218 protein-coding genes, 5 tRNA genes, 1 rRNA gene, 1 other RNA gene and 2 pseudogenes (2 of these 227 only partly in view) are annotated in these 230686 nt (G+C 44.1%); 122 read left to right on the top strand and 105 right to left on the bottom strand.

The genetic code is table 11. The annotated features are described in order from the left end of the window. Positions 1 to 19 carry the 5' portion of a hypothetical protein gene (locus LFX17_RS00265; protein WP_238744576.1) on the bottom strand. 239 nt of this gene lie to the left of the window's left edge, so the window shows 19 of its 258 coding nt (coding positions 1–19); its start codon is at positions 17 to 19; the stop codon falls past the left edge of the window. A 143-nt stretch (positions 20 to 162) separates the two neighbouring features. Continuing rightward, the gene (gene cysE / locus LFX17_RS00270; protein ID WP_238728323.1) at positions 163 to 879 is read right to left on the bottom strand and encodes a serine O-acetyltransferase; all 717 of its coding nucleotides are present in this window, start codon (positions 877 to 879) and stop codon (positions 163 to 165) included. A gap of 95 nt (positions 880 to 974) precedes the next feature. Between cysE and LFX17_RS00275 the strand changes: the two genes are divergently transcribed. Next, on the top strand, positions 975 to 1901 hold the full coding sequence (locus LFX17_RS00275; RefSeq protein WP_238728324.1) for a site-2 protease family protein: 927 nt from the start codon (positions 975 to 977) through the stop codon (positions 1899 to 1901). After that, positions 1865 to 3280, top strand: a complete 1416-nt coding sequence (locus LFX17_RS00280) for an NHL repeat-containing protein (RefSeq protein ID WP_238744577.1) — start codon at positions 1865 to 1867, stop codon at positions 3278 to 3280. The genes LFX17_RS00275 and LFX17_RS00280 overlap by 37 nt, the downstream gene beginning before the upstream one ends. 172 nt (positions 3281 to 3452) lie before the next feature. On the opposite strand, the gene LFX17_RS00285 is transcribed toward LFX17_RS00280, so the two are convergent. Continuing rightward, the gene (locus tag LFX17_RS00285) at positions 3453 to 4775 is read right to left on the bottom strand and encodes an MATE family efflux transporter (RefSeq protein WP_238744578.1); all 1323 of its coding nucleotides are present in this window, start codon (positions 4773 to 4775) and stop codon (positions 3453 to 3455) included. Then, on the bottom strand, positions 4776 to 6059 hold the full coding sequence (locus tag LFX17_RS00290; RefSeq protein ID WP_238744579.1) for a dicarboxylate/amino acid:cation symporter: 1284 nt from the start codon (positions 6057 to 6059) through the stop codon (positions 4776 to 4778). A gap of 142 nt (positions 6060 to 6201) precedes the next feature. Here LFX17_RS00290 and LFX17_RS00295 point away from each other — a divergent pair, with 142 nt between their 5' ends. The 3 genes from LFX17_RS00295 to LFX17_RS00305 all read left to right on the top strand — a co-directional run bounded on the left by LFX17_RS00295 (position 6202) and on the right by LFX17_RS00305 (position 13680). Continuing rightward, positions 6202 to 9384: a SpoIIE family protein phosphatase gene (locus LFX17_RS00295; RefSeq protein WP_238744580.1), complete on the top strand. Its 3183-nt coding sequence runs from the start codon at positions 6202 to 6204 to the stop codon at positions 9382 to 9384. Beyond that, complete coding sequence (locus tag LFX17_RS00300) at positions 9377 to 10273, top strand: gluzincin family metallopeptidase (RefSeq protein ID WP_238744581.1); 897 nt, start codon at positions 9377 to 9379, stop codon at positions 10271 to 10273. The genes LFX17_RS00295 and LFX17_RS00300 overlap by 8 nt, the downstream gene beginning before the upstream one ends. A gap of 206 nt (positions 10274 to 10479) precedes the next feature. Then, a complete protein-coding gene (locus tag LFX17_RS00305) occupies positions 10480 to 13680 on the top strand; it encodes a SpoIIE family protein phosphatase (protein WP_238744582.1) in 3201 nt (1066 codons plus the stop codon). 103 nt (positions 13681 to 13783) lie between these two features. Here the strand turns inward: LFX17_RS00305 and LFX17_RS00310 are convergent, their stop codons facing one another. From LFX17_RS00310 to LFX17_RS00320, 3 genes are all read right to left on the bottom strand, one after another. Then, positions 13784 to 14254, bottom strand: a complete 471-nt coding sequence (locus LFX17_RS00310) for a DUF2147 domain-containing protein (protein WP_118954450.1) — start codon at positions 14252 to 14254, stop codon at positions 13784 to 13786. A gap of 75 nt (positions 14255 to 14329) precedes the next feature. Further along, positions 14330 to 14851, bottom strand: coding sequence for a dCTP deaminase (gene dcd / locus LFX17_RS00315; RefSeq protein WP_135778961.1), 522 nt, complete (start codon positions 14849 to 14851; stop codon positions 14330 to 14332). Next, on the bottom strand, positions 14852 to 15634 hold the full coding sequence (locus LFX17_RS00320; protein ID WP_135778960.1) for an enoyl-CoA hydratase-related protein: 783 nt from the start codon (positions 15632 to 15634) through the stop codon (positions 14852 to 14854). Positions 15635 to 15732: 98 nt separating this feature from the next. Here LFX17_RS00320 and LFX17_RS00325 point away from each other — a divergent pair, with 98 nt between their 5' ends. After that, complete coding sequence (locus tag LFX17_RS00325) at positions 15733 to 16461, top strand: LIC10067 family putative lipoprotein (protein WP_406600649.1); 729 nt, start codon at positions 15733 to 15735, stop codon at positions 16459 to 16461. A 54-nt stretch (positions 16462 to 16515) separates the two neighbouring features. Then, positions 16516 to 16725, top strand: a complete 210-nt coding sequence (locus LFX17_RS00330; protein ID WP_118954446.1) for a hypothetical protein — start codon at positions 16516 to 16518, stop codon at positions 16723 to 16725. An 88-nt stretch (positions 16726 to 16813) separates the two neighbouring features. Here LFX17_RS00330 and LFX17_RS00335 read toward each other — a convergent pair whose 3' ends face one another. From LFX17_RS00335 to LFX17_RS00345, 3 genes are all read right to left on the bottom strand, one after another. Continuing rightward, positions 16814 to 17182 carry a VOC family protein gene (locus LFX17_RS00335; RefSeq protein ID WP_118954445.1) on the bottom strand — a complete coding sequence of 123 codons (369 nt, stop codon included), beginning with the start codon at positions 17180 to 17182 and terminating at the stop codon, positions 16814 to 16816. A gap of 110 nt (positions 17183 to 17292) precedes the next feature. Further along, a complete protein-coding gene (locus LFX17_RS00340) occupies positions 17293 to 18381 on the bottom strand; it encodes a hypothetical protein (RefSeq protein ID WP_135778958.1) in 1089 nt (362 codons plus the stop codon). Then, the gene (locus tag LFX17_RS00345; protein ID WP_238744583.1) at positions 18378 to 20021 is read right to left on the bottom strand and encodes an NAD(P)-binding protein; all 1644 of its coding nucleotides are present in this window, start codon (positions 20019 to 20021) and stop codon (positions 18378 to 18380) included. The genes LFX17_RS00340 and LFX17_RS00345 overlap by 4 nt, the downstream gene beginning before the upstream one ends. Before the next feature lie 94 nt (positions 20022 to 20115). On the opposite strand from LFX17_RS00345, the gene LFX17_RS00350 reads away from it, so the two are divergent. Further along, positions 20116 to 20865 carry an HAD family hydrolase gene (locus LFX17_RS00350; protein ID WP_238747608.1) on the top strand — a complete coding sequence of 250 codons (750 nt, stop codon included), beginning with the start codon at positions 20116 to 20118 and terminating at the stop codon, positions 20863 to 20865. Here the strand turns inward: LFX17_RS00350 and LFX17_RS00355 are convergent. Then, positions 20854 to 21705, bottom strand: coding sequence for a class I SAM-dependent methyltransferase (locus LFX17_RS00355; protein WP_238744584.1), 852 nt, complete (start codon positions 21703 to 21705; stop codon positions 20854 to 20856). The two genes, LFX17_RS00350 and LFX17_RS00355, sit on opposite strands and share 12 nt — an antisense overlap. 147 nt (positions 21706 to 21852) lie before the next feature. Here LFX17_RS00355 and dapF point away from each other — a divergent pair, with 147 nt between their 5' ends. Further along, the gene (gene dapF / locus LFX17_RS00360) at positions 21853 to 22698 is read left to right on the top strand and encodes a diaminopimelate epimerase (protein WP_238744585.1); all 846 of its coding nucleotides are present in this window, start codon (positions 21853 to 21855) and stop codon (positions 22696 to 22698) included. 92 nt (positions 22699 to 22790) lie between these two features. Here dapF and LFX17_RS00365 read toward each other — a convergent pair whose 3' ends face one another. Together LFX17_RS00365 and LFX17_RS00370 are read right to left on the bottom strand one after the other, a co-directional pair. Continuing rightward, positions 22791 to 23495 carry a lysophospholipid acyltransferase family protein gene (locus tag LFX17_RS00365; protein WP_118954440.1) on the bottom strand — a complete coding sequence of 235 codons (705 nt, stop codon included), beginning with the start codon at positions 23493 to 23495 and terminating at the stop codon, positions 22791 to 22793. Between the two features lie 39 nt (positions 23496 to 23534). Continuing rightward, positions 23535 to 23825: a hypothetical protein gene (locus LFX17_RS00370; protein WP_238728339.1), complete on the bottom strand. Its 291-nt coding sequence runs from the start codon at positions 23823 to 23825 to the stop codon at positions 23535 to 23537. Positions 23826 to 24369: 544 nt separating this feature from the next. Here LFX17_RS00370 and LFX17_RS00375 point away from each other — a divergent pair. Next, the gene (locus LFX17_RS00375; protein WP_238728340.1) at positions 24370 to 24717 is read left to right on the top strand and encodes a slr1659 superfamily regulator; all 348 of its coding nucleotides are present in this window, start codon (positions 24370 to 24372) and stop codon (positions 24715 to 24717) included. Between the two features lie 14 nt (positions 24718 to 24731). On the opposite strand, the gene LFX17_RS00380 is transcribed toward LFX17_RS00375, so the two are convergent. From LFX17_RS00380 to LFX17_RS00410, 7 genes are all read right to left on the bottom strand, one after another. Beyond that, positions 24732 to 25313: a slr1658 superfamily regulator gene (locus LFX17_RS00380; protein ID WP_238728341.1), complete on the bottom strand. Its 582-nt coding sequence runs from the start codon at positions 25311 to 25313 to the stop codon at positions 24732 to 24734. Between the two features lie 109 nt (positions 25314 to 25422). Beyond that, entirely contained in the window at positions 25423 to 25965 is a 543-nt protein-coding gene (locus tag LFX17_RS00385) for a WbuC family cupin fold metalloprotein (RefSeq protein ID WP_238728342.1), read from the bottom strand. Between the two features lie 442 nt (positions 25966 to 26407). Next, positions 26408 to 26484 (bottom strand) — tRNA-Arg (locus LFX17_RS00390). Positions 26485 to 26489: 5 nt separating this feature from the next. Beyond that, positions 26490 to 26900 carry a hypothetical protein gene (locus LFX17_RS00395; RefSeq protein WP_118954433.1) on the bottom strand — a complete coding sequence of 137 codons (411 nt, stop codon included), beginning with the start codon at positions 26898 to 26900 and terminating at the stop codon, positions 26490 to 26492. Continuing rightward, positions 26854 to 27300 (bottom strand): hypothetical protein, encoded by a 447-nt coding sequence (locus tag LFX17_RS00400; protein WP_238728343.1) that lies wholly within the window; start codon positions 27298 to 27300, stop codon positions 26854 to 26856. Before LFX17_RS00400 ends, LFX17_RS00395 begins: the two co-directional genes overlap by 47 nt. Positions 27301 to 27343: 43 nt before the next feature. Next, positions 27344 to 27430: transfer RNA gene (locus LFX17_RS00405), tRNA-Ser, on the bottom strand. A 12-nt stretch (positions 27431 to 27442) separates the two neighbouring features. Next, positions 27443 to 27526 (bottom strand) — tRNA-Ser (locus tag LFX17_RS00410). A gap of 101 nt (positions 27527 to 27627) precedes the next feature. Here LFX17_RS00410 and LFX17_RS00415 point away from each other — a divergent pair. Next, positions 27628 to 28893 (top strand): class I SAM-dependent RNA methyltransferase, encoded by a 1266-nt coding sequence (locus LFX17_RS00415; RefSeq protein ID WP_238744586.1) that lies wholly within the window; start codon positions 27628 to 27630, stop codon positions 28891 to 28893. Positions 28894 to 28993: 100 nt separating this feature from the next. Continuing rightward, entirely contained in the window at positions 28994 to 29641 is a 648-nt protein-coding gene (locus LFX17_RS00420; protein ID WP_238744587.1) for a hypothetical protein, read from the top strand. Between the two features lie 127 nt (positions 29642 to 29768). Here the strand turns inward: LFX17_RS00420 and LFX17_RS00425 are convergent, their stop codons facing one another. Both LFX17_RS00425 and LFX17_RS00430 read right to left on the bottom strand, forming a co-directional pair. Further along, positions 29769 to 30350: a helix-turn-helix domain-containing protein gene (locus LFX17_RS00425; protein WP_238744588.1), complete on the bottom strand. Its 582-nt coding sequence runs from the start codon at positions 30348 to 30350 to the stop codon at positions 29769 to 29771. Between the two features lie 207 nt (positions 30351 to 30557). Next, entirely contained in the window at positions 30558 to 31172 is a 615-nt protein-coding gene (locus LFX17_RS00430; protein WP_238744589.1) for a hemerythrin domain-containing protein, read from the bottom strand. A 290-nt stretch (positions 31173 to 31462) separates the two neighbouring features. On the opposite strand from LFX17_RS00430, the gene LFX17_RS00435 reads away from it, so the two are divergent. From LFX17_RS00435 to LFX17_RS00455, 5 genes are all read left to right on the top strand, one after another. Continuing rightward, a complete protein-coding gene (locus LFX17_RS00435; RefSeq protein ID WP_118954429.1) occupies positions 31463 to 32734 on the top strand; it encodes a hypothetical protein in 1272 nt (423 codons plus the stop codon). 91 nt (positions 32735 to 32825) lie between these two features. Next, entirely contained in the window at positions 32826 to 33512 is a 687-nt protein-coding gene (locus tag LFX17_RS00440) for a hypothetical protein (protein WP_238744590.1), read from the top strand. A gap of 179 nt (positions 33513 to 33691) precedes the next feature. Then, a complete protein-coding gene (locus tag LFX17_RS00445) occupies positions 33692 to 35176 on the top strand; it encodes a HEAT repeat domain-containing protein (RefSeq protein WP_238744591.1) in 1485 nt (494 codons plus the stop codon). A gap of 8 nt (positions 35177 to 35184) precedes the next feature. Further along, entirely contained in the window at positions 35185 to 36231 is a 1047-nt protein-coding gene (locus tag LFX17_RS00450; protein WP_238744592.1) for an LIC_10091 family lipoprotein, read from the top strand. Continuing rightward, a complete protein-coding gene (locus tag LFX17_RS00455) occupies positions 36228 to 37097 on the top strand; it encodes an N-acyl homoserine lactonase family protein (protein ID WP_238744593.1) in 870 nt (289 codons plus the stop codon). Before LFX17_RS00450 ends, LFX17_RS00455 begins: the two co-directional genes overlap by 4 nt. Positions 37098 to 37252: 155 nt before the next feature. Here the strand turns inward: LFX17_RS00455 and LFX17_RS00460 are convergent, their stop codons facing one another. From LFX17_RS00460 to pabB, 5 genes are all read right to left on the bottom strand, one after another. Further along, positions 37253 to 39304 (bottom strand): AMP-dependent synthetase/ligase, encoded by a 2052-nt coding sequence (locus LFX17_RS00460; RefSeq protein ID WP_238728352.1) that lies wholly within the window; start codon positions 39302 to 39304, stop codon positions 37253 to 37255. 174 nt (positions 39305 to 39478) lie between these two features. Beyond that, positions 39479 to 39769, bottom strand: coding sequence for a hypothetical protein (locus tag LFX17_RS00465; protein ID WP_238728353.1), 291 nt, complete (start codon positions 39767 to 39769; stop codon positions 39479 to 39481). A 76-nt stretch (positions 39770 to 39845) separates the two neighbouring features. Continuing rightward, entirely contained in the window at positions 39846 to 40505 is a 660-nt protein-coding gene (aat, locus tag LFX17_RS00470) for a leucyl/phenylalanyl-tRNA--protein transferase (protein ID WP_238728354.1), read from the bottom strand. A 44-nt stretch (positions 40506 to 40549) separates the two neighbouring features. After that, entirely contained in the window at positions 40550 to 41089 is a 540-nt protein-coding gene (gene thpR / locus LFX17_RS00475) for an RNA 2',3'-cyclic phosphodiesterase (RefSeq protein ID WP_238728355.1), read from the bottom strand. Positions 41090 to 41147: 58 nt separating this feature from the next. Beyond that, the gene (pabB, locus tag LFX17_RS00480) at positions 41148 to 42911 is read right to left on the bottom strand and encodes an aminodeoxychorismate synthase component I (protein WP_238744594.1); all 1764 of its coding nucleotides are present in this window, start codon (positions 42909 to 42911) and stop codon (positions 41148 to 41150) included. A 30-nt stretch (positions 42912 to 42941) separates the two neighbouring features. Between pabB and LFX17_RS00485 the strand changes: the two genes are divergently transcribed. From LFX17_RS00485 to LFX17_RS00495, 3 genes are all read left to right on the top strand, one after another. Beyond that, the gene (locus LFX17_RS00485) at positions 42942 to 45116 is read left to right on the top strand and encodes an MASE1 domain-containing protein (protein WP_238744595.1); all 2175 of its coding nucleotides are present in this window, start codon (positions 42942 to 42944) and stop codon (positions 45114 to 45116) included. Between the two features lie 51 nt (positions 45117 to 45167). Further along, on the top strand, positions 45168 to 45779 hold the full coding sequence (locus tag LFX17_RS00490; RefSeq protein WP_238744596.1) for a TetR/AcrR family transcriptional regulator: 612 nt from the start codon (positions 45168 to 45170) through the stop codon (positions 45777 to 45779). Between the two features lie 367 nt (positions 45780 to 46146). Further along, complete coding sequence (locus LFX17_RS00495; protein WP_238744597.1) at positions 46147 to 47061, top strand: hypothetical protein; 915 nt, start codon at positions 46147 to 46149, stop codon at positions 47059 to 47061. Here the strand turns inward: LFX17_RS00495 and LFX17_RS00500 are convergent. Both LFX17_RS00500 and prfA read right to left on the bottom strand, forming a co-directional pair. Continuing rightward, complete coding sequence (locus LFX17_RS00500; protein WP_135778933.1) at positions 47058 to 48560, bottom strand: aminotransferase class I/II-fold pyridoxal phosphate-dependent enzyme; 1503 nt, start codon at positions 48558 to 48560, stop codon at positions 47058 to 47060. The two genes, LFX17_RS00495 and LFX17_RS00500, sit on opposite strands and share 4 nt — an antisense overlap. A gap of 61 nt (positions 48561 to 48621) precedes the next feature. Continuing rightward, on the bottom strand, positions 48622 to 49686 hold the full coding sequence (prfA, locus tag LFX17_RS00505) for a peptide chain release factor 1 (RefSeq protein ID WP_118964682.1): 1065 nt from the start codon (positions 49684 to 49686) through the stop codon (positions 48622 to 48624). A 40-nt stretch (positions 49687 to 49726) separates the two neighbouring features. Here prfA and LFX17_RS00510 point away from each other — a divergent pair, with 40 nt between their 5' ends. Continuing rightward, on the top strand, positions 49727 to 50332 hold the full coding sequence (locus LFX17_RS00510; RefSeq protein WP_238744598.1) for a hypothetical protein: 606 nt from the start codon (positions 49727 to 49729) through the stop codon (positions 50330 to 50332). Positions 50333 to 50358: 26 nt separating this feature from the next. Continuing rightward, the gene (locus LFX17_RS00515) at positions 50359 to 51486 is read left to right on the top strand and encodes a TolB-like translocation protein (protein WP_238744599.1); all 1128 of its coding nucleotides are present in this window, start codon (positions 50359 to 50361) and stop codon (positions 51484 to 51486) included. Positions 51487 to 51600: 114 nt separating this feature from the next. On the opposite strand, the gene LFX17_RS00520 is transcribed toward LFX17_RS00515, so the two are convergent. The 4 genes and pseudogenes from LFX17_RS00520 to LFX17_RS00535 form a co-directional block, all read right to left on the bottom strand. After that, entirely contained in the window at positions 51601 to 52656 is a 1056-nt protein-coding gene (locus LFX17_RS00520; RefSeq protein ID WP_238744600.1) for a carbon-nitrogen hydrolase family protein, read from the bottom strand. An 11-nt stretch (positions 52657 to 52667) separates the two neighbouring features. Further along, positions 52668 to 53102 carry an NUDIX hydrolase gene (locus tag LFX17_RS00525; protein ID WP_238728365.1) on the bottom strand — a complete coding sequence of 145 codons (435 nt, stop codon included), beginning with the start codon at positions 53100 to 53102 and terminating at the stop codon, positions 52668 to 52670. Between the two features lie 113 nt (positions 53103 to 53215). Next, positions 53216 to 53881, bottom strand: coding sequence for a rhomboid family intramembrane serine protease (locus tag LFX17_RS00530; RefSeq protein WP_238744601.1), 666 nt, complete (start codon positions 53879 to 53881; stop codon positions 53216 to 53218). Beyond that, positions 53859 to 54570 (bottom strand): annotated as a pseudogene (locus LFX17_RS00535) (TetR/AcrR family transcriptional regulator). The gene LFX17_RS00530 and the pseudogene LFX17_RS00535 overlap by 23 nt, the downstream one beginning before the upstream one ends. 352 nt (positions 54571 to 54922) lie before the next feature. On the opposite strand from LFX17_RS00535, the gene LFX17_RS00540 reads away from it, so the two are divergent. After that, entirely contained in the window at positions 54923 to 55528 is a 606-nt protein-coding gene (locus tag LFX17_RS00540; protein ID WP_238744602.1) for an LA_3696 family protein, read from the top strand. Between the two features lie 179 nt (positions 55529 to 55707). On the opposite strand, the gene LFX17_RS00545 is transcribed toward LFX17_RS00540, so the two are convergent. Then, positions 55708 to 55791: transfer RNA gene (locus tag LFX17_RS00545), tRNA-Leu, on the bottom strand. 117 nt (positions 55792 to 55908) lie between these two features. Here LFX17_RS00545 and hisB point away from each other — a divergent pair. The 7 genes from hisB to LFX17_RS00580 all read left to right on the top strand — a co-directional run bounded on the left by hisB (position 55909) and on the right by LFX17_RS00580 (position 63000). Continuing rightward, positions 55909 to 56490 (top strand): imidazoleglycerol-phosphate dehydratase HisB, encoded by a 582-nt coding sequence (gene hisB, locus LFX17_RS00550; RefSeq protein ID WP_135778927.1) that lies wholly within the window; start codon positions 55909 to 55911, stop codon positions 56488 to 56490. After that, a complete protein-coding gene (gene hisH, locus LFX17_RS00555) occupies positions 56487 to 57119 on the top strand; it encodes an imidazole glycerol phosphate synthase subunit HisH (RefSeq protein WP_118964685.1) in 633 nt (210 codons plus the stop codon). Before hisB ends, hisH begins: the two co-directional genes overlap by 4 nt. Beyond that, on the top strand, positions 57116 to 57841 hold the full coding sequence (hisA, locus tag LFX17_RS00560; RefSeq protein ID WP_118954407.1) for a 1-(5-phosphoribosyl)-5-[(5-phosphoribosylamino)methylideneamino]imidazole-4-carboxamide isomerase: 726 nt from the start codon (positions 57116 to 57118) through the stop codon (positions 57839 to 57841). The genes hisH and hisA overlap by 4 nt, the downstream gene beginning before the upstream one ends. A gap of 89 nt (positions 57842 to 57930) precedes the next feature. After that, on the top strand, positions 57931 to 59151 hold the full coding sequence (locus tag LFX17_RS00565) for a vitamin K epoxide reductase/DsbA family protein (RefSeq protein WP_135778926.1): 1221 nt from the start codon (positions 57931 to 57933) through the stop codon (positions 59149 to 59151). Positions 59152 to 59169: 18 nt separating this feature from the next. Next, a complete protein-coding gene (locus LFX17_RS00570) occupies positions 59170 to 59694 on the top strand; it encodes a zinc ribbon domain-containing protein (RefSeq protein ID WP_135778925.1) in 525 nt (174 codons plus the stop codon). Positions 59695 to 59700: 6 nt separating this feature from the next. Beyond that, positions 59701 to 61107: a PP2C family protein-serine/threonine phosphatase gene (locus LFX17_RS00575; protein ID WP_218739553.1), complete on the top strand. Its 1407-nt coding sequence runs from the start codon at positions 59701 to 59703 to the stop codon at positions 61105 to 61107. 75 nt (positions 61108 to 61182) lie between these two features. Then, on the top strand, positions 61183 to 63000 hold the full coding sequence (locus tag LFX17_RS00580) for a DUF885 domain-containing protein (RefSeq protein ID WP_238744603.1): 1818 nt from the start codon (positions 61183 to 61185) through the stop codon (positions 62998 to 63000). A gap of 7 nt (positions 63001 to 63007) precedes the next feature. Here the strand turns inward: LFX17_RS00580 and thiD are convergent, their stop codons facing one another. The 3 genes from thiD to LFX17_RS00595 are packed head-to-tail and all read right to left on the bottom strand — an operon-like array spanning position 63008 to position 66095. After that, positions 63008 to 63817 (bottom strand): bifunctional hydroxymethylpyrimidine kinase/phosphomethylpyrimidine kinase, encoded by an 810-nt coding sequence (gene thiD, locus LFX17_RS00585; RefSeq protein ID WP_238747610.1) that lies wholly within the window; start codon positions 63815 to 63817, stop codon positions 63008 to 63010. 44 nt (positions 63818 to 63861) lie between these two features. After that, on the bottom strand, positions 63862 to 64275 hold the full coding sequence (locus LFX17_RS00590; protein WP_240009027.1) for an MGMT family protein: 414 nt from the start codon (positions 64273 to 64275) through the stop codon (positions 63862 to 63864). 2 nt (positions 64276 to 64277) lie between these two features. Next, entirely contained in the window at positions 64278 to 66095 is a 1818-nt protein-coding gene (locus LFX17_RS00595; RefSeq protein ID WP_238744604.1) for an ATP-binding protein, read from the bottom strand. A gap of 18 nt (positions 66096 to 66113) precedes the next feature. On the opposite strand from LFX17_RS00595, the gene rsgA reads away from it, so the two are divergent. The 5 genes from rsgA to LFX17_RS00620 all read left to right on the top strand — a co-directional run bounded on the left by rsgA (position 66114) and on the right by LFX17_RS00620 (position 74807). Beyond that, positions 66114 to 67070: a ribosome small subunit-dependent GTPase A gene (rsgA, locus tag LFX17_RS00600; protein WP_238728376.1), complete on the top strand. Its 957-nt coding sequence runs from the start codon at positions 66114 to 66116 to the stop codon at positions 67068 to 67070. Then, entirely contained in the window at positions 67067 to 68377 is a 1311-nt protein-coding gene (locus LFX17_RS00605) for a hypothetical protein (protein ID WP_238728377.1), read from the top strand. Before rsgA ends, LFX17_RS00605 begins: the two co-directional genes overlap by 4 nt. Before the next feature lie 133 nt (positions 68378 to 68510). Continuing rightward, positions 68511 to 69440 carry a FecR family protein gene (locus LFX17_RS00610; RefSeq protein WP_118964693.1) on the top strand — a complete coding sequence of 310 codons (930 nt, stop codon included), beginning with the start codon at positions 68511 to 68513 and terminating at the stop codon, positions 69438 to 69440. Positions 69441 to 69591: 151 nt separating this feature from the next. Then, positions 69592 to 71217, top strand: a complete 1626-nt coding sequence (locus LFX17_RS00615) for an LIC10124 family lipoprotein (RefSeq protein WP_238744605.1) — start codon at positions 69592 to 69594, stop codon at positions 71215 to 71217. Next, the gene (locus LFX17_RS00620) at positions 71214 to 74807 is read left to right on the top strand and encodes a tetratricopeptide repeat protein (RefSeq protein ID WP_238744606.1); all 3594 of its coding nucleotides are present in this window, start codon (positions 71214 to 71216) and stop codon (positions 74805 to 74807) included. The genes LFX17_RS00615 and LFX17_RS00620 overlap by 4 nt, the downstream gene beginning before the upstream one ends. Before the next feature lie 146 nt (positions 74808 to 74953). On the opposite strand, the gene trmB is transcribed toward LFX17_RS00620, so the two are convergent. After that, positions 74954 to 75607, bottom strand: coding sequence for a tRNA (guanine(46)-N(7))-methyltransferase TrmB (gene trmB / locus LFX17_RS00625; protein ID WP_238744607.1), 654 nt, complete (start codon positions 75605 to 75607; stop codon positions 74954 to 74956). 49 nt (positions 75608 to 75656) lie between these two features. Between trmB and LFX17_RS00630 the strand changes: the two genes are divergently transcribed. From LFX17_RS00630 to LFX17_RS00640, 3 genes are all read left to right on the top strand, one after another. Beyond that, positions 75657 to 76595, top strand: a complete 939-nt coding sequence (locus tag LFX17_RS00630; protein ID WP_238728382.1) for an MBL fold metallo-hydrolase — start codon at positions 75657 to 75659, stop codon at positions 76593 to 76595. 128 nt (positions 76596 to 76723) lie between these two features. Next, positions 76724 to 77074 (top strand): PilZ domain-containing protein, encoded by a 351-nt coding sequence (locus tag LFX17_RS00635; RefSeq protein WP_238728383.1) that lies wholly within the window; start codon positions 76724 to 76726, stop codon positions 77072 to 77074. A gap of 112 nt (positions 77075 to 77186) precedes the next feature. After that, positions 77187 to 77891 (top strand): hypothetical protein, encoded by a 705-nt coding sequence (locus tag LFX17_RS00640; RefSeq protein WP_238744608.1) that lies wholly within the window; start codon positions 77187 to 77189, stop codon positions 77889 to 77891. 6 nt (positions 77892 to 77897) lie between these two features. On the opposite strand, the gene yihA is transcribed toward LFX17_RS00640, so the two are convergent. From yihA to LFX17_RS00655, 3 genes and pseudogenes are all read right to left on the bottom strand, one after another. Next, the gene (yihA, locus tag LFX17_RS00645) at positions 77898 to 78563 is read right to left on the bottom strand and encodes a ribosome biogenesis GTP-binding protein YihA/YsxC (RefSeq protein WP_238731459.1); all 666 of its coding nucleotides are present in this window, start codon (positions 78561 to 78563) and stop codon (positions 77898 to 77900) included. Beyond that, positions 78563 to 79866, bottom strand: a pseudogene (gene tilS, locus LFX17_RS00650) (tRNA lysidine(34) synthetase TilS). The gene yihA and the pseudogene tilS overlap by 1 nt, the downstream one beginning before the upstream one ends. Before the next feature lie 20 nt (positions 79867 to 79886). Continuing rightward, positions 79887 to 81719: a GAF domain-containing SpoIIE family protein phosphatase gene (locus LFX17_RS00655; protein ID WP_406600650.1), complete on the bottom strand. Its 1833-nt coding sequence runs from the start codon at positions 81717 to 81719 to the stop codon at positions 79887 to 79889. Between the two features lie 516 nt (positions 81720 to 82235). On the opposite strand from LFX17_RS00655, the gene LFX17_RS00660 reads away from it, so the two are divergent. Both LFX17_RS00660 and LFX17_RS00665 read left to right on the top strand, forming a co-directional pair. Then, the gene (locus LFX17_RS00660; RefSeq protein ID WP_238728386.1) at positions 82236 to 84278 is read left to right on the top strand and encodes a sigma-54-dependent Fis family transcriptional regulator; all 2043 of its coding nucleotides are present in this window, start codon (positions 82236 to 82238) and stop codon (positions 84276 to 84278) included. 381 nt (positions 84279 to 84659) lie between these two features. Then, entirely contained in the window at positions 84660 to 85886 is a 1227-nt protein-coding gene (locus LFX17_RS00665; protein WP_238728387.1) for a DUF3095 domain-containing protein, read from the top strand. Here LFX17_RS00665 and LFX17_RS00670 read toward each other — a convergent pair. Together LFX17_RS00670 and LFX17_RS00675 are read right to left on the bottom strand one after the other, a co-directional pair. Then, on the bottom strand, positions 85875 to 86273 hold the full coding sequence (locus LFX17_RS00670; RefSeq protein ID WP_238728388.1) for an SET domain-containing protein: 399 nt from the start codon (positions 86271 to 86273) through the stop codon (positions 85875 to 85877). The genes LFX17_RS00665 and LFX17_RS00670 overlap by 12 nt on opposite strands. 54 nt (positions 86274 to 86327) lie before the next feature. Continuing rightward, entirely contained in the window at positions 86328 to 88157 is a 1830-nt protein-coding gene (locus LFX17_RS00675) for an ABC transporter ATP-binding protein (protein ID WP_238728389.1), read from the bottom strand. A 182-nt stretch (positions 88158 to 88339) separates the two neighbouring features. Here LFX17_RS00675 and LFX17_RS00680 point away from each other — a divergent pair, with 182 nt between their 5' ends. The 6 genes from LFX17_RS00680 to LFX17_RS00705 all read left to right on the top strand — a co-directional run bounded on the left by LFX17_RS00680 (position 88340) and on the right by LFX17_RS00705 (position 95830). Beyond that, positions 88340 to 88954 (top strand): ACT domain-containing protein, encoded by a 615-nt coding sequence (locus tag LFX17_RS00680; protein WP_238728390.1) that lies wholly within the window; start codon positions 88340 to 88342, stop codon positions 88952 to 88954. A gap of 166 nt (positions 88955 to 89120) precedes the next feature. Continuing rightward, the gene (locus LFX17_RS00685; RefSeq protein ID WP_238728391.1) at positions 89121 to 90590 is read left to right on the top strand and encodes an HD-GYP domain-containing protein; all 1470 of its coding nucleotides are present in this window, start codon (positions 89121 to 89123) and stop codon (positions 90588 to 90590) included. Between the two features lie 390 nt (positions 90591 to 90980). Beyond that, on the top strand, positions 90981 to 92474 hold the full coding sequence (locus LFX17_RS00690) for an HD-GYP domain-containing protein (RefSeq protein WP_238728392.1): 1494 nt from the start codon (positions 90981 to 90983) through the stop codon (positions 92472 to 92474). Between the two features lie 75 nt (positions 92475 to 92549). Beyond that, a complete protein-coding gene (gene aroC / locus LFX17_RS00695; protein ID WP_238728393.1) occupies positions 92550 to 93692 on the top strand; it encodes a chorismate synthase in 1143 nt (380 codons plus the stop codon). A 166-nt stretch (positions 93693 to 93858) separates the two neighbouring features. Further along, a complete protein-coding gene (locus LFX17_RS00700) occupies positions 93859 to 95316 on the top strand; it encodes a 2Fe-2S iron-sulfur cluster-binding protein (protein ID WP_238744609.1) in 1458 nt (485 codons plus the stop codon). After that, a complete protein-coding gene (locus tag LFX17_RS00705) occupies positions 95303 to 95830 on the top strand; it encodes a NuoI/complex I 23 kDa subunit family protein (RefSeq protein WP_238728395.1) in 528 nt (175 codons plus the stop codon). Before LFX17_RS00700 ends, LFX17_RS00705 begins: the two co-directional genes overlap by 14 nt. A 60-nt stretch (positions 95831 to 95890) precedes the next feature. On the opposite strand, the gene LFX17_RS00710 is transcribed toward LFX17_RS00705, so the two are convergent. After that, entirely contained in the window at positions 95891 to 96139 is a 249-nt protein-coding gene (locus LFX17_RS00710; RefSeq protein WP_238744610.1) for a DUF433 domain-containing protein, read from the bottom strand. Positions 96140 to 96789: 650 nt separating this feature from the next. Here LFX17_RS00710 and LFX17_RS00715 point away from each other — a divergent pair. The 3 genes from LFX17_RS00715 (at position 96790) to LFX17_RS00725 (ending at position 99669) form a co-directional block, all read left to right on the top strand. Next, complete coding sequence (locus LFX17_RS00715) at positions 96790 to 97314, top strand: RNA polymerase sigma factor (protein ID WP_118954379.1); 525 nt, start codon at positions 96790 to 96792, stop codon at positions 97312 to 97314. A 9-nt stretch (positions 97315 to 97323) separates the two neighbouring features. Further along, positions 97324 to 98694 (top strand): LIMLP_03685 family anti-sigma factor, encoded by a 1371-nt coding sequence (gene rsx / locus LFX17_RS00720; protein ID WP_238744611.1) that lies wholly within the window; start codon positions 97324 to 97326, stop codon positions 98692 to 98694. Between the two features lie 126 nt (positions 98695 to 98820). After that, positions 98821 to 99669, top strand: coding sequence for a hypothetical protein (locus tag LFX17_RS00725; RefSeq protein ID WP_238744612.1), 849 nt, complete (start codon positions 98821 to 98823; stop codon positions 99667 to 99669). 42 nt (positions 99670 to 99711) lie between these two features. On the opposite strand, the gene LFX17_RS00730 is transcribed toward LFX17_RS00725, so the two are convergent. Further along, positions 99712 to 99933 carry a hypothetical protein gene (locus LFX17_RS00730; RefSeq protein WP_135572701.1) on the bottom strand — a complete coding sequence of 74 codons (222 nt, stop codon included), beginning with the start codon at positions 99931 to 99933 and terminating at the stop codon, positions 99712 to 99714. Positions 99934 to 100105: 172 nt separating this feature from the next. Between LFX17_RS00730 and ssrA the strand changes: the two genes are divergently transcribed. Beyond that, positions 100106 to 100455, top strand: a transfer-messenger RNA (tmRNA) gene (gene ssrA, locus LFX17_RS00735). A gap of 181 nt (positions 100456 to 100636) precedes the next feature. Next, positions 100637 to 101287 (top strand): DsbA family oxidoreductase, encoded by a 651-nt coding sequence (locus LFX17_RS00740; RefSeq protein ID WP_238744613.1) that lies wholly within the window; start codon positions 100637 to 100639, stop codon positions 101285 to 101287. Between the two features lie 19 nt (positions 101288 to 101306). Here the strand turns inward: LFX17_RS00740 and LFX17_RS00745 are convergent, their stop codons facing one another. Then, a complete protein-coding gene (locus LFX17_RS00745; RefSeq protein WP_238744614.1) occupies positions 101307 to 103205 on the bottom strand; it encodes an adenylate/guanylate cyclase domain-containing protein in 1899 nt (632 codons plus the stop codon). A 128-nt stretch (positions 103206 to 103333) separates the two neighbouring features. On the opposite strand from LFX17_RS00745, the gene LFX17_RS00750 reads away from it, so the two are divergent. The 4 genes from LFX17_RS00750 (at position 103334) to rrf (ending at position 109293) form a co-directional block, all read left to right on the top strand. Next, positions 103334 to 104587, top strand: coding sequence for a valine--pyruvate transaminase (locus LFX17_RS00750; RefSeq protein WP_238728401.1), 1254 nt, complete (start codon positions 103334 to 103336; stop codon positions 104585 to 104587). Between the two features lie 88 nt (positions 104588 to 104675). Next, on the top strand, positions 104676 to 107015 hold the full coding sequence (locus LFX17_RS00755) for a hypothetical protein (RefSeq protein WP_238744615.1): 2340 nt from the start codon (positions 104676 to 104678) through the stop codon (positions 107013 to 107015). A gap of 207 nt (positions 107016 to 107222) precedes the next feature. Beyond that, a complete protein-coding gene (locus LFX17_RS00760) occupies positions 107223 to 109166 on the top strand; it encodes an FG-GAP-like repeat-containing protein (protein WP_238744616.1) in 1944 nt (647 codons plus the stop codon). A 10-nt stretch (positions 109167 to 109176) separates the two neighbouring features. Beyond that, positions 109177 to 109293, top strand: a 5S ribosomal RNA gene (rrf, locus tag LFX17_RS00765). A 9-nt stretch (positions 109294 to 109302) separates the two neighbouring features. Here rrf and LFX17_RS00770 read toward each other — a convergent pair. Next, positions 109303 to 109479 (bottom strand): hypothetical protein, encoded by a 177-nt coding sequence (locus tag LFX17_RS00770; protein WP_238728404.1) that lies wholly within the window; start codon positions 109477 to 109479, stop codon positions 109303 to 109305. 55 nt (positions 109480 to 109534) lie between these two features. Here LFX17_RS00770 and rpmH point away from each other — a divergent pair, with 55 nt between their 5' ends. From rpmH to fumC, 9 genes are all read left to right on the top strand, one after another. Next, on the top strand, positions 109535 to 109696 hold the full coding sequence (gene rpmH, locus LFX17_RS00775; protein WP_000828326.1) for a 50S ribosomal protein L34: 162 nt from the start codon (positions 109535 to 109537) through the stop codon (positions 109694 to 109696). A 40-nt stretch (positions 109697 to 109736) separates the two neighbouring features. Then, on the top strand, positions 109737 to 110027 hold the full coding sequence (gene rnpA, locus LFX17_RS00780; RefSeq protein WP_238747612.1) for a ribonuclease P protein component: 291 nt from the start codon (positions 109737 to 109739) through the stop codon (positions 110025 to 110027). Beyond that, positions 110024 to 110269, top strand: a complete 246-nt coding sequence (gene yidD / locus LFX17_RS00785) for a membrane protein insertion efficiency factor YidD (protein ID WP_238728405.1) — start codon at positions 110024 to 110026, stop codon at positions 110267 to 110269. The genes rnpA and yidD overlap by 4 nt, the downstream gene beginning before the upstream one ends. After that, positions 110259 to 112139 carry a membrane protein insertase YidC gene (yidC, locus tag LFX17_RS00790; RefSeq protein ID WP_238744617.1) on the top strand — a complete coding sequence of 627 codons (1881 nt, stop codon included), beginning with the start codon at positions 110259 to 110261 and terminating at the stop codon, positions 112137 to 112139. Before yidD ends, yidC begins: the two co-directional genes overlap by 11 nt. Positions 112140 to 112182: 43 nt before the next feature. Continuing rightward, a complete protein-coding gene (gene jag, locus LFX17_RS00795; protein ID WP_118954369.1) occupies positions 112183 to 112893 on the top strand; it encodes an RNA-binding cell elongation regulator Jag/EloR in 711 nt (236 codons plus the stop codon). After that, positions 112886 to 114256 (top strand): tRNA uridine-5-carboxymethylaminomethyl(34) synthesis GTPase MnmE, encoded by a 1371-nt coding sequence (gene mnmE, locus LFX17_RS00800; RefSeq protein WP_238728407.1) that lies wholly within the window; start codon positions 112886 to 112888, stop codon positions 114254 to 114256. Before jag ends, mnmE begins: the two co-directional genes overlap by 8 nt. Before the next feature lie 47 nt (positions 114257 to 114303). Further along, a complete protein-coding gene (locus tag LFX17_RS00805; RefSeq protein WP_238728408.1) occupies positions 114304 to 115566 on the top strand; it encodes a malic enzyme-like NAD(P)-binding protein in 1263 nt (420 codons plus the stop codon). Positions 115567 to 115847: 281 nt separating this feature from the next. After that, positions 115848 to 117926: a hypothetical protein gene (locus LFX17_RS00810; RefSeq protein ID WP_238728409.1), complete on the top strand. Its 2079-nt coding sequence runs from the start codon at positions 115848 to 115850 to the stop codon at positions 117924 to 117926. Positions 117927 to 118023: 97 nt separating this feature from the next. Beyond that, the gene (gene fumC, locus LFX17_RS00815) at positions 118024 to 119418 is read left to right on the top strand and encodes a class II fumarate hydratase (RefSeq protein ID WP_135572681.1); all 1395 of its coding nucleotides are present in this window, start codon (positions 118024 to 118026) and stop codon (positions 119416 to 119418) included. Between the two features lie 295 nt (positions 119419 to 119713). On the opposite strand, the gene LFX17_RS00820 is transcribed toward fumC, so the two are convergent. From LFX17_RS00820 to LFX17_RS00845, 6 genes are all read right to left on the bottom strand, one after another. Continuing rightward, the gene (locus tag LFX17_RS00820) at positions 119714 to 120154 is read right to left on the bottom strand and encodes a PD-(D/E)XK nuclease family protein (protein ID WP_238744618.1); all 441 of its coding nucleotides are present in this window, start codon (positions 120152 to 120154) and stop codon (positions 119714 to 119716) included. A gap of 114 nt (positions 120155 to 120268) precedes the next feature. Beyond that, positions 120269 to 120868 carry a host-nuclease inhibitor Gam family protein gene (locus tag LFX17_RS00825; protein ID WP_238744619.1) on the bottom strand — a complete coding sequence of 200 codons (600 nt, stop codon included), beginning with the start codon at positions 120866 to 120868 and terminating at the stop codon, positions 120269 to 120271. An 8-nt stretch (positions 120869 to 120876) separates the two neighbouring features. After that, positions 120877 to 121038 carry a hypothetical protein gene (locus tag LFX17_RS00830; protein WP_238744620.1) on the bottom strand — a complete coding sequence of 54 codons (162 nt, stop codon included), beginning with the start codon at positions 121036 to 121038 and terminating at the stop codon, positions 120877 to 120879. Between the two features lie 21 nt (positions 121039 to 121059). Next, complete coding sequence (locus LFX17_RS00835; RefSeq protein WP_406600467.1) at positions 121060 to 121317, bottom strand: hypothetical protein; 258 nt, start codon at positions 121315 to 121317, stop codon at positions 121060 to 121062. Then, entirely contained in the window at positions 121314 to 121619 is a 306-nt protein-coding gene (locus LFX17_RS00840) for an LIC13344 family protein (RefSeq protein WP_238744621.1), read from the bottom strand. The genes LFX17_RS00835 and LFX17_RS00840 overlap by 4 nt, the downstream gene beginning before the upstream one ends. Beyond that, positions 121619 to 121855 carry a hypothetical protein gene (locus LFX17_RS00845; protein ID WP_238728414.1) on the bottom strand — a complete coding sequence of 79 codons (237 nt, stop codon included), beginning with the start codon at positions 121853 to 121855 and terminating at the stop codon, positions 121619 to 121621. The genes LFX17_RS00840 and LFX17_RS00845 overlap by 1 nt, the downstream gene beginning before the upstream one ends. A 169-nt stretch (positions 121856 to 122024) precedes the next feature. Between LFX17_RS00845 and LFX17_RS00850 the strand changes: the two genes are divergently transcribed. Beyond that, a complete protein-coding gene (locus LFX17_RS00850; RefSeq protein WP_238744622.1) occupies positions 122025 to 122423 on the top strand; it encodes a helix-turn-helix domain-containing protein in 399 nt (132 codons plus the stop codon). Here the strand turns inward: LFX17_RS00850 and LFX17_RS00855 are convergent, their stop codons facing one another. Beyond that, positions 122424 to 122591, bottom strand: coding sequence for a hypothetical protein (locus tag LFX17_RS00855; RefSeq protein ID WP_238728416.1), 168 nt, complete (start codon positions 122589 to 122591; stop codon positions 122424 to 122426). It lies immediately after the preceding gene. Between the two features lie 561 nt (positions 122592 to 123152). Here LFX17_RS00855 and LFX17_RS00860 point away from each other — a divergent pair. The 3 genes from LFX17_RS00860 (at position 123153) to LFX17_RS00870 (ending at position 124195) form a co-directional block, all read left to right on the top strand. Then, positions 123153 to 123455: a helix-turn-helix domain-containing protein gene (locus LFX17_RS00860; protein ID WP_238728417.1), complete on the top strand. Its 303-nt coding sequence runs from the start codon at positions 123153 to 123155 to the stop codon at positions 123453 to 123455. 180 nt (positions 123456 to 123635) lie between these two features. Next, positions 123636 to 123869: a hypothetical protein gene (locus tag LFX17_RS00865; protein ID WP_118954356.1), complete on the top strand. Its 234-nt coding sequence runs from the start codon at positions 123636 to 123638 to the stop codon at positions 123867 to 123869. Beyond that, positions 123866 to 124195, top strand: a complete 330-nt coding sequence (locus LFX17_RS00870) for a hypothetical protein (protein ID WP_238744623.1) — start codon at positions 123866 to 123868, stop codon at positions 124193 to 124195. The genes LFX17_RS00865 and LFX17_RS00870 overlap by 4 nt, the downstream gene beginning before the upstream one ends. Before the next feature lie 46 nt (positions 124196 to 124241). Here the strand turns inward: LFX17_RS00870 and LFX17_RS20780 are convergent, their stop codons facing one another. Next, a complete protein-coding gene (locus tag LFX17_RS20780) occupies positions 124242 to 124376 on the bottom strand; it encodes a hypothetical protein (RefSeq protein WP_255723457.1) in 135 nt (44 codons plus the stop codon). On the opposite strand from LFX17_RS20780, the gene LFX17_RS00875 reads away from it, so the two are divergent. Beyond that, positions 124365 to 124934 (top strand): hypothetical protein, encoded by a 570-nt coding sequence (locus tag LFX17_RS00875; protein WP_238744624.1) that lies wholly within the window; start codon positions 124365 to 124367, stop codon positions 124932 to 124934. The genes LFX17_RS20780 and LFX17_RS00875 overlap by 12 nt on opposite strands. Before the next feature lie 439 nt (positions 124935 to 125373). Here the strand turns inward: LFX17_RS00875 and loa22 are convergent, their stop codons facing one another. Further along, the gene (gene loa22, locus LFX17_RS00880) at positions 125374 to 125961 is read right to left on the bottom strand and encodes an OmpA family outer membrane lipoprotein Loa22 (RefSeq protein WP_135778874.1); all 588 of its coding nucleotides are present in this window, start codon (positions 125959 to 125961) and stop codon (positions 125374 to 125376) included. Between the two features lie 137 nt (positions 125962 to 126098). Here loa22 and LFX17_RS00885 point away from each other — a divergent pair, with 137 nt between their 5' ends. Continuing rightward, positions 126099 to 127037 carry an RluA family pseudouridine synthase gene (locus LFX17_RS00885; protein WP_135778873.1) on the top strand — a complete coding sequence of 313 codons (939 nt, stop codon included), beginning with the start codon at positions 126099 to 126101 and terminating at the stop codon, positions 127035 to 127037. Here LFX17_RS00885 and LFX17_RS00890 read toward each other — a convergent pair. From LFX17_RS00890 to LFX17_RS00905, 4 genes are all read right to left on the bottom strand, one after another. Beyond that, entirely contained in the window at positions 127006 to 127848 is an 843-nt protein-coding gene (locus tag LFX17_RS00890) for a carbon-nitrogen family hydrolase (protein ID WP_238744625.1), read from the bottom strand. The genes LFX17_RS00885 and LFX17_RS00890 overlap by 32 nt on opposite strands. 335 nt (positions 127849 to 128183) lie before the next feature. Next, complete coding sequence (locus LFX17_RS00895; RefSeq protein WP_238744626.1) at positions 128184 to 128933, bottom strand: SDR family oxidoreductase; 750 nt, start codon at positions 128931 to 128933, stop codon at positions 128184 to 128186. Then, entirely contained in the window at positions 128930 to 129967 is a 1038-nt protein-coding gene (locus LFX17_RS00900; RefSeq protein WP_238728423.1) for an SPL family radical SAM protein, read from the bottom strand. The genes LFX17_RS00895 and LFX17_RS00900 overlap by 4 nt, the downstream gene beginning before the upstream one ends. Next, the gene (locus LFX17_RS00905) at positions 129939 to 130814 is read right to left on the bottom strand and encodes a 5'-methylthioadenosine/S-adenosylhomocysteine nucleosidase family protein (RefSeq protein ID WP_238744627.1); all 876 of its coding nucleotides are present in this window, start codon (positions 130812 to 130814) and stop codon (positions 129939 to 129941) included. The genes LFX17_RS00900 and LFX17_RS00905 overlap by 29 nt, the downstream gene beginning before the upstream one ends. Positions 130815 to 130889: 75 nt before the next feature. Between LFX17_RS00905 and LFX17_RS00910 the strand changes: the two genes are divergently transcribed. Together LFX17_RS00910 and LFX17_RS00915 are read left to right on the top strand one after the other, a co-directional pair. Beyond that, positions 130890 to 131204 (top strand): YkvA family protein, encoded by a 315-nt coding sequence (locus LFX17_RS00910; RefSeq protein ID WP_238728425.1) that lies wholly within the window; start codon positions 130890 to 130892, stop codon positions 131202 to 131204. Beyond that, positions 131201 to 132016, top strand: coding sequence for an inositol monophosphatase family protein (locus tag LFX17_RS00915; RefSeq protein ID WP_238728426.1), 816 nt, complete (start codon positions 131201 to 131203; stop codon positions 132014 to 132016). Before LFX17_RS00910 ends, LFX17_RS00915 begins: the two co-directional genes overlap by 4 nt. 219 nt (positions 132017 to 132235) lie before the next feature. Here LFX17_RS00915 and LFX17_RS00920 read toward each other — a convergent pair whose 3' ends face one another. The 4 genes from LFX17_RS00920 to LFX17_RS00935 are packed head-to-tail and all read right to left on the bottom strand — an operon-like array spanning position 132236 to position 136701. After that, on the bottom strand, positions 132236 to 133612 hold the full coding sequence (locus LFX17_RS00920; RefSeq protein WP_238744628.1) for a glycosyltransferase family 4 protein: 1377 nt from the start codon (positions 133610 to 133612) through the stop codon (positions 132236 to 132238). Beyond that, complete coding sequence (locus tag LFX17_RS00925) at positions 133596 to 134645, bottom strand: glycosyltransferase family 4 protein (protein WP_238728428.1); 1050 nt, start codon at positions 134643 to 134645, stop codon at positions 133596 to 133598. The genes LFX17_RS00920 and LFX17_RS00925 overlap by 17 nt, the downstream gene beginning before the upstream one ends. Then, positions 134642 to 135700, bottom strand: a complete 1059-nt coding sequence (locus LFX17_RS00930; protein WP_238744629.1) for a glycosyltransferase family 4 protein — start codon at positions 135698 to 135700, stop codon at positions 134642 to 134644. Before LFX17_RS00930 ends, LFX17_RS00925 begins: the two co-directional genes overlap by 4 nt. Further along, the gene (locus LFX17_RS00935) at positions 135697 to 136701 is read right to left on the bottom strand and encodes an LIC_10202 family protein (RefSeq protein WP_238728430.1); all 1005 of its coding nucleotides are present in this window, start codon (positions 136699 to 136701) and stop codon (positions 135697 to 135699) included. The genes LFX17_RS00930 and LFX17_RS00935 overlap by 4 nt, the downstream gene beginning before the upstream one ends. A gap of 84 nt (positions 136702 to 136785) precedes the next feature. Between LFX17_RS00935 and LFX17_RS00940 the strand changes: the two genes are divergently transcribed. After that, positions 136786 to 137742: a GDP-mannose 4,6-dehydratase gene (locus LFX17_RS00940; RefSeq protein WP_238744630.1), complete on the top strand. Its 957-nt coding sequence runs from the start codon at positions 136786 to 136788 to the stop codon at positions 137740 to 137742. Positions 137743 to 137945: 203 nt separating this feature from the next. Here the strand turns inward: LFX17_RS00940 and LFX17_RS00945 are convergent, their stop codons facing one another. Then, positions 137946 to 138635 (bottom strand): SanA/YdcF family protein, encoded by a 690-nt coding sequence (locus tag LFX17_RS00945; protein ID WP_238728432.1) that lies wholly within the window; start codon positions 138633 to 138635, stop codon positions 137946 to 137948. Between the two features lie 168 nt (positions 138636 to 138803). Here LFX17_RS00945 and LFX17_RS00950 point away from each other — a divergent pair, with 168 nt between their 5' ends. From LFX17_RS00950 to LFX17_RS01015, 14 genes are all read left to right on the top strand, one after another. Continuing rightward, on the top strand, positions 138804 to 139358 hold the full coding sequence (locus tag LFX17_RS00950) for a Spy/CpxP family protein refolding chaperone (protein WP_238747614.1): 555 nt from the start codon (positions 138804 to 138806) through the stop codon (positions 139356 to 139358). A gap of 7 nt (positions 139359 to 139365) precedes the next feature. Then, positions 139366 to 139878 carry an RNA polymerase sigma factor gene (locus LFX17_RS00955; protein ID WP_118954325.1) on the top strand — a complete coding sequence of 171 codons (513 nt, stop codon included), beginning with the start codon at positions 139366 to 139368 and terminating at the stop codon, positions 139876 to 139878. 24 nt (positions 139879 to 139902) lie between these two features. Further along, positions 139903 to 140268 carry a hypothetical protein gene (locus LFX17_RS00960; protein ID WP_238728433.1) on the top strand — a complete coding sequence of 122 codons (366 nt, stop codon included), beginning with the start codon at positions 139903 to 139905 and terminating at the stop codon, positions 140266 to 140268. A gap of 221 nt (positions 140269 to 140489) precedes the next feature. Then, the gene (locus LFX17_RS00965) at positions 140490 to 141875 is read left to right on the top strand and encodes a cytochrome P450 (RefSeq protein ID WP_238744631.1); all 1386 of its coding nucleotides are present in this window, start codon (positions 140490 to 140492) and stop codon (positions 141873 to 141875) included. Between the two features lie 44 nt (positions 141876 to 141919). Continuing rightward, complete coding sequence (locus tag LFX17_RS00970; RefSeq protein WP_118954321.1) at positions 141920 to 142891, top strand: M23 family metallopeptidase; 972 nt, start codon at positions 141920 to 141922, stop codon at positions 142889 to 142891. An 18-nt stretch (positions 142892 to 142909) separates the two neighbouring features. Then, on the top strand, positions 142910 to 144955 hold the full coding sequence (ligA, locus tag LFX17_RS00975; protein WP_238744632.1) for an NAD-dependent DNA ligase LigA: 2046 nt from the start codon (positions 142910 to 142912) through the stop codon (positions 144953 to 144955). Positions 144956 to 145438: 483 nt separating this feature from the next. After that, on the top strand, positions 145439 to 147061 hold the full coding sequence (locus tag LFX17_RS00980; protein ID WP_238744633.1) for an acyl-CoA dehydrogenase family protein: 1623 nt from the start codon (positions 145439 to 145441) through the stop codon (positions 147059 to 147061). A 15-nt stretch (positions 147062 to 147076) separates the two neighbouring features. Further along, entirely contained in the window at positions 147077 to 147508 is a 432-nt protein-coding gene (locus LFX17_RS00985; RefSeq protein WP_238728438.1) for a MaoC family dehydratase, read from the top strand. 121 nt (positions 147509 to 147629) lie between these two features. Continuing rightward, positions 147630 to 149153 (top strand): thiolase C-terminal domain-containing protein, encoded by a 1524-nt coding sequence (locus LFX17_RS00990; RefSeq protein ID WP_238744634.1) that lies wholly within the window; start codon positions 147630 to 147632, stop codon positions 149151 to 149153. 233 nt (positions 149154 to 149386) lie between these two features. After that, on the top strand, positions 149387 to 149689 hold the full coding sequence (locus LFX17_RS00995; protein WP_238728440.1) for a hypothetical protein: 303 nt from the start codon (positions 149387 to 149389) through the stop codon (positions 149687 to 149689). Between the two features lie 76 nt (positions 149690 to 149765). Continuing rightward, positions 149766 to 149993, top strand: coding sequence for a hypothetical protein (locus LFX17_RS01000; protein ID WP_118954315.1), 228 nt, complete (start codon positions 149766 to 149768; stop codon positions 149991 to 149993). A gap of 407 nt (positions 149994 to 150400) precedes the next feature. Further along, the gene (locus LFX17_RS01005; protein ID WP_238728441.1) at positions 150401 to 150655 is read left to right on the top strand and encodes a hypothetical protein; all 255 of its coding nucleotides are present in this window, start codon (positions 150401 to 150403) and stop codon (positions 150653 to 150655) included. After that, positions 150652 to 151785, top strand: a complete 1134-nt coding sequence (locus LFX17_RS01010) for a suppressor of fused domain protein (protein WP_238744635.1) — start codon at positions 150652 to 150654, stop codon at positions 151783 to 151785. Before LFX17_RS01005 ends, LFX17_RS01010 begins: the two co-directional genes overlap by 4 nt. 1 nt (position 151786) lies before the next feature. Further along, positions 151787 to 152482 carry a hypothetical protein gene (locus tag LFX17_RS01015; RefSeq protein ID WP_238728443.1) on the top strand — a complete coding sequence of 232 codons (696 nt, stop codon included), beginning with the start codon at positions 151787 to 151789 and terminating at the stop codon, positions 152480 to 152482. 380 nt (positions 152483 to 152862) lie between these two features. Here the strand turns inward: LFX17_RS01015 and LFX17_RS01020 are convergent, their stop codons facing one another. The 5 genes from LFX17_RS01020 to LFX17_RS01040 form a co-directional block, all read right to left on the bottom strand. Then, complete coding sequence (locus LFX17_RS01020; RefSeq protein WP_238728444.1) at positions 152863 to 155235, bottom strand: SpoIIE family protein phosphatase; 2373 nt, start codon at positions 155233 to 155235, stop codon at positions 152863 to 152865. After that, positions 155232 to 156536 (bottom strand): hypothetical protein, encoded by a 1305-nt coding sequence (locus tag LFX17_RS01025; RefSeq protein ID WP_238728445.1) that lies wholly within the window; start codon positions 156534 to 156536, stop codon positions 155232 to 155234. The genes LFX17_RS01020 and LFX17_RS01025 overlap by 4 nt, the downstream gene beginning before the upstream one ends. Continuing rightward, on the bottom strand, positions 156517 to 157668 hold the full coding sequence (gene argJ, locus LFX17_RS01030; protein WP_238747616.1) for a bifunctional glutamate N-acetyltransferase/amino-acid acetyltransferase ArgJ: 1152 nt from the start codon (positions 157666 to 157668) through the stop codon (positions 156517 to 156519). The genes LFX17_RS01025 and argJ overlap by 20 nt, the downstream gene beginning before the upstream one ends. A gap of 73 nt (positions 157669 to 157741) precedes the next feature. Further along, a complete protein-coding gene (locus LFX17_RS01035; protein ID WP_118954309.1) occupies positions 157742 to 159133 on the bottom strand; it encodes a HAMP domain-containing sensor histidine kinase in 1392 nt (463 codons plus the stop codon). Then, a complete protein-coding gene (locus LFX17_RS01040; protein ID WP_002724505.1) occupies positions 159123 to 159827 on the bottom strand; it encodes a response regulator in 705 nt (234 codons plus the stop codon). Before LFX17_RS01040 ends, LFX17_RS01035 begins: the two co-directional genes overlap by 11 nt. 5 nt (positions 159828 to 159832) lie before the next feature. On the opposite strand from LFX17_RS01040, the gene LFX17_RS20840 reads away from it, so the two are divergent. Continuing rightward, positions 159833 to 160024 (top strand): hypothetical protein, encoded by a 192-nt coding sequence (locus tag LFX17_RS20840; protein ID WP_319941260.1) that lies wholly within the window; start codon positions 159833 to 159835, stop codon positions 160022 to 160024. Between the two features lie 17 nt (positions 160025 to 160041). Here the strand turns inward: LFX17_RS20840 and LFX17_RS01045 are convergent, their stop codons facing one another. From LFX17_RS01045 to LFX17_RS01075, 7 genes are all read right to left on the bottom strand, one after another. Beyond that, positions 160042 to 160488, bottom strand: coding sequence for a hypothetical protein (locus LFX17_RS01045; protein WP_238744636.1), 447 nt, complete (start codon positions 160486 to 160488; stop codon positions 160042 to 160044). Next, a complete protein-coding gene (locus tag LFX17_RS01050) occupies positions 160485 to 160883 on the bottom strand; it encodes a hypothetical protein (RefSeq protein WP_238728448.1) in 399 nt (132 codons plus the stop codon). The genes LFX17_RS01045 and LFX17_RS01050 overlap by 4 nt, the downstream gene beginning before the upstream one ends. Beyond that, a complete protein-coding gene (locus tag LFX17_RS01055; protein ID WP_238728449.1) occupies positions 160867 to 161466 on the bottom strand; it encodes an RNA polymerase sigma factor in 600 nt (199 codons plus the stop codon). The genes LFX17_RS01050 and LFX17_RS01055 overlap by 17 nt, the downstream gene beginning before the upstream one ends. Beyond that, positions 161463 to 161861 carry a hypothetical protein gene (locus LFX17_RS01060; protein ID WP_118954305.1) on the bottom strand — a complete coding sequence of 133 codons (399 nt, stop codon included), beginning with the start codon at positions 161859 to 161861 and terminating at the stop codon, positions 161463 to 161465. Before LFX17_RS01060 ends, LFX17_RS01055 begins: the two co-directional genes overlap by 4 nt. Further along, complete coding sequence (locus LFX17_RS01065; protein ID WP_238728450.1) at positions 161858 to 162031, bottom strand: LIMLP_16695 family PerRB-regulated protein; 174 nt, start codon at positions 162029 to 162031, stop codon at positions 161858 to 161860. Before LFX17_RS01065 ends, LFX17_RS01060 begins: the two co-directional genes overlap by 4 nt. A gap of 291 nt (positions 162032 to 162322) precedes the next feature. Beyond that, on the bottom strand, positions 162323 to 162994 hold the full coding sequence (locus LFX17_RS01070) for an NUDIX hydrolase (protein ID WP_238728451.1): 672 nt from the start codon (positions 162992 to 162994) through the stop codon (positions 162323 to 162325). Between the two features lie 33 nt (positions 162995 to 163027). After that, a complete protein-coding gene (locus tag LFX17_RS01075; RefSeq protein WP_238728452.1) occupies positions 163028 to 164194 on the bottom strand; it encodes a ribonuclease D in 1167 nt (388 codons plus the stop codon). 41 nt (positions 164195 to 164235) lie between these two features. Between LFX17_RS01075 and purF the strand changes: the two genes are divergently transcribed. Continuing rightward, complete coding sequence (gene purF / locus LFX17_RS01080) at positions 164236 to 165708, top strand: amidophosphoribosyltransferase (RefSeq protein ID WP_238728453.1); 1473 nt, start codon at positions 164236 to 164238, stop codon at positions 165706 to 165708. Between the two features lie 58 nt (positions 165709 to 165766). Here purF and LFX17_RS01085 read toward each other — a convergent pair whose 3' ends face one another. Further along, on the bottom strand, positions 165767 to 167206 hold the full coding sequence (locus tag LFX17_RS01085; RefSeq protein ID WP_238744637.1) for an aminotransferase-like domain-containing protein: 1440 nt from the start codon (positions 167204 to 167206) through the stop codon (positions 165767 to 165769). Positions 167207 to 167274: 68 nt separating this feature from the next. Between LFX17_RS01085 and LFX17_RS01090 the strand changes: the two genes are divergently transcribed. The 3 genes from LFX17_RS01090 to LFX17_RS01100 are packed head-to-tail and all read left to right on the top strand — an operon-like array spanning position 167275 to position 169760. Then, positions 167275 to 168057, top strand: coding sequence for a PhzF family phenazine biosynthesis protein (locus LFX17_RS01090; RefSeq protein WP_238744638.1), 783 nt, complete (start codon positions 167275 to 167277; stop codon positions 168055 to 168057). Next, complete coding sequence (locus tag LFX17_RS01095) at positions 168054 to 169253, top strand: aminotransferase-like domain-containing protein (RefSeq protein ID WP_238744639.1); 1200 nt, start codon at positions 168054 to 168056, stop codon at positions 169251 to 169253. Before LFX17_RS01090 ends, LFX17_RS01095 begins: the two co-directional genes overlap by 4 nt. A 9-nt stretch (positions 169254 to 169262) precedes the next feature. Beyond that, the gene (locus tag LFX17_RS01100) at positions 169263 to 169760 is read left to right on the top strand and encodes a DinB family protein (protein WP_238744640.1); all 498 of its coding nucleotides are present in this window, start codon (positions 169263 to 169265) and stop codon (positions 169758 to 169760) included. Positions 169761 to 169804: 44 nt separating this feature from the next. Here LFX17_RS01100 and LFX17_RS01105 read toward each other — a convergent pair whose 3' ends face one another. The 3 genes from LFX17_RS01105 to LFX17_RS01115 are packed head-to-tail and all read right to left on the bottom strand — an operon-like array spanning position 169805 to position 172501. Then, positions 169805 to 171052: an acyltransferase family protein gene (locus LFX17_RS01105; RefSeq protein ID WP_238744641.1), complete on the bottom strand. Its 1248-nt coding sequence runs from the start codon at positions 171050 to 171052 to the stop codon at positions 169805 to 169807. A gap of 18 nt (positions 171053 to 171070) precedes the next feature. Next, positions 171071 to 172027 carry a hypothetical protein gene (locus LFX17_RS01110; protein ID WP_238744642.1) on the bottom strand — a complete coding sequence of 319 codons (957 nt, stop codon included), beginning with the start codon at positions 172025 to 172027 and terminating at the stop codon, positions 171071 to 171073. Between the two features lie 6 nt (positions 172028 to 172033). Next, positions 172034 to 172501, bottom strand: a complete 468-nt coding sequence (locus tag LFX17_RS01115) for an LIC13259/LIC11441 family protein (protein ID WP_238744643.1) — start codon at positions 172499 to 172501, stop codon at positions 172034 to 172036. Positions 172502 to 172765: 264 nt separating this feature from the next. Here LFX17_RS01115 and LFX17_RS01120 point away from each other — a divergent pair, with 264 nt between their 5' ends. The 5 genes from LFX17_RS01120 to LFX17_RS01140 are packed head-to-tail and all read left to right on the top strand — an operon-like array spanning position 172766 to position 175577. Continuing rightward, positions 172766 to 173092 carry a (2Fe-2S) ferredoxin domain-containing protein gene (locus tag LFX17_RS01120; protein ID WP_135572588.1) on the top strand — a complete coding sequence of 109 codons (327 nt, stop codon included), beginning with the start codon at positions 172766 to 172768 and terminating at the stop codon, positions 173090 to 173092. After that, a complete protein-coding gene (locus LFX17_RS01125; RefSeq protein ID WP_238728461.1) occupies positions 173089 to 174111 on the top strand; it encodes a zinc-binding dehydrogenase in 1023 nt (340 codons plus the stop codon). The genes LFX17_RS01120 and LFX17_RS01125 overlap by 4 nt, the downstream gene beginning before the upstream one ends. Then, positions 174095 to 174682 (top strand): NDR1/HIN1-like protein, encoded by a 588-nt coding sequence (locus LFX17_RS01130; protein ID WP_238728462.1) that lies wholly within the window; start codon positions 174095 to 174097, stop codon positions 174680 to 174682. The genes LFX17_RS01125 and LFX17_RS01130 overlap by 17 nt, the downstream gene beginning before the upstream one ends. Positions 174683 to 174732: 50 nt before the next feature. Continuing rightward, entirely contained in the window at positions 174733 to 175074 is a 342-nt protein-coding gene (locus LFX17_RS01135) for an LIC13255 family lipoprotein (protein WP_238744644.1), read from the top strand. A gap of 17 nt (positions 175075 to 175091) precedes the next feature. After that, entirely contained in the window at positions 175092 to 175577 is a 486-nt protein-coding gene (locus LFX17_RS01140; RefSeq protein ID WP_238728464.1) for a hypothetical protein, read from the top strand. A 29-nt stretch (positions 175578 to 175606) separates the two neighbouring features. On the opposite strand, the gene LFX17_RS01145 is transcribed toward LFX17_RS01140, so the two are convergent. Together LFX17_RS01145 and murA are read right to left on the bottom strand one after the other, a co-directional pair. Further along, on the bottom strand, positions 175607 to 176302 hold the full coding sequence (locus tag LFX17_RS01145; protein ID WP_238744645.1) for a 4Fe-4S dicluster domain-containing protein: 696 nt from the start codon (positions 176300 to 176302) through the stop codon (positions 175607 to 175609). After that, on the bottom strand, positions 176299 to 177597 hold the full coding sequence (gene murA / locus LFX17_RS01150) for a UDP-N-acetylglucosamine 1-carboxyvinyltransferase (RefSeq protein ID WP_238728466.1): 1299 nt from the start codon (positions 177595 to 177597) through the stop codon (positions 176299 to 176301). The genes LFX17_RS01145 and murA overlap by 4 nt, the downstream gene beginning before the upstream one ends. Positions 177598 to 177724: 127 nt before the next feature. Here murA and LFX17_RS01155 point away from each other — a divergent pair, with 127 nt between their 5' ends. Continuing rightward, a complete protein-coding gene (locus tag LFX17_RS01155) occupies positions 177725 to 179506 on the top strand; it encodes an apolipoprotein N-acyltransferase (protein ID WP_238747618.1) in 1782 nt (593 codons plus the stop codon). Between the two features lie 95 nt (positions 179507 to 179601). Beyond that, positions 179602 to 180141, top strand: a complete 540-nt coding sequence (locus tag LFX17_RS01160) for a DUF1564 domain-containing protein (protein ID WP_238744646.1) — start codon at positions 179602 to 179604, stop codon at positions 180139 to 180141. Positions 180142 to 180358: 217 nt separating this feature from the next. Here LFX17_RS01160 and LFX17_RS01165 read toward each other — a convergent pair whose 3' ends face one another. Both LFX17_RS01165 and LFX17_RS01170 read right to left on the bottom strand, forming a co-directional pair. Then, entirely contained in the window at positions 180359 to 181510 is a 1152-nt protein-coding gene (locus LFX17_RS01165; RefSeq protein ID WP_238744647.1) for a hypothetical protein, read from the bottom strand. 32 nt (positions 181511 to 181542) lie between these two features. After that, a complete protein-coding gene (locus tag LFX17_RS01170; RefSeq protein ID WP_238744648.1) occupies positions 181543 to 181962 on the bottom strand; it encodes an LIC_13246 family protein in 420 nt (139 codons plus the stop codon). A 213-nt stretch (positions 181963 to 182175) separates the two neighbouring features. On the opposite strand from LFX17_RS01170, the gene LFX17_RS01175 reads away from it, so the two are divergent. From LFX17_RS01175 to LFX17_RS01185, 3 genes are all read left to right on the top strand, one after another. Next, positions 182176 to 182751, top strand: coding sequence for a hypothetical protein (locus tag LFX17_RS01175; protein ID WP_238728470.1), 576 nt, complete (start codon positions 182176 to 182178; stop codon positions 182749 to 182751). A 68-nt stretch (positions 182752 to 182819) separates the two neighbouring features. Then, on the top strand, positions 182820 to 184016 hold the full coding sequence (locus tag LFX17_RS01180; protein WP_238728471.1) for an NADP-dependent isocitrate dehydrogenase: 1197 nt from the start codon (positions 182820 to 182822) through the stop codon (positions 184014 to 184016). A gap of 89 nt (positions 184017 to 184105) precedes the next feature. Further along, on the top strand, positions 184106 to 184822 hold the full coding sequence (locus LFX17_RS01185) for a hypothetical protein (RefSeq protein ID WP_238744649.1): 717 nt from the start codon (positions 184106 to 184108) through the stop codon (positions 184820 to 184822). A gap of 1 nt (position 184823) precedes the next feature. Here LFX17_RS01185 and LFX17_RS01190 read toward each other — a convergent pair whose 3' ends face one another. Genes LFX17_RS01190 through mazG form a run of 3 tightly spaced genes read right to left on the bottom strand, consistent with a single transcriptional unit; the run spans position 184824 to position 186804 of the window. Further along, a complete protein-coding gene (locus LFX17_RS01190) occupies positions 184824 to 185606 on the bottom strand; it encodes a response regulator (protein WP_238728473.1) in 783 nt (260 codons plus the stop codon). A gap of 2 nt (positions 185607 to 185608) precedes the next feature. Beyond that, complete coding sequence (locus tag LFX17_RS01195; protein WP_238744650.1) at positions 185609 to 185992, bottom strand: LIC_13241 domain-containing protein; 384 nt, start codon at positions 185990 to 185992, stop codon at positions 185609 to 185611. Next, the gene (gene mazG, locus LFX17_RS01200) at positions 185989 to 186804 is read right to left on the bottom strand and encodes a nucleoside triphosphate pyrophosphohydrolase (protein WP_238744651.1); all 816 of its coding nucleotides are present in this window, start codon (positions 186802 to 186804) and stop codon (positions 185989 to 185991) included. The genes LFX17_RS01195 and mazG overlap by 4 nt, the downstream gene beginning before the upstream one ends. A 126-nt stretch (positions 186805 to 186930) precedes the next feature. Here mazG and LFX17_RS01205 point away from each other — a divergent pair, with 126 nt between their 5' ends. After that, positions 186931 to 187452, top strand: coding sequence for a DUF6580 family putative transport protein (locus LFX17_RS01205; RefSeq protein WP_238744652.1), 522 nt, complete (start codon positions 186931 to 186933; stop codon positions 187450 to 187452). A 70-nt stretch (positions 187453 to 187522) separates the two neighbouring features. On the opposite strand, the gene LFX17_RS01210 is transcribed toward LFX17_RS01205, so the two are convergent. Further along, positions 187523 to 188848 carry an LA_2444/LA_4059 family outer membrane protein gene (locus LFX17_RS01210; RefSeq protein WP_238744653.1) on the bottom strand — a complete coding sequence of 442 codons (1326 nt, stop codon included), beginning with the start codon at positions 188846 to 188848 and terminating at the stop codon, positions 187523 to 187525. Positions 188849 to 188921: 73 nt separating this feature from the next. Between LFX17_RS01210 and LFX17_RS01215 the strand changes: the two genes are divergently transcribed. Beyond that, complete coding sequence (locus LFX17_RS01215; protein ID WP_238728481.1) at positions 188922 to 189479, top strand: LOG family protein; 558 nt, start codon at positions 188922 to 188924, stop codon at positions 189477 to 189479. 35 nt (positions 189480 to 189514) lie between these two features. Here the strand turns inward: LFX17_RS01215 and LFX17_RS01220 are convergent, their stop codons facing one another. From LFX17_RS01220 to LFX17_RS01235, 4 genes are all read right to left on the bottom strand, one after another. Next, positions 189515 to 190666, bottom strand: a complete 1152-nt coding sequence (locus LFX17_RS01220; RefSeq protein ID WP_238728482.1) for an ankyrin repeat domain-containing protein — start codon at positions 190664 to 190666, stop codon at positions 189515 to 189517. Next, positions 190612 to 191556, bottom strand: coding sequence for an AEC family transporter (locus LFX17_RS01225; RefSeq protein ID WP_319941221.1), 945 nt, complete (start codon positions 191554 to 191556; stop codon positions 190612 to 190614). Before LFX17_RS01225 ends, LFX17_RS01220 begins: the two co-directional genes overlap by 55 nt. Before the next feature lie 49 nt (positions 191557 to 191605). Further along, a tRNA-Thr gene (locus LFX17_RS01230) sits at positions 191606 to 191677 on the bottom strand. A gap of 145 nt (positions 191678 to 191822) precedes the next feature. Further along, positions 191823 to 192479: a DUF2889 domain-containing protein gene (locus LFX17_RS01235; protein WP_238728484.1), complete on the bottom strand. Its 657-nt coding sequence runs from the start codon at positions 192477 to 192479 to the stop codon at positions 191823 to 191825. Positions 192480 to 192681: 202 nt separating this feature from the next. Here LFX17_RS01235 and LFX17_RS01240 point away from each other — a divergent pair, with 202 nt between their 5' ends. Then, the gene (locus LFX17_RS01240) at positions 192682 to 193482 is read left to right on the top strand and encodes an SDR family NAD(P)-dependent oxidoreductase (RefSeq protein WP_238728488.1); all 801 of its coding nucleotides are present in this window, start codon (positions 192682 to 192684) and stop codon (positions 193480 to 193482) included. Positions 193483 to 193660: 178 nt separating this feature from the next. Here LFX17_RS01240 and LFX17_RS01245 read toward each other — a convergent pair whose 3' ends face one another. The 4 genes from LFX17_RS01245 to LFX17_RS01260 form a co-directional block, all read right to left on the bottom strand. Continuing rightward, positions 193661 to 194995, bottom strand: a complete 1335-nt coding sequence (locus LFX17_RS01245; RefSeq protein ID WP_238728490.1) for a formylglycine-generating enzyme family protein — start codon at positions 194993 to 194995, stop codon at positions 193661 to 193663. Between the two features lie 112 nt (positions 194996 to 195107). Further along, positions 195108 to 196688: a DEAD/DEAH box helicase gene (locus LFX17_RS01250; protein ID WP_238728491.1), complete on the bottom strand. Its 1581-nt coding sequence runs from the start codon at positions 196686 to 196688 to the stop codon at positions 195108 to 195110. Between the two features lie 320 nt (positions 196689 to 197008). Then, positions 197009 to 198793, bottom strand: coding sequence for an alginate export family protein (locus LFX17_RS01255; RefSeq protein WP_406600651.1), 1785 nt, complete (start codon positions 198791 to 198793; stop codon positions 197009 to 197011). Positions 198794 to 198854: 61 nt separating this feature from the next. After that, entirely contained in the window at positions 198855 to 202373 is a 3519-nt protein-coding gene (locus LFX17_RS01260; RefSeq protein ID WP_238744655.1) for a molybdopterin-dependent oxidoreductase, read from the bottom strand. A gap of 413 nt (positions 202374 to 202786) precedes the next feature. On the opposite strand from LFX17_RS01260, the gene LFX17_RS01265 reads away from it, so the two are divergent. The 10 genes from LFX17_RS01265 to LFX17_RS01310 are packed head-to-tail and all read left to right on the top strand — an operon-like array spanning position 202787 to position 212110. Continuing rightward, a complete protein-coding gene (locus tag LFX17_RS01265; RefSeq protein WP_238744656.1) occupies positions 202787 to 203998 on the top strand; it encodes a nitrate/nitrite transporter in 1212 nt (403 codons plus the stop codon). A gap of 30 nt (positions 203999 to 204028) precedes the next feature. Continuing rightward, on the top strand, positions 204029 to 206554 hold the full coding sequence (gene nirB, locus LFX17_RS01270) for a nitrite reductase large subunit NirB (RefSeq protein WP_238744657.1): 2526 nt from the start codon (positions 204029 to 204031) through the stop codon (positions 206552 to 206554). 9 nt (positions 206555 to 206563) lie between these two features. Next, on the top strand, positions 206564 to 206929 hold the full coding sequence (nirD, locus tag LFX17_RS01275) for a nitrite reductase small subunit NirD (RefSeq protein WP_238728499.1): 366 nt from the start codon (positions 206564 to 206566) through the stop codon (positions 206927 to 206929). 18 nt (positions 206930 to 206947) lie between these two features. Continuing rightward, positions 206948 to 207901: a GTP 3',8-cyclase MoaA gene (locus LFX17_RS01280; RefSeq protein ID WP_238744658.1), complete on the top strand. Its 954-nt coding sequence runs from the start codon at positions 206948 to 206950 to the stop codon at positions 207899 to 207901. A 2-nt stretch (positions 207902 to 207903) separates the two neighbouring features. Then, positions 207904 to 208146 carry a MoaD/ThiS family protein gene (locus LFX17_RS01285; RefSeq protein ID WP_238728503.1) on the top strand — a complete coding sequence of 81 codons (243 nt, stop codon included), beginning with the start codon at positions 207904 to 207906 and terminating at the stop codon, positions 208144 to 208146. A 1-nt stretch (position 208147) separates the two neighbouring features. Continuing rightward, positions 208148 to 208621, top strand: a complete 474-nt coding sequence (locus tag LFX17_RS01290) for a molybdenum cofactor biosynthesis protein MoaE (protein WP_238744659.1) — start codon at positions 208148 to 208150, stop codon at positions 208619 to 208621. Continuing rightward, complete coding sequence (locus tag LFX17_RS01295) at positions 208618 to 209229, top strand: molybdenum cofactor guanylyltransferase (protein ID WP_238744660.1); 612 nt, start codon at positions 208618 to 208620, stop codon at positions 209227 to 209229. Before LFX17_RS01290 ends, LFX17_RS01295 begins: the two co-directional genes overlap by 4 nt. Further along, positions 209226 to 210002, top strand: a complete 777-nt coding sequence (gene cobA / locus LFX17_RS01300; RefSeq protein WP_238744661.1) for a uroporphyrinogen-III C-methyltransferase — start codon at positions 209226 to 209228, stop codon at positions 210000 to 210002. The genes LFX17_RS01295 and cobA overlap by 4 nt, the downstream gene beginning before the upstream one ends. A gap of 9 nt (positions 210003 to 210011) precedes the next feature. Beyond that, positions 210012 to 210920, top strand: a complete 909-nt coding sequence (gene moaCB / locus LFX17_RS01305; protein WP_238744662.1) for a bifunctional molybdenum cofactor biosynthesis protein MoaC/MoaB — start codon at positions 210012 to 210014, stop codon at positions 210918 to 210920. Then, entirely contained in the window at positions 210917 to 212110 is a 1194-nt protein-coding gene (locus tag LFX17_RS01310) for a molybdopterin molybdotransferase MoeA (protein ID WP_238744663.1), read from the top strand. Before moaCB ends, LFX17_RS01310 begins: the two co-directional genes overlap by 4 nt. Positions 212111 to 212181: 71 nt before the next feature. Here the strand turns inward: LFX17_RS01310 and LFX17_RS01315 are convergent, their stop codons facing one another. Beyond that, positions 212182 to 213981, bottom strand: coding sequence for a hybrid sensor histidine kinase/response regulator (locus LFX17_RS01315; RefSeq protein WP_238744664.1), 1800 nt, complete (start codon positions 213979 to 213981; stop codon positions 212182 to 212184). Positions 213982 to 214311: 330 nt separating this feature from the next. Between LFX17_RS01315 and LFX17_RS01320 the strand changes: the two genes are divergently transcribed. Then, a complete protein-coding gene (locus tag LFX17_RS01320; RefSeq protein WP_238744665.1) occupies positions 214312 to 215643 on the top strand; it encodes an MFS transporter in 1332 nt (443 codons plus the stop codon). 62 nt (positions 215644 to 215705) lie between these two features. On the opposite strand, the gene LFX17_RS01325 is transcribed toward LFX17_RS01320, so the two are convergent. Continuing rightward, positions 215706 to 217004, bottom strand: a complete 1299-nt coding sequence (locus tag LFX17_RS01325) for a DUF1554 domain-containing protein (protein WP_238728515.1) — start codon at positions 217002 to 217004, stop codon at positions 215706 to 215708. 257 nt (positions 217005 to 217261) lie between these two features. Between LFX17_RS01325 and LFX17_RS01330 the strand changes: the two genes are divergently transcribed. Beyond that, complete coding sequence (locus LFX17_RS01330; RefSeq protein WP_118954257.1) at positions 217262 to 217798, top strand: inorganic diphosphatase; 537 nt, start codon at positions 217262 to 217264, stop codon at positions 217796 to 217798. A 67-nt stretch (positions 217799 to 217865) separates the two neighbouring features. Here the strand turns inward: LFX17_RS01330 and LFX17_RS01335 are convergent, their stop codons facing one another. Beyond that, positions 217866 to 218768, bottom strand: a complete 903-nt coding sequence (locus LFX17_RS01335) for a lysophospholipid acyltransferase family protein (RefSeq protein WP_238744666.1) — start codon at positions 218766 to 218768, stop codon at positions 217866 to 217868. A gap of 324 nt (positions 218769 to 219092) precedes the next feature. Between LFX17_RS01335 and LFX17_RS01340 the strand changes: the two genes are divergently transcribed. The 4 genes from LFX17_RS01340 to LFX17_RS01355 all read left to right on the top strand — a co-directional run bounded on the left by LFX17_RS01340 (position 219093) and on the right by LFX17_RS01355 (position 225913). After that, positions 219093 to 219806, top strand: coding sequence for a 7-carboxy-7-deazaguanine synthase QueE (locus LFX17_RS01340; protein WP_118954255.1), 714 nt, complete (start codon positions 219093 to 219095; stop codon positions 219804 to 219806). After that, entirely contained in the window at positions 219807 to 222656 is a 2850-nt protein-coding gene (locus LFX17_RS01345; protein WP_238744667.1) for a DEAD/DEAH box helicase, read from the top strand. 80 nt (positions 222657 to 222736) lie between these two features. Next, complete coding sequence (gene pheT, locus LFX17_RS01350) at positions 222737 to 225145, top strand: phenylalanine--tRNA ligase subunit beta (RefSeq protein ID WP_238744668.1); 2409 nt, start codon at positions 222737 to 222739, stop codon at positions 225143 to 225145. Positions 225146 to 225343: 198 nt separating this feature from the next. Beyond that, the gene (locus tag LFX17_RS01355) at positions 225344 to 225913 is read left to right on the top strand and encodes a gamma carbonic anhydrase family protein (RefSeq protein ID WP_238744669.1); all 570 of its coding nucleotides are present in this window, start codon (positions 225344 to 225346) and stop codon (positions 225911 to 225913) included. Between the two features lie 20 nt (positions 225914 to 225933). Here the strand turns inward: LFX17_RS01355 and LFX17_RS01360 are convergent, their stop codons facing one another. From LFX17_RS01360 to LFX17_RS01370, 3 genes are all read right to left on the bottom strand, one after another. Beyond that, positions 225934 to 226578, bottom strand: a complete 645-nt coding sequence (locus LFX17_RS01360) for an LIC_13215 family putative lipoprotein (protein ID WP_238728531.1) — start codon at positions 226576 to 226578, stop codon at positions 225934 to 225936. Positions 226579 to 226816: 238 nt separating this feature from the next. After that, positions 226817 to 227404 carry a cytochrome C oxidase subunit IV family protein gene (locus LFX17_RS01365; protein ID WP_238728533.1) on the bottom strand — a complete coding sequence of 196 codons (588 nt, stop codon included), beginning with the start codon at positions 227402 to 227404 and terminating at the stop codon, positions 226817 to 226819. A 107-nt stretch (positions 227405 to 227511) separates the two neighbouring features. Further along, entirely contained in the window at positions 227512 to 228768 is a 1257-nt protein-coding gene (locus LFX17_RS01370; protein WP_238744670.1) for a hypothetical protein, read from the bottom strand. Between the two features lie 77 nt (positions 228769 to 228845). Between LFX17_RS01370 and LFX17_RS01375 the strand changes: the two genes are divergently transcribed. Continuing rightward, positions 228846 to 229640: an LIC13212 family protein gene (locus tag LFX17_RS01375; protein WP_238728535.1), complete on the top strand. Its 795-nt coding sequence runs from the start codon at positions 228846 to 228848 to the stop codon at positions 229638 to 229640. A gap of 225 nt (positions 229641 to 229865) precedes the next feature. Here the strand turns inward: LFX17_RS01375 and LFX17_RS01380 are convergent, their stop codons facing one another. Together LFX17_RS01380 and LFX17_RS01385 are read right to left on the bottom strand one after the other, a co-directional pair. After that, positions 229866 to 230075, bottom strand: a complete 210-nt coding sequence (locus LFX17_RS01380) for a hypothetical protein (protein ID WP_118954247.1) — start codon at positions 230073 to 230075, stop codon at positions 229866 to 229868. A gap of 227 nt (positions 230076 to 230302) precedes the next feature. Further along, a protein-coding gene (locus LFX17_RS01385; protein ID WP_406600468.1) for an MFS transporter crosses the window boundary here: on the bottom strand, positions 230303 to 230686 show its 3' end. The gene runs 1020 nt beyond the window's last position; the window shows 384 of its 1404 coding nt (coding positions 1021–1404); its start codon lies beyond the right edge, outside the window; its stop codon occupies positions 230303 to 230305.

A 230686-nucleotide genomic window follows, 5' to 3' on the forward strand; every position in this document is an offset into this window, starting at 1 on the left:
AAAGAATTCGTTTTTTCATCCCAATAGAAGAAAACGTTCTTTTGAAAAATCAATTCCGAAACAGGGAATCGATCGGGTTTGGAAATCGGTTTTCGGAATTTTGCGATTCTGTTATCAAATAAAGACGGAGAGGTGCTCGTAGTTCCGACTCAACAAGGTCGTTTAAATTCCGCCGCCGTGGATGAACTCGTCCAGAATCTCTTCCAGATTGTCCTTTTCCTTTTTTAACGGGCTGTGATGACGACCGTCTTTGTTTAAATCGTGAATCTCTTTCTGAAGAGTTTCGATTCGTTCGAGAAGGATGGAAAATACTTTTGCGACCGGATCGGGAATTTCATTGTGATCCAGCATGTGTTCGCCTTCTTCTCCGATCGGCATTTTGGAACGTACGACTTTTGCCGGAATTCCGACCACGGTCGTGTCGTGCGGAACGTCTCGCATCACCACGGAACCTGCACCGACTCGAACATTTTTTCCGATGGTGATATTCCCGAGAATTTTCGCTCCCGCTCCGACGACCACGTTTTCCAGCAAGGAAGGGTGACGTTTCCCGGATTCTTTTCCGGTTCCTCCTAAGGTCACGCCTTGGTAAATCAAACATCCTTTTGCTATCGTCGCAGTCTCTCCGATCACGACGCCGTGACCGTGATCGATCATGATTCCGTTCGCGATCTGTGCCCCCGGATGAATGTCGATTCCGGTGATGAATCTGGAAAAAGTATTGATCATCCTTGGAATTAAAGGAAGTTTTATCCGATAAAGAAAATGAGCGAGCTTATGAAACCAAAGCGCGTGCAAACCCGGATAGCAGAGTATGATTTCCAAATACGACTTAGCGGCTGGATCATACTTCTTGATAAATTTAATGTTTTCGAACAACTGTCAATCTCCGGTCTTCGCCAAACTAATATAAAAGGCTAAAAATTCGCCGTACCATGTAAAGAGGATTCTTTCCGATAAGAATAGAATAACGATTGAAACAATCTCGATTTTCAACACACGTCATCTTGTTCGTCCTTACCTTTCTGACTCTCACGTTTCAAAGTGAATTTTTTGAAATTCCCTTTCTATCGGTTCAGTATTTAAAAGAATTATTTTTTCTTAGACTTCCGTATTCCCTTTCTTTGATTATAATTCTTTTAGCGCATGAGATGGGACATTTTTTAGCGGCGCGATATTACGGCGTTAAAGCGACTTGGCCGTATTTTATCCCGGTTCCATTCGCGCCGATCGGAACGATGGGAGCGGTGATTCGAATTCTCGAGCCGATTCGAAATAAAAAACAACTTTTCGACATCGGAATTTGGGGACCGTTGATGAGTTTGATCCTTTCGGTTCCTTGTTACGTTTTAGGAATTTACTGGTCTTCTCTGGTTCCGATGGACACCGTACGAGGGAATCCGGGAATCATTTCCTTCGGAGAATCTTTCTTCACGATCTTTATCAATCAGTTAATCTTAGGACCGTTTGATCCCGCGGTTCAAGACGTTTGGATTCATCCGTTGGCGCAGGCGGGTTGGGTCGGATTGCTTGTGACTGCGATCAACCTTCTCCCCTTTGGACAACTCGACGGTGGTCACGTGATTTATTCCATTTTTGGCGAAAAATATCGGAATTGGATTTATTATCTTTTTACGGGGTTTTTGCTTTTATGTTTTTGGAATTTTTCCTGGTTACTGTGGGGTTTCCTGATTTATTTCATCATAAAAGTAGAACACCCTTTTGTCCCTGACCCGGTGGTTCCCTTGGATCGAGTTCGAAAGATCGGCGGCCTTTTGATTTTGTTCGCGCTGATTTTCATTTTTGTGCCTTCTCCCATCCAACTAGGAACTGATATAAACAGACCCGGTCTTGCAGAGGAGCTATGGATTTCACTCAAGTCAGTTTTTTCAGGTATTTAGTTGCGTTCGTATTTTTCATTTCGACCCCGATTTTTTCCCAAGATCAGGAAATTAAACTTACAGAGAACGCTTACGGTTTTACGTACGACGGAACGAATTTCTGGTACATCGATTCCACACATCGATCCTTGTATCGAGTTGATCCTTCGGGAAGACAAGAATCGTTTTCCCTGAACATTCCGTTTTTGACCGGGATCAATTTTGATCCGCGTGAAGGGAGAATTTTCGTCGGTGCGAGAAAGCTCGTTTTGAAAGTGGAGCCGAACACCGGCGGAGTTACGGAAAGAATTCCGGTTCCGATCGAAAAGATCGGAGGAATTGCAAGTCAGGATTCGCTATTATACATTCTCGATCAGGAGAATGGAAAGATTTCCATCTTAGATAAAGCTACCGGTAAGTTGATCGGAGGTTTTTTAACCGACCGCGCGCAACCGAGGGATTTGGCTTTTGCAAGAGATTCGATTTGGGTCTCCGATTCTTCGGACGGTAACATTTATCGATATAACCCGAACAACGGATCCATTACCGGGTCGATCAAAACTCCTTCCAAGGAAATCCGCGGAATGGTTTTTTTGGGAAGCCGAATCTTCGTGGTCGATCGCACCGGAAAAGAAGTGAGAAAAGTTTCGTTCGTCGAAACCGATCGATTTATCGCTTCGGGTGAAACGACTCATACGATGAAAGTTCGCATAACGTTTTCGTTAAACGAACTCTCGATCGCCGGAGGTTCTCTCGGAATTTTTCAACCTCCGACGACGGAACATCAAAGAATTCGAAATTTAAAGATGACTACGCCCGGATTCAAACAGGATTTTATCGGAAACGGAAGGGCGTTCGTAAAGGTATTGGGTGTGGACGACGTCAAAGGAAAACAAACCTTAGAATATTCTTTCGAAGCGAGAACGCAGAATATTCGTTATTACGTGACGGACGACTTTTTGGAAAAGAAGGAAAGAATCGGAGACGATCTTAAACCTTTCCTAAAGGGTGAACCTCTCGAGGTTCAAAAGAATTCGTATTATGTGGATAAGATCTTCGACGCGCGATTGTTCCGCAGCACCATACCTTCTTTAAAAAAGAGTCTTTTGGATTCCGGAGTTCCTGTTCGTTCCCAATATACGGCGACGATCTCCGGACAGAATTCGGTTTCCTTTAAGGATACGATAGACGTTTATATTCCGGGTTTCGGTTGGGCTCCCGTGCAAGCGGTAAAACCCGCATCGGACGAATCTTCCCGCGTGTTTAAGAAAGGAGAAGAAAGCATCGACTTATTTCGCGCGGAAAACTGGGACGAAATTCAATCTCCGATTTTCTACAAGAGCCGGAATTCGGAAGAATGGAAGAATCTTCCGGCCGAGATTCAAGTTATTTTAGAGTAAGCGAGAGAATTCGCAAATTTTTTTGATCGGAGATCCAGATTTCTTTCAAATAGAAAATTATGATCTTTGTCGGAACAATGAAGTATTTAGCCGTCGTTAACTCATGTGGGAACTCATACGAAAACGGAGCGAATCGAATTTTACGGAGAGTTCAAAATCTCGTCGAAGAGACTTAATTTGTAGGATCTCCCACCCTTTGAAAAAACTTGCGCGCTTGTAAGAAAAGGGTCATGCTTCTTCCGATCATAAGCAGTACAAGGGAAAGCCAAAGAAGATGATTGTCCTTCTGGATTTTTCCGAGATACGCCATCGGAAAAAAGAACAACGCCGTACTGATCAACATGGAGTTGCGGAGAATTCTTCCTTGCGTAAGTCCGATAAAAAAACCGTCTAGGATGAAAGCGATCGCTCCGATTTCCAAAACGGGCAACAACCAAATTCGATATTCGTTTAATAAAACTCGGACCGATTCGCTTTTGGTGATTAAACCGAACGTAAAATTCGGAAATATAAAAAGAACCGCGAGAAAGATCGAAGTGAAGAAAATACTATTATAAAGCGCGAGATACAAAAGTTCCTTCAACAATTTCCAATTCTTTTCTCCGTAGATATTTCCGGCGAGACTTTCGGTCGCGAACGCCGCTCCGTCCACCAAATACGCGCTTACTAAAATCAACTGAAGAAGAATCGTGTTAGCCGCTAAAATTTCGGTTCCTGCTTCCGAGCTGAAATTACGAAACAAACTGAACGTAAGAATCAGAAACAAGGTCCGTAAAAAAATGTCTTTGTTGAGATGGAGTAGGGAAGAAAATCCGTGCATCGACAACAAACCTTTGTCGCGTAACAAAGAAATTTTTAATTCCGGGAGAATTCTCAATTCTCTCAAAAATAAAACGGTAAATACGGCCAACATCCCGAATTGACTGATGCTCGTAGCGAGTCCCGCTCCGTATGCTTCCCATCCTAAAAACAAAATAAACCAAACGTCGAGAGCAACATTGATTCCGTTTCCGATGATGGTAGCGATCAGAACATAAGAACTTTTTTCTCTTCCTAAAAACCAACCGGTAAAAACGTAATTGCAAAGAACGGCGATCGAACCCGGAATTCTTGAATCGAAATACGAAAGACCGGCCTCCTTTACGTTCGGACTTCCTTCTAAAATTCGAAATCCGAATTCCCGTATCCAAGGAGAAAACAAAAGGATCAAGAACCCGAAAAAAAAAGCCAATACGATCGAACGGGCGAGAATAAAAAGGGATTCTTTTTCATTCTTTTCTCCGGAGGCTTGCGCCGTTAGACCGGTGGTTCCCATTCTTAAAAAACCGAACATCCAAAAGATAAAATCAAAAAGGATCCCCGAAAGCGCAGCTCCGGCCATAAAGATATGAGTATCAAGATTTCCTAATATGGCTGTGTCCGCGAGGCCGGTTAGCGGAACGGTGATATTCGCAAGAATGTTGTAAAATGTAAGTCGGTAAAATCTGAATTTCAATCAGCTCAGCCTGTCCATAACGCAAGAAGCCGTAATATCGCCGGTGACGTTGATCGTAGTTCTGCACATATCCAGAAATCGATCCACGCCTAAAATGATTCCGATTCCCTCGGTCGGAATTCCCATTCCTGTAAGAATCGTGGCTAAGATCACGATTCCGATTCCGGGCGTGCTCGGTGTTCCGATCGACGCACCGACCGTTGCAAACAAAAGGAAGATCAATTGCGTGGGGGCTAAATCGATTCCATAATACTGGGCTAAAAAGATCGTCGCCACCGCTTGATAAAGGGCCGTCCCATCCATGTTGATCGTAGCTCCGACCGGTATGATGAATTCGGCGATGTTCTTTTTGACTTTTAAATTTTCCGTAGCGGTTTGGATCGAGACCGGCATTACGGCAGCCGAACTAGAAGTGGAAAACGCGAGCAACTGCAATCCTGCGATTTTGGAAAAGAATTCGATCGGATTTCTTCTGGCCAAGAAGATGAGAATGATCGAGTAAACGCCGATCACACAAAGAAGTCCGAGAAGAACCGTGCTCATATAAACGCCGAGCGTAATCAGAAGTTCTGTGCCGATCGAAGAAATTGCTTTTGCCATCAATCCGAAAACAGCAAACGGAGTTAGAGTCATCGCCCAGTTGACGATTTTCATGCTGATCTGAAAAACCGAATTCAAAAGTTCTAAGATCGGTTTTGAAAGTTCTTTCGATACGGAAAGGATGGCGATTCCGATGAGAATGGAAAAGACGATGACGTTTAACATTTCTCCCTGAGTAATCGATAAAAACGGATTCTTCGGGAAAAAGGACATGAATAATTCCGGGTATTTGTCCAAAGCGGGAATCTCCGTTGCTGCGGGTACCTTTGCGGTCAGAGCATTCTTAATTTGAATCGTCGATTTTCCCGGCTTCAACCAAAGCGCCAACGAACTTCCGATGGCGACCGCAATGAAAGTTGTCAGAACAAAATAAATTAAGGTTCTAATTCCGAGTTTTTTAACGTTCTCGATGTTTTCAGCCGAACAAATTCCGAGAATAATAGAAGAGAAGATCAAAGGAATCATGATCATCTGCAAAAGGCTGATGAAGATGAGTCCCGGTATAACAAGCCACGCAGTAGTAAGTTGAGCGACATCCCTTTCGACTAAGGATAAATCAGATCCTAAGAGGATACCGGTAACGATTCCGGCAAACATCCCAAATAGGATTTTCAACCAGAGTTTTTCTTTCAGAAGCCCAAGAATCTTTCGATTGAGGGAATTTAGTTTCTCAAAAACCGGCATATTGGAAAACTCTTTTGATTCCTTATTTTTTCTATTGATTTTTAGTTTTGGTATGAATTATTGAAACCGTTTTCAAGATTTTTTGAACGATGCCGTGCTTTTTCGAACGATATAAAGAATTAGAAAGACGGACCTGGAGATTATGGGATTAGATTTTCTGAGATCAGATTTGATTCTGTTCAACTATTATTCTTTTGGCAGTCTTTTAGTAACGATTACCACCTTCTTCCTTGCCGTTTTTTTTATTAGTTTAAAAAGAAAGACGGTCGCGACGTATCATCTCGGGATCGCCTTTTTCGTGTTCGGTCTTTTCGAGATCGGATACTTTATGGCCGCGTTTTACTATCATCCGATTGCGGCATATCACAGATGGTTGACGGGATGTTTGATTCTTCCCGCGGTGACTCATTTTACCCAGTTTTTTATCCGTTATCCGAGCAACTCGAATAAGAAGCTCGGTTTCTGGATGATGATCTTTCAGCACATTTTAGGGTTCATCGTCGCTTGCATCTTTATCTACATGACGTACATCTCGGAGAAGATTTACCACTTCACCGCGCATCATTGGGATTTCAACGCGCTGATCTCTAGCAAATATCTGGCTTTTATGATCGCATTCTACTGCGTCATTGCATTTATCATCGTCCCTGCTTGGAGGATCGTCACCGATAAGGAAAAAAAGAGATTCGCAATCTTCCTGTTTGCCCTCGGGTTTATGATCGCGGCTTTTTATCCGAATATCGCTAACGTATTGAGTCGAGACGGTCTGATGGAACGGTCCACTTACATGACCTCGAACGTTATTTTCTTTATCGCCGCGTTTTCGGTCGTCGTCATCGTCTTTATCAACAACAGTACCGAAAGAACCACATTCATGGTTAAGATCGTGGGAATCACGTTATTCACGATTTGTTTGATCATGCAGTCCCTCGTATTTATTTCCAACCAGGATAAGGAATCCGAATACGATAGCCTTCATATCGTCAACAGCGAACGCGTTTTGGAAAGCGGTAAGATCAACAACGAAGTAGAATACACGCTTCGATACGATGAAAAAACGGGAGAATTGATTACGACCGATTACAACTCGAAATACGGTTTGGATCTTCCGCTCGTAAAAGTGGATCTTCAGAATACTCTGATCTACGAGGAAATTGCGGCTCTCAGAGAAGATAATTTTCGCGAGAACCTCAAAGCGATTCTTGATTCATCGCCGGAATACTTTGCCGGTTACAAAGACGCGATCTATAAGTTCGTTAAGGAAAATTCTTCCTTAAGTTCTAAGGATTTAAAAAAAGCGCTTCTAAAACATGCAGAAAAGCTAAACAAAGACGCCTTTGTTAATACGAACAAACTTCAGGGTATCAATCCGAATTCTTTTTGCGAAGAAGGAAAATCCTATCTCGAAAAAAATAAGGATCTGGAATCCTTCAAAAACGGAATTCTGAAAAACTTAGAAGGATGTTCTTGGAAGGGAAAAGAAGTTTCCGGTAAGGAACTGAAAGCCGAATTCCTAAAATACTTCAGTTTGTTCAAACCCGCGGAAACCAGACACTACAGAAGAAGCCTGGACGGACTTGGGCATCACGTTGCGTTTATGAAATACATCCCTGCAAAAAAGCAGGTAGTCGAACTCGGATTTTCGTATAAAAAATATCGCGAATTCATGCACCCGACCTCGGTGAAGCAGACGATCATTTTGTTTGCGGTGATTTTTGTAGTACTCGTCTTATTTCCGTTATTCTTTAAAAGCAGTCTCGTCGATCCGTTGAACAATTTGTTATCCGGGGTGGAAAAGGTAAACAAAGGGGATCTTGATGTGGAGGTTCCTGTTAAGGTTCGCGACGAAATCGGATTCTTAGCCGATTCGTTCAACTCGATGGTTTCTTCGATCAAACAAGCGAGAAGAGAACTCCAGGACTACGCCGAAAACCTAGAAGAAAAGGTGAAAGAAAGAACTCAGGAAGTTCAGGAAAAAATGGAAGAGGTCCAAAGGCTGAAGGTTCAGCAGGACGGGGATTACTTCCTTACTTCCCTTTTGGCAAAACCGCTTTTTTACAACGCGAACAAATCGAAGCTCGTTCACACCGAATTCACGTTAAAGCAAAAGAAACAATTCGAGTTTCGCGGAAAACATTCGGACCTTGGCGGGGACATTTGTGTTACCGGAAATCTCCGTTTAGGAACTCAAGAAAGTTATAAACGTTATACGATGGCGATGAACGGAGACGCGATGGGTAAGTCCATGCAGGGCGCCGGCGGGGCTCTTGTTATGGGGGTAGTCATGAACTCCATCATGGCTCGCTCGGCGGCAAACAATAGGATTCTTAACAAGACTCCTTCCGAATGGTTGAGCGAAGTTTATCAGGAAATTCATTCCGTATTCAAGTCGTTTAACGGAAGTATGGTGATTTCGGCGGTGGTATTCCTGATCGAGGAAGAAACCGGAAAATGTTTTTATTTCAATGCGGAACACCCTTTTAGCGTTCTTTATCGCGACGGAAAAGCCAGCTTTTTGGAAGAAGGTCTTCAGCTCAGAAAACTCGGTTTGGATTCGGAGTTCGATTTTGAGGTGAGAACTTTCGAACTCAAAAAAGGCGACGTCCTGATTCTCGGATCGGACGGTCGCGACGATATCGATTTAACTCCGGAAGAAACTGTAAGAACGATCAACGAAGATGAAAACTTATTCTTAAGAAACGTGGAAAAGGGAAAAGGCGTCCTCGAAGACATCGAAAGCGAAATCCGAAAATACGGAGAATTGACGGACGACCTTTCCTTGTTGAAGATCGAATTCCAAGTAGAAAAGAAAAAAGACGAACTGGATGAAATGTTCACCGGCGGTGATCGCATCGAGGTCGCTCTTAATCCGGACGTGATCTACGAAGACGCGAAACAACTTTACAAAGCCGGTAAAGTGGAACAGGCTCTGGAACTTCTCAAGACCGGTTATACGCACGATACCGCAAATCAAAAGATAAACAAACTTCTCGGTCTTTTGAGTTTTAAAGGAAAAGATTATACGACCGCGATCGAAGTTTTAAGCAACTATCTGAAAACCGATCCGGGACTTCACGAGTATTGGTTCTATTTATCGATCGCGAATAAGAAAGTCGGAAAATACGAACAAGCATTGCAAGCGAGTTTGAAATTGAGGGACATTCAACCGGAGAATCTTTCCAACCTCGTAAATCTTTCCGATATATATCGACTTACGGATCAATTCGATCTCGCGGAAGAAGTGGCTCGAAAGCTGATGCATCTTGATCCGGGCAATCAAAACGGGGAAAGACTTCTCAAACTCATCGAAAGAGATCGTGCGTAAGTTCTTAGTCGGGTTTTTACTTCTTTTCTCGTTCGGTATCTATTCGGATAAAAGCGCTGCCGCGTGGGTTCGGAGAATTCCTCTGAACCGCGGGGAACTCGTTTTGGAAATACGAAATTCTTCCCAGGATAAGGAATGGAACGAGTTTGCCTATCGAAAGACCGGCGATCTTTTTCGGGCGCTCGAATCGTATTCGGGAATTTCCTTTCATGAAGCGAGCGCTTCCGTGTTCGAAGGTCAAAAGGCCTCCGAAAAATATAAGGTGCTTTTGGTCGTTCAGGATCAGGTCGTATTAAACGGAACCCGGGTCGGCGGTTACAACAATATCTCCGGCGATTTAGGACCTTCTCGCGGGATTTTTATGGAACCCGATCTTTCTCCCGCCGGTTACCCCGCTTTGCTATTTCATGAACTCGGCCATTTTTATTTTTCGAACATTCCTTGGTTGAGCGAGGGTTTGGTTTCCTTTTTACCTTTCGTTCTTTATAAAGAAAAGAAGATCAATCTTACCAAAGACGAGTTAATCTCGATTGCGGAAGAATGGAGTTCGGAAGAAGGGCTGCAAGGCGGAAAGGATTTCCCGTTGGACCCCGACTTTCGAGAAAAAAATCCGGCTGCGACCCCGACCTTTTACAACAAGGCGCTGAAGATTCAATATATTCTTTATAAAGAATTGGGTCCGGCCGGTTACCGGGATTTTGTCAAAAAATTAGTGTTCGAGAATTCCCCCAAAACAACGGGAGAAGTGATTCTAATCCTAAAGTCGATCCGGGATAAAAATTGGTCCAGCCTGCTTAGAGGGTGGGTAACGCGCGGACCATACGAAGTTTATACTTGGAAAACCTTCCAAAAAGAATCGATCCTGGGCGCTTTCGTGCAACTCCCTTGAAAACGAACGCTTGTTCCATTTAATTTTTCCTTCTTCCTCGAAACGCTCGCAGAAAGCCGACGGATCATTCCGTTAAATCGAACTAATCCTATTTTATCATTGAAAAGAAGCTTCGTACCAATAGAGTAACGTCTGTTCGGAAAAAATAGAAATCGGTTCGAATTGAATCGCCGAGAGATTTTTTAAAAGAAAAGGTTTGTAAGACTATGGGCGAAACAGGATCCATTTGGGACAATATACTTCTCAATTATTATTCGTTTGGAAGTTTGTTATCGTTTTTAACAGCCATCCTTATTTCCGGGGTTTTTCTTTTTATCGATAAGAAAGTATCGAGCACTAAACATCTCGCGCTTGGCGCGTTTTTGCTCGGTGTTTTTCAGTTCGGTTATGTTTTTGCAGCGGTTCTTTATCATCCGTTTGCAGCGTATCACCGCTGGATTACGGCGGGCTTAATTCTTCCGGCGATTCTCCATATCGGACAGTTCGTCGCACGTTATCCTGAAAACGATTTTCCGAGATTCAACTTCATCACAACGATCGTGTTGTGGGTCGTCGCCGCTTTGTCCGTAGGCTACTTCTGTTTTTCCACTTGGAACGCTTCGGTTAAATATCACTTCACGGCGCATCATTGGGATTTTAACGCGGAAAACGTAAGTCGTACGATTGCAATTATCATCTTTACGTATGTGTTCATCAACTTCGTCGCGATTCCTATCTGGAGAATGACGTTGCTCAAAGGTAAAACGAGATGGATCATCTTCGGGTTTATGATGTCCTTTTTGATCGGTGGAACCGTTCCGGTCGTCGCCAACCTTTTGAGCCGAGACGGTTATATCGAAAGATCGATTTATCTTACTTCGATCGTTCTTTTGTTTATGGCGGCTTTCTTTATCATTCTTATTTTATATCTGAACTTTTCCGTAGAAAAAACTTCGTTCATGTTGAAAATCGTCGGAATCACTTTCGTTACGGTTCTCATCATCATGCAAGCGCTCGTCTACATCTCCAACCAGGACAAAGAATCAGAGTACGACACTCTGAGTCAGATTCATATGGAAAGAGCGTTGGAAGGAGGTGCGATCGAAGAAGGAATTTCGTACGTAATCCGATGGAATAAAAATAAGAATACGTTCGATCGCGATAAATACGATCCGAAGATCCATCCCGATCAAGAACAGCTTGAGATCGATTTCAAGAACACGCTTTTATACGAGGAGATATTCGGTCTTCAACCGCAAGGATTTCGCGAATCCTTAATGAAACTCGTGAATCATTCCCACGAGAATTTCGGAGGATATAAGTATTCCATCATCAACTTTTTAAAAGATCATCCCGAGTTGGAAGACACGGCTTTGAAAACCGCATTGAACAAAGAGCTATCAAGACTCGGCCTTCACGTATTCGTCGCCTCCAATAAGCTAGATAATATTTTTGCGGAGGATTTCTGCGCGAAAGGAAGAAGTTATCTGGACGGCGCAAAAGAAGTGAAGATGTTCCGCATCTCCTTGGAATATCGATGGAACTTTTGTAAATGGGACGGCAAAGCGGTAACTCCTGCAAAGTTAAAGGAAGAAGTTTTGAATTACTTCCGTCCGTTCGTACCATCTCTTACGAGATATTATCGTAAGAAGGATGTGGACAACCACAGCCAGCATTATATCGGTTTTATCAAATACGATCGTGAAAACGATACGGTAAACGAGGTCGGCTTTTCCTATAGGGCTTACCGCGAATTTATGCACCCGACCGCGTTGAAACAAATCATCGTATTGGGCGTCGTGATCGTAGTGATCATTCTTCTTTTTCCGTTGTTCTTTAGAGGAAGTCTCGTTTCGCCTCTGAACGATTTGCTGAGCGGCGTAGAAAAGGTAAACGACGGAAGTCTGGAAGTTCAGGTGCCGATCCGCGTTAAAGACGAGATCGGATTTTTAGCGGATTCGTTTAACAACATGGTTTCCTCGATTCGAGACGCGAGAAAAGAACTCCAAGATTACGCGGAACACCTCGCGACAAAAGTCCGTTTAAGGACGGAGGAATTGTCCGAAAAAATCGACGAATTCCAAAAACTGAAGATTCAACAGGACGGGGATTATTTCTTAACATCCCTGCTTGCAAAACCTTTGAACTACAATGCAAGCAAGTCTTCTCGCATCTCCACTCAGTTTCTTCTGAGACAAAAAAAGCAGTTCGAGTTTAAGGGAAAGCGCGCCGATCTCGGGGGAGATATTTGCGTTACCGGAAATCTCCGTTTAGGAACTCCGTCCGATTTTAAACGATACGTCTTTGCGATGAACGGGGATGCGATGGGTAAGTCCATGCAGGGAGCGGGAGGTTCTCTTGTAATGGGGGTCGTTATCAATTCGATTTTGGCTCGATCCGCGGCTGACAATCGAATTCTTGATATGTCTCCGGAACAATGGTTAACCGAAACATACGAAGAAGTAAACGCGGTCTTTAAGTCGTTTAACGGGAGTATGGTGATTTCCGGGTCGTTTTTTCTCATCGAAGAAGAATCGGGAAAATGTTTTTATTTCAATGCGGAACATCCATTTACCGTTCTGTATCGGGATGGCCGCGCTACGTTTTTGGATTCTTCCTTAACACTGCGTAAAATAGGATTAGAGTCGGAGTATCCTTTCAAAGTTTTTAATACGACTTTGCGAAAGGGGGACGTATTGATCGTCGGTTCGGATGGAAAGGACGATTTGGATCTTACTCCCGATAAGGACACTCGATCAATCAACGAAGACGAGACTCTCTTTCTCAAAACGGTTGAGTTAGGTAAAGGAGATCTCGATAAGATCGAGCATTTGATTTACAAAAACGGGGAAATCACGGACGATCTTTCACTCTTAAGAATCGAATTCGGAATTCTTCAAACGGAGCAAACACGAGGATCGTCGCTCGATGCGGATCATTCGATAGCGGCATCCCTAAACGAAGAGCCGAACGATTGGAGCATCTCGTATTCCCACGCGCGCCAGTTGTATAAGGATGGAAACGTAAAAGAAGCGATCGACGAACTTGCGGATCTTTATTCGAAAACACCGGAAGATTCTAAGGTTATAAAATTACTCGGCCTTTTGAGTTTTAAGGATAAGGATTACGTTAAAGCCGTTGAGATCTTAGGAAAGTATCTCGAACTCGATCCGGAATTGAGCGAGTATTGGTATTATCTTTCCGTAGCGAATAAGAAATTGGGAAGACTTCCTGAAGCGATTTCGGCTTCCGAAAGAGTGATCGCCAAACAGCCGGATAACGCGAATAACTTGGTCAATCTTTCCGATTTATATCGAATGCAACAGGATTACACGACGGCGAAAGAGTTTGCAATCAAAGCCTTGGACTTGGATCCACAGAATGAAAACGCGAAGAAGATTTTAAAGAAGATTGAAAATCACGTTTGAGGAAAGAGAATCTCTCCGTTTGTTTTGATCGGAGAGATTCTAATTTTCAGGTTTGCAACAAAGGATCTTTTTTATTTCCTCTGATTGGTGAGAAGGGAAGGAATTATTTTACTCGAGTCCAAGTGGATTCTTTTCCGATCATCATGAAGCCGACTTTGTATCCGCCTTTGAGATCGAGAGTATCCGCGTTTCTTAAAGTAAGTCTTCCATCGTAAGTTTTACCACCTTTCGGATCGTAAACTCTTCCGCCGGTCCAAACTTGTTCACCTTCATAGGAGAAGCCGGTAAGGAACACAAGTCCCAAAGTAGGGCGTGTGCGAAGACTTTCGTCCTTATTATGAATGTCCAATTTTGGAGTCCCCGGAGTTCCCTCGGTGCTTCCCGCAGGATAAAGGGGCTCTTTCAACCATACGATTTTTCCGCAAATTTTCGCTCCGCATTTGTGTAAGTCTACTTGCGCGTCTTTTTCTTTGTTCCACCATTTTCCAAGAATTGCATCGTCCTCTCCGGCAAATGCAGGCGCGGAAATAAATGCGAACGCAAGAAAAATTGCGACCGTTTTAAACTTCATCATTCCATACTCCAAAAAGTGTTTTGAGGTCAAAATTCTCGAAAGAATGCGAAGAAAGTCAACAAAAAAGAAAGAATTCTATTTCTCGAAGTCTTTATATAACATCGAAGGCTGGATACCCTGATTCGCTTGGTATTTACCTGATGTGTATTCCGTTATTTGTCCTTCAAGAGTGTGATAAAAAATCTGACAAACTTCCACGCCCGGATAAACGATGAGAGGTTGAATGACGGAAATTTCCAAAGTCCAAAATCCTTTGAATCCAACATCGCCGAATCCCGCAGTAACGTGAACGAGCATTCCCAATCTTCCGATCGAGGATCTTCCTTCGAGCATCGGTACTAAGTTATGCGTCTCCGTAAATTCCAAGGTTCTTCCCAGATACAATACTCCGGGTTTTAAAAGAAGACCGGTTTCAGGGATGATGAGCTTTTCCGACGGGTTCGGTTTTTTCATATCCAAAGGAACTTCCGTATAAACAAGAAGTTCTTCGTGGAGTCTTAGATTGTAAGAATTCGGATTGAGTTGTTTTTCGGAATAGGGAGTGATTACGATATCTTGACCGATTCGTTTTTGAATTTCTTTTCCTGTAAGAATCATTTATTTTCCTTTAAAAATCGGTTTTCGTTTTTCTTGAAACGCTTTCAAAGCTTCCAACCGATCTTCCGTCTTTAAGGTTTCGTCGTAGTATTTCTTTTCGGTTTTGAGAGCCGTTTGTATATCCTGACCATAACCTTCCGCGATTGCTTTCTTTGCAAGCTGAAGTGCGATAGGCGCAGAATGAGATGCGATTTCTTCCGCTAACATTTTCGCCGCGGGTAAAGAAGAATCGTGCCAGATCGAATTTGCAAGTCCGTAGTTCAATGCTGTTTCCGCGTCGATCGTTTTACCTGTAAAGATCATCTCCTTTGCTTTGGAGATTCCGATTCTGCGAGGAAGTCTTTGCGTTCCTCCTCCGCCCGGAATAATTCCCAAACGTGTTTCCGTAAGTCCGATTCGGATATCGTTTTTGAGAAGAATGAAATCGCAACACAATGCAAGTTCAAGACCTCCGCCGAACGCGTCTCCGTCAAGAGCCGCTACTGTGGGATAAGGAAAATTTTCCAGTTCCAAAAAACAATTTTTCAGATCTTCTAAAAAGCGAGTTACTTCTTTGGGAGCCATCGTCGCTCGTTCCTTGAGGTCCGCTCCTGCGCAAAAGGAAGGTCCGATTCCTCCAAGAACCAAAGCGCGAACCGATTTTTCGTTTTTCGCTTTTAAAATCGATTGATGAAGTGTGGAAAGAAGTTCTTTACTGATTGCGTTTCTTTTTTCGGGTCGGTTTAAAAGAAGAACCGCGATTTCTTGTTCGGTGGAATAAATTACTGTGCTGGATTCGCTCATTTCAATGCACCATTTTCTAGGCAGAATAATTCTTGCCGAAACCTTTTTGTTCCGATAAACTAGATGCCCGTCGTAAATTTTTCAAGCCAAGTAAGGTTATGTTACATAAATCGAGAAAAATTTTCCTAACTCTTCTGCTCTTATCCTTCTTCTTTCAATGTAAAGAAAGCGATTCCAACAACGATTTATTTACCGGACTCGGCTTGGGAAGTCCCGTGATTACTTCGATCGATCCGCCTTCCGGATCTCCTCCGCAGACGGACGGGGTTTCTTATACGGGAACTCAGATTACGATCAAGGGAAGAAATTTTGCTCCGAGCTCCGCGGAGACGCTCGTAAAATTCAACGGACTTTCCGGTACGATTTTTTCAGTGACTACGACGGAAATCATTACCACCGTTCCGTCGGGAACTACAGCCGGATTTTTGACCGTCGCCAAAACGGACGGATTCTGTGATACGGTGTACGGAACCGACGGATACAATTGTTCGGCGAGACGGTTCTACGTGGATTGTTACAAAGCCTACTCGAATATCTACGGCGATGAAACTGCGGTGAATTATCCCGATTCACAAACCATTAAATTTACGGATGATTATTCCACAAAAGCGTTCCGATCCAATCTCCGAGAAACGGGCGGGACGATTCTTACCTTTGAATGCGATAACTTAGTCGCCGTGAAATATTTTACGACCAGTTGTACAACCGTCGACGTAGGAACGCTCGCGGCTCCGGTATACAACCCTACGATCAATTTTGCGGACAATTATGCCGTTCAATATTTCATAACGACGGGAAAGGGAAGTTGTAAGATCGGATTTCAATAAAAAATGTTTGGTTTTTTTAGGTAAATCTGTTAGAGTTCGACTAGGAGTTGTATCATGAAGGTAGTTTCCTCCGTTCAGCTTGGGCTTCCGGAAAAAGGAGTCAAAGATACAAGAAAAATCCCAAAAGAAGAGGGGATGATTCACGTCGAGCCTTATGAAAATAAACAGGCTAACGTTTCGGACAAAAGAGCCTTTGCAGTCGAGGCCGGTCAAAACGGGGATTTCTACAAGGTTAAGGGTACATTTATCGATAAGGTAGGCTGAATCGGAGGAGAATGATTCAGAGCTTTAAAGAATAAAAAAGCCTCTCAAAGAGAGGCTTTTTTGTGTACGAAGATTGTTTCGGTTAAAATCAATCTTTATAACTGATTTCTAAAACGTTTCCTGCTGGATCCAGGAAGTGTAAGAATTCTCCGCCGCTATTGGTTTCCGGTCCGCGAACGATGGAGATTTTATTCTCTTCGAGCTCCGCGATTGCTTCGGTAAAATCATCCACATCCAAAACAAAACTTAGCACCGGAATTTTGTTTTCTCCGAGGGAATTTTTGAAACCGGAAATTTTCTGAAGTCTGATATTGATCGAATCGAGTCCCATTACGACGTATTCGCCGGACTTTTCGTCCACCGATTCGAAATCGAATATATCAGAATAAAACTTGGCAGAGGCTTCCGGGTTCTCCGCAGGTATTAAGAAATAGTCGATTCCTTCAACGATAATCATGGATCAATTCCTGTTTAACTTTTTCGTCATTATGGAAGGAAAACCTGGATTGTCTATTTAAAAACGAAAACCCATTCCGAATGTGTTGGAAATTCAAAACAAAGCGTTTATCAGCTCTTGTCCGGAATCTCAAAAAAGTGAAACAACCTCGGGTTGGGCTTTCCGATCTTCCAAAGATACGCATCCAAAACGTAATGGGTAAATTGAGGTAGAAATAGTAAGGAAACCAAAAGTGCGGAAGCGATTTCGGGAAGCTCGAAAGAATAGAAACTCGAATTCTTAAAAATCTGAGAATGGTCTTTCCATATAAAACTGTCCCAAGTCCATTCCTCGACGAACGCAAATACGAACAGAACGCACACAAAACATACAAGAATCCTAATCCACGATCCAGTTCTGAAAATTTCCAATTTGATTTCGGAAGGATTCCGCGCCGTGTAATAGAAAAGTAAGAATAAATACGGAACTCCGTGATTGATTACGTTCGTAACCGTAAAAGAAAAGTCGGAATTGAAATAAACGATCCCGAAATACCATACGATCCATGTGTTCAAAACAAGAAGAATCTTCCCAGATGGAAACGAACGTTCCTTTATAAAAAGAAATCCATGGGCGAGGAGATAAATACCGAGCCAAACAAACTGAAACCAAAGCAGAGCGTTAGCGACATTCGGCAAAGGATAGATCAGAAAGTCTCCGTCCATAAACCAGGAGAATTCCCGCTTTTGATCCGTTAGGTGCCAGTATACGATCGGAATTCCGCCCATTAAATAGATCGTAACTTTATCGATCCAAAACGGGATTTGTTTTGAATCCGTTTTTTTCCGATAAAGAGCCATGAACCCGAACTGCTGCCGTATAAAGTGGAAGACCGCGATATAACTCATCACTCTCCAAAACCAAATCATTCCGAACGAATACAGAAACACGGAAAACAAAAAACATACGATCGGAACCGTTATCAGAAGAGTTTTCTTTTCCTTCCATTCTTCTTCGTTGAAATAGGATCGAAACAAAGTCGAGTAAACATGGGCCACGTCGATCAATAGAACCGTGCAAAACCAAATCCACGGATCGACTTCGGAAGGAATGATATTCAATATATTGAATATGAATAAGAGTGCGACCGACGCGATTCCCGGAAGAAGAATAAACGCGAGGTCTAAAGACGGTTTAAAAATCCATCCTCTCGGATTCATAGCCTCTGTTCTCCGAGAACTTTAAAGGCGGCATTGTGTCCTCTGACGAGAGCTTCTTCAAAGATGGAAATTCCGCTGAGATCCGAATGTGCAAAGTGAAGATTCGGATACGAGACGGAAAGCTTTTCCCTTCTTCCGCCCCAGATCAAGCCCGGAACCGGACGAATCATTGCGTGTGCATAAGTCATGATATCGATGTTTTGAATTCTCTTTTCGATATCCGGGTGCGCTTTTTTTAAATCGAAGAGAATCGATTCTTTCCAATCGGACCAAGAGGTCCGCATCATTTTTTTTCGGGTCGCGAGCGTGTCCGCGGCTCCGAAGGCCTGGTAATACGTTAAAACGGATTCTTCCCTTCCTGCGCGTAAATCTTGATGCGTGGATACGATGTATCCTAAAGAAGGACTTTGATAGATGACGTTATCCCAACACGGAGGAATTCCTTTTCCCGCTGGAATTTTGTCTACGCTTAGATTGGCGACCAGCCAAGGGGAATACGTAAGTCCTTCGGCGATGCCCGTTTTCTCTCCGAGAATATATTTCCGTGTGAAGGAAGGCAGCGCATACACGATCGAATCGCAAAGGAGAAGTTTCTGTTCCCCGCTTACGGGTGAATATGTCTGAACCGCCAAATTCGCTTCTTTCGAAAAGTTCGGTATCACCTTTTCGACCAGAGTTTCGGTTTGAATCTTCGATCGAATCGGAGCTCGTAACTTCTCCGTTAAAAATCCGTTCCCTTCCGGCCAGGTTAGAAGAGTAAGATCTTCCCCGTTTGCGTCTACGGGTCGGGAACAAAAATAATGCAGGCCGATCCAAGCGGAAACCGTTTCCATCGAACCGCCGAAATCGTCTCGAACGGAATAATCCAGAAACCAGAACAATTCTTTCGTTTGAAATCCTTGTTCCTTGATATATTCAAAAAAATGAATCGTATCCAACTTAAGGATTTCAGGATCTCGCGATGAAAGATCGATCGGAATCGAAAACGCCTTTTTTCCGTCTCTTCCGATTTTGGATCTCCAGCCTTGAATGAACTTTTTGAATTTCCTCTCTTCGTTAGCGGCGGACGAGTCCGGAGAACCGCTTGGAAAAAGACCTTCGTTCCATCTTCCTTGATGGAAAATTCTTTCTTCCGGATCGAAACAAAGATATCGCTCGTCATAAATCGGTTTGCCCTGCTTGTCTCTGCCGATCATGATTCGATTTTCTTCCAAAAATTTTCGGACAAGAATCGCTTCTTCTCCGGGTTGAGGAAGATAATGCGCGCCCCAAGGATAAGATCCGATTCGATTCGTTCCCGATCTTGAGTTTCCTCCGCTTTCGTTTTCCAACTCGAGAATTTTGAAATCGTTAAAGCCTGCTTTGTGAAGATAATAACCCGCGCTGAGTCCGGCGATTCCTCCGCCTAAAATCAGCACCTTCGTTTTTTCGGAAGTTGCGAGATGGATATTCGAAGAAGGGACGGCATCTTTGTTGTTTCGAATTCGATGCGCCGCGTTTCCGTTCGGACCCACGATCGTTCCCGTGATTCTATGTCTGAATTTTAGGAACCAAGCTCCGCCCGCGAGCGCGGAAATACAAAGACCCAAAACGGTGAGAAAGGATTTTCTAGAAATGGATTTGGAATCTTCTTCTTGCATCGTTGTTGAGAAGAATGAAGGGAATTGGAATTCGTGCAAGGAAAAATGGAGTAAAAGAATTGCGTTTGAAATCGGAAAGATTCTTTTGCAAGGAATGGCTCTTTTTCTGGACTTCGATAATACGTTTTTGGATTCGATCGGAATCTACGAAGATACGATAAAACGACTTATGCGAGACGCGAAAGAATACGGATTCTCCTCGGTAAAAGAATTTTCCGATTTTTACGAAGCCGCCAGAAAAGAAGCGAAAGTCGAACTCAAAGATTCTCCCTCCAATCGTCTTCGTTTGATCTATTTCAAAAAAATGTCTTTGTCCAAACACGGAACGCTGGATCCGAAATGGATTCTTCGATTGGAAAAGAATTACTTCAAATTCTTTCAAGAAGGGATTCAAGTCCGTAAGAAGAAATTCGAAAAGGAATACAAGGAAATCTTCGCGCTTCTCAAGACGATTGCGGAAAAACACAAACTTCTTTTTTGCACGAACGAAAATCTCAGAACGCAATTGATCAAGTTCGGCCTTTTGTTTCCGAAAACGTTTCCGTATGCGATTTTGAGTTCGGAAGAAGTCGGAAAAGAAAAACCCTCCGAAGAATTTTTCGCAACGGCATATCGCCTTGTGTCCGGAGAAAAGGCAGTCGCGATGATCGGAGATTCCTTAAAGGACGATGTGCAAGGAGCGCTCCGTTACGGAATTCCCGCGATTCGAGTTCGGTCCGTGTTTTCTAAAACGAAACCGTTTATCGAAGAGAAAACGATCGTATTCTCCGTCGACGGAAACGAGCGGGAATTTTCTTACCGAGAAGCAAGCGATCTCAGAACCGCGTTGAAGTTATTTCTTTAAAACCGCGAATAAGGTGTTATTCAGATTCAAAGTTTTGAATGTGAATAACCAAAGAATCTTAGTCGCATAATAATACGCTTTCTTAAAAAGAGATCCGAGACTGCCTCCCCCGCTGCCGGAAACCGAAGCGATCGGTTTTAGAATCGTGAATTTGCAATCCACGAATCCGGTTTGTTTTGCGAGCATCCTCATCGTTTTTTCGGTGTAGTCGTTGATATGATCTTTGGCTTCAAGGTAATGTCCGTCCGGTTTCATTCCTTTGAGCATAACTTTCAACTTCGCTTTAAAAAGCTGAACGGGAAAGTTCGGAGTTTGTAAAAAAAGAATTCCGCCCGGCTTTAAAAGAGAATGCAAATATTCTAATAAACTATGGGGTTTGGGAATATGTTCGATCACGTCCCAAAGAGTGATGATGTCCAGAGATCCTTTTGCGATTCCGGAGTTTTGAACGATTCCCGGAAAAACGTTTTTCAATCCGTTTTTCGTTCTCGCAAATTGAACCGCTTTTTCCGAAATTTCGTAGCCGGTCGCTTGCCAACCGGGTCTTTGAGCTCCGATTCGTTTTACGAAAAATCCGAGTCCGCAGCCTACGTCCAAAATCTTACCGGAGGGCGCGGTTAAGAATTCTTCGATAAAGTCCTGATAAATTTCCCTGTGAGCGTTGTCCCACCAACCGAGATCATACGAAGAATCATCGTCCCAATATCCTTCGTAGTGTTCTTCCTGTTCATACGTCGAAAAAACGTGACCGCAATTGGAACAGCGGACGATATCGATTCCATTCTCCACAAAAACCGTGGAATGTTGCGTGCTTGAACAGAGATAACAGGTTTGATTCAAAAAAGCCCCCAGGCGAGTCGCCCGATTTTCAATGTCTCCGGGTGAAGCCGGAAAAGCCAGAAAAAAGTATCCCTTGTTTTCCCGTTTTTGAATTTCCCCCGGAACAGTCTAAGAAAAGATAGAATTCAATTTATCTTAGGAGTTCCCGTGGCCTCGCTCAAATTCACAAAAATGGAAGGAATCGGAAACGATTACGTTTATATCGATTCCACTCAAACCGATATTCGCCTTACACCGGAACAAATTCAAAAAATATCCGATCGTAATTTCGGAATCGGAAGCGACGGGGTGATTTTCATCCGTAATTCTAAACAAGGCGATTTTATGATGGATATGTACAACTCGGACGGAAGTTCCTCCGAGATGTGCGGAAACGGAATCCGCTGCGTCGCGAAATACATCTACGATCACGGTTTAACAAATTCTAAAAATCCTAGGATAGAAACCGGAGCTGGAATTCTAGAAGTCGATTTAAAAGTCGGATCGGGAAACAAGGTGGATCTAGTCAGCGTGGATATGGGGAAACCGATCTTGGCTCCTTCCAAGGTGCCTGTGATCTGGAAGAACGAAGATACGATTATCGATCAAGTTTTGGAAGTCGCGGGCAAAACTTTGAAATTTACCGCCGTTAGTATGGGGAATCCGCACTGTGTGATCTTTGTCGACGACAGCGATCAGTTTCCCGTAAGAGAAATCGGTCCATTGATCGAACATCATTCCATTTTTCCGAAACGGGTAAATGTGGAATTCGTAAATTTACGCGGTAAGGATCATCTGTATCAAAGAACCTGGGAAAGAGGGGCGGGAGAAACTCTCGCTTGCGGAACCGGAGCTTGCGCCGTAATGGTCGCCGGAAATTTAACCGGAAGATCGGGAAAGGACGTTAGGATCGATCTAAGAGGCGGAACTCTGAGAATTCAATGGCAGGAATCCGGAAGCGTTTTAATGACCGGACCTGCGAGAGAGATTTTTTCGGGAGAGATAGAGGTATAAAAATTTAAATCGAGTTGTAGAAACCGATTTATAAAGGTGATATTCGTAGTTTAGAATTTTCTAAATTACGAATATCTTCGTACGCATGCATCTTAGGCCACTTCGGTCTTTTGAAGATTTTCCATTCTGACTCGAACTTCGTCCGAAAGTTTTTTCAGATTGTCTTCGAGCTTCCCTTCCAAATACGGTCTGTGATCGATTTTAGGTCCGTAAAGAACGCGGACTTTTTTGTAGATCGATCTGCGTTTTATATCGCAGACTTCTTTCGGCATTCCCATAAAAGAACGAACCAAAGAAGGAATAGGAATATCGGAATAACTTTCCTCGATCGGAACGATCACGGAAGGAAGAATGTCGACTTTGTTCCGAATCGAGAAGGCCGCAAATCCTTCGTGAAATTTCACCATTGGACCGGAGAAATCGTTTTTGACCATATAGTCGTGGCCTTCGGGAAAAATTCCCAAAACGCCTTCTCTTTTAAAAACCTGCTGCACCATTTTGATGCTCGCCATGGAAATCTTTCCGTCGATCGCCATCGGAATTCCTCCGGCTAGCTTGGCTAAGTCTTTAAAAATCGGGATCCGGAACGTATAATCGGCGGCAATCCAGGAAATATATCTCGGAAAAGTATAGGAAAGAATGAACGGATCCATATCGGATCTATGATTGCTAACAAGGATTAGCTTGCCTTCCTGGGTGATATGCTCCGTTCCATACGCGTTGATGTTTACGGCAAAACCCAAGAAAGGAGCCACAAACTGTTTCAGTCTGAGATATGTTTGAGCTTCCTTTTCCATGATCTACTCCCTCGAATCGTTGCGACGAGGCCGGCTATTTTACTCCCCCGTAAAAATAGACCACCATTTCTTTTTTTCTTCCGGAGAATTTGCGTTTCTCGGATCGGAAGAAGAATCAGAATCGTAAGATCTTTCTCTACCGAGGTCGTGCGGACGCGACGGATCTCTTCTCTTTCTAACATTCTGCGGAACGGAGCGTCTTAATTCTTCCAATTCTTTTTGAGCGGAAGCGCTGGACTTAATATAATTTCGTATATCTGCCCATTCGGGATCGTGTTCGTTCCCGTAGACGGCGTAATTCATAAGATCAATCGAATCAAACTCAGGCATAGAGCTTCTTTCCAGGTATATTTATGTGAATGGGTAAAATTCCCACAATCTCATATAGTCTTCTCAGGGGAGCGATGTTGCAAGAGTTTTCATATCGTAAGTTCTAAAAAATGCGGTCTGAGCGTTGAACACCGAAGGTACGGGTCGAAAAAACGGAAAAGAATTTAGTCTTCGAATTTTCTTTTTTATTCTCCGTTTCTGAAGATCGGCCCTTCCAAATCCGAAAGTACTATTGATGGAGAATAGAGAGCCTGATTTCGGAAAACGACATAATCTTAGAAATACGGAAGTGAAACAAAATGAAAGTCTAAAAAAGAATGAAAAAGGAAGAATCCTCCCGTTTCCCAAAGGAGTTATTTGGAATACGGAAAAGATAAGAAAACTCTGTGAAAAGTTGTTCTTTCAGTGAAGGCTTGCGCGACGAGAAGATCCTGAAAGATTGTCTTTTTTTTAAAAATATAAGAAATGCCTTCCTACTTTTTCAAGAGTTGGGATATGATTTTGTTAAAAGGATAACATCTTTTTTTTAGGCGTAGTGGTTAGAATGGAAATTTCAAAAGAAGATTATTCCGTTGAAACGGAAAAAAATCGCGGAAGAATCAGAATCTCCGGAACGCTTCGTCTCCTCAACGTCGAAGAATATGATCCCATCATCAACCAAATCGAAACGATGCTCGACGATTCCGGTCGCGGAAAAGCGGTCATCGACATTAAGAATTTGGATTTTTTAAACAGCGCCGGAATCGCGAGTTTATCCCGATTCGTGGCCGCTTACGATAAGAAGAATATCAACAATGTCGAGATCAAAGGAAACAAGGATCGATATTGGCAGATTAAATTTTTGGAAAATCTTAAAAAGCTTAGATCGGAAATCAAAACAACTCTTGAGTAACGGGTTTTTCCGATTCAAGCGTTGATGGATTTCAATTTTGTTCTTTCAACTTCGTTCAAATCCAAATAAGCGCGCACGATGACTTCGTAGGTTCCGTACGAAATTTCGCTGATCAAAAAACCGAGTCGCACGGGAAAGTCTTTCGAAAGAAGCAAAAGGCCGATTCCGGAATTCGGCTCGTTTCCTTCTCCGTCTTTCAACTTGCTGAGATAGAGTTCGTCCGAGTTTCGGCTGATCAATGCGGAAATGGATTTTTCGAGTTTGTTTTTGGAAGTTTCGTCCGTGGAATTTTTAATTTCGATTTTTATGATTTCGGAATAATACTTCAGATCTAAAAAAATTTCCCCTTTTCTATCTTTGGAAAATTTCGCAGCGTTTTCGATGAGTTCGTTTAACACGATTGAAATGGTATTGGAAGCGTCGGGATCCAGCGTTTCCTGAAAAGAACAGTAGTTGGAAACGTAATCTGCGGTGAGAGAACAACGTTTCCATTGAACGCGCAAATCCATCGGCCGAAGTCTGAGAGTGAATTCGCTTTCGCTGGGAAGAGAATCCGGTATCAGATTGTAATGGCCGTATTTTACAGGATAACTCATAACGTTTCTTCGGACCTGTTTAATCCGACGACTAGGATTTCCAAAATAGAAACTTTGATCTTCGCGCGGGAAAGTAAAAAATCCGTTTCCACTAAAAAAGGAAGTCGCTTTAAAAAAGGTTTCTTAGTTTTTCCAGATATTCTAATCGATCTGAATCCGATTCCGACGGCGCCCAGGGCGCAAAACCCTTGTCAGTCGCGGGATCGTACGGTCCCGATTTTCCTTCAAAACAGATCGCGGTTTCGGAAAGACAAACGAGAGTGTGGTATACTCCGGGTGAGATATCGATTCCGTATACGGGACCTTCGGAGCTTAAAAGATGCGTTTCCCTAATCGAACCGTCTTCGTTAAACAGAACAAAGCCGAGGCTTCCTTTTAAAACCAAAAACGTTTCCGGTTTCGGCGGGTTTTTATGTCTGTGTGCTTGGATGTACGTGTCCTTTGTGAGGACGTTTAAGAATCTCTGGTATACTTCGGAAAGTTCGTGAAAGTTGTGATTGGCTCTCTTTCGAGGGGAGGTATTTGCCTTTTGCAGTACCTCCGAGAAGAGGGAATCCGTAAGAAGTTGTTTAAGCGGTTTGGAGGAGTTCGAGTCTGGATTCACAGTACTCAATAAGATACGACTTACACGCCGTGCAAGTATTTCCTGCATCGACCCTTTCCATTATTTCTTGGTAGCTTACGCCTTCCGATTTTGCAGTCTCTACAATCGTTTCGAAGGCTACTTGTGCGCAGTGGCATTTATCCATTTTGAAATCCAACTCTTCTCTATCAGCGTTCCCTTACAATGGAAATGAGACTCAGTCTTAGTGTCAATTCGTACACTGCACTTTCGGAAATAATTTCGGTAAAAATTCAAAAAGTGAAAATTTTACGTTCGCTCATTAAAAGTGACATAATTTTCCAAAAGAGGTCCAAACAGGAAATTCTCCTTGGATTCAAAGATCAGTTTGAGATGTCTTTCTAAAATGTAACGAATCTTCCGGAAGAAAAGTTCTTTGTAAGCTTAGAAAATTCTCCCGCAAGAGAAGCCGCAGAGTCTCTGCATAAGAACTCGAAACTGTTTGATCGAATCAAGTAAAAGAGGAAAAAGTTGGTGCGCCCAGAAGGAGTCGAACCTCCGACCTTCTGATCCGTAGTCAGACGCTCTATCCAGCTGAGCTATGGGCGCGGGTATCAATGGATATAGGATTCTAAACGAGAAAGGTGTTCCTCAGGAATCCTGAGTGCAATCTTTTTTCCAGTGGCGTAATTGTATAGCAGTAATCCTGAAATCCCTAGATAAATCAAAATCCCCGCAAGGTGAACCAAGTGACCTAACCAAGGTCCGGCAACCGGAATCCAGGAAACGAAAACACTTCCTAAAAGAAATCCAAGGAAATACAAAAAGTTAAGAAAGGACAATCCTGAATATTTTCGAACGACCGAATTTTCCCAATAAAAAGTAAACCCGATCAGCCAAGTTCCGAAAAGCGGTAGAGAAACCAGATACACTAAAAATCGTTCGGATCTTAAAAATCGATTCGTTGTTTCGGGAAGATTACGGAGAACCGGTTCGTATTTTTTTAAATATTCTTTGAATTTCATTTTCTATCTCCGGGAAAAAAGGCAGGGTATATTCTTTTTCTTGAAACGCGTTCCACGCTCCAAGCGCGCTGTAACCTAAAAATGCGATCCAAGAAACATAACTGATAAAGTCGGTGACGATCGGGTTGACTCGAATCAAAGAAAGAATCCAACTCACGATCGGAAATTCTCTCAAAAACCAAACTACTGAAGAAATCGCGATAAAACCGACGTTGAGTTTCAATGCTTGTATGATATGAAACGAAGCGAACCTCTGCGTCCTACGAAAAATCCAAAGGAACAGCCAACCGAAAAAAGGAACGTAAGAGATCGCGGCGATCAAGCCGGGGAATTCTTCGCTCTTTAAGATTCTCAGTGTTTCCTGAATAAATTCCTGGGTTTTGAACCGCTCAGAGGACATAGAGGTGAGAATTCCGGGTATCGAGTAAAATGAAAGCAAAATCCGGAGACGCAGGGATTCGAACCCTGGGTACAGTTACCCGTACGACAGTTTAGCAAACTGCTCCTTTCGGCCACTCAGGCACGTCTCCAAAGGTTGTCAGCGGAGAAGGTAGGATTCGAACCCACGGTGGGATTACCACGACGGTTTTCAAGACCGCTGCTTTAGACCACTCAGCCACTTCTCCTGACGGAATTACTTTACCGCGAGAAAACCCCCCTGTGTCAAGGTGAATTGTTCTTTGCGTTCCCGGATCTTCGGATTTCCTGGAAGACGTTGTGGAACGAGATGAAAACCGACTCTGAGGGACATAAAGGTCGTCCTAAAAAACCCACCATGAACAAACTGACAGGTCCGATTTCGCTTAGGCCGCGTTCTTGGGTAAACTTGGGTTATTCGATCGCCAATTCGGAAGAAGGAACTTTCTTTTTAAAGAACGCGATTCCAGGAGAAGAAGTTCAAACGACAATTTTGAAACGATCCGGTTCTCTTCGTTGGGGAGTTGCTTCGCGGATTTCCGATCCGTCTTCGGAAAGAATCGAATCGGATTGCGTTTCGTTTCCTCGATGCGGCGGTTGTTCCTATCGTCATGTTTCTTACGGAAAGGAGCTCGAAATCAAAACGTTTCTTCTGCGGGAAACTTTAGAACGCGCTTTTTCCAAAAATCATATTCAAATTCCTGAAATCGAAATTCTCAGCGCCGAGCCGAACGGATATAGAAATACGACTCAGATTCAATTGGGTTTTATCGGTTCCAAAAGAATCGCCGGATTTTACGAAGAATTCTCCCATTCGATCGTTGAACTTCCCGAAGACGGTTGTAAAAATCTTCCGAACGAAATGAATGCCGCTTTGTTCGAATTTCTCAAAAAAGAAAGAAGCGGATCGGCTCCTCTTTCCAAATCGAAATCCCTTTCGCTTCGGTTGGAAGGAAACAAGGCAGTTCCGTATCAAAAAGAATCCGTACGATTTCGGGAAACGGTTCGTGTTCCTGAATTCCGCGAAATCTTCTGGAACATACCGGCGGGCGGATTCTCGCAGGTGAATCGATATTTAATCGCACCTTGGCTGGAAAAAATTTTTTCCTTAACTCCCGATCGACAAACGGGAATATTAGAATTATATTGTGGATCCGGATTGATTTCGATCGCGCTAAAAGGTAAGGCGGAACGGTGGATCGGGTACGAACTTTCTTCCGCTTCCCTAAAACAAGCAAGGGAGAATGGAAAGCAAAACGGCGTTTCTTCCTTTACTTTCGAGGTTTTGAATTTGGAAACGGATCGGATTGAGTCGAAGGAAGCTTTGAATTCTCCGTTTTGGATCATGAATCCGCCTAGGGCCGGGTTGTCAAAAAAAGTTTCACAGTCGCTGATTGAAAATAAACCGAAAGGATTTTTATATTCCAGCTGCAACCATACGACTTTGGCAAGGGATCTTTCCTTGATTTTAAACGAAGAGTATCGACTTACGAACGTCGTTCTCGTCGACTTCTTTCCCCGAACAAAACATTTCGAAGTGATCGTAAAAGCGGAACGAAGAGAAGTTTCGGTTTAAAAAATTACGATATTCTTTTTCGAAAATTTATTGATAAACCTTGCATGTTGACAGACATTTCTTTTGACCAAAATGATACACGGTCTTTGTAGGAGATAGTATGCGTTTCAATCTACTTTTTCGCTCTTTATGGGCGATCGTAATCACCGTAACTTTCGGTTTTTTCGGAACCGTTTCCCTTTCCGCGGACAGCGCTTGCCAGGGACTTTCGGCTTCCTCTTGTAAATCCAACGATGATTGCACTTGGGTAAGCGGTTATACAAGACAAGACGGAGTTTCCGTCGACGCTTATTGCAGGGCGAAACCCGGTAAAGGCGGAGATGACGATGGAGATCGTAGACCGGTAAAGAAAAAGGATAAAGACGATGACGACGATTCTTCCTCTAAAGAGAAGAAGTCCAAAAAGAAAAAAGATAAGGATGAGGACGGAGACGACGAAAAAAAGTCCAAACGCAAAAAGAAGGATAAGGACGAAGACGATTCCGATAAAGACGACGACTCTAAAAAATCTAAAAAGAAAAAGAAAGATAAAGAGGACAACGGCGACGATGTAAAGAAGGAGAAGAAGTCCAAGAAAAAGGATAAGGACGACGATAAAGAGGATTCCAAAAAGTCTAAAAAGAAAAAAGACAAGGATGACGACGATAAGTCCGAGAAAAAATCCAAAAAGAAGAAGAAAAAAGATAAGAACCTGTCCCAAAATTGGGACAGAACCTTGCAGCTTAATCTTTTGGTAAAACATAGTTAAGCGTTAGGACGGGCTGTAAGAACTAATCCCAATTCTATCTGGGTCGGAATACAAAAAGCCGGATTCACATCCGGCTTTTTTATGGTGATCGAAAATTAAGTAATTCTAATGTATCGTTCGATCGAATTCAATCGATCGTAGATTTCGACTGAAACCACTTTTTCGGACTTTTTCCGGTTCTCTTTTTAAATTCTCGGATAAAATGCGCTTGGTCGTAATAACCGGAAAGATAAGCCAAGTCGGTTAAATTGGATGATTCATCCTTGAGCCGAAGCGCGTTTCGAAATCGAACCAGCGAAGCGTAATCTTTCGGAGAAAGCCCTAAAAATAGTTTATAATCTTTTTCTAATTTACTTTGGCTGATTCCCAAATCGGCGGCCAGGGTTGAAATCGAAATTTCTCCCGCCTGAGACCGGATTTTTTTGAGCGATTCGGAAAGATACTTCGGTTCCTCTTTGTGAACCGTAAGACCGGATAAAAATCGTTTCCAAGCCCATCCCGATTCCCGATTTTCGTGGAACTCTTGCAGACAATCCTCTCGCAAATCATCGACTACGTTTTGAGGAAGCAGCGTTTCCAAAGGAATGCTTTCGTTTACGATTTTGCTCATAGGAAGAGGTAAATACGGTGCGAGTGCATTCGGAGTAATTCGAAGCAAAAAAGAAATCGTATCCTGTTCCGATCGGAATGTTTTTTGTTCGGTCATCATTCCGGTAATTCCGATGATATTCAGCGCTTGGAAAGAATTCCCCTTAAGTGTGTGAATTTTCCCACGAACTTGGACCCCGAGTACGCAATATTCATCCGGAATGATTGAATAATCAGCCGTAGATGCTTGCGTAATTCGCTGTAGTTGAATCGATTGGAAGTCCAAGTTCATGTGTTCAATTGAATGTATCCGCTCGAAAACGAAAGATCAATTCTTTCCCGGTGTTTGAGAGAGAATTTTTTCGGTCATCGATTCGAATTTGAGTCTTTCTTCCGAAGGAAGCGTGGGAGCCACATAGCGAATCCAAAGTTTCAAGTCTTCAACCTTTAAAGAGGCCATGATTTCCTTCCGGTGATTTTCGAGTTCCGTGTCGCTGAACTCTTTCCAGAGATGCGATTGAGTTACGGTTTCCTCTTCTTCCATATGAACGAAATATCGGGTTTGAAATCGTATGAGCGTATTATAAAATTCTTTTTTGAATTCGGTTCTTGTCAATGTTTCGGAACCTTCGATTTGTTCCAGCAGACTTTGAATCGTTTCGATTTCTTTTTCCAAGAGGGAATGAACCGTTAAGTCTTTTTCGGAATAGGACGGATCGATTTCGCCGAGATATTTTAAACTGAACGCTTCTTCGTCTCTGGCATGGATCTCCAGGAGATGAATTATATCCGTACTCATTTGTTTTAAACGATTCCATTCTTCTTCGTTTTTGAAATCCGTTTTACCGGTTTCCAAAATCCAGAGGGAAAGAGCGTTTCTAATTCCTCTATGAGGAAAGTCATAAACTTCGATTCTTGCAGCGGTTTGTGGAATTGTATTCATGAGCAAAGTGTAACATTCCTTACGCACTAGGAATTGTATGAATTCGGATTTGGGAAATATCTTCATGACAAACTTCTGTCACAATGGTTTTATATCGAACGTTACGCCAAATTGGAAAAAATTTTTCTGCGTTAGGATCAATTTCAGTATTCCTGTTGACTGACCGTTCGTTACAGACCTACGATTGTTCTGGGCCAAAAACCCGGGCCGGCAGATGAACGAGGGATGGGACCTTGCTTACAAGGGCTTTTCGTTCTCCAGGCCTAAATGAAAATGGAGAATAGTGAAAGATGAAAAAAGCTAATTGGATTGCGACTCTTCTGTTTGTGCTCGGACTTTGTGCGGGAAGTTTATCCGCTCAGACTCAGGCTCAGCTTTTTGCAAAGCCTGGCGTTATCGGTGATTCTTTGAGTCACGGTTTTTTCGGTGCAACGGTTGAGAAAAAAACTCAGGATTGGGCTTATCCCGTTCTGGTCAGTAAACAAGCCGGATCTTCCGTTTCGTATAACGTTCTTACCGGACCTTATATCAACTTGGAAGACGTTCTTAAAGGCGATTGCGGAGTTTTCTGCATCGCAGGTTCCATCATCGGAGGAAACGGGTCCACCGTAAGCCTTCCGACTCACGCGGGAATTACGGGAGCTGAATATACTTCCGTTTTGAGAACTTCCGGTAAATGCGAAGACGTTACCGCAACAAAATGGGAGAAAGATTGGTATTGGGCGACATGGTATTGGTATACTTATCGCTGGGTACAAGTTCAGGATTGTAAAGAACCTGATAAATTCCATCAATTCGGTCTTCGGAGTTCCGGAACCCAAATTGAGATCATGGAAAAAGTCAGACCTAGCTTTCTTTTCGGAACCGTAGCCGCGAACCATGTACTTTGTACTGCGCTTTCCACCACTACTGCTTGTTTGGACGAGGCTCGTTATAAGAGAGACATTCGCGAAGTGATGAGACGTTTGGCTGCGATCGGAAGTTTAAAAGGCGGCGTGCTTTTTACGATTCCGAACGTGACTGCGATCGCATTTCTCGAACCTTATAAAGATCCACAAGGAAGAGCGAATTACACCGGATTGAAAGCATTCTTCCGTAATTCGGTATCCGATCCGAATCAAGTTTTGGATGCGGGTGAAGTCGCAACCATCACCAACTTCTTAACCATGTTGAACAACGAAGTTAAGGCTCAAGGTGCGGCGATGGGGTTTGCTGTCGCGGATCTGAAAGTTGTCTTTGATGATATCAAGGAGAACGGACGTCTTGTAAAAAGCCCTTCCGGTTGGAGCCCGGGTTATGCCCGTGCGAATTGGCCTTTGCCGAACCAACCAGGAGTTTTCGGTCTGGACGGAGTACATCCGAACATGTTCGGACATTCGGTTTTTGCGAACGAGTTGATTAAGGTCATTAACGCACGTTACGGATTGAACATCGCTCAAGTCAGCGAATACACCGCTTGGTACTACGACAGCCTGAATAGAAATCCGGTGGACTTGAAGAAATTCCTGACCGAAACCATTTTCGGACAGTTCATTTCTTGGGTTATCGGAATTTTCGTGTAAGAAATTCTTCCTCGTTTAAACGAAGAAGAAAGAAGAATAAAAACGTCGCCTCCAATCAAGGCGGCGTTTTTTATTTTAAAAAGCGGGTTTTATGGAATTCAGAAAGAAACTCTTTTTTGCAGCGATCGCACTTGCAGTTTTATTGATATTATTCATCCTTTTTTGGCCCGAAAATCAGAAAAAAGAATCCCTCTCCATCGCGGAAGAAAGCGATGCCGTATTAAAAACAAAATATTATTCCGAAATGGATCCGTATTTTCCGGACGCTCCTCATCCGTTCAACGAAGATCCGGAGCTGGAAGGTCAGGCCAAAAAACTCTGGCCCGAAGCGTTTAAACCCAGAAAAACTCCAGAAGAAAAAGAACAGATTCGGAAAGAATGGACCGACTTTATCGCAAGATATCCGAAAAATGTGTACATACCTTCGGAGTTCCGACCGGCTCTCAGCGAGGCCGAAGAAAAAGAGGCGAGAGAACGTCTGGATACGGTTACGAATATGGAATCGCGGAACGCGATCGTCCGGTCGTTGGGAAAATACGCGGAGCCGGGCAACGAGCCGAAGGCTCCTTCGGAATCGAGCGTAAATCCCAAGGAACAGCTCGCTTACATCAATTATAAAATCGAGGAATTGGAATCGAGAATTCAATTGATTGAATATACGATTCAACAGGGAAAATTGAATCCGGAACAAATCGGAACCGCCAATCAGGATCTTATCGTTTGGAAAAAAGAACTTTCCACTTTAAGACAGGTGCAAAGTCAAATTCCGGGATCGTAATTCGACATCGCATGTCGTTTGGACCGGGTCGATCTATAAACTTATCAGGAGATTTTATGCGATTCTTAATGGAACGTATTCAAGAATTCAAAGTTACAATTTCAAAAAAAACGAAAATCATAAAAGTCTTATTTTTCATTTTGGTAATCTTTGGCTGCGGAGGACCGCCGAGGCCCGATATGCTTCCCGTCGCGGAAGCGAAACCGGAGTTGCCTTTGGAACAGATTCTAAAGGAATTGAGTTCAGAAAATCCGCAGATCCGCGCCCAAGCTATTTTAGAAGTTTCTAATAGAGATTACAAACCGTCGATACCCGCCGTCCGCAATCTTTTGAAAAACGAATCCAATCCTGCGGTGAAAGGGACTGCGGCGATCGCCCTGGGAACTTGGAAGGACGGCGCTTCCACTTCGGAAATCGTAAAACTGTTTTCTTCCGAATCGGGCGTAACGCCCGACATCGTGATGGAAGCGCTCGCGAGAATGGAAGATTCCTCCACTGCGAAAGTGATTCTTCCTTTTTTGCAGTCTCCGGACGCCACCTTGCGGTTGATCGCAGTCGATACTTTGGTCCGCATCAAAGCGGTTTCTTCCGGCGAGGCGATTTTAAATTTAGCTCGTAAAAATAAGGATGTGGAACTCGCGAAAACATACGCGATGGCATTAGGAAAATTGAAAGTACGTTCGGCGGAATCGTATTTGGTCGAGCTGGCAAAAACGACCGAACCTTCACCGACGTTGGCGGCTTCTTATTTGGCTTTGGGAAGAATTTCGAGCAAGAGCGCGGTTCCCGTTCTGGTTCAAGGACTCGGTTCCGATTTTGATAAGGGCAGCGAGAATTCCATGATCGCTTTGATTGAAATTAAAGATGCGTCTGCGATCGCCCCGACGGTTCCGATTTTAAAACATACGAATCGGGAGATCCGTTATCGTGCGGTGAACGTTTTGTCCGAAATTCCTTCCTCTGAAACAGGACCCAAGGTTCAGAAAATTTTGGAAGAGAATAATCCCGATGCGATCGCCCCTGCCGCCTTGGTTCTCGGGAGAATTCGTTTTAATCCCGCTCGAACCGCGATCGAAAGAAAATTAGAAAACTTGCAACTACCGGATCGCGAAGTGATCGCGAGGTCGCTCGGATATCTCGGAGATAAAAAAAGCATTCCGGTTTTATTGAATGTTTTAAAGGAAAAAGACGGAGAAGGTCGATACGGGGCGGTTTGGTCCCTCGGGATTCTACAAGCGAACGAAGCGCTGGAGGATTTGATTCTCGCGTCCAAGTCATTCGATCCGAAACTTTCCTCCTTGGCCGTTGAATCCTTGGGTTTATTGCGTTCTCCAAAGGCGCTTGCTGCTCTGGTTGAAATTGCGGAGAAGAACCCGAATTCCGCATCGATCGTTATTCCCGCAATCGCTGCGATTCCAGGAGAAGAATCCCGCAAGATCCTGGAGAATTTTGCGCAGAAAGACAACGTTTCGCTGCAGCAGGTTGCGATTTCCGAGTTGGGAAAGAGAAAGGATAAAGCCAGTCTTCCGATTCTCATTAAAATTTTGGACGAGAATCGCGCGGCGAGTTCCAAACTTTTAATGTCGTCTCTTGCCTCGATCACAGGAAAGAACTTTTACTCTCGGAACGAATGGTTGAACTGGTATAAACTCAACTCGAAGTAATTAGGTTTATGTTTGATTCTAAATCGATCCCGCTCTTAGTAGCGGGATATATTCTTCTCTACGCAAGCTGTAAGACGGCTCCTCCGCCGAAAGATCCTTGGATCGTTCCTCCTTTGGAAGAATCGGAAAAGATTTTTCTGGCTCCTTTGGAGATGGATGAATTCGAATCCAAAGATCTCGGTGGAAGACATTATCCCGCTTCGAACGAACTTCGGATCGATCTATTCAAACCGTATATTGAAAACTTGGAAGGCGGTTATCTCGGCGCGGGAACGGATCAGAATTTTACGTTTATCGCGTGGGCTAAGAGCAAATACGCCTGGCTGATGGATTTCGATTATACGATCTGCTTGATCAATCGGATTCATCTTTTGTTTTTTAAACTTGCACCAGATCCTGAATCCTATCGCGAACTTTGGTCGCGCAAAAATAAACAAACATCCTTTCAACTGATCAAGAACGAATGGGAAAAAGATCCGGAATGGCCTTTGATCCGCGAGGCTTGGGAAGTGGCACATCGGGGGAAATCCGATATTCCGCAGCGATGGAACGAACTGGATCGAACCTCGCAACGATTCGGACTAAAGACGTTCATTCACTCCAAAGAAGAATACGATTACGTTCGGAACATGATTCTTCAAGGGAGAATTCAAATTCTGAAAGGAGATATCAACGCGGAAAAGAGCATGCGTTCCGTGGGTGAAAGGGCGGCGCGTTTGAACGTTCCGATTCGAGTCGTTTATCTTTCCAACATCGAAGATTATTTTTCTTATACGCCCGGCTTTCGCGATAATCTTTTAAGTCTTCCCACCGATTCGAAAGGAATCGTTTTGAGAACGATGCAAAACGGGACCAAGGAAGAATACGGATCGCCGGACGGAGAAAAAATTCCGGTCGATTATCCGTTGCATTACAACGTTCAATCCTTGGAAAATCTGCAGGATTGGATGCTTTTACCGGGACATCTCCATAAGGGAATCCTAATGCAATTTAGGACTCCGATACAGAAAGGATTTTCTAGGATTCAAAGCGAACCCGTTGAAACGTTGAAATGAAAACGATTCGGTTTGCCTTCTGTCTGCTTTTCGTTTTAATCTGCGGCTGCGCCGGTAGGAATCAGGAAGCGGTCGAGAACCGATCGAATTCGAAAACGAACGTTTCGAAAAATTGTAAAACCGATTTCGGTTTGTACGTTTTTTCCTATGGAAGAAGTCTATACCCCGATCGTTTTTTGAATGTGGAAGAAGACAAAGGAAATCGCGAAATCGTATACCTCTTTTATCTGATTCGCGTTCCCGGAAAAAATATTCTGATCGATTCGGGCTTTTTTAACGACATCTATCGAAAAAAATTCGGATTCTACAGTTTTGAAAGACCCGACGTTCTTTTAAAACGATGCGGAATCGATCCAAAAGAAATCACTGACATCGTACTCACACATTTTCATTTCGATCACGCGGGCGGAATTTTCCTGTTTCCTTCCGCGACGGTCCATATTCAAAACCACGATTTGGATCTTTTGAAAAAACAATCCTACTTTCCGAATCAAGCGAACTACATCCGTTCTTTGAGTTCTGTAAATCGAATTCACTCCTTCGATGGAACGTATTCTTTGCTTACGGATATGCGGATTCTTTTTACCGGAGGTCATACCCCCGGGTCGCAAGCGCTGGAATGGATCGCTTATCCCGAAAGGCGATTTCTGTTTACCGGGGATGAATGTTATCTCATCCAAGAATGTAAGAATGGAATCGGTCTTCCGCAAGGCGCGGTATTTTCCACAAAACGAAATCGGGACTTTATCGAATACGTTCGAATCTTAAACGAGAAAGGAATCAAAATTCTTACCTTACACGATCCTTCGATTTTAACACAAGGCGAAGAACTCGCTCCCGGCGTTAGAATATTAGATTCTTATTAAGTAAAACCCGTCTCTTAGGATAAACTTTATATTCGGCGGTCGCCAATGATTCTTTCCCAAAGCGCGGATGAGGGGATCACGACGCGGAAATAAAAAAGGCCCGAAGGAAAATCCCCCGAGCCTTTCGTTTTTACGGACGCAAGTTAGTTTGCCGTTCAGTCTTTGTCGTAGACCTTCTTGATTTCCTTGCTGTATTTTTCCGTAATCACGTGACGTTTCATCTTGAGAAGGTTGGTCAATTCGTCCCCGACCTCGAAAGGTTTTTTGGTGAGAATGACGTGCTGAACCTGCTCGAAAGATTTGAATCCTGTCTTTGTGCTGTTGTAGCTACGAACTTCTTTTTTGTAGAAGTCGATGACTTTCGGATGTTTAATCAGCTCTTCGAGTTTGGAAGTATCGATTCCGTTTTCCTTGCACCAATCGGTTAACTGGTCGATGTCCGGAACGATGATCGCCCCGAGAACCTTCTGATCCTGACCGATGACCATCGATTGTTTGATAAACGGTGATTCGTCCATCTTGTTCTCGATAGGAACCGGTTCCACGTTTTCTCCGCCTAACAATACTACGGTGTCTTTCGCTCTTCCGGTCAAAGTCAGGGTTTTCTTGAAGTTGATGAATCCGATATCTCCGGTGTTCATCCATCCGTCCACAATGGTCTTCTTAGTAACTTCCGGATTTTTGTAATATCCCTTCATCACTTGAGGTCCTTTTACGAAGACGACTCCTTTTTGTCCCAGCTTACCCGCGAGAACTTCGAACTTATCGTTGATGTGCGTCAACACATGACCGTTATCGTCCTTGATCATCAGTTCCGATTTAGGAACTAAGAATCCAACCGAACCGATAATCGGTTTTACGAAAGGTCTTACCGAGATTACGGGACTGGTTTCGGTCATACCGTAACCTTCCAAAACGAGCATTCCGATATCGTTGAAGAAGTTATCCACGTGCGATTGGAGTGCGCCCCCACCCGACATAGATCCCTTGAGCCTTCCACCGGTGGCTTGGCGGATTTTGGAAAGAACGATCGCATCCAAAGTCTTAGCGTTGAAGATCAATCCCAAACCCGCGATCGTTAAGAGGATCCAGCTTGGAACGTGCACTCCATACGCGGGAAGAGCCAAATACGCGAGAATCGCCATTGCACTTACGGTAAACGGTCCGGTTAACAGAAGAACGATCAGGGATTTTACTCCGATTGCGAGGGATTTGAAAATATTTCTGTTTTCATAATCCACTTCCAATCCGCTCAAGAATCTTCTAGAAGCATTGTAGTGTTTCGAGAAGAAGTAAGCGAGTTTAAACAAACCTCTACGGATCGGCGGGGTTTGTTTCGGATCGTTTACTTTATTGTAAATTCCGGTATAAACGCTTTCCCAAACGCGCGGAGCGGACGCCATAAAGGACGGTCTCGCTTTCGCTAGATCGTTTTTAAGATCGGAAACTTTCGTATAATACGTTTGGATTCCGCTCGAGATGGCTCCATACTCATTGACCCTCTCGAAAATATGCCAAATCGGTAATATGGAAAGCATACTGTCGGTAGGTTTGATGTCCGTTAAAAGCATCGGCACAACATAAATCATCTGGTGAATCATGTTGGAATGCATGAGCATCACACCTTTCGGCATTCCCGTAGTTCCGGAAGTATAGATGAGGGTAAAGAGATCGTCGGGTTTGATTTCCTCGATTCTTTTCTCAGCTTTTTTGGATCCTTTGGCTCTAAGGGCTTTTCCTTCTTCGATCAGATCGTAGATTTTATGGATATTCTTTCCTTTTGCAGTGGAAGCCTTATCCATAATGACGACGGTTTCGACTTTATGAAGTTTCGGTTTAACTTTATTGAACTTTTCCAGCATCTTATCGTTTTCGATAAAAACGATTTTTGCTTCCGAGTGATTGAGGATATACTCGAGTTCGGATTCGGTTACGTCGGTTCCTCTAGGAACATTAGCAGCTCCCGAAAATTGAACGGCATAATCCGTAATCATCCACTCAAGTCTGTTGTCCGCTAGTACTCCGACATGTTCTCTCGCTTTCAGTCCCAAATGAATGAGCGCTTCGGCAAGAGAGATTCCCATGTCGTACAGCTGTTTATAAGAAGTAGGGTGGAATTCCTTATCTTCTCCTTTGCTCCAGAATACGGGTCGATCTCCAAATTTCTCGGTGGATTGTATCAACATATCCGCGAGGTTTTTATACATTTCCAATTCCTCTTTAGTGAGTTTTTACCGGAATGATTTCCGATAGGGTAAAGGCTGAATTAAGCTAAGGGAAAAATTGCGTGAGTCAACCAAATTTTGGAAAGAGGAAGGAGCGGGTGCGGTGCAAAAAGAAGGGAACCGTCTACCTCCGGAGAGATAGACGGAAAGAAGATATTATTGCTCTTCTCCGGCCGGAGCAGAAGATTCAGTGGAAGGAGCTGGTGCTTCTTCTTTTTTGCTTTCTGCTTTTTCCTTCTTGGACTTTTTCTTAGATTTTTTTGCCTTTTTAGCCTTTTTGGATTTCTTAGATTTCTTTCCTTTCTTTTCAGACTTCGTTTCTTTCGGGCTTTCGGTTTGTTCCGTTGGAGCGTCTGCAGCAGGTTCTTGTGCGACGAGTCCCGCGAATCCGGTCAACGCCATCGCTGCGATTAAAAGTTGGGCAAGAATTTTCTTAAAAAGGGTCATTGTAAAGTTTTCCTATTGAAAGAGTGATTGATTGGAGAACTCCAACATCCGTAGAAAAAAAGTAAATACGTTTTTTTTAAGGAACGGAACGGGAAGGGTTCCATTTTTTTCCCGAGGCGACGGCCGATTCCAATCGTTTGAGATATTCTTTTTTCGGAATTTGATACGCCCCAAGTCCAAGAGTAACAACGTTTAGTTGCTGCGTATCGAAAAGGGTAAAGTGATCTTTTTTAAGAGCCTCGAATAAATGGAAGAGTGCGATCTTTCCGAAATCGGGAACGAAGGAAAACATGGATTCGCCGGCAAAAAAATTTCCGATTGCGATTCCGTAAACGCCTCCTCCTAATTTTCCATTCTCATCCCAAACTTCCACCGAGTGAGCATATCCGAGTTTGTGAAATTCGGAATAGCCTTTGATAAAAAGATCGGTGATCCAAGTTTCTTCTCCGGGCCGATACGCGCAACAGCGCATGACTTGTTCGAAGGCCCGGTTGAAAGTAATCGTATAACGTCTTTGATTGATCTTCCGTCGTAAGCGCTTGGAAATATGCAAACGGTTCAGATCAAAAATCCCCCGGGGATCGAGACAATACCAAAGAATGGGCTCGTCCGACCACGGAAAGATTCCGTTCTTATAGGCGTATAAAAGTCGTTCGGGAGAAAGGTCTCCTCCCACCGCAACGATCTCACGGTCCCATACGTGAGGGTTTCGAAAAAAATCAGAGAAATCTTTCAAGACAGGCGCCTCATTCGAAAACGTTCTGAATTCTCCATAATTTTTTAAGACGGTAAAAGTGAAAAAGATTCTTCGATGAAATAGACGGGTCCGTCCGAGAATGTTTTGGATGAATAGATATGAAATTCGGAAACGGGGAAGTCCGAAGTGGAAAAGTCGGAGAATTCCTCCAAATAGGTGAGAACTCTCGTTCCGTTCGTATTCTTAAAACGGCCGATCGTTAAATGCGGATGATAATCCTGGCGGTCCGGGGAAAACCCAAATCTGCGAAGTCCGCCGTCCAAGGTTTTTTGGAGCTGTAAAAGTTCGGGCGGAGCGCTTACCTCCGCAAAAAGGATGGAAGGAGACTTTTGTTTTCCGAATGTTCCCACCGACTTCAAGTTTAAGTGAAACGACGGGGAAGAAACGGTGGAACAAAACTCGGATAGAACGTCCAGCTTCTCGTTCGATTGTTCGCCTAAAAAGACCAAGGTTATGTGAAAATTTTCCTTAGGAACCCAGCGCACGTCCGGTATACCGTAACAGATGGAAGTTAGTTGTTCTTTTACTTCTTCCGGAACGGAAATCCCCAGAAACGTTCTCATACTTAAAAGTTTAGGACCCCGTTCGATTTCCGCAACTAGATTCCAAATATCCGCTTATCTAAGAATTTCGAACTTCTTCTATCCTTAAAATTCCGCGTAACGAGTTGCAAAGAAAAGCGGAATTCGAGTTTGTTAAATCCTCTATGGAAAGAATTTTCTCGTAAAATCCATTTCGTTTTAGCAAACGTTCTCTGAACACCCCCGGAAGAACTCCGGCATCGAGCGGAGGCGTAAAGTAAGAATCTCCGATCTTTACGAATACGTTGGCGATGCTTCCTTCCGTGATTTGATCCTTCTCGTTTAAGAAAATTGCATCCAAACAATCCGCGTCCCGCGCGAGTTTCCCTTCCCGATCGTAAATCGCACGTAAATTCGTTTTATGTTTTCTGAATTCGGAAGTGGAATCCATTTTGATTTTCGAGATTTGAACGTTTCCTTTTTTTTGAAACCGTGAAAGTTCCGAGTGCTCCCAGCATATCGTACCCGAAACATGCAGGCTGATTTTGACTCGGTGGGAATTTCGTTTAACTTCGGAGCGGATTTTTTGAAGGGTTGAATTCCATTTTTTTTCGGAGAATGGGATTTGCAGTTTTTGGGCGGAATTCCGGATTCTTTCCAAATGCTCTTTTAAAAAGTAAAATATTCCATTTTTATAAAGTATCGTTTCGAAAACGGAAAAATCGCGGGGAGCTTCGGTAAAGAACTTTGCTTTTTCGAAAATTTCGGACCATTCCCTTTCAGGATCGGAATCCCAGGTGATTCCGGATCCGATTCCGATATTTCCCTTTCCGCGTTCGAGTTCCAAGGTTCGGATTGCGATCGAAAACACCGCGTCCTGATTCGGTTGAATGACGCCGATTGCTCCCGTGTAAATCCCCCTGGGCGGTTCGAGTTGTTCGATAAGTTGCATCGCCCTAAGTTTCGGAGCGCCAGTGATCGATCCTCCGGGGAAAAGTTGTTTAAAAATTTCTTTCCAACCCGCGGAATCCGAAAGTTCGGAACGGATGGTGCTGGTCATTTGAAAGATCGTATTGTATGTTTCCACGGAAAAAAGCGCCTCCACTTGAACGCTTCCTTCTTGACTGATTTTACCGAGATCGTTCCGCATTAAATCGGTGATCATGAGATTCTCCGCTTTTTCCTTTTCGGAGTTCTGAAGAAGTCGGATGTTCTCTTTGTCTTCGTTTGCGGATTTTCCTCTAGGATAAGTGCCTTTCATCGGTTTCGTGACGAGCGTTCGATTCTTTTTTTCGAAAAAGAGTTCCGGAGAAAAAGAAAGGAGATCCGTTTTTCGGAATCGAATCCAAGATCCGTAAGATACGGGTTGTCGTTCCGAAAGTACTTTATAAAATGATAATATATCACCTTCGAATTCGAAACCGATCCGGTCTGTGTGATTGATCTGGTAGATTTCACCTTGAAACAAATGATCGCGGATCGTTTTCAGGTTTTGAAAATAGGTTTCCCGATTCGGCGTTTTCGAAATATAAAAGCCGTAGTTTTGAGCGGATTCGGAAAGCGGTTTAGAAATTCTTTCCGGCTTTTCGAAAACCGCAAAATACAAAAGTGGTAAAATTGTTTCAGTTCGTTTCCAATTTGTATCGGAAAAAAAATATCCTGCCTCATACGAAATAAAACCCGCTAAGTAATATCCTCGGTTTAAAGAATCTTCGATCTTGTGAAACGCTTCGGTCAGCCCTTCCGAGTTATAAGCTTCGATCGTTGTAATGGGATTGCGAAAGATAATTTTTCCGAAAGGATGGAATCCTTCTTCAAAAATCATAAAAGGCTGGTCAGAGAATAGGAGCTCTTCAATGCTCATTTTAGAACAAATTGAATAGGATTGATGATTTTGTCTCTTCGTTTCAAAGAAATAATAAGAATCTCCGGAATCGTTTTTATATCCGGGTTTATTTATTATATTCTCGCGCAGATCGGAAGAAACACCGCGATTCATCCCGGTTACGCTTCCGCGATATGGCCCGCTTCCGGTGCCGCGCTCGGACTTACGATTCTATTCGGAAATTACGCGATCATCGGAGTTTTTTTCGCATCCTTCTTTTCCAATTCGGGAACGGATCTTTTCTCGGGGATCTGGATGGATCCCGGAAAGAATTTATATCTCAGTTTTGTGATCGGGCTTTTCTCGGCTCTTCAATGTTACGCGGGAAAAGTCGTTCTTTCGCTGAAAATTCCAGGATGTAGAATTTCCGAAAAGACCCAATACGTTTTTCTTTTTATCGCTTTGGAAGCGATCGTATGTACGATCAGCTGTACCGGTTCCGTAACTTTCATGTATCTTTTGGGAGAAATCGATTTCTCCTTGGTTCGTCAAAGTTGGCTGACATGGTGGGCGGGCGACACGCTCGGCGTTTACATCGGCGCTCCCTTTGTCCTTTTTTGGTTTCGAGGCGCGTATAAAATTCCGCGTTGGACCGAATTTTTGGAATCGATCGCGCTTCTTCTTTTGATCGTATTTTTTTCCCTCGCCTCTTTCGATTTGGTAACTCCGATCGTTTCCATCAGTTATCCTCTCGGTTATATTTTAATTCCGTTGATCTTATGGTCCGCGTTTCGATTGGGAGAAAGGCCGAGCAGTTTGGCGGTGGTTCTTTCTTCGATCATCGCGATCTTAGGAACGATTTCAGGTTCTCCTCAGTTTTATGCCGAATCGATGAACGCTTCTTACATTCTTTTACAATTCTTCGTGGCCGTGTTGTCCATAACGAGTCTTCTCGTTGCAAGTATGGTGAATGAAAGAAAGGATGCGGAGAATCAGCTCCGCGTTTCTCATCAGAGTCTGGAAGACAAGGTAAAAGCAAGAACGCACGAACTTCTTCGTTCCAACGAAATTCTTAGAGAAGAAATTCACGAGAAAAACGACGCGAGGGCCGCGCTGGAAAAAAGTCAGATCCGCTATATGGGTTTGTTCGAACATCTTCCGGTTGCGATCATAGAAGCGGATTATTCCCAGCTCAAAAAAGTTTTGGACGGTTTACCCGAAGATATTCACGGAGATTCGTTTACGGATTACGTCGAAACGCATCCCGATTTTGTCCAGCTCTGTTTCGATTCGATTCAAGTCGTCGGGGTCAATCAGGAGACCGTCAATCTACTTCGTGTCGAATCCAAGGATGCGGTTTATAAAAATTGGAAACGGTTCTTCAGTCAGGATAATTTCAAAGTATTCAGAAGAGTTTTAAGAAAGATCAGGGAAGAATCCTATTTTTACGAAGTCGAAGTGGGTTTCCGCGTCCAAGATGGAACGAGACTGGATATTAAAATTCGTTGGTCAGTTCCTCCCGGGTTCGAATCGTCTCTTTCAAGCGTAATCGTGACGCTATTGGATTTTACGGATATTAAATCCGTGGAAAGGAAACTTCATCTTTCCCTGGAAGAAAAGGAAGTGATGCTGAAGGAAATTCATCACAGGGTAAAAAACAATCTCCAGGTGATTTCTTCCTTGTTGTCGATGCAATCGGATTATGTTCAGGATAAACAAAGTCTTTCCGTATTTATGGAAAGTCAGAACCGACTCCGAACGATGTCTATGATTCACGAAGAATTGTATCAATCGGAGAATCTAGGAAAGATTCAATATTCCGTATATATCGAAAAACTATTGAACCAGCTCTTTCAGGTTTACGGAAAATCCGATTTGGTCGAATTGATAACCGAACTGGAAACGTTGGACATCAGCGTAAACCGTGCGATTCCGATCGGATTGATCATCAACGAGCTCGTTTCCAATTCTTTAAAGTACGCGTTTCCGGAGGTGGAGAATTCTTCCGAAAAACCGGAGCTTAGAATTTCTCTCGCTAAAGTGGAGGAAAATCTGGAGATGCAGATCGAAGACAACGGAATCGGAATGCCTTCCGGTTTCGACTTAGAGGATTCCAATTCGCTCGGTTTAAAACTCGTGTATATCCTGGTGCGACAACTCAAAGGGAAAATCGATTTTTCATCGGATTCGAAACAAGGCACACGCTTTAAGATTCACATTCCTCTTACCGTCGATCTTGTCTGAAGAATCTTCCGGTTTACAAAAAAACTCCGAAACAAAACATTCTCCCCGAAGATGAAAAAGGAAGAAAAGATCCAGGCGCGCCGAGAGGAAATCTTAGACGCCGCCCTCGACATTTTTTCGGCGAAAGGATTTCACGCCGCGGGGATCGCGGATATCGCGGGTAAGTTGGACATCGGTCACGGAACCTGTTATCGTTATTTTAAGAATAAGTTGGATATCCTACATGCGCTTTTGGATCGAGTGCAGAACGGGTTGTCCGAAGTGATTTCCCGACAAAGTCCCGACAAATCCAATTCGTTGGAAGAATACCGTTCTCAAATCGCAGAAATCGGAGTCGGGCTTTTCGAACTTTTTGGAAAAGACACTCGCATCGGTCAGATTTTCTTTTTTGAAACGCAGGGGATCGACGAAACGGTGACCGTCAAGATTCGAAAGATTTACGAACTTTCCGCGCGCGTTACCGAGCTTTATTTGATCAACGGTGTGAAGAAGGGCTTTTTACGAAAGAATCTAGATACGGATGTCGCATCGAAAGCGATCAATTCCATGATGTTTGAAGGAATCCGCCAATCGATTTCCCACAAATCCGATCGAGACTATGCGATTCGCTGGATGAAAGCCGTTCCCGATCTGATGTTAGATGGGATGAGGGAAAACCAGTGATTGGTTTCAAGTTAGAATTCTGCGTATTGTCGGAACTTATGGTTTTTAGAAACGTCCAGAAGTGGGTTTGTTTTTAATTTGGCAGTTCTGAAGAGAATTTCCGTTTCTCTTTTGAAAAGTATGAGTTCCTACATTCTTTCAGAATTAAACTAGAATTTACGGATTTTCGACCCGAAGAAGATCTTCATACTCGTTTTGCCCTTTCGGAGCCGTTGAACATCACCATAATAAATTTATGTCTCTTACGGTGGAAATTTCAACGGATTCATCGGAATTTGAAATCGAAGGAGTTCCCACATTTTTTACTTGAAAAAACTGAATGATATATCATTCTAAATTTAGATTAAAGAAATCAGGAGAATTGAAAATGGTACAAGTTGACGTTTTCTGGGCCTACGGGTTGGGTGCAGGGTTTGCAATGGCGGCTTCCCGTCAGATTAAAAAAATTCAGTCGGGAGATTCCCTCGGTTCGGCTTCTTTGAAAGAGATAAAACCGAAGAGTTCCGACGAAAAGACTCCTTTTTGGAAGACAACATACTTTCTCATCAACGTGTTGTTTCTCTCGTTGGTTTTCGGACCTTCGGGTTTATATCTTGTTTGGCAGTTTACGAGTTGGGAAACCATGCAGGCCTTGGACAAGTCGATGCCGGGTTGGCTCGTGACGTTATTCGGCTTTACGAACGTGTCACAGGGAATTCTTGCGTTTTGGGTCGTTTGGAAATTGCTCGAAAAATCCAAAGCTTTTTACGGTTTTTTACAGGTTATGCTCGGTTACTTCGGAATGTTTTTTATCCTCGTTCACGGTTGGGATGGAGAAGGGTATAAACGATTTTTTTCAGCAACCAGAGAAGAATATCTCAACGATTGGACTTGGGGCACCGCACTTGCCTGGTTAACATCCGACGTCGCAATCACGCTGTATGTCATGGGAATCGTAATGATTCCGATTATGATTTCGATCCTATCCAACTGGATTGAAGAAGGTCTTGAAATCCGCGACGTTACCCTCGGGCAGGAAACCAAGGAAGCCAAAGGAAGCGTAGTCGCGAGAATTCTTTACTTTTTAGGTTCGGTGTTTATCGGCGCGCTCGGACTTGCAATCGTCTGCAGTCTGTTGATTCACGCGCTTGGTTGGACGTTCGGAACGATTCTTTCTTTGGGAGTTCTTTATATATTAGGAATCTCTAAATATGGAATTTTGTTCGCCTTTTACAAGGGAATCTTCCATTTAAAAGGAAACTCTTCCTCAGCATCGGGAGTAATCGCCGGAGCAAGAGCTTAAGCTTCGAACGCTTTTTCGTATTCCTGAATCAAAAGATCCGGGTCTTCGGTTCCAACGGAGATTCGGATCAGGTTCGGATCGAGTCCGTTTTCCTTCAGAAATTTTCTTCCTTCTTCCTGAGTCACCAGCTCGTAATGCGCGAGATAAACGTAGAGCATATTAAGAGTGAACTCGGTTCCGAAACTCGGTCCTTTTAGCAACGCGAGTCGATCGTAAAATTTTTCCAAAGGAACCGCGAGTTCGATCGATAAAACGCCGGATTGAATTCCGGGAATTCTCGTAATCTTTTCAAAATTTGCGGAAGAATCGGCGGAGCCGGTCCAGAATACGTTTCGGATTCCAGGATGTTTTGAAAAATACGCGGCGAGTTTTTTCACATTCTCGCTGATCTTTAATACACGTTCTTCATAATCCTTGATTTCATACGCAAGACGTTCGCAGTCCCGAATATACGGTTCTTCGATCAATTCTTTGCAGATCGGAAAAATTTCCGAAAACCATTTCGAATCTTGATTGAATACGACCGAACCCATCATGAGATCTCCGTTTCCGCAAGCGAACTTGGTTAAACTTTCCACGATCACATCGACATACGGAAGTACGTCGATCACCGCGGACCCGGCGACGGAAATATCCGCGATCAAAGGAATTTCATATCGGTCCACGATGGATTTTAATTTTTCATAATCGGGAACCAACAAAAGCGGATTGGTCGGACATTCGGTGATGATTCCGGCGACTTGTTGCGAATTCCGTTTAAGAAATTGTTCCAAGTCTTGAAGATCCGTGGCGTTGTGAATCACGTACGAATCTTTCGTATATTTTTCCAAGATTCGAATGTTGTCCACATACAACCAACCGAGACGAATCCAAATCGTTTTTTCTTTTTTTCTTTGAACGCGATCGAACGCTTCGAACGCCGTATAGACCCCGTTCATTCCCGACATGGAAAGTAAAATCGGAGGATTCGCATTTCCGTAAAAAGAGGAAAGCTTTGAAAGAATTTTTGCAACGGGAGAATCCTTCTCCGCTTTTTCACGGAAAACTTCCTGCAAGATTCCTTTTTTTAATAAGAAGTCTTCCGCCATTCTCGAAGACGCAAGACATCCCGTATGCTGTATGAAGGAAAGAATTTCCTTTTCCAAATCCTTGAGATTCGGAATTACCAAGGTAAAGATTCCGTCGTCTTCAAGGATTTCGTATTTTTCTATGGAGAACTTTTCTACGATTGCGTTTGCCGCTTTTTTGGAAGAGACGATGAACTGAGGAGTGGAGACGTTTTTTACTTCCCGGTTGTAATCTAAAATTCTCGCGATATAAGAATGCGCCACAAACCTCGGATAACCGGATTTCAATCGGGAAAGCGTTTCGGTTCTTTTTTCTTCGTAACCGATTACGTCCGCCAACTGTGGAAGACTTACGGAAACCGCGTGAATGTTTTCAAACGGAATTCGTTCTCCGCACAAGGTCCGGTGGGGTTCGTTGATTTCTTTTAACATCTCTATGATTCCAGTCGTCAATCGGTTCGGGATTTTTCAACCCGGATTCGATTGAAATTCTTCAATGAGTTTGCGTTTCCGAAATTTTACGCGCTCTGTCTTCTTCGGTCAGGGCTCCGATCAATTCGTCCAGTTCCCCTTCCATGATCGCGGAAAGATTATGGCTCGTAAATCCGATCCGATGATCGGTGCATCGTCCTTGCGGAAAGTTATAGGTTCGTACTCGTTCGGAACGATCTCCGCTTCCCACCATCTGTTTCTTGATCGCATCGGATGCCTGTTTTTTATCTTCGGCTTGTTTTTCGAGAATTCTCGCGCTCAAAATCCGAAGAGCCTTGGCTTTGTTTTTATGCTGTGATTTTTCATCCTGACAAGCGACCACAACCCCAGTCGGAATGTGAGTGATTCGAACCGCGGAATCCGTCGTGTTTACGTGCTGACCGCCCGCACCCGAGGATCGATAGACGTCGATGCGAAGATCGTTTTCGTTGATTTCGATTTCTTCTTCGTCGGCTTCGGGAAGAACCGCAACCGTGACGGCGCTTGTGTGAATTCGTCCCCCGGACTCGGTGCTCGGAATTCTTTGAACTCGGTGCGTACCGCCTTCGAATTTAAAAAGATCGTAAGCGCGATCGTCTTCGAGTGCGAAAATAATTTCTTTCAAACCGCCGATTCCCGTAGGCGATGAATCGATGACTTCGGTTTTGATTTTTTGTTTGTCCGCGAATTTGGAATACATTCGGAAAAGATCGGCCACGAACAAACCGGCTTCTTCTCCTCCGGTTCCGGCGCGGATCTCCACAAGAATATTCTTTCCCGAATTCGGATCGGGAGGTAAGAGAAGAATTTCGAGTTCCTTTTCCAATTCTTCCAGTTTTTCACCCGCCTGACGGATTTCTTCCTTGAGCATGGAATGCATTTCTTCGTCCTTTTCGGACTGGATCAATTCTTCGGCGTCTTTTCTATCCTGATGGATTTTCAGATATTCTTCCACTTTGAGATAAAGAGGAGTGAGCCTGGATCTTTCTTTGTACAGATTCTTTAACGCGGAAGGATCTTTCGCGAGATTCAACTCTTCGCTGATTCGAAGGTATTTTTCTTGTATTTTTTCAAGTCTATCTATCATTGAATGAACTCGACCTTTCCTTTGTAAATCAACGCACTCTATGGAAAACCATATTTCCGTCGCAGAAGCTTTTTCTGAAAAATTCTTATCGCTACTGACAGACCTTCGAGGTTATCGGAGTCCGTTCGGTAAAACCGTGGGTGATCCTTCCGATTTCGTTCAGGAATGCGTTCAAAAAGCTTCGATCCGAGCCGGGGCGATCAGCGCAGGGCTTTCGATTCCGAAACGACATCTCGGCTACCTGACTTTGTTACCCGAAATGATCTTATTCTATAGAATCCAAGGTCATCTTGTAAAAGACATCGCCGCTCTTTACGGAAAGGAATCTCAAGTTTCTCCCGAAATAATGAGTTATTGCATCTTTCCGGATAAGAATCACGCCTTGATTCGTTCGATCGTCCGAGACGCCGGAAGCCGCGTATTAGTTAGACCCGCTTCTTTGGAAATTCTTCGTTCGATTGGGTTTCACCTCGGTTGGAAGTTGTTCCGTAAAAACGGAAATTCCTCCTCCAAGTATGCTTGGCTTCCGTATATCGGCGCGATCTTAAACGGAGGAATTTCGTTTCTGGATACGAAAACGACGGGAAGAAGGGCATCCGAACTCTTTCAAAAGGAATTGGAATTTACGAGCCGAATCGCAGAATAGGCTTGTAAGAACTTTTTAACTATATTATGAAAATTGAATTTATTGCGAAGAATACGATCCTGGTTTTAGTTGTTATCTTTTTTTTCAATCTCTGCAAAAGCAGTCACGAAACTTTTATCGAAGAGATTCAGGAACTCGTAGAACAGGAAAAATACGAAAAGGCTTCCGAAAGGCTGAAAGAAAAACTTCAGTCGCCTAAAGACCGGGATGAGATTCTTTCTTCGGAAGCTCCCGATTCGGCGCGTATCATCGAATTTTCAAGCGATCGTTTGAAACTCGTTTGGACCGAGGACCAGAAAATTTACTTTCAGGATCTTGCCACGGGAGAAACCAATTCCCGCAGCTTGGATCAAACTCCTTCGAACCTTTCTCTTTCACAAAACGCAAACTATGCGCTTGTCGAATATACGATGCAGGCTTCGGGAGGTTGCAGATACGTCGCGATCTCCTTAAAAGATTCGAGTCTTTCCTACGAAGCCGGCGCGCAGGTTTCGTGCAAAAGCAGAGGTTCGATTTTGCCGGACGGTTCCAAAATTTATTACTTCGTCGACGACAATCTTTACGAAGAAAAAACCGTGGAACCGAGAAAGCCCGTTCTCGTTTTAAACAAGGAAAAAATCGTATCACCGTTTCCTAATTTAAAAACGAGATTTCTCATGTATCCCTCCGGAAATTCTTTTCTGATCTTTTCCGGAAACGCGGGCGCCTACAACTTATACTGGTTTCATCCTTCTCAAAAAACGGCGGAGAAGATCGATAAGGATATTTTGAGCCCGATCCTGTATTATGGAAACGGAGAAAGCGCGTATTATGTGGGCGGTGAAATCGGAAAACTGCATCTCCGAAGAATCAACTTTTCCTCAAAAGGAAAACCTTCCATTACGAAACTTTTTACCGTAAGTCGTAAGGAAATCAATCCTTGGAAACTTTCCAAAAAGAACGAGTTTCTTTCCGGATATTCGGGGAAGGTTCATCTTTGGGGTCCGGCAAAAAAAAGTCAGAATCTTCCGATTCTTTGTGAACGCGCTTATTTAACCGGAGACGATCGGATCGTTTGCGAAAACGAACCCGGACAACTGCTTCTCAGCAAGCTGGACTTTCAACCGGAAGACTGGAGTATTTGGAAACTCTACGAAGAAGTTCGCAGTAAATGACGGATCGATTTCTCGTTAATCGCAAATCAAGATCGATGTTCGGATCGGTTTATAGGAATCACGGAATCGGTCGGCGCGGCTTCGTTTTTACACCGCGCCACTTCGTTTAACAATTTAGAGGAACAAATTTAAAATCAGAGGTTCTCGGCTATTTACGGCGGGGGTCGAAACGCCGTATCTGGTTTTGATATAACTTCCTCCTCCGTAATTCTGATCTAAAAACGAACCGGAAGGAATCATACGAACCGTCGATTCGATATTGGATTTAACCGCCCATTCTTTCAGTTCCGCTTCGGAGGAATCTTCTCCGATCGCGATCACTCTGGATACGAACGTCTTTTTCACTTTCTCTTGAAATTCGGGATTCTTAAAATCTTCCAGATAAAAGATTCCGAATCTTGCGAACGGAAATTGGAAAACGGCCAACGGTCTTTCGGCGGTTTCGTTTGCCGCGGAACTTTCCGTTGACTTCAATTTTTCCAACTTCTTCTTCCAAGCTTCCGAAGGAGTTCTTACAAAAATCGTGTCTTTGAGAGTGATCGATTTGCTCGGATCGAAAATATAAACCGCTTCTTTCCAGGTTGTTTGTAATGCGTTGTCCGCATTGTCGGATTCGGAATTTGCAATCGGCAAAAGAATCGAACCGGGCAAAATATAAACTCCGTAGGTTCGGGAGAGATTGGAAAAAATTCTCAAGTAGGTAGCGGCGGCTTCTTTATAAGGATCCGATTTTTTTCCGGAGTTCAAACCGATCGCGCTTTTAAAGAGGTTCTCCCATTGAATCAAACGGAAGGCTTCTTCCAACGAAGATTGTTTGAAGATTTCCTGACGGGAATTTAAAAAATACAAAAAACTTCCGGTATGAGCCGGATAAACGACGAGCGTATTCTTTTTTAAAAGTCCTTTTTGTTTCGCCTGTTTGAGAGGACTTTCCACCGATTTTAAAAATCGTTCTTCGGAAGAAAAATCTTCCAGTTTCCATTCGGGTTGAATGACGAGAATGTTTCCGGCGTTTCGATCGTAACCGCTCGCGAGAATTTGATATTCTTTATTAGGAAAGGAATTGTATTGTTCGGAAGAAACCGGTTTTCCCGAAAAGATATAAGCGATTCCGAAAAAAATCGGAATCAAGATCAACGAGGTAATTGCGTTTTTCCAAAAAGGAGTCATATTCTATTTTTCTAATGCACTAAAGATGCATATTCCTTAAGATACAGATTTACGGCGTCGAGCATGTATTCCGTAAAAAGCGGACTCGGCTCGTAAGTGCGGACGTTTTCCCAGGCGATGTAATCGTGTTCGTCGGAAAGAACGATTTCTCCTCCGAGAAAATCCGCGTGATACGCGATGATGATGCAGGGAAAATTTCCTTCGTTGACTCTATGTTTGTGAACGAACAACGGTTTCGGGGAGACTTCGATTTGAACCTTCGAACCTAATTCTTCCTCGATCTCGCGTTCCATACTGAGGTTCCAGTCTTGGAAGAATTCGTCTTCGTTCATTCTTCCGCCCGGAAGATCTCCCAAGCCGGATTTACGGTCGCGGAGAATGAGAAGTTCGTCCCCTTTTCTAAGAAACAGTTTTTGAGTGATTTGAAAAAAGCCGTGTTTGCTCAAGGGATGATTCGTTCTCCGAGTTTCCTACAGGGGCTTATATTTTTGGCGGGCTGACAATCATTTTTATCTTTGTTTGTTCTTCAAAGTCGAGTCGGCCGTTATCAGATGAACCGTTATCGATTGGTATAAAAGAACGCCAAGATCAGAGTAAGAATGATGAAAATCAGGTTGAGAATAAATCCGGAATGGAGCTGTTTCCGCTCCGTCGGTTTTAGAAAATAAGCGGCGAAGATCACGGAGATAAAACCGCCTAAGTGCGCCCAACGTGCAATTCCATCGTCCGAAAATACGTTTGTAATATCGGAATAGACCATGATCCAAGCGACGAGAAAGACCGGGAAAGGAATATTCTTTCCGTTGAATCGAAGCGAGAAGGGAGAAAGCAAAGCGGCGACGGCGGCGATGCCAGAAATCGCACCCGACGCGCCGACTACGGGAGTCGAGTCATGGAGAATGACTCCTCGAATGAACGAGTCCAACAAAGATGAAATCAATGCCGCCATAAAAAAGAACAACAGCCATCTTCCCTTACCCGCTTTGAACTCCACGGCTCTCCCGAGAAAGAAAAGATAAAACATATTTCCGAATAAGTGTATTAGATTTCCGTGATAGAATACCGCGCCGATCCATGCGATCGGATGGATTCTTCCGGGATGATTGAGAAAATAAAGCCGGATCAGATGTTCGGGTACGAAAATGTTCACGAGAAAAAAAATCGCAACATTCAAAAAAACGAAAAAAGTCGTAAGAGGAAATTCAAAAAGGAGAATTCGAATCAAAGTGTTTCCTGTCCTTCGGGAAAATATCGGGTAAGATAGGATTTAAGAATAATCTTCAGTTCGATGATCATTCGATTTGAAAATTCCTTATCTTTTTGTTCGCGAATCCAGCGATTGAGGATTGCATCCGTAACTTCGACGACGATTCTTGAGATGATTTTATTTTCGGCTGGTTCGACGTTGAACTGGGAAAGAATCATCGAAACATTTTCCGCAATCTTAATGTTGTTTTCGCGGTCGATTTCGATCAGCTCTGGGTCTTGTTTCATGGAAGACCAAAGAGGAGCGAAACCGGGTTCGGTAAGATAAAAGTTCGCAAAAGAATCGATCACTGAGTCGATCAAATCTTCCCAGGATTTTCCGGAGAGATCGGATTCAAAAATCGCGGAAAGCATTAGGTTGACTCGTTCCAAATGCCTTTGTCCGACCGCGTTGAGTACGGCGTGTTTGTTCGGAAAGTATTGATACAACGATCCGATGGGAATTTCCGCTTCGAGTGCGATCATATTCGTGGTGATCGCTTCCGCTCCGTGTCTTTCTAAGAGAACGGCGACTACGTCCAAAATTTTCTGAACTCGATCAATGGATCGTTTCTGAGACGGTTCTTTTCTCGGGTTCAGAAGAGACGGATCTTTCCCTGTTTCGCTATTTATAACTTTCTTAGCTTTGACTGTTTTCTTTGAAATCAATTCCGATCTCCGTCCCAAAGAGGATCTGTCTCCATTTATGGATTTCGTTGGATAAATTCAAGAAAAGTTATTCATGGAAACATGAATTGTTTTGAGATTCCGATTCGATTGAAATTGAAATTCATTCTAAAATTTGAAAACGTTTTCATCTTCGAATTCGATTGAATTCTCCCATTACGTTTCTCGAAAATCCCCTTTGGTTCTTGTAATTTCGCAGTTTAAAAAAAAATCGGCTATCTCGATCGAATCGGAACGAATTTTTCCGAGATTCATGCCGGTTTTCGTACGCTCCAGAACCGTTGAAGGGGAAAGAAAAATGCGCTTGAATTCGAATGAAGAGGAAGGATAAATTATGATGTCGGATTTGGTTCATAAAATTCCACCTCGATTAGAAGAGATTCTCGGGTCGGATGGAAAGGAACAATTTTTGGTTTTTTTAAACGAGGCATTCATGATCTCCAAAAACCTGATCTTAGAAGCGGGACATCAGCGTTTTGAAACGACTTTGAAATCCGAAATATCGAAAATCGAAGTTATGATGGAGACGTTTAAAACGAACTTTTCCGGAAACTTGGAGCGGCTTCAACATAATGTGGATCTGAAGATCGTAAAAATTCACGGAGAAATTTCCGAACTTCGTGCGGAACTGAAAGTCAATGTGAACGAACTTCATTCTAAGATTTTATTCGTTCAACACAAGTTGGAAATGGACGTCGCTGAACTTCGACAAGAGATGGGAGAATTTCGGATGGAACTGAAAGATGAAATTGCCGTTCTTCGAACCGAACTAAAAACCGATATGGCTAATCTTCGTGCAGAATGGAAATCGGATCTTCTGGAAGTGCAAAAATCAATCGTCGACATTCACAGAGCGATCGCATTTCAGACGCGCTGGATCCTCGCGGGAATGGTCGGTGTCGCAACTCTTTCGGCGGCGATCGGAAAGTTGATTCATTGATTTGCCGAAGAAGGGACTCGCCCCTTCACAGTCTCGCATCCTGCTCGACTTGGCTCCGGGGCGTCTCGAACTTGCCTCAGCACATCGTGTGCTTCGGTCGCGTTTTTCGCTTTTTACGAAAGCTCAAACGCTTTCAAGTTCTCGCTTCGAGTCCTTGTTTGATTGTTGATTATAATTTTTGCCGAAGAAGGGACTCGAACCCCCACGACCTTGCGATCGCTGGCACCTGAAGCCAGTGCGTCTACCAATTCCGCCACTTCGGCGAGGTGGAATGCAGTGAGAAACTGCTCTTACAATTTCGGGAGACTCGGGTTTTCCGTCATCCATTATTTTGGAATTCATTGACACGGAGGTCGTTCCGATTCTATGATCCAGTTAGAATGAAAGCAGAAAGAAAAACGTCCGAAACAGAGATCAAATTGGAGATGAATCTCCGCGGAACCGGTAAGTATCAATTCGATACCGAGATCCCTTTTTTCGAGCACATGCTTTCACATATTTCCAAACACGGTTTGATCGATTTGAATCTCTGGTTGAGAGGGGACATCGAGATCGATTGCCACCACTCGGTCGAAGACACCGCCATCTTAATGGGATCAACCATCCATAAACAACTCGGCGATAAGGCGGGGATTTTTCGTTACGGACATTTTACTCTGACGATGGACGAGGTTTTAACGACCGTTGCAGTTGATTTAGGAGGCCGTTACTTTTTTAAATACACTGGCCCCGAGTTGACCGGAAAGTTCGGAATCTATGACGCGGAACTTTCTCTGGAGTTTTTACAAAAGCTCGCATTGAACGCGAAGATGAATCTCCACGTGGTCGTTCATTACGGTGATAACAGACATCATATTCACGAATCTATCTTTAAGGCTTTGGGTAAGGCGTTACGAATGGCGATCGCACAAGACGCGTCGGCCGCGGGCACGATTCCATCCACGAAAGGAGTGTTGGAGTGATCGCCATTCTCGATTACGGAATGGGAAACATTCATTCCTGCATCAAAGCCGTTTCGCTTTATACGAATGATTACGTTTTTACGAATGATCGTTCTGTCATTGAAAATTCAAAAGCTCTAATATTGCCGGGCGACGGTCACTTTGATAAAGCTATGGAGAATTTGAATTCCACAGGTCTTCGCGAAACGATCGACAAACACGTGAACGCGGGAAAACCTCTTTTCGGAATCTGCATCGGCTTTCAGATTCTTTTCGAATCTTCCGAAGAGACGGCGCAAGGTACGAAAAAAGAACAGATCGAAGGTCTGGGCTACATCAAAGGAAAGATCAAAAAGTTTCAAGGCAAAGACTTTAAGGTTCCTCATATCGGATGGAACCGTCTTCAAATCCGCAGAAAGGAGAAGAGCGTTCTTTTAAAAGGAATCCAAGATCAATCCTTCTTTTACTTTATTCATTCTTACAGACCGACGGACGCGGAAGGAAACGCGATCACCGGTCTTTGCGATTACTATCAGGAAAAATTTCCCGCGGTAGTCGAAAAAAATAATATTTTCGGGACTCAGTTCCACCCCGAAAAGTCTCATACTCATGGACTTAAACTTTTGGAGAATTTCATTCATTCCGTATGATCATCATTCCCGCCATCGATCTATTAGATAATTGTGCCGTTCGTCTTTTCAAAGGAAATTACGAAGAAAAGAAAATCTATTCCTCAGAACCTTGGAAACTCGCAGAAGGTTTTGCAAAGAACGGCGCGACCTTGCTTCACTTGGTCGATCTGAACGGAGCCAGAAATCAACTCGGTATCAACGAGCTTTCCATTCTGAAAATACGTGAAACGACTTCGCTCAAAGTGCAGTTAGGCGGAGGAATCCGCGACAAGGAAAAACTCGCTTATTACGATAAAATCGGAATCGATCGTTTTATTTTGGGAACGGCCGCGGTGACCGACCCGGATCTTTTGAAATACGCTTTGGATCAATACGGAAAAGATAGAGTCGTCGTAGCGGTGGACGCGCGCGACGGGATCGTAAAGATCGCGGGATGGGAAAAAGATTCCGGCGTTCATTACCGAGATCTAATGGAACGTCTTGCAAAGGCGGGTATCGAACACGTGGTCTTTACGGACATCGCTCAGGACGGAACTCTGGCAGGGCCGAATTTGGAAGCCTATCGAGAGATTTTAAATTCTTATCCGTTTCAAGTGATCGCTTCCGGAGGAATCTCCTCCTTAAAGGATCTTATGGATCTTTCCTCGCTTGATACGAAGATTCCTTTGTTCGGTGTGATTACCGGCAAGGCGTTGTACGAAGGAAAGCTGGATCTTGCGGAAGCGATCTCTTCCATCTAAGGAAACCGAATTCGAAATTAGTTTTTTCTTTTCATCTGAAAAGGAACCATACATAAAGGTAAATCGATCTTAAAGGATCGGGGAAACTCATGAGCCAACTTTCTAAAAATAAAATATCCATCATTCTTTCCGCATTAGGACTGCTTCTTTCGTTTTTATTGATTCAAAAATATTACGGAGATCCGAGCTCCGTCGGCGAAACTCTTTGCAACGCTTTGAGCGAATCCGGTTCCTGCGACAAGGTTTCCGAAAGTTCTTATTCCGCGATCCGGAACGTTCCCGGTTTAGGCGATATTCCGATCGCTTTGTTCGGCTTTGTATTTTACGGTTTCGTAGGTTTCCTTTTCGTATTATCAGAAATCAAAAAAGAAACGGCCGAATCCAATCTCAGACTCGCGTTTTACGTTTTGGTTCTCGGTTTGGTTGCGGATGCCGGATTGTTCATTATTTCGGTCGGAGTGATCAAAGCGTTATGCGGTCTTTGTGTCGCAACATACGTGGTTACGATCGCGCTTCTCGCCGTGAACTTTTCCGAGTTTAAAAAACTTTCCGATAAATCGATTCAATCGGTTACGAATTCATTAAACGGAAATATATTGAATCTTTTGATCGTGGTTCTTTCCTTTTTCGTCTTCGGCCTTTATGCAGGGAGAATTTCCACAGGCGGTGTGAGATTGGTTTCGGGCGCTGCAAACGGAGAAAAATCCATTCCCGAGCAGTTGAAGGAATTTGAAACCACGGCGACCGTTTCGATCGATCTGAAGGATGCTCCTGTCGTCGGCGATCCGAACGCGCCGATTACGATCGTAAAATATGCTGATTTTAACTGCGGTCATTGTATGCACACGAGCAAGATTTTGAAATCATTCCTGAGTGAATACAACGGAATTATCAAAGTCGCTTATAAGAATTTTCCGTTGGACGGAAACTGCAATCGTCTCGTGGGAAGGAAATCCCCCGAAGCGAGTTCCTGCGTTGCTGCGAGCGCCGCGCTTTGTGCGAATCAACAGAACAAATTTTATCCGGTCTACACAGGGTTATACGATGATAACGAAGCCGGTGTGATGCATACGGCCGTAACCGTGAGCCGCCTTGCGGAAAAGAACGGATTGAAAATGGATCAGTTCCGCGCCTGTATGAGTTCTTCCAAGATTAGAGATCAGATCAATCGGGAAGTGGACGAGGCGGAACAATTGAAGATCAATTCCACTCCGACTTTGTTCATCAACAACAAACCTCTTCCGAAGAGCGGAACACCGGACGTAGACTTTTTACACCAACTGATCAATCAGCTGATTAAACAAAGCTGACGTTAATATCGTTCGAACATGGAGACGGATAAACGATTCTGCAGAAACTGCGGCACTCATATTTTAGCCGAGTCCGTTCAGTGCGTCTTCTGCGGATCGTTTCAGACTCCCGGTTCGGTTCCTTGGTATCGATACGTTTCCGAAAGTAAATTCTTTCGGACAAAGCTGCTTTATCCTATTTTTCCCGTTCTGGGTTTGCTTTTACCGGTACTTCATTTCTTTTTTTGGCTTGGAAAGATTCCCTTTTCCGTTTCGATATTATTCTTTATATGGACGTTGATCTTTTCGATTTCGGGTTGGATCGGGGAATTGATCTTGGACTTGAAATTTCGCGGAGACGTAAAGGACTTCAAGGAAGGATTTATAGAATGGCAAAAACATCTCTATGATCGTTCTCCGTATCTTTCGTATTTCGGCATGATCCTTTTCGTAGCGACGCCATTGATTCAATGGCAGAATTCCCTTTGGTTCTCCATGGCTTCCGCGAGCATCTGGACCTTATTGATTTCCTTTATTTCCCTAATCATCATTCCGCTAATTTAGAAATTTATGAATTTCTCAAATTTAAAAAGAACGCTCCGGCTTCCGGTCACGTTGAACTGGATTTTCGGGGGAATTTTCGTATCCGTATTATTCTCGATTCTGAAATTTTTCGATACGGAAGGATTGGAAAAGGTTTCTTATTTCGAACTCACGCTTCTTGTCGTATTAAATATTGCGGCAGCGCTTCCTTTGAATTATCAGCTCGCGCGAGGAAAATGGAATCTTCAGAGATGGATGAAGTTTTCGTTTTATTGCTGGTATGTTCCGATGTTGCTTTGCAACGCATGGCTGACCGTTCAAGTTCCCGATTTTTTAGTCGTAATGATTACGACGCTTTACGCGGGTTATCTCGCTTCCTTCGGAGTAATGGAACGAAGATATTTTATCTTCGGAGCTTTGATCTACGCGTTCGCTCTGTTCGTTTTTTATTTTACCGGAATCGCGGGAACTTCTCCCGTACGTCTGAGCGATCGGACCTTGGTGATCTTTTTTATCGTCTTCGTAGTAACGGTATTGTTATACTTTTATTGGATGAGCGAGGCCTCCGGATTTTTAAAGACACAAACTTCGACCGTTCAAAAACTTTTGCGCGAATCCAGAAAGGATAAACGAAAACTTTCGGAGGAAAGAAGGACGATCGAAGAACTGATGGCTCAGTTGAATAAATCGTTTCACATCATCAAAAAGGATCTTTCCACCGCAAAAAGAATCCAGAAGAGTATGCTTCCTTCCGGGTATGAAGAATTCTCCGAGTTGAAAATCCGGGCCGAATACATTCCCAAGGACGAAGTCGGCGGTGATTTTTACGACGTAACCCGAACCGGTCCCGGGACATATCGTTTGTTTCTCGCGGACGCAACGGGTCACGGGGTTCAAGGCGCTTTGATCACGATGGCGATCAAGGTTGCGTACGAGTTCGTAAAACAATCCGGAAAACGTCCCGGAGAAATATTAGAAATCTTGAATGACGATTTCATTTCCAAGTTCCGATCATTGAATCTATATTACACATGTATTCTCGCGGATTTGGATTTAAACAAGGGAGTTTTGCGGTATTCGTCCGCCGGTCATCCCGAGCAAATTTTGCTGCACGATTCCGAGTTTATGCTTTTGCATAAAACGGGGAGAATGATCGGACTTTCTCCGGCTTCGATCTATAAGGACCGGATTCAAAAACTTTTACCGAGTGATCGACTTTTTTTATTTTCAGACGGTTTGTTCGAGGAGCTCAACGCTCGGAAGGAATTTTACGGAGAAGAACGACTTCAAACTTTGATCCGGGAGAATCTCGGTCGATCCGCAAAGGAAATCGTCGATCTGGTTTTGGAAGACCTCCGCGATTTCACGAAGGACAACAGTTTTCAGGACGATTTAACCGTGATCTCGATTCAAATCCCCGATACGATTCGGTAAAAAATTTCTCACTTTCGATTCACATAACGAAAATAGAATTTTCATTCTTTTCATCCTTTCGTATTTTGTTTCACTATGTCCAATCACTCCTTTCTAAAAAGAATTCTTATCGGAATTCTGATTTTACTTTCGCTCTCCTTGACGTTATTGTTTCATACGATTTTTTTTAAACCGCTCACCCTCGGCTTATTTTATGAAAAGATGTTTTGGGAATCCGTTTTGGATGATCCCGAATATCTGACTTCTCTCGGCGTTTTAAACGGATTCGGAATCAACGGCTATCAAAGAAAACTAACGGACATATCGATCGAGAAACAAAACCGTGATCTGGAAAAAGCAAAGAAGAATCTTGAAACTCTTTTGTCCTATGGCAAGGAAGGTTTGTCCGGTCAGGAGTTGCTGTCCTTTGAAATCTTGGAATGGTCTCTTCGATTAAAAGTTTCGGGAGAACGGTTTTTATTCCATGATTATCCGGCCAATCAGTTGTTCGGCGTTCAAAGCCAGCTTCCTACATTCTTGGCAACCCAACATCCGATTCAGAATTCTCAGGACGTGGAAAATTTTATCGCGAGGCTGGACGCGGTTCCGCAAAAGATCGATCAGCTTTTGGAAGGAATTCTGTATCGCGATAAAAACGGAATTCTTCCGCCTGATTTTATTTTGGATCGTTTGATTTCCGAGGTGAAAGGTTTCACCGAAGGTCCCGCGAAGAAAAATCTTCTCTATGCGGCTTTGGAAAGAAAGATAGGGAAACTCGATTCGATTTCCAAAGAAACGAAGGATCGATATTTGAATCAAGCCGAACAGTCGATCCAATCCGGGATCTATCCGGCATATTCAAAATTACTAAATCTTTTTTTGGAACAGAAAAAACACTCCGATTCCAAAGCGGGAGTTTGGAAACTTCCCGACGGCGACTCCTATTATTCTCAGGAATTGAAAAAACATACCACCACCGATTTGCCGCCGGAAGAAATCCACAAAATCGGATTGTCCGAGGTCGCGCGGATTCAAAACGAGATGAAGACGATCTTAAAAAGTATCGGAAAGAATCAACCGATTCCGATCGCAATGGCCGAACTCAGAAAAGATCCCCGTTTTCTATTTCCCGATACGGAAGAGGGAAAACTGCAGGCATTGGAAGAATATAAGAGAATTCTAAAGGAATCCGAAGACAAAACGAAACCTCTGTTTTTGAGAATGCCTAAGAGCAAAGTCGAAGTGGAAAGGATTCCGGTCTTCAAGGAAAAGACCGCTCCGGGAGCCTATTACGACGAACCGGCGTTAGACGGTTCGCGGCCGGGAGTATTTTATGCGAATCTTCGCGATACGAAAGAAATACCGAAATTCGGAATGAACACATTGACGTATCACGAAGCGATTCCCGGACATCACCTCCAGATCGCGATCATGCAGGAATTAAAAGGACTTCCCCGTTTTAGAAACACGATCACCTTTACTGCCTATGTGGAAGGTTGGGCTTTGTATGCGGAACGTCTTGCAAAGGATTACGAATTTTTTACCGATCCTTATGCGGACTTAGGAAGGCTGCAGGCGGAGTTGTTTCGAGCGGTTCGCCTCGTGGTCGATACGGGACTTCATTACAAACGTTGGAGCCGAGAACAAGCGATCTCTTATATGATGACCAATACCGGAATGGCTCCTAAGGACGTGACCGCGGAGATCGAAAGATATATCGTTTATCCCGGGCAGGCTTGTTCGTATAAATTGGGAATGTTGAAGATTCTCGAATTAAGGGAAAAAGTTCGCGCACATCAAAAGGAAAAGTTCGACATTCAAAAATTCCATTCCGTCGTTTTGGACAGCGGTTCCTTGCCTCTTACGATTCTGGAGAATCTCGTACAAACAGAATTGTTAAACGAAACCAAATGAGTTCGTTTTAAAATCTAGGCGTATGATTTAAGGTTTTATCTTTTCCGGCGGTATAGGCTTGTTCGATGGCCGCATGAAGATATTCTTTCGCGGAACGCACCGCTTCGAATAACGTTTTACCGTGCGCGAGATAGGATGTGATCGCGGAAGAATACGTGCAACCCGTTCCGTGCGGATAAAACCCGCTGACGAACGGTTTTTCGAATTTGGAGAGAGTTTTCCCATCGTATAAAATATCGAGGGCGATTTTCTCGTTTTGCAAGTGACCGCCTTTGAGTAGCACTGGAACTTTAAATTTTTTGAATATTTCTTCCGCAAGGCCCGGCATTTCGTCGCTCTTTGAGATTTTTTTTCCGGAAAGAATCTCCGTTTCGTCAAGATTCGGAGTAATGAGATCGGAGATCGGAATCAACTTCGTTAACAGGGCTTCGATCGCTGAATCCTGTAAAAGTTTGGCGCCGCTGGTCGCGACCATTACAGGATCGATCACTAAGGAAAATATCCTTCCTTCTTTCTTTCGCGAAGTCAAAAGCGAACTCGTCCTTTCGATGATCGCCGTTGAAAACAACATCCCCGTTTTGATCGCTTGGACGGGAAAGTAATCGAGAACAGCCGCAATTTGTTTTTCCAAAAAGTCCGCATCCACTTCTAAGATGCCGGTTACGCCGGAAGGGTTCTGCGCGGTTAAACAAGTGATCGCGGATGTTCCGAAAGTATCCAATGCGGTGAATGTTTTGAGATCCGCCTGAATTCCTGCGCCGCCTCCCGAGTCCGAGCCGGCGATCGTAAGAGTTACTGGTTTGATGATATGAGTCATGGATGAATCTTCCAATTTCCGGGTCGTAAGAAACCAGGAAAATTTTATTTTCTTTTTTTCCGGGCGGTCTTGTGAGGAATCGTGTCCGGCCATCCGAAAACTTTCAAGTCTACCGTTTCCGCGGAGTTGAAACGAATTCCTTCGTCTTCGAGCATTTTCTTTTGTAAAATCGAGCGCCCCGTATCTCCTCGAAAGGAAATTTTTCCCTGGCCGTTGATCACTCTCTGCCAAGGAACTTTTTGTTCCTGACCTTTGGATAACGCGTTCAAAGCATAACCGACGGCGCGAGAGGCTCTCGGTTTTCCCAAAAGAGCCGCGATTCTTCCGTACGAAGTGACCTTGCCTCGGGGAACTTTTTTTACCAACGCATACACTTCCTTAAAAAAAGAAGTCTCAGAAGAATTTTTTTCCTCTTTCACGTTATGCGTCTTTGCTTTGAGTTTCGATTTTAAAACCATGATTACGTACGTGAGATTTCCGTTGGAACGGCTTCCGGGTTAATCGGAAGTTCCACCCGAAAAACGGTTTTACCCGGGTTGGATGTCAGGGTGATTTTTCCTTTGTGCTTTTCAACGATTCCCTTTACGATTCCAAGGCCGAGACCGGTTCCTTCTCCTTGATCCTTCGTCGTAAAGAACGGATCCCAGATCCTATCCTGGATTCTCGCTGGAATTCCGGGGCCGTCGTCTTCGATTTGAACGATCACGGCGCCGTCCGTTGGAAAAACGGAAATCTCGATTTTTCCTTTGCCTTTCATAGCCTGCACCGCGTTCTGAATCAGATTCGTCCAGACTTGATTGAGTTCGTCCGGATTACAGATGACGAGAGGAATTTCCTGAAAGTTTCGAATCACTTCGACTCCGTATTTCACTTGATTATGAAGAATAACCAACGTAGTCTCCAAACCTTCGATGATATTCGCCGGTGAAAACGTTTTGGACTGATCCAAGTGAGAATAGGACTTCAAGGCCTTTACGATCCGAACCACGTTCCGAATCGCATAACGTATGTTTTTGATATTCCGGTTGATATTCGTCGCGTTTTTGAGCATCAAGTAACCGCGATCGTCGTCTTTGAGAATGATACTGTAGATATATTTCCGTTCCTCTCCGATCTGATTCTCTATTATGAAATTTGAAAGTTCCGAAGTGAGAGCCGGACCGAAGTTCATATCTTTCATCTCTTCCTTTAGCTCGTTTTTTAAACGGAATTTTTCTCGCGAATCCAATTCCGAATTTTTTTTATCGCGAAGCAAATGAAGAAGGGCGAGTTCGAAATTCTTACGCAGCTTTCTGTTTTTCGCAAGAAGAACGATGTCGAAAATATTTCTTACGAGATAATTCATGTTTTGATCGAGATTATCCGCGGCTCCGTTGATGACGCCGGCGGGTGTGTTGATCTCGTGCGCGATTCCGGCAACCATGATCCCGAGAGAAGCCATCTTCTCGGACATGATGAGCTGCGACTGAGCGTTCTCCAATTCGCGTGTGCGACTTTTTACCTTTTCTTCCAAGGTTTCGGTCAACTCGATCAGACGTTCGTAAAAGATCGCGTTGGAAAGGGACATCACGGAAACGGAGCGGATCTCGTTGAGCTTTTCGATTTCGGAGGAGGAATATTTTTTTCGATTCTTCTTTTCTCCGAGAACGATCATACCTAAAAGACTTCGGTTTAAAATCAAAGGAACAACGAGTTCCGCTTCCGTCTTTGTAAAAAAAGATTCCGCGGATTTCGCGATCTTACTCAAACCGGGATTGGTTTCGAATTCTTTGAGATCGTAGATCTTATCGTTTTCCGTGACCCAAAGTAAAAACGGATCAAAGATAAAGAATTGAATTTCACCTTCGTCCGGAAACGGAGCGAACTTTCCCATCTCCTCCTTCCATAAAAAGATCGTTACTTTTTTTGCGGGAATGATCGTCTGAATGAATTTCAAAATCTTTTCGCACACGAGCGCGGTTAAGTTCGTGGCGATCAGATCGTTCTTAAACTGATCCAAAACGGAAAGATAACGAACGATTTCGGTGTTCGAAGACTGTAGAAACGGAAAGAGTCGTCCGAGAAATTTTCCGGAAATTCTTCTTAAAATTCGAATCGAAAGAATATAGACTATAAATCCTAAGATCACGCCGGGAAGAAGTGTTATGAGAATTCTATAGGATTCGAAAGAAAAGAAATGGAATGACTGTAAAGTTAGCACGGAGATAAGCTGAAATCCGGCTATCAAAAGAATCAGATAAACGATTGGCCCTAAGGCGTTGAGTCTTTGGGTCGACATAGAAAACGCGGTTGAATCATGTTAGAGTCGGATAAATCAGTCAAAGAATTTTTTACCATTTCCCGCGTTTACGGAGCTTACTACGAAATTTATTCTCCGGAGCGCGGAACGGTAAGAGCGTTTTTACGCGGTAAACTTAGGACCATCTCCGCGGAGGAAAGGCATCCGTTCGTTGTCGGAGATAAAATTCTCGCGGAACATTCAGCCGGCCAGGATTGGGTGATCTCCGAACGATTGGAAAGAAATTCTTTCCTGACGAGAAAGAGCCGCGAAGGCGACACGCAGGTGTTATGCGCGAATGCGGATCAGACCGCGGTTTTGGTTTCTCTTAAATCTCCCGAAACCAAGGACGGTTTTATCGATCGTTGTTTGGCGGCGGTCTTTACTTCTAAAACGCTTCCCTTAATCGTTTTTACAAAGTTGGATTTGGCCTCAAAAGAAGAGGCGGAAACACGGCTGAAATTATATCGAGATCTCGGTTATCAAACCTTGGGAATTTCCTGTTCAACCGGCGAAGGAATCCCCGAATTACGGGAATATCTTCGAGGAAAAACGACGTTTCTCGTCGGAAATTCGGGAGTTGGGAAGTCTACTTTAATCAATGTGCTGACCGAAAAGCAGGTTCAAAAGACTTCGGGGATCAGCGTATCCAAGGATAAAGGAAAGCATACGACTACGAATTCTCTTTTGCTTGTCATGGAGGACGGAACGACTTTGATCGATTCTCCCGGAATCAAGGAATGGGGGATTCTCCATCTAAAAAAAGAGGAAATCTTGGAGAGTTTTCCCGAGCTCGCGAGTCAAAAAAAGCATTGTGAAGAATCAAATTGTTGTAAATTATCTTCTCATTGTGCGATGTTATCCGCTCTTGACACTGAAATTATAACTTCGGAAAGAAAGAAAAGTCTGGAATCGATGATCGCAAGCCTTGATAACCCGCATAGAGTCACACGGAGAGATAGAATTTCAAAATGAAAGTGACCCATTCTTATCTGGAATTTGATTCCATTGAAGACCTGATCGATTTTACGAAAGAATTCGAAACGGGATCGATGATTCGTTTTCTTTCCCCGATTGAGGACAATTCGGGAAACGTTCTCGTAAAGGAAGAAGTGCAGGTAAAAGAATCAGCGCTCGCCCGTTTGAAGGACATCAAAGGACAATATACTCCGAAATTCGAAGTAAAGTTAAACAAAGAACTCGTAGAACAAATCCAGAATATTCTCGCGATCAAGATCGTAAATCAGCTCAAGACTTCGGAAATGAAATTCCTGAAATTCATGTATGAAAATACGACCTACAATTACAAAGGAATCATCCGAAATTCACTTCTTTCCAAAAAGATCGTTCTTGCTCTTTTAAAAGTATATAATCAAAACATAAACTTTTTTCGGTATATCAGCGAGTTGGGGCTTTTGACCCTCGGAATCGTCATGATCCCGGATACGATGAAATTTCGTCTTCTTCGGAGATATGCGTTTACCGCCGGAATTCTGATGGATATTCCGCGGATCAACGCGGACCGATTCACGAAACTTCCGGCCGAAGACAGCGAAAAAGTTCGCGTTGCCCATAAGTGTTCCGATATATTACAAAAATTGGATCTTGTGGAATTCAGTTATAGCGCGATTTCCAATCACATGCCGCTCGGAATGATGGATAACCCTGATAAACCGATTTCGATCGATAAGTCGGGTCAGGAAAATCCGGACGAAGCTTTTTTTGACGATATTATTTCGAACGATGGGGAGAGCGATTCGAAAGAAAACGATAAATCCCGAGAAGACGCAATTCCCGAAAAATCCTACGACTTTTTCCAAGCCCTCTTGACCGACGCTTTGAAACTGGCTCGTTATATCGCAAACGTGAGCCACAATGCGGCTGACAAGGATTATGTGATGGAAGAGTTAGTGTATTACATCGCCTATAACACTTCCAAAAAATACTTCGACGAACTTCTGGCCAATCCTCTCGTTTCGATTTTTAAAGAATTCGAAGTCAACGTAAAACGAATGAGGAAGATCGCGGAAGTGGAGATGAAATGTGTGTATCCTCCGTCCGCATGGGCGTATCCGAAGCCGAAATCCAGTCAGGTTCTCTGCAAAAATAAGGTTTGGGGTTGCCCGAACATCGTTATGGGTTGGGACATTCACGTAATTACGGCGCAAGAAGCGTTCGGTTGGGTGGGAACGAGTCTTCCGATCGATAATTATCCGAAATGTAAGTTGGAAGAGGAATTGGATTCGATTCACGTTGAACCGGAAAATCCGAAGAAAACCTGAATTATCCTTCGATTCAGGGCATTTTTTATGGAAATTAGTTTTATCTGTGGTATAACTAATTCTGAATTCTTGCAATTTTTTTCTTGTAAGCCTGTTGTCTAGAATGCAATCTTTTTAAAGTTCGGGGGTTAATATGAATCGTTCTCTATGGATTGCGGTGACGTGCGTATTTTTTACGTTATCCATCGCTTGTAGCACTAATAAATCGTCCGGTACGGACCAAGTAAAAACGGAATCCGATACCGCAGCGGCGAGAATCGTCTGGGTTCTTGGCGACGTGAAAATTCTTTCCGATGCCGGTGAGAAAAAAGCGGAACTCGGAACCGCACTCGCTTCCACCGATCGCGTTGTAACCGGATCTAACGGCGGAGCGGAGATCATGGTTGCGGACAGCGGTATTATTAAGATGTCCAAAAATTCCGACATCGAAATTTCCACTCTGATGAATCCGAACGGATCGGATACAAACGTTCAAGTGAACTACGGAAAAATCGTGACCATGGTTAAAAAAGGTCAGAAAAGCACCGAGTTTACCGTTTCTACTCCGACCGCACTTGCAGGTGTTAGAGGAACTTCTTTCTTAACTTCCGTAGAAAGTCCTGAAGGATCCAAAATCAACTGTGCGAAAGAAAATTGTACCGTTCGTTTTGCCGTGATCGAAGGAACAATCGCGGTTTCTAAAAAAGGAGAATCGTCCGAAGTCATTCTTAGCAAGAATCGCGAACTTAGAATCGAGAAGAATCAAAAACTTACGGACAAGTTGATTCGTTCTCTTCAAAAAGATTCTTTGACCGAAATGAAGGAATTGATCGTTCTTCATAAAAACGAAACCTTCGAATACGGAAAACTCGTGGAAGAACTGAAATCTTCCAGCGAAGAACTCAAAATATTGAGTCAATCCGGTTCCGTCGAGGAGGCGAAAGCCGAACTTCAAAAGCGTGAAGCGAATCGCAACAACGCCGATGAAGTGACAAAGACAGCTAAGGCAGTCAATGAAACCAAATACGTTCAACAAGACGTACAAAAGGAAAAGCTGAAATTAAATCCGAAAGAAACTTTCTAAGTTTCAGCCAACCCTGAACACCGCATAAACCGGGGAAATTTCCCCGGTTTTTTTATTTTTAGTCGGATCATCGAAAATTACGGATGATCGATCCCCCGAAAGTTTTTATAATGGATTTCTCATTCAACTAGGTAGAAAATTATTGACTCCGATGAAATTTATTTTTAACCCAAAACGACTCTTCGTATTCTATATTCTATTTTTATTAATTCTTATAGATTGTTCTTCCGTTCAAAAAATCGAAAATTTCAATTCCGTTTTGCAGGAGCCCGTATTCAAGGCTCTCAAAGAGGAGGAGGCGATATTGGGAGGAAGCTCCGATGCGGACTATAAGATCCGTAAAACGGGGAACACCGTTCCCATTTTCGCGTTAGCTCCCATTAACGTCCCTAAGGAGATGGATCCGAAACTTGCTTCGTTTTTGAGCGACGAGGTCCGCCTGATCTGGGCTAAAGTAAAAGGCAGGCAAGCGCGCATAACGGATACGTCCTGGAAGAATTCTTCCCTGCTTTCTCAAGAACTGAAACGTTTGAACGTCGATGCGGTGATCAAAACCGATATCCGCGAAGTCTCGGGAAAGTGGGCAGTAACCCAAAAAATCACCGACCCGGTTAAGGAAATCGTATATGGAACCGTAGACGCTTCCTTTCAACCTCCTCAGATGCAGGATGATCTGCAGGCCAATCAAGTTTATTATCTGAAACACGGTTCGGGAGTTCTCGCGCTGGATCCGAAGTCTTCTTTGGTCCCGATTTGGGAAAAATCTCTGAGTTCCGGCGAGATCGATTCTATCCTTAAGAAATCGATTCAAGGTTATCTTTCTTTCAGTGCTTCTTCCGCGGATACGGAAGTTACGTTTCAGGGTGAGAAGATCGGAATCGCTTCTTTTCGCAATTATCCTTTGCCGGAAGGTTTGCAACAGATTCAAATCACCCGTCCCGGACAAAAAGATATAGTCAAATCCTTGCAGATTCGTTCGGGACAAACCGTTTCCATTTATCAAGAGTGGAAAGAGGATAGAACTCTCGGCGGTTTGAGAATTTTGAGTTTTCCGGAGGCGCTCCAAGTTGCGTTAGACGGCTTTCGAACCGGGGAAACTCCGTTTTACAGAAGTAATCTTGCTCCGGGGGCGATGCAGCTTGAATTGGTTCGCGATACGGAAAACGGTCCTCTCGTTTATTACGAAGGACAATTGATTGTCGAAGCCGATAAGATCACCGAAATCGCGTTACCGTATAAAACGGACAATCTCGTTTCCGAGCCCGAATTCTGGAAACTTTCCGGCGAAAAAGGATTTCAGGCTTTTTCCGGAAAAACATTAGATTTTCAGAATGTTTCTTCCTCCTTGCCTCCGGGTTGGTACGGGGTTTTTTCCGCTCCGTTTGTTCCGGAAAATCTCGAGTTGGAAGGAATCCTTCCCATCAGCTCCGAACTAGATTCCGGAATCGTTGCGATTTCGTTTCACACACCGAAAAAAACGATCAGCTTGGAATACGAAAAGGAACGATTGAGCGTTTACTCCTTTCCATCCACCGGAAACAACGTCGGAACCTATAAATTTAAACAAGAAACGAAAGAAGACGGACGCCCTTTCCGCATCGTAACGGATACGAAAGAGGGAATCATCCGGCTGTATTTGGGTTATTCCAAAGTTCTGGAAGATAAGTTCGAACCGAACGGCGGCGTCTGGAGAATTTCGGTTCTTACCCGAGGAGAAAAGTTTTCGAAACGTTCTCCGCTTAGAAACCTCAAGATCGAATACAAGGGATACAAATGAAAGGTCTGATTTCCATGAAAAAGAATGTCGTATTAATTTCTGTTATCGTCCTGATCGGCGGACAATTCACCATCAACTGTTTGAGCAAGGATTTCCGAAAGTCCCAAACGCAGGATTCCATTATGGAAAAGGATTCCGCCGCCCGCGAAAAGCTCAAACGTGTATCAAAGATTTTGAATGAAGGAAATTCCTTTTTCCAAAAAGGAAATTTCGATCGATCTCTTGAAAAAGCGAACCTCGCCATAAACACGTATCCTACCGCGCCCGGTTATTATCTCGCGGGAATTTCCGAATACAAACTCGGTAAAAATCAGGATGCGCTTGTTTCTCTCAGAAAAGGAACCGAAGTCGATCCCGAAAACGAACAGATTCTTCTTACGTTGGGAATTATTTATACGGCTGAAGGAAAAAACGAGGACGCGATCGAAGTTTACGGAAAATTGGAATCCCTTCCCGTTAAAGAGAAATACAATTATTCCTTTAAGAAGGCGGTTCTTTTAAAGAATCAAGGTAAGTTCGAACAATCATACGCGACTTTAAAAAAGATTCCGGTGAAGGAATTCGCGTTTCCCGCTCAGTTGAATATGCAGCTCGGCGACGCGGCGGTTCAGCTAAAAAAATACGAAGAAGCCGAAGTTTATTTCGAAGAAGCAAGAAAGAACGATCCTGAGTTGTTGTCCGCGAAAAAATCCGCTTCCGTAACCCGAGTCGCTTCGGCTTTGGAAAACGGAAATCAAGCGATGAGAAGAAAGAATTATAAGGAAGCAGCTTCTCATTTTCAAACTGCGGTTCAAAACGATCCGAAAAATCCAGCGCCCTATATCTTTCTCGGAAACGCGAGAATTCTTGCCGGCGAATACGAAGCCGCGCTGAAGTCTTTTGAAACTTCCCTCGCACTTAAACCGGATTATCAGGAAGCGATTTCCGGAATCGCCGCCGTACATTACAAAACCGGCAACTATCGAAAATCCGTTTCCGTTTTGGAAAAGGCGATCTCCGTATTTCCGAACAACGCGGTTTATCAAAACCAAATGGGTTTGAATATGAAGGCTCTTGGCGAACCCGCAAAGGCCCTGGTATATTTTACAAGAGCGCAGGAACTCGATCCCGCGTTCGCGGAACCGGTGGCAAACTTGGTCTTTCTCTTAATCGCGGAAAATCGCTATAAAGCGGCGAGAAGAGAGGTCGAGTCGTTAAAATCCGAAGCCGATAAAAAGCAAATCCTTGCGTTCATCGACGTTTCCGAACAAATCTTTGAAGGCGATCGACATCTCCGAAAAGGCGATTTCAAAGGAGCAAAATCCTTTTACGAAAAAGCGAAGAAGGCTTCCGCGGAAGAACCTTCCGTTTACAATGCGTTCGGAAGATTGTATTTCGTATCCGGCGAACCTAAGTCTTCGGAAGAGAATTTCAAAAAAGCCCTTTCCATCGATAAACAGAACATTCCGGCTCTTCAAGGATTGATTCGTCTTTATTCTTCCCAAAAGAATCAAACGCTCGCCAATCAATACGCGAAAGAACTCGAAAATCTCACCGGTAACGATCCGTCTGCGGCGATCGTTTTAGGAAGAACATACGAGGATAAAAAGGAATACGAAAAGGCCGAAACGGTTTATAAGAATCTTCAGAAAAAATTTCCGAGCAACGAAGCGGTCAACTTCCGTCTTGCGATGTTGTATTATAAGATTTCTCTCGAAGAAAACGAAAAGGGCAATCACGACGCGGCGTTGAATTGGATCGGAAAAGCGGAGAAGTTGTCCAAAGATATTCCCGAGATCGCGGAAACAAGAAAGACGATTCAGGAAAACCAAAAATTCGCGACCGTAATTCCGACCATTCAAAAGGCGAACCGAGCCTTCGATTCGCATCAATACGAAAAAGCGATCCCGCTTTATCAGGAAGCCTTCCAAAAAACCGGAAAACTGACCTTATATATTAAGATTGCTGAATGTTACTTGGCGCTTGGAAACGAGGAAAAAGGGATTTCCATGTTGGAAAATCCGCCTCAGGGAACCCGTAATCTTCAGGCAAGAGAAGCGATCAACGCGTTCTTGCTCCGAAAAGGGGAGATCGACAAAGCGGAAGAAGGATTCAAGGAGATTCTCTCCAAAAAACCGGATTCCTATTACAGCCATTATCAGATGGGAATCATTCATCTTCAAAGAAAGAAATACGAGGCTTCGATCGATTCGTTTGATCGATCGCTTCTGTTAAACACCGACTTCGTTGCGGCGAGAATCGGAAAGGGAATTTCCACGTATCATTCCGGAAATAAAAAACTCGCTAAGGAAGAATTTGAAACCGCGATGCAGCAGGATTCCGAAAACGAGCTCGCTCCGTACAACATCGGGATCATTTTGTTCAACGACAATCTCTATAACGAGGCGATCACGATCTTCAAAGAGATTATCCAGAAAAATCCGGAATTCTCTGACGCTCATTATCAGATTTCTTATATCTATTACAAACGCGGTGATCTGGAACAGGCGGAAAAAGAAATCCGCAAGGCTCTCGATCTGGAAAGAAACGAAAGAAATCTTTTCGCTTTGATTCGAATCCTTTCCGAACAAAAAACAAAAATGACGAATCCTACGTTTAAAAAAGAAGTTTTGGATTTGGGAAGAGAACTCGCGGAAAAATTCCCTGCGTCTCCGCACGCGGCTCAAGCCGAACGATTGGTGATCGCCGACGAGGATACGCCGGTAATTCTTCAATCCTATCAAAGCAGAGGAAAACTGATCGGAGTTCCGTTGTTAATCAACAATTCCGTAATCTTAAATTACGGCACGAGCGTGGAATCTTTGGATAAGGACCGAGGCGTTCGCCAATGGAGAATTCAAACTTCCGTTCCTTATAAATTCCTACTCGTTGACAAACGTTTGATCGGAATTTCAGAAAAGAAAATCGAAGTAATGGATTTAAAGACCGGAATCGTTTTGAGAGACGCGAAACTCCCGAACGGCGAAATCAAAAAAGCGAATCTTTCCGGTGAAAATATTTTAGTCGAAGTCGTTACCGGAAAAACTTCCAAGATTTATAGTTACTCGGATCAGCTTGAGTTGAACGGTTCTATCGCCTTCGAAGGAACGTTCTGGTCAGCTATCAAATCAGGAGCATTGTTCTCTGTAACTCAAAAAGACGGAATTCAAGCGCAAGTATATGACTCTTCCTTAAAGGACTTGAACGCAAAAAAGATTTCCCAAAAAGGAAGCGGAGAACTTCGTTATCTCGGTTCGTATGAAACGGGACTTTTCTTTCTTTCCGGTAAAAAGATCGTTTCCATCGATAACGACAAGGTTTCTTCGATCGATCTACCGAGCGAAAGCGCCTCACAGTTCGTCGTTCGTTCCCCGTATCTTTGGTTCCACGCAGGCAAGCAGGTTTATCGGATCGAATCCGGTTCGCTCAAAGCGACCTCGTTTACGGTGGAAGCAGCGGACATCGAAGGGATTCTTCCCGGTAAAAAGGACGACGGGATCGTTCTTTTCAAATCGGGCAAAGCGATTCGTTACGGAATCGACGGCAAACCGATTTGGACTTATCCTCTCAAAGACGAGGAAGGTAAGGTTTATTCTTTGGTGTATCGTTAAAACGTTCAACGAAGAATTCCGATTCAACCGAGCGCCGGATTTTCCTCTGAAAGTTCGGCGTTTTCTTTTGCGAGAGGATGCGTTTACCGTTCCGCGGTTTTTAGGAATTTACTTTTTTCGATTCCGCTTCCTTCGGTTTTTGGAAATTATTTTTTGAGGAGGATCTGATCGATGTAATAGATTCTTTTTCCTTCTTCCCTTTTTTTTCTTTCAAAGTGGGAAACGGGGATTTCACTCCGTTCCAATCTCAGTTCGGCGGTTTCCGGCCGGAAAACTTCCGAGTCGCGGAAAAGACGGATGGCCTTTCTCGCATACGGACCGTAGTCGGTGGCAAAGGAAAACTTGCCTCTTTCCGGAAGAAGGACTCGAAGCGATTCCAAGAATTTGGCGTTCATCGTTCTTTTCTTATGATGTCTTCGTTTAGGCCAAGGATCGGGAAAGTTCAGAAGAATTTCGGAAAACGTGTTTTCCTCAAACACATCTTCCAGAAACCAATTGAAGTTAACGCAAAGAATTTTCACGTTTTTGAGGGAATGCTTTTCGATTCCGCGTATCGTATGACGGATTCGATCGAATTTCTTCTCCATCAAAACGAAACCGGTGTCCGGTCTTTGACGTGCCAGGGAGATTGCGACTTCTCCCCAACCCGAACCCAGCTCTAAAAAATATGTCTCGAACTCTTTTGAGAATAAATTTTCTTTTTTCAGTTTCCTTACAGGGCTGGCTTGCAAAAAATATTCCGAAGCGAAAGGAATACCGCCTGCGATTGACCAAAGCTTTTGTTCGAGATCCTGGATCATGGTTTATCGTCAGAGAATTTTACACATTTTGTTTGTCTAATATAATACAGTGAAAGTAAAACTATACGGCGTACGGGGCTCACTCCCCACCCCACTGAGCGAATCGGAATACAGGGAAAAAATCCTCAAAATTCTGAAAGCGGCCCATACTGCAATCAAACAGCAAAACGGAAAGTTTTCAGAGGAAGAATTCCTAAGTTCACTCGATCCGTCTTTATCGCGCACGGTGGGGGGAAACACCACGTGCGTTTATATACAAGCTAGATCCGGTGATCGTTACATCATCGATTGCGGTTCCGGAATTCGACAATTGGGCAACGATCTCCTCGCGGAAGGATTGAAGCCCGGCGATAAGATTCATATCTTAATTACTCACACACACTGGGACCACATCCAAGGTTGGATGTTCTTTAAACCGGCATATTTTCCCGGCGTCGACATCCACTTCTATTCTACCATCCCCAATCTTCAGGAACGATTCGAAAGACAACAGAATGAGGAAAATTTTCCTCTTCCACTATCAGGGATGATGTCTAAAAAAACGTTCCATCTTCTTGAAAAGAATCAAAGCGCTCGGATCGGCACGGTGCAAATCACTCCGTTTCTTTTGAGACATCCGGGGAACTGTACCGGATTTCGATTCGAAGAGGAAGGTAAGAGCTTTCTATTCTGTACCGACGTGGAAGTTCAGGAGCCAGACTTGGAAGAATTCCAAGATCTCAAAAAGTCCTTCGGCAAAACGGACATGTTAATTATAGACGCTCAATACAGCTCTGAAGAAGCTGAAAAAAAAGTGGGTTGGGGTCATACTTCCGGAAAAGTCGCCGTTCGCTGCGGGGAAATATTGGAAGTGGAACGTTTGGTGCTTACACATCATGAACCCGATCACAAAGACGAAGACATTCTTAGAATCTTTCATCAGGAATCGGGCGCTTCCGCAAAGATGCAAGTTTTGTTGGGACGAGAAAACGATTCGTTTTCTCTCTAAAGACTTTCCGGTTTATTTAGATCGTTTCGTTTTTAAGAATTCTTCTAAAGAAAATCAGACTGTGTTATTCGGCACTTTCGTAAAAATTTTCTTTTCTTTCATTTTATTTGAGTTATGCTGGATCGGCTATGCACACAGAGATGGGACAACAAAAAAAGAATGCTAGCGATGCGTTGGATGATAAACGTTTTTATAAACGTTTTCAGAAGAACAACCTAGTGAAGATGGTTCTTGGTAAGAATGAGATATTGGGAAATCTCGAAGACATCAGCATGATCGGAGCTTCGATCAGTTCTAGAGAAGAAATTCTTCTCGGTGAACGCGTCAAGTTTATGTCTCCAATACTTTCCGTCGAAATCGAAGCGGATATCATCAGAAGGGATTTAGTTCAAGAGAAGTATAAATACGGACTCGTATTTCACGATCTTTCGGACGCCGCCATCGTTGAAATCCTGAATAAGATCGCTTCCACTGATTAAACGGGTGTATTACGATTTCTTTATCTTTTTTTCCGAAGAATCGAAACGATTTTAGAAATATTTTATATACTACCCTTAACTTAGGTATGTACAAGCCGACACTAGTATTAGAATGAGAATCGGCGGAGAACATAGAATGCAGCTCGGAATTCCACGAGATGAATCTTTGCATTATATCGGTCACGGACAACTTGAGAGTTCTCCCGCATCCACTTCCGTCCTTCACGTGATCTCGCACGAACTCGGGCACGTAGCCGAATTTCGCTCCGAAGCGATGAGAGACCGGGCTGAAATTCGTTCGCTGGATATGAAGATCCATTACGAATTTCGAAACGGAAAACTCGTCGCGGTTTCCGGTGAAACTCAGGCGGTCACTGCAAAGAAGTCCGAAGAATCTTCCCGCAAAAACGAAATCATTCAGGATAATCAAAAATCTGCGGAATCCGCCGAAACTTCCCGAGAAAAAGAAACGCGTCAAAAAGAAGAAAAAGCCGATTCTTCCAAGATCCGTTTGGAAGATAAGGAAAAACAGATTCTTTCCGAAATCCGCAAAATCGAATCCGAACTAAAAACGTTTGAAACGGAGAATCAAGGCGCCGAACAAGAAAAGGGCTTCGATTCCACCCGCAAAACGGAGTTAGAAGAAAGAAAAAGAAAACTCGAAATGGCACTCAATCAGGAAAAGTTGAAGTCGATTTTAGAGGATACGATGGAAACGTTCCAAGAGTTGACGGATAAACAAACTCAGATGAGTTTACGAATTTTGAATGCGAATTCTTCCGATAAACTCGGAAATCTTTTCGACGAGAAAGCCTGATTTTATTTAAGAGATTTCCTCGATCCGTTCCGTATAAGTTTCAGACGTAGTTCCGACCGCACTAATCAAAGAATCCACGATTTTTCTCAGTTCGAGCAAACCCTTTCCGGACTTATTCGATACAAGAACCGTTTCGAGCATCGGATATAATTCGTGAATATTTTTCATTTTCTTTCTTAATTTGGAAAGATCGCTTTGGTTGAGCTTATCGATCTTCGTTCTGACTAAAACGGGTTTGATGTTCCGTTCAAAACAAGTTCCGATCAATTCCAATTCCTCTTCGGGAAGTTCTCTTTGCGAATCACAAACCAAGAACAAACACTTTAGATCTTTTGCGAGGTTCAGATAATCCATCAAAAGGTCCATCATCGCTTCGTGATCTTTGTGGGAATTTGCGGAATAACCGAACCCGGGTAAATCGACAAGATAAACGGAATGATTTACAAAAAAGAAATTCAGTAGTTTTGTTTTACCGGGTGTGGAAGAAACTTTTGCGAGGGATTTTCTTTCAAGAATCGCGTTGAGCAAAGAGGATTTGCCCGCGTTGGATCGGCCTGCGAATGCGATTTGCGGAACCCCTTTAGCGGGAATCTTGTTCGCTTCTCCGTAAGACGCACTGAATTCTACGTCTTTGAAGAATGGTTCGTCCTTTTTTTGAGGATCCTCACTCATCATCCGGGCTCCAGAAGGTCAGGTAAAATCTCAACTTCTCTGTCCGCTACGATATCGCTTATCCTAGTATCCCAAAGACTCAGACAGATCACATCAACTTTCCCTTCCCCGTAAAGAATGGGTAGCATTTTTCTAACCGGAACGGGAATCTCTTTCTGTCTAAAAATTTCTGAAATTTCTATACTCATCCCGTTTTTGCGAATTTTGGCTCCGGGAGGGCATAAATCGGGAATCAATCCGGGAGGAATCTTTTTCTGGTTTCCGTTCCATCGAAGAATCATCTCTTTCGACTCGAATCGAAATTCTTTTAACGCTAACGAATTTTTGGGAATGATATACAAATCGGAAGAAGTCGATTTCCAAAACCAGGCTTCCTTATTTTCGATTCCGAAAGAATTCTCCCGTTGAAGACAATGAGTAAGATCTTCGAAAAAATTTCGAGTGATCGGATGCAGATTCAACGAGCGCAGATAACGGTCGATGAAGAATTTTCTTTCTCTTCGTGAAAGATCGTTTAAAACCCAGATATCGATTTTCAAATGAGAAGGAATCTTTTGGGGACTTGTTTCGGCTTCTTTAGAAAAAAGTTGCGCTGCAGGTCTTTCCATCCGGTGAAAGTTCTTATAAATCCGATCCGGATCGGCTCCTTCGTTTAACAATAACGGAACGATATCGTTTCGAATTCTGTTTCTAAGGTATTCGTTGCTTTGATTGGATTCATCTTCGAACACCGGCCAAAATTCCGTTTGTAACACGGTTTTGATTTCTTCTTTTGTAAACGCAAAGAGAGGTCTGAATCGATTCTTCTCGTACCAACCCAAGGTGCGCAAGGAACTCCAGCCGCCTCCGCGGATCAGATTCAATAGAATCGTTTCCAAATAGTCGTTCGAATGGTGACCGGTAACGATATAACCTTCGTAACGATCCGAAATTCGTTCCAGATCCTTATAACGAAAAGCCCTCCCGGTCTCTTCGAGTGTCTTTCCTAACTTACGCGATAAGAGTGGAACGTTTTTTTTTTAAAGATTCTCGGAAACGGAAAGGTGGTTTCCGCATATTCAAGAATTTGTTTTTCCTGTTCCAGATTGAAACGGATCGAATGGTCCAAATGATAAATGCAGGGCGCGGGAATTTTTTTTTCGACCCAGAGCCAAAAGTAAAAATGAAGTAAAAGGGAAGAATCTTTTCCGCCGGAATACGAAAGAATCGCGGGACGAGAAAGGATCATTTCTTGAAAGGGAAGAATTCTTTCCCATACGGTTTCGAAAATTTTTCGAGTGGATTCGGAGATCTTATCTCTCATGGCAATTCGCAAATGCAGGTTTAACGGATCCTCCGGATTGCTGCAAGAGTAATATCGTCCATCTGTTCTTGGTTTCCCGTAAATTTACGGATCTCGGAAACGATTCCATCCAACATCGCCTGCAGAGGTTCGGTTTGAAAACGGAGAATGGAATTCTTAAATCGTTCCGCTTCGAACTGTATTCCGTCCCGATCGGAAGCTTCTAAAACTCCGTCCGTACACATGATTAACAGATCGCCGGGCTGCATTCTAAATTGGTTTAGATTTTCGAATTTGGAAACGTCCGGATCGATTCCCAATATGATACCGCCCGTAGCAATCTCTTCGATTTTTTTCGAAGCCGCGCGGTAAAGATAAAGATTTCCTTGTCCGGCACCGCTGAAAGCGAAGTCGTTTCGGTTCATTTCCCATTTGATAACGGTCATCGACATGAATCGCGGCGAAGGTGAATCGTTGTAATTCTGAAAGATGTAAGTGTTTACCGTATTGACGATATCCCAAGGGCTCACCTTTTTTCGGACGAGAGAATGAATGATGGTTCTTACGGTCGCCATGACGATTCCTGCGGGAACACCTTTGCCGCTTACGTCGCCGATGCAGATCACCGTTTCGGTGTTAAACGGGTCCGTTATAAAATCGTAATAGTCCCCTCCGACTCCTCTCGCGGCAACCATTGTTCCCGCGAATTCGTATCCGGGATGTTCGGGCATTTTGCGGGGAAGAAGCGATCTCTGGAGTTCTTTCGCGATTTCGATTTCCTTATCGAGTCTTTCCTTTTGGGCTCTTTGATCGAAGAGGTGATAGTTCTGGATCGATATTCCGGCTTGAATCGAAAATGCATTCAAAACTTCTAATTCTTCGGCGTTGAATTGAAGCCCTTTTCTTTTTCCGAGAATGACTACGATGTCCGATTTGTCCGTATGAACCACGGGGAGAATCGCAAGATTCAATCCCAACATTCCGAATTTTTCGAGCTCCGGAAAATCGGAGGAAAGAGCGAGTTTGGACTCGGTGAGTTCGAAAACTTCTTTGAGAAAGAATTCGTATCGATCCATAGGAAGGGACATTTCTCCGGGGATCGGTTCCAATTCTTTTCTTGTGATTCTTTTTTTGAACGTTTCCGCGGCTTCTCTTTCCTCCGCTGTCGTTTGGATACGAACCTTAAACGTGGACTGTCTCGCTAAATCGACGTCCATTCTAATTTCAGGACTTGTGATATTCCCCGTAAGAAAATGTCCGAACAAAGTATGATTGTCTCTGTTCCATTCGAAGAGAGAATAAAGGTCGTTTTCCGAAAACTCGGTCAAAGACAAAAGGATGACGCGAAAAATTTCCACCTTGTATTTGAATCCCAAAGAGGAAAGTCGCAACGCTGCGGAATGGAGCGATCTGAAATTGCGGGATTGAGTTTGAGAGACCTCGAATAAAATTCGGTTCTTTAAAGTGACCGCAAACTGAGCCGCGATCAATTCCAGAAAATACCGGTCATTCTCCGCTTTCTCGGGATCGTCCGTTTTATAATCGACGGAGATGATTCCTAAAACCTCTCCGTTGAGATGGATCGGAATCGCAAGAGAAGCGACGGTCCGGTTCAGTCGCGCGTATTGTTTGAAGTGTTTGTGTTTTTGATCGGCGAATCGGTAATAAATCGATCTGCAGTTTTCGATACATTCGGTCAAAGCTCCGTTGTCTTCTCCCTTTTTGATCTCGAAATGAAGAGCGACTTTGGAGAGGGAAGTTTTCTGGTTTTTGACCGACATTACGGTCATACGATCCAGCTTCGGTTCGTAGATCATCACACTCACGCCCGGGATTCCTAGTTTGTAAAAGGCGAGAGAAGTAAAACTTTCCAACAGGTGATTTAGATTCGGACTCGTATTGAAAAGCGAAAGAAATTCGAGTAAAACCTCGTTGCTGAATCTCGTATCCGTCGGGGGTTGCAGCCTTGGATTCTTCCTTTTTTCTAAAATCCATTCTCGACCGCATGATCTGCAAAAAAAGCGACCTCCATGAAACATTCCGTCGGGAGTTTTAAATTCTGAGCAGAATGCACAGGTCATACGCGTAAAATTATAAAGAATATGGTTTATACTGATACAAAATTATTTGGGATTTTCTTTAAAATTCACTTCTTTCCATGCAGAAAGCCCAAATTCAGTAAGGCATAGATTCTTATGAAATCAAATCCACAGAGATACGGAATTTATAGGCATAAGTGATTATCAGCACCTCTTAAAAAAATCGTTCCAAAAATAAGCGAAAAATAAAAATTCGATTGACCCCAAAAGTATCAAATCGCAAAAATTTTAAGCATGTCAGGATATGTGAAGCCAAGTCCATTAAGATCTATACAAGAAGTTGCAACCGCTATGAATTCAACTTTAGATCCGGATAAACTTCTGGATTTGATTCTAGAACGTTGTATTCAGATTTGCGAAGTTGGTTCGGGCTCTCTGATGCTGATCAACGAGAAAGAAAACGTTTTGGATATCGTTACCTTTCGGGGAATGAATCCATCGATCCGTACAAAAGTAAAACTCAAGGTTGGGGAAGGAATTACCGGAATTGTGGCCGCTTCCGGAGAGGGGATGATCGTCAGCGACGTAACCGCGAACCCGCATTATATTTCGATTAAGGACGATATCATGTCCGAACTTGCGGTTCCTATGATTGTGGAAGACGTAGTCATCGGAGTGATATCCTTGGATTCGAGCCGGAAAGGCGCCTTCAACGATGAACACTTGGAAATCATTTCCACGCTTGCCAATCAGGCCGCACAGATCTTCAAGAACCTGCAGATTTTCAGACAACTGGAGCAGAAGAATAAGATTCAACAGGTGTTGATCGATATTTCTAGAACCGTGACTTCCACTTTGGTTCTTCAGGAAATTTTCGAAGACATCATGGATCGACTTGAAAAATCCCTGAACTTGGAACGGGGAAGTATCGTTCTTTTCGAACCAGAAAAAGCGATTTTAAGGCTCGAGGCAGCTTCCGGTTTGACCGCGGAAGAAATGGAGAAGGGCGTTTATCTTCCCGGAGAAGGAATTACCGGCAAGGTTTTTGAAACGGGCGAACCGATCATCGTGGAATCGATCGCGAACGACGAAAACTTTTTGAATCGCGTCGGAAACGCCGCGCACTTTAAGAACAATCCGGAGAACGTCAGCTTTCTCGCGGCGCCGATCAAATCGGATACGGACGTTCTCGGAGTCGTAAGCGTTTACTTCGTCCATAAAAAATACATAGATTTAAAAACTTATTTAGACTTTTTGCAAGTAGTCGCTTCGGTGATCTATCAGGCGATCCGGATTCAAAAGCTGATCGACGAAGAGAAGAGGGAAATTTCGAGAGAAAACGTTCTTCTCAAACGAGAATTAAAGAATAAATACAAGTTCGGTTCGTTGATCGGTAAATCCAAACCGATGGAAAAACTTTTCGAGATGATTCATCTCGTTTCCGATTCTCGCGCTTCGGTTTTAATTACGGGAGAATCCGGAACCGGTAAAGAGATGATTGCGTCCGCGATTCATTACAATTCTTCCCGCGCCGATAAACCGTTTATCAAAATCAACTGCGCCGCGATTCCGGAGAACTTACTGGAAAGCGAACTTTTCGGTCACAAGAAAGGTTCTTTTACCGGGGCCGTTGCCGATAAAAAAGGAAAGTTCGAGATGGCGGATACGGGAACGATCTTTTTAGATGAGATCGGTGAGATGGATCTGAATCTTCAGTCCAAGCTTTTGCGAGTTCTTCAGGAAAAAGAAATCGAAGCGGTGGGTTCCGTTAAACCGAAGAAGATCGACGTACGGATTATCGCAGCTACGAATGCGAATTTGGAAGAGTTGATCACCGAGAAGAAATTCAGACCGGATCTTTTTTACAGACTCAATGTCGTCAACATGGTGACTCCGCCACTTCGTGAAAGAGCCGATGATATTCCCCTTTTGATCAATCACTTTATCGCGAAATATGCGGAAGAAAACGGTAAAAAGATCACCGGGATCACGAGAGAAGCGCATAAACTTCTGATGAACTACAGTTGGCCGGGTAACGTTCGAGAACTCGAAAACGTGATCGAGCGTGCGGTGGTTCTTTCTCAATTGGAGATGTTAGACATTCAGGACTTTTCCGAGATCAACGGACGGCTTCTTTACGGTGACGAGGAATTCGATCCTGAATCGGGCGATTCCGAAACGTCGGTCGAAATCGCGAACTCACGATTCTCTTCTTCGCATTTGGACGCTTTGGACGGAAGAGCGATCGAAGTCGTGGTTGGGGAAGTGGAAGCCCGTTTGATCAAATACGCGATGAAGAAGTTCAAATATACAAAAACCAGAGTGGCAAAGTTTTTGGGGATCAACCGAAACACTTTGGATAAAAAGATCAAGGATCTGAAGATCGACTATTGATTCTCGCTAAAGAATTACGAAAGTTCCGACAGAAAGCAAGGATTCTGGGTGACCTCTAAGGATTTTTCTGATATAGGAAAATTCGTTCGAACACTTCCCACGAGGCCCGCCCCTCCACCCAATTAGGGTGGGGCCGCTTTTGTTTCACGAAAGATCTGTCGGAACTTGAATGGTTTTATGTCGCTCTTCCCTGCCTTTCTTCTACGACAAAAATAAGTATGAAATTATTCAAAAACGTCTAAGAATAGTATTTCGATTCATGAAATGCGGCTCGAATACGATCGAATTTTCGACATTCTTCCTTTCCATTTTTCGGTCGATCGAAGACAGTTTTTAAAATTCTTTTTTCCATAAAAATATAAACCCGATTAGGTGAACGAGATGATCGAAACTGCGGATAAAAAACAAACTCTCAATACTCACAACTTTTACAAATATCTTCCTGCGCTTTCTTCCTTTCAGGAAATCATAGAACCTTCGAATTATTTCACCGTTCCCGACGATTGGAATCTTGTGATCACCGATGTAGTGAATTCCACCGATGCGATCCGCAACGGAAACTACAAGGACGTAAACATCGCGGGCGGCGTTACTGCAATGGCGGTTTCAAATCTAATGGGTGATATGGATTATCCGTTTTTATTCGGCGGGGACGGAATGACTCTTCTTCTTCCGGATAGCGTTCTTCCGGGGGTAAAGGATATTCTATTTTCGATCCGTGAGTTGGTTAAAAACAATTTCGGATTAAAACTCAGAGCCGGAATCGTAAACGTAGGCGAGTTAAAAAGAAGCGGAAAAGAATTAAAACTTTGTAAACTAAAAATCTCCGATTTTTACAATCAGGCGATTTTGACCGGAAACGCATTGGATGCCGCGGAACGTTTCGTAAAGAACGACGATTCCACGAATCCTTATATCATTCCTCTCGCTCATAAAACGAAAATCAAACCGGACTTTACGGGCTTTACCTGTCGTTGGCAGGACATTCCGAGCCACAGAGGGGAAACGGTTTCTTTCATCATTAAAACGAATTCGCCTACGGTTGCGGGCGATCAGGAATTGTTGAAAATCATATTAGATAAAGTAAATGTTTTTTTGGGGAACGACACGGAGATTCATCCTTTGAAGGAAGAGGATATCAAGGTGGACTTTTCGGGAAAATATTTCGATAAGGAAGCGACGGTTCACGCCGGAAACCGAAAAGGATTTCTCCATTTCTTAAGAATGCTGAAGATAAAGATCGAAGGATTTGCGGTGAATCTCGCTATCAACACACAATGGAAGTTCGGTCCGAAAGTCAACGGAATGGAACTGAGAGAATTAAGAAAATCGCAAGTGATTGCGTCCGATTTCCGCAAATACGACGGAACCTTGAAGATGGTTGTAGCGTGCGATTCGAAATCCAGGGAATTGTTTTTGAAATTTTTGGAAGATCTGCATCGGGAAGGAAAACTATTCTACGGGTATCACGTTTCGGACCGTGCATTGATGACCTGCGCTTTACACGAAGGATCGGTTCGAGAAGTGCATTTCGTCGATTCGGCGGACGGAGGTTACGCTCTTGCCGCCATTCAACTCAAAGAGCAAATCAAAAATTCAAGAATCTGATCCGAGTTTGATCGTCCAGTTATCGTCAAAGAGTTTGTAATTGCAGGTCAGCTCTTCTCCTTTGAGAATCAATCGAGTCGCGCTGTCTTGTCCCATCGGGTTCGTTTGATCGCCCGTAAAATCTTCTTTCGTATTCGGATCGTCGCTGTGATTCATAAACTTCGAATTATCGGAGCAATAATACCATTTGCCGTCCGTTTGATACGAATACGTGCGGAACATTTCTTGAACGGAAGGAGGTAGGGAATTCAGCTCTTGATCGGTTAGAATCCAAACCGTCTTCGGATGATATTTCCAAATCAATTCTCCTTTTTGAATATCACGGCCGGCAAAGAGACCGAAACCTCCGATCGGAGAATTAGCGATGTATGTGGGAACCAAGAGCATTGGAAAGAATGTAAATTAGCCGGGAAAAAAATTGCAAGTAAGAAACGAAATTCCTTAGAGAACCATCGCTTGTTGTTCCGGCTCGGGAACGGAAAACCGTTCCAGCTTACCGTTGCGCATTTGAAAGACTTGGTCCGCTTCTCGAATCGTGGAAAGTCTATGCGTAACGGAAATCACGGTTCTTCCCTCGCGCAACTGGGAAAGGGTTTTCATGATTCTCGCTTCGGTAACCGGATCCAAGGAAGAAGTCGCTTCGTCCAAAAGAAGAATCTGCGGATTTCTAAGGAATGCCCTTGCGATCGCGATTCTTTGTCTTTCTCCGCCGGAAAGCTTGGTTCCACGATCACCCGCGTTCGTTTCGTAACCCATCGGCAGGGAAAGAATCATCTCATGGATCTCGGCCCGTTTTGCGGCTTCGATCACTTCTTCCAAAGTCGCGCTCGGTTTACCGATGCGGATGTTCTCGAAGATGGTCGTATTAAAAAGAAACGTTTCTTGGAACACGACTCCCACAAGCGATCGAACCGAACTTCTGGATAAAGAATTCAAATCAGTTCCGTCGAACAAAATTCTTCCTTCGTTCGGCTGGACCATTCCCAAAAGAAGTTTGATGAACGTGCTCTTTCCGACGCCGGAACCGCCCACGATTGCGGTATAACTTCCTTTCGGAATCGTTAGAGTAATATCGCTTAAATTCTTAGAACGTCCTTTGTAACGGAAATGAACGTTCTCGAAATGAATCGCTTCCTTCAATTCGGGAATCGAAGATTCTTCCGGATCCGATTCGAATACGGGAGCGCGCAACAATTCTAAGATTCGTTTTGCCGAACCGCTGGCGTGGTTTAACGCCGGAAGATATTGCGAAAGATACAATAAAGAATAACTCAAGTTCAGGAACGGAGGCAGGAACGCAGCCAGAGTTCCGATGCTAAGTGCATTATGATATGCGAATGTTGTTCCCACGAGCAATAGAACTCCCTGTAACAAAAGAATTCCGGAACCTGCGGATCGTTCCAAATACGAATTCGTCAAACCGAGTCGCAAGGAAACTTGAAACAACTTCTCGCAGTTGTTTTTAAATCGAGTGAAGAAATAATCGCTTAGGTCGTACGCACGGATCAGGTTTTGCGCGGAGATGGATTCTTCCACCAAACTGAGTACTTGCGCTTCTTCTAATTTTCTCGTGTAACTGATCTCGGTCGATTTTCTGGACAAAAATCCCGGACCTAAAAAGCTGATCGGCCAAATCAACAACGCGATGAGCGCCAACTTCCAATCCAAAAGGAAAAGGAGAATGGTTCCGAAGATCGCTTCCAATAAAGGCCCGAGTCCCCAAGGAATAAACGCAAGAAGAGCGTGTTCCAAAGAGGCGAGGTCGTTGAAAAATCGGGAAAGAATATCTCCCAGTTTATTGTTCGAGAAAAAATCCAAACTCAATCGATCCAAATGTTCGTACATCTGTAAACGAAGGTCTTGGATGATTCTTGCGGAGGCCCAGTTATAAAGATAATCGCGTACGGTTCCGAGAATAGCGAAGGTGATCGTTCCGATCGCGAGATAAGCGCCGATCCAATAGAGTGCGCTTTGGTTTCGATTGATTAGAGCTTCGTCGATCAGATATTTAAAACTGAAAGGAATGCTCGCATAAAATCCGATCTCGAAACAAAGAAGTCCGATGATAATGAAAATTCTTCCCTTGTATTTCTTAACGAAACGGAATAATCCGAATATGAGAAGGCCCGGCGCGCCTTCCGTTTCCGAACTAGGTTTTTCCTTTTTCGGATTCGGAGCCTTCCATTTTTTAGCCGAGCCCTTCTCCTTATCTAGGGGCAAAGGATCGGACTTTTGGATCAGTTCCGGGTTATACTCGAGGGGTCTTTTCATACAGTTTGGGAAAAATATTGTCCTTTTATTTTCGGCAAATATCTTTCATTTCCACTCTACTTTGACTGTTTTTCCCGGAAATTCCGAGGCAAGAATTTTTCGTCGGTAAGGAGACAGAATGTCCCCGGAAAAGAGTCGTTTTTTTTGAAACGGGCAATTATCTTTGTAACTAGGTCGAAAGAATGGTTCATTTTCACTATAAAGAGAACGACGGGCTTTATACGGTTACTTTGAAAACGTCAGAAACGGCTCCCGGTACTCTTCACAAAATGGTGAAAACGATGTTCTTCATGGGATGGGAAATCGTTTCGGGGGATATCGAGACGATTGAGGAAAACGGACAACTTTTCAGTTACGACGTTTTTACATTAAAGTCGGACGAAACCGATTCTAAAATCAAGGCTTCCAAGCTGGGAATTTTGATGTCCTCGGTCTTTACGGAAGATTCCGCTTTGGAAGAAATCATCCATCATTCGAGCGAGATCGATCTTAGAAATACGTATCATCTCGGCGCGGATTCTAAACTGGAATTTGAAGATATCGAATCGGGAACGAAAACGAAATTCACGCTCGAAGCTCCGGACCGGAAAGGTCTTCTCTATTTTGTGACCGGAGTTCTCAAAGAAAACGGAATTAACATTCATTCCGCAACAATTCGGACGGATCGTACCGGAAATCGAGCGTTGGACACGTTTATACTAACGGATGCAAAAGGAGCCGGTTTTGCCGGTTCTTCCTTAGAAGATCGTATAAGCAGAAATATACTCGAAATCAGTTTGAATTCTTCCTGGAAATAAACGCTAGGAAAATATTTTTTTCGTCTCAACTATAAAATATTCGGTGCAAACTGTTCATTCCCGCCTTTTAATGGATTAAGAATGGAATTCTTGAGCGGCTATTTCACTCTACGTTAGTTAACATTCAAAACTTACAAACCAAATTCCCTAATATACGACTATTCTCATGGATGCTCAAAAAGACTTACAGAAATTCGACTTCACGGAAGAAATCATTCAGCACTTTAAAATCAACAGCGTCATTCCGGTTGATTTTTACAATAAGAACGGCCAAATCCTAATTCATAAAAAAGAAAGCGCCGACGGCGAAGACATTACGAAATTATTAAAGTTCGAAAGCCAGGGGATTTACTTCCTCAAATCGGAATTCGAAAAAATTTCCGGCGGTAAACAAAACGCGGGTCCGAATTCGGTCAACGGGCGAGAGGTCAGTTTTGCGAAACTCGTAAACTCGGAATTGACCGTTGATCTTGCAAAGAACGCTTCGAGTTTCCTATCCGAATTGAAGAAGTTTCCTTTAAACGGAAGTCAAGTTCGACATCTCAACAAATCCATCGACGGTATATTAGAGGATTTTAAATCGACTCCCGATATGGAAAACGGGTTGGTCAACATCATCGAAGTCATGAGCAGCGCGGGCGTTCCTATGGATTCCGAGATGCTCACCAAACGTACGGTGATTTCCATGGCGATGAAAGTAAGAGCGGGAAAGGCTTTTACGAAAGTCGATATGGAACAGAAAAAGATGGATCAGATGAACCTGATGATGTCGTCCTATCTTGCCGATATCGGTTATACCCAGATGAAAATTCCGGTTCAGAAGGATCTCAAAACGGAAGAATTCGAATACATCAAAAACCATCCTCTTATCAGTTATCTAATGGTAGCGAATCTTCCTGATTTGGACGACAACATAAAGACCCTGGTTTTGAATCATCATCGTCCGCATAAAGGCGAGGGAATGAATAACAATTATCCTCAGCCGAAAGTTTTGGTTCAGAAACTCAATCTCTATAAAGATAAATACAAGGATGATCTGAAACGAACCGTCTTAGTCGGCGACATTCAAAAGCAAATTCGGAATATTCTTACGAACAACCTGCCGATGGAAGATATCGGGGTGATTTCCATCGCGGGAGAATTCGCTTCCCTTACGACTAGACAGGAATGGAGAGAACCGTTCGATCCTCTGGTTGCGATGAAGTTGATCTTGAATAACAGCTTTTTTGCATATAATGAAAAGACACTACGGGATTTTTACGATCATATCGGCCTTTCCCTCTGCAACAACCAGCCTTTCATTCGTGAAGGGGATTTCGTAATCGTGGTTACCCAGGATTCGAACCAAAAGGTCTTTTTCGAAGTTTGTATCATTCGTGAAATGTATCGGACGCAAATCCGTCCTATGCTCGAACGAGTTGGGACAATCCGGCCGAATTTCAGCAATATGGGTAAATTGAGAATTTCCGGTTTCGACCTAAGTTCCTTAAAGTTGGACCGCAGAAAAGCGATCTTCAATTTGGAGAAGAACCAAGATCCGAGAAGAATCGTCTATGTCCTCGATCCGAATATGGACGCGCGTCTTTACGAAGAATTAACGAAACAAACAGGCGAAATTCCGAAAGAATCCGCATAATCTACGACCAGCCTCCTAGGAAGTGTCGTAATCAACCGAAGACGAAGTACATTGCTTTTACCTTCGGTTTGTCGAGGAGATATAGGGTGTTTCCCCCTATGGAATGCTCCGTGTCGAAGGGCATCGCCGGATACGGATAATAAAAAAGGAATGATTCATCCCTTAAGCGCGACAAGTTCGGACTATAATTTTTGCGGACATCTACCCCGGCTACTCCTTGGAAATAATTTCTTGATTACTTTTTCTTGAGTCCCTCGGAAATTGAGTTAAGATGTACGTTTCGTAAATAAATTTTTTCCAGTCTTATCCATACAATTACGGAGAAAGGATTGCTAAAAGAATCTACGGTACGTGATTCTTTTCCGAAACGCAAATAACGGTATTTATCCAATGAATTCTAATATGAGTAATAGCTCGCATACTGTAAATCGGGACCTTCTGGAAAAATTCGAATTCAATTCCGATGTGATTAAGAGTTTCATCAGTCAGAGCGAAATCCCCGTGGACTTTTACAACAAGAACGGCCAGATCTTGATCCATAAAAAATCGGACGCATCCGAGGAAGACGTAACGAGGCTTCAAAAATTCGAAAGTCAGGGGATCTATTTTCTGATTTCGGAAAAGGATAAGTTCGCAAGACCGAAACATCCAGACTCCGTTCACGGCCGCGAAGTTTCGTTTACGAAACTCGTAAACTCCGATCTTACGGTGGCTCTCGCTAGAGAGGCGTCCGATCTTTTGGAGGAACTCAAGCATTATCCATTAACGAATCATAATATTCGTCTGGTTCAAAAGGGAATCGACGATATCCTTGTGGATTTTAAGGCGAGTTCGGATATGGAGCTCGGTCTCGTGAACGTCATCGAAGTGATGCGGCAAGCAGGTATCAAAGCGGATTCCGAAATGATGACAAAACGAACCGTGATTTCGATGGCTATGAAACTCAGAGGAATGAAAGCCCTCAGCAAAACCGATAACGATATTCAAAAAACGAAACAGCTGAACGTTATGCTCGCTTCTTTTATGGTGGATATCGGAAAATCCAGAATGAAACTGCCGAATCACCCCGATCTTCGTCCCGAAGAGTTCGATTATATCAAAAATCATCCGATCATCAGTTATTTGATGATCGGAAATCTGAACGGTATCGATTCGGACGTTAAGGCCGCCGTTCTCAACAGCCACAGAACGTTCCGCGGAGAAGGTTTAAACAACAATTACCCTTCTTCGAACGTGATTCTCCGTAGGTTGACCGAATACCTTCAGAAATACAAGGACGATAAGTCGAAACAAATTCTTATCGAAGACATTCAAAAACAGATTCATCATATTCTCAGCAACTCGTATACCGACGAGGATCCCGGAATCATTTCCATTTCGGGAGAATTCGCTTCGCTCAGCTCGGATCAGGATTGGCGTCCGGCATACGACGCTCTTACTTCCATGAAGTTGATTTTGAATAACAGCTTTTTCTCATATAACGAAAAGATCGTACGGGACTTTTTCGATTTGATGGCGTTGAGCCTTTGTGAAAACCGAAGCGTTCTCAACCCGGGCGACTATATCATCGTCGTTTCGATGGATTCTCAGAAAAAGGTCCACTTTGAAACCTGCGTGATTAAGGAAATTTTCAGACATCAGACAAGACCGCTTCTTGAAAGGATCGGAACGATTCGCCCGATCATCACGAACAAAGGTAAAATCAAAATCGAAGGTTACGATCCTCAATCCTTCCGTCAGGACAAACGGAAAGCGGTGTTCGATTTGAACAACAGTATGGACCCGAGAAGAGTGATCTATATCATCGATCCGGAATTGGAACCGAACCTCTACGAAAAAGTGGATCAGAGTTTTCGAGGAACGGCTCCGCGTTCTGTCGCTTAAGTCCGCTTAAGAAAACCAAGGGATTCTTTTAGAAACGCGCTTTATCCCTGGGCTTTACCCTGTTTTCTTGGTATTATGCCTTCCAGTTGGGGAAAAGTTTTTAAAGTCAGTACGTTTGGAGAATCCCACGGTGAATCCGTCGGGGTCGTCGTCGAAGGAGTTCCCGCGGGAATTCCGATTCGCTTAGAAGAAATTCAAAAAGATCTAAACCGAAGAAGACCGGGCCAAAGCGATCTTACGACTCCTCGAGACGAGACCGATACGGTTCGAGTCGTATCGGGGGTTTTCGAAGGGAAAACGATCGGTTCTCCGATCGCCTTGATCGTGGACAACAAAAACACGATCTCCAAAGATTACGAAAATTTACGAACTACATTCCGACCTTCTCACGCGGATTACACCTATCAGGTGAAATACGGTTTTCGCGCTCACGTAGGCGGCGGTCGTTCTTCCGTCCGCGAAACGATCGGTCGTGTAGCGGCCGCTGCGATCGCAAGAATGATACTCAAAGACGATTTAGGAATCGAAACCGTAGCTTGGGTGGATTCCATCGGTACCGTTCAATCCAAGATCGGAGACAAATATCCCCAATCCAGGGAAGAGGTCGATCAAAACGAAGTGCGTTGTCCGGACGCGGCCAGCGCGGACGAAATGCGTTCTTTAATTCTCAAGATGAAAGAAGCCGGGGACAGCGTCGGTGGAACGATCAAGTGCGTTTCCTACAACCTTCCTCCCGGTTTGGGCGATCCCGTTTACGACAAATTAGACGGAGATCTCGCAAAGGCGATTCTTTCCATTCCGGCCTGCAAAGGTTTTGAAGTCGGTTCCGGATTTTCGGGAACGCTTTTGACCGGAAGCTCGCATAACGATGAATTCTATGTGGAAGAAAAAACCGGCAGAGTGAGAACCAAGACGAACAACTCCGGCGGTCTTCAGGGCGGAATTTCAAACGGAGAAGAACTCGTGATCCGGGCGGCGTTCAAACCGACTTCTACGATTTTTAAAAAACAGAATACGGTAACTCTGAAAGGGGAAGAAACCACTCTCGAAGCAAAGGGCCGTCACGATCCTTGCGTTCTTCCGAGAGCGGTTCCAATTATCGAAGCGGTCGTCAACTTGGTCCTCGTGGATGCGTATCTCTATCAAAGAGCGATCAATCCTTTGTGGTTTCAAAAATGGGCGCAAGTTCCCGATTACTACAAGGACTTAGAACTTTAAGAATCAGTCTCAAAATGGACGGAGGTTTTCGACTTCCGTCCGAGCGAAACTCCAAGAACAAAATTCCACGGACAATGAAGAATTTAGAAACAAGTTGCCAGAATGAGAATGGTACGTTTCTATAGAATTGTTTCCCAGTACCGGGTTTAATCAAAAGGATGATTCCATGGTAAAAATCAAGATCGACGGAATCGAGTATGAGGTGGATGAAAAAAAGAACCTCATATCAGCGGCTAAAGATGTCGGAATCGATATTCCTTTCTTCTGTTATCACCCAAAACTTTCCATCGTGGGAATGTGCAGAATGTGCCTTATCGAAATCGAAGGGGTTCCCCGTCTTCAGGCCGCCTGCAATACCAAGGTTACCGAAGGCCTTTCCATTTTCACGAAAAATGATCGGATCAAAGAGGCGCGCGAAGGAACGATGGAATTCCTTTTGGCAAATCACCCTCTGGATTGTCCCGTCTGCGATAAAGCGGGAGAATGCCAACTCCAAGACAACGCCTTCCAGGAGGGAAAAGGAAATTCCCGATTTACATTAGAAAAACGGAATGTTCCTCAGGAAGAAATCGGCACGAACCTAATCATCAATCATAATCGTTGTATCGTTTGTTACCGTTGCGTCCGTTTCGAAGAGGAGATCGTGGGAGAATCCAATCTCGGTCTTTTCGAAAGAGGGTATCATTCCATCATCGGTCTCGCAAAGAACGAACCGATCCAACACAACTTTCAAGGGGCACTTGCGGATCTTTGCCCGACCGGCGCGCTTCTCAACAACAAGACCTTATTCAAATCGAGAGTTTGGTGGTATAAAAACGCGGAGTCGATCTGCCACGGATGCAGCACGGGTTGTAACATTACGACCAACGTAAGAGACAACAAAATGTATCGGTATATGCCTCGAATCGACGAGGAAAAAGATATGTATTTCCTCTGCGACAAGGGACGTTTCGACATCGATTGGCTGAACGAAAACCGTCTATTCGCTTATTATCAGAACGGAAAGTCTTCCGAAAGTACGGTCGTATTGCCCGCGATCGCCGAAAAAATCCGCAGCGCGAAAAAGATCGCGGTTCTCGGCGGCGCGAAAGAATCGAACGAAAATCTGAAGACGATCCTGCAAAGCGTGGAATCTTTCGGAAAATCGGTTATCGTAGAAGCGAGGATCGACGCGGTTCAATACAAGGCGCCCGAACAAAAAGACTTTTTAATGACCACGGATTTACGACAAAATACGAAAGGCGCGGTGGACGCAGGATTCGTTTCTTCTCAGGGAATCGAATCGATCCGTAAATCGATCGAATCGGGAGAAATCGATTTGGTTTTCGTCATTCACGAAAATCGTAAAGAATTCTTACCAACCGTTTCTTCCAACACGACGCTTGTGGTTTTGGAAACGAATAAAACGCAAGACTTACCGGACGCTTCGTATGGAATTCCGATTCAAACGTTTGCGGAGCATGCCGGTTCTTTTACGAACAAGAACGGATTGAATCAACGTTTTCAAAAAGCGATGGAACCACCGAAAGGTTTATTGAGTTCCGGCGCCGTTTTTCAAAGACTCGCTGAGTTGGTAAAAGAATCCGCGGATTCTCGCAAGGAGGTCGGTGTTGGGAACCGTTAACGTAGTACGCGTCGCGAGCCGTCATAAACTTTCCTGGTACGAAAAGTTTTATTTTTATTCGATCGGAAAGGGTCTTTGGATCACTCTCAAACACTTTATCAAAGCCGCGATTTTAAGAAGAGCGGTGACGATCGAATTTCCGGAAAAGAAAAGAAAGTATTCCACTCGTTTCCGCGGAATGCACACGATGAAGCGTGATGAACAAGGCCGCGAAAGATGTACGAGCTGTTTTTGTTGTATGTGGATTTGTCCCGCTGATGCGATTTATATCGAAGCGGCCGAAGTAACTCCGGAGATTCAACATCTTCATCCGGAAGATAAATACGCGAAGAAGTTCGAGATCGATTTGTTGCGTTGTATTTTTTGCGGTATGTGCGAGGAAGCTTGTCCGAAGGGCGCGATCTACTTGGATGGACCGGGCGAGATGGCGACCGATAACAGAGAGGACTTGATTCTTACCAAAGAAAGAATGATGCAGCTCGTAGGCGGGCCGATCATCGGCGAAAGAAAATAAAAAATCTCGTATGCAAAGGCAGACGGATCTCTTTGTGAGAACGTCTGCTGTTAAAATTCTTCAGCTAACTTTTTGATTCAGATATTCATTCTGCCTTGCGATTTCCAATTTAGATTCCAAAAAAGAAACCGCCGCATCGATATCGTCGTTGGAAATTCCCGGATATTCCCGTAAAATTCCCTTTCTCGACATTCCTGCTAAAAGCAGATCTAATATTTCTAAAACGCGAACCCCAGTTCCCTTAATAAAAGGTTTTCCTCCCAGATAACCTGGGATTGTTTCTATCGAAGTAAATATTTCGTTACTCATATATTCCTATAACAGTAGGACCTTGTAAAAATTGTAACGGAAAATTTTTTTTGTAGGAACGAACGCTTCTTTTCCAAGAACTCATAAGAAAGCGTATACTATTTCTTTCTAAATTTTAGAATTCTTTCGTTGTAAATTTTTGAAAAAGACGTCCCGCTTTATAGCGTAAATTCCGATTCATAAATTGAAATCAATTCGAAGAGCCGCCCGAGGATTGGGATGAAGAGGAGGAAGAAGGGCATCCCGGATAAATGATCATGCAGGAAAATAACAGCAATACAGGCTGACTTGTGCAAATCGCGTTCAAAGGTTTATCCGTACTCGCCTGGCTAAATGAACAATAGGTGATAACTCTTTCGATACACTCGTTTTGTCGCTTTGAATCGTTGGTGCAGCTTCTGTCATTGACCTTAAGATCTTCTTGCGAGCACTGAAGCATTGCTAACGATAAGGGGAGAAGGGTCCAAACAATGAAATTCGCTTTCAAGGATCGAAAAATCCTCTGAACGGCAGGAATCGTAAGAAAATCTGACATAGTTTTCAAGCGAAGAAGCAATGAATGACCGGGTTTTTAATTTCTTTTTGTGCTTTTAGAATCAGAATTTAACTGAAAAACTGCAAAAAGCTCCGGTTCACCGGCATTTTTCTCCATGGTTCAATCAGATTCTACAGATTTTTCAAGTTTATACGAGGAAAACCACCGAACCGTATATCACTTTCTTTTAAAGATTTCAAGCGATCCCGAAGTTGCGGAAGATCTGACGCAGGAAGCCTTCTTAAAAGCGTTTACGTTTTTCGATAAATTCGATTCTAAGATCGCTTCTTTCAGTACGTGGACATGCTCGATTGCAAAAAATTTGTATTTCAAGCATTATAATAAACAGAAAAAAGAATTCGGGAACCTAAGCCTAGGAGATTTGGTCACCGATATTGAAGTGAATCCGGAAATTCCGGAAAATTTAGAGAAAGCTTTTTTAGAAAAAGCGATAAAAGATTCAATTCAGAGTCTTCCCGAGCCGGAAAAAAGTATAATATTATATAAAGAACTCGAACGGAAAACTTTGAAAGAAACCGCTCAAGCTCTTGGAATTTCCGAAAGAACCGTAAGCAGAAGGCTCATTTCAGCCGTCTCCTTACTTAGAGAAAAAATGGAAAAACAGGGACTGCAATTCTAAGACTCTATCATGAAACTTGAAGCAGACAACATAGAACGTTTTGAAGATTTATTAGGACAATACCTTTACGGCGAACTGAATGCCGAGGGAAAGCGCGAACTTCTTCAATTTATTCTCAAAAATGAGAAAGCGCGTTCTATGTACGAATCCGCTACGACAATAAATTCCGTAATCTCGTATGCGCTTCATCCGAACGAATCCGCTTCCGCAAAGTCCGCCCCCGCTTCTTTAGGGAAGATATTAGAATTTCCAAATGCCTTTTTTAAATCCCGTCTTTTGGCTTCCGGTTTTGCGGCGGCCGCCGTTCTTTTAATCGCGGGTGTTGCCGTTTGGCTTAGTTACGGATCTTTTTCGGACTCGAAGCTGGAGCAGGCTTTTATCAATTCATACGGCGATTGTAAGATTAACGGAGAGGTTTCTCAACCGGGTGCGAATCTGCTCAATCGTAAGCTCATTTCAGGTAATTTTTCGATCTGCGAATTTCAAGTGGAAGGGGCCAAAAGCGTCGCGGTTCGTGTGCTACCCGATACGGAAGTTTCCCTAAACGGAAATAGAAAGTATTCCTCTTTGAACGTTGCAAGAGGTTCCGTACTTGTGGATTCGATTCAAAACGAATCCGACGGATTGCTCGAAATCCTTTCGCCGGATGTGCGTGCACTTCTGATCGGGACAAAGGTCGTATATTCGCGGGAAGTAAGCGAATCGCACTCGAAACTCGGATTAGACGTGTTAGACGGTAAAGTCGAAATCGAAACCGGTCCTTTGATCGCTTTCGAAAAAACCGCAAACACTCTTACGAACGAGGAAAAAGAATTCTTAAAGATGAATTTTCCGATTCTTTTCCAGAGTAAAAAGGTTCAGATCAATCGCGGACAATCTTTGTCCTGGAAAGGAATTCCCGAATCCAGTTTAATGAAGATTCGTTCTCTCGAAAAAAGTATCGAAGAGGCTAAAGCCAAAGGAGTCAAACTCGAAGAGAATTTCGTTTTCGCATTAAATTCGGACGTTCGTAAACTCGGGGACGAAAGTGTAACAGCGATGTTTGCGATGGACGATGATCTTAGTAAGAAGATCAAAGACATTCTTCCGAATCAGGAAAAAGACTTGGAAGAGAAATTCAAATCGATGGTTCGTTTTGCGCCGGCCGATCTAAAAAAGGTCGAAAAGTTGAAGTCGCTGGTGGCAAAACTCGACAATACCGCATTGATTCAAATTCTCAAAGATAAAAACCAGCCCGACATCGAAAGGGTCATTCATTTCAAAGACGGATCCCACGTAAAAGGTTTCGTTTATCAACACGAAAGTTTTTACATTCTTTTAAAAAACGACGGAAATCTTTTATTTCCGATCGACGCAGTCGATTCCATCGATTTCGAATAACCTCGATTCCTATTTTCAAAACCCGATAAGAAAGCCTTTGACTTCTTCGGCGGTTTCTGAATTGATTAAAATCGTTCAAACTTCTTCAAAAAAGCTGAAAGTCCATTGCACACGATCCGTCACCGATTGATTCAATTTCCCTTATCTTATCTTTTTATAATTCTCTTGGTTTGTTCGAACCCTGAAAGCGTTTTTGCTGATATCGTCGTTTTACGAAACGGAATCGAATACAAAAACGTAAAAACGGTTTTGGGAAAATCGACCGTAAAGATCGAAACCGAAATTGGCACCGTTTTGAACGTTCCGATTTCTTCCGTCAAATCGATCAAATCCGTTCCGGTTCAATGGCAAAATAGGTTGAAGGAAACCGCAGTGGACGAGGTTGAAACCGAAGAATCGTCGACGGGCAAACCGCAAACGGACCTCTCGATGAAAAGCAGATCGGAGATTGCTAAGCGGACGATCTTAGAATCGCTGCCGAGTTTGATTCCGGGTTGGTCCAATTTATTCGTGTTGGGTTATCCGGCTTTAGGGGCTTTGTTTTCCGTAACGGAATTGTATCTCGTCCAATTGATTTCCGTCTATTCGAAACATTCTCCGGGTTATTATCAGGATCCGTTCAATCTCCTGATCGCTTATAACAATTTAAGTCCGGCTGCTTCTTCTTCCAATCCGCAATTTGTGAGTCTGATTTTCGCTTATGAGAACCTTCCTCTCGTCAAAGATCCGATTAGCGGCGGTTATACGACCCGCGATAAAATTTTGGAAGGCAGGGAACGATCGATCTCCGGTTTGATTACGGTTTTGCTGTTGGATTTTTCGATTTCACAGCTCGTTTCTATGACTTCAAAGTTGAAGGCACAAAGTCAAAGTAAAGCGGAAAAAGGTTCTTTCGATATTCGATTGGGAAGTAAATTTCGTCCCGAAGTCGGTGGGGAACTGGAATCTAGACTTTCGTTCGTGTATTATTTTTAAAGGATGCAAGAGCTGCCGATCGATTCGGCAGCTCGATGAGAATCAAGCGGCTACAGAGTCTCTTCCGATTTTTCCTACGAAATAGAGAATAACGCCTACAACTACCAATCCGGCTCTGATTGCCCAACCGGTTGCGGTTCCCCAATTGTCGATCCACATAAGGATTTTTAAGTTGTAATTGAAAAAGCTCAATGCTGAAGAAGCGACTCCTGCAAAGGAAAGGAACGCTCCGAACGAAGATATTTTCTCTTTAATTTGATCCATGAATAATGCACCTCTTTGTTATCGTATTCGTTAGAAAATCAACAAACGACTTCGGGTTTTTTCCCTGAATTTAAACAAAGAATCCTTGTTTTCCGGAAAATTCTCACTTTGATAAAAAACTTGCGATAGAAGCTTTGTTTTTTAGTTTTGACAGTCTAACTTAAGAACAGCAGGGGACGAAATTGGTTTCGACTGTTGTTGCCAGGGATTATGTGGCGTGTAGAGGTTGTAGGCTCCTCTCAAAACCTTCAAACAATAACCGCTAATAACGAATTAGCTTTAGCAGCTTAATCTCTGCTACGGAACTTTAGTTTTTTCTCCCGAATTCTAAACGTTCTGACACTTATCGGGAGGCGGCTCTTTTGGCTTTCGGTTCCTAAAAGAGACTGTATTCGGACCGGATAGGAAAGAGAATCCTGTCTGTGGGTTAAACTCTTTCCGAAATTTTATACATAGACTACACACGTAGAGGCTAATTTGGGGCGCAATAGGACGCGGGTTCGAACCCCGCCGTCTCCATAGTTCTTTCCTTCTCCTCTTTTTTCGGTTTTCTTTTTTTAGGAAAATCCTTCCCTTCCAATACTTTATGTTTGAACCGAGTGGGCTTTCTCCAAGTCTGAGTGAATAGAAAGATTTCTTTGCAATCATCTCGGAAGTTTCATTCCTTTTGGTTGTGTTTCATTCTTCCGTTGGAGTAGGTTAGGTGGAAACTAAAATCGCGGTTTATTCGGACATGGTTTGTCCGTGGTGTTATATCGGAAAAAAAAGATTGGAGGACGCCGTCGAACTTCGAAAAAAGTCCCATCCCGACGATACGATTGAAATCGAATGGAGAGCGTTTCAGCTCAATCCGGATCTTTCTCCGGAAGGAGAGGACCGTCTTCTTCATATGACCCGCAAGTTCGGTTCGCCGGATCGGGTCAAGATGATGGTTCAACGAGTCGCCGATATTGCGACTGCGGACGGGCTTCCTTTTTCAGTCGAACAGGCCGGTCATCAACCCAATACGTTCTTATTACACGCGCTTGTCCGCAAGGCGAAAGAATTCGGAAAGGATTCCGTTCTTTCGGAACTCTTTTTTAGGAACTTTTTTGCGGACGGTAAGAATCTTTCCGATCCGAACATCGTCTCCGAAACTTTAAAAGAAGCCGGATTGGACGAGAACCTCCTGGAATCCGTAAAGAACGACGAGACACTTTTACAAGAAATTCAAGAAGTCGAAACGAGAGGCCGTCAACTCGGAGTCTCCGGTGTTCCGTTTTTTGTGTTCAACGAAAAATACGCGGTTTCCGGCGCGCAGGAAACGAATCTCTTTTTGCAGGTTTTCGATCAACTGGAAAAAGAGAATTCATAATCTGGAATATTCTATTTTTCTAATTTTTTGAATTTTCTTGAACCAGCTTGTAAGCCGGATCTTCCTCTTGGGACCACGGGAGTTTGAAAGGAACTTTTTTCACTTTCATTCCCGAGGTTTTCAAGTAATGTCTGATCTCTCCGTCGCGAAAGATCGCCTCGGAAAACGCGATTTCCCCGGCGTCGGTGATCCCCTGTAATTTAGACGCGTAGTTCACCGTATTTCCGAAGTAGTCGATATTGCTGTTTAAATTCACGGCGAGACATTGACCCGAGTGGATGCTGATGCGAATCTGAATCCGATTTTCCGGCGTTATTTGAAACACTTTTTGCAATTCGATCGAGGCCAATAAAGAATCCAGCGGACTGGAAAAAGAAGCCATCACCGCGTCCCCGATCGTTTTTACCACGGCGCCTTTGTGTTCTTTGATGATTCGGAACGCTTGTACGAAATGTTCCCGTACTTCTTTAAACGCGCCGTTGTCCCCTTCGGTAAGATAGAATCGGGTCGAGCCGACGATGTCCGTAAAAAGAATCGTCTGAACTCCGATGTCCAACTGCAAATCCGATGCGATCGCTTGTTCCGAAAATAAATCCCTAAAATCCTGAAAGTTGAACAGCTCGACCGGTCTAAGTCCGATCGCGTCCTCTTTTCTTTCTTCGATGATAAAAGTTCGAGGCGAATTTTCCGCGTTGAAGATTTTGACCGTAGGCATCGGTTTTGCGGTGAGTTCTTCCGCCGATTGATCCACGGTCCATCGGATCGATTCGGCCGAAGAAGGCTGCAATTCCAAAAGATTGTATTTCTTTTCTCCTGCGATCCGCAGACGATATACGCCGTCGTTCAACAATAAATTCGTAATATATTCGCTTCCCGGTTGAATCGTTCTTTGAAATCGGATATGTGTTTTTGTCGACGGTTCCGCCGCGCAGAAAAAACGTTTCTGCACTTCGCGAATCGATGGATGAACGTGAAACGTAACTTCGATCGAGTTTAGTTTCGTTGATTCGAAATCGATTCCGCAAACCTCGCAAGAATCCTGCGTGGGAACGTCGCCTAGATTGAACAGCTCGGATCGAACTCCTCTGCAATGCGGACAGATCACGTCCCAGGAAAGCGTAAACAAACCTTGCCTGCATCCGTGTAAGAATATAAAGAGAAGTCTTTCGAACGGAATCTTCCATTCCATCGCCAACTTTTTAATCCGAATTCGATAGAGTTCGTTTTCGTCTTCGGATAGAATATAATGAATCACTCGATCTAGCAAAGCTTCGTCGATTCCCTCGCGCAAAAGATTGGTTTTAATCTGCTTTAACTTAAGGCTTTCTGCGATCGGCGAGGATTGTTTCGAATTTTTATTCAGAAGGAGTGCGGTTTCGTTTTTCTGTCTTGTTTCGATATCTTCTAAAAGACCAGCGAGACCTTTTTGATATTCCAGATACATCTGTTTCATTCCGTACGGAAGAATCAGCTTTCCGACGATTCCTCTTGGAACCCATCCGAAGTAAACGGTAAGTTTGGTTTTTTCTTCGGAAAGTTTTTCGAGAACGTATCTGGTGCGGACATAACGCGCCAAACCTCTGCTATAGATTCTAGCGTTGTTGATTCCTTTGCAGTATTCCCATTCCCAAGGGACTTCTTCCCACTCCATTAGAATTCCTGCATTTTTGGAGCGGCCGAAAAGTTTCCCCTCCTTTTCGACGAATTTCATTTCGGGAATTCCGATCCTTTTGTTAAACGAAGAGGTATCGATCAGCCAAGGCCAAAGCGTTTCGACGTTCACGTCGAGTTCGAATTCCCACAAAGTGTCTATCGTCTTTCCGAATCGTGTCCATTCTTCCGCCCACGGATATCGGTTTAAAAAATCGGTAAGGTCCGATATTTCCGACGCTTTGATTTTATTCTGATTGATTTCCATATAAATTCCATGCTTCCCGATTTTTATGTTTCTACGTTTTCGGATTCTTTGAAAAAGAATCCACAAAATTTATCCTTCCCTTTAGATTCTAGTTCCTGGTTTAGAGTTCGGAAGAATTTTGGTACGATATGCGATATTCTCTTTTTGGAAACAAATTTTCGAGACAAACGGGAATCGGACAATTGATGGACGATCTCGGAAATCCTCCTCCGGGCTCTTGTCTTTTGGGAGGAGGGAACCCTGCCTTGATTCCGGAAGTGAACGAGGTCTGGAGGGAAATCGTTTCCAAACTACTCGAATCGGGGAGCATAGGAAGAATTCTCGGAAGTTACGAATCTCCTTCTGGGGTTCTCGAGTTGAGAGAAACGATCGCATCGATTTTATCGGAAGAATCCGGAACCGCTATCGATAAGGATCAAATCGCGATTACGAACGGAAGTCAGAACGCTTTCTACTTTTTATTGAACTTTTTTTCGGGAAACTTCGGCAACGGAAACCGAAAGAAAATTCTCTTCCCCATTCTTCCCGAATACATCGGTTATACGGATCAAACTTTGGAGGAAGATTCGTTTTTGTCCTTTTCTCCCGTGATTCGGGAGATCGGAGATCGGTATTATAAATATTTTATCGATGCGGAAAAGTTCGACTCCGTTTCGAATTGGGCCGAACAGGCGGGCTGTATCTGCGTGTCACGCCCCACGAATCCAACGGGCAACGTAATCACCGATCAGGAATTGGAATTTTTGATTACAAAGGCGAATAACGCAGGAATCCCTTTGCTCGTCGACAACGCGTACGGGTTTCCGTTTCCGAACGTCGTATTTGGGAAGAATTCTTTCGTGCATAAACCCGGAATGATTCAAGGATTCAGTCTTTCCAAGCTGGGTCTTCCCGGAGTCCGCACCGGTTTCGTTTTAGGAGATCCAGAGACGATCGCGATGTTGCAAAGGGCCAATTCGGTTATCAATTTAACGAGCGCAAGTCCCGGGCAATTTATCGCATTGGATCTTTTTCGAAGCGGTAAATGGAAAAACCTATGTGAAAAAGTGATCCTTCCTTTTTATCAAAAGAAATCGATTTTCGCTCAGGAAACGATTCTAAACCGTTGGAGTTCCAAGATCGATTACCGAATTCATCAAAGTGAAGGCGCTTTCTTTCTTTGGATCTGGGTTAAGAATTTATCTTTGCCCTTTAACGATCTTTATCCGATTCTTAAAGAGGCGGGAGTAATCATCGTTCCCGGAAAAACCTTCTTTCCCGGAGCCGATCCGAGTTGGAAACACGGAGAAGAATGTTTTCGATTGAGCTTTGTTCGAGAAGACAAAGAGATGGAAGAGGGTATTCTAAGAATCGGACGGGTATTGGAAAAATTCTCCAAATAAAGGTTTCGTCCAACCCTTGAAAATGGAACACTGGATACTGAGAACGGTTCAACCGAAAAAGAACCGCGTTGTTGATTGAATAGGAAGCATGGAAGACACGGAACAGGACATAAGCTTTGAGGAACTGGCGGCGAGTAAACCGGTTGAAATCCAGTCCCTCACTCCGGATTACATTTTTTTAAACGAAGGCGCGGTAGGTTTATCCGCGACCGCTCGTTGTATTCTGGACGAACTCAGGGACTGGCATAAAAAAACGGAAAAGCACGGTTCCAAAAGCATTCACCCTTCTTACCTTCTCACGTTAGACAAGCTTGCCGAACTCTTAAATAAATATCGAAACTTAAGCGAACAGGCCAAATCTCCTCCGAGTGTGGACATGGCTTTGCGTCAGTTGGTCGACTACGAGAAAAAAGGAAAAAACAAATCCGCATATATCTATCCGTTTTTGGTTCGAAACGGAGCGAAGGTTTTGGCGCGCATCGCGATCGCAAGTCCGCAAAAGGAAGCGAAGACGGACGTGACTCCGTATCGAGTCGCGTGTTTTGAATTCTCCGAAGAGATGATCGATCTTATTCTTCAGAACCGCGCCAAAAGACCGAAACTTCCCGATGAAGATAATCCGGGCGCGTTCCTGCTTCATAAAAATAAAGCGGGAAAGAATTGGCTTTTTCCGAAGTTGGCTTCGCTGGAAGCGGAATTTTCGACGTTGTTAAAACGCGGATTTCAACCTTACAGTTATATTCCGATGACGGATTTTTTACGGGATTTTCTCACGTATGCGAATAAGAAGAATTACGTGATGAAGATTCTTCCCGACTACCATCTTATTTTGGATGATCTTCAGTTGAATCAGGACGGTTCTTACGTGAATCAACCCGAAGTCATCGCGCATTATCGTTGTCAGGCGGACGCTCTTGAAAAATTCGCGATTCCGTATTTAAAGGAACTCAGTACGAGAGCGGGTTATAGCTTATTCGGAACTCGAATCGCGGAATTCGAACAGACTCATATTCAAATGGTCGAACCGGGAAGAAAACAAAACAGCGAAAAAGTCAAAGCGCTGATTTCGCTGATCAACGATTATCCGTTCGATCGTGAAACGGACGAGTTGGGCAAGAAGGTCGCGGAAACTTGCAGACTCTCGATCCAAATTCTTTCCAAGCTGATGGAAGAAAAAGACAGACTTGTCGAACGAAAAGAAGAAAACGTATTTAAATCTTTGAAGTCGAGACTTCTGAATAAGATCGGGGAAAACACTCTCGAACAGCAAACCTTATATCGTTTTTCTCCCGAGCAAAAATTGAAATCGTCCGGTTTACTTGACGAGTCGCGTTATCCGTCTTTGATCGAAGAATTGAAACGCGATATTACCGCTCAATATGCGATGAAGGAAATACAAAAACCGGATCAAACCGTGGAAATCTACGCGGTGGATCCGGGTTATATGGCAGCGGTTCTTCATAAACTCAGCGGAATGGCGACGAACAATCCGGCGTATCAAAAGGATCTCGAGATCGCGCGGGAAATCAACGCAAGCCTGAGCAATCCGAAACATCCCGGATTAAACGCAAAGCTCAAAGCGGAGAATATCGTAAAACTGCAACAAGGCATTCAAGCGATGGAACAATTGGAAGCGGAGAAACAACGCTCCCAAGAGTTTGCAAAGAAGTTCAATCTTCCGATGGGAATGCTGGGCTTTGTCGCGAGTATGATCTTATTCTTGATCGCTTCCGTACATTTTAAAACGACCGGAATTTTATTCGTGGGAATTCCCGTAAGTTTGTTTCTCGGTTTGATGATCGCGTTCTATTTTAGAGATAAGGAAAAATCGGACATTCTCACCGGCGGAAGTTCTTCGGGGTCGCTCGGTTCCGGCTTCAAGGGAGAATACGGTTCGATGACTTCCTCTTCTTCGGACGGTTATTATTCCGGAGACGATTCCGAGGACGAGCACTTTCAATCCAAAGGCGAAACTCCGAAAGAAAAGAAAGTGAGTTTGATCGCAAAAGGCGCGGAACGTTTCGTATTTCCGAGTCGATTTACGAAGATCACCGATAAGATTCATGATTCCCGATCGCTTCGTAAGAAGATTTTCGAAAACCTCGATAACATTCGAAACAGCGTGGCTCATCTCAAAACGGAGAAGGACGACGACAAAGTCGCTTCCACGATCGAATACGCTTTGTTGCAAAACTCCGCGACGATCCTCATTCCGGACGATATCGTGCCGCAAGGAATGCCCGGTTCCATCATTCTCAGTCACAACGACTTAAAAGCTCCTTTGATCCGCGATCAGATTTCAGAGTTTTTACGCAACGAGGCTCAAAAGAAAAAATACGACAAGAAGCTCGTAAAATATTATACTTTTCTAATCAATACGATCGAAGTCGAATATTACAAATACCTGCCGAGTAGAAAGAAAAAATAATCCGACAATATCGTCCGAATCGCTCGGTTTTTGCAGTTTCGAGTTTCTAATTTTGAAACGAACGATCTGTCCCGCGGGTTGTTCAGTTTTTTACGTGTTGTCTTTGCCGCGCTTGCGCCGCGAATATTTATTGACTAAAGGCCATACCGATTTTCAGATTTAATCGTGCAGTTTCTTTCCGTTCGTTTTAAATTGAAAAATATTACAATGGATTCCATTCGGGGGATTTTTCGACAAACGTTTGTTAGACAATTTCGGACGTATTCTCGGTTCTTAGAAGCGAACTCTTCGTTTTTCTCCGAACGGCTCAACGTTCTTCTTTTTTGTTCGATTCTTTTTTTGTTCGGATGCGACCGGATAAAAAGTTTTAATCCGGGAGATACAAGCTCTTCTCCCTATTATGAAAACGTAATTCTCCAATGTATGATGGGACAAACTCCGGGATGTGCCGCGCCTACGATTCGAAACGTGCAAAATTTGGGAACGCTTCATTCCGGATTTTTGACGGGAAATACGGCCCCATTTGCGTCGACGGTGGAAGTTTCGTTGGACGGTAGTCCGTTTTTACCTGCAACCGTTTCCGGAACGACATGGACATTTGCGCTTCCTACCGGTTCCGCGATTTGGAAGCAGAATACGAAACATTTGATCGCGGTTCGGTCCTCCCTGTTCGCTTCGATCAACGGAATCACGGTCCGAAAGGGAAACAATCAGGACGTAAACGGAGACGGGTTTCCCGATTTGATCGTAGGCGCCAATCAATACAACGGTGGCGACGGAAAAGTCTATATCTTTCACGGTTCGAAACAGGGAGTTCTTTCACAGGCCGCAACGGCGGCTAACACGAGTTTGTCGGCCGTCGTAGTGGGAGGGCAATACGGCTGGTCCGTAACTCTGGGCGATGTCAACGGAGACGGATACGCGGATGCGATCGTGAGCGCACCAAGTGCGGGAGCAGATGCGGTTTATATTTATCATTCGGGTGGAAGTTCGGGAATCGCAACCGGAGCTTCTCCGACTTCTACGCTGACGGCCGGATCTGCCGTTTTTTTCGGGGGTTCGATCGTAACGGGAGACGTAAACGGCGACGGATTTGAAGACGTTATCGTCGGTTCGTACGGTTACAGTACTTCGCAGGGAAGAGTCGATATCTTTCATTCTTCCGGAAGCGCCGGAGTTCCGACGGCAGCCGTCGCATCCGCACAGACAACCTTGATCGGAGCGGCCATCAACAATCGATTCGGAATCGCGGTTTCTTCGGGAGATATAAACGGGGACGGTTATTCCGACGTCTTAGTCGGAGCGGATGGAATTTCCCGATCGTATATTTTTCATTCCAACGGCCCCTCGGGAATTACGAGTCAGAACTTAGGTTCATCAGGAAATTCTAATACTCTTTTGATCGGAGAAAGCGCGACTCAGTTCGGAATTTCCGTTGCAGTCGGAGACGTCAACGGGGACGGTCCCGAAGACGTGTTGATCGGTGCGAGATCGTATTCCGCAAACCAAGGCCGGGCTTACGTGTTTCATTCGAACGGTTTTTCCGGAATTGCAAACCAAGACCTTTCCACAACGGGAACAGCGAATACCGTTTTTACGGGACAAGCCGGTGCGGGTTTTTTTGGAATCGCCGTCGCTTTAGGCGATGTAAACGGCGACGGGTATCAAGACGCGCTTGTGGGCGCGTACGGATTATTGCAAGGGAACGGATTCGTATTTCATTCTTCAGGAGCTTCGGGAATATCGACTCAAAATTTGTCCGGCGGTGGAACGCCGAACGCTGTCTTTAACGGTGAAAACGCGGGCGATCAATTCGGAATTTTCGTTTCGTTTGCCGATCCGAATGGTGACGGATATTCTGACGCATGTATCGGAGCCTACGGTTATTCCTCAAACCAAGGCCGGGCGTATTTGTTTTCCGGCGCTTCGACAGGCATTCCGAATACGTCGGCCGTTTCCGCGCCCACCATTCTCAATGGAGAACCTCTCAGCCAATTCGGTTATTCAATCGCTTCCAACATAGAATCGAGTTTTCTCCGATGGAAACTTGAATGGATCGAAACCATGGAGCCGCTTTTTTTTGGCGAAAAGAATTCTTTGAACTTTTTTCTTAAAATTGGATTGACGGGAGAATTCGGTACGCGAACCTGACTTCAAGATTCCCGGTGACTATAGAGAGAGGGCCACACCCGTTCCCATCCCGAACACGGAAGTTAAGCCTCTCATCGCTGATGGTACTGTGTGGTTCGCTGCATGGGAGAGTAGGACGTTGCCGGGTTTTCTTGTTTTAGGACAGAGAGTTGATTCTGACAATTCTTCTCCGGTCGTTCGGGCCTTCCCTCAGGGCGATTTCCTTTCCCTGAATTTCAAAGAATAGAAATCCCGATTCGGACAAACTCACACCGATCGTGTGAAATAGGTTGACTTGGACCTTTTTCAGAAAGCTTCTGTAAGGAAAGAGCATTGGATTTTTCCCGAAAGAAGAAAAACGCAATCATTAATGCCAATCAGGGATAATTATGAAAAGAAATTACCAGCCCAGCCGAGTTAAAAGAGCGAGAACCCACGGATTTCGCGCGAGAATGGCGACTGCAGGTGGAAGAAAAGTTCTTTCACGCAGAAGAAAAAAGGGCAGATACAAACTAACCGTATCCGACGAAAAACTCGGTAAAAAATACTAAGAATTAAGTCATCGAAGAGACGTTAAAATCCAGGAAGGAGATCCAATCTCTTTTTAAGGCTGGAAAAAGAGTCTCCCGCTTCCCGATCGTTCTAGTATATCTTCCCAATTCTTTATCCAAGAATCGTTTTCTTTATTGTCCCGAGCGCACGGTAAAGACTGCGGTTCAAAGAAATCGGATCAAAAGGAAACTCAGATCGGTCATACACGAGGAAGAGAAGAATTTTCTGAAAGGCTTTGATATCGCGATCTTAGCCAAAAAAGAAATTTTGGATCTCAACCACGGGGAGCTGGTTAAGATTCTGGTCTCTCTAATCAACCGAATCCGATGAACCGAATTGCAATCAAACTGATTCAGCTGTATAAAAAGCTAATCTCTCCTTTACTCCCGCCCGCCTGTCGTTTTACACCCTCTTGTTCCGAATATGCCGCTCAAGCGTTTCAAGAATACGGATTCTTCCGTGCCCTTCAGTTGAGCACTTGGAGAATCTTGAGATGCAACCCCCTTTCTCGAGGGTTTGAAGATCCCTTACCACCTAACATTAAAAGGACGAACTGCACACATGGAAGATAGACAAAGCAGATTATTTTTAGCTTTAATTCTCAGTATGGGAATTTGGATGGGAGTGAATTATTTTTTCTTCCCCTCCAATCCTCCGAAAAAGACTCCGGAAACAAAGGAAGCGAACTCCGATAAACCTTCCGAAACGAAAAAGACGGATCCGGCACCGAACGAACCGAAAAAAGAATCCCAAATAACGGCTCCCGTAAAGGAGACGAAGGCAGTTCCTTCGGACGTTAAAAAGACGTTAGTCGTAACCGATTCTTATATCGTAGAATTCAGTTCTTTAGGCGGTAGAATCTCCAAGTTTTATGTGAAAGACTACATAGGTTCGGATGGGCATATGGTTCAGGTTGCCCGTAAAAATCCGGAAACTCTCACCGTCGACGGCAAAACGTATCAAGGCGTCGAATTATCCAGAGAGAAAGGTTTTGATTTCAACTTTACGGATTCCTTAAACGGTCTCCCCGATTCGGAATGGAATCAGGTTTCGTTTTCTATGGAAGAAAATAAAGCGAATCAATCCGTCGTGTTCACCGCGACCTCACCCGACAAGACGTTTCAGTTGAAAAAAACGTTCCGCTTTTTCAACAACGAAAACTACTTCAAGGTTTCCTTTTCTATCACGAATTTAACCAGAGAGAAACTCGCTTTCGCTTCTCCGAAAACGACTCAATATTTAAGAACGTTCGGAAGTCTCGGACCGTTTCCGAAAGACAGACCTTTGAACGACAGAGACACCGCCAACTTTTTCCGGTTCTACCATTTAGGCGGTTCGTTTAACGATACGTTAGACGGGAGTTCTTCGGTGGGGTTTTGGTCTTCCGTCGGAAACTTCTTTACCGGAAATTCCGGAGCGGACGAATCCTTCAGTTTAAAAACGAACGCGGAAGGTGTGGACTTCGCCGGAACCGGTTCTCGTTATTTTATCGCGGTCGCCGATCCGCTCGATCACAAAGCGCAGGGTGTGGTTCTGGACAACAGATCGAAAAACGAGAGCGGCGCCGTATTAGTATATGATAATATTTCTCTGAGTCCGGGAGAAACATACGTTCTTGATTTCGCTTCTTACGTTGGAATCAGAGAAAGCGTGGGAATGGTTTTTAAAAATCCGGAACTCGATCCGAATCAAGCCAAGAACAGTCCGTTTGCGGGCTTAAGTTCCGATCTGAACAAATCCTTCAATCAAGGGATCACCACCCCTTTCCGAAACGGAATTATCTGGGTTTTGAAGCAGATCTACCGTTTCACCGTCCCGAACTACGGATGGAGCATCATCATCTTCGCGATTCTTTTTAAACTCGTCTTCTATCCTTTGAACCAGAAACAAGCGGATAGTATGAAGAAGATGCAGGAACTCAGTCCTCAGCTCAAGACGATCAACGAAAAATTCGCGAACGATCCGAAGCTGCGTCAGCAAAAAACGATGGAGCTTTATAAGAAGAATAACGTGAATCCCGTGGGTGGTTGCCTTCCTATGGTGATCCAAATCCCGATTTTTATCGCACTTTATACCGCGTTCTCTGATACAATAGATCTTTGGAATTCACCTTTCTTATGGGTCAAAGATCTCAGCGAACCGGACGTAATCTGGACTTCACCGGCGATTCCTTATTTCACTCAAACCGGAATCGGTCTGAACCTTCTCGCTCTTTTGATGGTCGGAACACAGATCTTTCAAACGAGAATGACCTCCGTATCCATGGATCCGAACCAGAAGGTTCTTCTTTACGTAATGCCGGTGATGATGCTTTACATTTTCTGGAACATGCCTTCCGGAGTTACTCTCTATTGGACTTTCCAGAACATTCTTTCCATCGGTCAGCAATGGATCACGAATCACTTAAAGAAAACCGAAGAAAAGAAAAAGGCGAAGGCCTGATCGCGGATCGCGACGCAACGAACTCATTATCGAGGATAAACACATGGAAAATTACATCTTTGAAGCCGAGGCGAAATCGAAGTCCGAAGCCGAAGAGTACACTCTCAAAACTCTCCGATTGAATTCGGACGAGGTTCGTTTTGAAACCGTTGATTCCGGAAAAGGCGGCTTTTTCGGAATCTCCCAAAAGAAACCCGCGGTCGTTCGGGCATACGTTACTTCCCGGGATCTTCCCGCCGAGAAGATCATTCACGGGGTCGTCCTCACCGTTTTGAAAAAGATGGGAATCGAGGCCGAAGTAGTCGGGATGGGCGACGTCGACGGAAAGATCTACGTCGAAATCGCGAGCAAAGAATCCGGACTCGTGATCGGTAAAAGAGGAGCTACGTTAGACGCTCTTCAGTTTATTTTCAACCTGATGGTCGATTCCAAGATCAGACACGGAAGAAAAATCGTTTTGGATATCGAATCCTATAGAGACAAAAGGGAACTTTCTCTCGTCCGTCTCGGAAAATCCGTAGCGGCAACCGTCGCTAAAACCGGAAAGTCCAAACTTCTGGAGCCGATGAATCCTTTCGAAAGAAGAATCATCCACATGGCTCTTCAAGAGAACGAAAAAGTTTTCACAAGATCCGAAGGAAACGGCACTTACAAAAAAGTAAGAGTCATTCCTATGAAAGACAAACACAAATACAAAGACGTTGCTGAGAAAGGTCCGAACAACGACCTTCTCGAAGAAGCGAACTTTGAATGATACGATAGCTGCAGTATCAACAGCTTCCGGGTCCGGTGCGATCGGAATTATCCGAATGTCCGGGCCGGAGGCGCTCACGATCTCTTCCTCCTTTCTCTTTTCAAAAAACAAATCGATTTCCGCGTCCGATATTCAACCGAGAACCGCGATTCAATGCGTTTTTCAAATCGGCGATCGCAAGGTCGATCAAATCTTGTTCTTTTATTTTAAAGCGCCGAATTCTTATACCGGCGAGGATCTATGTGAATTTCATTTTCACGGAAATCCGATTTTGTTAAGAGAAGCGTTAGACGCCATCTTCCGGGCCGGAGCGCGGCCCGCTAAGCAGGGAGAATTCTCGCGTAGAGCGTTCTTAAATGAGAAACTGGATTTAACCGAAGCGGAAGCGATCGGAAGACTGATCTCTGCGCGTTCCCGTTTCGAATTGGAACTCGCGCAAAAAAACGTGTTCGGAGAAGTTTCCCGTTTCACTTCCAATCTGAGAAGCCAGTTGATTTCTCTCAAAGCGGAATGTGAAGCGGAGATCGACTTCTCCACCGAAGATCTTACCTACGAATCTTTGGAAGAAAGAAAGGCACGCATCGAGAGAGTAAAAACTCTTTGTCAAACCGTGATCCGCAAATCCGACTCCGCGGAAAAATTGATTCAACAACTTAGAATCGTTCTCTATGGAGAACCGAACACGGGCAAGTCGAGTTTGATGAACGTCCTTCTCGGAAAGGACCGTTCCATCATCTCCGAAATTCCCGGAACAACCCGAGATTATATCAGCGAAGAAATTCTTCTCGAAGGAATTCCGGTTCGTCTCGTCGACACGGCCGGCGTTCGCGAAACCGAAGACCGAATCGAAAAACTCGGTATCGAACGAAGCGAGAAAGAATTTCAATCGGCGGACATTCGCCTCTTTCTCGTGGATACTTCTAAACATGAGAATTGGAAAGAATTTATAACCAAGACGAAGGATCGTCTCGAAGGATCGATTCTTGTCGCAAACAAAATTGACATTCGAGATTCTTCCTGGAATCCGAGTTTGTTTTCGGAAGTGCGCGATTTGACGATCTGCGAAATTTCTTGTAAAACCAAAGAGGGAATTTCGATTCTTCTCGGGGCGATCAAAGAAAGGGCCGGAACGATGGGACATTCCGAAGATTATGTCCTCTTAGAAGAAAGACAACGTTATCATTTTGAAACCATCGTTCGTTGTCTCGACAATACGCTTCGTTTGATCGGAGAAGGGGCTCCCGCGGAAATTTATATCAAAGAAATTGACTATGCCCTTTCCGAAATCGGAGAGGTGAACGGCAGAGTGGACACGGAAGAAATTTTGGGGAGAATCTTCAGTAAGTTCTGTGTAGGTAAATGAAATGTTATGGTCGCACCGCCTGATTTCAAAAATATGGGAAATATCGTATGAGGGAAAAATCGTTACAATATCACGCGCTTCATCCTAAGGGAAAAATTGAAGTAGTTCCAACCAAACCGACTCAGGATTCTTACGATCTTTCCCTCGCTTATTCTCCCGGAGTCGCTTATCCATGTTTGGAAATTAAGGATTCTCCCGAGCTCGTTTACGAATATACGAACAGGGGAAATCTCGTAGGCATCATCACCAACGGAACCGCGATTCTCGGTCTCGGCGACATCGGCGCTCTTGCCGGTAAACCCGTGATGGAAGGTAAGGCGGTTCTTTTTAAGAAGTTTGCGGGGATCGACGTTTTCGATATCGAGATCAACACGAAGGATCCGGACGAATTCATCAATGCGGTAAAACTTCTCGAACCTACGTTCGGTGGAATCAATCTCGAGGACATCAAAGCTCCCGAAAGTTTTTATATCGAAGAACAACTCATCGAAAAGATGAACATTCCCGTTTTTCACGACGATCAACACGGAACCGCGATCATTACCGTTGCGGGGCTTTTGAATTCTTTCGAACTTACCGGAAAAAAACCGGGCGATGTGAAAGTCGTAATCTGCGGAGCGGGTGCGGCAGGAATCGCGATCGCGGAACTCATTCAACATATCGGCATCAAAAAAGAACAGATCTTTCTCGTGGATACGAAAGGTGTGATTCATCATAAGCGCGCCGATCTCAACGAATCCAAAAAGAAATACGTTCAAACAACGGATGCGACGACCCTGCGCGACGTAATGAAAGATTCAGATATCTTTATCGGAGTTTCGGTGGAGAACATGGTGGACCAAGACATGGTTCGTTCTATGGCGAAAAATCCGGTGATCTTCGCATTAGCAAATCCGGATCCTGAAATCCCGTATCAGGTCGCAAAAGCGGTCCGTTCCGATTTAATCATGGGAACGGGAAGAAGCGATAATCCGAATCAGGTGAACAACGTATTAGGATTTCCTTTTATTTTCAGAGGCGCTTTGGATGTCAGAGCCCGTCATATTACTCTCGAAATGAAACTCGCCGCCGCTCGTGCTCTTGCCGAACTGGCTCGTTTGGAAGTTCCCGATGCGGTGAGCATGGCTTACGGCGGAGCGAAGTTCGAGTTCGGTCCGGAATATTTGATTCCTAAACCGTTCGATAAACGAGTTTTGTTTCACGTGGCTCCGGCCGTTGCGGAAGCGGCCGTTGCAAGCGGTTCCTCCCGTATTCCTTATCCGGGAAGAGAAAAATACCTCGGCTTCCTGGAAGGAATTATCCGAAGCTGAAAACTCCTTGATAAGACGCGTTTTATGTCGAATTAAAACGCGTTTAGAAAGAGCGTTTCATCGAAAGAATACGTTGGAGTTCCCACAATTTCCATTATCCGTTGTCCTAACATACAACTTCTCTTTCGGAAAAAGATCCGATTTATTCCGGAAAAACCCGATAATCAAAAAGATAATATCGTTTTTCGAGAATGGAAATTCCCCTTTTGACTCAAATAGGTTTCGACTTTTGTAAATTTCTACAGTCTCCTAAAACTATAGCCTTAGGGGCGCGGTAGATTATGTCCAAATCCGAAAATCAAGTCCCCACTCCGGAAAGTTTCGTGTTAAGCTCCGAAGAAACTCAGGATATGATCGGAGATCAGGAACTCAAGGTTCTGATGCTTCAGTTTAATCCTGGAGCTTTTAAAGATATCGATCTTGTGGAGAAGGGCGTAGAAAATTATTTCCTATTCAATCAATCTCCTTTCGCGCTTACGAAGATCGAACAACTACAACATCTCAAACTTCACGACTTGAAATTTTTGGAAGAGAGAAGAGGGATTCAATCCTATCAATACCTTCTGTTTCAAAAAGAAATCCGCGAACTTCAGATCGTAAACGTAATCATCCGTCCCGCTTCCTTAAAGGCGGATCAGATCGTAAAAGTAAAACGCGGTTGTCTTTTGCAAAGTGTGGCTGCGATTTTGGAGATGCTTTACGCGCGAGATCAGTTCATTCTCAACGTTTCCAAAAATAGCGAAATCGAAGATTGGGTTCACCAGAATTATCTGAACGTGGACGAAAAGGGAATGCCGATCAACTTGGCCGATTCCAAATTCCTCGAAAAGTCCATGCAGAATTTGGAATCTCTTTCTCTGGAAGCTTTGCTTTCCCGTCTGCAAGTACGCGGCGATCTTTTCAGCAATATTTTTCAGATGCTCAATCAAAAACCGGGAGAGATTTTAAATCAGCTTTCTCTGATCAAAGTCGAACCGGAAGTTCTACCCGTTCTTGAAAAAAGAGGATCGCGCTCTCCGCTTCTTCAGTTGCATCCCCGTTTCCATTTGTTTCAACCTTCTTTAGATGAATTACTCAGTTTCAGAAATGCTCCAAAAGAAAAGGACGAGCCGGGAAAAATCACGGAGCTCGAAATCATATTCGATTTGTTTACCGTGATTGCGCGCAAGATTCTTCTGCAGCTTCTTCCCGGAGAAGATTCGACTTGGATCGAGTTGACCGGAAATTCCCAAGCGGAACGATACGTTCAGGAACTGAAAAAACATCCCGCATTTACTTCCGGAAAAAATTGGATGGGCGGCGGAGATTTCATTAAAGCCTACGAAGTTCTTCTTCAAACCATACGCACGCTCGAAAATCTCAAAAAAGAATCTCTGATCAATCTCATCACGGGCGAGAATCTATTTCGCTTTAAAGAATCGAAAGAACCCGTGAACTTTGATCTTGCCAACTTCGAAGCGGATGACGCTGCGATCAAAAGCGTCGGCATGAGCAGAACGGAATTGTTCCGCGAAGTTTTGGAACGCATCCGGGCAAGAGAGGACTTTCTCAAAAAGGAAAGAAAGGCCGCGGGCGGCGAAGTAATGGGTCTTATGATTTTGGCGAAGAGTATGATTCTCCGCGCTTTTACAGAAGTTCGTCAAAGAAGAACTTCGGTTCATAACTTAATTCGTCAGAACGGTTATCCGCGCGGCATCTACGAATTTTTGCGGGAAGTTACGGACGTAAAAGACGGACAAACCGCCGTCGACGAACAGATTCGTCTGAGTAAGGCGATCGCCGAATGGGAAGAGGACACGGAAAAGGAAAGAATTCGGTCCGAGCGCGCTTCGAAGTCGATCATCGAAAGGCTCATCGAATTCATTCTCAGTTTATTCGGAATCAAATTGACTCCGAAAGAAAAAGAAATCCCGAACAGGGGCCAAGTTAGAAAAGAAACTAAAAATTCGGATTCCGATCCATCCGCTTTCGAAACCGTTAAACCGAAAAAGAAAATGTCTTTAGGAGTGATCGTCGGACCGAAAGAAAAGGAAATGATCGTTCCTGCCCGGGTTCAAAAGGCGATCGATTATGTGGACCGAAAAAACAACGGATTGATTTGGCTCGACGAAGTCGTCGTCGCCGTTTCTTCCCCCGAATTCGGAAAAGACAAAGTGGCCGACCTCATATACTATGACCAGAAGCGGAGATATCTGGAAATCCGAGCGATGAACCAGGTGCGACACGTTTTTATACGAAGAGAATTGGAATCCGACCCGAGTTGGATCCAAACCACGCTGGATTATCTCGACAATGTTTCCGCAAAAAAACCAGAGTTCTCCGCTCTTGCGGACACTCTGAGAAGATTCCAAAACGAATAAGAATTTTTTCGATTCTAATCATATTAGGATTTCATAAAATTCCGTTTTCTCTTTGGAGAATATAATTTTTAATCAACCAACACCTTTCGGAGGATTCATGAAAACCAGAATCGAAACGGATTCAATGGGCGAAATCGCCGTAGACGATTCAAAATATTGGGGCGCGCAGACCGAACGCTCCTTACATCACTTTCATATCGGTAACGATCGTTTTCCAAGAGAAATGATCCGCGCCTTGGGAATCTTGAAAAAATCGGCGGCGATCGTAAACGCCGAACTGGGATTGTTAAGCGAAGATAAAAAGAAGCTGATCGTCCAAGCGGCGGACGAAGTGATTTCCGGAAAGCTGGACGAACACTTTCCTCTTTCGGTTTGGCAGACCGGTTCGGGCACACAGACGAACATGAATTCAAACGAGGTCATTTCCAACCGCGCCATCGAAATCGCGGGCGGAGTCAAAGGTTCCAAGAAGCCGATTCACCCGAACGACGACGTGAACAAAGCTCAATCCTCCAATGACACCTTCCCGACCGCGATGCATATCGCAGCCGCGGAGCAGCTCAATCAAAAACTCATTCCGGCTCTGACTCAACTCAGAGATACTCTTAAAAAGAAAACGGATGAATTTCAGAATATTATAAAAATCGGAAGAACTCATCTTCAAGACGCCACTCCTTTGACGCTGGGTCAGGAATTTTCCGGTTATGTGCAGCAGCTTGATTACAATATCGCAAGAGTAAAGGCGGTTCTTCCGGCGGTTTATAGACTTGCGTTAGGCGGAACTGCTGTTGGAACCGGGTTGAATACGCATCCTGAATTTGCCGTTAAATCGGCCGCTCAGATCTCAAAGGAAACGGGGCTTCCGTTCGTGAGCGCCGAAAATAAATTCGAGGCGCTTGCCGCTCACGATTCTCTCGTCGAGACAAGCGGTGTTTTGAAAACGATTGCGGCTTCTTTGATGAAGATCGCAAACGACGTGCGTTGGTTATCTTCCGGTCCACGTTGCGGAATCGGCGAAATCAGCATTCCTGAAAACGAACCGGGTTCCTCCATCATGCCGGGGAAGGTCAACCCTACTCAATCCGAACAGATGACGATGGTTGCGGCGCAAGTGATCGCAAACGACGTCGCTGTGAACATCGGTGGCGCGTCCGGAAACTTCGAGTTGAACGTTTTTAAACCGTTGATTATCCACAATGTTTTGAACTCCATCCGACTTTTATCAGATTCCTGCGTTTCCTTCGAGGAACACTGCGCTCGCGGAATTACGCCGAACAAGGAAAAGCTCAACGAACACTTGAATAATTCTTTGATGCTCGTTACCGCTTTGAATCCTCATATCGGATATGATAACGCGGCTAAGATCGCAAAGAACGCGCATAAAAAAGGAACGACCCTGAAAGAATCCGGGATCGAGTTGGGGCTCTTAACGAGCGAACAGTTCGATCAGTGGGTTCTTCCGGAAAAAATGATCCACCCTTCGGTGGATTAAGAAAAAAGGGGCTGAACGGCCCCTTTTTTATTGGATAAGATACGCAGCAAGATTTTGATTTCCTGGAATCAAAATCTTGTATTTTAGAGAATTTTGTTTTTCTAATGTTTTATTGAATTTGGACGCGATCTGCATTGTTTTTGCTCTCAGCGATTTTGATCCTCGTCGTTTTTCGATTTGAATAAAAGTCGAAGGAAATACCACAGTGCGGCGGTCGTCGCTCCGATTAAAAACCAAATAACGAAACTCCAAAAAGCGGTGTATTCGAAAACCAAAAGAAAAATGTCCGATGCTTTCAAGGCGCCACCTCCCATTCTTTTGTTTCATCCTTCGGAAACGCTGAAGATTCTCCGAACCAACGAACGAACCGATATACATAAGCCGCTCGTATAGAATTCATCCCGTCTTCCAAACAGATTCTTTCCAACAATCTGTCCGCGGCTTCGCGGAATTCTTTTCGATCCAGCTTCTCTTCTCGCATAAGCTGATAAAGAGCGTCGTGCAACAAAGAACCTCGCATAAACGTTTTCGTATCGAACGTCGGGCCGCTGGGTCCGTCCCAAGCGTATCCTGCCTTTATCCGCAGCAAACCATCCGAATTCATATCCACGAAAACCTTTTCGTTTTTGCTTCCGATCCGAAGCGCTCTGTTCGTTTTGATTCCGGTTTCGTAACTATAAGATCTGACGAGTTGATATTTATAATTTTTAAGATTTCTATATACGATTTGATCCATTTTATTCCCTCCTTATATCCGATTTCTTGAATGCGTTGTGCGGATTTTATCCGTTTTTGGCGATTCGCTCTTCTTTCTTTTTAGGAACCGAAAACCGTGGAGCTGAATCGCCATTTAAGCGACGCTTTCCTCGTCCGCTTCGATTTCAAGTTCTGTTTCGTTCGGAGCGATGTAGAGACGTTCCGCTTCTTCGTTGAATTCGATTCCGATCTTTTGCATCGCTCTTAACGGCTCCGCGAGAATTTGCTCTTTGTTCAACTCCAATTTAACCCTGAGATAAACGTTGCTCAACTTCGCAATCAGGTTGCTGAACTTTTCAAGTAAACCGTTTTCACTTAAAATCCTTTCGAAAAGTTTTGCGGTTCCTCTCGTTTTTACGGAAGGAGGAACTCTTCTGAGTTTCAAAGATCCCGTTGCGAATTTACACGTTCTATATTCGGGATCCGGAAACAGTTCTTTCTTATGATGATCCACGAAGAATTTGATTCCAGATGCGATATGTTGGATTTTTAGATCGAACGGAAACATCTGATCTTGAAGGTCTAACTGAAGTTTGGCGATCTCGTCGTCCGTTCTACTTTTGATTCGTTCTCTTTCCCGCTTGGTTTCGCCGAGTTGCTGAATTGCCTGAGCGATTTCGGCAAGATTGCGATAACGATTATCCGGTAGATCGACTAAGATTGTTTTGTTAAGCGAATTCTTAGCTTTAGGCATCGTTCCTCCTAGTTAGACGATTTCGAATTTTGTGGATTCATTTCCACGGTGATTCCGTTGGTCGAATAAGAGAGGATCGATACCGAAGGAATTTTCGGAACGGACGCTCTGGTTTTTTTCTTCTTTTGGGAGAAAGTCTTTTTGTTTGCTTTTGCCGTTGTTGTTTTCATCGCTGTTCCTGATTTTACCGTTTATGCCGCGCCTTGGTGTTCGCTTTGAATCTGCGAACGTGAGTCGTTTGCGTATAAGGAAAGAATCCTGTCCGAAATAGGAATCAATGCTTTAAAGGTTCGGATCAGACAATCCTCGCAAAGATCGGTCTGTTTCATGGCTTCTTTCTGATTGCACTGTGCGCAGGAATCGGTTTGCATATTCATAATTCTCCCATTAGGTTGTTCGTTTTTCTGAGTCGACGCGGGTCTAAGTTTCGGATTACGAAGGGTCGTCATTCTTCGAATTCCTCCTCCAAAATATATTCAAGAATTCTGATAAACTCCTGAATCTTATTCGGGTTCTTTTCGCAGATTTGTGCGATGTCGTTTTTCACAAGAAAAAGGGAAGTGACCGCCTTATCGTGCATTTCGCTGTGATCGTCCCATCTCCAATCGAAAGTGGGAAATTGTTCCTTAACGTATTCCGCGATTTGAACGATCATCTTTTCTTCGATGTCGGAAAGTACGATCGGGTCCAGGTTGTTTCTGTTTGCGATCGGATTTTTTTCAACGATTGCCGTTGAATTTACTGATTTCATCACGCAGCTCTCCTGCTTCTTCGTTTTGAATAGGACCGAGGAATGCGGTCCATCTTGTACGGAATATTCCATTTTTTGAATGCTTCTCTGATTTCCGTATAGGAATGTTGTCCGTTTAAACTTTTAGAAAGATAATCATAGTTTACGTCCGCTTCTCTGGCGAATTTCGCAAGAGTCTTCATGCGCAGCGTAATACAGATGAAATCCTTACACTCGTCTCCGTTGATGATGATCATATCGGGACCTCCTTTTTGTGATTGCGATTTCGCTTCCGTTTGCGACCCTTGGGTGGTGCACAAAATCGAGTTCGGACGCGAGATCGACTTTGATTTCGGCGGGGTGTGTCCCGCCAAAAATGATCATACGTTAAAAATGTATAAATGTCAACCATAAAATACGATTAAAATGTATAAAGCCGACAAAAAATTTCCGGATCGTTTAAAGAGGCTCATCGAAACTTTGGGGATTTCCCAAGCTGAATTCGCGAGATCGATCGATTTAAAACCTGCGTTTATCAGCGATCTCATCAACGAACGGGCGAAAAGTTTTTCTCAAGAGTCCATTCTTCGTTTAAGAACCGTTCACAACGTAAATCCTCTTTGGCTGATTTCAGGTGAAGGTGATATGTTGATCAGCGCAGCAGAAGCGAAGAGCGACTCTGAAACGGATCGTTATCGAACTTTATTGAGAAAGATTCGAATTCGTCCTCAAATGGAAGCGTTAGTGGAAAGTCTTTTGGAAGTTCCTGACGTTGAACTGGAAGCGTTGAGCGTTGTTATAGAAAAGTTTCGAAAGAAGAAGTGATTATCGATTTTCCAAAGATTCGAAAACGAGTTTTACGATTTCCTGCGCGTATGTATGTCTGAGAACCTGAATCGGTTCGGGAGAAAATTGAAAATCGGATTCGAACTTTTTCAAAGCCCCCTCCACTTTCCAATAAAGCGATTCGCGTAATTCTTCCGAAGTCTCCAAATTCTTGCTCCAACAAAATAGCTATATATATGTTTAGTATATTTTTTACCCCCGACAAAATCCATCCTAAATCGGAACCTGTGTCGGTTTTTTGTCCGAGCAAATTTTGATTTTCACAATCGTTACGAAATGAGGATAAGAAGGAAGTGAAATGACAATAATTTCGATATGTCTCATTGTTTTCCTTTTCATCCTTTCATAAGCATCGTTTCAAAAACGTTTTTATAAAACCGGAAGAAAAAAGCAGAAAGGAGAATTTTCACGAAAAGAATATATCATTCACCCTCGACTTTTTATGAAGTAAGGAAAGAATCCCGATCTAACTTCCGCAGTTAACAATGCATCTCACCTCACTCAATTAGGGAATATTTCTTTGATTAAAATTAAAACATTCGTAATTCATTATGTTCTTCCGGATATAAACGATAACTTTGAATCGTTGAATCTATTTTAAATGGACAAACTTTCCTTATTCAAAGTTGGCGGGAGTAATCCCGCCTAACGGTTTAAGTTCGAAAAGGGACTTGACAAAAAACGCATATACTTCTCAATCCGGTTTCTATGTCTACAATCAAAGGTCACACAAGAAAAGGTTCTTTGCTGAAAAACGTTCAGCCTTCCGTTTCGGTCGACGAAAGACCGAATTGTGACGATAGAGAATCGCCCACAAAAAACGATAAAACACGAATTTTAAAAACGAAGGAAGCCGCAAGTTACTTGAATCTTTCCGTACGGACGTTCAATCAATACGTGATCGATCACGAAATTCCGTTCATTGAGTGGAGTCCTCGAGTTAGAAGATTCATGATCTCCGATTTGGAAAAGATCGTTCTCTCCCGTAAAACGAAAAAACAGATTTATTGATTCTTTCTAGTCAATGACGACTAACGTTCAATGTTCGTTGAATTAGAGGCAGAATCGACCGGTAGGATCCGATTCGGTTCTTGGTCTTGAGTCGAACCCGTGTTATTCTCTGTTTACAATCGGAAGCGATTGAGTAGTCATTTAGCCCGCCACAGTGCGGGTCTTTTTTTGCGGGGAAGAATGGAGAGTTCAAAAATAAGTCAGATCAAGCTCGGAATCAAGGATTTTCTTGTCATACTAGGTTTTGTAATTTCGGGCGCAATTCAATACAACACGATGTATAAGGATCACGAGATCCGCATCGTGAAAATAGAGACGGAGATGGCGTCGATCGCAAAGGACTTGTCCGAAATCAAAGCCGATGTCAAGGACTTGATTAAACTTACTTCTTCCAGAGGAAGGAGGTCCGAATGAAATTCTTATTTCAGGACGATCGAACCGGAAAACCTTCCGATACGACTCTTCGTACCTGGATCGTATTTTTACTTGCGATCTCGTATTTAACCGCTTTGTCCGTATTATCGATCGTTTCGCCGGATTCTTTGAGGCCGCTTCACATGGATCTCATACAATGGTTGATTCTTTTTTACGGAGCAATGGGAAGTCTTTACTTAGGAAAACGAATCAACGAGGACGTTCATTCCAAAAAAAGAATCCTGGAGGATGTTCTGAATTCGTTTCATGAATCCAAAGAAACAAGTTCCTCCGCTAAGTCGGTCTCGGGGAGCAGGCAGTTATGAATTCTCTGCTACTCTGGTGGAATATCCTCGAATTCAAAACGAAAGTTTATGCAATTTTAATATTCGGATTCTTGATATGTTCGATCGGAGTAAGGGGAATTTTCGTCCTTAACGAAATCGTTTTCAAAACGGATTCTTCGCCTCGTTTGTTAAACGAAGGAGGAAAATAATGATCGCCCATATTTCTTATCCGATCGCGCCTTGGAATCCCCAACGAAACGATCAAATCACTCCGCGTTTGTTTTTACGGGATTACCAACAATGTATGGGGAATGTATTTCAAGATTTTATAATATATATGGGTTTGACATACCGGATTCCCGATTTTATCCATCTCACGACTTACAACTATTACGCGCTCCTCGAAGATTGGGTAATCAAAAACGGAAGGAATGTGTACGATTCGGCGGATCACGCCGAACATTTCAATCTTCTGATGGAAACGAACGAAATTCCCTTTCGAATCGTAAAACGAAAAGGAAATAAAAACGAACTTTGCGAATATTTTGAAAACGGAAAGTATCCTTGCGGCCTTGGAACCTATCTTACGAAAAAGGGACATATCATCCGAGGCATCGGAATCGTAACTACGGGCGATGGGAAGAAATTTTTAAAAGCCTCGGATCCGTACGGAGTCGGACCTCGATATATCGATCCTTACGGTCACATGATTCAATACGAATTGGATTTTCTATTCGATCTTGGAGTTCCAAGCGCACTGTATCTCGAGAAAATTTGAGGCAGTATGGGTTGTTTCTTAAATCAAGAATAATGCGAAAACACGTAAACGTTCTTTATTCAGAATCGGAAGTGATCATTATAAATTTTCCACCTTTTGAAGAAATCGCCGATGGTTAAACTATCAGGGATTGCGTCTTCCAACATGGAAGGGAGTTTTTTTTGGAAGATCGGAAAAAAAGAACAAGAATCAAAGTGAGTAGAATTCCTACATCCTGATAGGGATGCATGAAACGAATTTTACGAATGACACAGTCGATTGTAAATATCGAGTTTATTATCACGTTGATCGTAGAAAAACTCAGCGGGATTGCGAGAATTGAAAAAAGAATCCGCTTTCATTATGAAGATTTAGAAAAATCTAATGCTTCATTCTTTAACAAATAAAAAGGCGATGATTTCTCATCGCCCCTTTTGAATCAGATTTCTGATTGATTGAATTATTGTTGTGGAGCGGAAGTCGCGAAACGGAAGGTAACTCTTCTGTTTTTAGCGTCTTTTGCGTCCAAACCGGAAACAGGCTCGGAAGAACCGGCACCTTTTGTAACGATACGGTTTGCAGGAATTCCTTGTTTAATCAGAGCTTGTTTAACTGCGTTTGCACGAAGTTCGGAGTAAAAAATATTTCCTTTTTTATCTCCTTCCGCTTGTTCAGGACCGATCGCATCGGTATGTCCTGTGATTTCGAGAGCGTAGCTATCAGGAAGTTTTCCAAGACCTTCTTTAATCACTGGAGCATTCACTTTAGACCACTCGCTGAAATCTCCCGCGTTCACGTCCGCTTTTTTGTAGCTGAACCCTGGACGAGTTAAACCGTCCGGATATCTGAAATCTTTCAGTTTTTCGTTCAGAGAGTCTGCGATTGCTTCCGGAGAATTGGCATCAACGCTTCTGTTGGCTGCAGCGCCTTGCTCTTGTTGGGATGGCTCAGGAGCGGCAGATTCCTCTTTTTTTTCAGCGGAGGAGCAAAGAGTGAATGAAAATGCAATTGCACCGAGCAGAATCAGATTCAAAATCTTTTTGACCATGTGTCTTTCCTTCCTTAGATCTAAGGGGTATTGGTTTCAGTGTGTCATGATAAGGCTTAGGAAGGAAAATGGAAACTGTTTTTTTAGAGTGCTAAAAACGCGTGAAGTAAAAATCTGGAATCCTTTTCTCAATTTCAATGAACTTAGAACTAAAAGCAGAGGTCGCTGAAGAATTCTCCGGAAATCGATTGGATCGGTTCCTGAAATTTTCTTTTGGGGACGAAGTATCCCGTGCATCCATCCAAAAATGGATCGAGTCCGGCTATGTCCGCAATCAGGATCAAAAAATTCACGATAAGAGTTCCTGGAAGGTCAAAACCGGCGAGCAGTATTTCCTTTCCATTCCCCCAAGGCCTCCTCTCAATCTCGAACCGATCCCGATGGCGTTGCCCGTAATTTTAGAAAGGGAGAATTTTCTCATCATCCACAAACCGCCGGGAATTGCGAGCCACAGCGGACCGGGAGATCGCTCCCCAAGTTTGGTAAACGGACTGCTTTATCACTTTAAGGAATTGTCCAAGGCTGGGGGAGAAGCGCGACCGGGGATCGTACACCGCTTGGACAAGCCAACGGAAGGATTGATTCTTATCGCAAAAAACGACCGAGCCCACGGAAAACTTTCCGAGCTTTTCCGAAAGAGGGAAATCGAAAAGAAATACTACGCTTGGGTCCAAGGACATCCTCCTGAAGAAGAGGGAACCATCGACCTTCCGATCGCAAGACATCCGGTCGAGCGGTTGAAGATGACGATTTCACCCAAAGGAAGACGGTCGATAACTCATTACAAAGTTCTAAAGTACATCAATTCGCGTTCGGGAAGAAAATTCAGTTTCGTGGATATCGGTTTGGAAACCGGACGTACACACCAGATCCGGATTCACTTTCAAAGTCAAAGATGTCCGGTAGTCGGGGACTTGTTGTATTCAAGAGCCGGTTCTCAGTACGAATCCTACGGATTGCAGTTAATTTCCTACCATCTCAAATTCAAAGATCCGTTTACGGGGGAAAAGATCGAAGCCGATCTGCCCTTGACCGAACGGTTTCTCAGGTTTGAGAAGAATGCTCCGCTATTCTAAGTCGAATTTTACTCTGATCCTTGCGGTCCGGTAAAACGGGAAAGTGTTCTCTGTAATCCAGAATCGTTTTCTTCCGAGCCTTGTAAAAAAGAATCGTTTCCGTTTCTTCTCCGGCATCCGCAAAATCTCCGTTAGGCGAAATTGCGAGAGAATGCCCGTTGTGATGAACGCTTTTGTTGTAACCGGCGATTCCGATTCGATTTACGCCGAAAACGTAGGCTTGGTTTTCGATCGCTCTCGTTTTCAAAATCAATTCCCAATGATGGATACGAGGAATCGGCCAATTCGCGTGAACGGTAAAAATGTCCGTATCACCGGCGACCCTACGGAAGATTTCCGGAAAACGAATATCATAACAGATAAACGGAGTGATTCTGAAACCGTTCAGATCGTAACTCACGATTTCGGAGCCGGAGCTGTAGTGACGGTCTTCTCCTCCGAACGTAAACGGATGAATTTTAGAATAACGTAATGCGATTTCTCCGCTTGGAGCGATCACGCTGACCGTGTTGAACGGTTTCCCTTCGGGGTTTTTTTGAATCCAACCGGCGGAAATATAGGAATTCGCGTTTTTTGCGATTTCTCGGAGAAAGGTTTCGGTGGGCCCTTCGTTTGATTCCGCAATTCTTTCCGATCTCATCGTAAATCCGGTCGCGAAGGTTTCGGGAAGAAGAATCAAATCCGGTTTTTCATTTCTATTTTTTTCAAGCGTAGAATGGATCAGCATTCGAACGTGGTCGTAGTTCGCGTCTTGGTTTTCCCAAGAAAGATCGCATTGTACAAGAGCAACGTTGAGTTCATCTGGCGTCAAAGACTTCTTCTCCCGAATAAAATCGTTTTAATCATAAGACCGCTTCGAAATGATTTTCAGGGCGGCTTTCGGAGGAAAATGTTCGATCGTACATTGTTTCGTCGGATTTTGAAAATCAAATCGAATTTGTTTCTCCGAAACCGGGCTCTCGGCTCCAGTCAATAAATTGCAAAGTCGGCTCGAAAAACTTCGCCTTTGATCGGAGGCAATTTATTGACTCCGCCTCCATCCCTGCCGCGTGAAAGCGCGGCGCTGAGTTCAACGAACAAAGTGAGTGGCCGCGTCGAATTATTATAACTTCTTTTTATTCTCGATTGCAAACTTGATTGTAAAGATCAATTTTTATTCTTCCGAATAAACGGTTTCTTGACAACCTTATGAAACTGAGGACGAATCGTGATTTCCGTAAAACCTAAATTTACCGGACCGGAAAGCGCGTATTCGAACGCACTGAGAATTTCGGAAACGTTCAGATACGAATTCGGATCATCGTCCTTTTCAAAATCCAACCGATCGTAAAAATCCGTGTCCGCAATATCCGGATTGATGCTGATCATTTTGACCCCCGCCTTACGGATTTCCTCGAATAAATTTAAACCGAAATGACGAAGGCCGGCCTTGGTTCCGGCGTAGGCCGCTCCCCGCACGGATTCTTTCAATGCGGCGATGGAATGGATCTGAAAAATCCATCCTTGATTTTTCTTTAAATCGCGTAAGAGCAGTTTGGCGATTAAAACCGGGGAAACGAAATTTACGACGAGCATTTCTTCCAATTCCCGATAGGCGATCTCTTCGTGAGGAGCAAAGTTTCCCAGACCGGCGTTGTTCACAAGAATTTTCAGGGGCGGTTCCTCTTTTAAAACATTCAATAATTCGAATTCGATTTTTTTCGTATCCGAAAGATCCAACCTTAGGTGACGATAAAGCTTTGATTCTTTCAAAAGGGAAGAATCCGGTTCTGTTCTCGCGATTCCGACGACTTTGTAACCTTTATCGATTAGAAATTCGGAGATCGATTTTCCGATTCCTTTGGATGAACCGGTTACGATCGCCAAAGAGCCGTTTGGCGCTTTATCGGTTTTCATTTCGATTCCATCTCGCTTGCAACCAGTCTGTGAATTTTTTCCCGAGGTACAAATGATTCCAATTCTTTTTCGACGATCGAAAACATTTCCCTTTCCAATTCTTCCGGATAGGATTTTACGCCGGCGCGGTTATCCATCGGAAGATAAAATAGATAAGAATCGGGTCTTCTCTTTTTGGAATTCTTAAAGTAATCCGAGTTCATCCGAAATACGCCCAAACTGACTTCTCTTAGTTTCTCTCCTGGAATTTCCGCAAAGATTTTTCGAACGAAATCGGGATAAATCTCGCGCCAATTCGGAACGTTTAAGATCGGATCCAGGCAAAGTCTCACTTGCCAACCCGCATTCAACGCTTCTTTTATATTTTTCAGACGGGATGAAAGTCTCGGAGTCAGCGGTTCGTGTTCGGCGACGACAAAATCGGGGGAAAGCGTCCAAGCAAGAATTACGTTGGGAGGGGGTTTTAGATCGGCGATCGATTTGAAGTTGGCGCTTTTGGTTCGGATTTCCACGATCAGATCCGGTTCCGTTTCGGCGAACGAAATCCATTCTTTACAATATCCTAATGTGTTTTCGAGCGCTAAAAGATCCGTATCATACGAAATACAGAGATACAACGGTTTGGAAAGTTTGAGCTGTTCCTTGGTTTCTTGGATGTATTCCTCGTTGTTTACGAAGACTACAAGATTTGCGGAAGAATACATTCCCTGAAGATAACAATAGGAACAGTTATAAAGACAATTCAACACGAGCGCGTTGTAATAAAAGAATTGATAACCGAAGTCCGGTGCCACTCCCGATCCGGAATATAAAAACTGTTCCTTGCGCTTTGCCAGAATCAGTTTCGGACTTCTTTTTTGAGCCTGAAAATTCTGTGCGGAAGGATTGAACACTTCTTTGTAAGAATCGACGAGGATCACATTCGAATCCGGAAACTTGGAAAGAATTTCCGACGTCCTCGGATGATTCTTTGCGGATTCTTCCACATAGATATGAGAGAATCGTTTAGAACTGATAAAATTTTCGGAGTGCATTCAGTCCCTTCTTTCCTTCTTCTCTCGTTTTGACCCGCGTTTGGTCCGCATCTAAAATCCCGTTCGTGTTTTTCAAAAAAGCGAGTCCCGGTTCGCAGGAATTACCGGTCCTAATTTTATAACCGATCATCCAATTTTTCAACTGAATCGCCTCCGTTTCGGATAAACGAAGCATGTCGCTGATTTCGTTGAATGCGAAATTCTCTTCCGGTTGTAAACGGACTTCTTCGCTTGCGTAAACCGGAATGGAAAGAATCGTTTGAACCTTCGGGATCGATTCCGCGATCAATTTCGAAATTCGATCCGTAACCGCAAGTTCTTTGAAAGATTCAAATTTTGTAAAGTGATCGGAAACGGTTTTTACGATTCGGATTTTATCTCCGGTCAGGAATTTTCGTGCGGCTTGAAAAAAACCGAACGCTTCCATATCGACTAACGTATTCGGGAGTTCCTTCGTCTCATTTTCAAAAACCGGCCGATCCACGGTAATCAAGGAGGATTCCGGGATGGAATGTCGAAAAAGAATATCGGGATAAACGTTCTTTCCCGATCCTTGATCGGTGATCTTATGGATCAAAAACGATTCTCCGATTTCGGACAACTGCTTCGGGGCGCCGCAGATTCCCAGATTTAAGATCCAAGAAGTTTCTCGGATTGAAGTTTTGAATTCGTTTAATAAATATGTGACCGACATCGCGGAATAAATTTTTCCCGTTCCGGAAACGACGAGAGCGTAGTTCTCGTTTTGATAGACCGGAAACGGTATTTGGTCCCGAAGAATTTTCAAACCTAGAGTTTCGATCCAAGGTTTTGCTTCCGGGAAAAGCGCGACGGAAATAAAAATCATCTTTCTTTCTTGATACCGGAACATAGAATCTGGGACAAGAGAGAAATCATCGAAACGAAAGAAAAGGAGTCTTTCATGGATTTGATCGAAAAGGTAAAAAGAGAATTTTGGCCGAAGCTGAAATCGGTCGTATCTAAGATTCCGTTTACGGAGGATCTGATCGCGCTTTATTATTCCATGATGGATCCCGAAACCCCCTTAAGAACCAAACTCGTGATTGCCGGCGCGTTGGCTTATTTTATTTCTCCGTTGGATGCGGTTCCGGATTTTATTCCCGGCGCCGGATTTCTGGATGACGCGGGAGTGATTGCGGCCGTACTGGCAAGTGTTCAATCCGCGATCCGCGAAGAGCATAGAGATAAGGCGAGAAAATTTCTGGAGAACGAATGAGCTTAGACAACGAAATCAAAATCAGATACGAACATTTCCTGAACTTCGTTCCGAAGGTCATGGAATTTTTAGCGTCCACTCAGGAAGAAAACGATCTCGATATCGGTTACAAAGGAGAGATTGATCTCGTTACAAAAGCGGACAAGGGTTCGGAAGAAAGAATCATTTCCGAAATCGATCGAATGTTTCCGACCGACGGTATTCTCGGCGAAGAAGGAACGGACAAAAAAGGAAGTTCGATTTTTAAATGGATCATCGATCCTTTGGACGGGACCGTAAATTATTCTCACAGACTTCCGTTGTACTGCGCTTGCATCGGATTGGAAAATCAGGAAAGCGGAGAAGTTGTGATGGGAATCGTTCCTCTTCCGGGTATGAACGAAATCTATCACGCTCGAAAAAACCACGGAGCGTTTAAGAATCAAAAAAAGATCTCCGTTTCTAAAACGAAGGAGCTGAAACAATCCCTGCTTTCGACTGGATTTCCATACGATCGCGAAAAGAAAATCGATCGATTGATGTTCTATTACAGAAACTTTTTATTGAAGACAAGAGGAGTTCGAAGAACGGGTGCGGCCGGTTTGGATCTTTGTTGGGTCGCGGAAGGAAGGTTCGACGCGTTTTGGGAAGAAGGTTTAAAACCTTGGGACATGGCGGCTCCTTCGATCATTCTTACCGAAGCGGGCGGAAAAATGTCCACGTATGACGGGAACACGTTTACTCCGTACATTCCGAATGTTGTTGCAAGCAACACGCTACTTCACGAAAAGATGATGGAAGGAATGCAGGAATATCTGAGAATTCCTACATGAAACGCGAAAGCGTTTCGCTGAGTTATTGCGACCTATCGAACGACCTATCGAACGACCCGTAGGGAGTGAGATAGTGAGATCCGAGTTTAAGACGTTTCATTGAGTTTTCGATTGTTTTTAGTAGAAGGATGAGACTCGATCTTTGACTTCGGCCGCTTTCCATTTTGTTAAGCGAATTGTTCCGTTTCGGGTTTTTGGAAGCCTACGGATCGAACGATTTCAAATCCCGACGTATTTTTTCTGAATCGTCTTTTCGATCAACCGCAGTAACTTTTCTTTAACCGTATCGGCGTTGAAATTCAGCTCCACGTATCTCTTACCGTTTTTACCGAGAATCATCGATTCATCGGGATGATTTAGAATATAATCCAAGGTCGCGAAAAAGCTCTTTTGATCGGAATAAAAAAGACCTCCGTTGCTTCGAAGGCAATGGCCTTTTAGAACGTCCGATTTTCCGTTTACCAAAACCGGTTTTTCTTTCAGCCAAGCTTCCATCAAAACGATCGAAAAACTTTCCAACGGGGAGGAGTTAATCAGGCAAACGCAACGTTCCAGAAGGTCGAGTTTTACTTGTTCTTCCACAAAACCGAGAAATTCTATATTCTGATTTTCTAAAATTCGATTCGGAATTTTGGAAGCGATCTTTCCTACGATCTTAAGTTTGTGCGGAAGTTCCGTGTTCTTTTTCCATTCCGCGAACCATTCCGCCATTTCCAAAAAACCTTTTCCCTGATCCACGCGGCCCACGTAGAGAAGAAACGGAGCTTTTTCGGAGGTCGTTGCTTCTCCCTTTTGCGAAACCGCTTTGGTACGGACTTGTTCTTTTTCTTTCGGCGACATTGGATTCGATCCGGAGATTCCGGAACGTTCGGGAACATTCGATTTTGTAATGTCCGTATAACGACTTAGATCGAGGTTCATTCCCGTAATCGAATAGATACTCGGCTTAAATCCGAGAATGTTTCGAAACACTTCCAATTCTTCCGGAGTATTAAACGAATACGAACTCTGATCCGTTAGAACTTCCTTATATACCGGAAGATACGCCGGAGCTTCGTCGTGAAACGTAGGAACGACGATCGACTTTTCGGCAACCAAAGGAGTTCCAAAAACCAGAGGATAATAAAGATAACTCACGAAGAAAAAAACGTCGAACTCGCTTTTTCTCGTTTCGATGAATTGAATCAGTTCGGGAACGTAAGGGCCTTGCTCTTCGAGCCAATATTGAACGTTCTCCTTATTCTGAAGGGAAGGTTCCTCCAAAATCTTTTTCGAAAGCTTGTTGAACTTATCTATGTTTCTTTGTTTTTCAACGGTAAATTGTAGAACGTTATATTTGCCGCCTAAGGAAGAATTTCTTTCTTCGATCAAAATCGGTTTGGCGGAGTTGTTTGCTTCCTGGAAAAAAATCTTTCCTTGAATCGAAATCGAATTTTTCCAAGTGATATAATCCAAGCTGCGAGTCGTTAAGACAGTGATTTCGAATTCGGAGGCAAGAAGTTCAACGAACTGAAAGATGAGTTTTTCCGATCCTCCGGAAACCTTGTCCGAAAAAATCGGAGATACGACCGCGATTTTTTTAAGAGAGGGCTTCAATCGTTTTCCTGAGAACGGATTTAGAGTCCGTCTTTTTGAATTCTTCAAGACGCAAATCCTGTCCTTTCAGAATTTGATCCTTAAAGGAAGAATCGGTCAAAATCTTATTCAAAAGAATCGCGAGATCCGGAAATTTTTTTTCGTGAAAAAGAACGCCGGCTTCGTTTAACGTTTCGGGAACCGCGCCTCCGGCGTACGCGAGAATGGGAATTCGATGGACCATCGCTTCGATCAAAGGAACGCAAAAACCTTCGTGTTCGCTCATCGAAACGAAAGCGTCCGCTTCCTGATATAAATTGTTGAGTTCCGCATCGGAAAGAAAACCGGTGATCAAAACGTTTTGACGAAGATCGTAAAAATCCAACATACGTTCCAGTTCTTCGCGATACAGATACAATTCTCTCGAACTAAAACCTGCGAGATAAAATTGGAACTTATCCCCGATCATCGATTTATACGCGTAGGCAAGACGAATCAAATCGTCTTGCCTTTTGTTCGGAGTGATTCTTCCCACAAAAAGAATTTTTTTGATTTCCGAATCCGTTTTGGAGATCTTGGAAAAGTTCTCGGACAACTGATATGTGATCGGAAGAATCTGCACATTCTGAAAACCTAATTCTTCCAGCTCCTGCTGATTGAATTTGGAGACCGCAAAGACGAGATCGAATCTATCCTTCATCTCCCTCAATTCTTCACGTCCCTTTTTCAAAAGATAACTCATCTTGAGATCGTACGACTCGAAGAAATGATGCGGAGTCACGTTATGATAAATGAGAATTCTCGGGGAACGAAAGGTTCTCAAAAATTCAAAAACCCCCGAATGAATCGAATGATGATAAAACAAGATGTCCTTCGAGGATTTGTCGTATGTTTTGTATTTTTTTACGAACGGAAATTTCGACGCGCCGATGTTTTCCGAATAAATGTCTCCTTTATATTCCAAATCCTTTAAGTAGTTGCGGATTTCCTGCATCTCGTTGCTGATCGCGTCGCCCGGATTAAAACCCGCGGAAAACTGTTGGACCTGTCTCATGCAAGAACCTTCTCTCGAAAAAGAGCTTCGAACGGAAAGGAATTGTATTCTCCGATGATTTCCTTTTCGTTTTCCAAAATTCGTTCGCGGAGCGTTTTGTTTTCGAGAAGATTGTCCACGAGTCCCGCGAGCACATCCATCGCCAATGCCGATTTGTCTTTGAACAAGACGCCGCCCGTTTTCATCGTTTCCGGGGTTGCGCCCGCGTGATACGAAATTACCGGAATGCCGGCGCCGAACGCTTCCAGAACGGGAATGTTGAATCCTTCATGTTCGCTCATACAAACGTATAAATCCATCGAGTTCAAAAAGGTTTCCATTTCCGTATCGTTGGCGTTTAGCCGGATTTGGACGTTCCCCATCAAACGTTTCTGGAGAATGATCTTTTTTAGAAAAATATAATATTCTTCGAATACCTTAGGAACGCTCCCGCAGATCAAAAGCTGTACGTTCTGTCTGAACTTCAAAATCGATTCGAGCATTCTCAAAAGGTCTTCCATTTTTTTGTTCGGTGAAATTCTTCCGATAAATCCGATCGTGAATTCCCGTTTGTCCTTTATGCTTTTATCGCGGATCGAATATTTGCGAACGATCGGAAGAACCAGCGTATTCATGATTCCCAAGGATTGCAGAAAGTTCGCATTGAACGGCGAAGAAGGCAAAAACAAATCGGTTTCGTTTTTGAGGGAATACAGTTCCAAGAGGGAACGTTTTTCTTCGAGTTGGAGCGTGTTGTAGATTTCGGAACTTACGAAATTCTTAAAGTAGATTGCAGGCGTAAAACTCTGATAACGAACGATTTTTTTTCCCGGTAAATTCCGAAACCAATCGAGAGGATAACCGCAACCGCCGTAATTCAAAATATGAATATCGTCTTTGGAGAATCGGGAAAGAACGGGATGCGTTTCGATCGGAAAGGTTTCTTTCGAGAAATTTTTCAAACATGCGATGGAATTGGGAACTCCGATCTTTTCTAAAACCGAGTGAATTCCTTTGATGTCGTTTCCGATTCCGTCACCGTCCCGAAACTCGGTGACGTGCTGATAGACTTTCATTTTCGAAACGAGAGGACGGTAAACCCGTCTTCTGATTTTTTTTCTATAATGTTTCTAAAACCGAGTTGTTTGAGATAATCCCGAATCAAAGGCTCTTGGATTTTCGTAAGTCGCAACGGTAAAAATGGAGAAGGGTAATTCGAGTTTTCGTTGGAAAAACGGAATCGAATTTCCGTTCCGGAAGCGACTCCCAGACTCAGGGAACGAAGCGCTTTTTCGATCAGCCAATGCGGGTGTATGGATAAATTTTCAGATATTATAATTTTAGAATATACCGAGCAATTTTTCGGAATCGCTCCGGGTTCTTGAAGCTGAATGTTCGTAGTGATCGAACCGCGAATGAATTCTTCGCAAGTTTTGTTCCAAGTGACCGAATCGAACTGTGATCCGAGTTTTAAAAGCTGCTTTAGAATCTTCCCCCAACCAGGCGATAATACCAAAACTTTTTCGGAAGGATCGATCGATTCCAAAAGAAAGTTTTCGCTTTCTTCCACAAACCCTTCCGAGTAAAGATTTTCGTTGGCCCAAAGGAATTCGGGTCGAACTTCCTTTCCGATCGCTTGATTCCATTCTAAAAATTCGGAATAAAAGGATTCCATCTTCCGTTTCAGATTCTGGTTTTCGGAACGGATCAAAATGAGTTCGTGCAACACGCTGTAAAACGCGCGCGTTCTATTTTCCGAAAGTTTTTTGTCCAAGAAAGAATAGAATTCCGCGAATCGGATCAAAAGCCATTTGAGAGGTCCGCGTACGAACCAAAGTTTCGGATTGGAGAATTTAGGAGGGGCGATTCCCTTTTCAAAAAGATGCGCGATTTCCGCCGGATCAAAATCCCGATATCCTTCCGGACTAGGAGGGGAAAATTTCCAATGAGTGAGTTTCTCTATGTCTTCTTTTGTGGAAGGATTTTTTTTGAGCTTGGATTCGATCTCTTCCATAATTTCGCGGACGTTGATCCGAGAATCTCTGATTTCGAATAGTTCCTGAAATTTATCTTCCATGCTCAAAAGGGGAGAGAATTTTATTCGATTGTTTTTTATTCATTTTCTAAAACAACAGTATTTTTACGGAAAACCGAGAATTCTATGAAGTGTTTGATAACGGGAGCGGCGGGGTTCGTCGGCGGTTACCTGCTGAAGGAACTCAAAGAATCCTATACAGATTTTTTAGGGATCGGAATTCAACCCGGGCCGGACATAGAAGCGGATCTTGCTCTTCCTAGATCCTATCGCTCTTCCGTTTGCGACATACGAAATCCGGAACAAGTCCGTTCCATCATTCATGACTTTTCACCGGATACAGTTTTTCATTTGGCGGCTCAGCCTTTTGTGCCGAGAGCCGTGGAAGATCCGGGTGAAACGTTGGAGATCAACGTTCACGGAACGTTGAATATTTTGGAATCGCTGCGTTCCTTAAAAAAGAAAGTTCGTTTCGTTTATATCTCGTCTTCCGACGTGTACGGAAACGTCCCCGAGTCTTGTCTCCCGGTGCAAGAATCGATTTTACCCGCGCCATTGAATCCGTATTCTTCCTCCAAGGCTTGCGCAGAAATTTATTGCCTACAATATCATCGATGGATTCCGGAACTCGAAGTCGTGATCGCGAGACCGTTCAATCACACCGGTCCGAGACAAAGTCTGAATTTCGTGATTCCTAATTTTTGTTCTCAGGTTTTGGAAGCTTTGAAAAAGCCGGAAGCTGAAAGAAAAATCTTAGTCGGAGACCTTTCGTCTACGAGGGATTTTTTGGATGTGAGAGACGTTGTGTGTGCGTATCGAATTCTCGCGGAGAAGGGAAAGCCCGGAGAAATTTATAATATCTGTTCCGGTCAGGAAGTCGTGATTCGGGATGTCTTGGATCGGATCATTTCCGAATCGGGAAAAAAAATTCCGGTCGAAGTGGATTCTTCCCGTTTTCGTCCCGCGGAGATGAAACGTTTGTCCGGGGATAACGGTAAACTTCAAACGCTCGGATGGAAACCTGCCTTCGGTTTAACGGAAACAATCCGAGACGTGTACCAATGGGTATCGAGCGCCCCTTAGGAAGCGAGATAGGCAAATGCAGCGGAGCGTTGCATTTGTTTCTTGCTTAGCGAGATGAGCGCCCCTTAGGAAGCGAAGGCGCTGAGTTTTAACAGGTGGCGGGAAAAAATCCCGAAAATTCTCCTTATCACAAAAGTCCACATTCCTCAACGATAAAAATTTCCGTTTCCAATGTAGGAGCTCCTACATCACATTCAAAAACTCTAAAGCGCCGAACCTTTCCAAGTTTTGATTCCGCTTCCTTCGATCGGAAACGGATCGCCTAAATATTTCGGATTCGTTTTAAACAAATTCATATCGACCCACGCCAAGGTTCTCGCAAAAAATTCCCGGAACCTGCTGAACGGACCGCTCGTATAAATTCTCCGATCGGATTCGAACGCCTGAAATTTCAAACCGATCTTGTTCGCCAAAAACGCGGCCCGAGGCTGATAGATTCTCTGACTCACAAAGATCAGATCCTTGACCTGAAAAATTTCTTTCGCACGAACCAAAGTATCCAAGGTTCGAAAACCCGCATGATCGACGAATATGTCTCTTTCATTCACTTGATTCTTAAGAATGTAGAGCAGCATCGGTTTCACTTCGTTGTAATAAATCGAACCGTTGTCTCCCGAAAGAAGAATCTTTCTCACCTTTCCCTGATGATACAATTCCAAGGCGCAATCCAAACGGTCTTTTAAAACCGCGGATGGTTCGTTTTTATAAACGGAGGCGCCCGGAACGACGGCAACGGTCGCCGGTCTCGCGGATCGATGATTCTGATATTTTTCCGTGTGAAGATACGATTCTTCGAAACTAAAATCGATTGCGATCGGTGCGGCAATTAAAAGCGCCAGAAGTAAAAGCGCCCCCGTATAAAATTTCGATTTTTTGAAGAAGTTTAGGTTCAACGTTTCGTCCGAATTCGTCAAAATCAGGAATAGATTTGGATAGGCTAACGTGCGGGAATTGAAGGGAGAATCCCTTTTTTTCTTTTCAACGGATCGGAACGGGGAAAAATTTTCTAAATAGGAAACAAACCATTGAGCCGCGGGTCTTATCGAATGAGCAAATACCTCATGAATCTCCTGAATTCATTTCTCAGACTTACCGTCGCCGGTTGCTTCTTGGCGCCGGCGGTGACTTTTTCTCAGGAACTCACCATAGGACTTCGTTCCGGTACCGATTCCAATCCTCCGCCCGTCAAACAACTTGCACCGATACGTCAGCTGAGAAGTTTCGGTCTCGTTTTCGGAAACGTGGATACGGTCAGAGAACGATTTGCTCTTTCCGAAAAACAATTGGATGAAATTTCCAAAATCAACGAGAAGCACAAACAAGAACACTTTCGCTGGCTTCAAAAAATTTCTCCCATCGAGATCGAACTCGAGGGACTTTTGATGGAACCTAACGTGGATTTAACGAAGATCCGCAAGCTTCTTGTAGAGATCGGAAAATATACGGCGGAGATTCGTATCAATCAAATCTCGCATCGTCTTGCTATCGAAAAAGTATTAACTCAGGACCAAAAATCCAAAATCAAAGCACCCTCCGCTCCACCGGAGTCCGGATTCCCCGTGAATCTTTTTTCTCCGGAGAGAATCATCCTTCCTTTACAAGGAATTTTACACTGAGGTACCAATGGACCAAAAAGAATTTACCGAATTGATCGATTCGACAAAACATATCGTACTTTCGGCAATTAAGAAGAATCTATTCGAGGAATTCCACGATTCCATCGACGACGTCGTGCAGGAAACGTATTTCCGCGCGTATAAAAGTCTTTCAGCGAATAAGTTTCGCGGAGATTCTTCCGTAAGCACATGGCTTTATACGATCGCAAGAAACGAATCTCTGAGAATGAATCAAAAAAGATCCAGACAAACCGCGCTTGCAAGCAAGTTGAAAGAAAAAGTGATCCTGGATAATTCCATTCAAGAAAAAGAGGCGGCTTCGGCCAGCTTCACCGATTTTGAATTGAAAGATCTTTTAGCTATGCTTCCATGGAAGTATAAATCTGTGTTGAGTCTTGTCGGCGAAGGATATAAAGAACAACAGATCGCCGAAAAGTTGAGTATTCCCGAAGGAACCGTAAAGTCCCGGGCGTTTCGCGGAAAACAAATGCTGAAAAAGATTTTCGTAGATAACAAATAGAGTGAGAGATAGGATTTATTCGGTATGAAATCGAACGGATTCGATAAAGAAATTTCGGACAGACTTTGTAGCAAGGTCTGGAGTTCCAAAATCTGCGACGCGGTTTACAAAAGACGCCGCTGGAGAATGATTCAACTTGCGTTTATCACGTTCTTAACCGCATTCTTCTCCACTTCCTTCGTATGGCTGACGTTTTTTGAAAACAGCGGTCCTACGATCGCACGCAACGAACTTCAGTCTTGGGTTCAAGAACAAATCTATGGAACGACTGCGGAAGCGGAATCCAAGGTTCACAACGTTTTTTATAAGGAATCGGAAATGCCTCAAACCGGCGCGCCGGTTTCTTTGGATGTGGACACTTTGATCGAGGCTTCCTTAGATCGCAGATAATATGGGTGAATCGGTTCGAAGGTCTTTCGTCGTTCGAACCTAAAACGTCTGTAACAGGACGTTTCGTTTCGGACCGTCCGAACGAATTGAAATGTATTCGAGAATTTTGAATTCTCCATTTAAAAAATAGAGGCGGCTGTTTTTTACGAATGCCGTCGTAGTAAAGTGTCTCGGCTGGAATCCGGATTTTCCGGAAATACAATAAAACTTGGAGAAAGCCCATGTTTGCGTTAACTTCCAGTCGCCCCTCCGATTCAAAACCTCAGAAACACAAATCTCCTCCCGGTTCGTACGGATTCTTTGCGCTTCGACATTTGCCTCGAATGCGTCGGGATATCATCGGGTTCTTCGAGGATATGAAAAAGAAATACGGGGATGTGGTTCTATTCGGAATCCGTAAAACGAGAATCTTTATGATTCAAAGTCCGGAGGACGTTCGGCACGTTCTTCAGGAAAACAGTTCCAACTATCACAAAAGCGTATTTTATCTCGAACTCAAGCGGGTTTTGGGAAAAGGGCTTTTGACCTCGGAAGGGGATTTTTGGAAAAAACAAAGAAGACTCATTCAACCCGCGTTTCACCGTCAGAGAATATCAGAATTTACTCATATTATGGCGGACGAAACCCTGAATCTATTTCGAGAATGGGACACAAAGGAACAAAACGGAAAACTAAGAGTCGATCTTTCCGAAGAGATGATGCGGTTGACGTTTGCGATCGTAGGTAAGACCCTCTTTCGATCGGACGTAAAAGAATATTCCGAAATCATCGCAAAGAACGTGGAAACCGCGATGGAAGAATTGACCAAACGATTGACGATGGTTTTTCCTCCTCCGATTCATTGGCCTTTGCCCGGAAATCGAAGACTTTTAAAGTCGATCGATGCGATGAACGAGGTCATCTACGAACTTATCGATCAAAGAAGAAAGAATTCTTCCAATGATCTGATCAGTATGCTTCTTGAAATCCAGGATGAAGAAACCGGAGAAAAGATGAGTCTAGAACAAGTCCGCGACGAAGCGATTACGCTCTTGCTCGCGGGACATGAAACGACGGCTAACGCGTTGACTTGGGCGTTTCATCTTCTTTCCAAACATCCGGAAATTTATTCCAAACTCAAAGAAGAAGCGAAGAACGTTCTCGGTGATCGAACTCCAGCTCTGGAAGATGTAGCGTCACTCACTTATTCCAGAATGGTTTTGGAAGAATCGATGCGATTGTATCCTCCCGCTTGGACGGTCGAACGTTCCGCGCTCGGACCGGACACGGTTGGCGGTTATCATGTACCGACCGGAACCAACGTTTCCATATGTATCTATTCGATTCACAGGGATCCTAGGTTTTGGAAAGAGCCGGAAAAATTTTGGCCGGAACGATTCTCCGAAGAAAACTCAAAAGACCGTCCGAAATACGCTTATATACCGTTCGGTGGCGGTCCGAGAATGTGCATCGGAAACGTATTCGCGATGACGGAAGGGATTTTGATTCTGAGTATGGTCGCAAGAAAATACGATTTAAAGCCCGTTTCCGGTCATAAGGTCGAATTGGAACCTTTAGTCACATTGCGGCCCAAGCACGGAATGCTAATGGACTTGGTTTCCACTTGACCTATACTTCCCCGGAATAGACTCTTTATTTGGAGTCTATTCCCATGGAAAAAGAAATCCGCAAACGCATAGATCAAGTTAAGGAAAAGGGTCATCAACGACTGACCGTCCTGCTTATCCCTCACGGTTTCGATAAATCATTTCATTTTCAAATTTCGGTTTTTACGATCGTCTTTTTATTCGGTCTTCTCGTTTCTATTTTAGGAATCGCGGTTTTCGGAATCGTAAAATACAACAATACAAGAAAACAAATCAACGCGCTCGCGCAAGTTTACGGGAAATACTTCGACGAATACATCGAATACTCCGAACAATTGGAAGGAGTGCAGGACGATTTTCTTGCGCTTACGGAGAATTTAGAGGAGATTTACTCTCTTATCGACGGACACGGGGACGAGATGTTGAAACTTCCCGATGAATCCGATATCGAAACGATCGCTTTGGCGGAATTAAAAACGGAAGAAGCCGCCGATAAGGATCTCATGTTGGGAAGAAGTTATCTTTCGGAGATTTACGGATATCGTACGGCTCGCGTTTACATGGACAAACATCGTCCGCTGATGGACAGCGTTTACGACTTTCTCAATCTTCGATACGACGTGATGGACGCGATCCCGTTCGGAGAACCTTTGTACTCCTACAACCTAACTTCCTATTTCGGAACGAGACGTTCGCCTACCACGGGTTATATGGAGTATCACGACGGGATCGATCTCGCGAACGTTCCGGGAACTCCGATTTATGCGACGGGTAACGGAAGAATTCATCGTGTGATCTACTCCAACCGCGGATACGGAAATCATATCGTGATTCAACATGCGAACGGTTATTTTTCCTTGTTCGGACATTGTACGAAAATTTTCGTACGAGACGGACAACAGATCCGCAAAGGAAATTTGATCGCAACGGTCGGTTCCACAGGAAACGTGACCGGACCTCACTTACACTACGAGGTTTGGATCGGAGAGTCCAATCGAACCGATCCAATGGAATATCTCAAAGTTCCCGTTTATTGATTTCAATTCGGATTCGATATGCCAAAGAAGAAAGACGATTCTCCTAAAACTCTTTCGGAGAAAGAGGCTAAACAACTTATCGACAAGCTCTCCGTCGAAATCCGTCATCACCAATATCTTTATTACGTAAAGAACGACCCGCAGATTTCCGATTTCGACTTCGATCAGATGTTCCGTCGTCTTCAGGATTTGGAGGAAGCTTTTCCCGATCTCAAAGATCCGGCCAGTCCTACGCTCGTAGTCGGTTCCGACTTGGACAAGGACTTTGAGAAGTTCCAGCACAAACTCCCCGTCTTATCTCTCATCAACACGTACAACGACGAAGAACTTCTGGATTGGGTCAACAAGACCGATCCGGAAGGATTATATTCCGTCGAATGGAAAATAGACGGAGCCTCCATCGTTCTATATTATGAAAATGGAATGCTTCAAAACGGAGTTACGCGGGGTTCCGGCGGGATCGGAGACGACGTAACCGATAACATTCGCACCATCCGGAATATTCCTTTGCGTTTGCCGGAACCGATCACGATTTATCTCCGCGGCGAAGTTTTTATGACCTTCAAGGACTTCGAGGAGTTCAACGAACTTTCTTCGGGTAAATACGCAAATCCACGCAATCTTTCCGCGGGTTCGATCAAACAAAAGAATTCCGCAGATACGGCAAAACGCCCCCTGAGAATTTTCACATACGATGCGACTTTTCCGGACATCGCCAAAAAATTCAGAACACATCAGGAAATTCTTACCAAGCTTGATAAGTTAACGTTTCCGGTTCCGCCTGACACCGTTTTTGTGACCGGATCCAAAATCGCAAAGACGATCCAGGATTTTAAAAAGAAGAAGGAAAAACTCGGCTTTCCGACGGACGGACTCGTAATCAAACTCAACGACGTTTCCAAACGCGATGCGCTCGGTTATACTTCTCATTCTCCGCGATGGGCGAGGGCGTATAAGTTCGACGCGGTTATGAAGGAAAGTAAGATCGTTGATATTACGTATGCGGTCGGTCGAACCGGAAAGATCACTCCAAGAGCGGAGATCGAACCCGTCAGTCTTGCCGGAACCACGGTAACGTTCGCAACCCTTCATAACCAAGATTATATCGACGAACTCGGAGTCGGGATCGGTGCGGTCGTTCGCGTCGCGAAACGCGGAGAAATCATTCCCGCGGTGGAAGAAGTCGTAACTCCGGGTAAAGACGTTTTTAAAATTCCGGATCGCTGCCCTTCGTGTAAGACGAAGACGATTAAAAAGGAAGGGCTTGTGGATCTTTTTTGTCCGAACCCCGATTGTCCGGATCGAGTTAAGAACGGAATCATCTTTTATTGTCAAAGAAAGCAAATGGATATCGAAGGACTCGGCGATAAGCAGATCGAATTCTTATACGATCACGATTATATCAAATCCGTCGCCGACTTGTACGATCTCAAAGATAAAAAAGAAAAGCTGATGGAAGAGGAAGGTTTCGGAGAAAAGAGCGTAGCGATCATTCTCGGAGGAATCGAAGAATCCAAACAGAAAGATTTTCGTTTTGTCCTTCCTTCGATCGGTCTTCCCGAACTCGGGCATAAAGTCACGGAATTGTTGATCGAACACGGAATCGATTCTATGGATGAGATTCTTGCGATTTCCAAAGACAAAAAGAGAATCGATTCTCTTTTGGAAATCCCCGGTATCGGACCTTCCACCGTACTCGCCTTTCAGGAAAACTTCTCCGATAAACGAATCTTAAAACTCATAGATCGGCTCAAAAAAGCCGGACTCAAGATGAAAGCCGATCCCGTAAAAGTGGCCGATCAACAACCGTTTGCGGGTCAGTCTTGGTGTGTTACAGGTTCTTTTGAAAACTTCCAACCGAGAGACAAAGCGATGGATTTGATCGTGTATTACGGTGGAAGAAAAGTGAGCGCGGTGAGTTCCAAAACGACCCATCTCCTGGCCGGACCCGGCGCCGGATCTAAATTAGAAAAAGCGAATGAACTGGGGATCGCGGTTTATGACGAAAATCAGTTCTTGGAACTCCTCAAGTCGCATAAGATCGATTTCAAAAATCCGAAATAGAATTTCGAAATCTACGACGCTTTCACTTATAGTCTGTCCAAAAACCAAATTTACTTCTCTCGCTGAGTTTGCAACTTCATCGCTTTAATGTTTTGTCCGGCGCCGCCTCGTTGCAGCCAGGCTTCTTGATTTCAGAATTCTTCGTTCAAAAAATGAACGTATGTTTATTATCTTTTCGATTTAACGAAACGATTCAAAAATAACTTGATCGAGCGGGTACCGTTTCTATTCTTTTTGCCGGAAGATAAGAATCTGTCCCAAAAGAAACTCGGCAAATCTTTCCTTATGAGTCGTTCGATCGGGACGGAACCTTGCGCTTGATCTTTCTGAAAAAGTAAATGAGAGTTTTGGGACGCGCCGTAAATTTCTTTTGCAAGAACGGAGGACTTATGGTTTCCATTCTTCCGATCTTGTATACAATCTTTAAACAAAGCGAAAGGACTTAGAATTTAAAAAAGGAAACAACGGAGAGAATCGATCGATATGTTATTTTTGAATCCATACTTAGAAAGTGAAGATAAGGACTTTTACAACACCGTCAAAGAATTCGCGAAAGAACGCGCGCTTCCCACGGTAGAACAAAGAGACGAGGATTGCTCTTGGGACAGCGAACTCTGGAAAGAAATGGGATCTATGGGTCTTTTGGGAATTCCTCTTCCCGAACAATACGGAGGACAAGGCGGATCTTGTTTTCAGTGTTGTCTGGCGCAAGAGGCGTTCAACGCAGGATCGTTGGATTCCGGTTTCGGACTTTCCTGGGGAGCGCATATGATCATCGGAACTCTTCCCATTTTGTTCCAAGGAACGGAAGCCCAAAAGGAAAAATATTTACCCAAACTCGCAAGCGGAGAATGGATTGCCGGTCTCGGTTTGACCGAACCCGATTCGGGCTCGGACGCGGCGGGTATGAGAACTTACGCTGAAAAAACCGAAGGAGGTTTTATTCTCAACGGAAGCAAAATGTTCATCACAAACGGACCGATCGGACAAATTTTTATCGTGATGGCAAGAACGACCAAGTCACGCGGACCGATGGGCGTGTCGGCTTTCATCGTAGAGTCCCATCGGAAAGGGTTTCACGTTTCCAAAGTTTTAAAAAAGCTCGGGCACAATACTTCCACCACTGCGGAACTTTCGTTCGAAGATATGTTCATACCGGATGAGAATTTGTTAGGGCCGTTGAATTCGGGTTTTTTAAGAATCGGGAAAGCGACTTTAGAATGGGAAAGAACCGTTCTTCTCGCTTCTTTGATGGGAGGCTTGGAGAATGCGGTCGAAAGCTGTATTCATTACGCGTGGCAAAGACAACAATTCGGTAAACCGATTCTTTCCTTCTTTGCTATGAAGGAAAAGATCGCAAGAATTTGGGCGTATCTTTGCGCTTCGAGAAGAACTTTGTATTTTGTTGCCCGCAAAAAGGACGCGGAACCAAACGTAAGTTTGCCGATGGAAAGTTCCATTTTGAAAGTTTTCGCCTCGGAGGTCAGCGAAGAAGTCGCATCCGATGCGGTTCAAATCCACGGTGGAATGGGCTACATGAGAGAAGTTCACGTCAGCCGTTTGTATCGGGACGTAAAACTAGGAACGATCGGAGGAGGAACTTCCGAAGTTCAACGAAGCATCATTTCCGCGAGCTACGGCGGTTATGATAAGTTTAAAAACATTATCGAAAGCGCGGCTTCCGAGGAAGTTCGAAATCATTCCGAACAAAAGATTCAAAGGACTCCGATCGGAAATCTGATGCGTTGTTTGGACGTTTTGATTCAAAACGTGGGAGACAATCCCGAACGAAAAAAAAGACAAGCTCTCGAATTCGGTTTTGCCGACTTGCTCACGTTGACTACGATTTTAAAACTGAGCATTTGGGATCTGACGCAAAACAGCAATCACTACAAAACATCCGACAAAGAACGGGATCTCGACATTCTCGCGTATTATCTGACGGCAAGATATATTCGAGGAATTGCATATTTGAAGGAACTCGACGAAGCTGCTGTAACGGATCTCATACAAGCGTTCGGCAATCTCAACCCGCCGGAAAAACAAATCGAGGATTGCATCGAGTTTTTAAAAGAAGGAATCTTAGGAAGCGCTGTGTCCGCTTAATCGAACGGAGAAACGATGTATCAAAAAGGAAAATCCTACGAAGAAATTGAAATCGGAGATAAGGCGAGTTTTTCGAAAACCGTCACGGAAACGGATATTTATCTTTTTGCAGGAATCAGCGGAGACTTTAACCCGTTGCATGTGGACGAGGAATATGCGAAGACGACGATTTTCGGAACGAGAATCGCTCACGGCGGACTTGCTGCGTCTTTGTTGGCACCCGTTCTGGGGATGAAACTTCCCGGTTTAGGAACTGTGGCTTTGGAAACGGTCACTAAGTTTCGGAAACCGGTTTATCCGGGAGACACGGTGACTTGCACCGTCGAAGTCAAAAATAAGATCGCGAAGATGAAAATGGTCGAGATGAAAATTCTATGGACCAATCAAAAAGGCGAGACGATCGGCAAGGGAGAATGTAAGGTTCTTCCGCCCGGTTCCGATTCTTAATTTGCGGATCGCGACATCGATTCGTTTGTTTGAGATGATTCGCGGAATTTTAGAAATCGATTTCGATCCGTTTCGTAAAAATCGAAAGTACATTCAAAAATAAAATCAAAAGAGAAGACGTATGAACCCCGTATTATTAGGCGTGAGCGATTCGGTTGCGGCCGATTTCCCGGAAGAATATAAAGAATGGTCCGGCGAAAGAAAAGTATTAGAACATTATAAAAAATCAATATACGATCTGCTTCAGTTTTTGGAGATGAAACCGGAAACTTTACGGGATATTCTTACCGACTTTGTAAGCATCGAGCCGGCTTCGTTGGGCAAGTCGGGTTACGGACATAGCGTAAGAATTGCGAATGAACTAGGGTATACCGGCTTTCGTTCTCATCTGATCGATTTGGGAGGCGCGAGCGTGACCGGAGCGATAGGACAAGCCAGAACCATTCTTCAATCCGACAGCGAGGCGGTCGTCTTGATCGCGGGTGCGGATATTCCTAAGTCCGCATTCAGACAGGTTTCCGATATGAAACGATTGAACGAAACCGTTTGTCATCCCGTCTACGAACTCAATTACGGCGCGACCTTGATCGCTATGTACGGACTTTTGATGAAACGGATGATGTTTGAAAACGACATCGCTCAAGTGGATCTGGAAGCGATCACGAAAAAGTTCAGATCCAACGCGATTACGAATCCGAGAGCGCACGTATATCAACAAGAGATAACGGAAAAACAACTTTCTCGAACGATCGCGGACCCGTATCCCGCGCCTATGATCGCAATCGTTACCGATCATGGGTTTGCGACTCTTCTCATGTCCGAAAAAAAAGCGAAGAAACTGCAATCGCAGGGAAAGATCAAAAAGGAAATCGATCCGATGTATTTGATCGGAGCGGGACACGCGGCCCATGCGGAATACTTTATGCTCAAGGGCGACTTTGCGACTCCGGCGGGAAGAGCGGGCGACATTGCGTTTGCGTCCGCAGGAATCGAAAGAGAAGACATCGATTACGCATGGATCTATGATTGTTTTACGGGAATGGTGATACTTCAGTCGTCCGAGTATTTCGGAATCACCAAAAAGGAAGCGGTCGAACATTTGAAAAACGGAGAATTAAAATTCTCTAATGGCAAAAAAATCAAGGTCAACGAGATGGGAGGAATTCTCAACTACCAAGCGGCTATGTCCATGTCCGCCGCAACCGGTTTGATCGATGTGGCCGCACACTATGGATTGTATTCTCGTTTCGTTCCGAACATTCAAGTCACTCGTCCCGGAAAATCTTTGGTGGGCGGAAACGGAGGAGTGGACAGCATCAATTCGGTCGCGATTTTTTCTTCGACCACCTCCAAACTCAAACCGAAGAAAGTGAAACCGAGACGATTGACCCTCAATCAAAACGGCGCAAAAAACAATGAAACGGGAATTGTTTATTCTTCAACAACGGTAAACATGAATCCGGGATCGTTTACAAAGGCGCCATATTCTTTGGCTCTCGTAAAAATGAAAGCGGGGAGATATGTCATGGTCAATGTATTCGATTCCAAAGGTGAACTTTTAAAAACCGATCAAACTCTCCAAATCGATCGTTCGAAATTAAAAATCGTGAATGAAAACGGGTTTTTGAAAGGAATTTTATCTTGAATTGAAAGAAATTTCCAAGATCATAAGTCAGTATACTTTCCAAGAATCTGCGAAGTTTAACAGCGATCGTCTAAATTTTGCAGGTTACAAAACGAAAAACTCATTCTAAACTCGACGCGATTGTGGAACGATATTAGTCAGACTTCCGTTTCGGTCTTTTTCGACTTGTTATAAATTAAAGAGCAATGTCGAACTGAACGGTTGAGAGAAGGCTCTCAGGATTGGATCGATTTATGCATATCAAGGCAGAGAATATTCAAACGGGTCAGATCCGAATTTTTAACGGTTCCGATTTGATTTTGATTCCCGATTCTTCGAATGAACAAGAAGGAACTATGTTTCTTCACGGAAGAAAGGTGGAGAACTGTCTCAATCTTAGAAAATATTCCACCTTCTTTGTCGTATCCGATTCTGTCTCTAAAACCGGATTTCCCGATACGATCAAATTGCAGGAAGTCGGTCCGAACGGATCCGTTTTTGAAATCTCGGAAAGTAAAATGGATTGTTATCGCGTGATGGGAATATTTTTGGAATAAGATTCACTTTCTGCTGGATTTGAACTTATACAAAAATAGAATCCGTCTGCAGTATTCTTTCTAGGGGAATTCAATCATGGTCCAAAAGAAAAAGACCAAAGTCCAAAAAGCGGCTCCGAAAAAAAATAAAAAGTCCACCGCTCCGTCCGTGAAAAGGAATGATATTCGACTTACGGACATGTTGGATCTCGCGGCGGAAGAATTCGTGAAAGCGATCGAAATCATGGCTAAATTGACTCCGGCAAATAGAACAAAACTCAAACACTCCATTAAAACAGCCGCCAAGAATATTCTGAAGGACTAAATCGAATCGTCCGGACTGATTCCACCCGATTTAAAGCAGTCAATTTTTTTCAAAAAAAGAGAATCCGATAAAAAACTTTGGAAAAAAATTTCCAAAAAGGGTTCGATTTTTTGTAAGAATCGGAGTCAACTATAGATATGGAAAACTTATTTCTGATCACACTACTATTCTTAATTCTATTTGAGCAGTATAAAACCAGGGTTTCCCGGGAAAGAATTCCGATTCGGGCTTTGAAACAATACGTTCACCGTTGATTTCTAAGCCTCATTGAAACCGGGATAGTTTTGCGCGCCCGGTTTTTTTATTTTTCCCGCCTTTCTTTTTCCTTTTCCCCGTATTATTCCGCTTCTTTAGAGAGTTGAAACATTCTCATTCCGCTGGAACCTTGTCTAAAGACCGAGGAAAGAATGTATAAGAAACCAATGACTCCCACTCGCGCCGTCGAGACTTTCATTCAATGCAGAAAAAATCAGGAACCGATCTCGGACGAAGTCTTTTTAGTTTTGGATTCCTTTCAGACTTGGAACGAAATCGAACTCACAGGTCTTCTCAATGCCTCGTTTTATTTTCCGGAAATATTAAACGAATATAGAACAGAGACAGTCATTCGCTCTCTTCTTGAAGTTTTCAAAAAAAGAATCGTGGAAATTCCCATTCAATGACTCATTCTACCGAACCGAAAGTAATCTATCAGGAAGCCAATCCTTACGGAACATTCACCGCGTACTTGGAAGACGACGGAAGGACCGTTTATCTTTATCTCCAAGGAGAACAGAATCCCGAGTACGGAATCAAATCCTTATGGGTTTGCAATCGGATAGAAGCGCCCGAAAAAAGAAGTATGGAAGATCTTTCCAGCGGACTTGCGCCGATTCTTCTTCGATCCGAAGTGACCGAATCCAAAGGACATCCGGCTTTGGATGAAAAGGATTTGTATTTTATCTGGACGGAAGAAGGGGACGGCGTCGCGCTTTTCTATAAGGAGAATCTCATCGCGTTTCTTCCTCCTTGGTCGGGATTGAAGGATTTTCACGGATATTCTTTGTTTGCGAAGGTGGAAGCTTTGACCGCGCATCCTTTGGGAAATTCCGAATTCGGAATTATTCCCGATCGAGTGCGCGCCTCCCGCGATTTTTGGGAAGCCCGTTCTAAACAAGGAGCTTGGAAAGGAATTCAAGAAAAACGTCTTTCGTATTTGGAATCCAAGTTCGGAAAACACGAAAAGTATTGGTCCGCCGACGGAGGAAAATATCCTCAACTTGGAATCGCGCGCTTCCAATCGGAAAAATTTCCCGGCGTCCTTATCTATTCCACCATCGGAATGAGCGCGCAGAATATGCCGACCGTAGAACTCTTTCATAAGAATTACGAAGATTATGCAAGAATCGAGTTGGTACTCGCGGTAAAAGTCGGTTCGGAAGGTTTGGAACGATCCGAATCCTGGGTTCCGCATTTGATCGGCGAATTGATTCGATTTCCTTGGAACATGGCGAAATGGTTCGGTCACGGTCACACGATCACGATGTCGCGAAAGGATCCGGAAGCGTTGTATTTAAATTTCACCTCGATTCTTTTTCGGGATACGGAAAGCTTTCGTTCCGTTGCGAATGCGCCGGATTTATCGGATTTGATTTCAGAAAACGGAAAACCGGTCCGATTCCTAACCTTGCTTCCTCTTTCGGAAGAAGAAAAAGAATACGCGCAGAAGGGCGGAATTCAATCTTTCAATGAAATCTGGAATGAAAAAGAATTTCCTTGGTATCACGACGCGGAAAGACAAACGCTCATCTAAAATGATTCCTATAGAAGATATTATACGCTCTATCCGACGTTATGCGAATCGGTCCGCGCTTTTGCTCGCTCTGATCACGGTTTCTTCTATTTGGATTACGTTGCCACTTTCTTTGTTATCGCAAAATACGGATCCGTTAAGCGAGCAGGTTCAGGAAAAGATATGGCAGGAGATTTATAACAAGGATTTTCATTCCTCTAAGAAGTTAGTACAGCTTGAGCTGAGTCGTAGTGGTAAAAATGAGACAATTCCTCTTCTATCACTGCTGGAAATTTCTTTAAACGGACTTGAGAGATACAAACAAGCGAATGAAATCCGCAGAAAAATTCTCTCGATTTGGGAAAGTAAATATAAGAAATCCTTTTTAGATGAGAATTATCCGATCAATCTCGCTACTTGGACGAGGATGGTCGTAGTAAAATCGGATTCTCTCTTGATCGGCGCCGAATATTTCATTCCATATCCGATCAATTCCAGCAAAGACGGATTCTATTTTCATAAATTCACCTTATACAATCGCTTCTCAAAGAAGCCGACTCGCTTCTTTAAACTCGAAAAATCATCCGCAACAAACCAAGAATACCGTCTTTATGAGATCAATGCAGACGGAGAATCGAAACAAATCAAGGTTTACGGAGATATTTTACCGGAGATGAAGGATGAGATGAGTTTTCTGAGCGGATTTTTAGGAATTTAAGGCCGATTTCTTTCGATCGAGCGGTTCAAAACGATACAACGACGCTCCTTAAAAGAAAAAACCCGCTTCGAAAAGCGGGTTTTAAAGTTTCATCCCTTCTTAGAATGAAAGTGTGTTGCTAAGATACCTTATTTCTTCTTCGCAACTTTCTTTTTAGCTGCTTTTTTCTTAGCAACTTTTTTCTTAGCTGCCTTCTTTGCTGCTTTCTTTTTTGCAACCATTGACTCTTCCTCCGTGTTACTAACATCAAGCTCTGATGTTCTTCAGAAACTTAACGCCGTGATTAGGGACATAATTAATGTATCAAGATAAAAATGTAAAGTGTTTTAATAAATTTTTACATTTTTTTTTAAAATTTATTTATCTCAAAGATTTTTCTTTCATCTGCGAGTGTCTTCATTCACTTCAAGACAGAGAAAAGATATATCATCGCTAGGATCTTTCTTACCACGATAGTCTTGAATCGTTTTTAGTACAAGATCCGTTAGTTCTTGCGGACTTAATTGATGATTCTCGCGTAAAAGATTTAAAAAATTCTCATCACCGAAGATTTCTTCGTTATCATTGAACGTTTCAGTGACACCATCGGTGAATAAAATTAGCTTATCACCGGGGTAAATCGGAATCGTTAAGTGTTTATATTCGGTAGGTAAGACTCCTAAAACTCTTTGAGTCTCGGTTCTAAGTTCTACTTTTCCGTTTTTTCGAATACAAATCGGAGAAGAATGTCCTGCATTGATGTATTTAAACGTTTCTTCCTGAGAATTATATTCTCCGCAGATCAACGTCATGAACTCGCTTCCTCTGTATCTCTCGATTAAAAACGAGTTAATCACTCTGAAAATCGTGGATAAGTCCGATTTTTTTCGAATTTGATTCTGTATGATGCCTCGAATCGCACTTACCAAGTATCCGGTTCCCAATCCATGTCCCGAAACGTCCCCTAAAGCCAACAACATCGTGTTTGAATTCAGCTTTTGAATGTCTAAGTAATCTCCGGAAATTCCTACGGCGGGAATCGAAAAGAAACCGATGTTGATTCCTTTGATCGGTTCTCCTTCGGCGACGTGCAGAGTTTTATCGATGATCGAAGCCATATTGAGATCGCGAACGATTCTTTTTTTCTCCACTTCCTCCGCCAATAACGCGTAGTTTTGAAGGAGCATCGAAGCCATTCTCGTACATTCTTTTAAGAAATGAAGCTCGCCGAGGTTGAAATTCTTTCGGTTGTTCTTTTCACCCACTAGAAACACGCCCAAAACCTCTTTTCCGCGCGAATAATTGAAGATCGGATACGTTAGCTGCACACCGGAATTTTGCAGGAATTTATAGACCGATTCGCGGATTCCGAGTCCATACGCAAGGTGATTCGTGACGGTAACTTCCGTATTGGCCGCAAAATACTGCCAAATCTCCGAACCGGAAGCGATTCGAATGAAGTTGATATTCTTCAGATCCGTTCTCGGAAATTTATCCGCAGGAATCAATACGAGGATTTTGGAAATATCCAACGCTTCCGAAACCTTTCTCATTAGATTATTGATCGTCGCTCGCATGGAAATAGGAGCGCTGATCATCGAAGAGATCGTTTCCATCGCCGAATGAAGTTTTTGATTTCTTTTAAAGCTCCAAGTGTCCACAAGGTTGGACAAACGCCGGTTGATTGAACCGAGAGTATATAAACTCGAACAAAGAAAGAGAACGTTGAATTCTTCCAGATACTTATCCGCAGCGATCGGATTAAATTTAAAAAACGCCGCAAGAAGAAACAGATAACCGCCCGCAAGGATCAAGATCAAATAAATCGAAGTAAGAGAGGAACTGAACGCAATCTGAACGGGAACGATCGAATACGTGAACGTTCCGTAGATGATCAAGGCCGGAAATATCAAGAACGCCGCCAAGATCATAACTTTCGCCGAATCGGGCGAGATAAGATGCGAAAATTCCACGGATACGAAAGGAAGAATGGAAATCGCGCTGAACGCCAAAATCAAACTGAGTTTTTTGAATAAACTCTGCAACGGAAAAAGATTTCGTATCGAATCCAAAATCAAAAAGAAAATGCAGATCACGGAGCAGAAGAGAATAAAATAAACTCCGTTGGTCGCAAGTATTCCGAAGATATGCGGATCGGCCTTCTGCGATTTTCCCACGAAACCCGCGATCAAAGAGAAGATGATCTCCGGTGCGAACCATCGTGTGGGAAGTTCCTTGCCTCGAAGTCGAAACGATATATTCAAGATCACGAATGCTGTAAAATAAAGAAAAAAGAAAAATAAAAAGTGGAATTCGTGAAAGCCGACTAGAAAGAAGTTGAATAAACTCAAACACGACAGGGAACCGAACAGCAAAAGCATGTAGAGATCCCTTGTGTAAAAGAAAAACCAGATCGCTACGGAAAGATACAACAGTGAAATCAGAATGTCTCTCGTAAAATCCTGGATCACGGAGTAATCCGATTTCGGTGCGAGAATGACAGGGATCGTTTCGCTGACTCCCTTGTCGTAAACGTGGATTCCGTTTTCATACGATTGACCCGATTCGGCCATTTTAACCGCGATCTCAAGTTCCAAAAGATCCACTTTCTTCCCTAATATGCCCGGAAATTCTTCGCTGCTTTGAATGATCGTTCCGTTCGGATAATAATAAAAAGGAGGTCTTAAACTTTCGGAAGAAGTCTGCAAAACTCCTATAAAAAGCGCGATGCTGAACAAGATCAGAGATATGAACAATAAAAGTATGTTTCTCACGCCGGAAATCCTAAGTCATAGATAGAAATCATCGTGCGGTTCTTCCAGGTGAGGATCAAAGGATCTCTGCCGATTTCCTCTTCCACTTCCCAGCCCGCTGAAAGAAGATTTTTACCGAAGTTCGAATTTCTATGCGCTTTAAAATTTTTGCCGGATGTTTTCAGGGAAATCGTATTCTCGCTTCTACGAATCACTCCGACCAAAAGATCGTAGTCCTCGTTCCAGGAAATTTCTTTGAGATAGGATTCGACCAGATTCTTAATGTAACTCAAACTTTGAACCGATCGGGACGTTCTAGCAGAAAACAAAATTCCAAGTATATAACAAAGAACTAATACGGAAATCTGGTTCGTAACTCCCAGTTTTAAGATGACAAAGTAGGTTTCTTCGCCCTCCGAGTTGAGAAACTCGACGAGTTCCCCCGGTTCTCTGGAAAGGACTTCGATGCGGATATTTCCGATCATCGGAGGTTCGGCGGCTTCCAGAAATTTCCGGATCTTGCCGGCCGTTTCCAATTCTTTTCTGTACTTTTTATTTTCCGCGACTTGGGAAGATAAAATATGATTGTGAACCGCGATCCCGCACTTTCCGGAAAGAAAACTCAAATCCTGACGCACGGAATCTTTTGGAATGTTCGATGCCGCAAGAAAGCCGAATAGGGTTTCTCTATAAACGAAAGGTAATATGAAATTAGCGCGGAGGCTTACGAAATCCTCGTTGATTTCGTGGTTTTGATCCGGTTCTCCGATGATCGCTCCGTTCTTTTTGTTTAGGATGTATTTCAACAACTTTGCGTCCGGATTGATTCCGTCGTGTGTGATGACCTTTCTTTGTTTCTTCTTCGCATACGTATAAAGTTCGAAGGTTCTCAAGTCGTTGTTAAGAAGCGCGAGTTTTCCGTAATTACTCTCGGTCAACCGAACCAAATCCGGGAATACGTTCTTGATCAGACCTTCGTGATCGAATTTTCGATACGCCAATTGGGAGGATCGAGGATCGTCGCTTAAATATTCGGAAATCAGAATCGACTTTAATTTTCCGCTGAGTTTTTCCTGAAGAGGGAATATGATAAAAACCGCAAAGATCAAAGTGGAAAGAAGACTCACTTCCATATAATATTCGATGGCCGCCGGAATTACGGAGAGAATAAAGAAATACAAACCCAGCGCAATTAGAATCGAAATTCCCTTTGCGAACAGGTTGATAATTCCGGAAATTAGATAGTAGTCCGTTACGAGAGAACGGAAGGCTTCCCTAAATCCGATTTGATTCTCCTCGTTGTCAGGTAGTGTAGTAAGCATTCTCTTCGATGTATTTTTCCGTAAAATCGCAGCCCCAAAATTTCATGGAAACGGCCCCAACATTCAACACTACATTTAAGGAAATTTCAGTATTATTTTTTAAGTATTCGGAAAGCTTTTTCAATGTTTCCTGGTTCGCTTCTTTGACCGGAAGCGTTCCAAAATAGATTTGAAGACCTTCGAACGGGATCGGTTCGTCGAAAACCTTTCCCACCGCCATCACCAATCTTCCCCAGTTCGGATCGCCGCCGTAGATCGCGGTTTTTACCAAGGGAGAATTCAGGATCGACTTGCCGATTTTTCTTGCCTGCGTTTCGTTCTTTGCGCCGGTGATCGTGAGTTCGATCAACTTGGTCGCACCTTCTCCGTCGATCGCGATGAGTTTGGTAAGATCGATTGAAATTTCCGTAAGGGCTTTCGAAAAATCTTCAACGGAACTTTCGCCGGACAAACCGTTGCAAAGCAACGCGACCGTATCGGAAGTGGAAGTGTCCGAATCGATCGTTAAACAATTGAAGCTCTGATCCACGGATGATTTTAAAACGGAATATAAATCCGTTCCTTCCGGCAGAGAAACGTCCGAAAGAATATAGCAGAGCATCGTAGCCATATTCGGTTCGATCATTCCTGCGCCTTTTGCGATCCCGTAGATCGTGCCTTCTCCTGATTTTGTTTTGATTTTTCGGAAAGAAATTTTCTTTCTAGTGTCCGTGGTCATGATCGCTTCTGCGACTTCTTCCAAGTTACCCGGTTTTAAAAGCGATTTCGCTTTTTTACAAGCGGGGAGAATCACTTCCATCTTTAACGGAACTCCGATCACTCCGGTCGAAGAAGGAAGGACTAACTTTGCGTCGATGCCGAGGGATTCTCCGATCGCTTTGCAGATGTCTCTTGAGTTTTGAATTCCTTTTTCACCCGTTGCTACGTTCGAATTTTTAGAATTGATGACCACGGCTTGCAGAAGACCGGATTGAACGTGTTCTTTTCCCACGATGACGGGAGCGCCCGGATAATTGTTTTTGGTGAATACGGCGGTCGCTTTGCAGGGCACTTCGGAATAAATCACTCCGAAGTCTTTCGTATTGTCCTTGATTCCGATATTGATTCCGAAAGATGAAAAGCCTTTTGGCATTGTCATGGATAAGATCCCTCAACGTGTCGATTGGATCTATGTTTGGAAAATTATCTCTGCCGGAAAGAAGAATTCAGGATACTTCGGCTTGATAACGAATCGGAATCGTAACCGCAAAAATCGTCCCGCCTTCCGGGTTGTCGAAAACCTTTACGGAGCCGTGGTGAAGACGCACGATATGTTTTACGATGGAAAGACCGAGACCGGTTCCGCCTTCTTTACGGGAACGGTTCTTATCGACTCGGAAAAATCTTTCAAAGATTCTGCTTTTGTCCTCGTCTTGAATTCCGATCCCCTGATCGATCACTTGAAACTGAACCTGATCCGTTTTTACCGGAAGAATTTTCAGAGTGATCGTTTTTCCTTCGGGAGAATAAGAGGACGCGTTCGAGATCAAGTTTAAGAGCATGTGTTCCAAAAGAACCCAATCCGCGGCGATCATCAAAGGTTCAGGCATCTCTACGACAAACTTTTGACCTTTGGAGGAAACGACCCCTTCCACGGTATAACTCAGATTCTCCACAAGAGATTTCAGGGAGAATTCTTCATCGCCCGCGATCTTTGTTTGATTTTCGATTCGTGTGATGGTCAGCATATCTTCGACGATACGCACCATACGATCCGTGTTTCTGGAAATCGCGTCTAGAAATCGTTTTTCGTGACTTTCCGGTGAAAGGCGTAAACGATCGAGCAACGTTTCCGTATATCCCTTTATGGACGTGATCGGAGTTTTGAGTTCGTGAGAAGCGTTCTGCACGAATTGTTCCCGAATGATATGCGATTGTTTTTCTTCGGTGATGTTTCGGATCACGCCGATATACATCAGCGTTTTACCGTTCGTTTTCAGAGGATACATCTTGATCGTGTAAAAATTCTGTCCAAGATCGAGTTCCATCTTGGAATCGCTCGGACCTTTGAGATGATTTAAAACGAATTCCAAAAGTCTCGGATCTCGCGTCGCGTCCGTTACTTTTCTGGATCTTGAATTCGGTTCGATCAAAGAACCCGGAATACTTTTATTTTGAAAAAGAATGGAGGCGTTTTCCGGATCGATCGCAAACACACCCTCTTTCAGATTTTGTAAAACGGAATCGAATTTTTCCTTTTCGATCGTAAGATCCACGAATTGATTCTTCAATCGACTGGACATGAGATTGATGGAAGAAGCTAAGTCCGCGAGTTCCCGAATGTCCGAAAGAGCCAACTCGGAACCGAAATCTCCCGCGTTGATGTCGCTCGTTTTCTTTTCGATTCTGTCGAGAGGTTCCGCGACTCTCTTTGCGATCGAGTAGGACATGTAGAACGTCCCGAACATGGCAAAAAGAACGTAAAAGGAAAAAAGAAGAATTCTAAAATCGGGATGAATGAACTTCTCCGCGAAAAGTACCGCGCCGGCAACAACGAGGAGTACAAGCAAAAGCAGCCAGTTGCTAAGAAGGAGTTTTGAAAATAAGCTACGCCTCATTGAATCTATAGCCGATTCCGCGTATCGTCTCGAGTCTTTCCTTTTCGTCTCCGAGTTTGTCGCGCAGTCTCTTGATATTTACGTCGACAGCTCGGTCGGTAACGTAAATATCTTTTCCCCAAACGCGGTCCAATAATTTGTCTCTTGTAAAAGCCACGCCCGGGTTGGTCATAAAGAGATTGAGAATCTTATATTCGATGAGGGTTAAATCCACTTCCGAATTGTTGATAAAAGCCTTATGGGCTTTCAAGTTGAGAAAGATGTTTCCGATGGTGATGTTTCCTTCGAATTGTTCCTCTTCCTCTCCTTCTTTGGTTCTTCTTAAAACGGAACGAACTCTAGCGATCAATTCGCGAGTGCTGAACGGTTTACGGACATAGTCGTCCGCACCGAGTTCTAATCCGAGAACCGCCTCGGTCTCACCGGATTTTGCGGTAACCATGATGATCGGCATGGAATACTTTTCTTTGATCTTTTTGCATAGATCCATTCCGCCGATTCCCGGAAGCATCAAATCTAGAATTACGAGATCCGGTGTGTTCTTTTCGAGTTTTGGGAGAACTTCTAACCCGTTTTGGCATGTGTCGACTTGATAGCCGTTTTCTTCGAGGTGGAATCGGATCAGCTCGGCGATATCCTCCTCGTCGTCAACAACGAGGACTTTTTGCCCTGGGTTCCCTGATTGGTTTTTCATGAGTCCTGTTCTTTTCCCGATCTATCGCTGTTTTTTTACAAATCGATTTTCCTTTTTTAGAAAACCGAAAACCGCGAGATCCTTTCTCATTAGACCGGGCAATGTTTATAATCCTAATATTCCAGAAATTCGTTACAATTAGAATACGAAAAAATTACAAACTACAGAAATTCGATTTTCAGCGTTTTGTTAAATGACAGAGAGAAAACAAAGATTACCCTTTATCACCTAATTGGGCGTTGATCTTGCGAATCAAGGTTCTTTGACGGAAAATCGAAAAGACGAGAAAACCCGAGAGCAATAACGTTCCGATTAGATACACTTCGTTCAGGCTTCTCAGTCGTTCGTGTTCTTCTTCGATCGCTTTGATGCCTTCGAGATGGGAAATCAGAAAGTAGAACTTGTCTGCATTAGGCCATTCTTTTTTGGATTCTTCCCTGATTTGAGTGATTAAGATCGCCGCTTCGTCCTTTTTCATTTTTTGAATGATCGGAAATACGCGATCCAGGTCGGCGTTCAGATATTCTCTCGCACCCATAACCGGTTTCGTTTCTTTATCCGCAGCGGAAGAGGTCTGATCCGCCAAAAGCGAGTTCGTCGACGCGAGCGCGGAAAAAATCAAAAGAGAGAAAAAGGAAATTCTAATATTCTTTCTATTCATTCAAAAAAGCCTAATTTATTTTTCCATTCTTTGGTGTATGGATTTCTATAATGGACAAGGTAGATACCGGCTAAAATTGCGAAAACACAAAAGAGAATGCTGCTCGTCACTAAAATGAAAGCGAGAAGTCCCGTTTCGATCAAAAATCCCAGATCCAAAAAAAACAAAACCGTAAGCGGAGAAAACCCGAGTAGAAAAAGGCCGGATAAGATAATCTTAATGTGACGGACGGGAACGATATGGAGCATGACTCTTCGTTTTAAATCCGGCGGAACAGGCGTATTTTCCCGAGTGTTTAGGGTTTCCTCTTCGAAAAAGTGCAGTTTTTCTTCGAGTTCCGGCGGAAGCGAATCGGGTTCGGGAGAATGGGGAACGGAATTATTCTTGTTTTTCATTCTCTTCCTTGTTTAACCAATCCCTCATGATTTCCTTGCCCCTGAAAATATAACTCTTTAAAGTGTTCATTTTCAAGTTTAATTTTTTTGAAATTTCTTTATAAGACATATTCTCGAAGTAATGGAGAGAAATCGGTTTGCGATAGAGTTCGGGAAGGCTTTCTACAAGGTTTCGGATCTTCTCGGAGCTTTCCTGTTTGAGAAGTTTTGCTTCCTGTTCGGAAGAGATTTCTCTTTGTTTATCTTTTTCGGTTTCCGCGAGAATCAACGCGTCGAGTCCGGCGACCTCGGGGTGTTCTCGGCGGTATCTTCGGATGATTTCGTTTCTCGCGATTACGAACAACCAAGTGGAGAATTGGGATCTACCTTGGAACGTGGATAAACTTTCGAATGCCTTTAAAAATATGTCCTGGGTGAAATCTTCAGCCTCCGTTTCGTTACGAAAGGCCTTGATCGCTTGGGAATAAACCAATCCCTGATAACGGTTCATCAGCAATTCGAACGAATTGAAATCGCCGTGTAATACTTTTTGAATGCAGTCCCAGTCTTCCTGGTTGCATACAATGGGAAGGTTTTCCCTCATCGAGATCGGGAGAATTTATAATAGCAGAGCAATCCTAAACCGGTTCCGAGCGGAACAAGTCCTCCGAGCATTGCAAGCGATTGACCTAATACGGAAATGAATCCGATGGAGAGCGCGATTCCGACAAAGGTCAGGATCAAACCTAAAAAGAAAGAATACGTTCTAAGATCGAAGCTTTCCTTTTTGTAAAGTCCGGCTTTGATGATTTCTATCCTTTGTCTATACCACCAATAAAAAACGAAAAACAGCAAGGAACATCCGAATACGATTCCGAAGATCGGAACCAAATAAAGAACCACTTTGTAGTCGGATCCGGAGTTGGAGCTTTGATTCTGAAGGTGTTTCAGAATCAAGTCCAGCGTTTCTAATAATTTTGCTTTTTCTTCAGGGTTCATCTTACAATGGCTGTTACTTTTTTATTTTCCGCTCTGGTTTTGAAGTAAGGAATTCTTTCTTCGATACCGGGACGGTTGATCAAGGATTGATACCATTCTTCTTCTTGAAAACTTTCTTTTAGGTAGGAATTGCGTATTTCGGTTTGAAATAGATTCTTAATCATCTTCATCGTTGTTTTACCTCCTTAACGCTGCCCCATAGAAGGTCGTTGCTGAGTTTGAAACAGTTTTGTTCGTATCTCATCTTAACCTTTTGGGTTCTTCGTTTTATTTTATTATGTCTTATATAAATATCGGCAGTTTGAAAGAATCCGCACGATAATTTATCGATCCTTTTGAAAAGTTCGAAGTCTCGTTTGGACACTTTGAATTCTTTCCTCGCTCCTGTCGACACGGACTACGAGACAGAATCGTATCCACAATTTTCAGACGGCAAACTAGCTGAAGAAAAAAATGTCTTTTTAATTTTTTTTAGAGAATTTCCGAACCGGATCAAAAAAAGGAGGGCTGCCTAAATTCGGTTCCACTTGAGTCGGTTGTCTTTCAAAACCGGCATATTCGCGCAAAAAGTTTACGATGATTCTTCCCGTAGCCCCCCAGAGTAATCCTTCTTCCAAATCGAAATAATAGATTTCGATTTCTCTTGCGCCGGATCTCCGAATTCGAATCGAATAAAACGGAGCCGTTTCCAAACGATTCAAATCGAGTAGGATAGAACGTTCTACTTCTTCCGGATTCGTGTTAAAACGAAATGAGCCGGCGTATCGAGCGATAAAGGGAGAAATATGAAATCCTGTATGCGTAAAAAGTCCGTGATATTCCCCGAGAACTTCGAGAACGGAACTGGATTCTCCCATTTCCTCTTCCCATTCGCGAAGGGCCGTATCCAAAAGATTCTTGTCTCGTTTGGAATGCGCACCGCCGGGAAACGCAATTTGCCCCGGATGCGCTTTCAGATTGGAATTTCTTTTTTGTAGGATGATTCCCTGAGTAGAATCCGGGTTTTCGTATATGGGAAGAATAACGGACGAGGCCCTTGATTTTTCCTCTCCAATCGGCGGGGTCGGAATTCCGGTAAAACTTTCCTGAGGAACTGCAAGCTGGGTTTTGAGCGACTGAAAATCAAATCTCATTCTTTACCTGCATTCAGAATTTTGAATATTCCTTTATTCGAATTTTTTGTTAATCGGAATCAATCCTTTGATATTCGATTCGTATGGAACGTTTTCCAAGGCGGCCAGGATCGAAGGTCCGTAGTGAACCACTTTCCATTCCGAGAAAAGATTCATCTCCCTGAGTTCGTCGAGCGTCTTCGGATTTCTCTGCGCGAGTTCCGCGATCATCTTATTCGAAGGCATCATCTGATGACTCATTCTCCGAATCGACATGATCGTTTCTCTCCAGATTCTCAAACGTTTAAAACGTTCTCCCTCTTCGTTCGTCAGATTCTCGCCAGGTTTTTTAAACAATTCCGATTTTTGAATCGGAGGTCCGCTCGGATTCGCATAAATTTGAAACAGTGTTTCCGCGTCCTTCTTCCCGAGAATTTCGGTTAACTTGGACATGTCCCTTCTCGACTTTACGAGCTGGACCACTTTTTCGTTGTTAAAGACTCGAAACGGCGCCTTATTCAACTTTCTCGATTTATCGTCCCGAAACACGAGCGTATCGTAGATGAATCTTCTTTCGTCCGCGCTGTATTCCAAAATATCCGGGAACTTGTCCATTGAAATGGAATTTCCTTCGGAACCGGGTTCTTCGGATGCGATTTTTTCGAACTCGGAAAGAGCTTCCTCAAAGAGGCTTCTCTTTGTGAGTTCTTCCTTCATCTTTTCCCAAATCGTTTCTAAATAAACCGTATCCAAAGCTGCGTATTGAAGTTGGCTTTTTTCCAACGGCCGCTTTTCCCAGTTAGACTTCTGCTCCTTCTTGGAAAGCTTAATTTTATGATAATAATCGACGAGGTATGTAAGAGAATATTGATCGTGATCCAAAAGACGCGAACTGAATCCAGTATCGGCGATATTTACGAACGTAAAACCGAAATCCTTTTTCAGGGCTTTGATATCATCGATGGCGGAATGGAAGATTTTTAGAATTTTTTTATCTTCGAATAAACTTCCGAGACCATCTAAGTTTTGTAGCTTCAACGGATCGATGATGTAATTTTTTCCCTTAGCCGAAATTTGAATCAGACAGACCTTGGAAAAATACGTATAATAACCGGAGGACTCCGTATCGATGGAGATAGAGTCCGCCTGGCTCAAATTAATGAGAACGAGTTGTAGGCTTCGAATTGTATCTACGACTATGTAGTCGGAATTTATTTGCATGAAAAACGCGACCTGAGATTTTAAGCTTAAGAAGGCAGAGAATGAGTCGAATTCCCGATAAATCCAGAGTAAGAAGACAAGCCCAGGATGACAAACCAAAAGATGAATGCGCGATTTTTGGTATTTTTAATTCATCGGAAGCGTCGAATTTCACGTATTTAGGTCTTTACTCGATGCAGCATCGGGGCCAGGAATCCAGCGGGATCGTCTCCTCAGACGGGGAACACCTCTATCGCTACGCCGGAATGGGGCTGGTCGCCAATATTTTCACCGAAACCAAACTCAAGGAACTTCAGGGCAATTCGGCCATCGGTCACAATCGTTATTCCACGACCGGCGCCAGCTTTTTAAGAAACGCACAACCTCTTCGGGTCGAATCCCATCTCGGAGCCGTTTCTCTGGCCCACAATGGAAATTTGGTCAATTCTTGGGAGCTCAGAAGCCAGCTCGAAAAAGAAGGAAGCATTTTCCAAACCACGATCGACTCGGAAGTGATCGTTCACCTTATGGCCCGTTCGGGAGAATCCGATTTTCTCTCCGCGCTTTCGTCCGCTCTCAAAAAAGTAAGAGGGGCGTATTCGCTTGTCATTCTTACCAAATCCCAGTTGATTGCAGTGCGCGATCCGAACGGATTCCGTCCCTTGGTGATGGGGCGTAGGGAAGACGGATCAATCGTATTTGCGTCCGAAACCTGCGCCTTCGACATCACCGATACGAAATACGAAAGGGATGTGGAACCGGGTGAGATGATCGTCGTCGATAAGAACGGAGTGAATTCTTATTATCCGTTTCCGAAAGCGACCCCAAGTCTTTGTATCTTCGAATACATCTATTTTGCAAGACCTGATTCCAACATCTTCGGCGAATCGGTTTACAAGGTTCGTAAGAATTTAGGAAGATTCTTAGCCAGAGAATTGCCTGTGGAAGCGGACGTTGTAATTCCGGTTCCCGATTCTGCGAGCATCGCAGCTTTAGGTTATGCGGAAGAATCCGGAATTTCCTATCAATCCGGATTGATTCGATCTCATTATATCGGAAGAACGTTCATCGAACCGGATCAAAAGATCCGAGATTTCGGAGCCAAGATCAAATACAACGTGGTTCGAAACGTCGTCGAAGGAAAACGAGTGATCGTGGTCGACGATTCCATCATGAGAGGGACTACGAGTCGAAAGATCATCAAGATGATCCGAAACGCGGGCGCCAAAGAAATCCATCTCCGAGTTTCCGCACCTCCGACCATATCCCCTTGCTATTACGGAATCGATATTCCGACCCACAACGAACTGATCGCCGCAACGCACACTATTGAAGAAATCCGCAAATACCTAAGAGTCGATAGCATCGCCTATCTTTCCGTCGAGTCCATGAACCGCGCGGTTTTGGATCACAAGGGCGGAGGATTCTGCAACGCTTGTTTTACGGCTCAATATCCGGTGGAGTTCCAAAGCGAAGTCGGAAATCAAAAGAGTTTATTCAAAGAATATCAAGTGGAAGAAAGGGCCGTTTATTAAAACGGCCTTACCGGAATCGGAAAGCGCTGAAACGGAGAATGTCGAAACCTTTCGTTTTTCAAGACAAAGAATTCTTCAGTTGAGAAGCCAGTTTTCCTAACGTCTTGATTTTCTCTTCCACCTTCGGGGTAAGTTTGATTCCTCCGCTCAAACGCAAAAAGTTTCTGAAGTTCCCTGTGCCCGAAAAGATCGGACCGGGTGCGACCGAAATGTTGTGTTTCCAAGCTTCGTTCTGTAGAAGAAGGCTATCGATCTTATCCGGCAGTTCGATCCAAAATACGAGACCGCCTTGTGGGTTGGAAATCGAGGTAGATTCCGGAAAATGTTTTAAAACCGATTCTCGGATTTTAGCAAGATTGGAAGAAAGATTCCTACGCAGCATCTTTAAGTTTCTTTCGTATGAGGTTTTCAAATATTCGCTTAAGGCGATTTGGGGAATACTCGAGAGAGCGAGTCTCGAAAGTTTGATTTCTTTTTGAAGTTCGTGCCCCTTCTTTCCCGGTAAGATCCATCCGATTCGGAGATCGGGCGATATGATCTTTGAATACGAAGAAATCTTATATACGTTTTCTTTTTTATCGAAGGACTTTAAGGAAAGAGGACGCGAAGAATTAAAATACAAATCTCCATAAATATCGTCCTCGATGATCGGAATATTTTTGCTCGAACATAAATCGACGAACGCCTTTTTATTCTCGTTGGAAACAAGACTTCCCGTAGGGTTTTGAAAATTCGGATTGAGGATTACGCATTGGATGGGATAACGATTTAGCGCCTCCTCGAAATGCGAAAGGCTCATACCGGAGAGCGGATCGACCGGGATTTCCAAAAGTTTTCTTCCCTGCCTTTGAATGCTTTGCAAAATTCCGAAATAAACGGGAGATTCGACCGCGATCAGATCGCCCGGTTTTGTAAGAACCTTGATACAGAGGTTGAGCGCATCCTGACATCCGTTCGTTACGATGATTTCGGATTCGTGCGTAGAAACTCCTTGTAAAGAAGAACGAAGAGACAACTGTTTTCTGAGTCCGACGTATCCTTGAGAATTTTGATAGTTGTGGCTGTCCGCCATCAAGATCGCCTTTTTTAGATTCTTATGCAAAGAAGGAATCGGAAGATATTCCTTTTCCGGAATTCCCGTTCCCAAAGGAAGAATATCAGGATTTTGTAATGAATCAATGAGCGAGGAAATTCTTTCGTCGATTCCGAAAGAGGAAACGAGCTTCGGCTTTTTGGGCATGGTGGGAAGTTTCGAAGTTCCCTTTCTTGCGAGAACCACATAACCCGATTTCGGCTTGGATTCGATATAACCTTCGTTTTCCAAAAGTTCGTATGCGAGCAGGACCGTCGAAATGCTCACTTTTTTTTCCTGCGAAATTTTCCGCAAAGAAGGAAGTTTGTCCCCCGCTCGCAAAACCCCCGATTCAAGCATGGTTTTGAGGTTTTCCGCGATCGTTTCGTATTTTGAATTTTGATCTGTACTGGTTAAAATGCTCATTTCTGTATCTGTTATGATTGTTGTAAATTTGTTATAACAGGATTACTTCAGGAAGGAAATCATTTTTTATGAAACTTAGAATTCTTCAGATCGACGCCTTTGCACAAAAAGTCTTTCAGGGAAATCCCGCCGCGGTTTGTCCTTTGCAGGAATGGATTTCGGACGAACGGATGCAAAAGATCGCGATGGAGAATAATCTGAGCGAAACCGTATTCTTCGTTCGAGAAGGAGAATCGTATCGTATTCGTTGGTTTACACCGCTTCGAGAAGTCGATCTTTGCGGACACGCTACGCTCGCGACCGCGTTTTATCTATTTGACGAAGGCGGGTTTACGGGCGATCGGATTCGTTTTCAATCCCTATCGGGAGAATTAAACGTATTCAAAAAAGAGAATGTTCTTTATCTCGATTTCCCTTCCCGAAAACCGGCGCTTGTTGAGGCGCCGGAAATAGTGCTGAATTCGTTTTCGATTCGACCTAAGGAAGTTTGGAAAGCGCGGGATTATATGCTCGTCTATGAAAACGAAACCCAACTTAGAGAAGTTCAATGCGACATTCAGGGATTAAGAAATATGGACGCGTTAGGCGTCATTCTAACCTGTCCTGGTTCGGGTGAATTCGACTTTTTATCCCGATTTTTTTCCGCGAGCATCGGCTTAGCAGAAGATCCGGTTACCGGTTCTTCCCATTGCACGCTCATTCCGTTTTGGTCCGAACGTCTCGGCAAAAAGAGTCTCCAAGCGTATCAGGCTTCGCGCAGAGGAGGAAAACTTTTTTGCGAGAATTTGGGCGAACGCGTTCGAATCGGAGGAACCTGCGTATCGTATTTGGAAGGTTGGATCGAGATATGAATCGGGAGCAGTTTTATTTTTCGGATCGGATTCTAAAATCGAGCCGGTCGTTTATCCGCGAGATCTTGAAAGCGACTTCTCATCCGGGAATGATTTCGTTTGCGGGGGGACATCCCGATCCTTCTTTGTTTCCCGTGGAAGAACTTCGCTTATCAACGGAAAGCGCGTTTCGAAAATACGGTTCGGATCTTCTTCAATACGGAATTTCCGAAGGATTCACTCCGCTCCGAGAGAAGATTTTCGAAAGATATTACAAAAACATAAACTATCCTTTGAGTTCGGAAAACATTCTGATAACGACCGGTTCCCAGCAGGCTTTGGATTTGATCGGAAAGGTTCTGATCAATCCGGGAGATCCGATCTTTATCGAACGTCCGGGTTATTTGGGAGCGATCCAGGCATTTTCTTTGTACGAACCTTCCTTGGTCGGAATCCCGCTGGAAGAAGACGGAATGGATCTCGAATTTTTGAAGCGATCATTTGCAACTACCGTTCCTAAGTTTTTGTATTCAAATCCGACGTTTCAAAATCCGACCGGAAAAACCATTCCTCTTGAAAAAAGAAAACTTCTTGCGGAGATTCTAAAATCGCAAAATTCCATTTTGGTCGAGGATAATCCTTACGGAGAAATCCGTTTCGATTCGGAGAATCTTCCCAGCATTCAATCCTTGTATCCGGAAGGAACGATCAGTCTCGGCACTTTTTCCAAAATCTTGACACCCGGTTTTCGAGTAGGTTGGATCTGCGCTCCGAAACAAATAATTGATAAGATTTTAATCGCGAAACAGGCGAGCGATCTTCATTCGAATCTTCTTTCACAAATCGTTTTGGACGAATATTTGAATCTTTACGATTTGGATTTACAAATCGTAAAAACGCGTTCTTCTTATCGTATCAAGAAAGAATGTATGGAAGCATCTCTGCGTAGATCGATGAGCGGTTTTGCGGAATGGGTTTCGCCTCAAGGCGGAATGTTTTTCTGGCTGAAACTGAAAGGTTTTATTTCGTCGATGGAGTTGTTCGAATCCGCAATCGCAAACAATGTGGCTTTCGTTCCCGGAATCCCGTTTTATACGAATGATCCCGAAACGGATACGATGAGAATCAATTTTTCGCATTCTTCCTTGGAGGCGATCGAAACCGGAATTGTAAGAATTTCCGAATCGATCCGAAAGATTTCAAAAATCCAAGTTTAGGAGAATCGTATGTTGACTCCGGAATACTGCGGACTGATGGCCGAGTACAATCGATGGATGAACGAAAAAGTATATAACGTTTGTCTAAAGTTATCCGATTCACAGAGAAAGGAGGATCGACACGCGTTCTTTAAATCGATCCATTCGACTCTCAATCATATCCTTTGGGTGGACATGTCTTGGATGGCTCGATTTCACAACGAACCTCTTCCGAAAGGTCCCGCGGGTTCGGACCTTTTTACGAGTTTTGAGGAATTGACTCGGACTCGTAAGGATTACGATACGCGGATCATCGAATGGACAAAGACGATTCAATCGGATTGGCTGAATTCTCCGTATAAATTTTTCAGCCTTATGTATCAAAGGGAGCTGGAAAAACCGACTTGGATTTTGGTCGCTCATCTTTTCAATCATCAAACGCATCATAGAGGACAGATCACGACCCTTTTGACGCAAATGGGTTTCGATGTGGGCGTTACGGATCTGGCTTGGATGGGGAGCGTATAAGAAAATGGAAGTGCGGATCGATACGCCTCATTTGGAATGTCGGTTTAACGAGTTTCGTTTTTGGGGAGAATTCTTTCCTTCAAAATTAAAAACGGTCTTTCTACGACGAGATACAAAACCCAGGAAACGGCAAAACAATAAAGAATCGCCGTTCCAATCGCCGTTGCAAAATCGTTCGGTCCGGGTTGTGTAATTCCGGAAAGAATTTTGGAAACCGCAATACCTGCGATCAAAATGTTCCAGAGATACATCGTATAACTGAGCCTCGCGATCGGTCGAAAGAATCCGAGTCCGAATACGCGCGCAATCAGACTTTCCTTTTGTAAGGAAAGATAAATCAAAACCGCGTAGCCGGCATTGAAACAATTATATCCGAATGTTTTTCGAAACCCGTGTTCCAGCGGATAAATATGACCGATCGCTAATATACCGATTGCGAAAAGGAATAAAACCGGTTCCGAAAACCGTTTTCTTATAAACGGAATTTGCATCGAGCCGCCGAGGATGGTTGTTTTATCGTTGTTTGACGATGTCCTATTTTCCAAAGATACATCCGTTGTTGTTTTCCACTCAGCGAGAATCATCCCGATCAAAAGGCTGTCCATCCGGGTATGGGAATAGATCAATACGGTAAGATCGGCATCGTTCAGAACATACACGATTCGAAACAGAAGGGGAACGAAATAGAGAATCGATAGAATCGGAATTCTTACCCTAATCCCGAATCGAAATAAAAAGAACGTGGAAAAGAACGGAAGAATCAGATAAAACTGTTCTTCAATGGACAAAGACCAACCGACTAAAGAAAGACGATGTTTCGTGTAATTTGAAATATAGAACAAGTCCGCATACCAGCTCCGTAGAATCGCCGAGAGTTGATTCAATTCTGCGGTCTGCAATTCATTCGGAATTGCGATAGCGGATAAACGATCGTGTTGACCTTGAAAATACAAGTATAGAACGAACAGACAAAAATAATAGGCCGGGAAAATCCGTAAGGAACGCGCCAAAAAGAAGTTTCGTTTGGAAAAAGCCGCCGGATCGGTTTGGTATTTTAGAATTCTTGAATATATCAAAAAGCCGCTGAGAACGAAAAATAAATCCACGCCCGAATTGAAATTCGAAAAAACGTTCCGCAAAATTTCGGGGAAACCCGCTACACCGAATGGAAGCCAAACGTGATACACGATTACCAGCAAAATTGCGATCGCGCGGATTCCGTTTAAAGACTGTATCTCGTTTTCGCTTTTGATAAACGGAGAAAACAAATAAAGACGGATTTTACGGAACATCTCGGCTTGAACCGTTTTTTAGTTTTTGGAATGTTTTTGTTTGGAAAGAAGTTCTTTGATGAGGTTTTTTTCGGAACGTCCGATAATTCCCTTCTCTTCGAAAATTCCCAGGATTTCCATCGTGATTTCCGGTTCCAAAACGGAAAGATCCGCAAATAAGGATTGGTGGTTGAGTTTTCCCGATCTGTATTTTTCCAGAATCACGTGAGAGGATTCGATGATCTGTTGTTTTCTGGAAACGAGATCCTCCATGGTGGAAAGGATCAAAAAGATCTCCGGATCGTCTTCAAACAAGGTAAGAATATGCCGATAAATTCCCGGGCTTCGAATCGGCAGTTCGTAGATTCCGTCTTTGAGCGAAAGATAAAGTTCCTTCTCTTCTTCCAAGTTCAAACCCGCGAGGTTTCTCAGATCGGAAACGGCTTCGGGAGGAAGAACGGTTAAAAATTGCGAGGCGAACTCCGGGTCCTTCGCTTCCTGAAGACAATACGCGATAAAGCTGCAAACCCGCTGAGGAGTCAAAGAAGTCCAATATTCGTTCGATTTTAAATCCATGAACGAAGCCGTTTTTTTAAGACGTCTTCGCTCGTCTTCGGTTTGTTGGAATATGTTGTATTCGTGTATTATGATTTTATAAAGAAGTTTGTTGCTGAACGCTTCGATGACTTCTTTGATTTTTTGCGGTTCGATGATCGCGAGAAAATATCGAAGTACTTCGAAATAAACTTCTCCCTTGGAGATGAATTCCTCCAATACGAGAGGGTGCGCTTGTAAGAACGCGGACGCGCCGACGTTAATTCCCGCCTTTCCTTCCGCGAACGCGTTCATCTTCTCGCCTGCGATACAGGATTCCCTGATTTCGCGGCTCCAATCATTCGGGATCAGATTTTGTCTGCAATTGGCAGGACACGGTTCTCCCAGCGAGATACCGATTTTACAGCGGGTCTTTACTTCTTTATCCAGGATTACTTCCACTTATTGTTAGGGAACTAAGTCCCCACAGTCTCTCATTTCGGGCGCGTACGGATTTTCGATTTTAGTTCCGTGACTGACCCAGGTTTTGTTCACCATCGGACAATAGAACTTATTGAAAACGCCGGTTCCGCCGGCAAGTTTTAGACTCTCCGCGAGGTTTTCGGAAAAGGAAGAATATGCTTGGAAGAATTTTTCGACGTCTTTCGAGTCCTTGTTCTTCAAAGAATTTGCCATCTTTTCCGCGGAATCTTTTAGACCTCCGTTTAACGCGATTAAGTCGAGTATACGAGCGACTAACTTTTCCGTGTTCGGAATTTTATTTTCTTCCTTCATTAGAAAACCGTGAATGGTTTCGTTTTCTACGAGGATTTGTTGTAGTGCGTCTTTTTCCGGTTCGGTAATAACAGGTTGCGGTTTTTTACAAACGGATAAAAAAACGAGGATACCGACGGATAAGATTAGAATTTTCCGCATTTTACGAATCTCCGAAAAATGTGTACAAAGTTTAAGTCTATGATTTAAGAAAAAACCTTGGTGTAAAGTAAGGAATCGTTTAAAATTTAAAAAATGCTCGTATTCAACGTTAGCTCCAAGCTTTGAAAGCGAACAATTCGTTTCGAAACCGACCAGAATGACAAGATATCATACCCCTTTTTGGTTAAAGCGATCCGTATTAACGGTTGCACAATCGACCGGGCGTTGGATTCTACTGAAAAAGAAAATCGAGGTTTCTCATCCATGTCGAACTTTTACACGAAACACGTTTTTGTATGCGAGAACGTAAGAGCGGAAGGGGAACGGGTTTCCTGCGGTCGCTCGGGTTCGATTCAGCTGTTAGCTTCTCTCAAAAAAAAGATGAAAGACCTGTCCGTGGAAGGCAAAATCAGAATTCAAAGGGCGGGATGTTTGGATCGATGCGAACTCGGTCCCGTTCAAGTGAGTTATCCCGAAGGAAGATGGTTCTCCTTAAGAACCGAAGAAGACATTGATATATTCTTAAAGTATTATATTCAATCCGAAGAACTCGAAAAGATCCAACATTTAATCTTAAAGGAAAACCAATGAACCTCCCAAAAACATACAAGGCGTTAGAGTTAAAAGAATACAGCGAGAACAAGAGCAGAGCGGTGATCGTGGAAAAAACGATCCGCCCTTTGAAAAAAGGAGAAGTGCTGATTCGAATGCATTCCGCTTCGATCAATCCTTCCGACTTGATGTTTTTAAGAGGTCTTTACGGAATCAAAAAGAAACTTCCCGTCGTTCCCGGTTTCGAAGGAAGCGGAACGGTCGTCGCTTCGGGAGGAGGTTGGTACGGCTCGTATCTGAAAGGGAAGAATGTCGCATGCACCGCGCCGGGAAGAGGGGACGGCGTCTACGCGGAATATATGATCACGGACGCGTTCAGTTGTCTTGCGATCGGCAACGACCTTTCCTTGGAACAAGGAGCCTGTCTGTATGTGAATCCGATCACCGCGATCGCAATGGTGGAGCAGGCGCAAAGAGCGGGAGCGAAAGCGTTGGTTCAAACGGCGGCCGCGAGCGCGCTGGGAAAGATGGTCGTTGGAATCGCCGCTCGTAAAGGAATGAAAGTGATCAACGTCGTCCGCAAACCGGAACAGGAAGCGGCGTTGAAGGCTGTCGGAGCCGAACACATTCTCAATTCGGAAACTTCCAACTTCGAAAGACAACTCAGAGTTCTTTCCAACGAACTCAAGGCCACGGTTTGTCTGGATGCAGTTGCGGGAGAATTGACTGCCCGGGTTTTAGGAGCGATGCCTTACGGAAGCAGAGTAATCGTATACGGAGCTTTGTCCGAAAAAGAAATTCCGTTACATGCAGGATTGATGATATTTCAGGATAAGAAGCTGGAAGGTTTTTGGCTATCCACTTGGGTTCCGCAACAAAGTCCGTTTAAGATCTGGAAACTTTCGAGAGAACTTCGTGCGCTTGCAAAGAAGGAATTGAAGACCGATATCGCTGCAAGATTTCCGTTGGAAAAAGCGGCGGAGGCGATCGATCACTACGCGGTCAATATGACCAAGGGAAAAGTTTTGATCCAAACTCCGTATGCGGAAGGCAAGTGATCCTTTGAAGATGCTGCGCTTCTCCGGACTTCGGATCGGATTCGTACTTCTATTCGGGTTTACGATTTGGTTCCATTCCTGTTCTGCTTTAAAAGACAATTACAAAGCCCTTCAGAAATGCAGGTTCCAAGTTTTGTCGATGGAAATCCTAAGGGCCGAACTGATTTCGTTTCCACCCGTTCCGAAAATCATTTTTTTGGCGAAGGTTGAAATCGAAAATCCGAACGAAACGGATGTGACGCTTCACAAATTTGATCTTTCCTTTTACGTTCCCGATCAAACCGGAAAAGAATCCGAGCTGGCTCGGGTTCTTTCCAACGAAAAATTCGTGATTCCCGCGCTTCAGAAAAAGACGGTCGATCTTCAAGTCGAAACGTTGTTTGAAAAAAAGATGGATCGGGATCTTTTACAAATCGCCTTAGGAATTCTGCGGGCCGGTCTTTCCGGAAAGGAACTCGACATTTCGATCCGCGGTAGTTTCGAATACGAGACGATGTTCGGACCGGTTCAAATCCCCGTGAACGAAAGAATTCCCTTGAAGACGGGTAAGAAAGGCGGGTTGGGAATCTGAGGAATTCTTTGAGGTTTGATTTGATTCTCCCTTTGCTAAGAATGGCAATTATGGCCCGATTCCCATCGATACAAAACCGGTTTTTAAAAAATTGCCGGTTCGGATTTTTTCTTTTCGGTTTCATTTTTTTCATCGGATGTTATCAAAAGAATACGGACGCGGATTTTTATACGTTCGAAGAAGCCAACACGAAACTCATCTTTGCATACGAATCCAAGGACGTGACCTGCAACACGAACCGTAGAATCACCGCCTTTGTGCCTGGGCGTTCTCGCAAAAAGGACATCGATCTTTGCGTAAACGCGGTTCTCGCTGTCAGCTGTCAATCCTGGGCTTCCACGAGCACGGATTCAACGCCCGCGACTTGTAAGGCGATCGAGTTTCGTTATTGAGGATGTGAGGAAAGAAAATGAAACCCGCGGAATGGTTTTTTGTCATCAGTCTTTTGCTTGCGGGTTTGATTTATCTGTTTCTGCTTCTGGTACGAAGAAAAGAAAAAACGGCTCACAACTCGATCGTTAAATATTCTTTGCCGAAAGACGATTTAAATTCTTCTCTCAATCGAATCGAACCGAAAGAAAACAAAACTCAAAAGACGAACGTCCTCGAAGTATTCGATTACAACGGAATCAAGATCATGCATGAGAACGGAATTTACACCGTGAATACCGGCGGTGAAATCGAAGTCTACGGTTCTTGGCAAACTCTTCCTTCGCGTTATCAAAGAATGGTGAAAGAAATGGATCACCGAGCCACCGGCGAAAAGAAAGCGGGAAAATATTACATGGAGATTTTAAACGGAGTTTACTACGTGATCTTTCCGGACGGCAAAAAACATAAATACAAACATTTCGAAGACATCCCCGAAAAGATCCGAAAGAATTTAGGTTATTGATGGATGAGAAATCGACCCGTTCTTCGGATTCACTGAACTCGAATCGCCCTTGGAAACGTTGGACAAGCGGTAACACATTGACCGCAGCCCGTACAAGCCTTTGAAAAAGAAGGTTTGTTCCCTTTAAAACTCACGACTCCATCCACGGGACAAGCGGCTTTGCAGTTCGAACAAGTCGATTCTCCCGTTTTGGAATTGATGCAAAATTCGAAAATTCCTTTCGCCTGACCGAACTTAGGCGGAGCGTCCAAAGGTAAAAGCGCTTCGTCTTTGCAAGCGTTGATACAAGGCCAATCCTTACAAAGCATACAAGCGTTGAGGTTGACGTCCATTCTCGGAATATGTTTTTCCGATTTCTCGTCAAAGACCGGAAACAAAACGCTGTAAGGACAGGCATAAATACAATCACCGCATCCGGTGCATTTTTTTAAGAATTCGGTTTCGGCTAACGCACCGGGCGGAGATTGAATGTTTCGGATTCTACGTTTTCGATTCGGTTTGACTTGTTGCGGAAGAAGAAACTCGGTTTCTTGGGACGACTTCTTCGTTTTTGTTTTTTTAGAAGTCGATTCGGTTGGATTGGATCCTGGCCGCGCCGATTTCGAGGCGGAAACTTGTTCTTCGGAAATGATTTCTTTAAAACCGGAAGCGAGATCCGCCGCGCTTTCTTGAGCGAGGTCGAACATTCTCGCGAGGCCCTTTTTAAAAAAATCCTTCCGATTCAATCTTCCCTAACTCTTTCGATTCTCGCGCCTAAGGCTCTTAAACGCGTATCGATGTTTTCGAATCCTCGATCGATCTGTCCGATGTTATGAATATAACTCGTCCCTTCCGCGCAAAGTGCGGCGATGATCATCGCCATACCCGCGCGTATATCGGGACTTGCGACCTTTTGTCCATACAAACGGGAATGTCCGATGACGATCGCTCGATGCGGATCGCAAAGAATGATCTGCGCTCCCATCGCTATGATATTATCCACGAAGAAGAGTCTCGACTCAAACATTTTCTCGTGGATCAAAACGGTTCCTTTGCATTGGGTCGCGGTCACAAGCGCGACGGAAGTCATGTCCGCAGGAAAACCCGGCCACGGAGAATCGTCTATCTTCGGAGTGGCTCCGTGATAATCGGGGATGATCTCCATCTTCTGATCCGATGGAACGAGAATTCCGTTTTCATGAGGACGCACTTCGATTCCTAAACGGGAATAGACCATGCGAATCATACGTATATCTTCGAGCTCCACGTCGCGGATCATGAGTTCTCCGCCGGTTACGGCGGCCAAACTGATAAACGAACCCACTTCTAGATAATCCGATCCGATCTTATGATCTTTGGCGGGAGGTTTTAAAGAAGAAACGCCTTCAATCGTAAGAATGTTGGAACCGATTCCGGAGATCTTAGCTCCCGCGGCATTTAAAAAATGACAAAGTCTTTGAACGTGCGGTTCGCTCGCCGCATGACGGAGAATGGTCGTACCTTCGGCGAATACGGCGGCCATTACCGCGTTTTCGGTTCCGGTAACGGAAGCTTCATCCATGAGAATGTCCGTTCCACGCAAGCGATCCGCTTTGATTTCGTAACCGTCCGGGAAAACTTCTATCGTTGCGCCTAACGCTTGTAATGCGAGAAGGTGGGTATCCAATCTTCTTCTTCCGATTTTATCCCCTCCGGGTTTGGGAAGAAACACTCTTCCCGTCATCGCGAGAATCGGACCGGCCAACGTAACGGCTCCGCGGATTCGGGAGCAGAGTTCTTCGGGAAGTTGGTTTTTCAGATTTCCGTCGTGTTTAAAGATATAAGTTCCCGGTTCTTCTTCGGTGATCTCCATGCCCAAATGACGTAGAACTTCCATTAACATCAAAACGTCGGCAATGACCGGAATGTTGCTGATGCGGACCGTTCCGGGAACCATACAAACGGCTCCGAGTAAGGGCAAGGCCTCGTTTTTATTTCCCTGTGGAACCACGGTTCCATGAAGAGGGGTCTTTCCAATGATCTTAAAATACGAAGAACTCATAATGATAGGTTGTAGGATCGGTTCTTTCTGGCAAATCGAATTGTAATCGATCGCCTCGAATCGGAACGACCGTTCTTGACGAATTCTGTTGACTTCCCGTTCCGATCAGGAGATGAACGTTTTATCCATGGACAATTTACATCATCGTTTTCAAGAATTCCAAAAAACAGTCTGGTTCAATCTATTCTGTTATCTTTGGACGGGTCTTTTTTCCTTCTTAGCTTTTGCGCCCGTTTCCCTGAGTCATTTCGTTTGGATCGCGCCTTTCGGACTTTTTTGGCTGAGTTTGAAATACCATGGAAAGTATAAAAAATTATTTTATCAGGGATTGATTATCGGAGTCGTTTTCTACGCGATCTCGTTCCACTGGATCATTCACATGTCGATTACATTCGGAAATTTTCCGTATGTGGTCGCGATTCTCATTCTTCTATTTGCGGGGCTTTTATTCAGTTTGAAGTTCCCGATTTTTATGATGAGTTTTTCCTATCTTTCTGGAAAGATAGGACGTCATTCGGTTTGGGTGGCGGGTTTCTGCGGACTTTTATCGGAGTTGATCGGGCCGCAATTGTTTCCTTGGTACTGGGGGAATCTCGCCGCGGGGAATTTGATTCTCGCGCAGAACGTGGAAATTACGGGAGTTTACGGAATCAGCTTTCTGGTCTTTGTCGTTTCTTATACTCTCTTTCAATCGAATCCGTGGTATTGGAAAGAAATTTTTCATTCTAAAGAAAAGAGAAAACAATATCTTCGTTTTGCAGCGTTGCCCGCTCTTTTACTTTTGGCCTTTGTCGTTTCCGGTGCGATTCTTTATAAAAAATGGGAGAATGTAAAACCCGTTAAGTCTTTGAACGTTTTGATCATCCAACCCGACGCACCTTTGAGTTTTAGGGACGGAAGAGAAGTAAAAGAATCCATCGAAGCTTTGATGGCCCGCATCGAAAGGCTGACCGACGAGGGCGTCGCGAGAATGGGAAAGAAGCCCGATCTGATCGTGCTTCCTGAAGCGGGGGTCCCGTTCTTTTCCGCGCACAATACGGCTGTGACCACCGTTGCGCGAAGACTGTATTGGCATCGTTTCGATTCACTGATGTTTCTTCTTGCCAATCGGTATAAGGCGAACGTTTTCTTCAACGAGATCGACGCCGGTTATAAAGGCGAGCCGGGCGCTCGTAATTTAAGATATTATAATAATAACGTATTATATGATCCGAACGGGGATAGAAGGGATTCGTATCAGAAAAAATTTCTTCTGATGTTCGGGGAATATATGCCGTTCGATTTTCTTTATGAGTTGAGTCAGCAGACCGGGAGATTCGAACCGGGTTTGAATCATAATTTAATCCGCTATTACACTCCGGCAGAAAAGGAGAAGGCTCCGAAAGGTTTGCATTTGGGTTGGATCGATACGGAGAATCTCAATCACGAGGCAGTTCGCTCTTACTATGAACCCGCGAAAACGGAAGTTCAGGAAGAGGGCAAGTTTCTTCCGTTGATTTGTTACGAAGTGATTCTGCCTGAATTCGTGAGAGAATTTAGAACCGCGGGGAATCCTGAATTTATCGTGAACCTCACCAACGACAAGTGGTACGGCACGACGACGGAAAGCGATCAGCACATGGAGCTGGGAAGACTTCGTTCGATCGAATTGAGAAGATGGATGGTGCGTTCCACGAATTCCGGTATTTCCGCGAATATCGATCACTTGGGAAGATTTGTCGGCGGTAAAAAAACGAATCTTATGACTGCGGAAGCGCTTTCCGAAACGGTAGACGTGATCGATTCTCCGCCTACGTTCTATACGAAGTACGGAAATTTGATTCCGTGGTTGATGTTGTTTTTAACCGGACTTTATTACGTGAACCTCTTGATTGGAATTCGTAAAGGAAAGATATCGAAGTCTAAGTAACGGTTTCGTGATTGTGTCGGCAAATAAGCGGTAAAATTTTCCGATCTTTTTTTATAGTATGTTCCCTTGGCGCGTTTCCAGGAACCGCTTTCGTTATGGGAATATTGCTTTTGAATGTGGATCGAGAACTGAGTTCGGTTCTGCAAGAACCGAATACGAATGTCGTTACGCTTTTGATTCCGGAATCGACTTTGCTTCGTTTCCGCTTGGAGTCTCGTAAAGATCTCCCTAAAAGAATTCCTCTTCTTTTACAGAAATACGGAAAGTATTTAACTTCCATCGGTCGTTTAGGAAAGAACGCTAGGAAAACGTTATATCAGCCCAGTCCTGGAAAAGCGAAAATGCGGCGGATGAATGTTCGATTGAGTACGGGCAGTTGGACGTTTTTGGGAATGCTGGCCCAGATTCATGGAGTTTCGAAGTGTTATCTTTTTAATTATCTCTTGGAGTTGGATGAGGCCGGAGTGGGGGATTCTATCGTGAATACGATGAATGAAGGAGGTCCTACATTTCACCGAAATTACAGATACATCCTCCACCTCGATTTGCTCAATAACCGAGTGACTCGAAGCTTACAAACCGAACCCAATGGAATATTCTACACATTAGATTATCGGGACTGGTACGATTCTTAAAAAAGAAAATGTCTGTATTCCTTTATTTACAAACTCTTTCTCGATTAAGGTCGCAAAGCCACGAAAATTGAAAAAGTGGATGATCGGTTTTCCTCGTTCGAAAAAGGTTCCGAACAAAAATTTAAACGTTCCGGCACTTTATCAAAATGAGCCGAAAGCAATCCAAATCGCGTAAAATAAAGTCACGACAAAAACACAAATTACAACTAATTCGCACTCACGGATTGATCAGATAATAAGAAAGAATCCCGTTGAACGTTTCCGTAGAACCGGCGGGTAAATGTTTACCGGGACAGGATACATTCAAATCCGCTAATGAATAAATCTGATATGGTTTGGCAAAAAACAAACGAATAAAAAAACGAAGGACGGAAGAAATATTCGATAGAACATTGATGCTTCCCACGGATTGTTTCCGAACAATTTCGGCGGAACAACCGTCTTCAAAATGGAACTTCTCCCGAAGGGGAAGATCGTAACCCGAAAACGGTTCCTTTTCCGATTCTAAGACTTCAAATTTCGTAACTTTACCGGAAACCACCGTCTTTCCTTCCGGACTTAGAATCGCAGCTGTTCTAAAGTAACCTCCAGGAAAAGAATCGTTCCCTAAAAACCCCCCCGTATAAAAACGGAATTCCTTTCCGTTGATAGAGCGAAACAATTCCCAACGGCGACTGTATTTATAAACCTCGTAGTTTGTCAGAAGATGTTCAAGCCCGCCGGTTCCTAATAGTTCTTTCTTTTTTCCGTCTTGTATCAAATATCCCCACGCTGATTGGAAAGAATACGCCATATCGGCCTGCACGAATCCACTCGGATCTTTGACGGGATGTTTTCCGCCCGAAAGAGAAATTCCCTGTTTCAAATCCGATTTGAAGGATAAGAATAATTTAATATTCTCCGCATCTTGCTGGATTTCAATGCCTTCTCCATTGAGGGCCATCCGGTTGTTTTCTATTTTGAGATCGAACTTTCCTTTTTCCGCGGTTAATTCTTTTGCGGAGAATTCTTTCGTGATGAACCGAGTTCCTTCTCCAAGCGTATGAATGACCAAACTGATACCGCAGTTCTTCGTTCCCGGTCCGAGATTGCTGACTAAGAATGTCGCGTAGATAAACGTTTTTTCGTCTCGATACGAATAATTCCAGGCTTGAAAGTAACCTTCCTGTAAATAGGGTTGAAACGAATAATCCTTGATTCCGGCCCTTTTTAAAACCGTCGAATCGTCGGCATAAAGAGAAACAATACCGCTCAATGCAAAGAAAAGACAAAATTCTGCAAACAGCGTAAACACGGAACCGAAGTTTCTAACGTTACAAAAAGACCGGGCCGAATGGATTCTTTTGTGAAAGCGAATTCTTCCAAACATTCCGAAGATCCTTCGGTCTTACAAGGAATTGATCAAGCAGAATCTTTGCGGTTGAAGGTTTTCGTTTCCTTCTCCTCAGCAAAAACGCAATTCTCCTCATAAAGGTCGGAAACGCACGGACATTGAAAGATCGGGTGATCCGTTTTTCCCTGTTCCAAAAAATAATCCTTTGCTTCACGAATCCCGTCTTGATGAATCCAGGATTCGAATCGTTTTCCGACCCGTAAAAAAATCACGAACTCATGTTCCTTTCTACGCTTTAAGAAAACGTCGAAATTTTCGGATTCTTCCCTTACGAGTTTTACGCGCAACTTTTGCCCCTCGTTCAATTGTTTAAGGGGAACTTTCGGAATATAGAAGTCGTTCAGCGTAGATACGATTTTTAAGAAATCTCTCCGGTTGGAAACGAGCTTCATCCATTCTCCCTGATTCAAATCGATCGTCTGCGCCATCGGTCACCTCGATGGAAGCGGTTCCGAGGATTCAACGTTGCGGCGACGCGAGGCGGATTTTTTTTCGAACGGAAAAAGAAAAAGACGGAAAGCCCCGTTTTGGGTTAAACGGAAGGGGTATTTTTCAAGGGATTTTAGCCGTTCGCATTGAAATACTTCCTTTTAATAAATCTTGCTAAAAAAGCGAAAATCTAAATAGTATCATTCAGAACCATGGAATCGGACCTGCTGGCTATATTTTGGACAGAGAAAATCAAGCTGACCCAATTTATCATTCAGACTACTAAGAATCTTAGTTCCAAGCAGCTTGATTATTCGACAACCCCCCGGGAATCGATCCGTTCCTTTTTGCAAGCTATGGTAGCCGGAGATTTTTTTCTCCGGGTTTCGCTTCCGATCTCGATCGGAATCAGTTCCATTCTTCCTATCGCAAGACAATCCGAAGAAGAAATCGAAAAAGATTTGGTCCGTTTTCGGGATCAGTTCGGCTCTCCCGCATTGCCGATCGGCTTGAAAGAGATCATTACGCAAAGCGCTGAAGAACTTTTTTTCGAAGATTGTAATCCCGAATTGAAACCTCTCTTTCTTCGCTGGAAACGAATTCTTGTTCGCCTTGAAAAAACCATTCAGGGATTCGGTACGAAGGATTCTCTCAAATACCGTTATTTTTCTGTGATCGGAATCGTATCTCTTCCGGTCGCAATCAATTATTTCGAAATGCAGAATCTCTCCTGGCTGAGAAACGGGATTATGAAAATCACGGAGAGTCCGAATTTTCCTTCCCAATAACCGAAAGGACTTTAGAACAGAATAATATTCTATTATTATATCATCGCAGATTTTTAAAGGAGAACTCAATGGCAAAGATCAAGGTAAAAACCCCGCTCGTAGAACTTGACGGGGACGAAATGACCAGGATCATCTGGAAGGAGATCAAGGATCGATTCATTCATCCGTATCTCGATATCGAACTGGACTACTATGATCTAGGCGTGGAATACCGCGATAAAACCGACGATAAGGTTACGGTTGATTCCGCTCACGCGATTCAAAAATACGGAGTGGGCGTAAAATGCGCAACCATCACTCCGAACCAAGACAGAGTTAAAGAATACAATCTCAAACAAGAATGGAAATCTCCGAACGGAACGATTCGTTCGATTCTCGACGGAACCGTTTTTCGTAAGCCGATCATCGTAAAAAATATTCCGGCTGCGGTTCGTTCTTGGGTAAAACCGATCACAGTCGGTCGTCACGCTTACGGAGATCTTTATAAGGACACCGAACTCTACATTCCGGAAGCCGGAAAAGTGGAACTGGTTTATACCGGAAAAGACGGAAAAGAAAAACAAAGAGCTTTGATCCACGACTTCGATGGAGCCGGCGTAATCATGGGTCAGCATAACTTGGATAAATCGATTCTTAGTTTTGCACAGGCTTGTTTCAATTACGCGCTTTCCGAAAAGATCAACATTTGGTTTGCAACGAAAGATACCATTTCTAAAAAGTATCACGCGAGATTCCGCGCGATCTTCGACGAACTCGCAAAAGCGAAAGCGGACGATCTTAAAAAAGCGGGAATCGAATATCAGTATTATTTAATCGACGACGCTGTTGCGCAGATCATGAAAAACGAGGGCGGTATGCTCTGGGCTCTCATGAACTACGACGGGGACGTGATGAGCGACATGGTCGCATCCGGATTCGGATCTTTGGGATTGATGACTTCCGTGCTCGTTTCTCCGGATGGAAAATACGAATACGAAGCGGCTCATGGAACCGTGACCAGACACTATCGTAAGTATCAACAAGGTGAAACCACTTCTACGAACTCCGTTGCATCCATCTTTGCGTGGACCGGAGCATTGATCAAAAGGGGAGAATTGGACGGAACTCCGGATGTTGTCGCGTTCGGTCAAAAACTCGAAAAAGCGGTCATCGATACCATCGAAGGCGGAGAAATGACGAAAGACTTAACTCTTCTCTGCACGGATCCGAAAGCGAAGTCTCTGGACACATTCCAGTTTATGGAAGCGATTCAGAAAAAACTTTAATCGTCACTGAAAGTTCCCGACTAAAGGATCGGAACCGGCTTCCGCGTCCGACGGTCGGGAATTTCAGAGTTGTCGATTATATCTCGATTATGAACTTCAAGATTTCGATTTCAAACCGAATTCTTTCTTTCTGTTTAAGCGTGCGCGATTTCCGAATTTCAGCAAGGCCCTCATTTGCACGATTTGCATTTACATTCTTACTTTTAGTCTTATCTTTCAATCTTTCTCTTTTCTCTCAAAAAGGACCGAAAGAACCTGCGCTACCAACGGAACCCACCGTAAACTCCGATTCACGCAATCAAAGAGGAGAACCGAGCAAACAAACGGGTTCCGGCGTGGACGAAAAGGGAGAAAAGAAAATCAAAGCCATTCTTTGCGATGGGCGCGACGTGGAAGGATATTGGAAAAATCCTCCTCTCGAATTCAAGTTCCAACACAAAAAAAGCAACATCACGTATTCCAAATCTTTAAAGCTCGAAGAGGTTTCCAAGATCAAGATCACCGGCTGGAAATTAAAATCCTCTCAGAAACGGAAAGAGGGGACTCCCTATCGGGTCGAACCGTTTCAGATTCAGATAGTTTCCTTTTCGGGAGAAACGTTCGTCAAAGAACCTTCCCCTACCGGAGAAATCCAGCAAATCCAAATCAACAATCAGTTCGGAGATGCGACCCTGTTTTTATATTGGAACGACTTGCAATATGAAAACGGGCAGTGGTATTCGGGTTTAAAATCATTTTCGGGAGAATTCAGAACGGACTGTCATCCCGACGTCGTCCGAGAAATTCAATTCCCCGCATCGAACTAAATTATATTTTTCGAATATATTCCAGGATTTTTCTTTCGGAGTACGGTTTCTGAAGAACATGTACGTTTTTGTGAAGAACGGTTATGTTCGTTCCCGCGTTTTCTTCCAAACCCGTGATTACCGCGATCGGAATTTTGTCGAACTTTTCCTGTTTCCGAATCGTTTCCACGAGCTCTTCTCCCGAAAAATTAGGCATGATCCAATCCGTTAGAATGGTGGAAACCGGCTCGTTGCTCGACTCCAGATATTCGTAAGCCTTCTTACCTTCCGAAAACGCCTGAAACGTATATCCGTTCTTTTTCAGAATTTTTCCCAATAAAAGCAGATTCAGTTCCGAATCGTCGATGATCAGAATTTTTCCGATCGTATGCGTTTCTGCGTGATGGTTCGTTTCCGATCCGTAAGCCAACTCGATGATTTCTTTGATGACGATCTTGAACTCGTCGATTCCGGAAGGTTTCGGAAAGATTCCGTCAAAACCGAATTCCGCGGACTTGGCGCGGTTCGCTTCGATGTCGCCGGATGTAATCAGATATATTTTAGAATTCTTGCATGCGCTGTCTTTTTTTTCCCGTTGGCTATTGCGGATGATTTTACAGACTGTAAAACCGTCCGCGTCCGGGAGAATCATGCCGATCGTGATCAGATCGAAATGTTCCTTAAACGCAAGATCCAAACCTTCTTTGGCCGATCCGGCTTCTACGATTTGAAAATCTTCCGCCGGAAAAAAAGAAGATATGATTCTTCTTACCGTCGCTCCGGAATCTAAAACGAGCACTTTCAAATCTATTTTTCTCCGGAATTGATTTCCGAAATCCCCGCTTCGTAAATACGAATTTGATTTTGCAATTCATCTGCGATTCGGTTCGGATCGTTCATCGATTCTCGATCGGGTTTTGCCCAAATGAATTGTTGGGATGGATTCATATCTAAACTAAGATAAAAAATCGGGGATGTTCCGGCAACTTGTTGCGTGTCGATAGGCAGAAGCGTAAAAGAACCGAACAGAGAAAAGACCGCTTTGTATTTTTTTTCGAGATGAACGAATTCATAGGTGCGAGGCCATTCCTCCTCACCGGATTTTAAATTCATCGGAAAGAGACCGGAAAGAAACGAAATCAAGTCGTTCGTTTTTTCGATTCTAGTTTCAAATGAATTCGGTTCGTTCATTTTTCGAGCTCTTTCGCTTGATTCCATAAACGATCCATTTCGTCCAAGTTGGAATCGTTCGGGGTTCTTCCTTCTTTTTGTAAGGATTCTTCTATGTATTGAAATCGATTTTTAAATTTTGCGTTGGTTCTCGTGAGCGCGGACTCGGCGGAGATTCCGAGATGTCTTCCAAGATTGACTAAACTAAAAAGTAAATCTCCGAATTCTTCTTCGATTCTTACTTGATTGGTTCCGTCCGATTTCGTCGTTCCGAACTCCGCTAAGAATTCTTCCATCTCTTCTCTTACTTTTCCCTGCACGTCCACGACTTCTTTCCAATCGAATCCGACCTTGGCCGCTTTCTTTTGATATTTCTCCGCTTTTAAAAGGGAGGAGAAATTTTCCGGGACGTTTGAAAAAATAGACGAGTAACTCGGTTTCTTCTTTTCTTTGTCTTTGATTTTTTCCCAGTTTTCGATCACTTCCTGAGAAGAGGATAACGTGAGTTCTTCCGGGCGAAATACGTGCGGATGTCTAAAAATCAACTTATCGGACACACCTTTGGCTATGTCTCCTAAATTGAATGCGTTTCTTTCTTCTGCGAGCTTTGCGTGAAACACGACTTGAAAGAGGAGGTCTCCCAATTCTTCTTTGAGAAGTTCGTCGTCTTTTTTGAGAATGGCTTCGATGACTTCCTGCGATTCTTCAATGAGATAGGGAACCAAGGTCTGGTGGTCCTGTTCCTTGTCCCAAGGACAACCGTTTTCCCCACGCAGCGTGGCCGTTACCTCTTGCAGTTTACCGATTTCTTCCGTGAGTGAGTTTGCCTGCATGGAGGGCCTCCAAAGGGAGATTTGTTCCAATTTTTTAAAACCAAGCGGACTCTGCACCCCTTTTCGTTCGATTTTGAATCGGGATTCGATTGACGTGGACCGTAAAATCGAAGTATGCTACCAAAAATGATACGTTCAAAAAGTTTTATCGTTCTTTCACTCGTTCTGATCGCGGTTGCGAGTCGTTTACTGCCGCACCCGGCCAATTTTACGCCGATTCTTGCGATCTCTCTTTTCGCAGGAGCGTATTTCGCTTCTAAGAAACTTTCGTTGTTTCTTCCGATCGTTGCACTTACGATCAGCAATCTGTTTCTCGGTTTTCACGATCAGGTTTTCGTCGTCTACGGAATGACCCTTCTTTTGGTCGTGGCCGGTTGGCAGCTAAGAGAATCTGCTTCCGTGAAAAAAATCGCATTTTGGACGTTAGGCGGTTCGGTTCTTTTCTTTATCGTTACGAACTTTTACGTCTGGCTTATGGGTTATTACACGTACGATATGAACGGTCTTGTTCAGTGTTATCTGATGGCGATTCCGTTTTTTAAGAATGCGCTTTTAGGAGATCTATTTTATACGACCGTTCTTTTCGGAGGATTCGCTCTGATCGAAAGAGTGGGTTGGATGGAACCGGCTCCCGTTTCAGTAAAGTAATTCTCTTCTCTAAAAACGATCCCTTCGATGACCCGAAACGGTTCTCGAAGGGTAGTCTTCCTCTCTTCCTTTAAAGTACGATTCCTATCCCGAGATAAAATCCGTAATACGTATCGATCACTTCTTTTTCCAAGGCAGGTCTTGTAGTCGATAAGTCCACTGGCTTAGTGATCGTATTGAGCGCGGTTGTGCTTACTGCATCCGGAAACAGCAGATTCGCATTGTAATTGTATCCGCTCACGGAAGATCTCATCTCCGTATATTGAAATCCCACCATAAACTTGAGCCAGCTCGTTCTTGAAAAAGAAAGGCCCGTATCGATTTGATAACCGCCGCGTTTGACTAGGTTCTCTCCCGCGGAACCTGCGGTTTCGGCGACCAGAAAGTTTTGAGCGCCGTTGTACAAAGTCGTGCTGCTGGTTTTTAGATGATATTTTCCTAATGTTCTAAAGTAATCCGCGTTCACGTGGAATTGAAAGAAGTTGTTGAGCTTCTTTACGATCCGGAATCCGATTTGTGGTCCGATTCCTCCCGCTTTTTCCTCCAAATTACCGAATCCGAGTCCGCCCGGAAGATTTCCGTATTCTTTCGAATAAATGTCCAAATTGCGAACTCCGATGGAAGGTCCGAGTCTCGTTCCCGATCCGGTTTCGAAAAAATAGAGAAGGTTGAGTTGAATGTCCGTTCTTCTGAGTTGAGGTCCGTAAACGCTGTAAGTCTGGTTGAAGTTGCCCGCGGTCGGGTTGACATTCAGAGAAGTGTAAGACGGATTGATTCTAAAATCCAAGAAGGTTGCTTCCACTCCGAATTTTTTGGATTCGGTTAAGAACAGCATTCGGATCGGATACGCCGTTTTCGTGTTCCCTTGCGGTTCGGAATAAAAACTTCCCGTATCGTTGATGAGATGTGCATCGAAACCGCCGGTGCGTGCAATCGTATTTACGCTTTGGTAAAAGCCGCTCGTATAAAGAAAGGAATTCAATTCGTTCGTGGAAACGTTTTGTCTTCTTGCCAAAGGTTCGGGAACCCAAGTCGCTTGATTGAACAACACCGAGATCTCGAACGTGGCGCCTTTCGGAGCTTTCGTGAGTTCCTGTTCGTGAAGTTTATCCCTTAATTCGGAAGCCTCCGCTCTTTTTCTTTGAACTTCGAGAATCATCCTTTGTCTCGTTACGGGATCCTGCGCCTTGCCCGCTTTGAGTTCGAGCTCGTTGGCTTCTCTTTCCAGAGCGTCGGGATCGGATTGTGCGTTTCGGATCTGTTGTCCGGACACGTTCGTTTGAAACAGAAGAAAAAAGATCGTCAGAAGGAGGGAAACGGTTTTTTGAATTTGCTTTTTCATAGGTTCTAAAGAGTGAGAGAATAGATAAGACGAAAGAATTCGAAATTCAAACATTTTTTTCCCGAGTGCTGAAAAAGAAAAACATTACAGAATTCTCTTCGCTGAAAATAACGAAATTAGAGAGATTATGAATTTAACCAAGTCGGCAGTTTGCGTTTTTTGCGGTTCGCGTTCCGGAACCAATCCTATCTATACAAAGGCGGCTCAGGATCTGGGTCATTTGCTCGTGAAAAAAAAATTCGATTTAGTATTCGGAGGCGCTTCCTGCGGAATCATGGGAACGATCGCTGACGCTGTGATGGAGAAGGGCGGTTCCGTTTCCGGTATCATTCCCGATTTTCTTTCCATCAAAGAAGTCAAACACGATCGGGTGAAGGATCTGATGATCGTTTCCTCCATGCACGAAAGAAAGTTTCGGATGTACGAGAAGTCTTCCGGTTTTATCGCGTTACCGGGCGGAATTGGAACCTTGGATGAACTCGTCGAAATCACGACTTGGAATCAATTGAAGCTGATCTCGAAACCTCTCGGTCTTTTGAACGTAAACGGCTACTTCGATTATCTATTGATGCAGCTGGGGAGAATGGTGGACGACGGATTTTTAGATCGCGAAACGAAAGAAGGTCTGATCGTTTCGGAAGATCCGGAGGAATTGCTTGATCTTCTTAGCAAACGTTTCGTTTAATACGACATTCTTTGACGAACCGGATTAAAACCCGATCACTCTTTTTCGGGTTCCGGTTCCAGGAGTTGAATCAATTCCTCTTTTTCGCCTTCTTTAGCAAGTTCCAAAGCCGATTTGCCTTCTAAGTTCTTTAAGAATTGTGAAGCGCTCGAGGTGAGCAAAAGAGTCGCCGTTGAAACCCGATCATGGATGACTGCGATGTGAAGAGGCGTATTTCCATTTTGATCGATCGAGTTCGGAGAAATCCCGAGATGTAAAATGGTTCTGCAAATATCGTCTTCTCCGTGTTCTGCGGCGGTGAATAACCGATCGGTCAGAGCCTTTTTGAGAATCTTGGAAACGTGATGATATTTTTGCCGTTCCGCCTCTTCCAATCCCGTCTTTCCGGACGCGTTCATCTTTAAAAAGTCGGCTCCGATTTTCAGAAGTCGTTCTAGACATTCGACGCTGTCGTGCGATGCTGCCAGTAAAAGCGCGGTATTTCCGTCCGCGTCCCGGTTTTCCAGAATCGTTTTAATTTCTTCTTTTTCCAAAAACAGGTCCAGAATTTCGTAATCGTTATGAAGAGCCGTGAGATGAAGAATCGTTCTTCCTTCGGAATTCTTTTTTAAGAAGTCCGCGTCCTTATCGAGAAGATATTCCACGATCGTAAAATGTCCTAGATCGACGGCTAAAAGAAGAGGTGTATATCCTTCTCCGTTTCTTTCTTCAAGATCCGGCGTGGAATGAAGATTTTCGAAAATCATCTCCACGATTTGCAGACTTCCGGTGCTTACGGCTTTCGCCAACGGAGTATTTCCGGAAAAATCTTTTTTCCCGGAATCGGCTCCCGCTTCCAAAAAGATTCGGATCAATTCTTCGTTGCCTTGATCGAGCGAGGTCAGCAACGGAGTTTCTCCTCTTGCGTTGGTTTCGTCCGGGTCCGCACCGGCCTCGAGTAGAAGTTCGATCGCCTCCCGGTCGGAATTTTTCACCGCCCAGGATAATACGCCCGATCCGTAATTGTCCCGGTATTCTTTCAGCCAATCGATGAGAACCGCTCCTTCCATCAAAGAAAGAAGTCTTTGGATTTCATCGTTCTTTCCCGTTTTTACCGCGGAAAAGAGATCGATCAGTGAGTCGGAAAAATCAGTCAGAAAAAATTCTCCAGTATGAAATAGAGCGAAACCAAAGTAGGGATCGAACATAAAATTCCGACACCCGGAAGAGCCGCGGAAAGCGTCGGTTTAAATCCCATCTGAATGGAAACGATGGAAGCCGTAATCATCGGCGCCATTCCCGCTTCCAATACGGCCGCTTTTATGTGTTTCGGATTCAGATTCAAAAAACGATAGATTAGAAATACCACGATTGGGGCAAAGATCAATTTATAAATCAGGCCGACAATCAAGGGCTGGGAGATGTCTTTGGATTCGTTTGAGGATGAACCCATGAACGGAAGTTCCATTTGAAATCCGACGGTAAATAAGGCGATCGGCACCAACGTTTCTCCCAAAGTTTTCAATGCGGAATGGATCGATTCCGGAATGGTGAAAAGTCTTAGGAAAAACGAAAAAAGTAAAGCAAGAAACGGAGGGAAAGTGAAGAGCTTTTTCAAAATGGATCGCACCGGACTTCCGCTTTTTTCCCGTTCGTTTTTGGAAAGAAAGCGCAATGCTAAGATAAATCCGGGAATCGCAAGACAAAGAAAGGTTCCGAATTGATCGATGATCAAAACCGCATTGGTGATTTGCTCTCCGTAAAACATTCGCAAAACGGGAAGTCCTAAAAAGGAAGTGTTGCCGAGTCCGCAGCAAAGCGTGAGTGCGATTCTCGTTTCCGAATCCCAATCGAAGAATTTCGTCGCGCCGTAAAAGAAGGCGACGGATAGGCCGAAGATCAGCCAGGGCATCGAGGCTAAAAAGATCAAAGAAGTTTCGAGTTTCATCGAGGGAACGTTGGCCAAAATCAAAGCCGGTAAGGAAATATAGATGACGAAACTTCCGAGTGCGACTCCGGAATTTTCCGGAAAAATTCTCCCGCGTTTGAGTATCCAACCGGCAATTAAACAAACCGGAATGAGAATGAGTTGGGACACGATGGACAGAGTCTAAAGCGAAAGCGAAACGGCAAGAGTTTTAAGGTTTAGCCCGCTGCCGGAATTGAACCGGCGACCTTTTCATTACGAGGGAAATGCTCTACCCCTGAGCTAAGCGGGCGTGTGCGGATCGGAAATCGAAAAAGACTTCGCTGCAATCTCCTGAACAACAGGGTTCTATGTTCGTTTTGCAAAGACTGCATTGTCCATGTCCATGAACGTACACAACGTGCGAAGGTAGGTTACAAACCGGACAAACAAAACGATCAGGGAACTTTGGATTGTTTTGATCCATCTTTTTTCGATTTCTTAAATTCTTTTACCATCATTGCGGTGATGCTGTCAAGATGTTTCACTTGATCTTTGAGTTCCGGTTTTTCGTGACGATAGGAAAAAGAATAACAGGAATTTTTGACTCCTCTGTCCTTCATCCACCAATGTCTTCCGATTTCCCTTCTTTCTTTTGCGGGAAGGTCGCCTTCGTACATTTTGTATTCGTCCAGCGGTGCGGGGAAATTTCTCTCTTTAAGATAAAACGCATAGGCGGAATGGAAATTCATCGCCGCGTTTTGAATCAATTCGTTGATATGAAGACAACCTAACGTTTTATCCGCCGGAAAACGATTCATCAGTTTGGAATAGGACATTTCCTCGCCGACGAGATATTCGTATGTTTTGATCGCCGCGGGGCAACTTTCATACGGAACCCGTTTTTCCTCCACTCCCGACTTTACGATTTTCATCGTAGTGAGATCCACTTCCAGATACAGAGTCATATCGTGGTACGGATCGTATTGATTGACTTCAATGATGCAGAAAGGGGGAGATTCTTCGGGAAACCAGTAATATCTGCTTTCGTAATTTCTTTGAAAGTCCGTGTTTCGAAAACGGATCCGATCTTTGATTTCCTGCAACGCGCTCATGACAACCTCTTATCCGAAAAACGCTTTTATATGGATTTGTTCGGAAAAAAGAAAACGCAACGATTTTGTTTTCCGACTCGGTATCCCGTTTTTATCGGCGTTCGATAAGATCATCTTTTAAAGGTAGGCGATTCGCTAAAGAATTTTTCCGGCTATTTTCATTTGCTTTTCGCGGAATTTCTGTTATCGTCGTTTCGGTTTTATGTTAACCTCGTTCTTTTTGGAAAAATCGTTTTTGGTCACAGGCGCGAGTTCCGGAATCGGAAAAGCTTTGGTATTGGAACTCAATCGAAACGGAGCCGTAGTCGGGGCGGTTGCGCGGAGAAAAGAATTGTTAAAAGAAGTAAAAGGTGAAGCGCCTTTTCCCGATAAGGTCATCGCTCTTCCGTGCGACGTTTCGGATTCTTCCCAACTCAAAAAGATCACGGAAGAATTTCGTAAGAAGGTGCGTCGTATCGACGGACTGATTCACAGCGCGGGGATCAGCATGCGCGGACTTGCGCGTGAAACCGATTTTAAAGTTTACGAAAGTCTAATGAACGTAAATTTCTATCCTTTGATTCATTTGTTTCGGTTTTTGGAATCGGAACTCAGACAGAATCAGGGACATTTTGTAGCCGTTTCTTCTTTGCAGGGAAGATTCGCGACCCAATATAGATCCGGTTATGCGGCGAGTAAACACGCTGTGCAGGCTTTTATGGACAGCGTTCGGCTTGAAACGTCAGATAGCGGAATGCACGTTATGACCGTTTCTCCCGGTTACGTGAAGACGGATATTTCCGTAAAAGCTTTGTCTTCGGACGGTTCCGCCTACGGAATCATGGACGAAGGAATTAAGAACGGAATGTCTACCGAGAAAGTCGCTTCGATTATTTTGAAAGCGATCGAATCGAAAAAGAGGGACGTTTACCCTTCGCAGTTTCGGGAGATGTTGGCGTATTGGATCAGCCGATTTTCACCGTCGCTGTTGGATCGGCTTTTGAGAAGAGCAAGGGTCACTTGAGAAAGTTTGTCGGAACATTTCAGGACGAGGAATTTGTCTTGAAATGAATGTCGTTCTGTGATAAGGAAAATTTCCCGAGTTCTTCCGGCAAACCCGCCACCTCCGCCCAAACAAGGGTGGGGCCGTTTCGTTTTACGGGCGATTGTCGGAACTCCTACAAAATCTTTCCGTTAATCGATCACTTACCCGGCAGATCCCAGGCCAGACGGATTCCCGCTCTGCGATCCGTTTTCAAATTCGGAATTCCACCGAAGGACCGAAAATACGTCGTGGATTCTTCTTTGGTAGATGCGAAGGAACCGCCGCGAATGACTTTATGCAATTTTCCGAATGCGTTTCGTTTGAGTGAATGTCCCCGATACGGAAGATAATCCGAGCTCGTCCATTCCGCAACGTTTCCGCACATTCCGATCGCACCGTAAGGACTCGCGGACTTTTTTGCGAGTTCGTAAACGGAAATCGTATCCATCTTCTTACTTTCCAACGTATTGCAAAGGGAAGAATCGAAATCGTTGCCGAACGGATATTCGATCGGGTTCGGAAAGAAAGAATACGATTCGTCCCGGTTGATCATCCAAGTAATTCCCGTTCCGCGCGCCGCCTTTTCCCATTCCATTTCGGTGGGAAGACGTTTGCCGGACCAACGCGCGTAGGCTTCGGCCTCGCGATACGTCACTCCGTTCACAGGATGGTGTTCTTTGCCGACCGGAATCGTTCCGTTTTTCCAATGGGGGGGCGCGGGTGTATTCGTTTCCTTTAGAAATTTTGAATATTCTTGATTGGTAACTTCGTATTTATCGATGTAGAACGAGGAGATGTCTTGTAGATTTCCCCGTTCCGGTTTGAAGTAAAACGGATTGTAGCTGTCTTCCGCCGGTTCGTTGCCTTGTCCGTGAAGAAAAAATCCCATCGATTCGTAAAACAGTTCTCCGTTTTGTTCATAACCGCCGGAGACAAAAACCATTTCTTTTCCGTCGCGCGGATGTCTGATCTGTTTCGCTGGTCGGGTTCTTCTTCTATCTTCGGTGAAGAAGGCGCCGGGTTCGACGTAGGCTACTTCTTGTTTGTAGTCTTGGATAAACGTGCCCGCAGTCAATAGACTTTCGGGAATTCCCGCATTTGCAGTAAACGTTCCAAAGAGTTCGATTTCGGAGGCTTTCTTTCCTTTCGGATTTGTCTGATAGGAGATTGAGATTTGACGAATGCTGAACGAACCGATTTCTTTTTCAGGCGCGGTTTGTATAACCGAATAGCTCGGTTTTCTTTCGAGAACTGCCTTGATTTCTTCCTCTTCTTTTCCGTAAAAAACCGATCCCCTTCGAATACGGATTTTTACCTTGCCCTTGCCTCTATAGACGGCTTCTACTTCCCCTCTCCAAAAAGGAACCGTTCTTAAATTGAGAGAAGGATCTTCTTGTTCTTGGGAAAATAATGCGGCAAAGGTCCATCCCAAAAGAAGAATGGAAAAGAAGGCAATGAATCGTTTCGATTTTGGAAGCAAGTAGGAAATCATACCGTTTCATCCGCCTCTCGTCGGTGAGAGACGGTCGTCTGGTTTTATCTTCGGCAGAAATTTCCGATCTGGAAACGAATTTTAAAGGGATTCTTTCCCTTTCCGAACGGGCTTATTTCTTCTTTTTCTTAAAGGAAGAAGAAGAGCCGCCTCCGGATTTCGGATTTCGATCGCCTTTGGAGAATTTGGAACCGCCGCCGGAGCCCGATCCGCCTCCGTGAGATCCATAAGAGCGGCCGCCTCCACCGCTTGAATTGGATTTAGGTTTTGAACCGCCGCCGCCCGATCTTCCGAAGTTACGATCTCTATATCTTCCGCCACCGCCGGATTTCTTTTTGGAAGAATCCCTTTCATCGAATTTAAAATTGGATTCGAATTGAACGGAATCGTCGAAGGTAATGCTGTCTTTGGTGATCGTCATCTTGAAAAGAGCCGCTGCGATATCGAGCGCCGTATAGTCATCGCCCATCAGTTTTTCGACTTGGTTGACGTATTTCGCAAGATGACCCGCATCCACGATCGATCTTACCTTAGAAGTATAAGAATGAATTTTCGTTTCTTCGAGATCGTCTAACGTGGGAATTTTTCCCAATTCGATTTTGATTCCGTTGATCCGTTCGATCTTTTTGAGGTTGTAGATTTGTTTCCCGACGATAAAGGAGAATGCGATTCCCTTTTTACCCGCTCTTCCCGTTCTACCGATACGGTGGACGTAATCCTCCCCGTCTCTCGGGAGGTCGTAATTGAACACCGCTTCTACGTTGTTCACGTCGATTCCTCTTCCGGCGACGTCGGTCGCGACGAGAATCTCGATGCTTCCGTTCCGGAATCCGTTCATCACCTTGTCTCTTTGTTTTTGATTGAGATCTCCGTGAAGAGCTTCCGCGAAATAACCCCTGGATTTCAGAAGTTCCACAACCGTGTCGACTTGCGCTTTTGTATTACAGAATACTAATGCGAGTTTTACGTTTCTGTATTCGATCAATCTCGCGAGGGCTTCTCCCTTCGCGTTTTCCTGAATCTCATAATAGATCTGCTCGATTTTAGGAGCGCTGAGTTTTTGATGCGTTACGTCGATGATTTGCGGATGTTTTTGAAAACGTTTCATCAGCGTGAGAATTTCGTCGGTCATCGTCGCCGAGAACATGATCGTCTGACGATCCGCAGGAGTGTCTTTGAGAATAAATTCCATGTCCTCGCGGAAGCCCATGTCCAACATTTCATCCGCTTCGTCCAGAACGACGATCTTAATGTCTTCGAGACGGATCGAACCTCTTCTCATGTGATCCATCATTCTTCCGGGAGTGGCGATGACGATCTGAGGATTTTTGCGAAGAGCGCGAAGCTGTCTGTCGATTTCTTGGCCGCCGTAAACCGGAACTACTTCGAAGTTCCCTTTGTATTTCATTAGTTTGCGGAATTGTTCGCTGACTTGGATCACGAGTTCGCGGGTGGGACAAAGAATCAGCGCTTGCAGATGTTTGCTTTCGACTTCGAGAAGTTCGATCGTTGGGATCGCGAATGCGGCCGTTTTACCGGTTCCGGTTTGCGCGTGACCGATGATGTCTTTTCCTTTTAAAATGACGGGGATGGCTTCCGATTGAATCGGAGAGGCTTCTTCAAAACCCATTTCTGCGATTGCGTTTTGGATTTCGGTGGATAAGTTTAGTTCGCTAAACTTGAGTTTCTTCATAGAGTTTCCTTTCAAAGCAATAAATCGACCGTATTCCGGGAACCTCTAATACTTTGAATTTTCAAGATAAGAATCCGGAAGATCACAAAACCGACGAAAGAGAGGAAAGTTGGAATCGGGAGATGTTTTACGTCTTCGTTTGATAAGACGTCTTGTATTTACTACGATTTTAGAAGAGGCTATTTACACAAGTATAAAAGAATCGAACGCCGTCGAGAATTGATTGGATTCTCGACGACTTCGGCTTCGATTTAAAAGATCATAAGGCGATCCTATATAAACTATATTCTAAATTTATTAAGTTGTACGGATCGTTTCTCTCAGAACTGAGCCGTCATCGAAAGATAAGCGAACTGAGCCTGTGGAAGAAAACTCGTTTTTCGAAATTCTGGAGAAATCGAATCGTCGTTGAGTTTTCCCCGGACGGCGTCGCCCGCATAGATCCAACTCGCACCGAGCGCCCACAGAATATCCTTGTATTTCACCGAATAAACCATATCGATTTCTCTGAATAAATTCTTTCCGAGCGTTCCGACTCCTCTTTGATCCAGAACTCCCTTTTCGCTTTGCGGATACGGATTTTTGTAGCGATCGTTTGTATAGGATTCGGTGCTCGCGCCGTCTTTCAGATTTCCGGTGATGTCATACCAACCGTCTTGCATCTTCTGTTTGTCCACGATCCAATAGGCGATTCTTAATTTTCCGAATTCTCCTCCGTCCCAAGTCAAGTTTGCGGACTTGCCTACCATGTTGACCCAACTGACTTGATCCGCTTCTCCGTAAAATACGTGATTGGAGTGGAATAAATTGGAGAATGTCGCGACCTTTCCGTCCTTGCGATTCGGATCTCCGCTGGCGACGTCGTATTCTGCGCCGAGTCGAAACGAACCGATCGTATATCCTATGTCGAGCGCGAAAGCGAACGCATCGTATCCTTGTCTTTCTTTATAAAGATTTTTTGATACGGTTTTTCCCGTAAGCGGATCGATCGTGGAAACGTTCGTGTTCAACGAGTCCCAACCGGGAGTTACGTTGATTCCCGTTTTTCCCGTTTGCATCGCGTACTCTATGGAAAAGTCGAACGGAATTTCTGATTTCTTTTCCTTGGTCGTTCTGTTGGTAAGTCTGAATCCGAACGTATGAAGTTGATCGTATCTTGAATCTCTCGGAACGGTTTCCGGATTTGCCAAAAGTAAAATCGTGGAATTGTTTTGAGGAAGCCATTTACGATAAAGCCCGATGTAATAGCCGTCTATGTGCAGGAACTTAGAAGGTTTGAACGTGTTGTAAAAACCCGTGAAGGTCGCATCCCCTTGCTGTTGTTTGGTGAGATCGGCTGACAGCGCGCAGGCGGAAGTCGACGGAGAGTTTGCCGGGCAATTGTATTGAACCGGAAACGAATTTCTTTTTCCGAGGTACGTCGTATTGCCCGCAATATCGGAATCTTGTTCGCCGACGATCATCGCCCACGCATGCGAGGAAAAAAATTCCTTATCCAACTTCAAACGAAAACCGTTGAAGCTGCGGCCGACGTTCGTCCATTCCAACGCGCCGACAAGTCTTTCATCTCCATATTTGAGAATCTGTCTTCCCGCTTGAAGGGCTATCGGACCGATCAAATCCTTGGATTCGATCCAGGCTTCCCGAATTCCCACCGATTGTCTGGTGTTTTCGTTTGCTGTATCGAGTCCGCTGGAAGAACCTTTTTCGCCGCCCCAAAGAACGGAATCCTGCAACGTGATTCTGACTTTCGTTTTTTCGGTGAGTTCCTTTTCGATCCAGATTTGGGCCTTGGCCCCGACGAACGAAGCATTGTCGTTTTTGAATCGATCAAAATCGTAATTGTACTTCGCTTCCGGACGGATTCGGATCAAGCCGCCGAACTTGACGGTTTCGTACCAGGGAACTTCTTTTTTCGTTTCCTTAGGAAGAATCGCGGCGTCCTGTTTGGGAGCGACGACCGGTTGTTCTTTGAAGGACGGTTCGGTGATCAACTGACTCGTGTTAGGTGAGTTTTCCGGAGCGGCCGTTTCCTTTTTTTCCTGAGCGTTGATTTCGACGTTCAGGAACGTACATAAAATAAAGGAGAGTACGGAAACTCTCATTTTGCAAGCTTTCAATTGGGGACCCTTTCATTTGTATTTTTTTAAGATTCGTGTTTCGCATCTAAACCGGAGTTACATTCGCTTTTAGGATTTTGGAAATCTCGGGACGGCAGCTTCCGCATCCGGTTCCGGCTCCGGTCGTCTTACCGAGTTCTTCCACGGACTTGATTCCGTTTTTGATTTCTTCGCAGAGATTACCTTCGCCGACTCCGTTGCAGGAACAGACTAACTTGCCTACGACCGGTTTTCTCTGCGCACCTCCTCCCGAAAGAAGCTGTTCCCTTCTTTCTCCGAGTTCGATTCCGCTGGAGATCAGTTCTTTGAATTCTTGAAAGTTCGATTTATCACCGATGAGAATCGCCCCGACGAGTTTATCTCCTTTGATGATGCACTTCTTATACTTCCTGCGCTTTCGATCGAGAAAGACGATCTCTTCGTATTCGCCGGATTTATCTTCGGAAAGATCCATAGGAGTATCCGCAAGTCGTAAAGAAACGAGATCGAGTTCCGGAATTTTTAACAGATTGGAATGAATCGATCCATTATAAAAATCGAATGCGTATCCGTATATATGATTGGCCGCGATTTTGGATTGTTCCTCCGTAGCGGAGACCGTCCCGTACATGCCGGAAGAATGTTCGGCGACTTCTCCGATCGCATAAATATCCGGATCGGAGGAGCGCAGGAACGGATCGACTAAGATTCCGTTTTTGCATTCGATGCCGGCGAGTTTTGCCAATTGAAGATTGGCGCTTGTTCCCGTCGCGAACACGATTCCATCGGGTTGAATGACGCTTCCGTCGCTGAGTTTGATGTTTTGAACGCGGGAAGTTCCCTTTATCTTGACGATCTCGGCATTGCGGATGATTTCGATTCCTCTCGCTTCGATTTCTTCATTCAGAATTTCACCGGCTACTGCGTCGAGTTGTTTGGACATGAGTCTGTCCGTTCGGATCAAAACGCTGACACGAACATGCAAAGATTTTAATGCGGCCGCAAGTTCCAAGCCGAGAAGCCCTCCGCCCACGATCAAAACGTGGGTGTCCCTCACGAAAAAACCTTTGATTCGTTCCGCGTCTTCTTTGGAACGAAGCGCAAAGATCCCGTCCATTTCTTTGGGAATCATATTCGGGATAAACGGAGAACTTCCCGTTGCGAAGATGAGCTTATCGTAAGAATGTGTGTTGCCTTTGTCGTCTCGGACGATTTTCCCTTCGGGATGAACCTGAGTGACGGCCGTGTCCGAAAAGATATCGAAGTTCCAGGAAAGAATTTCCTCTTCGCTGACTCCCGTCAAATCTCCGAAGATTTTTTCCCCGCTGATGTAATCCGGAAGTAGGATGCGGTTGTAAAACGGATTCTTTTCTTTGCAAAGAACGGTGATTTCGCTTTCGGAGTCTAAAGCTCTGTAAGAACGCAGGAAGGCAAGAGTCCCGTTTCCTCCGCCTATGATGAGAATCTTTTCTTTCCGTTTTTGATAAACCTTCACTTGAACGGCGGAGATTTTAAAACCGGGTTGTTTAGAAAACGGATCGTAAGCTCCGCTCGTAAGATTGTTCGCGCGCGAATCGTCTCTGCCCAATCGTTTTCCCCAATGCATCGGAAGGAACACGACGCCTTCTTTGATCGATTGGGTGATCGTCGCTTTGACTCTTGTTTTTCCTCTTTCGTTGAAGATTTCAACGATCGTTCCTTCCTCGATGTTTCTGACTCTTGCATCGTTCGGATGAATTTCCAAATACGGTTCGCGTTTGTGTTCGTTGAGTTTGCGTACTTTGCCGGTACGAGTCATCGTATGCCACTGGTCGCGGATTCTTCCCGTGGTAAGAATTAAGGGAAAATGCTCGGTCGCTTTTTCGGAACTGTCCTCGGGTTCGACCGCGTGAATCTTCGCTTTGCCGTTCGGTCTGTAAAACTTGCGATCGGTAAAAAGGCGTTCGGTTCCGCCGTGGTCTTTCGCGGGATACGGCCATTGAACCGATCTCTTTTCCATCAGGATCGAATAATCCAATCCGGCAATGTCGATGTTCGTCCCTTTTGTTAAGCGACAATGTTCTTGAAAGACTTCTCCCTCGTTTTGAAACGCAAAGGAAGAATTCCATCCCATCTTTTTGGCGAACTCGTTTAAGATCCAAGTGTCCGCTTTCGCTTCTCCCGGAGGGTCGATCACTTTCGGAAGATAGGTAATTCGTCTGTCGGAGTTCGTCATCGTCCCCTGTTTTTCCGCCCAACCGGCTGCGGGTAACACGACGTCCGCGAACGGAATCGCCGAAGAATCCTTGGAAATATCTTGAACGACCACAAATTCCGCGGAGCGAAGACCGGATTCGACGAGACGCGCGTCTGGAAGACTCACGGTAGGATTGGTGCAGATGATCCAAATCGCCTTCATCTTTCCCGTGCGAAGATGATCGAACATCTCCGTCGCGCTGTATCCAGGTTTCTCTTGAATGGAATCGACTCCCCAAAACTCGGCGACTTCCGCTCTATGTTCCGGATTTGCCAAGTTTCTATGAGCGGGTAAAAGATTGCAAAGACCGCCGACTTCCCGGCCTCCCATTGCGTTCGGTTGTCCGGTAAGAGAGAACGGACCCGATCCGGGTTTGCCGATCTTTCCGGTTAATAAGGATAAATTGAGAAGGGCGAGGTTCTTATTGACCCCGATCACGCTTTGATTGAGGCCCATCGCCCAAAGAGAAAGAAATCCGTTCGAATTTCCGATCCATTCCGCCGCGGTATAAATTTGCTCGGAAGGAATGTCGCAAGCGTTTGCACAATCCTCGACGGATCGTTGAAATACTTTTTCTTTGAGTTCCTCGAAACCTTCGGTATGATTTTTTAAAAACTCGGAATCGATTCGATCGTGTTCTATTAGAATTCTTGCAATTGCGTGAAAAAGATGAATGTCGCTTCCCGGACGAATCTGCAGATGAAGATCGGCGTCCTCGCAGCTTTCGGTTTTTCTCGGATCGACGACGATCAGTTTTACGTTCGGATTCGATTGTTTTCTCGCTTCGATTCTTCGAAATAGAATGGGATGGCACCAAGCGGGATTGGCGCCTGCGACCAAAAAACAATCCGCGAGTTCTATATCCTCGTAGCTGATGGGAACACTGTCTTCCCCCAAGGCCATTTTGTAACCCACGACCGCGGAACTCATACAAAGTCTTGAGTTCGTATCGATGTTGTTGGTTCCGATAAAACCTTTCGCGATTTTATTCACCACATAGTATTCTTCCGTTAACAACTGACCGGAAACGTAGAATCCGACGGAGTCCGGTCCGTGTTCTTGGATGATTCTCTTAAACTCCTGCGCGACTTTTTGAAGAGCCGTCTCCCAATCGGTTTTAATAGGGGGAGAATTTCGATCTTTTCGTATCGTCGGATGGAATAAACGATCGGAACGGTTTAACAGAGAATAGTTGAGATTCATTCCTTTGGAACAAAGAAGACCTTTGTTTGCCGGATGGGTGGGATCTCCTTCCACTTTCAGTTCCTTTTCGGAATGTTTTTGTATAAGAACTCCGCATCCTACGCCGCAATAAGAGCAGGTAGTTTTAAACGTTTCGCTAATGTTCACAGAATAAGTTTATGCAAGAATGGTACCAGGTTTGAAATGCTGAAATCGAATCTTAAGTTTCTCCCGAATCCGATCGGTATCGCAATCCTCAAAGGTCGGTTTATGAATGCGTAATCGAAATGAAATATATTAGTAAATTATAATATATCTAAAGTGTTGATGACTTTGTGTAGAATTTTAGACTAATTGCTGATTTTTTCCGCATCAACCCTCGAAACGCCGGAGAGAATTTCGATTCGTACGAATTTGGAATAGGCCCTCGAATAAAATTTTCAAGTTATAAGACGACAATTCTCTCTGGAAACGGCTCTTCTCGACTTTCCGCTCAAAAAATAAACCGAAACTGGTACGGTTCTTGCTCTCTTTCTTAAGGAGTCTCAGAGGAGCCTTAGGAATAAGGAAAAAAATTAAAAATGAAAAAGATTAAAGAATTTTTATCTGCCGGTCACTTCCCTACGCTTTTAAGTTCATTCTTATACTTTGATTTCAGCTTCATGGTATGGATGCTCTTAGCGGCTCTCGGAGTTTTTCTCTCCGAAGAATTCGGCTTAAACCCCGCTCAGAAGGGTTTGATGGTATCGATTCCTTTGCTCGGAGGAACTCTTCTAAGAATTCCGATGGGTTTGTTATCCGATCGATTCGGATCGAGAAAGGTTGCTCTTTGCGGAATGTTGCTCACGATGCTTCCTCTCTTTTTAGGATGGCAGTTCGGAAATTCTATGGCCGAAATCTTCGCGATCGGTCTTCTTCTCGGAGTTGCGGGTTCCAGCTTTGCGGTTGCGCTCCCTCTTGCGAGTAAAAGTTATCCTGCAAGATACCAAGGTTTGGTATTGGGAATCGCGGGGGCCGGAAACAGCGGTTCCGTGATCGCAACCTTGTTCGCGCCGGATCTTGCACGCAGCTTCGGATGGCATGCGGTTTTCGGATTCGCTTTGATTCCGATGTCTTTGGTGTTTATCTTCTTCTACTTTTTTGCGAAAGAAGAAGCCGTTCCTTCGTCCGGTAAAACGATTTTGGAATATCTCGCTCCGATTAAATCCAGAGACGCGATGATCTTCAGCTTTTTATACAGCATTACGTTCGGAGGGTTCGTAGGGCTCGCGAGTTTTTTACCGATCTTCTTTTACGATCAATACGGCGCGGATAAGGTTACTACCGGTTTATATACGACCTATTGCATCATCGGAGCAAGTATGATCCGTCCGTTCGGCGGCTATCTCTCCGATAAATTCGGAGGAGCGACCGTTCTTTGTATCGTTCTTCTTTTGGTGTCGATGATCTTTTTCGGAATCTCCACTCTTCCGAGTTTGGGTCTTGTTCTTCCCTTATTTATCTTCCTGATGTTGTGTTTGGGACTCGGAAACGGTTCCGTGTTTCAGTTGGTTCCTTCCCGTTTCAAAAAGGATATCGGAATCGTCACCGGTTTTGTGGGCGCCTTCGGCGGGTTAGGCGGATTTATGGTGCCGAATCTTCTCGGTTCCTTGAAGTCCGGCTGGGGAACGTATGCCGCGGGATTCACGGTTCTCGGTGTGATCGTTTTGATCGCAGCGGCCGTTTTATACGGAACGAACGTTTTCGTTTGGAATCGCATGGAAGAATCTCAACTCGAGATCGAAACGGCTTAATCCAGTTACGTTATCGGGAGAAAAATAAAAATGTCAAAGCAACAGTTGATCGTAGTAGGGAATGGGATGGTCGGCCATAGATTGGTCGAGAAATTGGTTGAATTCGGCGGAATCGAAAAGTTTGATATTCTAATATTCGGAGAGGAGCCCAGAAGAGCGTACGATCGGGTTCATCTTTCCGAATATTTCGCAAACCGTTCCGTGGATCCTTTGTATCTTTCGAAAGAGGACTGGTATTCACAGAACGGGATCGATCTTCACCTGAAGGAGAAAGTGACTTCGGTGGATCCGGTTTCGAAAAAAGTGGAAACTTCTTCCGGAGCGGTTTACTCCTTCGACAAACTCGTGTTTGCCACCGGTTCCGCTCCTTTCGTTCCGACCTTCGAAGGAATCGATAAGAAAGGGGTTTTCGTTTATAGAACGATCGAAGACTTAGAGGAAATTTTAGAATACGGAAAGTCCGTAAAAACCGCCGCCGTGTTAGGCGGAGGACTTTTGGGATTGGAAGCCGCAAAGGCGCTCGTCGATATGAATCTCAAAACCGACGTCGTGGAGTTCGCTCCTCGATTGATGCCTCGTCAGCTGGACGAAGCGGGTTCCTCCATTCTCAGATCGAAAATAGAAGAACTGGGAGTTTCGATTCTTTTGGAAAAGAACACCAAACGAGCGATCGGTGAAGCCGCATTCGCCGGTCTTGAATTTCAAGACGGTTCGATTTTAGAGACGGAAATGCTCGTCGTTTCCGCCGGAATCAGACCGAGGGACGAACTTGCAAAGAATGCGGGAATCGCGGTGGGAGAAAGGGGCGGTATTCAGGTAAACGATCTTCTCGAAACGAGCGCGGACGGAATTTATTCCATCGGTGAATGTGCGCTTCATAACGGAATGATCTACGGTCTCGTGGCTCCCGGTTACGAAATGGCTGAAACCGTAGCACATAATCTTTGTTATTCGGAAAGAGAATCCAAGTCGTATTTGGGTTCGGACTTATCCACGAAATTGAAATTGATCGGAGTGGACGTCGCTTCTTTCGGAGACGCTCTCGGACAATGCCCACACATACCCATCGCATTCAAAAATCCTCTTACGGGGATTTATAAGAAATTGGTAATATCCGAGGACGGTAAAACGCTTCTCGGAGGAATTCTAGTCGGAGACGCGAGCGCTTACGGAAACCTTCTTGCGTTGTATTTAAATAAGATCGAACTTCCTTCCGAACCGGAAAGTCTGATCGTAGGTTCCGTCTCCGCCGAATCGACGTTTGGTGCCGGATCGCTTCCGGACACGGCGAAGATCTGTTCGTGCAACAACGTTTCCAAAGGCGACATCCTAAACGCGATTCGCGACAAAGACTGTTACGAGATGGGCAGTTTGAAGGAATGCACGAAAGCCGGCACGGGATGCGGCGGTTGTATTCCTCAGGTGAATTCTCTTCTTAAGGGAGAATTAAAATCTCTCGGTAAAGTCGTAACGGAACATCTTTGCGAACACTTTCCGTTTTCCAGACAGGAATTGTTCCAAGTCATCAAGGTAAAAAAACTCAAAACTTTCGACGATGTGATCGCGGAAAGCGGTAAAGGAAAAGGATGCGAAGTCTGCAAACCCGCGGTCGCTTCGATTCTTGCGAGTTTATGGAACGAGACGATCGTTCATAAACATCACAGAGAAATTCAGGATACGAACGACAAGTATCTTGCAAACATTCAAAGAGGCGGAACGTATTCTGTCGTGCCGAGGATTCCGGGCGGTGAAATTACTCCGGAAAAACTCATCGTGATCGGAGCCGTTGCAAAGAAGTACAATCTTTACTGCAAGATCACCGGAGGTCAAAGGATCGATCTTCTCGGCGCGAGAATGGAAGACCTTCCGGATATTTGGAAGGATTTGGTCGACGAAGGTTTTGAAAGCGGTCACGCATACGGTAAGGCGATGAGAACCGTAAAGAGCTGCGTCGGTTCGACATGGTGCAGATACGGCGTGCAGGATAGTACTTCGTTTGCGATTCGCATCGAAGAACGTTATCGTGGAATTCGTTCTCCGCATAAATTGAAGGCCGCCGTTTCCGGTTGTATCCGCGAATGTGCGGAAGCGCAAAGCAAGGACTTCGGTTTAATCGCGACCGAAAAAGGATGGAATCTTTACGTAGGCGGCAACGGAGGAGTGACTCCGCAGCACGCGATGCTCCTCGCGGCCGACATCGACGAAGACACTTGTGTGAAATACATCGATCGATTCCTGATGTTCTATATCCGAACCGCGGATAAACTTACAAGAACCGCGGCTTGGCTCAATCAGCTCGAAGGAGGAATCGATTATCTCAAGGACGTGATCGTCAACGATCGTCTTGGAATCAACGAACAGCTCGAAGCCGAGATGCAGATGCTCGTCGACAGCTATCATTGCGAATGGAAGGCGGTTGTGGACGATCCTGAAAAACAGAAGAAGTTTAAACACTTCGTCAACAGCGATCAACCGGATACGAACGTGAAATTCATCCAAGAAAGAGGCCAGATCCGTCCGGTGGATTGGCAAAAGAAAGAACTATCGGTGACCTAAGGAGCTAACATGCAAACTACGATTGAAGAAAAAGTCTGGATTGAAGTCGCTCCCATTTCGGAATTCTCCCGGAACGGGGGGACTTGTGCAAAGATTGGGGACGAGCAAATCGCAATTTTTCATTTCCAACAAGAAGATGAATGGTATGCTTGTGAGAATCGCTGCCCTCATACGGGAGATATGGTTTTATCCAGAGGACTTACCGGTGATTCCCAAGGCGAACCTAAGGTCGCTTGTCCTCTGCATAAGAAATCCTTCTCTCTCAAATCGGGAGAATGTATCTCGGGCGAATCGTATTCCGTCCGCACTTTTCCCGTTAAGGTCGAAGGTGGAACGGTGTACGTTGCCGTAGATTCCTCCGTGGTGGCGAAATGAAAAACGCGGGGTGAGGTTATGATAAGCGACGGTTTCGGCAGGAGTTTTCGAACTCTTAGAATCAGCCTTTTGGATCGTTGCAATTTCGCCTGCACTTACTGCGTGGATCGCGAAACCTCGGAGTTCGGTTTAAAAAAAACGGATTTACTAAAAACGGAAGAATGGGTTCGCATCGTGAAAGGTCTGCATTCCGCTTTAAATCTGAAGAAGGTTCGTCTCACCGGAGGAGAACCGACTCTTTATCCCGGATTGAAAATTCTCGTTCGAGAAATTAAAAACCTGAATATTCCCGAAGTTTCGATCACGACCAACGGTTCGGTTTTATCCAAACAAATCGAGGAATTGAAGGAAGCCGGGCTCGATTCGGTAAACGTTTCTTTGGACGGAGTTACGCAGGAATCGTTTCAAAAGATGAGCCGCCGTTCCGCGTTCAAACAGACGTTAAACGGAATCGATGCGGCCGTTTCGACCGGCATGAAGGTACGAATCAACTGCACGTTGGTTCGCGGAAAAAACGAGGATCAGATTATTCCAATTCTTGAATATTCTTGGAGCAAGGGGATTCTTCCGCGGTTTTTGGAACTGATGAAAATGGGTTATCTTCAGAATTCGGATACGGTTCCGATTTTTAAACAACACGAGATTTTGGACCGCGTGGAAAGCAAATTCGGAACTCTGACTCCGCAGGTCAGAAAAGAATCTTCCACGGCAAATTATTGGACGACGAAGGAAGGACGTTCTTTCGGAATTATCGCAAACGAATCGGCTCCGTTCTGCCGCGATTGCGATCGTCTACGATTGGACAGCAAGGGAAATCTTTACGGTTGTTTGAGTTCCTCGACCGGGTTTCCGCTTCCTAAGTTGATGGAACAGGGGATCGAGATGGAACAGATTCTAACGTTGGCGTTGCGTCAAAAACAGGACGTTCGGTTTAAAGGAAGCGACCTAACCATGATGGCGATCGGAGGTTAAAGATGAACGTAGCGGTAAAAACATTCGGAATTTTAAAGGATCATTTTCAATCCGACTTCGTTCTCAACTTGGAAACTCCGGTTCGCGTACTGGACGTTGTCGAGGAGATGCGCAAAAAGAAACCGGCCACGAGCGGAATTTTGGACGTATCCCTTTGGGCGGTTCAGGATAAAATGGTCGGAGCCGATCGAATCGTGGAAGAAGGGGAAGTCGTATTGATACTTCCTCCTTTGAGCGGAGGTTGACATGCATCTTCAAGAAGAACCGATCGATCTCGCATTCTTAATTTCGCAAGGACACGATCCTTCCAGCGGCGCAGTCGTACTTTTCAGCGGAGAACCCAGAGACAACGCGGGCACGGATCATAAGAAAGTGACTCATCTCTTTTACGAAGCGTATCCTCCGATGGCCGAACCGATGATCGCAAAAATTTTGGAAGAAGCGACAGCGATCTTTCATTTAAAAAAAGCGATCTGCGTTCATAGAACGGGAACCGTTCAACCGGAAGAATCATCCGTCTGTGTGATCACGACTTCTTCGCATCGTAAGGAAGCGTACGAAGCGAATCGATATATTATCGACCGAGTCAAACACGAGGTTCCGATTTGGAAAAAGGAATTTTACGAAGACGGAACTTCGGAATGGACTCTCAATTGCGCGGGTTGCGCCGCGGGCACGACCGGACATGAACGTTATACGCCTTTGAGGGCGCATCGATGATAAAACGAACGCCCATCGGATTGATTCTTTGCGGAGGATATTCCTCGCGCATGGGAAGGGACAAGGGACTTCTTGTCACGGAGGGTCAGTCGTGGGTTCGCAAACGGTACGAACTTTTGCGAGAATTTACCGATCGTTGTTTGATCTCGATCCGAAAAGAACAAAGAGCCGCGTATCAAAAAGAGAACTCTTCCTTTGAATTAGTGGAAGACGTCTTTGAAAATCAAGGACCGATTTCCGGAATTCTTTCCGCGCATCTTGGCGATACGACCGCCGATTATTTGGTTATCGCATGCGATATGCCGATCCTAAATCCGACGATTCTCGTCCGGCTCTTGGAAGAATATCGGAACGATTCCGGAAAATCAGCGTATGCATGGAGAAGTCAGGATTGTATCGAACCGTTTCCTGCGATTTATACGTCCGAACTATTGAAAAATACATTCAAAAAATGGAATTCTTCTTCTAAGACCGGTTCGCCGAGCGGGATTTTAAAGGAAGCGGAAACGAAATGGATCGAGTTCGATTCTTCCGACGCGCTTGAAAACGCATTCATCAATTATAATACTCCGAACGAAATCGGAATCCCTTCGGAGGTCGTAGTATGAATGCGGAATACGGAAAAGTTTATTTGGTCGGCGCTGGTCCTGGAGACCCGGAGCTTCTTACACGCAAGGCCGTCAAAATTCTCCGCATGGCGGAAGTGGTCCTTTACGACGACTTGGTTTCTTCTAAGATATTGAAACTGTGCCGTAAAAAAACGGAACTTATCTACGTGGGCAAACGGTTGGGACAACACAGTTGTCAGCAAGTCGACCTCAATCAAAAGATCGCCGACGCCGCGCTGCAGTATAAAACCGTGATTCGGCTCAAAGGAGGAGATCCTTCCGTCTTCGGACGAGTAGGCGAGGAATACGAATTCCTTCTGAATTTGGGAATCGAATGCGAGATCGTGGCCGGTATTACGACCGCTTCCGGCGCCGTTGCGAGTCTCGGTTTTCCGCTTACGCATCGCGAATATTCCAAAGAAATTCTTTATCTTTCGGGTCATGGAAAGAATGGAAAAAATTCTCAGAGCTTCAAAAATCTTTCCTGTGAAGGAAAAACTCTCGTCGTTTATATGGGTTTGAATTCACTCAAAGAGATTGTGGATGATCTGATCGAAAGTGGAAATCCGGAAAGTCTTCCCGTCGGGATCGTGGAAAACGCGACGCTCGCGCATCAAAGAATCGTTACGGGAAATTTGGGAAACATTCGTGTTGTGGCCGAAAAGAGCGAAGTCAGTTCACCTGCGCTTCTGATTATCGGAGACATCATCGATTATTATCTGAAAATGGATTCTCTTCGAACGCTCATCCATCGTCCTCATACTTTCAGTTAGGACAAAAGAATGATCGATATTACTGAAAAAAAAATCAGCCTTCGTTCGGCGACGGCTGAGGGGTTCGTATATTGTACGCCCGAAACCCTGAAAAGAATTAAGGAGAATTCCCTGCCGAAAGGCGATCTTTTCGGAGTCGCAAAGGCAAGCGGTTTGCTCGCATCAAAAAAAACTTCCGACCTGATTCCCCATTGTCATCCGGTCAATATCGATTCATTCGATCTTACGTTCGAATTGGTGGAGAGGGGCGTAAGAATTCTCGCAAGCGGAAAATCGATCGGAAAGACCGGAATCGAAATGGAAGTGTTGACCGGTTTGAGCGTCGCCGCTCTGACGATTTACGATTTGTTAAAACCGATCGATAAGGAATTGGAGATTTCTTCCGTTCGTCTTTTGGAAAAGAAGGGCGGTAAGAGCGAGACGCAAATTTCCAAATTTGCGGATGGAGCAAAAGCCGCCATTCTGGTTTGTTCCGATTCCACGTTTGCGGGTAAACGCGAGGATGGTTCAGGCAAAGTCATCGAAGATATATTCAAAGAATCGAATGTACAATTGGCCGATTACCGGATCGTTCCCGACGAGCCGGAGGAGATCCGAAAGAAAGTTCTTTCTTGGGTCGAACTCGGAATCGATCTCATCGTGACCACGGGTGGAACGGGCCTTGGACCGAGAGACAACACGACGGATACGGTAAGGGCTTTATTGGATCAGGAAATTCCCGGAATCGCGGAAGCGATGCGATCCTTTGGCCAGGACAGAACTCCGTATGCGATGTTGTCCCGTTCCTTGGCGGGGAGAATCAAAAAGACTTTGGTCGTATGTGTGCCGGGCAGCTCCAACGGTGCAAGAGAAAGTCTCAAGGCGATTTTTCCGGCGATCTTTCACGCAAAAAAAATGATGCGGGGAGAGGGGCATTGATCTCCATCGAAGAAGCGATTTCGAAAATTCTGTCGCAGATTCCGAAGTCGGAGATCGAAGTTCTTCCCTTAAAGGAAAGCCTAGGAAGAGTATTGGCGCAGGATATTTCCGCGGATCGGGATTATCCTCCTTTTCCTCGTTCGACTATGGACGGTTATGCGATTCGGAGCGATCGATATGAATCCGGCAAAGTCTATCACTGTAAAAAAGAGGTCTTTGCGGGAATGGAATCCGTTCTCGATCCAGGAGAAGAAATCGTTAAGATCATGACCGGTGCGGCCGTTCCGGCGGGTTTGGACGCCGTGATTAAAATCGAGGAAAGCGAAGAAGTCTCCAAAAATTCTTCCGAAACGCAAGTGCGTTTGAACTCGAAAAAAGTATTCCAATATTTGAATATAGCTCTTCAGGGAGAGGATTTAAAACGGGGCGATTTCGTTTTAAAAACGGGAACGAAGATCCTGATGCCGGAAATTTCTTTGCTGGCTTCGTTAGGAATCGATCGGGTTTCCGTGAGTTCTCTTCCGAAAGTTACGATCATCTCGACCGGAAACGAGGTCATTCCGATCGACGCAAAGCCGAATCCGGTTCAGATTCGGGATTCCAATTCCTATTCGTTGCTCGCGATGTTGCGCAAATACGAAATCATCCCTCAGGCCGCACTTCTTGTTCCGGATGAAGAATCGAAAATCGACCGGGCCTTGGAACAAGGATTAAATTCGGACATTCTTCTTTTGTCCGGCGGTGTTTCTATGGGAAGCATGGATTTGGTTCCGCCCTTGTTAAAACGACTTGGAGTCGAGGAAGTTTTTCACAAAGTTCATCTCAAACCCGGTAAGCCGATTTGGTTCGGTCGCAAGGAAAAAACCGCGGTGTTCGGTTTGCCCGGAAATCCGTTCAGCGTCCAGGTTTGTGCGAGACTTTTTTTGGATCCTTATATTCGAGCCTACCTGGGTTTGCCTATTCTACCGGCCCAAAGATATTCATTTTTTGGAATGCGTAAAAAGAAGAATTCTTTGCCGGAATACTTTCCGGTTTGTTTCGAGACGAAGGAACTGACCGGTATTGCGGCAAAGTCGTTTAACGGAAGCGGCGATATTCGAGCGGGATTGTCTTCGGACGGAATCGCCTTACATCCACCGGACCGATCGGAAATCAACGACGGAGACGTTCTGGATTTTCTTCCTTGGTAAACGAATTCGGTCGATCGACGTACTAAAAAGAAAAGAGAAACCGTTTTACGAAACGAGATTTGCGGCGATTCTTACGATCGAAGAACCCGTTTTCCGTCGAAAACCTTTTCCAACAACTCTGCGAGATCGCTTTTGCGAAACGGTTTTCTAAGACTTGCATGAAAACCGTATTCCTTCGGGGAAGAGATGATCGGATCTTCCGAATAACCGCTGGAAGCGATCGCAATCACATCGGGATCGATCTTTCTGATTTCGGAAATCGTTTTTTCACCGCCCATGCCGCCTGGAATCGTAAGATCGAAAATCAAAACATCGAACGGCCGACGCAAATCTCTTGCTTTCGTAAAAAGTTGAATGGCTTCGGCTCCGTTCTTTGCATGTGCCGTCGTATAACCCATTCTTTCCAGCATATCCGAAAAAATTTCGAGAATGAATTCTTCATCGTCCATAATGAGAATTTTTCCCCGGCCTTGATGATATTTCGGATCGCGTTTGTGAACGCCTTCGATTTTATTTTTGGACATCGGGAGATAAATGTTGAACGTGCTTCCTAAGCCCGGTTCGGAGATGACTTCGATTCCTCCGTCGTGTTTTTGAATGATGGAATACGAAGTTGCCAGTCCGAGTCCGGTTCCTTTTTGTTTCGTCGTAAAGAACGGTTCAAAAATTCGGGAAAGGAGATCCTTGGGAATTCCGATTCCGCTGTCTTTCACGGAGATGAGAGCATATTCACCTTCTTGCAAGTGTTTCGCATTGTCTTTCGGAAGATACGCGTTCTTTGCGGTAACTTGAATCGTTCCTCCCAACGGCATGGATTGAATGGAATTGATGATGATGTTTTCGATGACTTGATGGATTTGGTTTTCGTCGAAATCGCAAAGACAAAGGTTCGGATCGATATCGAAATGGCAGGAAACGTTCGAGCCGCTCAATGCGAAAAGAACACAGTCGTTTAACAAAGGAGCCAACGAACCGGTCTTACGAATCGGTTTTCCTCCTTTTGCAAAGGTAAGAAGTTGTTGCGTCAAATCTCTCGCACGATTGAACACATTGATCGCCTTATCGAGATGCCTTGCGATCGGATCGTCGTCGCTGACCTTTTCGCGCGCAAGATCTATATAACCGAAAATTCCTCCGAGTAGGTTGTTGAAGTCGTGAGCGATTCCCCCCGCAAGTACCCCCAGACTTTCCAGTTTTTGGGCATGCAGCAATCTTCGTTCCAATTCGAGACGATCGGATTCCGCTTTTTTTCGATCCGTGATATCGGTGCCGATGCTGATCGTTCCGATTACGTCTCCCTCGGCGTTTTGAAGAAGGGTATTGTCCCATTGAATCAATCTTTTCTCGCCGCTTCTCGTCTGGAGATAATTATCGTAATGTAAGGGAAGAGTTTTTGTTTTGACCGCTTCTTTAAAAATAGAGCGAACTTGATCTTTCTCTTGTTCCGGCAAAAAATAATCGAACCAGTTTTTACCGATGATTTCTTCGCGTTTCCATCCGCTTAGGTTTAAAAGGTAATCGTTGCAAAAGGTAATGTTCGCCTCGGAATCAAGCCCCAATCCGATCAGATTTATATTTTCAAGAGTGACTCTGAATCGTCTTTCGGATTCGATCAATGCCGTTTCGGCCGCCTTCTGTTCTTCGGTTTCTTTTTTTAAAAGAAGAAAATAGCGATTCAATATGAAGAATAATAAGACCGTCGTGGTCGTAACGAAGGCCCAGCCTTTGTATGTTTGCAGAGTTGTAAGAATGAAAGGATCGAACGACAATAAACTGATAAATTGATCGGAAAAAAAAATCCAAGCCGATGCAAGAAGCAAGTATAAGAAAGAAATTCGAGCGGGGGCTGAAATCGGCAAATTTTGAATCATATATCGTAAGTTATAAAATGATACTTTCCTATTTTGAATGAGAATTCCAATTTAATTTCGACGATTTTATTTTTTCGATTTCGGGAAAGTATTTTCCTGATTTGCGATTGTTCGTGAACGATTTATTTTATAACCCTTTGTACTTAGTTGTCGATTTCATTTTTTTTCGGAAACTAGGAAGTTCTTCGCTTTCGTTTCTTTATTTTCGACAAAAGTCTCTTGCAATTTTTTTAATCCGACTTCGCGAAAAAACGAAATCCGCTTTCGCGTGTTCGACTTCAGAGCAAAATGATCTTGTAAGACGGCGCAGATCCTTAAGATTGTGCCCTAATGATTTCAGCTCTGCGTTTCTTTCTTCCCGCAAAACCGAAACCTCTTTTACCGAAAGATGAAATCGATCGGCAGTATCCTCGATTTCGGTGGAGAATTTTAGAGGCAACCTTTATCGGTTATGCGGTTTTTTATCTCGTCAGAAATAATTTCCCCGTCGTTTCCAAAGAAATGGGGGAGGCACTTCATTACAGCCAAGAGCAGATTACGAATATTCTCGCGGTTACAGCGATCACGTACGGTCTTGGAAAATTTGTGATGGGCGCTTTGTCCGATCGAAGCAATCCGAAATACTTTATGCCTTTGGGTTTGATTTTAACCGCGGTTTGTAATTTTATTTTTGGATCTTCCAGTTCATACGAGGTTCATTTTTATCTCTGGGCTTTGAACGGATTGGTTCAAGGAATGGGCTGGCCTCCTTGCGGACGTTCTCTTGGACATTGGTTCGGAGTGACGGAAAGAGGCGCTAAATTCGCGATTTGGAATATTGCGCACAACGTCGGCGGCGGTTTAGTCGGCGTCGTCGCCGCTTACAGCGCGGCTTGGTGGGGTTGGAGAAACGCGTTCTATATTCCCGCGTCGATTGCGATCGTAACCGCGGTATATCTTCTTTTTCGATTAGTGGATACTCCGCAGTCTGTGGGTCTTCCTCCGATCGAAGAATATCAAGAAGATCCGGAAAAAGAATCCAGAATTTCCGCGCAAGAACAGGAAAGGGAACTGTCGTTTCGGGAAATCATAGTCGGTTCCGTATTAAAGAATTATTATATTTGGACGTTTGCCCTCGCAAACTTTTTCGTCTATGTGGTTCGCTATAGTTTAACGGATATCGGTCCTACATATCTCAAGTTCGCAAAAGGGGCGACGTTGGAAAAAGGCGGGGTCAGCACCCTGATTTATGAATTCGCAGGAATCGGTTCCACGTTATTGGTGGGTTGGGGTTCGGATAAGCTCGGAGGTAAAAGGGGAATGGTGAGTTTTCTTTGTATGCTCCCCATTTTATCCGCTTTGATCGCCTTATTGTTTACCCCACCCGGTCATCTTTGGTTGGATTTGACGTTGTTCGGCGTGGTCGGCTTTTTTATTTATCCGCCTGTGATGTTGTTAGGCGTTGCCGGTTTGGATTTTACCTCCAAAAAGGCGGTCGGAACCGCTGCGGGATTTATCGGTCTGTTCGGATATTTGGGAAGAACGGCGCTTTCGAAAGCGATCGGGTGGCTGAGCAAACAACCGGGCTTTCATTGGGAACAATCTTTGTATTTGATTATTGCTTCGACTTTGATCGCTCTTGCGCTGCTTGCGATTACTTGGAGCTGGAAACCGAAGGCCTAAAAGCCTTCGGGGAAAGTTTAAATTTCTTAACTTTTTCGCTCGTTAAAAAACATTCAGAAATTTTAAAGTTCTACGCAGATAATATTTGCGGAAGAACCGATCGTATCACAGGCCGAAGCAAAGTAAGATAGTGCGTTCGAATCTGTGCTGCCGGCCCAACCGGTCATTCCACTCGCAGACGAAGAATTGCTCGTCCAGTTGCCGCAGTTTTGACCTAATAGAACGGTCCAAGTATTGTCCATTCCCGTAATATAACCGCAGGCAGGGCTTCCCATCGCAGGGCAAGCGAACGCTGCGGTAACTCCCGCGTTACCGCTGACTTTATTGCTCCAAGAAAAAGGAAGAATCGCTCCGCTATTGGAGTTTGCGATAATCGTGGTTGTGTTGTCTCTGTAATATGTGTAAAGAGGTTTCAACGGCCAGTCGCTGCTCGGAGTCGGTAACGGTTTTCTTGTGGACGTTCCGATCATAGCCGCGACGGATCCGGTAATATAACCGGGTTTATTCGAGTTGCAGATCGTATCCGCTCCCGCCTTTCCGCCCGTGTTACCGGTTCCGCTCGCAATCGGAGCAAGATACATTCTTTTATCATTATCGGTGATCGTAATGTCCGAAGTCACGGAAACGTTAGTCGCACTTCCTATCGATTGAGCCACTCTTGCCGTGATCGTCTCGCTCTCATTTGCAAAATCGGGAGTGCCTGTTTCGTTCGTAGCGTTGACCGTGCGATTGACGGTCGTCGTGGAAAGAGTTGTCGGTAATGCGGAAGTGACGCTTAGGTTTGAAGGAAAACTAGGATAAGTCACGCTTACGGACGAACCCGCAACCGGACCCGGCGGATGGGAAAGACTCAGAGAAAAATTATTCGAAGGATTGGACGTTCCTTCTACGATTGTAAGGGTTGAAGTAATCACGACCGAATAACAATAAACGTCTATATCCGTAACTGTAGCGGAGGCCGTACCGGAATAATTATAAATGTTGCAGGAAAGATTTGCGGGAAACGAAGAAATGGAAACATCGTAAGAGGAACCGCTGCTCAGAGAAGAAGAGAATTGATAACTCCCCGCACCACCCGTAATCCCCGGAGAAGTGGGGGTGAGGATCACATTGGAACTTCCGTTGGAAAGAGTAATACTTCCGCTCACAAGTCCGGAAATATGTCCACCGTAGGAAATGCCGTTGCTCCCGCTTGATCCGCCGCTTTGCTGATTGCCGTTTACGGGCGTATTAACGACTTCCGTGGCAACAATTTGGATCACACCGCCTAAACCTTTGGAAGCGTCGAACTGAACCTTGTCCGCTTGAGCGCATTGAAAAAGAATCAGAATAGGAATGAGAAAAAGGGTTTGTTTACGCATAGGAATTTCCTCATTCAATTTAACCGTCGGTATAAAATTTATTGACTAGTTTCCGAGAATTTATCAAAAAAATTCGATAATTTCCGTTCTATAAATCGGGAGCTTTAATTGAATAGGTAAGGTCCGTTGAAAGCGGATTGCCGGCATTCCAATCCGAAAAGCGAGAAATCCGCCTTAATTTAGCGTATTCGATTCCGGTCGGAAAACCGGCAGTTTTTACACTTGCCTTCCCTTCTTACCCTAAAAAAGTTTTAGATATGGTACACCCTTGGCATGATATTTCCCCCGGCGATCAAGTTCCGGAAATCGTAAACGGCGTCATCGAAATCAAACGCGGCAGCCGTGCAAAATACGAAGTCGATAAAGAATACGGGATTCTCAAACTCGACCGAGTTTTATACTCTTCTTTTTATTATCCGGCCAATTACGGATTTATTCCTCAGTCGTATTGCGGGGATCACGATCCTCTCGACATTCTCGTTTTATCGCAAGTGGAACTAGAGCCTTTGTGTTTAGTAAAAGCGAAAGTCGTCGGAGTGATGAGAATGTTGGATTCGGGAGAAGAAGACGACAAGATTATCGCGGTCGCGGCGAACGATATGTCCGTAAATCATATCAACGATATTTCCGAACTTCCACCGCACTTCACATTGGAACTCAAACATTTCTTTGAAGATTATAAAAAACTCGAAAACAAAACGGTCGTCATTGAAGAATTTCAGAACGCCGAATTGGCGAGAAAGATCGTTTTGGATTCTTTGGAATTGTATAAGAAAACATTTCCGAAAAAATGATTTTTCTTTTCGTTCAAAAAACGTCCGGGTTCGACGAGGACGCTTTTTGAACGGAAGAATTCTCCGTTTAAACTTGTCCGGGAAAATCTCCGGGTTTGGTTCTCCATCTTCTGTGAACCCAAAAGTATTGCTCCGGATACAATTTGACTTCTTCTTCTAAGGCTTTCGTCCAAACTTCCGTATAATGACGGATCGCGGCTTCGCGATCGGGAAAGGCTTTCTTATCCACAAAACCTAAGTCCTTTACGCGAACGATTACCTTTCCGTGTTCACCGCAAAGAACCGAATACAAAAGCATCTTGGCTCCGGTGAGATAGGCCATCAATGCGGGGCCTTGATATGTGGAAGCGGGACGATTGAAAAAGTTTACGAAGATTCCCACCTTGCCCGCGTTTTGATCCGAACCGAATCCTACCCAATATCCCTGCTTCAACATCTTCGTGACTTGGCTGGATTCTTCGGTGGAAACGAGTCTGATGTTGTTCTTTGTTCTGAGTTTATAAATCAGTTTATCTACGAACGGGTTTCTTACTTTTTTATAAATCCCTCCGCCTTTCATGCGGATTCCCATAAACTGAACGAGGATTTCCCAAGTACCAAAGTGACCCGAAATCAAAACGACCCCGACTCCTTCTTCGTTGGTTTTCTTTTCGATCGCTAAAGATTCAGGATCATATACGAGATAACGATCCATCCATTTTTGGTTCAAGCGCGGCGCGAATAAGGTTCCCGCTACGAGATTTCCGATATGGAGAATACTCTTCCAGACGAGTTCTTTTTTCTGCGCTTCCGTATATTCCGGAAATGCGTGTGATATATTATCATACGCGATTTTTCTATGCTTTCTCGCAAACGGATACAAAAGAATGACAAGAAATCTTCCGTATAAAAGACACAAACGATACGGTAAAATTCGAAACGGAAGATAAAAAAGATAAACAAAGATAAAAGACGGTATATAACGAATCAAGGTATCCCCAAGAACTAGTTTTTACAGCGTGTTCTAAAAACGAATCTCTTATGATCGAAAAGGTCAAGCTGCAAGGTCTGTCGAAAAGGACAGGTTCTTATGCAAAGGGACCGTTTTCCGCGCGGATTGACAAGCAAAAGAACGGCTGATTTTCACCGCCTTTATTGTACAATCAAACTAAGCAAGGTTTCATTCTTTGTTTTAAAAATGGAGTCTCCGAGAGTTGACCGCAAAGGGCAGGTCGTAAATTCTGGAATTTACCTTTCCATTTTTTTTACGATCTCCTTGCTTGCTGAAAGAAAAATCTTGTACTCGAAAGAACCCATGGACAATCTGAAAACCTCCGTACACGAAATCTATCTTTCTCTTTCCGGGGAAGGAATTTCCACGGGCATTCCCACCGTGTTCGTTCGTATGGCCGGTTGTTCTCTTCGATGCGGAATGACGATCGGCAGAAGATTGTGGTGCGATACTCCGTATGCTTTGTCGCCGAGCGCGGGAGAAGAGATGAGTTTGAATCAAGTCTTGGATCGGATTCAAGAACTGAGTCCCGTGCAGACGCAGATTCTTCTTACCGGAGGCGAACCGCTGGAAGGAAAAAACAGAGATTTCAGCGTCGCATTGGGCGAAGAAATTTTTAGAATAAGAAACACGAACGGTTCTTATCCAAGACCGAGAGTGGAAACGAACGGAGCAGAATCGATCGAAGGATTGGATCACTTCGTTTTTACTTTGGATTATAAGCTTCCGGGTTCCGGTATGGAAGATCGGATGAATCTGAAGAATTTGGAAATCTATAAAGAAAGAAAGAATGAGTTGGATGAGATTAAGTTTGTGATCCGGGATCGAATCGATTTTGAAAGATGTTTGGAAGTAATCGAAAACCGGAAATTATCGGGAAATCTTTTAGCTTCTCCGGTTCAGGGAGAATTGTCCGCGGAGCTTCTCGCGGAATGGATGAAGTCTTCCTTAGGTTCGGGGCTTCGTCTTTCTTTACAAACGCATAAATACATTTGGGGCGATAAGAGGGGAGTTTAGTTGGAAGATACTCTACAGCTCAGCCTCGATTTCGAATCCAATCCGCGCTCCGGTTATCGCGGGGACTTTTGTTATTTGACCAATTCTCCCGAATCGGGAATCGGAAAGATCGCGTCTTCGGACGAAGGAAAGTTTACGATCGAATTCGCCTCCACCGCTTCGAAAAAGACGGTGTCTGAAAATTCTCCTTACTTGAGAATTCTTCCGGGTTATCCGTCTCCTCTGAGAAACGTCGGCGAACAAGCCGGTTTGATGGATTTATCTCTTACCGCGTACGAACTCAAGCTCACGCACGCATTCGATAAACTTTCGGCGCTTTCCAATTCGAGAACGAGACTTCTTCCGCATCAGATCGAATCCACGTATATCGTCGTGAACAGTTTGCGGCCGCGGTTTATTCTCGCGGACGAAGTGGGCTTAGGGAAAACCATCGAGGCCGCTCTTGTGATGAAGGAGCTGATCTTTCGTCGAGGTTACAAAAAAGTTCTGATCGTCGCGCCTTCTCCGCTTTTGGTTCAATGGCAACAGGAGCTGAAAAATAAGTTCAACGAGGACTTTGAAATCGTTAAACGAAAGAACTTCCACACCGACGGGGAAAAGAACTGGAAGAATTTTCAGCACGCGATCACTTCGGTCGACTTCATCAAAAATCCGAAATACGCGGAAGAGATTCTCAAAACGAAATGGGACATCGTCATTTTCGACGAGGCTCACAGGCTCAGAAGGGATTATCACAAAATTACGCGCGCCTATCTTTTTGCGGAAAAGATTTCCAAAAAGTGCGAATGCCTTCTTCTTTTGACGGCGACTCCGTTCCGCGGAAAACTCGAAGAACTCTATTATATTATACATCTCATCGATCCGAACATTCTGGGTCCGTATCATACATTCGTAAACGATTATATTCTCGGGAACAAAACCGACCTCAAGGATAAGATCTCGAAAGTACTTTTACGGAGAAGAAAGGTGGAGGTCGGCGGTTTTACGAAACGATTCGCCAAAACGGTTCGGATCGAACTTTCTCCCGTCGAACGGGAATTTTACGAAGAAACCACGAACTACGTCCGAAGAGAATACAATCTCGCGATGAGGACGCAGAACCGCGCGATCGGATTCGTGATGATCGTGTTTCAGAAACTCTTGGATTCTTCCGTGTTCGCTCTTTTGTCCGCTCTGACAAAACGAAAGTTCCTTTTGGAGAATCGATTCCATCATATCAGACAAATGGAATCCAAGTTGGAAGAATGGGATCTCGATGAAACCGAAGACGTGGAAGAGTTCCTATCCGGTTTGGACGAATCGGTCCAACTCGATCTTCAGAGTTTAAAGCGGGAACTTCTTTCCCTGAATCGTTTGATTTTGCTCGGTAAAAAAATCAAAGAGGACAAGAAGTCAGTCAAGCTGAAAGAAACGATCTTGAAACTTCAAAAAGAAGGACATTCAAAATTCATCATATTTACGCAGTTTAGAACGACTCAGGATTTTTTGGCTTCCGTTCTTGCCGATTTTCAAGTGACCTTGTTTCACGGTTCTCTCAGCGCAGACGCGAAAGAAAGGGCGATCGTGGAATTTAAGACGAAGACCGAAATTTTGATCTGTACCGAAGCCGGAGGGGAAGGGCGAAATCTTCAGTTCGCGAACGTACTTTTCAATTACGATCTTCCTTGGAGCCCGCTTAAGATTGAACAAAGGATCGGAAGGATCCACCGTTTCGGACAAAAGGACAACGTGTTCATCTTCAATTTTGCAAGCAAGGATACGGTTGCGGAACGGATTCTGGAAGTCCTTACGAATAAGATTCGTCTTTTCGAGGAATCGATCGGATCTTCGGACGAACTGTTGGGTGCGATCGAAGACGAATTGGATTTTAATTCTTCGTTTATGAAGTTCGTTACGGGTAATAAATCGAAGACCGAAATGGAGGACGAGATCGACAATCGAATCAAGATCGCAAAGAAGGGGTTTGAAAAACTAGGCGCGCTCGTGACTCCGAAACTCATCGACTTCAATCTTCAGGATTATTACAGTCACACTTTGGAAGAGCGTTCGTTTAACAATACGCACTTGGAAGAATTCGTTTCTCGTTTTACTCGAACATTTCCGGAGGCCGCGGGATTTAAACTGGTCCGAAAGAAACCGCAGATCTATGAAATCGATTCTCCGCAATACAAGGGTAAACTCGGAACCTTCGATTCGGAACTCGCGCTGCAAAACGACAGTTTGGAATTTTTGGCGTTCGGTCATCCTTTGATCGATAAGACGGTTTCGTATCTCATCCAAAATCAAAAAGGATGGAGCACTTCCTTTCATTCCGTTTCCAACAAAGAATATTACGTTTTTCTTGTGGAATTTCAATTCTCGCTGAAACGCACGGAGTTGTTTTATTTCGAAGCGAATCCGCGCACCGGAACGGTAAAACGAATCGAAGAACTTCCCGAAGAACTTCGCGAATCGCAAACGACGAACAAAGCCGGATCGCCCGAAGCTTCCGGTTTCGTTCTTCCCGCCAACGTGGAGGAAAATTTAATCCGAACCTTTCTCGTTTTAGATGAAATTGTGGAATCCAGAAAAAAGGAACTCGGAGATCAAACCTTGGACCTCTTTCAAAAGGAAGAATTCAAAATCCGAACCAGCAATCAGAACACTTTGAGACAGCTTGAGGAAAAACTCATGCGTCAGGAAGCCGCGTTCAAATGGGAAGGAAAGCCGGAGAAAAAATCCGCGATGAACCGTACCCGAAACGAGATTCAAAAGGTGAAAGAAGACTTCGATCGAGAACTCCGCAAAGTAAGAAACGGCAAGACGATCCAACATCGTTTTCAACTTTTCCAAGTATATCTTCCGAACTGAACCGTCGGGAGTTTTCCTGCTCGACATCCGATTTTGATCGGAGTTTCTGGACCTTAGTACTTGGAACGGAGTTCGACGACGTGAAACTTTCCTTAGATTGGATGAACGATTTTGCACCTTTGAAGGAGGTGGGACTCGACGCGATTTTAAAGAAGATCGCGATCTCTATTTGCGAGATCGACGGAGCCGATCCCTATCGTCCCGAGTTGGACTTCGTAAAGATCGTTAAAATCGAATCGCTCGAAAAACATCCTTCCGCCGATAAACTTCAGATCGCTCAGGTTTCCACCGGATCTTCCAAAGCGCAGATCGTAACCGGCGCAACCAACGTAAAAGTGGGTGATCTGGTTCCGCTTGCAATTCCCGGTGCAAAACTCGGCGATAAGGAAATTCTGGAATCGGAACTCAGAGGCGTAAAAAGTTCGGGAATGCTCTGTTCCGAAAAGGAACTCTCTCTTGCGGAAGAAAGCAACGGAGTTTGGATTTTAAACGGACTCGAAGGAGCCGAAGCGGGGAAAACGATCCGTTCTTTATTACATTATGATGATATAATATTCGATGTTGATAATAAATCAATTACGCACCGGCCCGATCTTTGGAACCATTACGGCTTTGCGAGAGAACTCGCTTCGCAGCTTCGTTTGCCGATCAAGTTGAATCCGTTCGAATCCCTTTGGAACTTCGATCTTTCGATCCCGCTTCCGAAAGTGATCGAAAATCAAAATGCTCATTCTTACTATGCTTCGTCGATTCAAGGAATTGCGATTCTTCCTTCGACTCGCAAATTTCAAGCGCGTCTTCAGAAATGCGGAATTCGAGCGATCAACAACGTCGTGGACGTTTCCAATTACGTGATGCTCGAGATGGGTCAACCGACTCATTTTTTCGATCGGAAATTTCTGGAAAGTCAGGGTGGAGTTTCTCTCGAAGTTTCGTATGCGAAGAAGGGTGAAAGTTTCGCCTTGTTGGACGATACTTTCCCCTCGTTGGAAGAGGAAATTCTTCTGATCCGCAATCAAGGCAAACCGGTCGCGATCGCGGGCGTTATGGGAGGAAAAGAATCCGCCGTTTCGAACGCATCCACCGAAGTCGTAATGGAATCCGCCGTGTTCGCACGAGAAAGAGTTCGTAAGTCCATTCGTTCCACGGGAATTCGCTCCGATTCCTCCGTGCGTTACGAGAAGGGGCTTGAACCCACTACGACTCTTCCGGTGATTCGTCGCGCTCTAAATCTTTTAAAGGAAAACGGTTGCCCTTCGTTGAAGGCTTCCGAGCCGGTAGGATTTTTACACACCCCTCATAAGGAAGTTCACATTCATACGAACATTCATTTTATCAACGCCAAACTCGGAGTGACCTTGTCCCAAGGAGACATCACCGATATATTAGAAAGATTGCATTTTGTCGTTTCCTGGAAAGGGTATCACCTCGAAGTATTGGTTCCCAAGTTTCGTCACAACTACGACGTAACGATTCCAGAAGACCTCGTGGAAGAGATCGGAAGAACCCGAGGATACGATACGATTCAAGTTACTCCTTTGTTGGCCGAGGTCAAAACTCCCATCCGGAATCTCAGCCGGGAATTGGAACGAAAGTGTAAGACGTTTTTTGCGGGAACTCTCGGGTATCACGAAGTTTATAACTATTCGTTTCAATCCTTAAAAGAGAACGAGCTCGACGGGGACGCGAAACTTTCCGTTAAAATCAAAAACGAAATGCCCGAGGAACAATCGGTGCTTCGAAATTCTCTTTTGCCTTCCTTGTTGAAGAATATCCGGACAAATCAGGATCGTTTTGCGAACGTTCCAATTTTCGAATTCGGAAGAGCGTATTTCGATCTTCCCGAACCAGATAACGAAAAGAAATTTTTATCCTTTGCCGTTTCTTTTGATCGTAAAAGTACCGAGTCCGATCTGAAACTTTTGGAAGAGGACTTCTTAAAGGTAAGAAGGGAAATCGAATCCCTTTTAGATTCCATGAAGATTTTCGAATATACCTGGGAGATCAAACAGGAAGCGATCTTTCATCCGGGCGCCAGTTTATCCTTGATCGTAAATTCGCAAAGAATCGGAAACCTCGGTTACGTTCATCCGGCTGTTTTGGATTCGTTCGAATTGAAAAAGCGCGTGATCTACGGTTCTTTCGAATTTGAAAAGCTCGTGGAATTCTGGAACGCGAATCGTAAGGTTTCCCGTTTTGTCGCGCCTTCTCAGTTTCCGGAAGCCGAGATCGATCTTTCGATTTTGGTCGGAGAAAAGGAAAACACGAACGTATTTACCGATCTCGTTTCCAAGGAGAACATCCCCGAACTTCAAGAAAGCTGGGTGTATTCCCAGTTTGTCGGCGGGAACGTTCCCGAAGGTAAACGTTCGGTCAGTTATCGCTTCCGACTGGTGAACTACGAGAAAACGTTTACTCAGGAAAGAATCAAGGAAATCTCCGATCAACTGGTCGCGCTTGCGGGCAAGAGCGGATTCGTGTTGAGATAAAAGTTTCGAATTTCTGGGAATGCTTCGAACGATTTAAACTTTTAAAATGTGGGAACTCCTGCAAAAATGTATCGATATCAAGCTGATTCAAAGGATAGAAAACGATTCAAAAAGACATAAACCGTAGGAACTCATACGGTTTTAAAAATTCAGAGATTCGTCTTCCAGAATGATTTTAAAGAAGCTACGGCCACTTAAATGAAAATCCACGAAACCGCCTTTATCCATCCGCAAGCAACGACGATCGGACTCGTTGAAATGGGTCCGCATTCTTCCCTTTGGCCGGGAGCCGTAATTCGGGCCGATATGAATCGGATCGTGTTGGGAGAAGGCGTCAACATACAGGATAATTCCACGCTTCATACGGATTCAAGTCGCGGAATCGCGATCGGAGATTATACGTTAGTCGGTCATAATGCGATGTTGCATGGGTGTACGATCGGGAGAGGATGTCTGATTGGAATCGGAAGCGTGATTCTTGACGAAGCGGAAATCGGAGATGGCGCGATGGTGACGGCGGGTTGTACGGTTCGCGGAGGAAAAAAGATCCCGCCCGGAGCGATGGTAATTCAGAAAAACGGAGAATTAAAAATCTTCGAAGGGAAGGCTAAACCGGTTTTCAGCGTCGCCGGATGTTTGGAATACATCGCTCTTTCCGAAAGATTTAAAAAAGGAATTTTCGGTCCGTTTACGCCCGAAGAGGAAATCGAGTTTCAGAATCGCGCAAAAGGAATTCTCCGGAAAATGGGAATTCCTTTTAGAGAGTAGCGTATTCTATTGATTGAATATTAGAGTTTTACGAATTTTCCTAACAATTCGAGAACTTTCGGTCCTTTTGTTTTAGCGTCCTTATCCAAAAAGGTTCCCGTAAATACGTGAGCCTTTTTATCCACGATGAAAACGCGTTGATAGTTGTGGACCTTGAAATTCTTACCCGCGATCGCTTGTTCGAATCTGCTTTCCAGAAGAACGGATTCGATTCCGTGGATCTTGGATTTTTGCGGAGGGTTGATCATTTCGTATTTTTGAAATACGGTAGGATACAAACCCGTGACCGCGGAAGTATAGTCGTCCAGGCTGATTTCTCTCGGTTGTCTGGAAAGATCTTCCATCGTATAATTGACGTTCGTGTTGAACATTCCCGCTTCGGGGCTTCCCTGAGGAAATTCAAAAAGGAAGAAGTTGATTCCCGCCACATCCAAAGCCTTTTTAATCGTACCCGTATTATCGGCGTTAGACGCGACTTCTTTCGCTTGATTGATGAGATTGGGATTATCGTTGAAATGCCAGCCATCATAGTTAAGACCGAGCCCTAGGGATGAAATTTGGACCACCTTTGCGTTCGGGTCCAAAGCGTGTTCCTTTTTACAATTCAAGATCACGAAAGTGAATACGAGAAGGGTTGTTACAATTCGAATTGGATTTTTCTTCATACGACGATTGCTCCTAAGAATTGGAAAGATTAACTTCTTCGATAAAAAAAGCGACTCAATTTATCCCAGGAAATCGAAATTGAAGCGGAATCGGTTTGAATCCGTTTTATTTCGGAATGAAAAAGTGCGTGAATTGAGAAAAGCTTAATACGATCAGAACGGCTTTTGTCCGCCGTAAAAATAAAAAGCCGGTTGAAAAACCGGCTTTTGCAGATCAAGGAGCGAATTCGTTTCTAACTTAGAACGCGAAAGAGATCAAAACCTTGAATCTTGTAAAGATATCCGCTGCGGAAAATCCGAAGAGGAGAAGAAGGAAGAAGAAACCGGAACCGAAAATTACTCGGTTCATTACGGTATCATACTTTAAGTGCATAAAGTATCCGAGAACCAAGGAAGCTTTCGCGGTTGCAACCGCCATCGCGATAATTACGTTCATTGCGCCGAAGTCGATTCCCGCAACCCAAACCGTTACAAATGTGAAGAAAATCAAAGTAGCAAAGATGATCGCGTATGTTTGAACGGAAATAATATGGTGTGAACCGTGACTTTCTTCGACGTGCGCCGGAGCAGTTGCAGGAGCGCCTTTTAATTTTTCTTGCCCTCTTAAAACAGCGTCTTGAAGAGCTTTACCGAGTTTATTGTCTTTGTTTCTTGCGATAAAATCTTGCAGTTTGTTTTCTTCTAAAACTTGAGAAAGAAAGTTAACGGTAAATCCTGCGAGAGTTGCATTGACGATCGCTCCGGCTCCGACTACAAACCCGGTAAAGGGAATCAAGAACCCGATGCTAACGATTACATAAAGAGCGTAGTTTAAAAACAGTTCCATTTTATATCCTGAATTTGGACCGCAGGTGTCTGCGGATGGTATTCCGGGCGGGTAAACCGCAACCTGTAGGACATCCTGGCAAGGTCTAAAAAAGCCTCAAGTACATTTCAATGGAGAATCCGTTTCCGCCATTCGGAATAGAACATCTGGATTCTTTCCCGTATCGGCTCAGAAGAATTCCTTAGAAAACGCAAAAGAACCCAAGAAGTTCCATAGGATTTTCCGGAAAAAAATCGGTCCGGGGTCAACGGAAGAATTTCCAGTCCTTGAGTGTTTCCCCAGTTGAAAATCCATTCACAATAGTTTTCGATCGGTTTTTGTAAAGGCAAGGGGAGAATGCAAAGTTCGAAATCGGCGTTTTGTTTCGATCTGTGAAAGAGATCGGATCGGGAAAGTTCGAGTAGAATTCTTCCCATTGACCAACGAAAGTTCGCTTCGCTCAATCTTCGGATTTTTTTTAAATTTTGAGAATAGAACTCAAAACCGTCGATCGCAACGGGACCGGTGTAATCGGATGCAAACGTCTTTCCTAATGATTCTGCGATCGGATCGAGTTGAGAAGAATAGAATTCGGATTCTTTTTCGGAAGGAAGATAGGCGCCGGAGTATTTTCCGGTTTCATCGCAGATTTGGATCGTACTTCCGAAAAAGGTCGGAACCCCGGCGGAAAAATCGTACAAGCACGAAAAGTCCTGTGTCCGTTTCACCCAGGGTTCGGCGACGCATGGAAACCAAGTGGATTCTTTTTCGGAATTCCGACCATCCGGATCATTCTCCGTTGAAAGTGAAGAGAACTTAAGAATTTTATGTCTTCCTGAAAAACTGAATTCCGGTTTGAGGACGATTCGATCCGCACGGAATTCCGACCATTCTTGGACCAACGACGAAAGATGGGATGGCTTCTCCAAAACCCGCGCCGGAAGATCCTGAAAGTCGAATTCCGATTTCCAATGCGTTAAAAGAAGTTTCGAATTCAATCTTTTGGAAAGATCCGCTTTGGCCGTTGAAAAGAGAATTTCTCCCGCATTGCTCAGATCGGAAACCGAACCCCATTCTTCCCAAACGCATTTTGAATCGACCGCAGAGTGATCCGGATTTCTCGAATTTATCTGAAGATTTCGAGAGGAGTTTCTACCGACGAGTTCGAAGCTGCAAAAATCCGTTCCTCTCGTTTTCCAAAATGCCGTCCAACCTGGATCGGGTCGTTCGCTCAAAAGCATCGTCGTTTCCGGATTGGCGATGGATTGAAATAAAAAGAATAGATTCTCCAGAGATCTGTTTTTTAAATCCAATCTCGGAGGAGCGATCGAAGACGATTTGAGTTCTTCCTCAAAAAATCCGTTGAATCTGCAATAACGAGTCATAATCTCCTAAAAAATTTTAGTTTGTAAAATCAAGAACAGGGGATCAGAATTTCGATAATCTGAATAAGGGTAAATCTATGAACATCCGTATTTTATCATTTCTGACAATTCTTTCCTTAGTCGGTTTGAATGCCGCACCGAACAAGGTATTGACTTTGGAAGAAAAGGAAGAATTGAAACAGATTGAAGCCGTGCGTAAAGGCGGTTTTACGGATATCGAAGTCGATAACCTGCACGCGTCGATCGCAGGAAACATTTTAAGAATCAATAATCTTCTGGGTAACGAGACGTATAAAAAAGCGCTTCGTTACATCGAGGACGAACCCCGCGAAGCCGGCAAGTTCCTATTTCAAGATAAAGAGAATAAACAATATCTCGAACTCGATTTGGGTTTGGGGCAATCGTTTGCGGATTATCCGAAAACCTATCTCTATCAATCTAGAATTTATATTTATCCCGGAACGGACGGACAATCGTTGGAAAAAATCATTCTTCAGTTCAAAAGAACGAACGCTAAGGGAGAAGTTTTTATCCGCGAGATGCGACGTTTGATTAACAATTCTCCGAAGGGTCCGACTTTCACACAGGACGGAAAAAGAACTCCGAACAACAACAGTGAAATTCTTTTGGAATTCTTTTCCAGTCACGACACCGATTTTCTTTGGCCGGACAATCCGATTCAACCCGTTCCTGCGAGCGTGACTACCAAGTTGCATGACGCCGCAAATCCTCTTCCGTACAATAAGCAGAGACAAATCATTCTTCAATACAAACGATATATGAGAAAGGTCGATAAGATGGTGAGTTTAAAACTGCATACGATGGAATTGGATCAAAAGAGAATGATCTCCAAGATGCTTGAATTCCGTTGATCGTTTGTCGATTTTAGATCGGATCTTAGATTCAAATCGAAAAGCCGCGCGGATCGCGGCTTTTTTTACGCCTTACCGAAACTTAATTTTTCCGTATCACAAATTCGGCTGTGACGATTGATTCGCCGGACTTTCGTAAAGCCGATCCTCGGTTCACGTTCTTTTTTTGAACAAGACTTACGGAAAAAAGAGTTTTGTGATTAGAAAACGGCGAGGGCGTATCGTTCACTTCTTAATTAAGAAGTCGCTGATGACCTTTTCTTCGGTCAGATATTTTTTGTTGAGATAAGAGATTGCGTAGTTGATAAAGCGGGGGATTTCCTTGCCGGCGTCGAGTAAATCCAACTTCGTCTGCGTCAATTCGTCGATCGTAGCTAGGGCTAGCCTTCGTTGACTTTGATGCGATTCGAATTCGTCTTCGGTTTGAAAGGCCATCTGAAATTCTTACCTTTGTCGACAGATTACCCGAATTTGAAGAAAAAGCAAGTGATTCCCGGATTCGATTCTAAACTGGAATGGGATTCAAAATGCGACAATGAATCGTTGAATCGTTTTTATAAACCTTCTCGGGTTGATTTGTGGATTGTTTCAGAAAAGAAGAATTTTCCATCCGTATGTGGGAGTTCCTACACGCGGATGGAAAGGCGGTTGTCGTTTGTAAATTATGTTTCCTGATATTCCACAGCGGTTTTGATTCCCCGTTCCTCATCGACTAAAAAGTTGATCAGAAGGGAAATGACAAAGAATACGCAGACGACCAGAAATGAATTTCTGAGATCGAATAAAATCTGCAATCCTCCGACGGCAACGAGTCCGAACGCTGCCGCTACTTTTCCGGAAAGTCCCCAAAGTCCGAAGAATTCTCCCGATTTGGATTCGGGTGCGAAAAGACCCACGATCGCACGGCTCGCGGATTGTGTGGCACCGAGACCCGCTCCGGCAAACACGGTTGTTCCCACAAAAACCCATTGCTGCGTGGTCGGAATTCCGATACCCACCAAGAATGCGGTAAGATCCTTTACCCAGTAGATCAGTAGAAGACAAGC

The sequence above is a fragment of the Leptospira sanjuanensis genome, from assembly GCF_022267375.1.
GTDB lineage: Bacteria > Spirochaetota > Leptospiria > Leptospirales > Leptospiraceae > Leptospira > Leptospira sanjuanensis.

Bases quoted from the DNA above. Each gene is read 5' to 3' on its own strand.
- LFX17_RS00990 (WP_238744634.1), top strand. From the start codon at position 147,630: ATGAACCCCGTATTATTAGGCGTGAGCGATTCGGTTGCGGCCGATTTC.
- LFX17_RS00610 (WP_118964693.1), top strand. From the start codon at position 68,511: ATGAATCGTTCTCTATGGATTGCGGTGACGTGCGTATTTTTTACGTTA.
- LFX17_RS00380 (WP_238728341.1), bottom strand. From the start codon at position 25,313: ATGAGTTATCCTGTAAAATACGGCCATTACAATCTGATACCGGATTCT.
- moaCB (WP_238744662.1), top strand. From the start codon at position 210,012: ATGATCGATATTACTGAAAAAAAAATCAGCCTTCGTTCGGCGACGGCT.
- LFX17_RS00835 (WP_406600467.1), bottom strand. From the start codon at position 121,317: ATGACGACCCTTCGTAATCCGAAACTTAGACCCGCGTCGACTCAGAAA.
- hisA (WP_118954407.1), top strand. From the start codon at position 57,116: ATGATCATCATTCCCGCCATCGATCTATTAGATAATTGTGCCGTTCGT.
- LFX17_RS01025 (WP_238728445.1), bottom strand. From the start codon at position 156,536: ATGCTTACTACACTACCTGACAACGAGGAGAATCAAATCGGATTTAGG.
- LFX17_RS00670 (WP_238728388.1), bottom strand. From the start codon at position 86,273: ATGCTCTTGGTTCCCACATACATCGCTAATTCTCCGATCGGAGGTTTC.
- LFX17_RS00940 (WP_238744630.1), top strand. From the start codon at position 136,786: ATGAAGTGTTTGATAACGGGAGCGGCGGGGTTCGTCGGCGGTTACCTG.
- LFX17_RS00445 (WP_238744591.1), top strand. From the start codon at position 33,692: ATGCTTCCCGTCGCGGAAGCGAAACCGGAGTTGCCTTTGGAACAGATT.
- LFX17_RS00820 (WP_238744618.1), bottom strand. From the start codon at position 120,154: ATGGATCAAATCGTATATAGAAATCTTAAAAATTATAAATATCAACTC.
- LFX17_RS00320 (WP_135778960.1), bottom strand. From the start codon at position 15,634: ATGAGCGAATCCAGCACAGTAATTTATTCCACCGAACAAGAAATCGCG.
- LFX17_RS01040 (WP_002724505.1), bottom strand. From the start codon at position 159,827: ATGAAAAACCAATCAGGGAACCCAGGGCAAAAAGTCCTCGTTGTTGAC.
- LFX17_RS01115 (WP_238744643.1), bottom strand. From the start codon at position 172,501: ATGCGGAAAATTCTAATCTTATCCGTCGGTATCCTCGTTTTTTTATCC.
- LFX17_RS00875 (WP_238744624.1), top strand. From the start codon at position 124,365: ATGATCGCCCATATTTCTTATCCGATCGCGCCTTGGAATCCCCAACGA.
- LFX17_RS01005 (WP_238728441.1), top strand. From the start codon at position 150,401: ATGTATAAGAAACCAATGACTCCCACTCGCGCCGTCGAGACTTTCATT.
- thiD (WP_238747610.1), bottom strand. From the start codon at position 63,817: ATGACTCATATCATCAAACCAGTAACTCTTACGATCGCCGGCTCGGAC.
- LFX17_RS01065 (WP_238728450.1), bottom strand. From the start codon at position 162,031: ATGAAGATGATTAAGAATCTATTTCAAACCGAAATACGCAATTCCTAC.
- ligA (WP_238744632.1), top strand. From the start codon at position 142,910: ATGCCAAAGAAGAAAGACGATTCTCCTAAAACTCTTTCGGAGAAAGAG.
- LFX17_RS00865 (WP_118954356.1), top strand. From the start codon at position 123,636: ATGGAGAGTTCAAAAATAAGTCAGATCAAGCTCGGAATCAAGGATTTT.
- LFX17_RS00615 (WP_238744605.1), top strand. From the start codon at position 69,592: ATGAAATTTATTTTTAACCCAAAACGACTCTTCGTATTCTATATTCTA.
- LFX17_RS01105 (WP_238744641.1), bottom strand. From the start codon at position 171,052: ATGTTCCGTAAAATCCGTCTTTATTTGTTTTCTCCGTTTATCAAAAGC.
- LFX17_RS01085 (WP_238744637.1), bottom strand. From the start codon at position 167,206: ATGAGCATTTTAACCAGTACAGATCAAAATTCAAAATACGAAACGATC.
- LFX17_RS00540 (WP_238744602.1), top strand. From the start codon at position 54,923: ATGATGTCGGATTTGGTTCATAAAATTCCACCTCGATTAGAAGAGATT.
- LFX17_RS00755 (WP_238744615.1), top strand. From the start codon at position 104,676: ATGGAAGACACGGAACAGGACATAAGCTTTGAGGAACTGGCGGCGAGT.
- LFX17_RS00580 (WP_238744603.1), top strand. From the start codon at position 61,183: ATGTCCAATCACTCCTTTCTAAAAAGAATTCTTATCGGAATTCTGATT.
- LFX17_RS01175 (WP_238728470.1), top strand. From the start codon at position 182,176: ATGGAATCGGACCTGCTGGCTATATTTTGGACAGAGAAAATCAAGCTG.
- LFX17_RS00915 (WP_238728426.1), top strand. From the start codon at position 131,201: ATGAGCTTAGACAACGAAATCAAAATCAGATACGAACATTTCCTGAAC.
- LFX17_RS00395 (WP_118954433.1), bottom strand. From the start codon at position 26,900: ATGAAATTCAAAGAATATTTAAAAAAATACGAACCGGTTCTCCGTAAT.
- LFX17_RS00700 (WP_238744609.1), top strand. From the start codon at position 93,859: ATGGTAAAAATCAAGATCGACGGAATCGAGTATGAGGTGGATGAAAAA.
- nirD (WP_238728499.1), top strand. From the start codon at position 206,564: ATGCAAACTACGATTGAAGAAAAAGTCTGGATTGAAGTCGCTCCCATT.
- LFX17_RS01195 (WP_238744650.1), bottom strand. From the start codon at position 185,992: ATGAACGAACCGAATTCATTTGAAACTAGAATCGAAAAAACGAACGAC.
- LFX17_RS00885 (WP_135778873.1), top strand. From the start codon at position 126,099: ATGAACTTAGAACTAAAAGCAGAGGTCGCTGAAGAATTCTCCGGAAAT.
- LFX17_RS00465 (WP_238728353.1), bottom strand. From the start codon at position 39,769: ATGACCCTTTTTAAGAAAATTCTTGCCCAACTTTTAATCGCAGCGATG.
- LFX17_RS00295 (WP_238744580.1), top strand. From the start codon at position 6,202: ATGGGATTAGATTTTCTGAGATCAGATTTGATTCTGTTCAACTATTAT.
- LFX17_RS00595 (WP_238744604.1), bottom strand. From the start codon at position 66,095: ATGTCGACCCAAAGACTCAACGCCTTAGGGCCAATCGTTTATCTGATT.
- LFX17_RS00830 (WP_238744620.1), bottom strand. From the start codon at position 121,038: ATGAAAACAACAACGGCAAAAGCAAACAAAAAGACTTTCTCCCAAAAG.
- jag (WP_118954369.1), top strand. From the start codon at position 112,183: ATGGAAAATTACATCTTTGAAGCCGAGGCGAAATCGAAGTCCGAAGCC.
- LFX17_RS01075 (WP_238728452.1), bottom strand. From the start codon at position 164,194: ATGCAAATAAATTCCGACTACATAGTCGTAGATACAATTCGAAGCCTA.
- LFX17_RS00420 (WP_238744587.1), top strand. From the start codon at position 28,994: ATGCGTTTCAATCTACTTTTTCGCTCTTTATGGGCGATCGTAATCACC.
- LFX17_RS00310 (WP_118954450.1), bottom strand. From the start codon at position 14,254: ATGATGAAGTTTAAAACGGTCGCAATTTTTCTTGCGTTCGCATTTATT.
- LFX17_RS00385 (WP_238728342.1), bottom strand. From the start codon at position 25,965: ATGCAGGAAATACTTGCACGGCGTGTAAGTCGTATCTTATTGAGTACT.
- LFX17_RS01340 (WP_118954255.1), top strand. From the start codon at position 219,093: ATGGACAATCTGAAAACCTCCGTACACGAAATCTATCTTTCTCTTTCC.
- yihA (WP_238731459.1), bottom strand. From the start codon at position 78,563: ATGAGTGAGGATCCTCAAAAAAAGGACGAACCATTCTTCAAAGACGTA.
- LFX17_RS00440 (WP_238744590.1), top strand. From the start codon at position 32,826: ATGGAATTCAGAAAGAAACTCTTTTTTGCAGCGATCGCACTTGCAGTT.
- LFX17_RS01055 (WP_238728449.1), bottom strand. From the start codon at position 161,466: ATGAGGGAAAACCTTCCCATTGTATGCAACCAGGAAGACTGGGACTGC.
- rsx (WP_238744611.1), top strand. From the start codon at position 97,324: ATGAAACTTGAAGCAGACAACATAGAACGTTTTGAAGATTTATTAGGA.
- trmB (WP_238744607.1), bottom strand. From the start codon at position 75,607: ATGATCCAGGATCTCGAACAAAAGCTTTGGTCAATCGCAGGCGGTATT.
- LFX17_RS00715 (WP_118954379.1), top strand. From the start codon at position 96,790: ATGGTTCAATCAGATTCTACAGATTTTTCAAGTTTATACGAGGAAAAC.
- LFX17_RS00370 (WP_238728339.1), bottom strand. From the start codon at position 23,825: ATGCCTGAGTTTGATTCGATTGATCTTATGAATTACGCCGTCTACGGG.
- LFX17_RS00950 (WP_238747614.1), top strand. From the start codon at position 138,804: ATGAATCTCCTGAATTCATTTCTCAGACTTACCGTCGCCGGTTGCTTC.
- LFX17_RS01010 (WP_238744635.1), top strand. From the start codon at position 150,652: ATGACTCATTCTACCGAACCGAAAGTAATCTATCAGGAAGCCAATCCT.
- dcd (WP_135778961.1), bottom strand. From the start codon at position 14,851: ATGATTCTTACAGGAAAAGAAATTCAAAAACGAATCGGTCAAGATATC.
- LFX17_RS01285 (WP_238728503.1), top strand. From the start codon at position 207,904: ATGAACGTAGCGGTAAAAACATTCGGAATTTTAAAGGATCATTTTCAA.
- LFX17_RS00340 (WP_135778958.1), bottom strand. From the start codon at position 18,381: ATGAATCCGAGAGGATGGATTTTTAAACCGTCTTTAGACCTCGCGTTT.
- LFX17_RS01180 (WP_238728471.1), top strand. From the start codon at position 182,820: ATGGCAAAGATCAAGGTAAAAACCCCGCTCGTAGAACTTGACGGGGAC.
- LFX17_RS00290 (WP_238744579.1), bottom strand. From the start codon at position 6,059: ATGCCGGTTTTTGAGAAACTAAATTCCCTCAATCGAAAGATTCTTGGG.
- LFX17_RS01185 (WP_238744649.1), top strand. From the start codon at position 184,106: ATGAACTTCAAGATTTCGATTTCAAACCGAATTCTTTCTTTCTGTTTA.
- LFX17_RS00770 (WP_238728404.1), bottom strand. From the start codon at position 109,479: ATGCTCTTTCCTTACAGAAGCTTTCTGAAAAAGGTCCAAGTCAACCTA.
- LFX17_RS01140 (WP_238728464.1), top strand. From the start codon at position 175,092: ATGAAACCCGCGGAATGGTTTTTTGTCATCAGTCTTTTGCTTGCGGGT.
- LFX17_RS00375 (WP_238728340.1), top strand. From the start codon at position 24,370: ATGGAAATTTCAAAAGAAGATTATTCCGTTGAAACGGAAAAAAATCGC.
- LFX17_RS01100 (WP_238744640.1), top strand. From the start codon at position 169,263: ATGTTGACTCCGGAATACTGCGGACTGATGGCCGAGTACAATCGATGG.
- mazG (WP_238744651.1), bottom strand. From the start codon at position 186,804: ATGCAGGCAAACTCACTCACGGAAGAAATCGGTAAACTGCAAGAGGTA.
- nirB (WP_238744657.1), top strand. From the start codon at position 204,029: ATGTCAAAGCAACAGTTGATCGTAGTAGGGAATGGGATGGTCGGCCAT.
- LFX17_RS00500 (WP_135778933.1), bottom strand. From the start codon at position 48,560: ATGTTAAAAGAAATCAACGAACCCCACCGGACCTTGTGCGGAGAACGA.
- LFX17_RS00305 (WP_238744582.1), top strand. From the start codon at position 10,480: ATGGGCGAAACAGGATCCATTTGGGACAATATACTTCTCAATTATTAT.
- LFX17_RS00985 (WP_238728438.1), top strand. From the start codon at position 147,077: ATGTATCAAAAAGGAAAATCCTACGAAGAAATTGAAATCGGAGATAAG.
- LFX17_RS01015 (WP_238728443.1), top strand. From the start codon at position 151,787: ATGATTCCTATAGAAGATATTATACGCTCTATCCGACGTTATGCGAAT.
- LFX17_RS00620 (WP_238744606.1), top strand. From the start codon at position 71,214: ATGAAAGGTCTGATTTCCATGAAAAAGAATGTCGTATTAATTTCTGTT.
- LFX17_RS01045 (WP_238744636.1), bottom strand. From the start codon at position 160,488: ATGAATAGAAAGAATATTAGAATTTCCTTTTTCTCTCTTTTGATTTTT.
- yidD (WP_238728405.1), top strand. From the start codon at position 110,024: ATGAACCGAATTGCAATCAAACTGATTCAGCTGTATAAAAAGCTAATC.
- LFX17_RS00425 (WP_238744588.1), bottom strand. From the start codon at position 30,350: ATGATGACCGAACAAAAAACATTCCGATCGGAACAGGATACGATTTCT.
- LFX17_RS01120 (WP_135572588.1), top strand. From the start codon at position 172,766: ATGTCGAACTTTTACACGAAACACGTTTTTGTATGCGAGAACGTAAGA.
- LFX17_RS01355 (WP_238744669.1), top strand. From the start codon at position 225,344: ATGAAAATCCACGAAACCGCCTTTATCCATCCGCAAGCAACGACGATC.
- LFX17_RS01360 (WP_238728531.1), bottom strand. From the start codon at position 226,578: ATGAAGAAAAATCCAATTCGAATTGTAACAACCCTTCTCGTATTCACT.
- LFX17_RS00605 (WP_238728377.1), top strand. From the start codon at position 67,067: ATGAAAGTGACCCATTCTTATCTGGAATTTGATTCCATTGAAGACCTG.
- LFX17_RS01220 (WP_238728482.1), bottom strand. From the start codon at position 190,666: ATGTTCGATCCCTACTTTGGTTTCGCTCTATTTCATACTGGAGAATTT.
- LFX17_RS01365 (WP_238728533.1), bottom strand. From the start codon at position 227,404: ATGGAACTGTTTTTAAACTACGCTCTTTATGTAATCGTTAGCATCGGG.
- LFX17_RS00325 (WP_406600649.1), top strand. From the start codon at position 15,733: ATGTTACATAAATCGAGAAAAATTTTCCTAACTCTTCTGCTCTTATCC.
- LFX17_RS01050 (WP_238728448.1), bottom strand. From the start codon at position 160,883: ATGAAAAACAAGAATAATTCCGTTCCCCATTCTCCCGAACCCGATTCG.
- LFX17_RS01330 (WP_118954257.1), top strand. From the start codon at position 217,262: ATGGTACACCCTTGGCATGATATTTCCCCCGGCGATCAAGTTCCGGAA.
- LFX17_RS00805 (WP_238728408.1), top strand. From the start codon at position 114,304: ATGAGGGAAAAATCGTTACAATATCACGCGCTTCATCCTAAGGGAAAA.
- LFX17_RS00590 (WP_240009027.1), bottom strand. From the start codon at position 64,275: ATGGTTTTAAAATCGAAACTCAAAGCAAAGACGCATAACGTGAAAGAG.
- LFX17_RS00680 (WP_238728390.1), top strand. From the start codon at position 88,340: ATGGTTCATTTTCACTATAAAGAGAACGACGGGCTTTATACGGTTACT.
- LFX17_RS01290 (WP_238744659.1), top strand. From the start codon at position 208,148: ATGCATCTTCAAGAAGAACCGATCGATCTCGCATTCTTAATTTCGCAA.
- LFX17_RS00565 (WP_135778926.1), top strand. From the start codon at position 57,931: ATGAGCCAACTTTCTAAAAATAAAATATCCATCATTCTTTCCGCATTA.
- LFX17_RS00330 (WP_118954446.1), top strand. From the start codon at position 16,516: ATGAAGGTAGTTTCCTCCGTTCAGCTTGGGCTTCCGGAAAAAGGAGTC.
- LFX17_RS00345 (WP_238744583.1), bottom strand. From the start codon at position 20,021: ATGCAAGAAGAAGATTCCAAATCCATTTCTAGAAAATCCTTTCTCACC.
- LFX17_RS20780 (WP_255723457.1), bottom strand. From the start codon at position 124,376: ATGGGCGATCATTATTTTCCTCCTTCGTTTAACAAACGAGGCGAAGAA.
- LFX17_RS00685 (WP_238728391.1), top strand. From the start codon at position 89,121: ATGGATGCTCAAAAAGACTTACAGAAATTCGACTTCACGGAAGAAATC.
- LFX17_RS00730 (WP_135572701.1), bottom strand. From the start codon at position 99,933: ATGGATCAAATTAAAGAGAAAATATCTTCGTTCGGAGCGTTCCTTTCC.
- LFX17_RS00400 (WP_238728343.1), bottom strand. From the start codon at position 27,300: ATGTCCTCTGAGCGGTTCAAAACCCAGGAATTTATTCAGGAAACACTG.
- fumC (WP_135572681.1), top strand. From the start codon at position 118,024: ATGAAAACCAGAATCGAAACGGATTCAATGGGCGAAATCGCCGTAGAC.
- LFX17_RS01035 (WP_118954309.1), bottom strand. From the start codon at position 159,133: ATGAGGCGTAGCTTATTTTCAAAACTCCTTCTTAGCAACTGGCTGCTT.
- LFX17_RS00825 (WP_238744619.1), bottom strand. From the start codon at position 120,868: ATGCCTAAAGCTAAGAATTCGCTTAACAAAACAATCTTAGTCGATCTA.
- LFX17_RS00690 (WP_238728392.1), top strand. From the start codon at position 90,981: ATGAATTCTAATATGAGTAATAGCTCGCATACTGTAAATCGGGACCTT.
- LFX17_RS00845 (WP_238728414.1), bottom strand. From the start codon at position 121,855: ATGATCATCATCAACGGAGACGAGTGTAAGGATTTCATCTGTATTACG.
- LFX17_RS00905 (WP_238744627.1), bottom strand. From the start codon at position 130,814: ATGATTTTTATTTCCGTCGCGCTTTTCCCGGAAGCAAAACCTTGGATC.
- LFX17_RS01170 (WP_238744648.1), bottom strand. From the start codon at position 181,962: ATGGCGCAGACGATCGATTTGAATCAGGGAGAATGGATGAAGCTCGTT.
- LFX17_RS01255 (WP_406600651.1), bottom strand. From the start codon at position 198,793: ATGAGAGTTTCCGTACTCTCCTTTATTTTATGTACGTTCCTGAACGTC.
- LFX17_RS01215 (WP_238728481.1), top strand. From the start codon at position 188,922: ATGAATTTAACCAAGTCGGCAGTTTGCGTTTTTTGCGGTTCGCGTTCC.
- LFX17_RS00335 (WP_118954445.1), bottom strand. From the start codon at position 17,182: ATGATTATCGTTGAAGGAATCGACTATTTCTTAATACCTGCGGAGAAC.
- LFX17_RS00925 (WP_238728428.1), bottom strand. From the start codon at position 134,645: ATGAGACAGGTCCAACAGTTTTCCGCGGGTTTTAATCCGGGCGACGCG.
- LFX17_RS01240 (WP_238728488.1), top strand. From the start codon at position 192,682: ATGTTAACCTCGTTCTTTTTGGAAAAATCGTTTTTGGTCACAGGCGCG.
- LFX17_RS00510 (WP_238744598.1), top strand. From the start codon at position 49,727: ATGGAAAACCATATTTCCGTCGCAGAAGCTTTTTCTGAAAAATTCTTA.
- LFX17_RS01375 (WP_238728535.1), top strand. From the start codon at position 228,846: ATGAACATCCGTATTTTATCATTTCTGACAATTCTTTCCTTAGTCGGT.
- prfA (WP_118964682.1), bottom strand. From the start codon at position 49,686: ATGATAGATAGACTTGAAAAAATACAAGAAAAATACCTTCGAATCAGC.
- LFX17_RS01235 (WP_238728484.1), bottom strand. From the start codon at position 192,479: ATGAGCGCGTTGCAGGAAATCAAAGATCGGATCCGTTTTCGAAACACG.
- LFX17_RS00450 (WP_238744592.1), top strand. From the start codon at position 35,185: ATGTTTGATTCTAAATCGATCCCGCTCTTAGTAGCGGGATATATTCTT.
- LFX17_RS01380 (WP_118954247.1), bottom strand. From the start codon at position 230,075: ATGGCCTTTCAAACCGAAGACGAATTCGAATCGCATCAAAGTCAACGA.
- LFX17_RS01370 (WP_238744670.1), bottom strand. From the start codon at position 228,768: ATGACTCGTTATTGCAGATTCAACGGATTTTTTGAGGAAGAACTCAAA.
- LFX17_RS01070 (WP_238728451.1), bottom strand. From the start codon at position 162,994: ATGAGATTTGATTTTCAGTCGCTCAAAACCCAGCTTGCAGTTCCTCAG.
- pabB (WP_238744594.1), bottom strand. From the start codon at position 42,911: ATGAGCATTGAAGAGCTCCTATTCTCTGACCAGCCTTTTATGATTTTT.
- yidC (WP_238744617.1), top strand. From the start codon at position 110,259: ATGGAAGATAGACAAAGCAGATTATTTTTAGCTTTAATTCTCAGTATG.
- LFX17_RS00935 (WP_238728430.1), bottom strand. From the start codon at position 136,701: ATGGAAGATAAATTTCAGGAACTATTCGAAATCAGAGATTCTCGGATC.
- LFX17_RS01315 (WP_238744664.1), bottom strand. From the start codon at position 213,981: ATGATTCAAAATTTGCCGATTTCAGCCCCCGCTCGAATTTCTTTCTTA.
- LFX17_RS00280 (WP_238744577.1), top strand. From the start codon at position 1,865: ATGGATTTCACTCAAGTCAGTTTTTTCAGGTATTTAGTTGCGTTCGTA.
- LFX17_RS00365 (WP_118954440.1), bottom strand. From the start codon at position 23,495: ATGGAAAAGGAAGCTCAAACATATCTCAGACTGAAACAGTTTGTGGCT.
- LFX17_RS00930 (WP_238744629.1), bottom strand. From the start codon at position 135,700: ATGAAAGTCTATCAGCACGTCACCGAGTTTCGGGACGGTGACGGAATC.
- loa22 (WP_135778874.1), bottom strand. From the start codon at position 125,961: ATGGTCAAAAAGATTTTGAATCTGATTCTGCTCGGTGCAATTGCATTT.
- LFX17_RS00860 (WP_238728417.1), top strand. From the start codon at position 123,153: ATGTCTACAATCAAAGGTCACACAAGAAAAGGTTCTTTGCTGAAAAAC.
- LFX17_RS00870 (WP_238744623.1), top strand. From the start codon at position 123,866: ATGAAATTCTTATTTCAGGACGATCGAACCGGAAAACCTTCCGATACG.
- LFX17_RS00995 (WP_238728440.1), top strand. From the start codon at position 149,387: ATGCATATCAAGGCAGAGAATATTCAAACGGGTCAGATCCGAATTTTT.
- LFX17_RS01135 (WP_238744644.1), top strand. From the start codon at position 174,733: ATGGCCCGATTCCCATCGATACAAAACCGGTTTTTAAAAAATTGCCGG.
- hisB (WP_135778927.1), top strand. From the start codon at position 55,909: ATGAAAGCAGAAAGAAAAACGTCCGAAACAGAGATCAAATTGGAGATG.
- LFX17_RS00750 (WP_238728401.1), top strand. From the start codon at position 103,334: ATGCGATATTCTCTTTTTGGAAACAAATTTTCGAGACAAACGGGAATC.
- LFX17_RS00965 (WP_238744631.1), top strand. From the start codon at position 140,490: ATGTTTGCGTTAACTTCCAGTCGCCCCTCCGATTCAAAACCTCAGAAA.
- LFX17_RS00515 (WP_238744599.1), top strand. From the start codon at position 50,359: ATGAAAATTGAATTTATTGCGAAGAATACGATCCTGGTTTTAGTTGTT.
- LFX17_RS00570 (WP_135778925.1), top strand. From the start codon at position 59,170: ATGGAGACGGATAAACGATTCTGCAGAAACTGCGGCACTCATATTTTA.
- LFX17_RS00520 (WP_238744600.1), bottom strand. From the start codon at position 52,656: ATGACTCCTTTTTGGAAAAACGCAATTACCTCGTTGATCTTGATTCCG.
- LFX17_RS01245 (WP_238728490.1), bottom strand. From the start codon at position 194,995: ATGATTTCCTACTTGCTTCCAAAATCGAAACGATTCATTGCCTTCTTT.
- LFX17_RS00745 (WP_238744614.1), bottom strand. From the start codon at position 103,205: ATGGAAATCAATCAGAATAAAATCAAAGCGTCGGAAATATCGGACCTT.
- LFX17_RS00840 (WP_238744621.1), bottom strand. From the start codon at position 121,619: ATGAAATCAGTAAATTCAACGGCAATCGTTGAAAAAAATCCGATCGCA.
- LFX17_RS00460 (WP_238728352.1), bottom strand. From the start codon at position 39,304: ATGTATAAAAACCTCGCGGATATGTTGATACAATCCACCGAGAAATTT.
- cobA (WP_238744661.1), top strand. From the start codon at position 209,226: ATGAATGCGGAATACGGAAAAGTTTATTTGGTCGGCGCTGGTCCTGGA.
- LFX17_RS00350 (WP_238747608.1), top strand. From the start codon at position 20,116: ATGGCTCTTTTTCTGGACTTCGATAATACGTTTTTGGATTCGATCGGA.
- LFX17_RS00660 (WP_238728386.1), top strand. From the start codon at position 82,236: ATGAATTCAACTTTAGATCCGGATAAACTTCTGGATTTGATTCTAGAA.
- LFX17_RS00430 (WP_238744589.1), bottom strand. From the start codon at position 31,172: ATGAATACAATTCCACAAACCGCTGCAAGAATCGAAGTTTATGACTTT.
- LFX17_RS00495 (WP_238744597.1), top strand. From the start codon at position 46,147: ATGGTACAAGTTGACGTTTTCTGGGCCTACGGGTTGGGTGCAGGGTTT.
- LFX17_RS00960 (WP_238728433.1), top strand. From the start codon at position 139,903: ATGAAATCGAACGGATTCGATAAAGAAATTTCGGACAGACTTTGTAGC.
- LFX17_RS00665 (WP_238728387.1), top strand. From the start codon at position 84,660: ATGATCGAAACTGCGGATAAAAAACAAACTCTCAATACTCACAACTTT.
- LFX17_RS00895 (WP_238744626.1), bottom strand. From the start codon at position 128,933: ATGAAAACCGATAAAGCGCCAAACGGCTCTTTGGCGATCGTAACCGGT.
- LFX17_RS00955 (WP_118954325.1), top strand. From the start codon at position 139,366: ATGGACCAAAAAGAATTTACCGAATTGATCGATTCGACAAAACATATC.
- LFX17_RS00910 (WP_238728425.1), top strand. From the start codon at position 130,890: ATGGATTTGATCGAAAAGGTAAAAAGAGAATTTTGGCCGAAGCTGAAA.
- LFX17_RS00435 (WP_118954429.1), top strand. From the start codon at position 31,463: ATGAAAAAAGCTAATTGGATTGCGACTCTTCTGTTTGTGCTCGGACTT.
- rsgA (WP_238728376.1), top strand. From the start codon at position 66,114: ATGTTAGAGTCGGATAAATCAGTCAAAGAATTTTTTACCATTTCCCGC.
- LFX17_RS01165 (WP_238744647.1), bottom strand. From the start codon at position 181,510: ATGTTTGGAAGAATTCGCTTTCACAAAAGAATCCATTCGGCCCGGTCT.
- LFX17_RS00640 (WP_238744608.1), top strand. From the start codon at position 77,187: ATGAGAATCGGCGGAGAACATAGAATGCAGCTCGGAATTCCACGAGAT.
- LFX17_RS01155 (WP_238747618.1), top strand. From the start codon at position 177,725: ATGGACAATTTACATCATCGTTTTCAAGAATTCCAAAAAACAGTCTGG.
- LFX17_RS00980 (WP_238744633.1), top strand. From the start codon at position 145,439: ATGTTATTTTTGAATCCATACTTAGAAAGTGAAGATAAGGACTTTTAC.
- LFX17_RS00710 (WP_238744610.1), bottom strand. From the start codon at position 96,139: ATGAGTAACGAAATATTTACTTCGATAGAAACAATCCCAGGTTATCTG.
- LFX17_RS01205 (WP_238744652.1), top strand. From the start codon at position 186,931: ATGATACGTTCAAAAAGTTTTATCGTTCTTTCACTCGTTCTGATCGCG.
- LFX17_RS00490 (WP_238744596.1), top strand. From the start codon at position 45,168: ATGAAAAAGGAAGAAAAGATCCAGGCGCGCCGAGAGGAAATCTTAGAC.
- LFX17_RS00575 (WP_218739553.1), top strand. From the start codon at position 59,701: ATGAATTTCTCAAATTTAAAAAGAACGCTCCGGCTTCCGGTCACGTTG.
- LFX17_RS00675 (WP_238728389.1), bottom strand. From the start codon at position 88,157: ATGAAAAGACCCCTCGAGTATAACCCGGAACTGATCCAAAAGTCCGAT.
- LFX17_RS01320 (WP_238744665.1), top strand. From the start codon at position 214,312: ATGATTTCAGCTCTGCGTTTCTTTCTTCCCGCAAAACCGAAACCTCTT.
- purF (WP_238728453.1), top strand. From the start codon at position 164,236: ATGAGTCGAATTCCCGATAAATCCAGAGTAAGAAGACAAGCCCAGGAT.
- LFX17_RS01325 (WP_238728515.1), bottom strand. From the start codon at position 217,004: ATGCGTAAACAAACCCTTTTTCTCATTCCTATTCTGATTCTTTTTCAA.
- LFX17_RS00970 (WP_118954321.1), top strand. From the start codon at position 141,920: ATGGAAAAAGAAATCCGCAAACGCATAGATCAAGTTAAGGAAAAGGGT.
- LFX17_RS01060 (WP_118954305.1), bottom strand. From the start codon at position 161,861: ATGAACCCTGAAGAAAAAGCAAAATTATTAGAAACGCTGGACTTGATT.
- LFX17_RS01000 (WP_118954315.1), top strand. From the start codon at position 149,766: ATGGTCCAAAAGAAAAAGACCAAAGTCCAAAAAGCGGCTCCGAAAAAA.
- rpmH (WP_000828326.1), top strand. From the start codon at position 109,535: ATGAAAAGAAATTACCAGCCCAGCCGAGTTAAAAGAGCGAGAACCCAC.
- LFX17_RS00810 (WP_238728409.1), top strand. From the start codon at position 115,848: ATGTCCAAATCCGAAAATCAAGTCCCCACTCCGGAAAGTTTCGTGTTA.
- argJ (WP_238747616.1), bottom strand. From the start codon at position 157,668: ATGCCAAAAGGCTTTTCATCTTTCGGAATCAATATCGGAATCAAGGAC.
- LFX17_RS01265 (WP_238744656.1), top strand. From the start codon at position 202,787: ATGAAAAAGATTAAAGAATTTTTATCTGCCGGTCACTTCCCTACGCTT.
- LFX17_RS00415 (WP_238744586.1), top strand. From the start codon at position 27,628: ATGAAAACCGACTCTGAGGGACATAAAGGTCGTCCTAAAAAACCCACC.
- thpR (WP_238728355.1), bottom strand. From the start codon at position 41,089: ATGAGAACGTTTCTGGGGATTTCCGTTCCGGAAGAAGTAAAAGAACAA.
- LFX17_RS01160 (WP_238744646.1), top strand. From the start codon at position 179,602: ATGGGAATATTGCTTTTGAATGTGGATCGAGAACTGAGTTCGGTTCTG.
- LFX17_RS01095 (WP_238744639.1), top strand. From the start codon at position 168,054: ATGAATCGGGAGCAGTTTTATTTTTCGGATCGGATTCTAAAATCGAGC.
- LFX17_RS01125 (WP_238728461.1), top strand. From the start codon at position 173,089: ATGAACCTCCCAAAAACATACAAGGCGTTAGAGTTAAAAGAATACAGC.
- LFX17_RS01130 (WP_238728462.1), top strand. From the start codon at position 174,095: ATGCGGAAGGCAAGTGATCCTTTGAAGATGCTGCGCTTCTCCGGACTT.
- LFX17_RS00760 (WP_238744616.1), top strand. From the start codon at position 107,223: ATGGATTCCATTCGGGGGATTTTTCGACAAACGTTTGTTAGACAATTT.
- LFX17_RS00900 (WP_238728423.1), bottom strand. From the start codon at position 129,967: ATGCACTCCGAAAATTTTATCAGTTCTAAACGATTCTCTCATATCTAT.
- LFX17_RS01090 (WP_238744638.1), top strand. From the start codon at position 167,275: ATGAAACTTAGAATTCTTCAGATCGACGCCTTTGCACAAAAAGTCTTT.
- aroC (WP_238728393.1), top strand. From the start codon at position 92,550: ATGCCTTCCAGTTGGGGAAAAGTTTTTAAAGTCAGTACGTTTGGAGAA.
- LFX17_RS00850 (WP_238744622.1), top strand. From the start codon at position 122,025: ATGTATAAAGCCGACAAAAAATTTCCGGATCGTTTAAAGAGGCTCATC.
- LFX17_RS01210 (WP_238744653.1), bottom strand. From the start codon at position 188,848: ATGTTTGAATTTCGAATTCTTTCGTCTTATCTATTCTCTCACTCTTTA.
- LFX17_RS01250 (WP_238728491.1), bottom strand. From the start codon at position 196,688: ATGAAGAAACTCAAGTTTAGCGAACTAAACTTATCCACCGAAATCCAA.
- murA (WP_238728466.1), bottom strand. From the start codon at position 177,597: ATGAGTTCTTCGTATTTTAAGATCATTGGAAAGACCCCTCTTCATGGA.
- LFX17_RS00635 (WP_238728383.1), top strand. From the start codon at position 76,724: ATGCACACAGAGATGGGACAACAAAAAAAGAATGCTAGCGATGCGTTG.
- LFX17_RS01295 (WP_238744660.1), top strand. From the start codon at position 208,618: ATGATAAAACGAACGCCCATCGGATTGATTCTTTGCGGAGGATATTCC.
- LFX17_RS00455 (WP_238744593.1), top strand. From the start codon at position 36,228: ATGAAAACGATTCGGTTTGCCTTCTGTCTGCTTTTCGTTTTAATCTGC.
- LFX17_RS01280 (WP_238744658.1), top strand. From the start codon at position 206,948: ATGATAAGCGACGGTTTCGGCAGGAGTTTTCGAACTCTTAGAATCAGC.